At 72.1% G+C, this 226550-nt stretch carries 210 protein-coding genes, 2 tRNA genes, 6 pseudogenes and 1 riboswitch (2 of these 219 cut by a window edge); of the genes and pseudogenes, 133 read left to right on the top strand and 85 right to left on the bottom strand.

The window, feature by feature from the left end; translation table 11 throughout:
* Window positions 1-804 (top strand): annotated as a pseudogene (locus HD601_RS07450) (polyamine aminopropyltransferase) (its annotated part extends 798 nt beyond the left edge of the window); the annotation flags it as partial.
* 12 nt (window positions 805-816) lie between these two features.
* On the opposite strand, the gene HD601_RS07445 reads toward HD601_RS07450, so the two are convergent.
* The 3 genes from HD601_RS07445 to HD601_RS07435 all read right to left on the bottom strand — a co-directional run bounded on the left by HD601_RS07445 (window position 817) and on the right by HD601_RS07435 (window position 4144).
* Entirely contained in the window at window positions 817-2142 is a 1326-nt protein-coding gene (locus tag HD601_RS07445; protein WP_184820643.1) for a glycoside hydrolase domain-containing protein, read from the bottom strand.
* A 72-nt stretch (window positions 2143-2214) separates the two neighbouring features.
* Window positions 2215-3039, bottom strand: a complete 825-nt coding sequence (locus tag HD601_RS07440) for a DUF1906 domain-containing protein (protein WP_184820641.1) — start codon at window positions 3037-3039, stop codon at window positions 2215-2217.
* 61 nt (window positions 3040-3100) lie between these two features.
* On the bottom strand, window positions 3101-4144 hold the full coding sequence (locus HD601_RS07435) for an alcohol dehydrogenase catalytic domain-containing protein (RefSeq protein ID WP_184820639.1): 1044 nt from the start codon (window positions 4142-4144) through the stop codon (window positions 3101-3103).
* A gap of 98 nt (window positions 4145-4242) precedes the next feature.
* Between HD601_RS07435 and HD601_RS07430 the strand changes: the two genes are divergently transcribed.
* Window positions 4243-4857, top strand: a complete 615-nt coding sequence (locus HD601_RS07430; RefSeq protein WP_184820637.1) for a hypothetical protein — start codon at window positions 4243-4245, stop codon at window positions 4855-4857.
* 56 nt (window positions 4858-4913) lie between these two features.
* On the opposite strand, the gene HD601_RS33010 is transcribed toward HD601_RS07430, so the two are convergent.
* Window positions 4914-5210, bottom strand: coding sequence for a hypothetical protein (locus HD601_RS33010; RefSeq protein ID WP_221440666.1), 297 nt, complete (start codon window positions 5208-5210; stop codon window positions 4914-4916).
* A 466-nt stretch (window positions 5211-5676) separates the two neighbouring features.
* On the bottom strand, window positions 5677-8091 hold the full coding sequence (locus tag HD601_RS07420; RefSeq protein ID WP_184820635.1) for a Tex family protein: 2415 nt from the start codon (window positions 8089-8091) through the stop codon (window positions 5677-5679).
* 113 nt (window positions 8092-8204) lie between these two features.
* A riboswitch (SAM riboswitch) is annotated at window positions 8205-8317 on the top strand.
* Window positions 8318-8347: 30 nt separating this feature from the next.
* Here HD601_RS07420 and HD601_RS07415 point away from each other — a divergent pair.
* The 5 genes and pseudogenes from HD601_RS07415 to HD601_RS35495 all read left to right on the top strand — a co-directional run bounded on the left by HD601_RS07415 (window position 8348) and on the right by HD601_RS35495 (window position 12997).
* Window positions 8348-9640, top strand: coding sequence for an aminotransferase class V-fold PLP-dependent enzyme (locus HD601_RS07415; protein WP_425503377.1), 1293 nt, complete (start codon window positions 8348-8350; stop codon window positions 9638-9640).
* A 34-nt stretch (window positions 9641-9674) separates the two neighbouring features.
* On the top strand, window positions 9675-10664 hold the full coding sequence (locus tag HD601_RS07410) for a M28 family peptidase (RefSeq protein WP_184820633.1): 990 nt from the start codon (window positions 9675-9677) through the stop codon (window positions 10662-10664).
* 81 nt (window positions 10665-10745) lie between these two features.
* Window positions 10746-11492, top strand: coding sequence for a CAP domain-containing protein (locus HD601_RS07405; protein ID WP_184820631.1), 747 nt, complete (start codon window positions 10746-10748; stop codon window positions 11490-11492).
* A 119-nt stretch (window positions 11493-11611) separates the two neighbouring features.
* The gene (locus tag HD601_RS07400) at window positions 11612-12010 is read left to right on the top strand and encodes a MerR family transcriptional regulator (protein WP_221440664.1); all 399 of its coding nucleotides are present in this window, start codon (window positions 11612-11614) and stop codon (window positions 12008-12010) included.
* Window positions 12010-12997: pseudogene (locus tag HD601_RS35495) on the top strand (aldo/keto reductase). The gene HD601_RS07400 and the pseudogene HD601_RS35495 overlap by 1 nt, the downstream one beginning before the upstream one ends.
* Here HD601_RS35495 and HD601_RS07390 read toward each other — a convergent pair.
* Window positions 12952-13809, bottom strand: a complete 858-nt coding sequence (locus HD601_RS07390) for a YndJ family transporter (protein WP_184820627.1) — start codon at window positions 13807-13809, stop codon at window positions 12952-12954. The pseudogene HD601_RS35495 and the gene HD601_RS07390 sit on opposite strands and share 46 nt — an antisense overlap.
* A 36-nt stretch (window positions 13810-13845) precedes the next feature.
* Between HD601_RS07390 and HD601_RS07385 the strand changes: the two genes are divergently transcribed.
* Both HD601_RS07385 and topA read left to right on the top strand, forming a co-directional pair.
* Window positions 13846-14562 (top strand): YggS family pyridoxal phosphate-dependent enzyme, encoded by a 717-nt coding sequence (locus tag HD601_RS07385; RefSeq protein ID WP_184820625.1) that lies wholly within the window; start codon window positions 13846-13848, stop codon window positions 14560-14562.
* 162 nt (window positions 14563-14724) lie between these two features.
* A complete protein-coding gene (gene topA, locus HD601_RS07380; protein ID WP_184820623.1) occupies window positions 14725-17346 on the top strand; it encodes a type I DNA topoisomerase in 2622 nt (873 codons plus the stop codon).
* An 87-nt stretch (window positions 17347-17433) separates the two neighbouring features.
* Here topA and HD601_RS07375 read toward each other — a convergent pair whose 3' ends face one another.
* Window positions 17434-18072 carry a cupin domain-containing protein gene (locus HD601_RS07375; RefSeq protein WP_184820621.1) on the bottom strand — a complete coding sequence of 213 codons (639 nt, stop codon included), beginning with the start codon at window positions 18070-18072 and terminating at the stop codon, window positions 17434-17436.
* A gap of 181 nt (window positions 18073-18253) precedes the next feature.
* Here HD601_RS07375 and HD601_RS07370 point away from each other — a divergent pair, with 181 nt between their 5' ends.
* The 14 genes from HD601_RS07370 (at window position 18254) to HD601_RS07305 (ending at window position 34086) form a co-directional block, all read left to right on the top strand.
* Entirely contained in the window at window positions 18254-18973 is a 720-nt protein-coding gene (locus HD601_RS07370; RefSeq protein WP_184820619.1) for an isochorismatase family protein, read from the top strand.
* Between the two features lie 116 nt (window positions 18974-19089).
* The gene (locus tag HD601_RS07365) at window positions 19090-20706 is read left to right on the top strand and encodes a gamma-glutamyltransferase family protein (protein WP_184820617.1); all 1617 of its coding nucleotides are present in this window, start codon (window positions 19090-19092) and stop codon (window positions 20704-20706) included.
* Between the two features lie 18 nt (window positions 20707-20724).
* The gene (locus HD601_RS07360; RefSeq protein WP_184820615.1) at window positions 20725-21792 is read left to right on the top strand and encodes an ABC transporter substrate-binding protein; all 1068 of its coding nucleotides are present in this window, start codon (window positions 20725-20727) and stop codon (window positions 21790-21792) included.
* Window positions 21789-22910 carry an ATP-binding cassette domain-containing protein gene (locus tag HD601_RS07355; protein WP_221440663.1) on the top strand — a complete coding sequence of 374 codons (1122 nt, stop codon included), beginning with the start codon at window positions 21789-21791 and terminating at the stop codon, window positions 22908-22910. Before HD601_RS07360 ends, HD601_RS07355 begins: the two co-directional genes overlap by 4 nt.
* The gene (locus HD601_RS07350) at window positions 22910-24631 is read left to right on the top strand and encodes an ABC transporter permease subunit (RefSeq protein ID WP_184820613.1); all 1722 of its coding nucleotides are present in this window, start codon (window positions 22910-22912) and stop codon (window positions 24629-24631) included. Before HD601_RS07355 ends, HD601_RS07350 begins: the two co-directional genes overlap by 1 nt.
* A gap of 15 nt (window positions 24632-24646) precedes the next feature.
* Complete coding sequence (locus tag HD601_RS07345; RefSeq protein WP_184820611.1) at window positions 24647-25876, top strand: MFS transporter; 1230 nt, start codon at window positions 24647-24649, stop codon at window positions 25874-25876.
* Between the two features lie 32 nt (window positions 25877-25908).
* Window positions 25909-26850: an alpha/beta hydrolase gene (locus HD601_RS07340; RefSeq protein ID WP_184820610.1), complete on the top strand. Its 942-nt coding sequence runs from the start codon at window positions 25909-25911 to the stop codon at window positions 26848-26850.
* A gap of 1 nt (window position 26851) precedes the next feature.
* Window positions 26852-28240 (top strand): dihydroorotase, encoded by a 1389-nt coding sequence (locus tag HD601_RS07335; protein ID WP_184820609.1) that lies wholly within the window; start codon window positions 26852-26854, stop codon window positions 28238-28240.
* 12 nt (window positions 28241-28252) lie between these two features.
* Window positions 28253-29233, top strand: coding sequence for an LLM class flavin-dependent oxidoreductase (locus HD601_RS07330; RefSeq protein ID WP_184820608.1), 981 nt, complete (start codon window positions 28253-28255; stop codon window positions 29231-29233).
* Between the two features lie 22 nt (window positions 29234-29255).
* Window positions 29256-29717, top strand: a complete 462-nt coding sequence (locus HD601_RS07325; protein ID WP_184820607.1) for an SRPBCC family protein — start codon at window positions 29256-29258, stop codon at window positions 29715-29717.
* Entirely contained in the window at window positions 29714-30517 is an 804-nt protein-coding gene (locus HD601_RS07320) for an FAD binding domain-containing protein (protein WP_184820606.1), read from the top strand. Before HD601_RS07325 ends, HD601_RS07320 begins: the two co-directional genes overlap by 4 nt.
* Window positions 30514-31038, top strand: coding sequence for a (2Fe-2S)-binding protein (locus HD601_RS07315; RefSeq protein ID WP_246400326.1), 525 nt, complete (start codon window positions 30514-30516; stop codon window positions 31036-31038). Before HD601_RS07320 ends, HD601_RS07315 begins: the two co-directional genes overlap by 4 nt.
* Window positions 31031-33310 (top strand): xanthine dehydrogenase family protein molybdopterin-binding subunit, encoded by a 2280-nt coding sequence (locus HD601_RS07310; RefSeq protein ID WP_184820604.1) that lies wholly within the window; start codon window positions 31031-31033, stop codon window positions 33308-33310. Before HD601_RS07315 ends, HD601_RS07310 begins: the two co-directional genes overlap by 8 nt.
* 41 nt (window positions 33311-33351) lie before the next feature.
* Window positions 33352-34086, top strand: coding sequence for a GntR family transcriptional regulator (locus HD601_RS07305; protein ID WP_184820602.1), 735 nt, complete (start codon window positions 33352-33354; stop codon window positions 34084-34086).
* A gap of 18 nt (window positions 34087-34104) precedes the next feature.
* On the opposite strand, the gene HD601_RS07300 is transcribed toward HD601_RS07305, so the two are convergent.
* Both HD601_RS07300 and HD601_RS07295 read right to left on the bottom strand, forming a co-directional pair.
* A complete protein-coding gene (locus HD601_RS07300; RefSeq protein ID WP_184820600.1) occupies window positions 34105-34257 on the bottom strand; it encodes a hypothetical protein in 153 nt (50 codons plus the stop codon).
* A 2-nt stretch (window positions 34258-34259) separates the two neighbouring features.
* Entirely contained in the window at window positions 34260-34565 is a 306-nt protein-coding gene (locus HD601_RS07295) for a hypothetical protein (protein ID WP_184820598.1), read from the bottom strand.
* 102 nt (window positions 34566-34667) lie between these two features.
* Here HD601_RS07295 and HD601_RS07290 point away from each other — a divergent pair, with 102 nt between their 5' ends.
* From HD601_RS07290 to HD601_RS07250, 9 genes are all read left to right on the top strand, one after another.
* Window positions 34668-35885 (top strand): MFS transporter, encoded by a 1218-nt coding sequence (locus HD601_RS07290; protein WP_184820596.1) that lies wholly within the window; start codon window positions 34668-34670, stop codon window positions 35883-35885.
* A gap of 484 nt (window positions 35886-36369) precedes the next feature.
* Window positions 36370-37215: an alpha/beta fold hydrolase gene (locus HD601_RS07285; RefSeq protein WP_184820594.1), complete on the top strand. Its 846-nt coding sequence runs from the start codon at window positions 36370-36372 to the stop codon at window positions 37213-37215.
* A gap of 177 nt (window positions 37216-37392) precedes the next feature.
* Complete coding sequence (locus HD601_RS07280; RefSeq protein WP_184820592.1) at window positions 37393-37932, top strand: cupin domain-containing protein; 540 nt, start codon at window positions 37393-37395, stop codon at window positions 37930-37932.
* A gap of 43 nt (window positions 37933-37975) precedes the next feature.
* The gene (locus tag HD601_RS07275) at window positions 37976-39013 is read left to right on the top strand and encodes a tripartite tricarboxylate transporter substrate-binding protein (RefSeq protein WP_184820590.1); all 1038 of its coding nucleotides are present in this window, start codon (window positions 37976-37978) and stop codon (window positions 39011-39013) included.
* A gap of 112 nt (window positions 39014-39125) precedes the next feature.
* On the top strand, window positions 39126-40679 hold the full coding sequence (locus tag HD601_RS07270) for a tripartite tricarboxylate transporter permease (RefSeq protein WP_184820588.1): 1554 nt from the start codon (window positions 39126-39128) through the stop codon (window positions 40677-40679).
* Complete coding sequence (locus tag HD601_RS07265) at window positions 40676-41266, top strand: hypothetical protein (protein WP_184820586.1); 591 nt, start codon at window positions 40676-40678, stop codon at window positions 41264-41266. Before HD601_RS07270 ends, HD601_RS07265 begins: the two co-directional genes overlap by 4 nt.
* Window positions 41267-41304: 38 nt before the next feature.
* Window positions 41305-41775, top strand: a complete 471-nt coding sequence (locus tag HD601_RS07260; protein WP_184820584.1) for a peroxiredoxin — start codon at window positions 41305-41307, stop codon at window positions 41773-41775.
* A gap of 129 nt (window positions 41776-41904) precedes the next feature.
* Window positions 41905-43002 carry a cupin domain-containing protein gene (locus tag HD601_RS07255; protein WP_184820582.1) on the top strand — a complete coding sequence of 366 codons (1098 nt, stop codon included), beginning with the start codon at window positions 41905-41907 and terminating at the stop codon, window positions 43000-43002.
* 21 nt (window positions 43003-43023) lie between these two features.
* Complete coding sequence (locus HD601_RS07250) at window positions 43024-44373, top strand: M29 family metallopeptidase (RefSeq protein WP_184820580.1); 1350 nt, start codon at window positions 43024-43026, stop codon at window positions 44371-44373.
* 242 nt (window positions 44374-44615) lie between these two features.
* Here HD601_RS07250 and HD601_RS07245 read toward each other — a convergent pair whose 3' ends face one another.
* Genes HD601_RS07245 through HD601_RS07225 form a run of 5 tightly spaced genes read right to left on the bottom strand, consistent with a single transcriptional unit; the run spans window position 44616 to window position 51480 of the window.
* On the bottom strand, window positions 44616-45809 hold the full coding sequence (locus HD601_RS07245; protein WP_184820578.1) for an MFS transporter: 1194 nt from the start codon (window positions 45807-45809) through the stop codon (window positions 44616-44618).
* Window positions 45806-47446 carry an amidohydrolase gene (locus HD601_RS07240; RefSeq protein WP_184820576.1) on the bottom strand — a complete coding sequence of 547 codons (1641 nt, stop codon included), beginning with the start codon at window positions 47444-47446 and terminating at the stop codon, window positions 45806-45808. The genes HD601_RS07245 and HD601_RS07240 overlap by 4 nt, the downstream gene beginning before the upstream one ends.
* On the bottom strand, window positions 47446-49218 hold the full coding sequence (locus HD601_RS07235) for an ABC transporter permease (protein ID WP_184820574.1): 1773 nt from the start codon (window positions 49216-49218) through the stop codon (window positions 47446-47448). Before HD601_RS07235 ends, HD601_RS07240 begins: the two co-directional genes overlap by 1 nt.
* A complete protein-coding gene (locus HD601_RS07230) occupies window positions 49218-50363 on the bottom strand; it encodes an ABC transporter ATP-binding protein (RefSeq protein ID WP_184820572.1) in 1146 nt (381 codons plus the stop codon). Before HD601_RS07230 ends, HD601_RS07235 begins: the two co-directional genes overlap by 1 nt.
* 13 nt (window positions 50364-50376) lie before the next feature.
* A complete protein-coding gene (locus HD601_RS07225) occupies window positions 50377-51480 on the bottom strand; it encodes an ABC transporter substrate-binding protein (protein WP_184820570.1) in 1104 nt (367 codons plus the stop codon).
* Between the two features lie 163 nt (window positions 51481-51643).
* Between HD601_RS07225 and HD601_RS07220 the strand changes: the two genes are divergently transcribed.
* Window positions 51644-52555, top strand: a complete 912-nt coding sequence (locus tag HD601_RS07220) for a DMT family transporter (RefSeq protein ID WP_184820568.1) — start codon at window positions 51644-51646, stop codon at window positions 52553-52555.
* Between the two features lie 34 nt (window positions 52556-52589).
* Window positions 52590-53837, top strand: coding sequence for a serpin family protein (locus HD601_RS07215; RefSeq protein ID WP_184820566.1), 1248 nt, complete (start codon window positions 52590-52592; stop codon window positions 53835-53837).
* Between the two features lie 238 nt (window positions 53838-54075).
* Here the strand turns inward: HD601_RS07215 and HD601_RS07210 are convergent, their stop codons facing one another.
* Window positions 54076-54735: a DedA family protein gene (locus HD601_RS07210; RefSeq protein ID WP_184820564.1), complete on the bottom strand. Its 660-nt coding sequence runs from the start codon at window positions 54733-54735 to the stop codon at window positions 54076-54078.
* Between the two features lie 152 nt (window positions 54736-54887).
* On the opposite strand from HD601_RS07210, the gene tmk reads away from it, so the two are divergent.
* The 10 genes from tmk to HD601_RS33005 all read left to right on the top strand — a co-directional run bounded on the left by tmk (window position 54888) and on the right by HD601_RS33005 (window position 64948).
* Window positions 54888-55514 carry a dTMP kinase gene (tmk, locus tag HD601_RS07205; protein ID WP_184820562.1) on the top strand — a complete coding sequence of 209 codons (627 nt, stop codon included), beginning with the start codon at window positions 54888-54890 and terminating at the stop codon, window positions 55512-55514.
* Window positions 55511-56668, top strand: coding sequence for a DNA polymerase III subunit delta' (locus tag HD601_RS07200; protein WP_184820560.1), 1158 nt, complete (start codon window positions 55511-55513; stop codon window positions 56666-56668). The genes tmk and HD601_RS07200 overlap by 4 nt, the downstream gene beginning before the upstream one ends.
* Before the next feature lie 43 nt (window positions 56669-56711).
* Window positions 56712-57494 (top strand): hypothetical protein, encoded by a 783-nt coding sequence (locus HD601_RS07195; protein WP_184820558.1) that lies wholly within the window; start codon window positions 56712-56714, stop codon window positions 57492-57494.
* Between the two features lie 111 nt (window positions 57495-57605).
* Window positions 57606-59591, top strand: a complete 1986-nt coding sequence (locus HD601_RS07190) for a choice-of-anchor I family protein (protein WP_221440659.1) — start codon at window positions 57606-57608, stop codon at window positions 59589-59591.
* A gap of 132 nt (window positions 59592-59723) precedes the next feature.
* Window positions 59724-60620 (top strand): PSP1 domain-containing protein, encoded by an 897-nt coding sequence (locus HD601_RS07185; protein ID WP_184829556.1) that lies wholly within the window; start codon window positions 59724-59726, stop codon window positions 60618-60620.
* 2 nt (window positions 60621-60622) lie between these two features.
* Window positions 60623-62251, top strand: a complete 1629-nt coding sequence (locus HD601_RS07180) for an alpha/beta hydrolase (RefSeq protein WP_184829554.1) — start codon at window positions 60623-60625, stop codon at window positions 62249-62251.
* Window positions 62252-62311: 60 nt separating this feature from the next.
* The gene (locus HD601_RS07175; RefSeq protein WP_184820556.1) at window positions 62312-63523 is read left to right on the top strand and encodes an Ig-like domain-containing protein; all 1212 of its coding nucleotides are present in this window, start codon (window positions 62312-62314) and stop codon (window positions 63521-63523) included.
* Between the two features lie 85 nt (window positions 63524-63608).
* Window positions 63609-63684: transfer RNA gene (locus HD601_RS07170), tRNA-Thr, on the top strand.
* A 68-nt stretch (window positions 63685-63752) separates the two neighbouring features.
* Window positions 63753-64799, top strand: coding sequence for a methyltransferase, FxLD system (gene fxlM / locus HD601_RS07165; RefSeq protein ID WP_246400776.1), 1047 nt, complete (start codon window positions 63753-63755; stop codon window positions 64797-64799).
* Window positions 64796-64948: a hypothetical protein gene (locus HD601_RS33005; RefSeq protein WP_221440651.1), complete on the top strand. Its 153-nt coding sequence runs from the start codon at window positions 64796-64798 to the stop codon at window positions 64946-64948. The genes fxlM and HD601_RS33005 overlap by 4 nt, the downstream gene beginning before the upstream one ends.
* 32 nt (window positions 64949-64980) lie before the next feature.
* Here the strand turns inward: HD601_RS33005 and HD601_RS07160 are convergent, their stop codons facing one another.
* Complete coding sequence (locus HD601_RS07160) at window positions 64981-65184, bottom strand: hypothetical protein (RefSeq protein ID WP_184820554.1); 204 nt, start codon at window positions 65182-65184, stop codon at window positions 64981-64983.
* 62 nt (window positions 65185-65246) lie between these two features.
* Here HD601_RS07160 and HD601_RS07155 point away from each other — a divergent pair, with 62 nt between their 5' ends.
* Window positions 65247-65486: a helix-turn-helix domain-containing protein gene (locus tag HD601_RS07155; RefSeq protein ID WP_184820552.1), complete on the top strand. Its 240-nt coding sequence runs from the start codon at window positions 65247-65249 to the stop codon at window positions 65484-65486.
* A gap of 17 nt (window positions 65487-65503) precedes the next feature.
* Here the strand turns inward: HD601_RS07155 and HD601_RS07150 are convergent, their stop codons facing one another.
* Complete coding sequence (locus HD601_RS07150; protein ID WP_184820550.1) at window positions 65504-66466, bottom strand: DUF3500 domain-containing protein; 963 nt, start codon at window positions 66464-66466, stop codon at window positions 65504-65506.
* Window positions 66463-69012, bottom strand: a complete 2550-nt coding sequence (locus tag HD601_RS07145; RefSeq protein WP_184820548.1) for a sensor histidine kinase — start codon at window positions 69010-69012, stop codon at window positions 66463-66465. The genes HD601_RS07150 and HD601_RS07145 overlap by 4 nt, the downstream gene beginning before the upstream one ends.
* A gap of 113 nt (window positions 69013-69125) precedes the next feature.
* On the opposite strand from HD601_RS07145, the gene HD601_RS07140 reads away from it, so the two are divergent.
* The 5 genes from HD601_RS07140 (at window position 69126) to HD601_RS07120 (ending at window position 73831) form a co-directional block, all read left to right on the top strand.
* Window positions 69126-69821, top strand: a complete 696-nt coding sequence (locus tag HD601_RS07140; RefSeq protein ID WP_184820546.1) for a response regulator transcription factor — start codon at window positions 69126-69128, stop codon at window positions 69819-69821.
* A gap of 100 nt (window positions 69822-69921) precedes the next feature.
* Window positions 69922-70836, top strand: a complete 915-nt coding sequence (locus HD601_RS07135; protein ID WP_184820545.1) for an SDR family oxidoreductase — start codon at window positions 69922-69924, stop codon at window positions 70834-70836.
* 8 nt (window positions 70837-70844) lie between these two features.
* Entirely contained in the window at window positions 70845-71843 is a 999-nt protein-coding gene (locus tag HD601_RS07130; RefSeq protein ID WP_221440649.1) for a Gfo/Idh/MocA family protein, read from the top strand.
* Window positions 71844-71894: 51 nt separating this feature from the next.
* The gene (locus HD601_RS07125) at window positions 71895-72959 is read left to right on the top strand and encodes an alpha/beta fold hydrolase (protein WP_184820542.1); all 1065 of its coding nucleotides are present in this window, start codon (window positions 71895-71897) and stop codon (window positions 72957-72959) included.
* Window positions 72956-73831, top strand: a complete 876-nt coding sequence (locus HD601_RS07120) for an alpha/beta hydrolase (RefSeq protein ID WP_184820540.1) — start codon at window positions 72956-72958, stop codon at window positions 73829-73831. Before HD601_RS07125 ends, HD601_RS07120 begins: the two co-directional genes overlap by 4 nt.
* A gap of 4 nt (window positions 73832-73835) precedes the next feature.
* Here the strand turns inward: HD601_RS07120 and HD601_RS07115 are convergent, their stop codons facing one another.
* Window positions 73836-74588 carry a 3-hydroxybutyrate dehydrogenase gene (locus tag HD601_RS07115; protein ID WP_184820538.1) on the bottom strand — a complete coding sequence of 251 codons (753 nt, stop codon included), beginning with the start codon at window positions 74586-74588 and terminating at the stop codon, window positions 73836-73838.
* Between the two features lie 45 nt (window positions 74589-74633).
* Between HD601_RS07115 and HD601_RS07110 the strand changes: the two genes are divergently transcribed.
* Window positions 74634-75533 carry a bifunctional helix-turn-helix transcriptional regulator/GNAT family N-acetyltransferase gene (locus HD601_RS07110; protein WP_184820536.1) on the top strand — a complete coding sequence of 300 codons (900 nt, stop codon included), beginning with the start codon at window positions 74634-74636 and terminating at the stop codon, window positions 75531-75533.
* Between the two features lie 26 nt (window positions 75534-75559).
* The gene (locus HD601_RS07105) at window positions 75560-76126 is read left to right on the top strand and encodes a DnaJ family domain-containing protein (protein WP_221440647.1); all 567 of its coding nucleotides are present in this window, start codon (window positions 75560-75562) and stop codon (window positions 76124-76126) included.
* Here the strand turns inward: HD601_RS07105 and HD601_RS07100 are convergent.
* Window positions 76077-77072: a sigma-70 family RNA polymerase sigma factor gene (locus HD601_RS07100; protein WP_184820534.1), complete on the bottom strand. Its 996-nt coding sequence runs from the start codon at window positions 77070-77072 to the stop codon at window positions 76077-76079. The genes HD601_RS07105 and HD601_RS07100 overlap by 50 nt on opposite strands.
* A gap of 125 nt (window positions 77073-77197) precedes the next feature.
* On the opposite strand from HD601_RS07100, the gene HD601_RS07095 reads away from it, so the two are divergent.
* Window positions 77198-78616, top strand: a complete 1419-nt coding sequence (locus tag HD601_RS07095; RefSeq protein WP_184820532.1) for an MFS transporter — start codon at window positions 77198-77200, stop codon at window positions 78614-78616.
* Here the strand turns inward: HD601_RS07095 and HD601_RS07090 are convergent.
* From HD601_RS07090 to HD601_RS07080, 3 genes are read right to left on the bottom strand one after another with little or no spacing between them, the layout of a single operon-like run.
* Window positions 78606-79403, bottom strand: coding sequence for an alpha/beta fold hydrolase (locus HD601_RS07090; protein WP_184820530.1), 798 nt, complete (start codon window positions 79401-79403; stop codon window positions 78606-78608). The two genes, HD601_RS07095 and HD601_RS07090, sit on opposite strands and share 11 nt — an antisense overlap.
* Before the next feature lie 29 nt (window positions 79404-79432).
* The gene (locus tag HD601_RS07085) at window positions 79433-80185 is read right to left on the bottom strand and encodes an SRPBCC domain-containing protein (RefSeq protein ID WP_184820528.1); all 753 of its coding nucleotides are present in this window, start codon (window positions 80183-80185) and stop codon (window positions 79433-79435) included.
* A 1-nt stretch (window position 80186) separates the two neighbouring features.
* Window positions 80187-80798, bottom strand: coding sequence for an ArsR/SmtB family transcription factor (locus tag HD601_RS07080; RefSeq protein WP_184820526.1), 612 nt, complete (start codon window positions 80796-80798; stop codon window positions 80187-80189).
* 94 nt (window positions 80799-80892) lie between these two features.
* Here HD601_RS07080 and dinB point away from each other — a divergent pair, with 94 nt between their 5' ends.
* Complete coding sequence (gene dinB / locus HD601_RS07075) at window positions 80893-82083, top strand: DNA polymerase IV (protein WP_221440645.1); 1191 nt, start codon at window positions 80893-80895, stop codon at window positions 82081-82083.
* 313 nt (window positions 82084-82396) lie between these two features.
* Window positions 82397-83131, top strand: a pseudogene (locus HD601_RS36240) (DUF222 domain-containing protein); the annotation flags it as partial.
* Between the two features lie 804 nt (window positions 83132-83935).
* Here HD601_RS36240 and HD601_RS07060 read toward each other — a convergent pair.
* Entirely contained in the window at window positions 83936-84508 is a 573-nt protein-coding gene (locus HD601_RS07060; protein ID WP_184820520.1) for a dihydrofolate reductase family protein, read from the bottom strand.
* Between the two features lie 154 nt (window positions 84509-84662).
* On the opposite strand from HD601_RS07060, the gene HD601_RS07055 reads away from it, so the two are divergent.
* A complete protein-coding gene (locus tag HD601_RS07055) occupies window positions 84663-85259 on the top strand; it encodes a hypothetical protein (RefSeq protein ID WP_184820518.1) in 597 nt (198 codons plus the stop codon).
* A 27-nt stretch (window positions 85260-85286) separates the two neighbouring features.
* Here HD601_RS07055 and HD601_RS07050 read toward each other — a convergent pair whose 3' ends face one another.
* Together HD601_RS07050 and HD601_RS07045 are read right to left on the bottom strand one after the other, a co-directional pair.
* Window positions 85287-86039 (bottom strand): GNAT family N-acetyltransferase, encoded by a 753-nt coding sequence (locus tag HD601_RS07050; protein WP_184820516.1) that lies wholly within the window; start codon window positions 86037-86039, stop codon window positions 85287-85289.
* 21 nt (window positions 86040-86060) lie between these two features.
* Complete coding sequence (locus tag HD601_RS07045) at window positions 86061-86444, bottom strand: DUF1801 domain-containing protein (RefSeq protein WP_184820514.1); 384 nt, start codon at window positions 86442-86444, stop codon at window positions 86061-86063.
* Between the two features lie 131 nt (window positions 86445-86575).
* On the opposite strand from HD601_RS07045, the gene HD601_RS07040 reads away from it, so the two are divergent.
* Window positions 86576-87115: a dihydrofolate reductase family protein gene (locus tag HD601_RS07040; RefSeq protein ID WP_184820512.1), complete on the top strand. Its 540-nt coding sequence runs from the start codon at window positions 86576-86578 to the stop codon at window positions 87113-87115.
* Here the strand turns inward: HD601_RS07040 and HD601_RS07035 are convergent.
* Window positions 87100-90390 carry an AfsR/SARP family transcriptional regulator gene (locus tag HD601_RS07035; RefSeq protein ID WP_184820510.1) on the bottom strand — a complete coding sequence of 1097 codons (3291 nt, stop codon included), beginning with the start codon at window positions 90388-90390 and terminating at the stop codon, window positions 87100-87102. The two genes, HD601_RS07040 and HD601_RS07035, sit on opposite strands and share 16 nt — an antisense overlap.
* Window positions 90391-90412: 22 nt before the next feature.
* Here HD601_RS07035 and HD601_RS07030 point away from each other — a divergent pair, with 22 nt between their 5' ends.
* Genes HD601_RS07030 through HD601_RS07020 form a run of 3 tightly spaced genes read left to right on the top strand, consistent with a single transcriptional unit; the run spans window position 90413 to window position 92048 of the window.
* The gene (locus HD601_RS07030) at window positions 90413-90946 is read left to right on the top strand and encodes a GrpB family protein (RefSeq protein WP_184820508.1); all 534 of its coding nucleotides are present in this window, start codon (window positions 90413-90415) and stop codon (window positions 90944-90946) included.
* Between the two features lie 48 nt (window positions 90947-90994).
* A complete protein-coding gene (locus HD601_RS07025; protein ID WP_184820507.1) occupies window positions 90995-91735 on the top strand; it encodes a glycoside hydrolase family 16 protein in 741 nt (246 codons plus the stop codon).
* Window positions 91736-91760: 25 nt separating this feature from the next.
* Window positions 91761-92048: a DUF1905 domain-containing protein gene (locus HD601_RS07020; RefSeq protein ID WP_184820506.1), complete on the top strand. Its 288-nt coding sequence runs from the start codon at window positions 91761-91763 to the stop codon at window positions 92046-92048.
* A gap of 43 nt (window positions 92049-92091) precedes the next feature.
* On the opposite strand, the gene HD601_RS07015 is transcribed toward HD601_RS07020, so the two are convergent.
* The 3 genes from HD601_RS07015 to HD601_RS07005 all read right to left on the bottom strand — a co-directional run bounded on the left by HD601_RS07015 (window position 92092) and on the right by HD601_RS07005 (window position 95031).
* Window positions 92092-92165 (bottom strand) — tRNA-Gly (locus HD601_RS07015).
* Between the two features lie 150 nt (window positions 92166-92315).
* A complete protein-coding gene (locus HD601_RS07010; RefSeq protein ID WP_184820505.1) occupies window positions 92316-94337 on the bottom strand; it encodes a sensor histidine kinase in 2022 nt (673 codons plus the stop codon).
* A complete protein-coding gene (locus HD601_RS07005; protein WP_184820504.1) occupies window positions 94327-95031 on the bottom strand; it encodes a response regulator transcription factor in 705 nt (234 codons plus the stop codon). The genes HD601_RS07010 and HD601_RS07005 overlap by 11 nt, the downstream gene beginning before the upstream one ends.
* 100 nt (window positions 95032-95131) lie before the next feature.
* On the opposite strand from HD601_RS07005, the gene HD601_RS07000 reads away from it, so the two are divergent.
* The 4 genes from HD601_RS07000 to HD601_RS06985 are packed head-to-tail and all read left to right on the top strand — an operon-like array spanning window position 95132 to window position 99594.
* Window positions 95132-96319 (top strand): hypothetical protein, encoded by a 1188-nt coding sequence (locus tag HD601_RS07000; RefSeq protein ID WP_184820503.1) that lies wholly within the window; start codon window positions 95132-95134, stop codon window positions 96317-96319.
* Complete coding sequence (locus tag HD601_RS06995; protein ID WP_184820501.1) at window positions 96316-97662, top strand: peptidoglycan-binding protein; 1347 nt, start codon at window positions 96316-96318, stop codon at window positions 97660-97662. Before HD601_RS07000 ends, HD601_RS06995 begins: the two co-directional genes overlap by 4 nt.
* Window positions 97646-98335 carry an ABC transporter ATP-binding protein gene (locus HD601_RS06990; protein WP_184820499.1) on the top strand — a complete coding sequence of 230 codons (690 nt, stop codon included), beginning with the start codon at window positions 97646-97648 and terminating at the stop codon, window positions 98333-98335. Before HD601_RS06995 ends, HD601_RS06990 begins: the two co-directional genes overlap by 17 nt.
* A complete protein-coding gene (locus HD601_RS06985; protein WP_221440644.1) occupies window positions 98332-99594 on the top strand; it encodes an ABC transporter permease in 1263 nt (420 codons plus the stop codon). The genes HD601_RS06990 and HD601_RS06985 overlap by 4 nt, the downstream gene beginning before the upstream one ends.
* Here HD601_RS06985 and HD601_RS36235 read toward each other — a convergent pair.
* Window positions 99591-100316: a GbsR/MarR family transcriptional regulator gene (locus HD601_RS36235; protein ID WP_184820497.1), complete on the bottom strand. Its 726-nt coding sequence runs from the start codon at window positions 100314-100316 to the stop codon at window positions 99591-99593. The two genes, HD601_RS06985 and HD601_RS36235, sit on opposite strands and share 4 nt — an antisense overlap.
* Before the next feature lie 205 nt (window positions 100317-100521).
* Here HD601_RS36235 and HD601_RS06975 point away from each other — a divergent pair, with 205 nt between their 5' ends.
* The 7 genes from HD601_RS06975 (at window position 100522) to HD601_RS06945 (ending at window position 106428) form a co-directional block, all read left to right on the top strand.
* Window positions 100522-101184, top strand: coding sequence for a DUF4097 family beta strand repeat-containing protein (locus HD601_RS06975; protein WP_184820495.1), 663 nt, complete (start codon window positions 100522-100524; stop codon window positions 101182-101184).
* Window positions 101185-101260: 76 nt separating this feature from the next.
* Entirely contained in the window at window positions 101261-101899 is a 639-nt protein-coding gene (locus tag HD601_RS06970; protein ID WP_221440642.1) for a TRIC cation channel family protein, read from the top strand.
* Between the two features lie 22 nt (window positions 101900-101921).
* Window positions 101922-102506, top strand: a complete 585-nt coding sequence (gene dcd / locus HD601_RS06965) for a dCTP deaminase (protein WP_184820493.1) — start codon at window positions 101922-101924, stop codon at window positions 102504-102506.
* Between the two features lie 63 nt (window positions 102507-102569).
* Window positions 102570-104708: a (Fe-S)-binding protein gene (locus tag HD601_RS06960; RefSeq protein ID WP_184820491.1), complete on the top strand. Its 2139-nt coding sequence runs from the start codon at window positions 102570-102572 to the stop codon at window positions 104706-104708.
* A gap of 113 nt (window positions 104709-104821) precedes the next feature.
* Window positions 104822-105313 carry a hypothetical protein gene (locus HD601_RS06955; protein WP_184820489.1) on the top strand — a complete coding sequence of 164 codons (492 nt, stop codon included), beginning with the start codon at window positions 104822-104824 and terminating at the stop codon, window positions 105311-105313.
* A 32-nt stretch (window positions 105314-105345) separates the two neighbouring features.
* The gene (locus tag HD601_RS06950) at window positions 105346-106191 is read left to right on the top strand and encodes a DUF4097 family beta strand repeat-containing protein (RefSeq protein WP_184820487.1); all 846 of its coding nucleotides are present in this window, start codon (window positions 105346-105348) and stop codon (window positions 106189-106191) included.
* Window positions 106192-106236: 45 nt separating this feature from the next.
* A complete protein-coding gene (locus HD601_RS06945; RefSeq protein WP_184820485.1) occupies window positions 106237-106428 on the top strand; it encodes a hypothetical protein in 192 nt (63 codons plus the stop codon).
* Window positions 106429-106438: 10 nt separating this feature from the next.
* Here HD601_RS06945 and HD601_RS06940 read toward each other — a convergent pair whose 3' ends face one another.
* The 5 genes from HD601_RS06940 to HD601_RS06920 all read right to left on the bottom strand — a co-directional run bounded on the left by HD601_RS06940 (window position 106439) and on the right by HD601_RS06920 (window position 110769).
* Complete coding sequence (locus HD601_RS06940; protein ID WP_184820483.1) at window positions 106439-107536, bottom strand: YihY/virulence factor BrkB family protein; 1098 nt, start codon at window positions 107534-107536, stop codon at window positions 106439-106441.
* Window positions 107537-107549: 13 nt separating this feature from the next.
* Entirely contained in the window at window positions 107550-107855 is a 306-nt protein-coding gene (locus tag HD601_RS06935) for a DUF3618 domain-containing protein (protein ID WP_221440640.1), read from the bottom strand.
* Window positions 107855-108265: a phage holin family protein gene (locus tag HD601_RS06930; RefSeq protein WP_184820481.1), complete on the bottom strand. Its 411-nt coding sequence runs from the start codon at window positions 108263-108265 to the stop codon at window positions 107855-107857. Before HD601_RS06930 ends, HD601_RS06935 begins: the two co-directional genes overlap by 1 nt.
* Entirely contained in the window at window positions 108231-108542 is a 312-nt protein-coding gene (locus HD601_RS06925; RefSeq protein ID WP_184820479.1) for a YtxH domain-containing protein, read from the bottom strand. Before HD601_RS06925 ends, HD601_RS06930 begins: the two co-directional genes overlap by 35 nt.
* 124 nt (window positions 108543-108666) lie before the next feature.
* Complete coding sequence (locus tag HD601_RS06920) at window positions 108667-110769, bottom strand: S9 family peptidase (protein ID WP_184820477.1); 2103 nt, start codon at window positions 110767-110769, stop codon at window positions 108667-108669.
* A gap of 70 nt (window positions 110770-110839) precedes the next feature.
* Here HD601_RS06920 and HD601_RS06915 point away from each other — a divergent pair, with 70 nt between their 5' ends.
* From HD601_RS06915 to hutH, 3 genes are read left to right on the top strand one after another with little or no spacing between them, the layout of a single operon-like run.
* Window positions 110840-111193: a GntR family transcriptional regulator gene (locus HD601_RS06915; protein WP_184820476.1), complete on the top strand. Its 354-nt coding sequence runs from the start codon at window positions 110840-110842 to the stop codon at window positions 111191-111193.
* Window positions 111190-112197, top strand: a complete 1008-nt coding sequence (locus tag HD601_RS06910; protein ID WP_184820475.1) for a DUF1648 domain-containing protein — start codon at window positions 111190-111192, stop codon at window positions 112195-112197. Before HD601_RS06915 ends, HD601_RS06910 begins: the two co-directional genes overlap by 4 nt.
* A gap of 23 nt (window positions 112198-112220) precedes the next feature.
* Complete coding sequence (hutH, locus tag HD601_RS06905) at window positions 112221-113768, top strand: histidine ammonia-lyase (protein WP_184820474.1); 1548 nt, start codon at window positions 112221-112223, stop codon at window positions 113766-113768.
* A 7-nt stretch (window positions 113769-113775) separates the two neighbouring features.
* Here the strand turns inward: hutH and HD601_RS06900 are convergent, their stop codons facing one another.
* On the bottom strand, window positions 113776-114666 hold the full coding sequence (locus tag HD601_RS06900) for an LLM class F420-dependent oxidoreductase (protein WP_184820473.1): 891 nt from the start codon (window positions 114664-114666) through the stop codon (window positions 113776-113778).
* Between the two features lie 62 nt (window positions 114667-114728).
* On the opposite strand from HD601_RS06900, the gene hutU reads away from it, so the two are divergent.
* Genes hutU through HD601_RS06885 form a run of 3 tightly spaced genes read left to right on the top strand, consistent with a single transcriptional unit; the run spans window position 114729 to window position 117278 of the window.
* The gene (gene hutU / locus HD601_RS06895) at window positions 114729-116387 is read left to right on the top strand and encodes a urocanate hydratase (RefSeq protein WP_184820472.1); all 1659 of its coding nucleotides are present in this window, start codon (window positions 114729-114731) and stop codon (window positions 116385-116387) included.
* Window positions 116388-116439: 52 nt separating this feature from the next.
* The gene (locus HD601_RS06890; RefSeq protein ID WP_184820471.1) at window positions 116440-116760 is read left to right on the top strand and encodes a metalloregulator ArsR/SmtB family transcription factor; all 321 of its coding nucleotides are present in this window, start codon (window positions 116440-116442) and stop codon (window positions 116758-116760) included.
* A complete protein-coding gene (locus tag HD601_RS06885; protein WP_184820469.1) occupies window positions 116757-117278 on the top strand; it encodes an SRPBCC domain-containing protein in 522 nt (173 codons plus the stop codon). Before HD601_RS06890 ends, HD601_RS06885 begins: the two co-directional genes overlap by 4 nt.
* 17 nt (window positions 117279-117295) lie before the next feature.
* Here the strand turns inward: HD601_RS06885 and HD601_RS06880 are convergent, their stop codons facing one another.
* Window positions 117296-117892 carry a nitroreductase family protein gene (locus HD601_RS06880; RefSeq protein ID WP_184820467.1) on the bottom strand — a complete coding sequence of 199 codons (597 nt, stop codon included), beginning with the start codon at window positions 117890-117892 and terminating at the stop codon, window positions 117296-117298.
* Window positions 117893-118024: 132 nt separating this feature from the next.
* Here HD601_RS06880 and HD601_RS06875 point away from each other — a divergent pair, with 132 nt between their 5' ends.
* Together HD601_RS06875 and HD601_RS06870 are read left to right on the top strand one after the other, a co-directional pair.
* Window positions 118025-119062 (top strand): hypothetical protein, encoded by a 1038-nt coding sequence (locus HD601_RS06875; protein ID WP_184820465.1) that lies wholly within the window; start codon window positions 118025-118027, stop codon window positions 119060-119062.
* Window positions 119063-119216: 154 nt separating this feature from the next.
* Window positions 119217-120665: a multidrug effflux MFS transporter gene (locus HD601_RS06870; protein WP_221440637.1), complete on the top strand. Its 1449-nt coding sequence runs from the start codon at window positions 119217-119219 to the stop codon at window positions 120663-120665.
* Between the two features lie 15 nt (window positions 120666-120680).
* On the opposite strand, the gene HD601_RS06865 is transcribed toward HD601_RS06870, so the two are convergent.
* From HD601_RS06865 to HD601_RS06855, 3 genes are all read right to left on the bottom strand, one after another.
* A complete protein-coding gene (locus HD601_RS06865; RefSeq protein ID WP_184820463.1) occupies window positions 120681-121703 on the bottom strand; it encodes a lactonase family protein in 1023 nt (340 codons plus the stop codon).
* A 42-nt stretch (window positions 121704-121745) separates the two neighbouring features.
* Window positions 121746-123119: a GGDEF domain-containing protein gene (locus tag HD601_RS06860; protein ID WP_425503374.1), complete on the bottom strand. Its 1374-nt coding sequence runs from the start codon at window positions 123117-123119 to the stop codon at window positions 121746-121748.
* Between the two features lie 697 nt (window positions 123120-123816).
* On the bottom strand, window positions 123817-125079 hold the full coding sequence (locus tag HD601_RS06855) for an MFS transporter (RefSeq protein WP_184820461.1): 1263 nt from the start codon (window positions 125077-125079) through the stop codon (window positions 123817-123819).
* An 865-nt stretch (window positions 125080-125944) separates the two neighbouring features.
* On the opposite strand from HD601_RS06855, the gene HD601_RS06850 reads away from it, so the two are divergent.
* From HD601_RS06850 to hutI, 5 genes are all read left to right on the top strand, one after another.
* On the top strand, window positions 125945-126676 hold the full coding sequence (locus HD601_RS06850; RefSeq protein WP_184820459.1) for a hypothetical protein: 732 nt from the start codon (window positions 125945-125947) through the stop codon (window positions 126674-126676).
* A complete protein-coding gene (locus HD601_RS06845; protein ID WP_184820457.1) occupies window positions 126673-128805 on the top strand; it encodes an Rv1355c family protein in 2133 nt (710 codons plus the stop codon). The genes HD601_RS06850 and HD601_RS06845 overlap by 4 nt, the downstream gene beginning before the upstream one ends.
* Window positions 128802-131036: a putative bifunctional diguanylate cyclase/phosphodiesterase gene (locus HD601_RS06840; RefSeq protein WP_184820455.1), complete on the top strand. Its 2235-nt coding sequence runs from the start codon at window positions 128802-128804 to the stop codon at window positions 131034-131036. Before HD601_RS06845 ends, HD601_RS06840 begins: the two co-directional genes overlap by 4 nt.
* Window positions 131037-131248: 212 nt before the next feature.
* Window positions 131249-131746, top strand: coding sequence for a helix-turn-helix domain-containing protein (locus tag HD601_RS06835; RefSeq protein WP_184820453.1), 498 nt, complete (start codon window positions 131249-131251; stop codon window positions 131744-131746).
* Window positions 131747-131784: 38 nt separating this feature from the next.
* A complete protein-coding gene (gene hutI / locus HD601_RS06830; RefSeq protein WP_184820451.1) occupies window positions 131785-132996 on the top strand; it encodes an imidazolonepropionase in 1212 nt (403 codons plus the stop codon).
* On the opposite strand, the gene HD601_RS34635 is transcribed toward hutI, so the two are convergent.
* Entirely contained in the window at window positions 132955-133941 is a 987-nt protein-coding gene (locus tag HD601_RS34635; protein WP_184820449.1) for a LysR family transcriptional regulator, read from the bottom strand. The two genes, hutI and HD601_RS34635, sit on opposite strands and share 42 nt — an antisense overlap.
* Window positions 133942-134033: 92 nt before the next feature.
* On the opposite strand from HD601_RS34635, the gene HD601_RS06820 reads away from it, so the two are divergent.
* The gene (locus HD601_RS06820; protein ID WP_184820447.1) at window positions 134034-135251 is read left to right on the top strand and encodes an MFS transporter; all 1218 of its coding nucleotides are present in this window, start codon (window positions 134034-134036) and stop codon (window positions 135249-135251) included.
* Between the two features lie 47 nt (window positions 135252-135298).
* A complete protein-coding gene (locus tag HD601_RS06815; protein WP_184820445.1) occupies window positions 135299-135808 on the top strand; it encodes a ferritin in 510 nt (169 codons plus the stop codon).
* 78 nt (window positions 135809-135886) lie between these two features.
* On the opposite strand, the gene HD601_RS06810 is transcribed toward HD601_RS06815, so the two are convergent.
* Entirely contained in the window at window positions 135887-138511 is a 2625-nt protein-coding gene (locus HD601_RS06810; RefSeq protein WP_184820443.1) for a M14 family zinc carboxypeptidase, read from the bottom strand.
* A 184-nt stretch (window positions 138512-138695) separates the two neighbouring features.
* On the opposite strand from HD601_RS06810, the gene HD601_RS06805 reads away from it, so the two are divergent.
* Window positions 138696-140705 carry a beta-galactosidase gene (locus tag HD601_RS06805; RefSeq protein ID WP_221440633.1) on the top strand — a complete coding sequence of 670 codons (2010 nt, stop codon included), beginning with the start codon at window positions 138696-138698 and terminating at the stop codon, window positions 140703-140705.
* Between the two features lies 1 nt (window position 140706).
* Here HD601_RS06805 and HD601_RS06800 read toward each other — a convergent pair whose 3' ends face one another.
* Genes HD601_RS06800 through HD601_RS06785 form a run of 4 tightly spaced genes read right to left on the bottom strand, consistent with a single transcriptional unit; the run spans window position 140707 to window position 143274 of the window.
* Entirely contained in the window at window positions 140707-141444 is a 738-nt protein-coding gene (locus tag HD601_RS06800) for an ABC transporter permease (RefSeq protein ID WP_184820441.1), read from the bottom strand.
* Window positions 141441-142331 carry an ABC transporter ATP-binding protein gene (locus tag HD601_RS06795; protein WP_184820439.1) on the bottom strand — a complete coding sequence of 297 codons (891 nt, stop codon included), beginning with the start codon at window positions 142329-142331 and terminating at the stop codon, window positions 141441-141443. Before HD601_RS06795 ends, HD601_RS06800 begins: the two co-directional genes overlap by 4 nt.
* Window positions 142328-142648, bottom strand: coding sequence for a transcriptional regulator (locus tag HD601_RS06790; RefSeq protein ID WP_184820437.1), 321 nt, complete (start codon window positions 142646-142648; stop codon window positions 142328-142330). The genes HD601_RS06795 and HD601_RS06790 overlap by 4 nt, the downstream gene beginning before the upstream one ends.
* On the bottom strand, window positions 142645-143274 hold the full coding sequence (locus HD601_RS06785; RefSeq protein ID WP_184820435.1) for a transporter: 630 nt from the start codon (window positions 143272-143274) through the stop codon (window positions 142645-142647). The genes HD601_RS06790 and HD601_RS06785 overlap by 4 nt, the downstream gene beginning before the upstream one ends.
* A 286-nt stretch (window positions 143275-143560) precedes the next feature.
* Here HD601_RS06785 and HD601_RS06780 point away from each other — a divergent pair.
* Together HD601_RS06780 and HD601_RS35490 are read left to right on the top strand one after the other, a co-directional pair.
* A pseudogene (locus tag HD601_RS06780) lies at window positions 143561-144592 on the top strand (GDSL-type esterase/lipase family protein); the annotation flags it as partial.
* A gap of 107 nt (window positions 144593-144699) precedes the next feature.
* Window positions 144700-144882, top strand: a complete 183-nt coding sequence (locus tag HD601_RS35490; protein WP_343076488.1) for an SGNH/GDSL hydrolase family protein — start codon at window positions 144700-144702, stop codon at window positions 144880-144882.
* On the opposite strand, the gene HD601_RS35485 is transcribed toward HD601_RS35490, so the two are convergent.
* Together HD601_RS35485 and HD601_RS06770 are read right to left on the bottom strand one after the other, a co-directional pair.
* Window positions 144856-146049, bottom strand: coding sequence for a heparan-alpha-glucosaminide N-acetyltransferase domain-containing protein (locus tag HD601_RS35485; RefSeq protein WP_184820434.1), 1194 nt, complete (start codon window positions 146047-146049; stop codon window positions 144856-144858). The genes HD601_RS35490 and HD601_RS35485 overlap by 27 nt on opposite strands.
* 5 nt (window positions 146050-146054) lie before the next feature.
* Window positions 146055-146204 (bottom strand): hypothetical protein, encoded by a 150-nt coding sequence (locus HD601_RS06770; RefSeq protein WP_184820433.1) that lies wholly within the window; start codon window positions 146202-146204, stop codon window positions 146055-146057.
* A gap of 126 nt (window positions 146205-146330) precedes the next feature.
* Between HD601_RS06770 and dnaK the strand changes: the two genes are divergently transcribed.
* The 5 genes from dnaK to HD601_RS06745 all read left to right on the top strand — a co-directional run bounded on the left by dnaK (window position 146331) and on the right by HD601_RS06745 (window position 151100).
* Complete coding sequence (gene dnaK / locus HD601_RS06765) at window positions 146331-148220, top strand: molecular chaperone DnaK (protein WP_184820432.1); 1890 nt, start codon at window positions 146331-146333, stop codon at window positions 148218-148220.
* The gene (grpE, locus tag HD601_RS06760) at window positions 148217-148912 is read left to right on the top strand and encodes a nucleotide exchange factor GrpE (protein WP_184820431.1); all 696 of its coding nucleotides are present in this window, start codon (window positions 148217-148219) and stop codon (window positions 148910-148912) included. Before dnaK ends, grpE begins: the two co-directional genes overlap by 4 nt.
* A 31-nt stretch (window positions 148913-148943) precedes the next feature.
* Window positions 148944-150098, top strand: coding sequence for a molecular chaperone DnaJ (gene dnaJ / locus HD601_RS06755; RefSeq protein WP_184820430.1), 1155 nt, complete (start codon window positions 148944-148946; stop codon window positions 150096-150098).
* A gap of 2 nt (window positions 150099-150100) precedes the next feature.
* A complete protein-coding gene (locus tag HD601_RS06750) occupies window positions 150101-150517 on the top strand; it encodes a heat shock protein transcriptional repressor HspR (RefSeq protein WP_281386262.1) in 417 nt (138 codons plus the stop codon).
* A gap of 127 nt (window positions 150518-150644) precedes the next feature.
* Window positions 150645-151100 carry a TetR-like C-terminal domain-containing protein gene (locus tag HD601_RS06745; protein ID WP_246400764.1) on the top strand — a complete coding sequence of 152 codons (456 nt, stop codon included), beginning with the start codon at window positions 150645-150647 and terminating at the stop codon, window positions 151098-151100.
* Here HD601_RS06745 and HD601_RS06740 read toward each other — a convergent pair.
* A complete protein-coding gene (locus HD601_RS06740; RefSeq protein ID WP_184820425.1) occupies window positions 151083-151433 on the bottom strand; it encodes a DUF4333 domain-containing protein in 351 nt (116 codons plus the stop codon). The genes HD601_RS06745 and HD601_RS06740 overlap by 18 nt on opposite strands.
* A 230-nt stretch (window positions 151434-151663) precedes the next feature.
* On the opposite strand from HD601_RS06740, the gene clpB reads away from it, so the two are divergent.
* The gene (gene clpB, locus HD601_RS06735) at window positions 151664-154252 is read left to right on the top strand and encodes an ATP-dependent chaperone ClpB (protein WP_184820423.1); all 2589 of its coding nucleotides are present in this window, start codon (window positions 151664-151666) and stop codon (window positions 154250-154252) included.
* Between the two features lie 6 nt (window positions 154253-154258).
* Here clpB and HD601_RS06730 read toward each other — a convergent pair whose 3' ends face one another.
* The 3 genes from HD601_RS06730 to HD601_RS06720 form a co-directional block, all read right to left on the bottom strand.
* The gene (locus HD601_RS06730; protein ID WP_184820421.1) at window positions 154259-155032 is read right to left on the bottom strand and encodes a siderophore-interacting protein; all 774 of its coding nucleotides are present in this window, start codon (window positions 155030-155032) and stop codon (window positions 154259-154261) included.
* Between the two features lie 64 nt (window positions 155033-155096).
* Window positions 155097-155306, bottom strand: coding sequence for a DUF397 domain-containing protein (locus tag HD601_RS06725; RefSeq protein WP_046767853.1), 210 nt, complete (start codon window positions 155304-155306; stop codon window positions 155097-155099).
* The gene (locus HD601_RS06720) at window positions 155303-156109 is read right to left on the bottom strand and encodes a Scr1 family TA system antitoxin-like transcriptional regulator (RefSeq protein WP_184820419.1); all 807 of its coding nucleotides are present in this window, start codon (window positions 156107-156109) and stop codon (window positions 155303-155305) included. The genes HD601_RS06725 and HD601_RS06720 overlap by 4 nt, the downstream gene beginning before the upstream one ends.
* A 242-nt stretch (window positions 156110-156351) precedes the next feature.
* Here HD601_RS06720 and HD601_RS06715 point away from each other — a divergent pair, with 242 nt between their 5' ends.
* Complete coding sequence (locus HD601_RS06715) at window positions 156352-156585, top strand: hypothetical protein (RefSeq protein WP_184820417.1); 234 nt, start codon at window positions 156352-156354, stop codon at window positions 156583-156585.
* 78 nt (window positions 156586-156663) lie between these two features.
* Here the strand turns inward: HD601_RS06715 and HD601_RS06710 are convergent, their stop codons facing one another.
* Window positions 156664-158100: a serine hydrolase gene (locus tag HD601_RS06710; RefSeq protein WP_184820415.1), complete on the bottom strand. Its 1437-nt coding sequence runs from the start codon at window positions 158098-158100 to the stop codon at window positions 156664-156666.
* Between the two features lie 109 nt (window positions 158101-158209).
* On the opposite strand from HD601_RS06710, the gene HD601_RS06705 reads away from it, so the two are divergent.
* On the top strand, window positions 158210-158974 hold the full coding sequence (locus HD601_RS06705; protein WP_184820414.1) for an SDR family NAD(P)-dependent oxidoreductase: 765 nt from the start codon (window positions 158210-158212) through the stop codon (window positions 158972-158974).
* A gap of 26 nt (window positions 158975-159000) precedes the next feature.
* On the opposite strand, the gene HD601_RS35480 is transcribed toward HD601_RS06705, so the two are convergent.
* Entirely contained in the window at window positions 159001-159642 is a 642-nt protein-coding gene (locus tag HD601_RS35480; RefSeq protein WP_184820413.1) for a hypothetical protein, read from the bottom strand.
* Between the two features lie 30 nt (window positions 159643-159672).
* Between HD601_RS35480 and pyrE the strand changes: the two genes are divergently transcribed.
* Window positions 159673-160212 carry an orotate phosphoribosyltransferase gene (gene pyrE / locus HD601_RS34625; protein WP_184820412.1) on the top strand — a complete coding sequence of 180 codons (540 nt, stop codon included), beginning with the start codon at window positions 159673-159675 and terminating at the stop codon, window positions 160210-160212.
* Window positions 160213-160443: 231 nt separating this feature from the next.
* On the opposite strand, the gene HD601_RS06690 is transcribed toward pyrE, so the two are convergent.
* Both HD601_RS06690 and HD601_RS06685 read right to left on the bottom strand, forming a co-directional pair.
* Window positions 160444-161331 carry a hypothetical protein gene (locus tag HD601_RS06690; protein WP_184820411.1) on the bottom strand — a complete coding sequence of 296 codons (888 nt, stop codon included), beginning with the start codon at window positions 161329-161331 and terminating at the stop codon, window positions 160444-160446.
* The gene (locus HD601_RS06685) at window positions 161324-161806 is read right to left on the bottom strand and encodes a SigE family RNA polymerase sigma factor (RefSeq protein ID WP_184820410.1); all 483 of its coding nucleotides are present in this window, start codon (window positions 161804-161806) and stop codon (window positions 161324-161326) included. The genes HD601_RS06690 and HD601_RS06685 overlap by 8 nt, the downstream gene beginning before the upstream one ends.
* Window positions 161807-162019: 213 nt before the next feature.
* Between HD601_RS06685 and HD601_RS06680 the strand changes: the two genes are divergently transcribed.
* The 10 genes from HD601_RS06680 (at window position 162020) to HD601_RS06635 (ending at window position 170308) form a co-directional block, all read left to right on the top strand.
* Window positions 162020-162733: a DUF5642 family protein gene (locus tag HD601_RS06680; RefSeq protein ID WP_184820409.1), complete on the top strand. Its 714-nt coding sequence runs from the start codon at window positions 162020-162022 to the stop codon at window positions 162731-162733.
* 68 nt (window positions 162734-162801) lie between these two features.
* Complete coding sequence (locus HD601_RS06675) at window positions 162802-163467, top strand: TrmH family RNA methyltransferase (RefSeq protein WP_184829538.1); 666 nt, start codon at window positions 162802-162804, stop codon at window positions 163465-163467.
* Entirely contained in the window at window positions 163460-164839 is a 1380-nt protein-coding gene (locus HD601_RS06670) for an FAD-dependent oxidoreductase (protein WP_184820407.1), read from the top strand. Before HD601_RS06675 ends, HD601_RS06670 begins: the two co-directional genes overlap by 8 nt.
* Before the next feature lie 131 nt (window positions 164840-164970).
* Window positions 164971-165873 (top strand): ATP-binding cassette domain-containing protein, encoded by a 903-nt coding sequence (locus tag HD601_RS06665; protein WP_184820405.1) that lies wholly within the window; start codon window positions 164971-164973, stop codon window positions 165871-165873.
* Window positions 165870-166772 (top strand): ABC transporter permease, encoded by a 903-nt coding sequence (locus HD601_RS06660; RefSeq protein WP_184820403.1) that lies wholly within the window; start codon window positions 165870-165872, stop codon window positions 166770-166772. The genes HD601_RS06665 and HD601_RS06660 overlap by 4 nt, the downstream gene beginning before the upstream one ends.
* Complete coding sequence (locus HD601_RS06655; RefSeq protein WP_184820401.1) at window positions 166772-167683, top strand: ABC transporter ATP-binding protein; 912 nt, start codon at window positions 166772-166774, stop codon at window positions 167681-167683. The genes HD601_RS06660 and HD601_RS06655 overlap by 1 nt, the downstream gene beginning before the upstream one ends.
* 10 nt (window positions 167684-167693) lie before the next feature.
* Window positions 167694-168410, top strand: coding sequence for an ABC transporter permease (locus tag HD601_RS06650; RefSeq protein WP_184820399.1), 717 nt, complete (start codon window positions 167694-167696; stop codon window positions 168408-168410).
* Window positions 168411-168486: 76 nt separating this feature from the next.
* Window positions 168487-169017: a DUF4262 domain-containing protein gene (locus HD601_RS06645; protein ID WP_184820397.1), complete on the top strand. Its 531-nt coding sequence runs from the start codon at window positions 168487-168489 to the stop codon at window positions 169015-169017.
* A gap of 69 nt (window positions 169018-169086) precedes the next feature.
* On the top strand, window positions 169087-169734 hold the full coding sequence (locus HD601_RS06640) for an NADPH-dependent F420 reductase (protein WP_184820395.1): 648 nt from the start codon (window positions 169087-169089) through the stop codon (window positions 169732-169734).
* A gap of 82 nt (window positions 169735-169816) precedes the next feature.
* Complete coding sequence (locus tag HD601_RS06635) at window positions 169817-170308, top strand: DUF4262 domain-containing protein (RefSeq protein ID WP_184820393.1); 492 nt, start codon at window positions 169817-169819, stop codon at window positions 170306-170308.
* 250 nt (window positions 170309-170558) lie between these two features.
* Here the strand turns inward: HD601_RS06635 and HD601_RS06630 are convergent, their stop codons facing one another.
* The 6 genes from HD601_RS06630 to HD601_RS06605 all read right to left on the bottom strand — a co-directional run bounded on the left by HD601_RS06630 (window position 170559) and on the right by HD601_RS06605 (window position 174337).
* Window positions 170559-171002 (bottom strand): hypothetical protein, encoded by a 444-nt coding sequence (locus HD601_RS06630; RefSeq protein WP_184820391.1) that lies wholly within the window; start codon window positions 171000-171002, stop codon window positions 170559-170561.
* Window positions 171003-171091: 89 nt separating this feature from the next.
* The gene (locus tag HD601_RS06625; protein WP_184820389.1) at window positions 171092-171766 is read right to left on the bottom strand and encodes an HAD-IA family hydrolase; all 675 of its coding nucleotides are present in this window, start codon (window positions 171764-171766) and stop codon (window positions 171092-171094) included.
* On the bottom strand, window positions 171754-172215 hold the full coding sequence (locus HD601_RS06620) for a glucose PTS transporter subunit IIA (protein WP_184820387.1): 462 nt from the start codon (window positions 172213-172215) through the stop codon (window positions 171754-171756). The genes HD601_RS06625 and HD601_RS06620 overlap by 13 nt, the downstream gene beginning before the upstream one ends.
* Entirely contained in the window at window positions 172212-172442 is a 231-nt protein-coding gene (locus HD601_RS06615; RefSeq protein ID WP_184820385.1) for a PTS sugar transporter subunit IIB, read from the bottom strand. The genes HD601_RS06620 and HD601_RS06615 overlap by 4 nt, the downstream gene beginning before the upstream one ends.
* Window positions 172443-172485: 43 nt before the next feature.
* A complete protein-coding gene (locus tag HD601_RS06610) occupies window positions 172486-173526 on the bottom strand; it encodes an SIS domain-containing protein (protein WP_184829536.1) in 1041 nt (346 codons plus the stop codon).
* Between the two features lie 58 nt (window positions 173527-173584).
* Complete coding sequence (locus HD601_RS06605; RefSeq protein ID WP_184820384.1) at window positions 173585-174337, bottom strand: UTRA domain-containing protein; 753 nt, start codon at window positions 174335-174337, stop codon at window positions 173585-173587.
* 142 nt (window positions 174338-174479) lie between these two features.
* On the opposite strand from HD601_RS06605, the gene HD601_RS06600 reads away from it, so the two are divergent.
* The 4 genes from HD601_RS06600 to HD601_RS06585 are packed head-to-tail and all read left to right on the top strand — an operon-like array spanning window position 174480 to window position 179619.
* Window positions 174480-175250, top strand: a complete 771-nt coding sequence (locus HD601_RS06600; RefSeq protein WP_184820382.1) for a UTRA domain-containing protein — start codon at window positions 174480-174482, stop codon at window positions 175248-175250.
* Between the two features lie 49 nt (window positions 175251-175299).
* Window positions 175300-176733, top strand: coding sequence for a PTS transporter subunit EIIC (locus HD601_RS06595; protein ID WP_184820380.1), 1434 nt, complete (start codon window positions 175300-175302; stop codon window positions 176731-176733).
* Window positions 176734-176787: 54 nt separating this feature from the next.
* Window positions 176788-178482, top strand: a complete 1695-nt coding sequence (ptsP, locus tag HD601_RS06590) for a phosphoenolpyruvate--protein phosphotransferase (protein WP_184820378.1) — start codon at window positions 176788-176790, stop codon at window positions 178480-178482.
* Between the two features lie 51 nt (window positions 178483-178533).
* Window positions 178534-179619, top strand: a complete 1086-nt coding sequence (locus HD601_RS06585) for an IS630 family transposase (RefSeq protein ID WP_184820376.1) — start codon at window positions 178534-178536, stop codon at window positions 179617-179619.
* On the opposite strand, the gene HD601_RS06580 is transcribed toward HD601_RS06585, so the two are convergent.
* From HD601_RS06580 to HD601_RS06565, 4 genes are read right to left on the bottom strand one after another with little or no spacing between them, the layout of a single operon-like run.
* Complete coding sequence (locus HD601_RS06580) at window positions 179620-180798, bottom strand: ROK family transcriptional regulator (protein ID WP_184820374.1); 1179 nt, start codon at window positions 180796-180798, stop codon at window positions 179620-179622.
* The gene (locus HD601_RS06575) at window positions 180795-181685 is read right to left on the bottom strand and encodes a carbohydrate ABC transporter permease (protein WP_343076487.1); all 891 of its coding nucleotides are present in this window, start codon (window positions 181683-181685) and stop codon (window positions 180795-180797) included. Before HD601_RS06575 ends, HD601_RS06580 begins: the two co-directional genes overlap by 4 nt.
* 50 nt (window positions 181686-181735) lie before the next feature.
* Window positions 181736-182677, bottom strand: a complete 942-nt coding sequence (locus HD601_RS33540; protein ID WP_184820372.1) for an ABC transporter permease subunit — start codon at window positions 182675-182677, stop codon at window positions 181736-181738.
* A 4-nt stretch (window positions 182678-182681) separates the two neighbouring features.
* Window positions 182682-184085 (bottom strand): ABC transporter substrate-binding protein, encoded by a 1404-nt coding sequence (locus tag HD601_RS06565; protein WP_184820370.1) that lies wholly within the window; start codon window positions 184083-184085, stop codon window positions 182682-182684.
* A 120-nt stretch (window positions 184086-184205) separates the two neighbouring features.
* On the opposite strand from HD601_RS06565, the gene HD601_RS06560 reads away from it, so the two are divergent.
* Complete coding sequence (locus HD601_RS06560; RefSeq protein WP_184820368.1) at window positions 184206-185255, top strand: zinc-dependent alcohol dehydrogenase; 1050 nt, start codon at window positions 184206-184208, stop codon at window positions 185253-185255.
* 1 nt (window position 185256) lies between these two features.
* Here HD601_RS06560 and HD601_RS06555 read toward each other — a convergent pair whose 3' ends face one another.
* A complete protein-coding gene (locus tag HD601_RS06555) occupies window positions 185257-186141 on the bottom strand; it encodes an AraC family transcriptional regulator (RefSeq protein ID WP_184820366.1) in 885 nt (294 codons plus the stop codon).
* A 127-nt stretch (window positions 186142-186268) separates the two neighbouring features.
* Between HD601_RS06555 and HD601_RS06550 the strand changes: the two genes are divergently transcribed.
* On the top strand, window positions 186269-187036 hold the full coding sequence (locus HD601_RS06550; RefSeq protein WP_184820364.1) for an SDR family NAD(P)-dependent oxidoreductase: 768 nt from the start codon (window positions 186269-186271) through the stop codon (window positions 187034-187036).
* Here the strand turns inward: HD601_RS06550 and HD601_RS06545 are convergent.
* Entirely contained in the window at window positions 187024-188127 is a 1104-nt protein-coding gene (locus HD601_RS06545) for a hypothetical protein (protein WP_184820362.1), read from the bottom strand. The two genes, HD601_RS06550 and HD601_RS06545, sit on opposite strands and share 13 nt — an antisense overlap.
* Entirely contained in the window at window positions 188124-188267 is a 144-nt protein-coding gene (locus tag HD601_RS06540; protein ID WP_184820360.1) for a hypothetical protein, read from the bottom strand. Before HD601_RS06540 ends, HD601_RS06545 begins: the two co-directional genes overlap by 4 nt.
* 122 nt (window positions 188268-188389) lie before the next feature.
* On the opposite strand from HD601_RS06540, the gene HD601_RS06535 reads away from it, so the two are divergent.
* The 6 genes from HD601_RS06535 (at window position 188390) to HD601_RS06510 (ending at window position 195413) form a co-directional block, all read left to right on the top strand.
* Window positions 188390-189154, top strand: coding sequence for an SDR family NAD(P)-dependent oxidoreductase (locus HD601_RS06535; protein ID WP_184820358.1), 765 nt, complete (start codon window positions 188390-188392; stop codon window positions 189152-189154).
* A 108-nt stretch (window positions 189155-189262) separates the two neighbouring features.
* Window positions 189263-190537 (top strand): ABC transporter substrate-binding protein, encoded by a 1275-nt coding sequence (locus HD601_RS06530; RefSeq protein WP_184820356.1) that lies wholly within the window; start codon window positions 189263-189265, stop codon window positions 190535-190537.
* Window positions 190534-191475, top strand: coding sequence for an ABC transporter permease subunit (locus HD601_RS33535; protein WP_184820354.1), 942 nt, complete (start codon window positions 190534-190536; stop codon window positions 191473-191475). Before HD601_RS06530 ends, HD601_RS33535 begins: the two co-directional genes overlap by 4 nt.
* Window positions 191472-192305: a carbohydrate ABC transporter permease gene (locus tag HD601_RS06520; RefSeq protein WP_184820352.1), complete on the top strand. Its 834-nt coding sequence runs from the start codon at window positions 191472-191474 to the stop codon at window positions 192303-192305. Before HD601_RS33535 ends, HD601_RS06520 begins: the two co-directional genes overlap by 4 nt.
* Before the next feature lie 16 nt (window positions 192306-192321).
* A complete protein-coding gene (locus HD601_RS06515) occupies window positions 192322-193230 on the top strand; it encodes a dihydrodipicolinate synthase family protein (RefSeq protein WP_184820350.1) in 909 nt (302 codons plus the stop codon).
* Window positions 193231-193292: 62 nt separating this feature from the next.
* On the top strand, window positions 193293-195413 hold the full coding sequence (locus HD601_RS06510; protein ID WP_184820348.1) for an alpha-galactosidase: 2121 nt from the start codon (window positions 193293-193295) through the stop codon (window positions 195411-195413).
* Between the two features lie 62 nt (window positions 195414-195475).
* Here HD601_RS06510 and HD601_RS06505 read toward each other — a convergent pair whose 3' ends face one another.
* A complete protein-coding gene (locus HD601_RS06505; protein ID WP_184820346.1) occupies window positions 195476-196375 on the bottom strand; it encodes a hypothetical protein in 900 nt (299 codons plus the stop codon).
* Between the two features lie 123 nt (window positions 196376-196498).
* The gene (pdxR, locus tag HD601_RS06500; RefSeq protein ID WP_184820344.1) at window positions 196499-197932 is read right to left on the bottom strand and encodes a MocR-like pyridoxine biosynthesis transcription factor PdxR; all 1434 of its coding nucleotides are present in this window, start codon (window positions 197930-197932) and stop codon (window positions 196499-196501) included.
* 143 nt (window positions 197933-198075) lie between these two features.
* Between pdxR and HD601_RS06495 the strand changes: the two genes are divergently transcribed.
* Both HD601_RS06495 and HD601_RS06490 read left to right on the top strand, forming a co-directional pair.
* Window positions 198076-198561 carry a DUF4440 domain-containing protein gene (locus tag HD601_RS06495; protein ID WP_184820342.1) on the top strand — a complete coding sequence of 162 codons (486 nt, stop codon included), beginning with the start codon at window positions 198076-198078 and terminating at the stop codon, window positions 198559-198561.
* Window positions 198558-198860: an SRPBCC family protein gene (locus HD601_RS06490; RefSeq protein WP_184820340.1), complete on the top strand. Its 303-nt coding sequence runs from the start codon at window positions 198558-198560 to the stop codon at window positions 198858-198860. The genes HD601_RS06495 and HD601_RS06490 overlap by 4 nt, the downstream gene beginning before the upstream one ends.
* Here HD601_RS06490 and HD601_RS06485 read toward each other — a convergent pair.
* The 3 genes and pseudogenes from HD601_RS06485 to HD601_RS06475 form a co-directional block, all read right to left on the bottom strand.
* Window positions 198839-199482, bottom strand: a pseudogene (locus HD601_RS06485) (VOC family protein). The gene HD601_RS06490 and the pseudogene HD601_RS06485 sit on opposite strands and share 22 nt — an antisense overlap.
* 15 nt (window positions 199483-199497) lie before the next feature.
* On the bottom strand, window positions 199498-200055 hold the full coding sequence (locus HD601_RS06480; protein WP_184820336.1) for a CGNR zinc finger domain-containing protein: 558 nt from the start codon (window positions 200053-200055) through the stop codon (window positions 199498-199500).
* 28 nt (window positions 200056-200083) lie between these two features.
* On the bottom strand, window positions 200084-200830 hold the full coding sequence (locus HD601_RS06475; protein ID WP_221440621.1) for a TetR/AcrR family transcriptional regulator C-terminal domain-containing protein: 747 nt from the start codon (window positions 200828-200830) through the stop codon (window positions 200084-200086).
* A gap of 65 nt (window positions 200831-200895) precedes the next feature.
* Here HD601_RS06475 and HD601_RS06470 point away from each other — a divergent pair, with 65 nt between their 5' ends.
* Genes HD601_RS06470 through HD601_RS06460 form a run of 3 tightly spaced genes read left to right on the top strand, consistent with a single transcriptional unit; the run spans window position 200896 to window position 204883 of the window.
* Entirely contained in the window at window positions 200896-201843 is a 948-nt protein-coding gene (locus HD601_RS06470) for an ATP-binding cassette domain-containing protein (RefSeq protein WP_184820334.1), read from the top strand.
* Window positions 201840-202619: an ABC transporter permease gene (locus HD601_RS06465; RefSeq protein WP_184820333.1), complete on the top strand. Its 780-nt coding sequence runs from the start codon at window positions 201840-201842 to the stop codon at window positions 202617-202619. Before HD601_RS06470 ends, HD601_RS06465 begins: the two co-directional genes overlap by 4 nt.
* Window positions 202616-204883 carry an ATP-binding cassette domain-containing protein gene (locus HD601_RS06460; RefSeq protein ID WP_184820332.1) on the top strand — a complete coding sequence of 756 codons (2268 nt, stop codon included), beginning with the start codon at window positions 202616-202618 and terminating at the stop codon, window positions 204881-204883. The genes HD601_RS06465 and HD601_RS06460 overlap by 4 nt, the downstream gene beginning before the upstream one ends.
* Before the next feature lie 45 nt (window positions 204884-204928).
* Here the strand turns inward: HD601_RS06460 and HD601_RS06455 are convergent, their stop codons facing one another.
* Window positions 204929-205411, bottom strand: coding sequence for a hypothetical protein (locus HD601_RS06455; RefSeq protein WP_184820331.1), 483 nt, complete (start codon window positions 205409-205411; stop codon window positions 204929-204931).
* Window positions 205412-205670: 259 nt separating this feature from the next.
* Here HD601_RS06455 and HD601_RS06450 point away from each other — a divergent pair, with 259 nt between their 5' ends.
* Together HD601_RS06450 and HD601_RS06445 are read left to right on the top strand one after the other, a co-directional pair.
* Window positions 205671-206582: an aminoglycoside phosphotransferase family protein gene (locus HD601_RS06450; protein ID WP_221440619.1), complete on the top strand. Its 912-nt coding sequence runs from the start codon at window positions 205671-205673 to the stop codon at window positions 206580-206582.
* A gap of 57 nt (window positions 206583-206639) precedes the next feature.
* Window positions 206640-207329: a ribonuclease H family protein gene (locus HD601_RS06445; RefSeq protein ID WP_184820330.1), complete on the top strand. Its 690-nt coding sequence runs from the start codon at window positions 206640-206642 to the stop codon at window positions 207327-207329.
* 139 nt (window positions 207330-207468) lie between these two features.
* Here the strand turns inward: HD601_RS06445 and HD601_RS06440 are convergent, their stop codons facing one another.
* The 3 genes from HD601_RS06440 to HD601_RS06430 form a co-directional block, all read right to left on the bottom strand.
* Window positions 207469-208641, bottom strand: coding sequence for a phospholipase D-like domain-containing protein (locus HD601_RS06440; RefSeq protein WP_184820329.1), 1173 nt, complete (start codon window positions 208639-208641; stop codon window positions 207469-207471).
* 311 nt (window positions 208642-208952) lie between these two features.
* Window positions 208953-212474 carry an AAA domain-containing protein gene (locus HD601_RS35475; protein WP_184820328.1) on the bottom strand — a complete coding sequence of 1174 codons (3522 nt, stop codon included), beginning with the start codon at window positions 212472-212474 and terminating at the stop codon, window positions 208953-208955.
* Between the two features lie 249 nt (window positions 212475-212723).
* Entirely contained in the window at window positions 212724-215273 is a 2550-nt protein-coding gene (locus HD601_RS06430; RefSeq protein WP_184820326.1) for a polysaccharide lyase family 8 super-sandwich domain-containing protein, read from the bottom strand.
* 215 nt (window positions 215274-215488) lie between these two features.
* On the opposite strand from HD601_RS06430, the gene HD601_RS06425 reads away from it, so the two are divergent.
* Both HD601_RS06425 and HD601_RS06420 read left to right on the top strand, forming a co-directional pair.
* Entirely contained in the window at window positions 215489-216139 is a 651-nt protein-coding gene (locus tag HD601_RS06425) for a methyltransferase domain-containing protein (protein WP_184820324.1), read from the top strand.
* A 53-nt stretch (window positions 216140-216192) separates the two neighbouring features.
* Window positions 216193-217707, top strand: coding sequence for an HNH endonuclease signature motif containing protein (locus HD601_RS06420; protein WP_184820322.1), 1515 nt, complete (start codon window positions 216193-216195; stop codon window positions 217705-217707).
* Window positions 217708-217725: 18 nt separating this feature from the next.
* Here HD601_RS06420 and HD601_RS06415 read toward each other — a convergent pair whose 3' ends face one another.
* Window positions 217726-218325, bottom strand: a complete 600-nt coding sequence (locus tag HD601_RS06415) for a superantigen-like protein SSL4 (RefSeq protein WP_184820320.1) — start codon at window positions 218323-218325, stop codon at window positions 217726-217728.
* A gap of 140 nt (window positions 218326-218465) precedes the next feature.
* Here HD601_RS06415 and HD601_RS35470 point away from each other — a divergent pair.
* Window positions 218466-219658, top strand: a pseudogene (locus tag HD601_RS35470) (MFS transporter); the annotation flags it as partial.
* Between the two features lie 17 nt (window positions 219659-219675).
* On the opposite strand, the gene HD601_RS33515 reads toward HD601_RS35470, so the two are convergent.
* From HD601_RS33515 to HD601_RS06400, 3 genes are all read right to left on the bottom strand, one after another.
* Window positions 219676-221322, bottom strand: a complete 1647-nt coding sequence (locus HD601_RS33515) for a pectate lyase family protein (RefSeq protein ID WP_246400319.1) — start codon at window positions 221320-221322, stop codon at window positions 219676-219678.
* A 76-nt stretch (window positions 221323-221398) separates the two neighbouring features.
* Window positions 221399-222124, bottom strand: a complete 726-nt coding sequence (locus tag HD601_RS06405; protein ID WP_184820318.1) for an FCD domain-containing protein — start codon at window positions 222122-222124, stop codon at window positions 221399-221401.
* Between the two features lie 153 nt (window positions 222125-222277).
* Complete coding sequence (locus tag HD601_RS06400; RefSeq protein ID WP_184820317.1) at window positions 222278-222544, bottom strand: HPr family phosphocarrier protein; 267 nt, start codon at window positions 222542-222544, stop codon at window positions 222278-222280.
* A gap of 207 nt (window positions 222545-222751) precedes the next feature.
* Here HD601_RS06400 and fbaA point away from each other — a divergent pair, with 207 nt between their 5' ends.
* The 3 genes from fbaA to HD601_RS06385 are packed head-to-tail and all read left to right on the top strand — an operon-like array spanning window position 222752 to window position 225495.
* On the top strand, window positions 222752-223774 hold the full coding sequence (gene fbaA / locus HD601_RS06395; RefSeq protein WP_184820316.1) for a class II fructose-bisphosphate aldolase: 1023 nt from the start codon (window positions 222752-222754) through the stop codon (window positions 223772-223774).
* The gene (locus tag HD601_RS06390) at window positions 223774-224193 is read left to right on the top strand and encodes a DUF3151 domain-containing protein (RefSeq protein WP_184820315.1); all 420 of its coding nucleotides are present in this window, start codon (window positions 223774-223776) and stop codon (window positions 224191-224193) included. The genes fbaA and HD601_RS06390 overlap by 1 nt, the downstream gene beginning before the upstream one ends.
* Before the next feature lie 15 nt (window positions 224194-224208).
* The gene (locus HD601_RS06385; RefSeq protein ID WP_184820314.1) at window positions 224209-225495 is read left to right on the top strand and encodes an adenylosuccinate synthase; all 1287 of its coding nucleotides are present in this window, start codon (window positions 224209-224211) and stop codon (window positions 225493-225495) included.
* A gap of 10 nt (window positions 225496-225505) precedes the next feature.
* Here HD601_RS06385 and HD601_RS06380 read toward each other — a convergent pair whose 3' ends face one another.
* Together HD601_RS06380 and HD601_RS06375 are read right to left on the bottom strand one after the other, a co-directional pair.
* On the bottom strand, window positions 225506-226099 hold the full coding sequence (locus HD601_RS06380) for a GNAT family N-acetyltransferase (protein ID WP_184820313.1): 594 nt from the start codon (window positions 226097-226099) through the stop codon (window positions 225506-225508).
* Window positions 226096-226550: the 3' portion of a TetR/AcrR family transcriptional regulator gene (locus tag HD601_RS06375; RefSeq protein WP_184820312.1), read on the bottom strand. The gene runs 154 nt beyond the window's last position; only the last 455 of its 609 coding nucleotides appear in the window; its start codon lies beyond the right edge, outside the window; it ends in the stop codon at window positions 226096-226098. The genes HD601_RS06380 and HD601_RS06375 overlap by 4 nt, the downstream gene beginning before the upstream one ends.

Raw genomic sequence — 226550 nt, 5'->3', positions numbered from 1 at the left:
CGGCACCGGCTGTCCGGGACCGACGACGTCCGCCTGTTCCTGAACGGCGACCTCCAGTTCGCCTCGCCCGACGAGTACCGCTACCACGAGTCGCTGGTGCATCCGGCGCTCGCCGGACCGCACCGCCGCGTGCTGATCCTCGGCGGCGGCGACGGGCTGGCCCTGCGCGAGGTGCTGCGCTACCCGTCCGTCGAGGAGGTCACGCTGGTCGAGCTCGACCCGGCCGTCCTCGAGCTGGCCCGCACGCACGCGAGCCTGCGTGAACTGAACCGGGACGCGTTCGCCGACCCGCGAGTCGAGGCGATCGCAGCCGACGCGTTCGGCTGGGTCCGCGAGCGCGGCGACGCCGGCGCCGAGCCGTACGACGTCGTGATCGTGGACATGCCCGACCCGGACTCCACCGCCACCTCGAAGCTGTACTCGCTGGAGTTCTACGGCCTGGTCCGCGAGCTGGTGGCCGACGGCGGGCGCATGGTCGTGCAGGCGGGCTCGCCGTACTTCGCACCGCGCTCGTTCGCCTGCATCGAGGCGACGGTCCGGGCGGCCGGGTTCGGCGTCACGCCGTACCTCGCGTCGGTGCCCAGCTTCGGCGACTGGGGCTTCCTGCTGACGACGCCCGGCACGCAGGCGGGCCCGGCACTGCAGGTGCCCGCCGATGCGCCGCCGCTGCGCTACCTGTCCGAGGACGTGCTGCGCGCGGCGACGGTGTTCCCGCCGGACCGCCGGGTCACCGACGCCGAGGTCTCGACGCTGCTCGACCCCGTGGTGCTCGAGTACGTGCGCGAGGAGTGGCGCGCCTACTGACGCCCGGCCGTCTCACGGGCAGCGCGGGATCGGTGCGCTGTACGTCGTGTTCGACCGGTTGGACACGTAGTAGTCGGCCACCCAGCGGCCGTCGAGCATCCGGTTCCAGACGGTGCTGGTGCCGACCGCCGTCCCCGCCTTCTGGCACATCACCCAGGCCAGCGCGCCGGTCGGGAGGGCGGTGCCGGTGACCGGGTAGCCGGTGCCCGGGCCCGTGCGGGCGTTCAGCGGCGTCGCGCTGGTGACCTGGCCCGGGTACATGCACCGCTGCAGCGTCGGCGAGAACGTGGTGCTCGACGGCGTCGAGACGTAGTAGTCGGCCACCCAGGTGCCATTGGACAGCCGGTTCCACACCGAGCTCGTGCCCACGCGGGTACCGAGGCCCTGGCACATGACCGCCAGTGCGCTGCCCGGCGCGTGGCTGCGCACCACCGGGTACGCCGAGCCCGGGCCGGTGCGGGCGTTGAGGGCGGTCGAGCTGGTCACGCGGTAGGTCCGCGCGACCGTGGCCGCGGGTGCGTCGAGCGAGTCGCTGTCGATGTTCAGCGTCACGCCGCCCCAGGTCTCGTTGTGGTCGCCGCGGTACTGCTTCAGCCGCTGGTGCCCCGCCCACTGCGCGTTGGGGGCGGTCGGCCAGCCGGTGAGCGACGGGCTGCCGTCCCAGCGGGCCATCCAGACGGCGTCCGGGCGGGCCCAGGTGGCGTTGCCGTACGACGCCGACAGGTCGCGCAGCCCGGAGTCCTGGTGCACGTAGACCCCGGCGAGGTAGCCGGAGGCGTGCAGCGTGGTGGTCCAGGCCGAGACGTAGCGGCGCACGGCGGTGACGCACGAGGCGTCGGTGCGGTCGTAGTGCTCGACGTCGGCGTAGAGCGCGCTGCCGGGGAGCAGGCCGAGCGCCCGGGCCTTGGCCACGGCGTCCTGCGCCTCCGACGCGCCGTAGGTGGTGGCGTTGGCGGCGGTGTACCGGTACGGCTTGCTGCCCAGCATGCACGACGGCTGGCGCCCGAAGTAGGTCGGCAGCAGCCGCCAGCCGGTCGCCGTCGCGTCGCGGACCCAGGCGGCGGTGAGGTTGGGCTGGGCGCAGCCGCGGTTCACCCCGCCGAAGTAGATGTTGACGGTGCGGTATGGCGAGGCCCGCCAGGCCTGCAGCGCCGCGATGGACGGCGCGGTGCAGGTGTCGAAGCCCAGCCCCGGCGCGAGGGTCGACGACGCGCCGGACGGATAGGAGACCGGAGAGTCGGGCAGTGCCGCGGCCCCCGTGACCGATGCGGCCACCAGGACCGCCGATGCCGCGGCCGCAGCCGTGGCCCTGCCGAGTGAGCGTGTCCAGCCGAGCATGATCGACCCCCCGTCGCCATGATTCGAGTGTGCTCCCGAAAACCGGCTGTGAACAGGGATGTCGCGGGGTCTTTATGGATTCGCGACCGTGGCGACGGGCGCGTCCAGCGAGTCACTGTCGATGTTGATGGTGACGCCGCCGTGGGTCTCGTTGTGGTCGCCCAGGTACTGCTTGGCCCGCTGGTGGTTGGCCCACTGGCTGTCCGGCGCCGTCGGCCAGCCGGTGAGGGCCGGGTTGCCGTCCCAGCGGGCCATCCAGACGGCGTCGGGGCGGGCATACTCGGGGGAGTCGTAGACGGCGGAGAGGTCGCGCAGCCCGGAGTCCTGGTGCACGTACACCCCGGCCAGGTAGCCGGCCGCCTGCAGCGTGGTGGTCCACGCCGACACGTAGCGGCGCACGGCCGTGACGCACGAGGCGTCGCTGCGGTCGTAGTGCTCGACGTCGGCGTACAGCGCGCTGCCCGGCAGCAGCCCGAGGTGCTCGGCCTGCGCGAGGGCGTCCTGCGCGTTGGCCGCGCCGATGGTGGTGGCGTCGGCCGCGGTGTAGCGGTGCTCCTTGCTGCCCAGCATGCAGATGGGCTGGTGGCCCATGTACGTGGGCAGCAGGTGCCAGCCCATGCCGCTGACCGTCTGGACCCACGACGGCGTCAGGTTCGGCTGCCGGCAGCCGCGGTTGATGCCGCCGAAGTAGATGTTGACCGTGGTGTACGGCGACGTCCCCCACCACGCGTCGAGCGCGGCGACCGACGGCGCGGTGCAGGTGTCGAAGCCGAGGCCGGTGGCGATGGTGGGCGCCGGGATGCGGGCGTCTCCGGCGCTGACGGGGCCGGCGGCGGTGAAGGAGGCGGCGGCGAACAGGACGGTGGCGGCGATGACCGCGTGGCGTCTCCGGGTCATGCCGACAGTCATATCATCGCGGCGGCGACCGGCGATAGGTCCCTTCGGCCAGCTCCGCGGGCTACGGACGCAGCACCGTCACGCCGGTCGGCGAGCCGTCCGACATCGCCACCAGCGCGTCGACGCCCTCCTCGAGGGTGAGCTCGCGGCCGAGCAGCAGGTCCGGGCGCAGCGTGCCCGCCGCGATCTCGGCCAGCATGGCCGGGTAGTGGTGCGCCGCCATGCCGTGGCTGCCCAGCAGCTCCAGCTCGGCCGCGACCACGGGACCCATGGCCACGGCCTGGGTCGCGTGCTCGGCCAGCAGCAGACCGGCCTGGACGTGCCGGCCGCGGCGGCGCAGCCCGCGCACGGAGTTCAGGAACGTCGTCGTGCTGCCGAGGGCGTCCAGCGACAGGTGCGCGCCGCCGCCCGTCGCCTCGTGGACCGCGGCCACGACGTCGGTCCCGCTGCTCGCGTCGACGGCGACCGCGGCGCCCACGCGCCGGGCCAGCTCGAGGGCCGGTGCGGAGACGTCGACGGCGACCACCCGCGCGCCGTGCGCCGCGGCGATCATGACCGCCGACAGCCCCAGCCCGCCGCAGCCGTGCACGGCCACCCACTCGCCGGCCGCGACCCGGCCCTGCTGCACGACCGCCCGGTACGCCGTCGCGAAGCGGCAGCCCAACCCGGCCGCGGTGGCGAAGTCGACGGCGTCGGGCAGCCGGACCAGGTTGACCGCCGCGTGCTCGATCGCCACGTACTCGGCGAACGAGCCCCAGTGGGTGAAGCCCGGCTGCGTCTGCCGCTCGCAGACCTGGTGGTCGCCGGCCCGGCACTGCTCGCAGTCGCCGCACGCGCAGACGAACGGGACGGTGACCCGCTCGCCCGGCCGCCAGCCGTGGCCCCGGACGTCCGGCGCGACCTCGGCGAGCACGCCGGCGAGCTCGTGCCCCGGCACGTGCGGCACCGTGACGTCGTCGTCGTGGCCCATCCAGCCGTGCCAGTCGCTCCGGCAGAGGCCGGTGGCCTCCACCCGGATGACCGCGCCGCCCGGCGGGCAGACCGGCTCCGGGACGTCACGGACGACCGGCCGTTCGCGAAACCTCTCGTACACCATCGCGCGCACTGGACGACCTTAGGTCGTTGACGAAAAAGGCCGGTGCCGCGGGCGGGCTCGGAGCTATAGTCCGCGTGGACCACCTGCACGTTTCGGAAGGCTGGAAAGTGGCGATCAACGATCTGTTCGACGCCGCCATGGCCGTACCGGTCGTCCCGTTCACCTTCCTCACCATCGCGGTGGTCGTTTACTGGCTGCTGGTCATGGTCGGCGGCACCACGCCGCAGGCCGGTGACGCGGCGCCCGGGCTGCGCGCCGCGGCGGGGCTCGACGGCGTCCCGCTGAATGTCGCGGGGTCGCTGTTCATCGTGCTGACCTGGCTGGCCACGATGATCGGCACGCTGGCCCGCGGCGGCGACATCGCGGTGCGGCCGCCGGGCGTGCTGGCGTCTGCGGCCATCGTGGTGCTGGGGCTGGCGCTGGCCGCCGCCAGCACCGTGGCGCTGGCCCGGCCGATCCGGCGGATCCTGCGCGCCGGCGCGGTCGCCGACCCGGCCCGGCTGGTCGGCAGCGTGTGCGTGGTGCGCACCGGCGCGGTCGGCCCCGACGCCGGCCAGGCCGAGGTCACCGGCGCCGACGGTGCCGCCGTCGTCATCGAGGTCCGCCACGACGGCGTCGAGGCGCTGCGCCCCGGCAGCACCGCGATGATCCACGACTACGACGCCGACCACGGGGTCTTCTGGGTGACGGCGTTCGACCCGAAGCTCGGCTACCGGCCCTGAGGTCCCGAGAAGGGGCCGGACCTGCAGGCCCGGCCCCTGGCCGGTCGATCGGACTGTCACGACTGGACCGGCACGGTCACCACGTCGGAGACCACTCCGTCCTCGAGGAGCGTCAGCGTGGCCTCGGTGAAGGCGACGTCGACGATGTTCGGCGTCCATTGGTTGTTCGGGCAGGTGGGCGTCGGCGGCAGCGGCTCAGGGTCGTCGCTGGTGATGTCGAAGACGAACTGGCCGTTGCGCGGCGTCGGCAGCGGTGTCGTCGTGCCGGCCACCGTGACCTCGGTGTCCTGCCCGGGGGCGCGGTGGCCTGCCGGGTTGATGCAGACGACTTCGGCGATGCCGGTCGCCTCCACGGTGATCTCGAAGGTGGTGCCGCCGAGACCGGGCGACCTTGCCGTCGCAGGTCACCTGGGTGCCGATGTCGGAACACTCGGGGGCGTTGCCGCCGCCCTCGATGAAGTGGCCGCTCTGTGCGACGGCCGCTGTGCTGGCGAATCCGAGCAGTCCGAGTACGGCCACCAGGATGATGATGATGCGTTTCATGTCATCCCCCGTTGGATGTCATGGGAGTTCCACGTTCGTGCTGCGGAGTTTGCGCTGCGGATCGATCGCGGATCGCATCGGTGGTGCGCGTGCTCGTGCGTGGACTCTCATGCCCCCCGGCCGGGCGGGAGCACCGGCTGCTCGTGCCCCCTGCGCCGGTCCCTCCGCACGCGACGCTAGACCCGGCCGCACAGGCGAGGCAAGGGCGTGGTTCGGCCCAATCAGCCAGGTTGACCTGCGGTGATGAAGTGGGCAGAGCCAACCATCGGCGTGCCGTCAGCGGCCGTAGCCGGCCCTCCGGAAGGCGTCGGCGATGGCGCCGCCGGGCGTGGAGTCGCGGTCGCGCTGTGGCCGGCCGCCGCGCTGACCACCACCGGGCTGGCCCCCGCGAGGCTGACCGCCGCCACGCTGCCCGCCGCGGGGCTGTCCGCCGTCGCCGTCGCGCCGCCCGCCGGAGCGGCCGCCCGCGCCGGGTGCGGGCAGCTCGTCGTCGAGGCGGAGGGTCAGCGAGATGCGCTTGCGGTCGACGTCGATGTCCATGACCTTGACCTGGACGACGTCGCCGGGCTTGACGACCTCGCGCGGGTCCGACACGAACCGCTTCGACATGGCCGACACGTGCACCAGGCCGTCCTGGTGCACGCCGACGTCGACGAACGCGCCGAACGCCGCGACGTTGGTGACCACGCCCTCGAGGCGCATGCCCGGCTTCAGGTCGGTGATCTTCTCGACGCCGTCGCTGAAGGTGGCGGTGCGGAACGACGGGCGCGGGTCGCGGCCGGGCTTCTCGAGCTCGCGCAGCACGTCGGTGACCGTGGGCACGCCGAAGAGCTCGTCGGCGAAGTCGGCCGGGCGGAACTCGCGCAGGGCCCGGGTGTCGCCGAGCAGCCCCTGCAGCTCGCGCCCGGAGGTGTCGACGATGCGCCGGACCAGCGGGTACGCCTCGGGGTGCACGCCGGAGGCGTCGAGCGGGTCGTCGCCGCCGGGGATGCGCAGGAAGCCGGCGCACTGCTCGAACGCCTTGGGGCCGAGCCGTGCGACCTCCTTGAGCGCCGTGCGGGTGCGGAACGGGCCGTGGTTCTCGCGGTGGGCGACGATGTTGTCGGCCAGTCCCGGCGTGATGCCCGAGACCCGGCTGAGCAGCGGCGTCGAGGCGGTGTTGAGGTCGACTCCGACGGCGTTGACGCAGTCCTCGACGACGGCGTCGAGCGAGCGGGAGAGCGCGAAGTCGGGGAGGTCGTGCTGGTACTGACCCACGCCGATGGACTTCGGGTCGATCTTGACCAGCTCGGCCAGCGGGTCCTGCAGCCGTCGCGCGATGGACACCGCGCCGCGCAGCGAGACGTCCATGCCGGGCAGCTCCTGCGAGGCGAACGCCGACGCGGAGTACACCGACGCGCCCGCCTCGGAGACCACGATCTTGGTCAGCCCGGGCCGCAGCTTCACCAGGTCGGCGGCGAGCTTGTCGGTCTCGCGCGAGGCCGTGCCGTTGCCGATGGCGACCAGCTCGACGTCGTGCTCCCGTGCGAGTCGCTCCAGCGTGGTCAGCGCCTCGTTCCACCGGTTGGCCGGCTGGTGCGGGTAGATCGTGTCGGTGGCGACGACCTTGCCGGTGGCGTCGACGACGGCGACCTTGACGCCGGTGCGGAACCCGGGGTCGAGGCCCAGCGTGGCGCGGGTGCCGGCGGGCGCGGCCAGTAGCAGGTCGCGCAGGTTGGTGGCGAAGACCCGGATCGCCTCTTCCTCGGCCGCCTCGCGCAGCCGGGTGCGCAGGTCGAGGTCGAGACGGAGCATGATGCGGGTGCGCCAGGCCCAGCGGACGGTGTCGGACAGCCAGCCATCGGCCGGCCGGCCCTCGTCGCGGATGCCGAAGCGGTGGGCGATCTCGGACTCGTACGCCGCGGTGGAGCCGTCGTCGCCGGTGGGGTCGACGGTGAGGTCGAGGACCTCCTCCTTCTCGCCGCGAAGCATGGCCAGGACCCGGTGCGACGGCAGCTTCGTGAGCGGCTCGGCGAACGCGAAGTAGTCGGCGAACTTGGCGCCGTCCTGCTCCTTGCCCTCGCGCACCTTGGCCGTCATGCGCCCCGCGGTCCATACCTGCTCGCGCAGGGTGCCGATGAGGTCGGCGTCCTCGGTGAACCGCTCGACCAGGATGGCCCGGGCGCCGGCCAGCGCGGCGGCGGCGTCCTCGACCCCGGCCTCGGGGTTGAGGTAGCCGGCGGCGACGGCCTGCGGGTCCAGCATGGGGTCGGTGAGCAGGCCGTCGGCCAGCGGCTCGAGCCCGGCCTCGCGGGCGATCTGCGCCTTGGTGCGCCGCTTCGGCTTGTACGGCAGGTAGATGTCCTCGAGCCGGGCCTTGGTGTCGGCGAGGAGGATCTGCGCCTCGAGGGCGTCGTCGAGCTTGCCCTGCTCGCGGATGGACTCGAGCACCGCCGCCCGGCGCTCCTCGAGCTCGCGCAGGTAGCGCAGCCGCTCCTCGAGCGTGCGCAGCTGGGTGTCGTCGAGCCCGCCGGTGCGCTCCTTGCGGTACCGGGCGATGAACGGGACCGTGCTGCCCTCGTCGAGGAGGGTGACGGCGGCGCCGACCTGGTGCTCGTGGACGCCGATCTCCTCGGCGATGCGCTGCTGGACGGACGGCAGGGCGGGCTTGGTCACGTAATTCCACTCTCGTCGACGGGACGTCTCCGGCATTCTGCATCGCCGGGCGGGCCCACCGCGAGCCGGTCGGAGATCTCGATCGGTGAGACGATTTCGTTCGAGGGATGGACGTTGTCGACTCTCGCCGGTTAGGCTTCCGGTCGAAAGGTCATGAGCGCCAGCGCCAAGCCCCGGCTCGCTGGCCGGCAACCCTCCGCCGCGGTGGGGTGCCCCGGGTGACGACCTGGCCGGCTCGGTTCCGAGACGGCAAGCGCGGACCCGGCCCAGGGTCCCGAGTCCTGGAGGACCCGTGACCGTGACCGACCTGCCCCGCCTCGCCACCCCGCTGCCGGCCGCGCCCACCCGGCCGCTGCTGCCGGTCGTCGGCGGCGACCTGCGCGCGCCGCTGGCCGGCGGGGGCGACACCCGCTACGTCAACCTCGACTACGCGGCCAGCGCGCCGGCGCTGCAGGCCGTCGCCGACCACGTCGCCGCGATCCTGCCGACCTACGCCAGCGTGCACCGCGGCGCCGGGTACGCCTCGCAGCTGTCGACCCAGCGTTACGAGGACGCCCGCGGCACCGTCGCCCGGTTCGTCGGCGCCCGCCCGGACGACGTCGTCGTGTTCACCCGCAACACCACCGACGCGCTGAACCTGCTGGCCGGCTGCGTCCCGGACGGCGGCGAGGTGGTGGTCCTCGACATCGAGCACCACGCGAACCTGCTGCCCTGGCAGCGGCTCGCGCACCGCGTGGTGCCCGCGGCCGCGACGCTGGCGCAGACCCTGAGCCGGCTCCAGGTCGAGTTGGCCCGGCGCCCGGCCGCCCTGCTCGCCGTGACCGGCGCCTCGAACGTGACGGGGGAGCAGCTGCCGCTGGGCGCGCTGGCCGGGCTGGCGCACCGCCACGGCGCCCGCATCGCCGTCGACGCCGCCCAGCTCGCGCCGCACCGGCGCATCGACGTCGTCGCCGGTGAGATCGACTACGTCGCGTTCTCCGGGCACAAGCTCTACGCGCCGTTCGGCGCCGGCGTCCTGGTCGGCCGGCGCGACTGGCTCGACGCCGCACCTCCGTACCTGGCCGGCGGCGGCGCCGTCCGCGAGGTCACGGTGACGGCCACGGACTGGGCGCCCGCCCCGGCCCGGCACGAGGGCGGCTCGCCGAACGTCATCGGCGCGGCGGCGCTGGCCCGCGCCTGCGAGGCCGTGGCGGCACTGCCCGAGGGGTGCGCCGAGGTGCACGAGTCGGCGCTGCGCCGGCGGCTGCTGGCCGGACTGGACCGCATCGACGGCGTGCGGACGCTGCGGCTGTGGCCCGACAGCGGCTCCGCCATCGGCGTCGTCGCGTTCACCGTCGACGGCTACCCGGCGCGCCAGGTGGCCGAGTACCTGTCCGCGGAGCACGGCATCGGCGTGCGCGACGGGCGGTTCTGCGCGCACCCGTTGCTCTCCAAGCTCAGCGCCGACGGCGGTGCGCTGCGGGCGAGCTTCGGGCTCGGCTCCACCGCCGACGACGTCGACCGCCTGCTGGCCGCCGTCGAGCGGCTGGTCACCGAGGGCACCACGCGCACCTACGCCACCAGCGCGGAGCGCCCCTGCGACTAGGGGGTGTCCCGCGCACGGCGACGTACCATGCAGAGTGGCCAGGTATCGCCTCGCGACGGCCGCTGCTCTCGTGCTGACGGTGTCCGCATGCAGCGGCGACGGCGACGAGCCCGCCTCCGCGCCGACGCCGTCCCCGTCGCTCTCGGTGACCAGGACGCCGTCGCCCACTGAGACGCCGAGTCCGACGCCCACTCCGACGCCGACCCCCACGCCCACCCCGCCGGTGTTCGACCCGGCCGCCGCGTACGCCGTCGTCGAGCACCTGGCGGGGACCATCGGGCCGCGCGAGGCGACGTCACCGGCGTTCGGCCAGGCCGCGCAGTACGTCGCCGACACCCTGGCGCCGTTGGGCTATCAGCTGTCCAGTCAGCCGTTCGAGGTGCCGGCCGGCAACTCCTGGGGCGTCGACGTCGCCGCGGGCACGTCGGCCAACCTCATCGCCGACCCGCCCGGCTTCGATCCCGCGCGGCCGCACGTCGTCGTCGGCGCGCACCTCGACACCGTCCCGCAGGCGCCGGGCGCCGAGGACAACGCGTCCGGCATCGGGGTCATGATCGAGCTCGCTCGCATGGCCGCTGCCCAGCCGCCGGGACTGCCGGTGCGGTTCGTCGCGTTCGGGGCCGAGGAACCGCGCGGCGACGGCGACTCCCTGCACCACTTCGGGTCGCAGTTCTACGTCCGTGAGCTGACGGCGGAGCAGGCGGCCGCGACCACCGGCATGGTGTCGCTCGACCGCGTCGGCGTGGCCGCGGACCACGTGCCGGTGTGCACGGGCGGGCGCGGCACCACGGCGCTGCGGGACGCGCTGGTCGCCGCCGCCGCGACGGCCGCGGTTCCGGTGCAGACCTGCGAGAACCGCTCCAGCGACCACTGGTCGTTCGAGAAGGTGGACCTGCCGTCGGCGCGGCTGGGCAGCATCCCGTACGACGGCTACCACTCGGCCGCCGACGTGCCGGACGTCGTCGACCCCGCTCAGCTGGACCGCGTCGGCACCGTCGTGTGGGCCTGGCTGGGTACGTACTGAGGGGCGAGACGCCCGGAACGCGGAGGTTTCGGCCGCTTCCACCTGGGGAGAATGCCCTGGGTCGAGCGGACGGAGGCGAGCATGCGGTCAGGGCGGGTGTCCACCGCGGCCTGCGCAGCCCTCGTCGCCGGCGTCCTCGCACTCACCGGCTGTGGCACGCAGGACCCTCTCGCGGTCCCCAGCGAGGAGACCACCGAGCCATGGCCCTGGGAGAAGTACCCGCCCACCGAGACGCCCACGCCCAGCGCGGCCGCGGCCACCCCCACCGCCACGCCGACACCCACACCGACGCCAACGCCGACCGCCACCGAGGCTCCGGACGAGCCGGCCGACACCCCGGAGCCCGAGCCCACCCGCACCACCGAGCCGGAGCCCGAGGAGTCCCAGGAGCCCGAGCCCACCGAGGAGCCCGAGCCCAGCGACGAGCCGGACCAGCCCGTGGGCGGCTTCTCCGAGCGCGAGCAGGAGGTCCTCGACCTCACCAACGAGGCTCGCGCGGACGAGGGCTGCGAGCCGCTCCGCGCCGACGACCGGCTGCACGAGGCGGCGGTCCTGCACAGCGAGGACATGGCCGAGCGCGACTACTTCGACCACGTCACCCCTGAGGGCGTCGGCCCAGGTGAACGCGCCGAACGGGCCGGCTACGACGGCTGGGGCGGCGAGAACATCGCCTGGGGATACCGCAGCGCCGAGGACGTCGTCGAGGGCTGGATGGACAGTCCCGGTCACCGGAAGAACATCCTGAACTGCGACTTCGTGGCCATCGGCGTCGGCGAGGCCGACAGCGACCGCGGCCCCTACTGGACCCAGACGTTCGGCTACGAATGACCGGCCTCTTGAGCCTCAGCTGAGAAGTGTACTTCGGCTACCGGCCTCCTGAGCCTCAGCTGAGAAGCGTACTTCGGCTACTTGACTTCGAGTGCGCTCGAAGTCCTACGGTCGTAGCTGTGACGACGCTCGACGTACGTGACACACCGATCGCCCAACCGACAGAGACCATCTCCGAGGTGGCCGAGCGCACCGGCGTGACGGCGCACACCCTGCGCTACTACGAGCGCATCGGCCTGCTCGACGTCCCGCGCGACAGCGCCGGGCGCCGGCACTACACCCCTGACGACGTCGACCGGGTCGTGTTCATCACCCGGCTGCGCCAGCTCGACATGCCCATCCGCGACATCCAGCGCTACTTCGAGCTGGTCGCGGCCGGCCCAGGGACGGAGCCGGACCGGCTCGCGCTCCTCGTCGAGCACCGCGAGACCGTGCGCGTGCGCATGGAGGCCCTGCGCATCGCCCTCGACGTCGTCGACTTCAAGATCGCCAAGTACGGAGGTACAGCGACACCGTGATCCCTCAGCGCACCCTCGGCCGGTCCGGCCCGACGGTCTCGGCCCTCGGCCTGGGCTGCATGGGTATGAGCCAGTCCTACGGCCCCGGCGACGACACGGAGTCCGTCGCGACCATCCACCGGGCGCTCGACCTCGGCGTGACGCTCCTCGACACCGCGGACATGTACGGCCCGCACGTCAACGAGGAGCTGGTCGGCCGGGCCATCGCCGGTCGCCGCGACGAGGTCGTCCTGGCCACCAAGTTCGGCATCGTTCGCGACCCTGCCGACCCGCTGAAGCGCGGCTTCGACGGCCGTCCCGAGTACGTCCGGGCGTCCATCGACGGGTCGCTGCGCCGCCTCGGCGTCGACCACGTCGACCTCTACTACCTGCACCGGGTCGACCCGAAGACGCCCATCGAGGACACCGTCGGCGCCATGGCCGAGCTGGTCCAGGGCGGGCAAGGTCCGCCACCTCGGGCTGTCCGAGGCCGCGCCCGACTCCATCCGCCGGGCGCACGCCGTCCACCCGATCGCGGCGGTGCAGTCGGAGTGGTCGCTGTGGAGCCGCGACGTCGAGGACGGTGTCGTCGGCACCTGCCGCGAGCTGGGCATCGGCCTGGTGCCGTACCGCCCGCTCGGGCGCGGCTTCCTCACCGGCGCCCTGAAGTCGCCCGACGACTTCGGCACTGACGACTACCGGCGGCACAACCCGCGGTTCCAGGGCGAGGCCTTCCAGCAGAACCTCGTGCTGGTCGGCCACGTGCGCGAGCTGGCGGCCGCCAAGGGCGCGACGCCGGGCCAGGTGGCGCTGGCCTGGGTGCTCTCCCGCGGCGACGACGTCGTGCCGATCCCCGGCACGAATCGGCGGACGTACCTCGAGGAGAACCTGGGCGCGCTCGAGATCACGCTCGACGCGGCCGACCTCGACGCGCTGGACTCGCTGGTCCCGTCCGGCGACCGCTACCCGGACATGACGTTCGTGGCCGGGGTGTCGCCCGCCCGCTGAAGCCGGCGCCACGCGAGCAGGCCGCAGACCGCGAAGCCGAGCGCGTTGGCCAGGCCGTGCGTCGCGGCCATCCAGGTCAGCGACAGGTGCGGGACGGCGTCCCAGACCTGCCCCGCGGCCCAGCTGAGCGCCAGCAGCATGGTCGCGGCGAGCACGGCCGCGCTGACGGCGAACAGCGCCCGCGTCGGGCGGCTGCGCGCCGAGGGGGCGACGTCGCGCCAGACGGTCCAGCCGAGCAGCCACATGCCGGCCGTCAGGACGACGGCGCCGGCCAGCTCGACGCCGTCGCCGGTGAAGTAGCCGAGGAAGACCAGCGCGATGCCCGCGGGCACCGTCAGGGCGGCCACGGACGACGACGGCGACGGCGCCCGGCTCGCGGTGAGCCCGGCGACGAGGGCCGCCGCGAACCCGGCGTAGTGGAAGTGCGCCACGGTCAGCAGCTGGGTCGTCATGCCGAAGCCGAGCAGCTCCCAGCCGCCGCGCTCGGCGATCAGCGAGCTGGCCGCGATCGTCGGCGACACCATGGCGGTGAGCACGGCGACCTCGACCGGCGCCAGCGACCGGCGGCGCGGCAGCCGCGACAGGGCGAGCACCGCGAGCCAGGCCGCCACGGCCGCATAGCAGCAGGCCAGCACGACGGCGAAGGTGTCGCCGCGGTCGAGCAGCAGCGACAGCCCGCCGAGCAGCCCGGCGAACGGCCAGACCTGGCCGACCGCCCCGAGCCGCTGCCGGTCGTCGCCGAGGAGCCGCAGCCCGAGGGGCACCACGACGACCATCCCGAGCGCCAGGATCCAGCCGACCAGTACCGTCACGCACAGAACACTAGAGGTCGAGGCGGAAGGGGACCGATGCCGGCCGAGGCGGACATCCGGGGCAATCTGGCGGCGGTGCGGGAACGGGTCGACGCCGCCTGCGTGGCGGCCGGACGCGCCCCGGACGAGGTCGAGCTGCTGCTGGCCACGAAGACCCAGCCGGCCGCCCGCATCGCCGAGGCCGTCGCCGCCGGCGCCCGTCTCATCGGCGAGAACCGCGTGCAGGAGCTGGCCGAGAAGGACGAGGAGCTGACGGCGCTGGCGGCCGGCCACGCGTTCGAGCGGCACTTCATCGGCCACCTGCAGTCCAACAAGGTGAACCAGGTGCTCCGCTACGTCGGCTGCGTGCAGTCCGTCGACGGCGCCGAGCTGGCCGGCCGGCTGCAGCGCCGGCTCGAGACGCTGGACCGCACCCTCGACGTGCTGGTGCAGGTCAACACGTCGGGCGAGCCGAGCAAGTCCGGCGCGTCCCCGGCGGACGCCGTCGCCGTCGTCCAGCAGGTCGCCGCGCACGACCGGCTGCGGGTCCGCGGCCTGATGACGGTGGGTCTGCAGTCGCCGGATGAGGCGGCCGTGCGGGCGTCCTACCGGGCGCTGCGCGAGCTGCGCGACCGCGCCGCCGACGCCGTCGGAACCGGGCTCCCGGTGCTCTCCATGGGCATGAGCGGCGACCTCGAGGCGGCCGTCGCCGAGGGCGCCACACTGGTCCGCATCGGGTCCGCGGTCTTCGGCGAACGGGCCCGGACGGCCTGATTTCACCAGGAGACGGACGTGTTGATCATTCGCGGCGGGGATCTCCGTGCGGTTATCCTCTTCGCGTCTCGGGAACAACGTCGGATACCGTGCGTTGACGCGGGGGAGATGTACATGGACCGAAGGGGTCGGTTCAGCGCGCCCGGGGAGTGAGGAGCATCCATGGCTCGATCCACGAACGGCACGGCCCGCCGCCGTCTGGTCGTCGTGGAGTCGCCGGCGAAGGCGAAGACCATCGCCGGCTACCTTGGTGACGGATACATGGTCGAGTCGTCCTTCGGGCACATCCGCGATCTCCCGTCGAAGAAGACCGAGGTCCCCGCCGCCGAACGCGAGCGGTACGGCAACCCGGTCGGCGTCGACGTCGACGGCGGGTTCGAGCCGCTCTACATCGTCCCGGCCGGCCGTGCCAAGGACCAGGTCAAGAAGCTCAAGACCATGCTCAAGGAGGCCGACGAGCTCCTGCTCGCCACCGATGAGGACCGCGAGGGCGAGGCCATCGCGTGGCACCTGCGCGAGGAGCTGAAGCCGAAGGTCCCGGTGCGCCGCATGGTCTTCCACGAGATCACGCGCGACGCCATCCGGGCCGCCGTCGAGAACCCCCGCGACATCGACGAGGACCTCGTCGACGCCCAGGAGACGCGGCGCATCGTCGACCGCCTCTACGGCTACCAGGTCTCGCCGGTGCTGTGGCGCAAGGTCATGCAGGGCCTGTCGGCGGGACGGGTCCAGAGTGTCGCCACGCGGCTCGTGGTCGACCGCGAACGCGAGCGCATGGCGTTCCGGTCGGCGGAGTACTGGGACCTCACCGCCACGCTCGACACCGGCACGTCCGACGACCCTCACGCCTTCGAGGCGCGGCTGGCCACCGTCGACGGCGTCCGCGTGGCCACCGGCCGCGACTTCGACGCCCGCGGCGAGGTCAGGACCCGCGAGGTCGCCGTGCTCGACGAGCAGCGCGCCCGGGCCCTGGCCGCCGCGCTCGGCGACGCCGACTACACCGTCCGCTCCGTCGAGGCCAAGCCGTACACCCGCAAGCCGTACGCGCCGTTCCGCACCACCACCATGCAGCAGGAGGCCTCGCGCAAGCTGGGCTACGGCGCGGCCCGCACCATGCAGGTGGCGCAGCGGCTGTACGAGAACGGCTTCATCACCTATATGCGTACCGACTCCATCACGCTCTCGGACTCCGCGCTCAACGCGGCGCGGGCGCAGGTGGCGGAGCTGTACGGCACCGAGTACCTGCCCGACGCGCCGCGCAAGTACACCAGCAAGGTCAAGAACGCCCAAGAAGCGCACGAGGCCATCCGCCCGGCGGGCGACAGCTTCCGCACCCCGGCCGAGACCGGCCTGCGCGACGACGAGTACCGGCTCTACGAGCTGATCTGGATGCGCACCGTCGCCTCGCAGATGCGCGACGCCAAGGGCGAGACGCTGACCGTCCGGGTCGGCGCCACGGCCGCCACGGGCGAGGCCGTCGAGCTCACGGCGTCGGGCCGCACCATCACCTTCCACGGCTTCCTCAAGGCCTACGTCGAGGGCGCCGACGACCCCGACGCCGAGCTCGACGACCGCGAGCGCCGGCTGCCGCAGCTCACCGAGGGCCAGGGGCTCACGGCCGCCGGCATCGAGCCCGAGGGCCACAGCACCAAGCCGCCGGCCCGCTACACCGAGGCCACGCTGGTCAAGGAGCTCGAAGACCGCGAGATCGGCCGCCCGTCCACGTACGCGTCGATCATCCGCACCATCCTCGACCGCGGCTACGTGTTCAAGCGCGGCACCGCGCTGGTGCCGGCCTGGCTGGCGTTCGCCGTGGTGCGGCTGCTCGAAGAGCACTTCACCCGCCTGGTCGACTACGAGTTCACCGCCAAGATGGAGGACGTCCTCGACGAGATCGCCGGCGGCCGCGCCGACCGCGCCGACGAGCTGGCGCAGTTCTGGCACGGCGACGACAGCGTCGACGGGCTCAAGAAGCTCGCCGACAACCTCGGCGAGATCGACGCACGCGAGATCTCGTCCTTCCCCATCGGCGACGGCTTCACGGTGCGGGTCGGGCGCTACGGTCCCTATCTCGAGGACGCCGAGGGCAACCGCGGCAGCATCCCCGAGGACCTTCCGCCCGACGAGCTCGACTCCGAGAAGGCGCGCGAGCTGGTCAGCCGCGGCAACGGCGACCGCGAGCTGGGGGTCAACCCCGCCAGCGGGCGCACCGTGGTCGCGAAGTCCGGCCGCTACGGCCCCTACGTCACCGAGATCCTCCCCGACGACGCCCCGAAGAACGAGCGGCCGCCCACGGCGTCGCTGTTCAGCACCATGGCCGTCGAGACGGTGTCGCTGGACGAGGCGCTGCAGCTGCTCACCCTGCCGCGCGTGGTCGGCAAGGACCCCGAGGGTGTGGAGATCGTGGCCAGCAACGGCCGCTACGGCCCGTACGTGAAGAAGGGCACCGACACCCGGTCCCTCCCCGACGAGGCCTCGCTGTTCACCGTCACCGTCGAGGACGCCGAGAAGCTCTTCGCCCAGCCCAAGGGCCGCCGCGGCGCCCGGGCGGCCACCCCGCCGCTGCGCGAGCTGGGCACCGACCCGGTGTCGAACAAGCCGCTGGTGGTCAAGGACGGCCGGTTCGGCCCCTACATCACCGACGGCGAGGTCAACGTCACCGTGCCGCGCGACACCGACATCGAGCAGCTGACCCACGAGCGCGCGGTCGAGCTCATCGCCGAGAAGCGGGCCAAGGGCCCGGCGCCGAAGAAGCGGGCCGCGCGGGCGCGCAGCCGCAGCTGACCCCGTCGCCACCCGGACGAACGAGAACGGGCGCCGGCCACCCCCAGCAGGGTGACCGGCGCCCGTCGCCGGTGTGGAGCCGACGTCTCAGTCGCCGCGGACGATGAATCCGGGCGGGCCGAAGCGGACCCCGGTCTCGGGGTCGACGCTGTAGTGGGAGTACGGCGAGTAGCTCTTGGAGGCGATCTCCTTCTCGACCTCCTCCATGGGCACGTGCTTGCCGGCCTCGATCTTGCGGTCCAGGCCGAGCCAGTCGAGCATGCGCTTGTTGGTGATGCCCATGTAGAGGACGGGCCCGTCGCCGGAGTTCACGTGGGTGTGCCACTGCATGGTCGGGATGAACAGGAAGTCGCCCTGCTCCCAGGGGACCTTGACGCCCTGGACCTCGGAGTGGCCGACGCCCTTCATGATGTAGATCGCGGCCTCGTTGTGGTGCTTGTGCAGGCGGGTCTGCTGGCCGGGCGCGAGCTCGGAGATGTGCAGCTGGATCGTCCGCAGCGGCAGGTCGATGTCGCGGGCCGGGTGCTGGCGGTCACCGTCCGCGTACAGGTCGAGGTGCGGCTGGCGGTGGATGAGCGGCTGCGCCTCGAGCGGGCGGACCTCGTCCTCGTGGTAGTGCAGCTTGCCGGTGCGGCGCGGGTTGCTCGGGTCGTGGTCGTGCCCGTGTCCGTGGCCGTGACCATGCCCGTGGCCGCCGGGCTGCTCCGGCGCGTCGTGATCGGTCATTGCGGAGTGCTCCTCGCTCGATGGGGCGCGCTAGTCCGGGTTCTGCCCACGATGATGCACCCGGTTCGGCGTGTCAAGGATAAAAGATACGGTTGACGGAACTGTGTCCGGAGGTTTATATCTCGTATCCAATCCACTGCGGCCACTGTCGTCGCCGCGGTCCGGCGGGACGGAGCTGTGCATGGCCGAGCGGGTGTGGGACGCCTTCCTCAGTGAGCGCGACAAGGCCCATCTGGCCGCGTCGCCGTCCACCACACGGTACGGGTTCGGCCGCAAGGCCGTGGTGCTGAGCGTCGACAACTATCGCAAGGCGGTGGGCGACGAGCCCGAGCCGCTGCTCGAGGCGATCAGGACCTGGCCGGGCAGCACGGGCGAGGACGGCTGGGCGGCGCTGGAGCGGATCGAGCAGCTGCTGGCGACCGCGCGCGAGTGCGGCGTCGAGGTGGTCCACCTGACCGCGCTGTCGGCGGAGGAGTCCGGCATCCCCGCGTGGGGCGCGAAGATCGGCGGCCGGCACGCGCCGCCGGTGCGCACGCCCGAGGAGGCCGACCGGCACCGGCGCCGGCTCGACATCGTCGACCAGGCCGCGCCGCTCCCGGGCGAGGTGGTGCTGAAGAAGACGGGGCCGAGCGCTTTCTTCGGCACCCCTCTCGCCGCGCACCTCATCGGCCAGGGCGTCGACACGCTCATCGTCTGCGGCGAGAGCGTCAGCGGCTGCGTCCGCGCCACGGTGGTCGACGGGCGCAGCCACCGGTTCAACGTCATCGTCGTCGAGGACTGCGTCTACGACCGGCACGAGGCCTCGCGTGCGATCAACCTGTTCGACATGGACCAGAAGTACGCCGACGTCATCTCGCTCGACGAGGTGACGACCTGGTTGCGCTCGCAAGCCGCACATTGACGGCACGAGTCGAACGCCCTTAGCGTATTGCGGATACAACATCTAATAGCCAAGCCCGTGGCTCTCGCTCCACCGTTGCATCGTCCGACCCGCCCGCACCGATCTCCGGAGGCGCGATGAGCATCGTCGTCTGCCCGCAGCCACTCGCCGCGGAAGCCGCGCGTGACGTCCTCGAGGCGGGTGGCAACGCGGTCGACGCGTGCGTGACCGCCGCGGTCGTGCAGGGCGTCGTCGACCCGCTGATGTGCGGCTTCGGCGGCTACGGCGTCATGTCGGTGCGCACCGCGGACGGCGAGGTCACGACGCTGGACTTCTTCGGCCGGGCGCCGCTCGCGGCCGTCGAGGGCGAGCACAGCGACAAGCTGCGCAGCGAGTTCGCCTACGACTACGGCTTCGTGCTCGAAGGCGGCGAGAACGAGATCGGCTACGGCAGCATCGCCACGCCGGGCACGGTGGCGGGGCTCGCCACCGCGCTGGAACGTTTCGGCTCGCTGCCGTGGGCGGGCGTGCTGGAGCCGGCGCTGGGCGTCGCGACCGACGGCTACCTCGTCACGCACGCGAACCGCGAGCAGTGGACCAGCGCCGACGGGCCGGACAAGCCCGGCGCCCAGACCCGGCTGCTCTACAGCGAGCCGGGCCGGGCCATGTTCGCGCCCGACGGCGACCTGGTGGCGGTCGGGAGCCGCATCCGCAACGGCGACCTCGCCGAGACCTTGCGCCGGCTGATGAAGGCCGGCGCCGCCGACTTCTACACCGGCGAGGTCGGACGGGCGATCGCGGCGGACCTGCGCGCCGGCGGCAGCGCGCTCACCGAGGCCGACCTCACGGCGTTCGTGCCGGAGGTCTCCGCTCCGTTACGCGGCAGCTACCGCGGCTACGGCATCGCCGTGCCGCCCCTGCCCAGCGGCGGCTTCAGTGTGCTCCAGGCGCTCAACGTGCTCGAGGTGCTGTTCCCCGACGGCCTGCCGGACTGGCTGTCCGCCGACGGGGTCGCCGGCACCGCCGACGCGCTGGTCGCGGCCATCGGCGACAAGTTCACCCACCTCGCCGGCTCGCGCGACACCGCGCTCCCCATCGACGACCTGCTGTCGAAGGAGCACGCCCGCGAGCTCGCCGCCGCCCTGCGCGCCGGCGCGGCCGACGACGAGAACGACACCGAGCCGCCCTCTACGACCCACGTCGCCGTGGTCGACGCCGCCGGCAACGCCGCGGCCGTCACGCACACCCTCGCGTCCGGCAGCGGCGTGTTCACGCCGGGCTTGGGCTTCATGTACAACAACTTCCTCCACGGGTACGACCCACGGCCCGGACGGTGGAACTCCCTGCGACCCGGCGGCACCCGCCCCGCGTCGATGTCGCCGGGCTTCGTCACCGACGCCGGCGGCGACCTCGTCGGCGTCTTCGGCGCCACGGGATCCACCCGCATCGTCACCAGCATCGTCCAGGTGCTCTCCCACCTGATCGACCGTTCCTGGGACCCCCACAGAGCCGTGTCCGCCCCGAGGATCAACGCCCAGCGGGACGGCCGCATCCAACTCGAGGGCCGGTTCCCCTCCGACGTCGTCCGCTCGCTGACCGCGGCCGGGCGCCCCGTCCAGCAACACCTGCGCAACTACGACTCCTACTTCGGCAAGGCGCACGTGCTGTGGAACGCGCACGGCGCCGGCTGGGAGGGCGTCGCGGACCCGCGCGCGGACGGCGGCACGGCGTTGGTGGCCACCAGCCCGTCCTGACCCCTTGAAAGGCGGATCATGAACCGCACCCCCAGGGCCGCCCTGCGCGCGGCCGTCGTCCTGACCAGCTCCGTCCTCGTCGTCGCCGGTTGTGGCGGGTCGGACGACGGCGATGAGCAGACCACGACGCCGGAGTCGTCCGGCGTGGTCGAGGGCTCGCTCGACGACGTCTGCGCCGCCGGCGCCGAGGAAGGCACCCTCATCGCCTGGAACAGCGAGGACGAAGAGGCCTACCGCAACATCTTCGACGCGTTCTCGAAGGACTACCCCGGCATCGAGCTCGAGTCGGTGAACCTGCGCCCCGACGACATCACCCAGCGGCTGATCACCGAGGGCGCCGCGGGCCGCGGCGTCGAGACGGACTTCCTGTCGCTGACCCAGGACAAGGCCGGCCCCCTCGTCGAGCGCGGGCTCCTGGACACCGACGTCGACTGGACCGCCGTCGGCGTCGCCGAGGAGCACGTCACCGCCAGCAACATGGTCCGCTCCGAGCGCATCGCCGTCGGGCTCTCGTACAACACGGACGAGGTCGACGAGGCCGACCTGCCGTCCACCTGGGAAGAGCTGATCGACCCGAAGTGGAAGGGCGAGGTGGTCGTGGACCCGCGCGGCGACCAGCTGCAGCTGCTCTCGCTGGTGTGGGGGCAGGACGAGACGCTCGACTACGTCCGCCGGCTGCGGGAGACCGTCGAGCCGGTGGTCGTCGAGGGCGCCACGGCCGGTCTGCTCACCGTCGCCAGCGGCGAGAACCTGCTGACCACGAACGGCCGGTCCGCCGAGACCGACGAGCAGCAGGGCAACGGGGCCCCGGTCGAGATCCACTACCTCGACGTCGTCCCGGCCGTCGACTACTACGCGGCGGTGCCCGCGGGCGCGCCGCACCCGAACGCCGGCGCCTGCTGGATCGGCTGGCTGTACTCGGAGGCGGGCCGCGACGCCAAGCAGGAGTTCGCGTTCAAGGGCAACGTCGACACCCCCGAGGAGGCCCAGGGCGCCGAGGTCGCGACCATCGAAACCGAGGAGGACGCGGCGCTCGCGACCGAGACCGCCGCCCTCATCAGCGACGTCTGGGCGGGTCGTTCGTGATCCGTGTCGAGGGCCTGCACAAGCGCTTCCCCGACCGCGGGCAGCACGTCAACGCCGTCGACGGGCTGAGCTTCGAGGCCGAGGAGGGCGAGCTCTACGCCCTCCTCGGCCCCAGCGGCTGCGGGAAGACGACCACGCTGCGCTGCGTGGCCGGCCTGGAGCGACCCGACAGCGGACGCATCACGCTCGGCGACGACGTGGTGTTCGGCGACGGGAAGATCGTGCCGGGCCACCGCCGCGACATCGGCATGGTGTTCCAGAACTACGCCGTGTGGCCGCACATGACCGTCTTCGACAACACGGCGTTCCCGCTGGAGGTCGACGGCGAGCGCCGGTCGAAGGGGAGTGTCGAGCAGGCGGTCGGCGAGGCGCTGGACCTCGTCGGCCTCTCCGGCTACGAGGGCCGCATGGCCACACAGCTCTCCGGCGGCCAGCAGCAGCGGCTGTCGCTGGCGCGGGCCCTGGTCCGGAGGCCGCGGGTGCTGCTGCTCGACGAGCCGCTGTCCAACCTCGACGCGAAGCTGCGCGAGCACATGCGCCAGGAGATCCGCCTGCTGCAGCAGCGGCTGAGCATCACCACCCTGTTCGTGACGCACGACCAGGTCGAGGCGCTGGCCATGTCGGACCGGATCGCCGTGCTCCGCGACGGCAGGATCGAGCAGGAGGGCACGCCCCAGGAGGTGTACGCGCAGCCGGCGACGGAGTTCGTGGCCGGCTTCGTCGGGGCGACCAACCTGGTGCCTGGGACGGTGACGGCGGCGGACGACGACGGCGTCACGGTCCGCACCGGCTTCGGCTCGGTCCGCGCCGTCGGCAGCGCCGGCACGCCTGTGGGCGGCGACGTCGTCCTCGCGATCCGTCCCGAGGACGTCGAGGTGCGCCCGCGCAAGGACGACGACGGCGCCGACGCGGCCGAGGCGCTGCCCAACACCTGGCCGGTCGAGGTGCGGCTGGCCTCGTTCACCGGCGCCATCACCGACCTGCGCCTGGCCGCCGAGGGCGACCAGGAGCTCATGGCGCGCTCGTTCTCGCGCAACGCCGTCCAGGGTCCCGACGCCGTCATGCACCTGCCGGTGGCGGCCTGCCGGGTACTGCCGGCCGACGGGGCGGGCGCGTAGTGCGCGGCGCCACGGCGAGCAGCCTGCGCCTGGCGGCGCCGCGTCTGGTCGTCCTGCTGGTGCTGGCCTACGTGGTCATCGTCCCGATCGGGATCCTGGTCTTCGCCAGCTTCCGGGACGCGCGCGGCGGGCTGCCGTTCGACGCCGTCAGCACCTGGTCGCTGGACAACTTCCGCGCGGTCTTCCTGGAGTCGCGGACCTACGAGCTGCTGATGAACACGCTCGTCCTGAGTCTCGGCTCGCTGGTGCTGGCGTTCGCGATCAGCCTGGCGGCCGCGTGGTTCATCGAGCGCACCGACTTCCCGTTCCGCGGCTTCGCGTTCGTCATGATCATCGCCGGACTGGGCACGCCCGGGTTCATCTCGGCGATCGCCTGGACCCTGCTGCTGAACCCGAGCAACGGCGTCATCAACGAGATGCTGCGCCCGCTCCTGGGCTGGGAGGGCGACGGGCCCCTCAACGTGCTGAGCCTGTGGGGCATGGTCCTGGTCGAGGGCCTCGGCCTGGTGCCGGTGACGTTCCTGCTCCTGACGGCCGCGTTCCGGGCCATCGACGCCACGCTCGAGGACGCCGGCACCATGAGCGGCGCGCACCCGCGGAAGATCGCCCGGCGCATCACCCTGCCGCTGCTGCTGCCGGCGATCCTCAGCACCTTCGTGTACCAGCTGGCCACCACCATCGAGTCGTTCGACGTGCCGGTGACGCTCGGCCTGCGCAACGGCATCATCGTGCTGCCGACCGAGGTGTTCCTGCAGATCAGCCCGAGCACCGGTCTGCCCGACTACGGCCTGGCCAGCGCCTACGGGCTGCTGCTCATCGCCGTGGTCGTGCCGCCGCTGCTCTACTACCAGCGCGTCATCAGCCGCAGTGAGCGGTACGCGACGGTGTCGGGGAACTCCTACCGCCAGCGCCGCACCACGCTCTCGCTGCGGATGAAGGTGGTCGGCTGGGTGCTGCTCGGCGGGTTCGTGCTGCTGGAGTTCGTGCTGCCGACGCTGATCCTGCTGTACACCAGCCTGCAGCCGTTCTACTCGGTGCCGTCGTGGGAGTCGATCGGCAACAGCTCCGTGGCCGCCTACCGCGACCTCGTCGGCAACGACCTCGTCACCGGGGCCCTGAGCAACACGCTCCTGGCGGCCGCGGGGGCCGGGCTCGCCACCCTCACGCTGGCCGCGGTGGTGTCGTGGTTCATCATCCGCAGCCGGACGTCGTTCCGCTCGGTGCTGGACTTCCTGGCGTTCATCCCGCACGCGATCCCGGCGCTGGTCATGGGCCTGAGCGTGGCGCTCATCTACCTGTACGTGCCGATCCCCATCTACGGGACCATCTGGATCATCGTCGTCGGCCTGATGACGCGCTACATCAGCCTGGCCACGCGGCAGATGAACACCGGCATCGGCAGCATCAAGCGCGAGCTGGAGGAAGCGGGGACGGCGAGCGGCGCGTCGGGGGCGCAGACCTTCCGCCGCATCCTGCTGCCGCTGGCCTTCCCGGCCTACGTCAACGGGTTCCTTCTGGTCGCGCTGCTGAGCGTGAAGAACCTGTCGATCCCGCTGGTGCTGAGCGGGGCGGACAGCCGCATGCTGTCGACCGTCATCTGGAACCGGTGGGACAATGGCGACACCGCCGGCACGGCCGCGCTGTCGATCGTCATGGTCGTCATCACGCTGATCCTGGCGGCCCTCTCCCATCGGGTCACGGCCCGGGTTCCACGGGGATGACCGGCGATGCGGGGGGTGACGAGATTCCGGGCGGCGCGCGGACGCGTCTTCCGCTCGCTCGCGGAGCGCAACTACCGGCGCTTCTTCGTGGGGCACAGCTGTTCGGTGGTCGGCACCTGGATGCAGCGGATCGGGCAGGACTGGCTGGTCCTCGAGCTGACCGGGAGCGCGTTCGCGCTCGGTGTCTCGATGGTCTGCCAGTTCCTGCCCGTCCTGGTCGGCGGGGTGTGGGGCGGAGTGGTGGTCGACCGGGTGGACACCCGGCGGCTGCTCATGGTGACGCAGGCGGCTCAGGCGCTCCTCGCGGCCGCACTGGCGATCTTCTCGCTCACCGGCACGGCGACGCTGCCGATCGTGTACGCGCTGGCGGCCGGGCTGGGCATCGTGACGGTGTTCGACAACCCCGCGCGGCACACGTTCGTGGCGGAGCTGGTGGGCGAGGAGAACATCGTCAACGCCCAGGCGCTGAACAGCCTGGTGAACAACGCCGGCCGGCTGGTCGGCCCGGCGCTGGCCGGCGGGCTGATCGTCCTGGTCGGGGTGGGCGTGACGTTCGTGATCAACGCGGTGTCGTTCATCGCCGTCATGATCGCCCTGTGGCTCATGGACGTGGGGACGCTGCGACGGCGCACGCCGGTGCCGCGGGCACCCGGCCAGGCCCGCGAGGGGCTGCGCTACGTGTGGCACCACCCGGAGCTGCGGCTGGCGATCCTGCTGGTGACCGTGGTCTCGGTGTTCGGGCAGAACTTCCGGGTGGTGTTCCCGATCCTCGCGACGGACGTGTTCGGCGGCGACGCGCGCATCTACGGCTGGCTGACGGCGGCGCTCGGTCTGGGCGCCGTGGCGGGCGGGTTCGCCAGCGCGGCCGCCGTGACGGTGACGATGCGCGGGGCGATCGTGGCCTGCGCGGCGTTCGGGGTGGCGACGCTGGCCATCGCGGTGTCGCCCGTGCTGGGCGTGGCGCTGGGGGCGGTCGTGCTCCTGGGCGTCACGAACATGATCTTCAACACGCTGGCCCGGACCCTGGTGCAGCTGCGCACCACGCCGGAGATGCGCGGACGGGTCATGGCGATCCATGGGCTGGTCTTCCTCGGCGGGACGCCCATCGGCGGACCGCTGGTCGGCTGGCTCTGCGAGTGGTGGGGCGCCCGGGTCGGACTGCTCGTCTCCGGTCTCGCGTGCCTCGTGGGGGCGGCCGCAGTCGTCCCCTTCCAGCGTCTTGCCCGATCAGGCAACGCACTTTAGACTCTGTATCAATTATCCAAAATGGAGGTTCGATGCGGATCGAAGACGTCGTCTTCTACAGCGAGGGCAGCCGGATCTCGGCGTCCTGGCGCACGCCGGATCAGTCCGACGGGCCGCTGCGGGCCATCGTGCAGGGGCCCGGCTGGCTGGGTCTGAAGGACGCCAAGCTCTACGTCCGGTACCACGAGGCGCTCACCGCCGCGGGGTTCGCCGTCCTGGTCTTCGACTACCGGGGATTCGGTGACTCCGAGGGCGAGAAGAAGCTCTCCCCGGCCGTCCAGCTGCAGGACCTGCGCAACGCCGTCACCTACCTGACCACGCGCGACGACGTCGACTCCGACCGCATCGGCGTGTTCGGCTCCGGCGGCACCGGCGGCGGCAACGCCGTCCTGCTGGCCGCCGTCGACGACCGCGTCCGGGCCGCCGTCAGCCAGCTCCCCGTCGCCAACGGCCGCGACTGGCTGCACCGCATGCGCTCGGAGTACGAGTGGCTCGACTTCCTCAAGGGCCTCGACGAGGACCGCCGCGAGCGGGTCACCACCGGCAAGGGCCGGCTGGTCCACCCGCGCGAGGAGATCATGGTCCCGACACCCGAGCGGCGCGCCACCACGGTCAAGGCCGACGTCGACAGCCGCATCCCGACCGCCGTCTCGCTGGCCGCGGCCGACGAGATCCTCGAGTACGACCCGCTCTCCGCCGCCCGCACGCTGACCACGCCGCTCATGGTCATCGGCATCGAGGGCGACGCGACCACGCCGACCGACCACGCCGTCGCGATCTACGAGGCCGCCAAGGGCCCGCGCAGCCTGGTCATGCAGCGCCACACCACGCACTACGCCGCGTACGACAAGTACTGGGAGACCGTCACCCCGGCGATCGTGCAGTGGTTCGACACCCACCTGAACAACGGCGACGTCGTCATCACCACCCAGGACGGCCCGGCCGAGAGCGTGACCTACCTGGAGGGGCAGTGACATGGCAGTGACGACCCGGATCAACGGAGGCGACGTCGTCACTCCGGACGGCACGGTCCGTGCCGACATCCTCATCGCCGACGACGGCACCATCGCCGGCCTGGTCGCGCCGGGCACCGCGATCGGCGACGACGCGACCGTCGTCGACGCCACCGGCCGGCTGGTCCTGCCGGGCATGGTCGACGTCCACGTGCACACCCGCGAGCCCGGGTACACGCACAAGGAAGACATCATCACCACCACCGAGCAGGCCGCGGTGGGCGGTGTGACGACCATCTTCGGCATGCCGAACCTCGACCCGCCGACCACGGACCGCAAGACCCTCGACGAGGTCCTGGCGCTGTACGCGGAGAAGTCGATCGTCGACTACAACCACAACCCGGCGCCGACGAAGTTCGAGGACATCGCGTCGATGGCCGAGGCCGGCATCAACGCCTACAAGATCTACATGGTCGTCGACACCGGCCGCACGTACCCGCACCCGGCGGGCACCGGCATGCACGACCACGGCCACCTGCTGCAGATGATGGACCTCATCAAGCCCACCGGGAAGCGGTTCATCATCCACCCGCACGACCAGGCGCTGATGGACTACATCGAGGGCGAGGTGCTGGCCCGCGGCGACAACACCCCGCAGGGCTACGCCAGCGCCTACGCCGCCCGCGACGGCGTCATCTGGGACACCGCCATCGACGTGGTGCTGCGGCTGTCCGAGGCGTCGGGCTGCCCCATCCACATCGCCCACATGCAGACCGCGCGCTCCATCGACGCCGTCCGCCGGGCCAAGGCCCGCGGCGTCGACGTCACCGGCGAGGTCAACCACTGGGCGCTGTTCCTGTCGACCTGGCGCGACGTCGAGACCCAGGGTCCGTACGTCCTGTCGTACTGGGTGCCCGACAACCACCGCGAGGCGGTCTGGGAGGGCCTGCTCGACGGCACCATCGACATGATCTCCTCCGACCACGCGCCGCACACGCGCGAGGAGAAGGAGATCGGCTGGACCAAGATGTGGAGCGCCCACACCGGCACTCCCGGCATCCAGTACTACTACCCGCTGCTGCTCGACGCGGTGCGCCAGGGCAAGCTCCCGCTGGAGCGCGCCGTCGAGGCCGCCGCCCGCCGGCCCGCCGACGCGTTCGGCCTGTCCGGCGTGAAGGGCCGCATCGCCGTGGGCTACGACGCCGACCTGGTGATCGCCAACCTCGACAGCCCGTGGACCATCACGAACGACGACGTCCTGTCCCGCATCGGGTGGACGCCGTACGACGGCCGGAGCATCGGCGTCCGGTTCGAACGCACGCTCGTCCGCGGCGCGGACGTCTTCGCCGACGGCGCCGTCGTCGGTAAGCCCGGCTACGGCCGCCTCGCCACCGCCCACTCCACCGACTAAGGACGATGACGGATGAAATATGGACTCTTGCTGCCTCACTTCGGTGAGCAGGCCGACCGCGACAAGCTGCTCCGGGGCTCCCAGCGCGCCGAGGAGCTCGGGTTCGACTCCGTCTGGGTGCGCGACCACCTGGTCTTCGAGCCGCACGGCGAGATGGAGAAGCCGAACCGGACCTTCTACGACGCGCTGACGACGCTCACCGCGATCGGCGCCGTCACCGAGCGGATCGAGCTGGGCACCGGCTCGCTGATCCCGTTCCGCCACCCGCTGGTGACCGCGCTCATGGCCGGCACGATGTCGCACCTGCTCGGCGCGGACCGCCTGATCCTGGGCTTCGGCGCGGGCACGTTCGACCACGAGTTCGAGGCCATCGGCTGGGGCGACCGCGACCGCGTCGAGCTGGTCCGCTCCAACGCCGAGATCCTCAAGCGGGTCTTCACCGAGAACGAGGTCACCTACAAGGACGACAACTTCTCGTTCGAGGACGTCAGCATCGAGCCGAAGCCGCTGGGCGGGCGCATCCCGTTCTGGTACTGCGGCGCGACCCCGCGCTCGGCCCGTCTCGCCGTGGAGTTCTGCGACGGCTGGATGCCCGGCCGCATCGCCATGGCCACGCTGAAGAAGCGCGTCGAGACCATCGACGAGCTGTCGGCCGCCGCCGGCAAGCCGCGCCCGACCATCGCCGTCATCCCGCCGACCTCCATCGAGCGCTCCCGCGAGGAGGCCCTGAAGCACGTCAACATCCCGGGCCTGCTGGCCTGGGCGAACAAGTCCAAGTGGTCGGTCAAGCCCCCGTCGGGCCAGTTCGAGACCGTCGAGGACCTCGAGGGCCAACTGATCGCGGGTGACGTGGACGGCGCCGTCGAGGAATGCCGTAAGTTCGAAGCAGCCGGTGTCGAGCACCTGGTGTTCGACTTCCGCTTCAAGTTCGACAAGTGGTTCGACCAGATCGAGCTGCTCGGCAACGAGGTCCTGCCCAAGCTCAAGGGCTGACGGCTGAGAAGAAGGGGGCCGCATGCCTCGAAGTGAGTTCGGCCGCGAGCTGACGGTGTCCGCGCCGCCCGCGCGGGCGTGGGAGACGCTGATCGACGTGCCCGTGCTGGTGTCGTGGATCAGCGTGCTCGAGCAGGCCGAGGAGCAGACGCACCTGGAGAAGTACACGGCGGTGCTGCTGGACCGCCTCGGCCCGTTCAAGCTCCGCGCCGATCTCGCCATCACGCTGAGCGACGTCCGCACCGAGGAGCACGTCACGGTGCACGCCGAGGGTGAGGATCGCCAGGTCGGCTCCCGGCTCGTCGTCGACGCCACGCTCGACCTCGAGCCGGCGGCCGACGGCGGCACCACGGTGCGCGTCAACGGCGTGTACGAGGTGACCGGCAAGGTCGCGGCCATGGGCGGCGGCACCATCAACAAGAAGGCCGAGAAGATCATCGGCGAGTTCTTCGCCAACGCCGAGAAGGTGCTGGGCGCCGCATGACGCTTCCGCCGTTCGCGCTGGTGCGGCCCACCACGCTCGAGGAGGCGCTGCGCGAGCTGACCGAGGACTCGGTGCCGTACTGCGGCGGCACCGAGCTCCTGCTCGCCATGCGCGCCGGCCTGCACCGGCCCGACGCCCTCGTCGACCTCAAGCGGATCCCGGAGCTCACCGGGGTCCGCGTCGACGACGGCGTGCTGGTCATCGGCGCGGCCGAGCGGCACGCCGACCTCGCCGCGCACCCGCTGCTGCTCGAGCGGCTGCCGGTCTTCGCCCGCATGGAGAAGCACATCGGCAACGCCCGGGTGCGCAGCCAGGGGTCCATCGGCGGCAACCTCTGCTTCGCCGAGCCGAAGTCCGACGTCGCGACGCTGCTCATGGCGCTCGAGGCGTCGGTCACGCTGGTCAGCCCCGGTGGGCGGCGCACGGTGACGGTCGAGGAGTTCGTCGTCGGCCCGTACTACGCCGAGAAGGAGCCCGACGAGATCCTCGTCGACATCCGCATCCCGCTGCGCGCCGGGCTGCGCGGCGCCTACGTGAAGTTCCAGACCATGGAGCGCCCGACGGTCGGCGTCGCGGTGCTGGCCGACGACGCCGCCGGCTGGTACCGGCTGGGCGTCGGCGCCGTCGGCGAGGTGCCGCTGGCGTGGTCGTTCGGCTCGCTCGAGGAGATCGACCCCGACGACATCGCCTCCCGGGTCGATCCCACCCCGGACCTCGCCGGGTCCGAGGAGTACAAGCGGCACGTGACGGCGGTGTACGTCCGGCGCGCCCTGGCCAAGCTGGAGCAGGTGAGCTCATGACGGAGTCCGTGTCCGAGCCGGTGGCGACCTCCGGGCCGCCCCGCATGCCGGTGACCGTCGACGTCAACGGCGTCAGCGTCAGCCGGCAGGTCGAGCCGAGGTCCATGCTGGTCGACTTCCTGCGCGAGGACCTCGGCCTCACGGGGACGAAGGTCAGCTGCGAGCTGCAGGTGTGCGGCGTCTGCACCGTGCTGGTCGACGGCCGCCCGGTGAGCTCCTGCACGTTCCTGACCGCCGACGCCGACGGTGCGGCCGTCACCACCGTCGAGGGTCTCTCCGACGGCCAGACCCTGCACCCGCTGCAGGAGTCGTTCGTCGACAACTTCGCCCTGCAGTGCGGGTTCTGCACGCCGGGCTTCCTCATGATGTCGAAGGCCCTGCTCGACGGCGACGAGGTCCCCGACCGCGAGGCCATCGTCGAGCACCTCGAGGGCAACATCTGCCGGTGCACGGGCTACGAGCCGATCGTCGAGGCGGTCGAGCACGTGGCACAGGAGCTGCGGGGAGGTGCGCATGGGTGAGAACATCGTCGGGAAGTCGGTCAGGCGTCCCGACCTGGTCGAGAAGGTCACCGGCGCGGCGGAGTACTGCGTCGACGTGACGATGCCCGGCATGGCGCACGCGAAGGTCGTGCGCTCGGACCGGGCGCACGCGCGCATCACCGGCATCGACGTCGAGGCGGCCCTGGCGAGCCCCGGCGTCGTCGCCGTCGTGACCGCCGAGGACATCGCGTCGCTGCACGCGCGGTTCGGCCACATCATCACCGACCACTGGATCCTGGCGCCGGACAAGGTGCGCTACTACGGCGAGCCGGTGGCCGTCGTGGTGGCCGAGACCGTCGCGGCCGCGGCGGACGCCGTCGAGCTGGTCCTGGTGTCCTACGAGGACCTGCCGGCGGTCATGGACGTCGAGGCCGCGCTGGCCGACGGCGCCCCGCTGGTGCACGAGCAGAGCTACGAGGCCACGGGCGACGAGTCGTTCAAGAACCTCTCGCACGTCGAAGAGGGCGACGGGGCCGAGGAGGTCCTGTCGAACATCGCGCACGAGGTCACCGTGGGCTGGGGCGACGTCGACGCCGCGTTCGCCGAGAGCGCCGTCGTCGTCGAGAACACCGTGTACTTCCCCATGCTCTACGCCTACGCCATGGAGCCGTACAACGCCGTGGCGTCGTACGCCGAGGGCGCGCTGACCGTCGTCTCGACGGCACAGCACCCGTACATGGTCCGCGACGACCTCGCCCGCGTCTTCGACCTGCCGCTGTCGCGCGTGCGCGTGACGTCGCCGTACCTCGGCGGCGGCTACGGCTCGAAGTCGTACACGAAGGTCGAGCCGCTGGCGTCGGTGGCGTCCTGGGTCACCGGCCGCCCGGTGAAGCTGACGCTCACCGTCGAGGAGGCCATCTACACCACCCGCGTCGACTCCGCGAAGGTCTGGGTCAAGAGCGGGTTCGCCGCCGACGGCACCCTCCTCGCCCGCGAGTTCGACCTGGTCATGGACTCCGGCGCCTACGCCGACAACAGCCCGCTGGTCATGGCCAAGGCCGTGAACCGCTGCTTCGGCCCGTACCGGGTGCCGAACCTGCGCGCCAAGGGCCTGTCGGTCTACACGAACACGTCGCCGGCGTCGTCGTACCGCGGCTTCGGCGCGCCGCAGGGCAACCTGGCCGGCGAGACCAACCTCGACCGCGCGGCCGAGCAGCTGGGCATCTCCGGCGCCGACATCCGCCGTCGCAACCTGGTGCGCAAGGGCGAGGAGATCCTGCCCGGAAAGCGCGGCATCGACGCCGACATCCCCGCCGACCTGGAGATGGTCGTCGAGTCGCTCGAGCGCGACCGCAAGGACGTCCCGTACTACGGCATCGGCTTCGGCTGCTCCGCGTCCGACGCCGGCGCGTACCCGATCTCGACCGCGCAGGTGCGCATCCAGATCGACGGCTCGGTGCTGGTGCTCAGCGGCTCGACCGAGATGGGCCAGGGCAGCCGGTCGCTGCTCGCCCAGGTCGCCGCCGAGGAGCTGGGCGTCGACCTCGCCGTCGTCAAGGTCGTCCAGTCCGACACGTCGGTCACGCCGTACGAGCGCACCACGGGCGCCAGCCGCACCACCACGCTGGTCGGCCTGGCGCTGCAGCGGGCCTGCGCCGACGCCCGGTCCCGGCTGCGCGACATGGCCGCCGAGCTGTTCGAGTGCAGCGCCGACGCCGTGCGCGACCTCCCCGGAGCGGTCGCCGGCCCGGACGGGCGCGAGCTCGACTTCGGCTCCGTCGTCCGCCAGTGGTTCGGCGGCTCGGCCGGCGAGGTCACCGGTGTCGGGCTGCTGCGCCGCGACGGCGCCACGCAGAAGATGCCGCCGTTCTGGGAGGTCGGCATGGTCGGCGTCGCGGTGGAGATCGACCCCGAGACCGGAGTCGTCGCCGTCGACCAGCTGGTCACCGTCGCCGACGTCGGTTTCGCCATCAACCCGAGGGCCGTCGAGGGGCAGGATCTCGGTGCCGCCACGCAGGGCCTGGGCAGCGCGTTGCACGAGGAACTGGTCTACGACGGGCCGCAGCTGGCCAACGCCAACGTCGTCGACTATCGCGTGCCGCGGGTCAAGGACCTGCCCCGCAAGATCGACCTGATGATTGCCGAGCGCAGGGACGGTGTGGGACCGTATGGCGCTAAAGGTGCGGGCGAGGGCACGCTCAACCCCATCGGAGGGGCCGTGGCGTCGGCGGTGGCGCGTGCTGTCGGGCGCTGGCCCGACCGACTTCCGCTCACTCCCGAGCGCGTATGGCGCCTGATGAACAGCGATTGACTATTGTATTCCCGAGAAATACGGGAGGCAGGGGAAGAATCATGGCGAAGGCGAAGGCAGCCGCCGCGGACAATGGTCAGTCAGCGGCGGGCCAGGAGGTCCTCGACCGGCTCGCCCAGTCCGTCCGCGGCACGTTCCAGACCGTCGAGGACATGACGCAGTCGTTCATCCGCGAGGCGATCCTGCAGGGTCACTTCCCGCCGGGGCAGCGGCTGAACCTCGACAACATCGCGGCCACGCTCGGGGTGAGCCGCATGCCGGTCCGCGCCAGCCTGCGCCAGCTCGAGGGTGAGGGCCTGGTGCGCATCCACGCCCACCGCGGCGTCACCGTCTCGGTGCTGCTCCCCGACGAGATCGCCGAGATCTACGAGCTGCGCATCCTGCTCGAGACCTACCTGCTCGAGCGGGCCATGCCGCACCTCAACGAGGACATCCTGCGCGACCTGCGCAAGTCCGCCGAGGCCATGGAGTCCGCCGCCGACCTCGCCGACGGCCTCGAGATCCGCAAGGACTTCTACGAGAAGCTGTACGCGCTGGCCGAGCGGCCGCGCGCCCTGGGCGAGGCCAAGCACCTGCGCGGCTCGGTCGGGCGCTACCTGCTGCTCCTGCGCGTCACCGAGGAGCACGGCGGCCACCCCGGCCTGCTGTCGCACCTCGAGAAGGGCGACCTCGAGGGCGGCAAGAAGTGGCTCTCGACGCACCTCTCGCACGTGTCCGAGGAGCTGCAGAAGCTGGTCTCCGAGAACGGCCCCACTGCGGCGGCCACCACCCGCTGACCCGTCGTCCGCCCGGGGTCAGCTCTCCGGGCGGGCGTAGGCGTCCCAGGCGGTCCCGCACTCCTCGCACTGGTAGAGCACGGCCACGAAGCCGCGCGAGTCGACCTCGTCGGCGCGGCTCAGCTCGACCTTCTTCGCGGAGTCGCACTCCGGGCAGTACTCGTCGCTCACGTTCACGCATCCTCCAGTCGGTAGGCCACGCCGAACACCAGCAGGCCGCCGGCGGTGAGCGCCAGCGGGCCCACCAGGTCGCCGTCGGTGGCCGGGTCGAGGTCGCCGTCCTTGATGGTCAGCACGACGTGCGGCTCGTCGCCGAACTCCGCGCTCATCTTCTGCTTGGTCAGCTCCACGATGTCACCCTCGGCGTGCGCGAGCACGTGCCGGTGGATGGGGTGGCAGGCGGTGCCCGTCGGCGTCGCGTTGGGCGGGAGCTCGGCGTAGACCAGCGCGCGCAGGCCTGGACCGGCAGTGTCGGACATGGTGCCACTCCTCTCGTGGGTGTGCTAAGTATCTTAGATAGAAAATCAGATCCGCGCTGCCTGTCCGAAGTCCGAGCGTCTTCCATGGGAGTTGGTGCAAGGATGACGGACCTGCCCACGGGGGACGACGAGTCCCGCGGCCCGCTGCGGCGGCGCGACTTCGCGATCTACTGGTGGGCCGGCATCGTCTCGAGCCCCGGCAATTGGGCCAGCAACGTCTGCGCCTCCGTCCTCATGCTCTCGCTCACCGGCTCGCCGTTCATGGTCGGCGTGGTCAACTTCGCCATCTTCATCCCCAACCTGCTCTTCAGCCTGCCCGCCGGCGCCCTCGGCGACCGCGTCGAGCGCCGCCGCATGGTCGTCGTCACCCAGTCCGTCGCCCTCGTGGTGGCCGCGGTGATGGCCGTGCTGAGCGGGTCGGGCTCGCTGACGCCCTGGGTGCTGGTGGCCACGTGCTTCCTGCTGGGCACAGCCAACGCGTTCACGAAGCCGCCGATGCTCGCGCTGATCGCCCTACTGGTCCCGCGCGCGCAGGTCGCCCGCGCGACGGCGCTGAACGTGGTGCAGTTCCAGTTCGGGCAGATCGCCGGCCCGGGCATCGCGTCGGTCATCCTGCTGGCGGCCACCCCGACGTGGGCGTTCACGTTCAACGCCGTCAGCTGCCTGGGCCCGATCGTGGCGATGCTCCTCATCCGCCTCGACGCCACGGCCGACCGCGGCGCGGTGAAGAAGAAGAGCTCCGGCGGCGTCGTCGAGGGGCTGCGGTTCGTCGCCCGCACCCCGCTCATGCCGGCCATCCTGCTCGCCGTCGTGCTCACCAACGCCGCCGTCGAGGCCCTGCGCACCCTGGCGCCCACGCTCTCGCACGAGCTGGACCTGCCCGACGCCGCCGGCGTGATCATCATGGGCAACAGCATCGGCGCCATGCTGGGACTGGTGACGTTCGGGCTCATCGAGAAGGTGCTCCCGCGGCGCTGGATGCTCACGACGGCGTTCGCGCTGCAGGCGCTCGGCGCCGCGGTGGTCGCGGTGGGCGGCAGCCTGCCCGTCCTGGCGCTGGGGGCGCTGCCCATCGGCATCGGGTTCTCGCTGAGCATCCCGCTGCTGAGCGGCTCGCTGCAGATGCTCTCGCCCGACGACTTCCGCAGCCGGGTCATGGCGGTCTTCTCGATGGCGCACCTGGGGCTGCGGCCGCTGTTCGCCCTCGTGGCCGGTGCGTTGGCGACGGCGTTCGGCGGCGCCTGGGCCCTGGCCGTGTTCGGCGTCATCGCCCTCGTCGTCGCCGTCGTGATCCGCCGCCTGCGGGTCGACACCGCCTGAGCTGCCGGACGCCTAGACATGAGGCTCAGCGAGCCAAGCACTCGGTGCTGCCGGGCGCGGGTGGCGTAGCTGTTGCCGGGGCGACAGTAGTGCCACCCAGTCGGCGGAGCGATCCCACACCGTTGCCGAGCCCAGCGAACGGCACCCTTGGCGCCGCCCGGTCGCGGGTTCGGCACCCGTGACAAGCCGGGCCGTGCGCCCGGGCGCGGGCAGCCACGCGGCGCGACGGGGTAGCGCCGGGTCACCGTGCGGCGATCACTGCGGCATCGCTGCGGAATCGATGAGGCATCAGTGTCGTGTCCACGACCGTGATCTCACTTCGTCGGCGCAGCGATCCCACACTGTTCGCCCGCGCGACAGGCCACGAGCGACGCCGCGCCGCCTGAGCGGCCGTTCAACCCCGTCCTCACGAACCATTGACCTGGAACACACCCGCCACTAGCTTGGATATTTAATCAAATCCAGTCGTCGCGGCGGAGGTCGGATGAGCAGGGTTCGGGTGGGGGATCTGGACATCGCCTATCAGGTGACGGGCACGGGTCCGGCGTTGTTGCTGGTGGCGGGGACGGGCTACAACGGCTCCACGTGGTGGCCGGGGATGGTCAACGACCTTGCCCGCGACTACACCGTCATCACCTACGACCACCGCGGCACCGGGCGCACCACCGGCCCGGCCGGGGCGTTCTCGACCCGGATGCTGGCCGCCGACGCGCTGGGGCTGCTGTCGGCTCTGGGCATCTCGACGGCGCACGTGGTGGGGCACTCGATGGGCGGCCGCGTCGCGCAGTGGATGGCGCTGGACGGCGCCGCCCGCGTCGGCGGGCTGATCCTGGCCGCCAGCGGGCCCGGACCGCTGCCCGGCGCCGAGGACGGCCACACCCGCGGCATCCCCGCGAAGATGGCGGCCGGCATGGTCGAGCTCGGCTACGACGGCTACGTCCGCAAGTCGCAGCGCGACACCTTCTTCACCGAGTCCTACGCGCTGGCCCACCCGGAGCCGGTCGACTGGCTGTTCGACGCGTTCTGGGAGGGCCGGCCCACGCTGGTCGACTACTTCCAGCACGTCACCGCGCGGCAGCAGCACGACACCGTCGAGCTGCTGCGGCTCATCGCGCACCCCGCCTTCGTGCTCGTCGGCGACGCGGACGCGCACGCCGGCGGAACGGGGTCCCACGTGGACCAGTCGCTGTACCTGGCCCGCGCGCTGCCCTCGGCGACGCTGTCGGTGCTGCCCGGCGTCAAGCACGGCTATTTCTGGGAGGCGCCCGTCGAGTCCGTCGCGCGAATCAAGCGCTGGCTGGCCGACGTTGACGTTGCTGTAACGTCATAGAAGCAGGTCAGACATCGTTTGTCGACAGAGATAACGAGTCGGCCAGGACCGTTGACCCACCGTCTGTATCATGTATCCTCTAGCGAAGAGCCCCGGAAAAGTGACGCGCGTCATGCTCGGGCGTCGCGGAGGCTCCCATCCCGATCCAGGTCGGACGCACAGGAAGAAGGCCAACGCATGACCGTGGAACCGCAGAGCAAGTCCGTGCCGGACCTCAAGGACATCGAGCGTCGTGATCAACCGCTGAGCGGGGCCCACAACAGCGAGATGGGCCAGCGTGAGACGTGGAACAAGAAGAACCCGCCCACGGAGGCCGTCCTCATCAAGGACCTCCGCACCACGGACCTGACTCCGCGGGAGTACCGGAACACCAAGGCCCGGTTCTACCGTCTCGGCCACGACATCCGCCTGCAGCCGCACCTGAGCGAGCTCCCGCCCGGCGGCGCGTCGGTCAACCACCGGCACACCACCGAGGCCGTCATCTACATCGTCAAGGGCTTCGGCCACTCCATCATCAGCTGGGACGGCGTCAACGAGCAGCGCATCGACTGGGAAGAGGGCGACCTGTTCAGCTTCCCGGTGTGGATGTGGCACCAGCACTTCAACGACAGCGACTCGGAGACCTGCCGCTACCTCGCCGTCCAGGACACCTTCTCGATGAAGGCTCTCGGCGTTCACGCCATCGAGCGCTTCCCCGAGGGCGACAAGGGCGAGTAGGCCGTCCCGGCCTGCCACCGCGAGCGAAGTGGGGAACCTTCACATGCGAGGGACATACGCGAAAGGCCTGATGCTGACCGGCACCGCCGTCGCCACGGCGCTGGTGCTGGCAGCATGCGGCGGCGACGCGTCGCCGACCGCCGGCAGCGAGGACGAGGATCCCGGCGCCTTCTACGAGGGCAAGACGATCACCATGATCGTGCCCTACAACCCGGGCGGCGGCTTCGACTCCTACCTGCGACTCCTGGTGCCCTACCTCGAGGAGCAGCTGCCGGACACCACCATCCGGGTGGAGAACCAGCCGGGTGGCGGCGGGCTGATCGGCGCCAACGCCGTCTACCAGGCGGAGCCGGACGGTCTGACCATCGGTCTCATCAACTACCCCGGTGCGGTCTTCGCCGAGGTCACCGGGACCGACGGCGTCACGTTCAAGAGCACCGACTGGACGCAGTACGGCCGGCTGGGCGCACTGCCCCCGCTGGTGTACACCGCTCCGGACTCGCAGTACACGGAGTTCCAGGACATCCTCGACGCCGGCGACACCGTGAAGTTCGGTCTCGGCGGCGTGGGGTCCGACGCGTACTACGTCGCGGTGGCGATCTCCAACGTCTTCGACTTCCCGCACGAGATCATCGGCGGCTACCCGGGCAGCAACGAGGCCGACGCCGCGCTGCTGGCCGGTGAGGTCGACGTGTCGGTGAACTCCGGCGGCGCCGGCGTGCTCATGGTCGAGGGGTCCGGTGCGCACGGCGTGGTCGCCGTCAGCAACGAGCCGCTCGAGCAGCTGCCCGACGTGCCCGTCATCGGCGAGTTCGGCGACGAGTCGCAGCAGGAGCAGCTGGCTCCGCTGGCCTCGATCTACGACCTCGAGCGGATGGTCGTCGGTCCGCCCGGGGTGCCGGACGACCGCGCCGACTTCCTGGCCGACGCGATCTTCGCGGCGGCGTCGGAGAGCGGCTACGCCGACGAGATGGAAGCCGCGAGCTACCCGGTGAACGCGCTGAACCGCGCGGACACCATGGAGCTCTCGAGCACGGTCAACGAGTCGATCGAGTCGCTGGCCGAGTTGCTGGCCGACTGAGACCACGGCTGCGGGGCGCGCGGTCCACAACGCGCGCCCCGCACCCGTACGCCGGCAGCGCTCGACGCGATCGGCACGGAACCGCACACTCGCAGGTAACGGAGCTCCGCTTATGGGCCAGGCCCTCCTCGACGGTCTGACGATGCTGCTCGAGCCCATGTCGCTGGTGTACCTCACCATCGGCATGGCCATCGGACTCGTCTTCGGCTTCCTCCCCGGCCTCGCCGGGCTCGCCACGCTGGCACTGCTGATGCCGGTGATCATCGGAATGGAGCCGGTCCAGGGCCTGGCATTCATCCTCGGCGCGTACGGCGCACAGTCGTTCGGCGGCTCGATCACCTCGATCCTGTTCAACGTCCCGGGATCGGGGGAGCAGGTCGTCACGACGTTCGACGGCTATCCGATGGCCCGGAAGGGCCAGGCCGGCCGCGCGCTCGGCGTCTCGGCGGCGTCCAGCGCCTTCGGCGGCATGTTCGGCGTCGTCATCCTGCTGCTGGCGATCCCGATCGCGCTGCAGCTCATCACGTACCTCCGGCCACCGGAGATCTTCGCGCTCGGCATCGTCGGCATCATGGTCATGGGTGTCTCGAGCGCCCGCACCAAGATCAAGGGCATCATCTCAGGCGCGCTCGGCCTCATGCTGTCGTTCATCGGGCTCGACCCGATCACCGGCATCTCCCGCATGACGTTCGGCCACCTCGAGCTCAACAGCGGCCTGGGCATCACCGCGATGACCATGGGCCTGTTCGCCATCACCGAGATGCTCGTCCTGTACACGCGCGGCCAGGCCATCGCCGCGCAGGCGCCGGCGCAGATCAAGGGCGCGAAGGGCAGCCGGGTCATCGACGGCGTCTGGGACACCGTCAAGAACTGGAAGATGGTCATCCAGGGCGGCATCATCGGCTCGATCTGCGGCCTGGTCCCGGGCATGGGCGGCACGGTCGCCATGTTCGGCGCCTACGGCTACGCCAAGGCGCGCTCGAAGGACCCCGACTCGTTCGGCAAGGGCAACCCCATCGGCGTGCTGGCGCCGGAGTCGGCCAACAACGCCAAGGAGGGCGGCTCGTTCGTCCCGACCCTGGCCTTCGGCATCCCGGGCTCGTCCGGCATGGCGCTGGTCATCGTCATCCTGCTGATCCTCGGCTACGTGCCCGGTCCGCAGATGATCGACAACCACATGGACATCGTCTTCCTCATCGCGTGGATCTGCGCGCTGAGCAACGTCCTGGCCAGCTTCCTCGGCCTGGCCATGGCGCCGCTGTTCGCGAAGCTGGCCTTCATGCGCCCGCAGCTGCTGGCGCCGCCGCTGGTCGCGATCTCGCTCATCGGCGCCTTCGTCGACACCCGGTTCATGCTGAGCGTGCTCATCGCGGTCGTCGCCGGCTTCGTCGGCTACGTGCTGCGGGCGCTGGGTTACTCGCTGGCCGGCGTGATCCTCGGCTTCGTGCTGGGACCGATCGTCGACCAGAACCTCGGGCTGGCCCTGCAGCTCTACGGCTCCGGCTTCGTCCTGCGGCCCATCACGGCCGCGATCCTGGGCCTGACGCTCCTTGCCGTCGTCTGGGGCTCGGCCCGCAAGGCGCTGAAGGACCGGAGGAACACCCCGGGCGGACCGCCGGCCGACGCCGTCGCCGCCGGTGAGCAGGCAGGTGGGAGCAACCGATGAACGAGCGCCGCTTCGAGCTGATCGTCTCGTGGATCCTGCTGGGATTCACGGTCTGGTACCTCGCCACCATGGCGTCGTACTCCAACAACGCCGGCCGGGTGCCGGCCATCACGGCCGCCGTCGCGGGCGTGGCGCTGATCGTGCAGATCGTGACCCTGTACGTCCGGCGCGACAAGGCCGCCCACGAGGAGGCGCACCTGCCGCACCTCGCCGAGGCGGTGCTCGACCGCGCCGACGCGCGCACCGAGGGCCACGAGGGCGAGCACCAGCACCTGGCGGAGGAGCTGGAGGACGAGCTCGAGAAGGACTCCTACGACACGCTGATCGCCATCAAGGGGGTCCGGCGCACCCGGTTCCTCGCGATGGCCGCGTTCTGCGTGCTGTTCTACGTGGGGATCCTGATCGCCGGCTTCGTCGTCACCACCGGCGTGCTCATCGCGGCCATCATGCTGACCGCGAAGGAGAAGCCGTACACCGCGGTCATCGCGGGCCTGGCCGGCGCCGCGGCCGCCTACGGGCTGGTCGTGTCGCTCATGGGCCTGCAGCCGTGGACGGGCTACCTGTTCGTCGGCCTGGGCATCAGCTAGTCATCGCACACCCACCACTCGCACCAGGAGGAGCCCGCATGGCCACCCGCCTCGCGGCCGGCGACGTCGCGCCCGACTTCACCCTTCCCACCGCCGACGGCGGCAGCGTGAGCCTGGCCGACTACCGCGGCCGGCACGTGATCGTCTACTTCTACCCGAAGGCCATGACCTCGGGCTGCACGACGCAGGCCTGCGACTTCCGCGACTCCCTCGCCTCGCTGGCGGGCTCGGGGTACGACGTCGTGGGCATCTCGCCGGACCCCGTCGACGCGCTCGTGGAGTTCGCCGAGAAGGAGCAGCTGACGTTCCCGCTGGCCTCGGACGCCTCGAAGGGCACGCTGGAGGCATGGGGCGCGTACGGCGAGAAGGTCAAGGACGGCACGACGGTCATGGGCGTCATCCGGTCGACCGTGGTGGTCGGCCCGGACGGCCTCGTCGAGCTGGCGCAGTACGACGTCAAGGCCGACGGCCACGTCGCGGCGTTGCGCACGGAGCTCGGGCTGGCCTGAGCGGTTCCACCGGGACCCCGTTCGCCGCGCCGAACGTGCCGGCGCGGCGAACGGACCATTGACGTAGATAACAAATAAAGTATCGTCGCCCTCATCACCCGCGTTGTGCCTACCGCCCGGAGGTAAGACGTGAGCAGCAGGTTGGACGGCCGTTTCAGCGGCGCCGAGGACTACAGCGAAGGCGCCACCCACTACGACGTGCAGAACAAGCGCCGCGCGTCCGTGGTCGAGGAGGCCCGCAAGCGGCGCACGGCCGTGGTCCGCGAGGCCGACGTGGTCATCGAGGACAGCCCGCTGCGCCGGATGCGCCGCGGCGTCTACATGGGCGCCGACGGGGTCCGGCCCACCGACGTCATGGCGACCGACCTGCACGAGATCCCGGCCGGCGCCACGTCGACCATCCACCGGCACTCGTGGGACGCCGTCATGTGGGTCACCGCCGGCACCGGCTGGACCGAGATCAACGGCGTCCGCGTCGACTGGAAGCCCTGGGACACCGTCTACATCCCGGCGTGGAGCTGGCACCGTCACGGCAACGAGTCCGCCAAGGACGCGCGGTACATGTCCTGGAGCGTCGGGCCGATGTTCGAGTACTTCGGGCTGGCCCTGCTCGAGGACGCCGGCGACGAGCCGTTCGCCCAGTTGCCCCCGCCGCCGAAGTCGGCCGCGTCGAACCTGCTCGGCGACCGGCTGGACCCGGCCGACCCCTACGCCCGTCGACTCACCCGGCTGCTGAACTCGCGCGTCGACACCAGCGACTCGCGCCTGCACACCGCCTGGGACGACGTCACGCCGCGGGTCACCAAGCGCGGTGCGCGCAGCATGTTCCTCGTCGACGAGTCCATCGGCTACCGCACGTCCGGGCTGACCGCCGTCATGCACGAGCTGGCGCCCGGACGGTGGCAGGCCCGGCACCGCCACGGCGGCGACGCGTACCTCTACGTCGTCAAGGGGCACGGCCACAGCGACATCGACGAGGACTCCTACACGTGGGCGGAGGGCGACCTCATCGTCGTGGACCACTGGTGCTGGCACCAGCACTTCAACGACGACCCCGAGGCCACCACCCGACTCATCCGGGTGCACAACGCCGACTCGATCTTCGACCTCATGTCGACGCTGCTGGACCCGTTGCCCTTGCTGGAGGAGCCGCCGCAGCTGGACGGACCGGACCTCACCGGGTTCGTCTGGCCCGACCCGCTGGACGGGCGGCCTCCGACCGACTGAACGATCGGGAAGGAGCGCTACATGTGCGGTACCGATGTACCTGAGCACGGGAGCATCACCGGCACGGACGGCAGGTTGCGGGTCTGGAAGGACACCGTCGACCTGCACGAGGTGGCCCGCCACGTCGTGCGCGACCCCGAGGTGCGGCGGTCGGCGGCCGGCTTCATCGGCTACGGCTCCACCCAGCCGGGCGACCGTGTGCTCATCTCCGTTCCCCGCATCGTCGACGGCAACGTGGTCGAGGCCATCGTCGGCGCGCTGCACGACATGGGTGCGTCCGTCGACGTGCTGGTCACCGACGACGAGCCGAACCGCAAGTTCGAGCCGCTCGACGAGATCACCATGATGATGCGGCGCGAGTCGTCGCAGCTGAAGCTGCGCCGCGGCGACCGCGCCATGTGGGTCGAGGAGCTGGCCGAGAAGCGCGGCTACGACCTGCTCATCCAGGGCGCCGGCGGGCCGGTCCCGAAGTCGTCGGGCCGGTACGAGGCGTTCCCGTGGAGCACCGAGGAGCACCTGGCGAGTTCCGCCAACGTGTTCCCGCGCGAGCTGCACAAGCTCATCAACGAGCGCACGTACCAGCGCATCACGAACAACATCGGCGGGCGGATCCGGCTCACCGACCCCGAGGGCACCGACCTCACCACCACCATCCTCGAGAAGCCGTTCCACGACGGCCGGCACGACTACGGGCTGAAGCCGAAGTGGGGCCACCTCATGGCGCACCCGCCGACGCCCATCGAGCCCAACGACGACACCCGCGGCGTCATCGCCGGCACCATGAGCCACTACGGCCGGCCGTTCCCGCGCATCGAGGTCGAGCTCGAGAAGTCGCGGATGGTCCGCATCGACGGCGGCGGCGAGTACGGCAACGGCTGGCGCGAGCTCGAGGAGGAGTCGGCCGGGACCCAGTACCCCTGCTTCCCCGAGCCGGGCCTGTTCTGGCTGTGGGAGGTCGCGATCGGCACCAACCCGAAGATCCGCCGCCCGTCCAACGTCGAGTACCTGTCGTCCGACGGCTTCGAGTGGGAGCGCCGCCGCGGCGGCGTCATCCACTGCGGCATCGGCACCCGCTGGCGCTCCACCGAGGAGGACTGGGCCGCCGACCACGGCCTGCTCTACGGCCACCTCCACGTCCACCTGCTGTTCCCGACGCTGGTGGTCGAGGCGCTGGACGGCTCGGTGCACACGGTCATCGAGAACGGCCGGCTGTCCGCGTACGACGACCCCGAGGTCCGCGACCTGGCGGCCACCTTCGGCGACCCGGACGAGCTGCTGACCGACGACTGGGTGCCGGAGATCCCCGGCATCAGCGCCGACGGCACCTACGAGGAGTACGCCAAGGACCCGGAGCCCTACATCTACTCCTGATCCTCCGGACCCCGTTCCGCCCGCTGGAGCTCTGCTGTCCGATCCGACAGCAGAGCTCCAACGCGCGTTGGAGCTCTGCTGGCTCATGTGACCGCAAAGCCCGAACACGCGCGCGCGTTGGAGGTCTGCTGGCTCATGTGACCGCAAAGCTCGAACACGCGCGCGCGTTGGAGCTCTGCAGGCTCATGTGACAGCAGACCTCCAGCGGGGCCATGGCAATGCCCCGGCCAGCGGCACGCCCCTCAGTGCGAGGGCGTGTCGGCGGGGTCGTCGACGGGGTCCTCGCGGCGGGCGCTCCAGGTGGCGGCCAGGACGAAGACCAGCCCGATCGCGGCGGCCACGGGGAAACCGACCACCAGCCCGGCCGCGCCGATGAGCGGGCCGATCGCCACCGGCGCGACGGTGGCCGCCGCCTGGTTGACGCCGGAGCGCAGGCCCAGCGCGAGGCTGCGCTGCTCCGGCGGTGCGGCGTCGCTCATCAGCGTGATGAGCATCGGCAGGCTCAGCCCCTGACCGATGCCGACCAGCGCGGCCGCCAGGTAGAACAGCGGCATCGTGTCGAACACCGGCGACACCGCGACGCCCAGGCAGCCCAGGGCCAGCGCCACGGAGGTGACGGCGACCGGGGTGCCGAGCTTGGCGATCCGGCCGGTGTAGAACGACGTGATGGTCGCGACGATCGCCATGGCCGAGATGACGCTGCCGGCGACGGTGGGCGAGTTGCCCTCGTCGACCAGGTAGAGCGGGAAGAACGACGACCACGCCGCCGGGATCCAGAGCCGGTTGAAGGTCAGGAACATGACGGTCTGGATGCGGGGGAGCTTCATCAGCCCGAGTGCGGCGGCGAAGCCGGAGCCGGTGTCGGCCGACGCCGGCGCGCGGCCGATGTCCAGCAGCGCGAGGCTGACCAGGAAGAAGATCACGCCGAGCGCCACGACCATCGCGAAGCCCAGCTGCGGGTCCTGCCAGGCGACCAGCGCGCCGGCGATGATCGGGCTGACGATCTGGCCGAGGTTCGCGACGGAGCTGAAGCGGCCGGCGTCGTGGCTGCGGTTCTTCCCGCCGCGGATGCCGGCGGCGTAGGACTGGCCGCCGATCCAGCCGAGCGGCCGGATGATGCCCATGAACACCTGCAGGACGAACAGCATCCAGAGCGACGGCGCGAGCATCATGCCGACGCCGATGAGCGCGGTGCCCGCGGTCCCGATCTGGATCGACCGCTTGGCGCCGACGCGGTCCATGAACGCGCCCATGGGCACCGACAGCACGGTCTCGAACAGCGCCTTCGTGCCGACCAGCAGGCCGATGACGCCCACGTTCGCGCCGAGCTCGTCGGCCCGCAGGGGGATCAGCAGGTAGAGCACGGCGTTCATGCTCAGCCCGAAGCCGCCGATGGCGTAGGCCAGGAACCGGTACCGTGCCGCTACCTCGCTCACAGTGACGCACCCTCCGTCGTGGGATCGGTGAACCGGCTGGAGACCAGCCGGCCGTCGACGACAGTGGCGTCGACGGTGAACGTGTCGAGCTCGGCCACGGGGTCGCCGGAGACGACGGTGAGGTCGGCCAGCATCCCGGCCTCGACCGCGCCGCGCCGGTCCTCCTCGAACGCCGTCCAGGCGGGCGCCCGCGTGTACATGGCGACGGCCTCGGCGACGGTGACCGCCTCGGCCGCGCCCAGGTGGGTTCCCGCGCGCGTGGTGCGCCGGACGGCGGCCCGGATGCCGACCAGCGGGTCCAGCCGGGCGCACGGCACGTCGCTGTTGGCCTGCACGACGAGGCCGAGGTCGAGGGCGGTGCGCAGCGGCAGGAACCGCGGCCCCGCGTCGGCGCCGAAGATCTCCCGCCAGCCGTCGCCGCCCGCCTCGAGGAACGCCGGCTGGGTCGACAGCACCAGCCCGAGGTCGCGCATCGTCTCCAGCTGCCCGGGCCGCGGCGGCAGGTAGGCGTGCTCGATGCGGTGCCGCAGCCGGCGGACGCCGTGCGGGTCGCCGATGCCGGCGAACGCGTCGAGCGCCAGGTCGACGGCGCGCGGCCCGATGGCGTGGACGGCGGTCTGCAGGCCCAGGCCGTGCGCGCGGCGGACGACGGCGTCGAGCTCGGCGGCCTCGATGCGGATCAGGCCGCGGTGGCCCGGATGGCCGGGGTAGTCCTCGTGCAGCGCGGCGTTGCGGTGCTCGTCGGACCCGTCGACGCTCACCTTCACACCGCCGAACCGGAGCAGGTCGTCGCCGAGGCCGGAGCGCACGCCGACCGCCGCGAGGTCGTCGAGCGACGCCTGGCCCTCGACCACGCGCACGTACGCCCGCACCCGGACGCCCAGCCCGGACGACGCGCGGAGGCGCTGGTAGTCGGCGAACTCGTCGGCCGTGCGGGTGATCTCGTGGATCGCGGTGATGCCCAGCTCGTGCAGCCGGGCGATGCCCGCCGCCAGCGCCCGCATCCGGTCCGCCTCGGACAGCCCGGGCACGACGGTGTCCGTGCGGGTCGTGTCGAGGCGCAGCTTGGCCCGTTCGTGCAGGACGCCCGTCGGCTCGCCGGCCTCGTCGCGCTCGATCGCGCCGCCGGGTGGATCCGGCGTCGTGGCATCGATGCCGGCCAGCCGCAGCGCCAGCGAGTTCGCGGCGACGACGTGCTTGCCGGTGCCGCGCAGCAGGACCGGGCGGTCCGGCGCGACGGCGTCCAGTTCCCAGCGGGTCGGGAACCGGCGCTCGGCCAGCGCGGCGGGCGCGAGGTTGTCGCCCTGGATCCAGGCGCCCTCCGGGGTGACGGCGTAGCGGGCGGCCACCACGTCGAGCAGCGCCGCGACGGAGTCGGCGGGGTGCAGTTCGGCGAAGTCGAGGAAGTACTCCGCCAGCATCGCCGTCCGGTGGAAGTGCGTGTGGCTGTCGGTGAACCCCGGCAGCACCCACCGCCCGGCGAGGTCGGCCACGTCGGCCCCCGCCGACAGCAGGTCCTCGCCCCGGCCGACGGCGGCGATGCGGCGCCCGCGCACCAGCACGGCGTCGGCGTCCGGTGGGGCGCCCCAGACGCGGCCGCCGCGCAGGAGGAGGTCTCGTCCCGGTTCCGCGCCCATCAGAGCCCGCGGGTGCCGGTGGTCCGGCGCAGCAGGGTCGCGGCGATCACGGTGATGGTCGCCATGGTCACGCTCAGCACCGCCGCGCCGGTGACGTCGCCGTAGTCCCAGCGCCGCCAGATCAGCGTCGACAGCACGACGTTGTCGTTGGAGCCGAGCATCAGCGGCAGCGTGAGGTTCTGGATGCTGGCCAGGAAGATCATCAGGAACCCGTTGAGGAACACCGGGCGCAGCAGCGGGCCGAGCACGCGCTGCCAGATCTGCCGGCCCGAGGCGCCGGAAGTCTCGGCCGCCTCCTCGAGGCCGACCTGGATCTGCGTGATGCCGGCGGTCGTGAGCCGGGTGCCGAGGCTGATGTACTGCGTCGCCATGGCCACGACGATGATCCAGACGGTGCCGTAGATCGGGATCGGCAGGATCAGGTAGAGCACGAGCGTCGACAGGCCGATGACCACACCGGGCAGCGCGTGCGGCACGAACGCCAGGATGTCGACCAGCGCCCGGTACTTCGACCGCGACCGCACGATGACCCACGACAGCGCCATCGCCAGCACCATGCCGCCCAGCGCCGCCGCGATGCCCAGGATGAACGTGTTGCGCAGCGCGTCGAGGAACTGCGCGCCGCCCAGCGCCTCGCCGTAGCCGGCCGCCGTCAGCCGGTCCAGCGCGTCCAGGCCCCACACACCGAGGTAGGGCTGGAAGCTCGCCCACAGCAGCACCAGCAGCGGAATGATGAACGAGACCGCGATGTAGCCCCAGCAGAACAGCACGGCCGGGATCTTCCAGCGCTTCAGCGCGATGGTCTTCGGCCGGAACGTCTTGCCGGTGATGGTCGCGTAGTCCTGCGAGCGGCCGATGATCCGGTTGTAGAAGAGCAGCGGGATCAGCGAGATGACCAGCAGGAACATCCCGTACGTGCCGGAGACGCCGTAGTTCGGCAGCCCGCCGACGGGGTTCGAGGCGACGTAGATCTCGGTGCTCAGCACGGACACGCCGCCGGACAGCCCGAGCACCAGCGGCACGTCCAGCGCCGTCACCACCGTGACGAACTGGTAGATCAGCGCGCCGATGAGCGCCGGGCGCAGCACCGGCAGCGTGATGCGCCGGACGATGGTCGCGAAGCCCGAGCCGGACGCCCGCGCGGCCTCCTCCAGCGACGCGTTGACCCCGCGCAGCGAGGCCGTGATCAGCAGGAACGTCATCGGGACGAGGCTCATGCCCTGGACCAGGATCATCCACGGCAGGCTGTACACGTTCAGCGGGCCGGGCCCCTCGGCGCCGAACGGCAGCCGCAGCAGCGTGTTGATGAGCCCGTTGTTCGGGTTGAGCAGCAGGCTCCACGAGATGGCCAGGATCAGCGCCGGGATGCCCGACGGCGCCACCAGCAGCACGAACACCGCGTTGCGCGCCGGCAGGTCGGTCCGTTCCACCAGCCAGGAGCAGGTGATGCTGACGGCGAACGCGACCAGCAGGCTGCCGGCGGAGAAGATCAGCGTCGACAAGATCGCCGACCAGGTGCCGGAGTCGGCGAACACGTCGGTGTAGTTCTGCAGCGACCACGGGAACGGCGGGCGGATCACCAGCCCCAGCGACGTGTCCTGGAAGCTGGTCAGGACGAGCATCAGCAGCGGCCCGGCCACCAGGTAGATCACGACCAGGATGGCCAGTCCGCCGATCACCGTCCTGCCGCCGACCCTGCGGCGACGGCGCACGCGCGGCGTGCGGGTGGGGGCCGGGGGCGGCGACGGCGGCGCCTGCGTCCCGGCGGCCATCAGCGCGCCCCCTGGTCCTGGATGGAGGCCTGGACGCCGGCCGGCACCTCCGGGTCGTCCGGGATGACGACGCACTCGTCCGCGGGCACGTGCAGGACCACGGCGTCCTTGCGGTGGAACCGCGAGCGCTGCGGCCCGGTGACGCGGAAGTCCTGGTCGCCGACGCGGACCCGGTAGTCGACGGCGTCGCCGACGAACAGCCCGACCTCGACCTCGCCGTGGAGCAGGTTCTCCCCGCCGTCGCGCTCGTAGCCGATCTCGACCGCCTCGGGCCGGATCGCGACGGTGACGGCGGAGCCCACCTCGGGCGGGTCCTGGGTGATGCAGCGCAGCGGGCCGGCCGGCGTCGACAGGTACGCCGAGCGGGTGTCGTCGTCGTAGGCGTCGACGACACCGGTGACGAAGTTCGTGGCGCCGACGAACGACGCCACGAACCGGCTGTTGGGCTGCAGGTAGATCTCGCGGGGCGAGCCCTCCTGGACGATCTTGCCGTGGTTCATGACGGCGATCGTGTTCGACATGGACAGCGCCTCGACCTGGTCGTGCGTCACGAACACCGTCGTCACCTTGATGCGGCGCTGCAGCTGGCGCAGCTCGGCGCGCATCTGCTCGCGCAGCTTCGCGTCGAGGTTGGAGAGCGGCTCGTCGAGCAGCAGCACCTTCGGGTCGCGCACCAGCGCCCGGGCCAGCGACAGCCGCTGCTGCTGGCCGCCGGAGAGCTGGGTGGCGCGGCGCTGCACGTACTGCTCCATGCCCATGAGCGCGAGCGCGTCCATGACCTTGGCCTGGATCTCCCGGCCGGACAGGTCGCCCGCCACCTTCAGCGGGAACGCGACGTTCTCGGCCACCGTCATGTGCGGCCAGACGGCGTAGTCCTGGAAGACCATGCCGATGGGCCGCTTGTTCGTCGGCACGATGCCCCGCGCCGACACGACGGCGACCCCGTCCAGCTCGATCTCGCCCGACGACGGCTCCTCCAGCCCGGCGATGCAGCGCAGCGTCGTCGTCTTGCCGCAGCCGCTCGGGCCGAGCAGCGTGTAGAACGCGTTCTGCTCGACGTCGAAGCTCACGTCGTCGACGGCGCGGACCTCGCGGCCGCCGTCGTCGTACGCGTGGAACAGGTGCTCGACCCTGATGGCGCCCATGTCGCGGCCGCCCCTACGAGGCGGTGAGCCCGGCGAGGGTCTCGCCGACCTCCGCGACCGTGGTGGCGTCCTCCTCGGTCTCGAGGTTCACCAGCTCGGTGGTGTCCGGGACGTCCGACGGCGCGGTCTCGTTGCCCTTGAACTCGAACTCCAGCTGCTGGGCCTGGCCCTCCTCGGAGGCGTACCAGGACAGGAAGCACGCGGCCGCGTTCGGGTGCACGGCGTCGCTCATGATGAAGCTGTAGTAGTCCTGGGTCGGCGCGAGGTCGAGGTACTTGATCTCCAGCGGCGCGCCGGCGGCCTGCTGCTCCAGCACCTCGGAGTCGTGCGCGCTGGTGCTCATGAGCGCCTCGCCGACGGCGACCTTCTGCAGGCTGGCGGTGGCGCCTTGGACGACCAGCGGCTTCGCGGTCTCCATCAGGCGCGTGTACCAGTCCACGGTCTCGTCCTCGCCCCAGGCCGGCGCAAGCCGGGAGAGATAGGTGCCGCGCGGGTCGACGACGATCTTGCCCTCCCACTTGGCGTCGACCAGCTCCTCCCAGGTGTCCGGGAGCTCGTCCTCGCTGATCAAGTCGGCGTTGTAGACTAGGCCGCTGACCATGCGGTAGTTGCGGTACAGGCTGATCTCGTCGCCGACCTCGAGGACCTGGTCCTCGGGGATGCCCAGCAGCGCCCAGTCGACGTCACGGATGAGGTCGCGCTGCAGCAGCGGGCCGACGTACGGCACCGACATCGCGATGGAGTCGACGCCCAGGTCGCGGCCGGTCTGCACGAGCGTGAGCACCTGCTGGACGGCGTCGTTGGGCCGCAGCGCCGTGTACTCGACGGTGATGTCCGGGTGGGCGTCCTTGAACGGCTGGATCATCTCGTCGAAGACGGCGGCGTCGGTGGTGGCCCAATGCTGGACCACGCCACCCTCGTCGGCCGCTGCCGCGCAGGCGTCCTCGGTGCTGACGCTCAAGGTGTCGGTCGCGGCCGCGGCGTCGTCGCCGCCGCCGTCACCGCCGTCGCCACCGGAGGAGGCGGTCTCGCCGGACGAGCCGCCGCAGGCCGCGAGCAGGATCAACGCCCCGGCCGCCGGAACGAGTGCCGTGAGGTGACGGCGAGACAGAGCCATGACGTAACTCCTGCCGCTTCGAGGGAGGTGCACACAGGACGGAAATGGCGAACGGAAAGCCGACGATTTCGGATAAGATATTCAGAATCACAGAGCCGGTCAAGGGATCCGTTCTTGTCCTGTTGATTCACTATTCAGATGTGCGGTAGGAGCGGTCGGTCCGATGGGTGACACCCTGGCGCTGGTCGCCCTGCTGCTGTTCGCGGCCAACGCGTTCGTGGTGCGCGCGGCCAGCCGCCGGCTCGAGCAGGGGCTCGGGTTCCTCGTCTCGCTGGTGGTCAACGTCGTGGTCGGCGGCCTCCTGCTGGGCGGCCGGCTGCTGTTCGGGGCCGAGCCGCTGCGCGTCGACTGGCCGTCGTTCTGGATGTTCCTGCTGGCCGGGGTGTTCTCGGGCTACCTGGGCCGGCGCGGGTACTTCAAGTCGGTCGAGACGCTGGGGCCGTCGCGGGCCAGCGCGGTGCAGGCGGCCAACCCGATGTTCACGATGGTCTTCGCCTGGGTGCTCATCGACCAGGCGCTCGGCTGGGTGGACGTCGCGGCGATCCTCGTCATCGTGGTGGGCGTCTACCTCACCAACCGCCGGACCGACCGTCTGTCGCCTGCTCTTTCCGGCGCGTCCCGACGCGAGTCGGCGCGCGAACGGCTCGCCCTGCTCGCGCCCGCCGTCGTCGCGACCGCCTCGTACGGGCTGGGCAACGTGCTGCGCGGCGGCGCAGTCGAGGACTGGAACGAGCCGATCGCCGGCGGGGTGCTCGGCGCGATCTCCGCGACGCTGGCCTACCTGCTCTTCCACATCTCGCCGCGCGGCTTCCTCGACCGGGTCCGGCGCGCTGACCGGCGTGGCGTCGCGTGGTGGACGCTCACCGGCGGGCTGACCATCGGCGGCCAGATGACCGTCATCGGGTCGGCGGCGCACATCGACGTGGCGGTGGCGGTCGCGATCTCGTCGGCGCTGCCGATGATCGTGATCCCGGTGAGCGTGGTGGTGTTCCGGATCCGCGAGGGGGTCACCGCGGTGACGGCGCTCGGCGCGGCCCTCATCTCCGGTGGCGTCGCCTGGCTCGTCCTTCTCTGACCGCAGCGGACGCCGTCGGCCCTAGGCTCGTCGTATGACTCGCTATGCCGCAGAGGTCAACCAGCTCACCGCCGCCTGGCTGGGGCGCACCGACGGATCCGGTGTGCTGTCCGGCGCGGGACTCTGGCCGCTGCTGGCCGTGCTCGCGTGGTCGGCCGACGAGCCCGGCCGCGGCGAGCTTGCCGGCGCCGTCGGCCTCCCCGCCGACGAGTGCATGGACGCCGCGCGCGACCTGCTGAAGGAGGTCGACGACCTCGACGGCGTCGACGCCGCGCTGGGGCTGTGGGCGCAAGAGGCGGCGCACGTGCGCCCCGAGTGGCGCGACACCCTGCCCGCCGGCACCTTCGGCGAGCTCACCGGCGACGCGTCCACCGATCAGCCCAAGCTCGACGCGTGGGCGAACGAGCGCACGCACGGGCTCATCGAGCGGTTCCCCGTCCAGGCCGGTCCCGAGCTCATGCTCACGCTGGCGACGGCGCTGGCACTGCGCACCACCTGGGAGCGCAAGTTCAGCGACGAGCCGTGGCAGGTGGCCGACGGCGTCTGGTCCGGCCGGCGGCTGGCCGGGCTGAGCCGCACCACACCCGAGGCCGGCGATCTCCGCGTCACCGACAGCGCCGCCGGTCCGCTCACGCTGACCCGCGTGGCCGGCGACAACGGCTTGGACGTCCACCTCGTCCTCGGGTCGCCCGAGGCTGCCGCGGGCGACGTGCTGGCGGCGGCGGTGCCGCTGGTGGGGCCCGGGTCCGGGTCCGGGTCCGATGGGCTGGTCGACGGCGCGGCGCTGCTCGAGTCCGGCGAGGTCTCGCCCTGGCCCGGTGTCTCGACGGTGTCGGCCCCGCGTCCCGGTCTCGTGCTGAAGACGCCCCGCTTCCGCGTGAGCTCGCTGCACGACCTGCTGCGTCAGGCCGAGGTGTTCGGGCTGCGGACGGTCGCCAGCGGCGAGCGCGGGCACTTCCCGGCCATCGGCCCGGTGCCGCTGCGCGTCGACCAGGCCCGGCAGGCGGCGGTCGCCATCTTCAGCGCGACGGGGTTCGAGGCGGCCGCGGTCACCGCCATAGGGCTGCGGACGGTGTCGCTGCCGGTCCACTCCTCGCGCGCGGTCGCCGTCAGCTACGACCGTCCGTTCGGCTTCCTCGCGACCCACCGGTCGAGCGGACTCGTGCTGTTCGCCGGCTGGGTCGACTCGCCCGACGACTGGGCCCCGCCCGGCGAGGGTTCGCGCCCGGCAGCCCGCCCCGGTGTCATGCGCGAGCGGCTGCCCCGCCCCGACGGAACCTGACGGTCCGAAGCCGTTCCGGCTCGCCGGCGTGCGCTTCATGATCATCAACCTTTCGTGCTGTTGGGGCAGCCCGAAAGGTTGATGATCATGGACGTGTGGGTTCGCACGTCGCATTCGGGCGCGCGTCGCGCGGCCGCCGAGGTGCTTGGCACGCTGGAGGGCTCCACAAATCGGGCATATCCGGCGTGATTGGTCACTTTCAGCGTGCCAAGGGGTCGCCGCCGACGTGCCAAGGGTGTCAGGCGACCAGTTCGTGGCGTCGTGACGGCGACGGCTCGTCACACGACTCGGCGGCGCGGGCCCGCTCGCTCATGCGCCGCCGGGTGCGGATCATCGAGTGCGCGGCGCCGACCCAGACGCCCACCACGATGCCGACCCCGGCGCCGATGGCCACCTGCAGCCACAACGGGGCGTCGGTGACGGTGCCCGTGACGTAGCCGAGCCCCACCGACCAGCCGGCCCACAGCAGCCCGCCGGCGAACGCGATCGCCGCGAACCGGCGCCGCCCGATGCCCGCCACCCCCGCGGCGGCGGCCACCGTCGTGCGGCCCAGGGGGATGAAGCGGGCGGCGATGATGGCCGCCGCGCTGGTGGAGCCCATGCGTTCGTGCGCCCGGGAGATCCGCGACTTGAGCCGCCGCCCGACGCCGAAGCGTTCCAGGAAGCGGGGGAGCGCGCGCCGGCTCATCCCGTGGACCGCGAGGTCGCCCGCGAGTGCGCCGACGGCGGCCGCGGCGATGGACCAGGCGACGTTCAGGTGACCGGCGGCCGCCAGCGCTCCTGAGGAGATGACGAGCACCTCGCCCGGGAACGCCGGCACCACCGCGTCGATGGCCACGAACGCCGCGATGACGAGGTAGGCGAGCGCGGGTACGGCCACGAACGACAGCAGGTCCATGGACTCCACACTGTGTTCCTACCGGTGCCGAGACAATGGCGCGGAACCGAACTCAGGGAACTCTCAGGGTCGAAGTCAGGGACGGTAGTAGGGCAGACCCCAGTCTGTGGGCGTAGGCACGCGTTGTCGGTGTCGTTCACTAGGCTGACGACGTGACCGGACCGCGAGGGCTGTTCGTCGCCTTCGAGGGCGGCGACGGCGTCGGCAAGACCACCCAGCAGGCGCTGCTGGCCGACCATCTGCGCGCCCTGGGCCGCGACGTCGTCGTCACCCGCGAGCCGGGCGACTCCCGCATCGGGCCGCAGGTGCGCTCCATCGTGCTCGACGGCGGCGACCTCGACCCGCGGGCCGAGGCGCTGCTGTTCGCCGCCGACCGCGCCGACCACGTGGCCCACGTCGTCCGCCCGGCGCTCGAGCGCGGTGCCGTCGTGCTGGTCGACCGCTACATCGACTCCTCCATCACCTACCAGGGCGAGGGCCGTGGGCTGGGGCGCGAGCAGATCGCCGCCATCTCCCGCTTCGCCACCCAGGGACTGCTGCCCGACCTCACCGTCGTCCTCGACCTCGACGAGGCGGCGCGGGCCGAGCGGGTGCGCCGGCAGGGCTACGTCGACCGCATCGAGCGCGAGCCCGACCACGTCCACGAGAAGGTCCGCCGGGCGTTCCTCGAGCTGGCCGCCGCCGAACCGCACCGCTACGTCGTCGTCGACGCCGGCCGCCCGCCCGCCGAGGTTGCGTCCGACGTCGCCGTCGCTGTCGAGAAGGTGATGAGAGCATGACCGTTTGGGACGCCGTCGTCGGGCAGACCATGGTGCCCGCGCTGCAGCGCACCGTGGCCGACGCCGCCGGCTACCTGCAGGGTGGCCCGCGCGGCGCCATGACGCACGCCTGGCTGTTCACCGGGCCGCCCGGGTCCGGCCGGTCGGTCGTCGCCCGGGCGTTCGCCGCCGCGCTGCAGTGCCCCAACGGCGGCTGCGGCCAGTGCTCCGAGTGCGCCGACGTCCGCGCCCGCACCCACCCCGACGTCGCGTCGCTGGTCACCGAGGGCCTGAACATCCGCATCAGCCAGGTCCGCGACCTCGTGCCGCGCGCGGCGCTGCGCCCGGCCCGCGGCCGCTGGCAGGTGGTCGTGGTCGAAGACGCCGACCGCCTGGGCGAGGACGCCGCCGACGCCCTGCTGCTGTCGGTCGAAGAACCGCCCGAGCGGACGGTCTGGATGCTCTGCGCGCCCACGGCCGAGGACATCGTGCCGACCATCCGCTCGCGCTGCCGGGTCGTGCACCTGCGCACCCCGCCCTACGCCGACGTCGCGCGGCACCTGGTCGCCACCGCCGGCGTCGACCAGAAGACCGCCGAGTTCGCCGCCCGCGCCTCGCAGGGTCACGTCGGCCGGGCTCGCGCGCTGGCCACCGACGCCGAGGTGCGCGCGCGCCGGGCCGAGGTGCTCCGGCTGCCGTTCGACCTCGCCGACATCCGCCAGTGCCTCGACGCCGCCGCCAACCTCGTCGAGGCGGCCAAGGCCGACGCCGAGAAGCACTGCGACGCCCTCGACGAGCGCGAGGTCGACGCGCTGCGCAAGGCTCTCGGCGCCGGCACCACCGGCCGCAAGCCGCGCAACATCGAGGCCGCCGTCAAGGACCTCGAGCGCGAGCAGAAGCTGCGCCGCACCCGGGTCCAGCGCGACTCCATCGACCGCGCGCTGGTCGACGTCCTCGCGCTCTACCGCGACGTCGTCATGCTGCAGCTGGGCGTGAGCACCGAGCTGGTCAACGAGGAGATGCGCCCGTCCATCGACCGCCTGGCTCGCACCGGCTCCGCGGCGGCGACGCTGCGCCGCATGGAGGCCGTGGTCGCCGCGCGCGAGGCGCTGCAGGCCAACGCGCTGCCGCTGCTGCAGCTCGAGGCCATGGCGCTGGCGCTGCGCGAGGGCTGACTCCCGGGGCCCGACGGCGTCAGCGGCCGGTTAGGGTCGTGCGATGGACGCCGCCGCTGACCCGTGGAAGATCGTCGACGCCCTCGCCGAGTGGGCCGAGCGCACGCCGTGGTGCGACTGGGTCGAGCTGGCCGGGTCGCTCGGACGCGGAGCCGGTGACCTCGTCTCCGACGTCGACGCCGGGCTGGGCGTCGTGCTCGACGGCGCCACGTACGAGGAGCGCCGCGACGCCGCCCTGGCCGCCGCCCGCGAGTACGCCGTCGTCGCCGACGAGCTGATCCAGCACCTCGGCAGTGCCGAGAAGCCGGCCGACCACCTGGTCGTCCAGTACGCCGACGGCCGCCAGCTCAGCCTGGTCGTCATGCTCGCCGACAGCCGCCCGGGCCTCGCGCCGGGGTCGAAGCCGGTGTTCGACCGGTCCGGCCGGCTGGCCGAGCCGTTCACCCCGCCGGCGCTCACCACCACCGACGAGCAGCGGCGCGAGTGGGCGTTCCTCGGCTGGTGGGCGCTGGCCGACACCGCCAAGCACGCCGGCCGCGGCCGCGTCTGGCGCGCCGTCGAGTCGCTGCACGAGGCACGGACCTGCGCCTGGCAGCTGCACGCGGCCGAGCTGGGCGTCGACTACCCGGGCTTCGGTGCGGTGAGCGTCGAGAACGCCGACCTGCCCGCTCCGTCGGGACTGGCCGCCACCGTCCCGGTGGCCGCCGAGCCGGCAGCCGTCGTCGCCGCCGCGCGGGCGCTGGCCGACGTCCTCGACCCGCTCGCCGCACCGCACGCCGTCGCCGGGGTCCGGGCGGAAGCCCTGCGCCGGCTGAGCGCCGGCTGACCCCACCCCGGCCCGTTCACCGTCCGGACGCCTTCCGGACACCCGGATCCCCTAGCGTCTGCGCGGTTGTCTGTCGTGTTCACGCGCATCGTTCATACCAAGGGGGCCCTGGTGACCCGACCGCGTCCATCGCACGTCCGTGCCGCCACCGCCGCGACGGCGGGCCTGGCACTGACCGGGGCGTTCGCGCTGCCGGCGACCGCCGGCATCGTCGACGAGCCGATCTCGCACTCCGCACCCGACGCGGCGCTCGCGCTCGCGCCCATCGGCACCTATGAGACCGGCATCTTCGACGAGGGCGCGTCGGAGATCGTCCACTACGACGCCGGCTCGAAGCGGCTCATCATCATCAACGCCGCGCAGGCGCTGGTCGAGGTGCTCGACGCGGCCGACCCGACGGCTCCGGCCAAGCTGTTCGACGTGCCCACCACGGGCGTGGAGTCCGACGACGACTCGACGGTGCCCGAGGGCGCCGTCGCCAACTCCGTCGACGTCCGCGCCGACGGCCTGGGCGCCATCGCCGTCGAGGCGGAGAACAAGACCGACGCCGGCTGGGTCGTCTTCTTCGACGCCCGCAGCGAGGACGGCGCCCCGCTCGGCGCGGTCCGCGTGGGTGCGCTGCCGGACATGGTGACCTTCACGCCCGACGGCTCGCAGCTGCTGGTGGCGAACGAGGGCGAGCCGGCCGAGGACTACTCCGCCGACCCCGAGGGCTCGGTCGCGGTCGTCGACGTGCCGGACGCGCTCGACGCGCCGGCGCAGTCCGACGTCGCGATCGCGGACTTCCACGAGTTCGAGGAGGGCGGCTCGCTGGAGCTGCCCGAGGGCGTGCGCATCTACGGCGGCCGCGAGGACGCCGGCACCGGCACCCCGGAGTTCCCGGTCTCGGAGAACCTCGAGCCCGAGTACATCACCGTGGTCGGCGACGAGGCCTTCGTCACGCTGCAAGAGGCCAACGCGATCGCGGTCGTCGACCTCGGGGCCGCCGAGGTGACCGAGATCCAGACGCTGGGCGCCAAGGACTGGAGCCAGCCGGGCAACGAGCTCGACCCGTCCGACGAGGACGGCGGCATCAACCTGGCCAACTGGCCGGTCCAGGGCCTGTACCAGCCCGACGCCATCGGCAGCTACACCGCGGGCGGCGCGTCGTACCTCGTCACCGCGAACGAGGGCGACACCCGCGACTGGGAGGGCTACACCGAGGTCGCGCGGGTCAAGGACCTCGGCGAGGACGGGCTGCCGCCGGTCTGCGAGGACCTGGCCGGCGTCACCGCCGACGAGGCGCTCGGCCGGCTGAACATCACCACGGCCGACGGCCTGTCCGAGGACGGCACCTGCTACGAGACGCTGTACGCCAACGGCGGCCGCTCGTTCTCGATCTGGAACACCGACGGCGAGCAGGTCTTCGACTCCGGCGCGCAGTTCGAGGAGCTGACGGCCGCGGCGCTGCCGGAGTTCTTCAACTCCAACCACTCCGAGTCCAACCTCGAGGGCCGCAGCGACGACAAGGGCCCGGAGCCCGAGGGCCTGGCCATCGGCCGGGTCGGTGAGCGCACCTACGCGTTCGTCGGCTTCGAGCGGGTCGGCGGCGTCATCGTCTTCGACATCACCGCGCCCGACGCGGTCGAGTTCGTCACGTACGTCAACAACCGGAACTTCGCGGTCTCGGTCGAGGACGGCGGCGAGCTGGCCGACGCCGGCGACCTGGGCCCCGAGGGCCTGGAGTTCATCCCGGCCGACGCCTCGCCGATCCCCGGCACCGCGCTGCTCGCCGTCGGCAACGAGGTCTCCGGCTCGACCACGTTCTACCGGATCGACGAGGCCGACGGCGGCCCCGGCGGTGACGAGGACGGGGCCGAGGACGGCTCGGACGACGGTTCGGACGAGAGCGGCTCCGACGAGGCCGGCTCGGACGAGTCGGGTGCCGACGAGAGCGGGACCGACGACGGCACGGGCGACGACGGTGCGGACGAGTCCGGCGCTGACGGCGACGAGCTGCCGGACACCGGAGGCAGCGCCACGACGCTGATGCTCGCGGCCGGTGCGCTCCTGCTGGCCGGCGCCGCCGGGTACGCCGTCCGCCGCCGGACCGCCTGACGACGGGCATCGCCGAGCACGGCCTGACGGGCGCCGGTACCCCTGCCGGGGGTGCCGGCGCCCTCGCGTTCGCGGCACGGCGGTCGCGATGCCGAACCTGATCGTCCGAGCGCTTATGGTGGGTCCGTGGGCATGGTGATGGCAGTGGCCTTCACCCGGTACGGGAGGCTCTACTACCTCGACCCGGGTGAGCACACCCCGCGCGTCGGCGACAAGGTCCTCGTCCCCACGGACGACGGTCCCGAGGTCGCCGAGTGCGTGTGGGCGCCACAGTGGGTCAGCGAGGACATCGGCGGGCTGCCGGTGTGCGCCGGCCTGGCCACCGACCGGCACCTGCAGCGCGAAGAGCGCAACCGCCGTCGCCGCGCCGAGGTCCGGGTGGCCGCCCGACGGCTGATCAAGCACCACGACCTCCCCATGAAGATCGTCGGGGTCGACTACGTCGACACCCGCGAGGACGTCGACCAGCTCGTCACCATCTACTTCAGCGCGCCGCACCGCGTCGACTTCCGCGAGCTGGTGCGCGACCTCGCCCGCACGCTGCGGGCCCGCATCGACCTGCGCCAGCTCGGCGCGCGCGACGAAGCCCGGGTCCAGGGCGGCATCGGCCCGTGCGGCCGCGACACCTGCTGCTCCACGTTCCTCACCGACTTCGAGCCGGTCAGCGTGCGCATGGCCAAGGACCAGGACCTCCCGCTCAACCCGCTGAAGATCTCCGGGGCGTGCGGGCGGCTCATGTGCTGCCTCAAGTACGAGCACCCGCTGTACCAGGACTTCAAGCGCAGCGTGCCCACCGTCGGCTGCGACGTCACCACCGACGACGGCGTCGAGGGCACCGTCGTCGCCTACAACGTGCCGGCCGAGACGGTGTACGTCCGCGACCGCGAGACCGGCCGCCGGGTCGCCTGCCCCAAGGCGAGCGTCTGCGGCTCGCGGCAGGCCTACGAGGGCGCCGTGGCGCAGGGCGCGCGCCGTACGCCCGACATCGAGGACGACGACGCGTACGAGGACGACGGAGAGAACCTGTGACAATGCGTGCCCTGGCCGGTCTGGTGGCGCTGGTCGTGGTGGCCGCCGCCGGTTGCTCGGCCGAGCCCGAGCGCGAGGGGCAGCGCGCCGACGTCCCCGACCGGTCCACGCCGGCGCCCGATGCCACCGAGGGCGTCGAGCCCGAGCTCGCGTCCTTCTACACCCAGACGCTCGAGTGGCGCGACTGCGGCGAGGGCTTCCAGTGCAGCACGGCCAAGGTGCCGGTCGACTACGCCGACCCCGGCGGCGACACCCTCGAGCTGGCGCTGCTGCGGGCACCGGCCACCGGCGACAACCGCATCGGCTCGCTGCTGGTGAACCCGGGCGGCCCGGGCGCGTCCGGCGTCGAGTACGCGCAGCTGGCCGGGTCCGTCGTCACCGACCAGGTGCGCGAGCGCTACGACATCGTCGGCTTCGACCCGCGCGGCGTCGCCCAGTCGACTCCGGTCGACTGCGTCGACGACGCCCAGCTCGACGAGTACCTCGCCTCCGACGCCACGCCGGACGACGACGCCGAGATCACCGAGCTGGAGGAGTCGACCCTCGACCTCGCCGAGGGCTGCGCGGCTCGCTCCGGCGACCTCCTCCCGCACATCGGCACCGCCGACGTCGCCCGCGACCTCGACATCCTGCGGGCCGCCCTCGGCGACGAGAAGCTGAACTACCTCGGCAAGTCCTACGGCACGTTCATCGGCGCGCTGTACGCCGACCAGTTCCCCGACCGCGTCGGCCGGCTGGTGCTCGACGGCGCCATCGACCCCACGCTCTCGGGCGACGACCTGGGGCTCGGCCAGGCCCGCGGCTTCGAGCGGGCGCTGTCGTCGTTCCTGACCTGGTGCTTCGACCAGGACGACTGCGCGCTCGGGACGTCCGAGGAGGCGGCTCGGGCCACGCTGGCCGGGCTGCTGCGCCAGGCCGACGAGGAGCCGCTGGCCACCGACGACGAGAACCGGCCGCTGACCGAGTCGCTGGCGTTCTACGGCATCATCCTGCCGCTGTACCTCACCGCCGACGAAGGCTACGAGCCGCTGAACGAGGCGCTCGACCTCGCGCTCACCGAGGACGACGGCACACTGCTCATGACGTTCGCCGACCTCTACCTCGAGCGCAACAGCGACGGCACCTACAACGGCAACGCCAACGAGGTCATCGGCCTGGTGAACTGCCTCGACCACCCCGAGCAGGCCACCGCCGAGGAGGCGCAGGCCGGGCTGGCGGAGTTCACCGCGGTGTCGCAGGTGTTCGGGCCGTTCCTGGCCTGGGGCGGGTTCGGCTGCACGGTGCTCGACGAGGGTCTGGCCGAGGCCGGCGTCGGCGACTCCGACGACTCGAGCGACGACGGCGAGTCCGGCGATCCCACCGCGACGCCCGGCCCCACGGCGACGCCGCATCCGCCGGTCACCGCGCCGGGCGCCGACCCGATCCTCGTCGTCGGCACCACCGGCGACCCCGCCACGCCGTACGAGTGGGCGCAGTCGCTGGCCGAGCAGCTCTCGTCGGGCGTGCTGCTCACCTACGACTCCACCGTCCACACGGCCTATCTCGCGGGCAGCGACTGCATCGACGACGCCGTCGACGCGTACCTGCTGGCCGGTACCGTCCCCGACGAGGGCACCAGCTGCGCTTCGTGATTCCGGGTGTCGTATGCGGATAATGGAGTAATGCGCCTTCGCCTGACCCTCCGCCGGGCCGTGCTCGTTCTGAGCGCGGCGGTGCTGCTGACCTCCTGCAGCGGATCCGACGACGGCGGTGACGGCGGCTCCGGCGACGGTGCCACCGCGCAGGCCGAAGGCCCCAAGACGCAGCGCGCGCCGTTGCGACTCGCCGGCATCACCGACGAGGTCGCGTTCGGCGAACCGCTGGCGTTCACCGTCCCCAATGGCACCATCGACACCGTCCAGGTCACCCCCGACGGCGGCGAGCCCATCGAGGGCCAGGTCGGCTCCGACGGCGCCAGTTGGCAGAGCGCGGCCGCGCTGACGCCCGGCGCCACCTACGCCGTCAACGTCGTCGCCTCCGACACGCTCGGGGCCGAGCACACCCTCACCCAGTCCGTCGCCGTCGGCGGCGTGCCCGACGCCAGCCGGCTGACGCTGAGCATGCAGCCCGCCGACGGCTCGGTCGTCGGGGTGGGCGCGCCCATCACCGTCCGGTTCGACCAAGAGGTCACCGAACGCGAGAACGTCGAGCAGGCCATGCACGTCGCGTCCAACCCGCAGGTCGAGGGAACGTGGCACTGGGTCAACTCGCGCGAGGTGCACTTCCGGCCCAAGGAATACTGGCCGTCGGGCACCCAGGTGCGGCTGAACCTCGACCTCAACGGCGTCCAGGCCGGCGACGACCTCTGGGGCGGCCGCTCCTACGACCTCGACTTCAGGGTCGGCGAGGCGCACGTCACCACCGTCGACGCCGCCACCCACTCCATGACCTTCAGCGTCGACGGCACCGTCGCGGCCACCTGGGACACCAGCCTCGGCGCGCCCGAGTTCGCCACCCGCAACGGCACCTACATCGTGCTCGAGAAGTTCGAGACGCGCCAGATGACGTCGTGCAACGCGAACATCACCTGCGACCCCGCCGACCCGAACTACTACGACCTCGAGGTGCCCAACTCCGTCCGCCTCACCTGGAGCGGCACCTTCGTCCACTCCGCGTCGTGGTCCGAGGGCTCCCAGGGCAACGAGAACGTGTCGCACGGCTGCATCAACCTCAGCCAGGCCAACGGCGCCACCTTCTTCAGGGGCGCGCAGTACGGCGACATCGTCACCGTCGCCAACTCCACCCGCGGCCCCGAAGACCTCCTCCAGCGCGGCGACCCCGGCATGGCCGACTGGAACCTCACCTGGGACCAGCTCGTGGCCGATTCCGCCCTCGGCGCGCCCATCACCACAGACGCGCTCTGAGGTTGCTCGGCCCTCCGGGCCCGATTGGGTTCCGGGGCGGTGGACGCCCTATACTCATGCACCGTGCCCGGTTCGCCGGGCACGTGCCGCCTTAGCTCAGTCGGTAGAGCGATTCACTCGTAATGAATAGGTCGTCGGTTCGATTCCGACAGGCGGCTCCACCACCTCATCCCGGCCGGTCAGGCTCATCCTGACCGGCCGTTCGCATGTCAGGGAGGTCACGGTGCCGATGTCTCGCGAGGCCGCGGAACGGCGGGCGGCGCTGGTGGAGCGTCTGCGCGAGCAGGGCGCGATCCGCACCGAGCGAGTCGCCGCCGCTGTCGCGGCCGTGCCGCGGCACCTCTTCGCCCCGGAGGTGACGCTCGCCGAGGCGTACGCCGACGACATCGTGATCACGAAGCGCGGCCCGCGGGGCGAAGCGCTCAGCTCGGTGTCGGCGCCCTGGCTGCAGGCGCTGATGATCGAGCAGGCCGGCTTGGAGCCCGGCATGCGGTGCCTCGAGATCGGGTCGGGCGGGTACAACGCGGCGCTGATGGCCGAGGTCGTCGGCCCTGACGGGGACGTCACGAGCGTGGACATCGACGCCGACGTCGTCGCCCGGGCGCGCCGCTGCTTGACGGCCGCCGGCACCGAGCGCGTCCGGGTCGTCCACTGCGACGGCGAGGACGGGGCGCCGGAGCTCGCGCCCTACGATCGCATCATCGTCACGGCCGGCGCGTGGGACGTGCCGCCCGCATGGAGATCACAGCTGGCGCCGGCCGGCCGGCTGGTCGTGCCGTTGCGGCTGCGCGGCCTCACGAGGACGGTGGCGTTCGATCGCGTCGGTGACCTCCTGGTGAGCCGATCCCACGAGATGTGCGGATTCATCGCCATGAGGGGCATGGGCGCGTGGCACGACCGGACCGTGCCGCTGCAGGGCGAGGACGTCGTGGTCCACGTCGACCACGACATGCCGGTCGACCCGGCCGCCCTGCGCGCGTCGCTGGGCGAGTCGCGCACCGAGCGATGGTCCGGCGTGACCGTCGGGCCGCTGGAGGCCTTCGACGGCCTCCAGTTGTGGCTGGCCACACACGAGGCGGGCTACGGCCAGCTGCGTTCGACGCGCGCCGAGGCCGCTCGCGCGCTCGTGGACCCCGCCACCCCGTGGGCGCCGGCCTTCGTCGACGGCGCCAGCCTGGCCTACCACGCACTGCGCGCCGTCGCGCCGGACACCGGCACGTGCGAGTTCGGCGTCTACGCCATGGTCCGGCCGGCGTCCGGCTCGCCGATCGCATGATCGAGCTGATCCGGGCCTGGGATCGCCGCCATCGGCACGGGTCCCAGCCGGTGATCGCCGTTCATCCGGCCGGTACACCGGACGAACGGCTCGGGCCGGGCTGGGTCATCGAGAAGCGGCATACCCGGGTGACGGTCACCTGGCCGTGAGGCGTGGTCCGTAGTGGTCGAAATGTCGGGATTCAGGAGCGCTCGTCGGCCGGCCGGATCGTTGAGCCGGTGATGCGCAGGCCGTAGTGGTCGATCACGTGGGTGTCGTGGACGGTGCGTTTGGCGTGGTCGCGGGCGGCGTCTTCGGCTTGGGAGTAGCGGGTGTACTCGCGGCCGGTCCACGGGCAGGCGGGGCAGCGTGCGCGGTACCGAACCGGGGTCTTCGGCGGGGCCACGAGGGCACGATATATCGACAGCTAAACTTTGGCTATTCGATCAAGGGCGATCGGATGGGCGGGTGGTCGACAGCCGGGCTCCTGAGTATCAGCGGCTGTACGCCACGATCCGGCAGCTGCGGGAGGAGCGCGATCTCACGCAAGAGCAGCTCGGCGAGCGGCTCGGCCTGACCCAGCGCAAGGTGTCGCTGTTCGAGTCCGGCGACCGCCGCCTCGACGTCATCGAGCTGGTCCGCATCGCCAAGGCGCTCGGGGTCGGGCTCACCGAGCTCCTCGACCGCGCGGGCATCGAGTACACCTGACGCCACGCCTGACCGCGTCACCCGTGGTGGGCGGCGTGGTGCGCCGCCAGCAGGTCGTCACCCCAGTCGTGGCGCAGGTCGCGCCAGACGGAGTGGACGTGGTTGGCGTCCTGCTGGGTGTTGTCGTACTCCAGCAGGAACGTCGGGCCCAGCACGGCGTAGTAGTGGCCGTGGCCGGGCTCGACCGGGCCGGCCCAGCGGAACGTCACCCGCTCCAGTCCGGCATCGACGATCGACGCCCACGCCGGCTCCGCAATGGACGCCGACACCCGGCCCACGTACAGCCGGATCAGCCGCTCCAGCAGCTCGCGCCCCTCGGCGGGTAGGTCGCCGTACGCCAGCCCCGGCGCCACCAACCCGGCGTCGGCGACGGGGTCGTCGCGGGTGAGGATGTCGCGCGGCGCCTCCTCCGACGTGACGGCGACCGCCTGCAGCGATGGCGGTAGCGACGTCACCAGCGCCCGCCCGAGGTCCTGCTCGGCCGCCAGCGTCCGCCGTCCGGCCCCGGGATAGCCGGCCGGAACCGTCGACGGGTTGGCGCCGAAGAACTGGGGCGTCCCGGCGACCCTTCCATCGACGACGGTGACAGTGACGGCGAGGTGGTGGCCGCCCACCTTCCACGCCCACGGCGACGAGGATCCTGGCGTGCCGTGCACCCGGAACCAGTACCGATCCGGCTGCCGCTTCGACCAGGTGTCCATCCCGGCGGAGCGCTCGACGGCGCCGAGCACCGTCTCGAGCGCCATGATCGCCCGCGCGTCCGCCAGCCCGGGCTCGGACAGCCCTTCCGCCAGCAGCGCCAGCGCCAGCTCACGCTGCGCATCGGACATCTCGCCCAGCGTCAGCCCCGGTCGCGACCGCGGCAGGTAGGTGAACGTGCGCCGGTCGGCCGCGTCGAACGGCGCCGCGGCTTGGGCGAGCTGGTCGGGGTCGAGCGCGGCCAGGAACGCCGTCGCCGCCCGGGTCATCGAGTCGCTCATCGAGCACCACTCTGCCAGGTGCCCGCGTCGTCGAGCGGGAGCGTCACGCGCATCGTCAGGCCGCCGTCGGGCGTGGTCTCGGGGACGAGCGTGCCGCCCATCGCCTCGGTCAGCCCGCGCGAGAGCGCCAGCCCGAGCCCCATCCCGGTGCCGCTGTCGCCGAGGCGCTGGAACGGGACGAAGACACGGTCGCGCTGGTCCTCGGGGATGCCCGGCCCGTGGTCGACGACCAGCAGATCGACGGCGGAGTCCTCCTCGCGGGCGGTGACGGTGGGCGGGCGGTCCGCCGGGCTGAACCGCAGCGCGTTGCCGATGACGTTGACCAGCACCCGTTCCAGCAGGGCGGGGTCGGCCTGCACCGGCGGCAGGTCCGAAGGCAGGTCGACGACGACCGCGCGGCCCGGCTCGCCGAGCTCGTCGAGGGCCCGCGCGACGCTGTCGCCGGCCGCCGTCGGCAGCAGCGTCACCCCGAGCACGCCCGCCTGCAGCCGGCTCAGGTCGAGCAGGTTCGCGATCAGCGTCGCCAGCCGGTCCAGCGACTCGTCCGCGGTGGCCAGCAGCTCGACCTCGTCGTCGGGGTCGAACTGGACCTCGTCGCTGCGCAGACTGGTGACGGCGGCCTTGGCGGCGGCCAGCGGCGTGCGCAGGTCGTGGCTGACGGCGGCCAGCAGCGCCGTGCGCATCCGGTCGGCCTCGGCGATGGTCCCGGCCGAGGCCGCCTGCCGGGCCAGCCGCTCCTGCCGCAGGGCCAGCGCGGCCTGGGCGGCGTACGCCTCGATGACCCGGCGGTCCTCGGCCGGCAGCGCGCCGGGTCCGCGCAGGGCGAGCGAGAGCGAGTCGTCGATGGGGACCTCGACGTCGGCGTCGGCGGGGGTGAGGCAGGGCCGCTCGCCGACGCAGGCCACCACGGACCACGTCGCGGGGTCCTGGTGGCTGCCCGGCAGCCGCGGCGCGTCGGCCGGGCGCTCCAGCAGCGTCACCGACGTCAGCGAGTACGTCTCGAGCAGCCGCTCCAGCAGCCCGATGAGCGGCCGCGGGTTACCGACCATGCTGCCGGCGACGGTGGCGAGGCTCTGCGCGTCGGCGCTCGCGCGGGCCGCCTCGCGGGTGCGCCGGGCCGCCTGGTCGACGACGACGCTCACCGACGCGGCCACCAGCAGGAAGACCGCCAGCGCGATGATGTTCTCGAGCCGGTTCACCTCGAACGAGTGCAGCGGCTCGGTGTAGAACCAGTTGAGCAGCAGGAACCCGCCGCCCGCCGCGAGCAGCGCCGGCCACATGCCGCCGACCAGCGCCACCGCGATGACCATCGCCAGCAGCAACAGCTCGCCGGTCGCCAGCGAGACGTCGTCCTCGGGCAGCCGCACCCCGAGGATCAGCAGCGGGAGGCCGACCACGGCGAGCACGAACCCGGCGACCTGGCGGTGCCGAGACAGCGCGCTGCCCAGGGCGGCGTTGCGGCCGCGCCCGGCCTGCTGGTGCGGCACGAGATGGACGTCCATCGAGCCGGACAGCGACATCGTCGTCAGCGCGACGCCGCGGGAGAACAGCTGGGCCAGCCGGCCGCGGCGGCTCGCGCCGAGCACCAGCTGGGTGGCGTTGACGCCGCGGGCGAACTCGATCAGCGCCGACGGGATGTCCTCGCCGAGCACCTGGTGGAACGTGCCGCCGAGGCTCTCGACCAGTAGCCGCTGCCGGGCCAGCTGCGTCGGGTCGGCGCCGACCAGCCCGTCGCTGGGCGAGACGTGCACGGCCATGAGGTCCGCGCCCTTGCCGCGGTCGGCGATGCGGGCGGCGCGGCGGACCAGCGTCTCGCCCTCGGGTCCGCCGGTCAGCGCGACGACGACCCGCTCGCGCGCTTCCCAGGTGTCGTCGATGCGGTGGTCGGCGCGATAGCGGTCCAGCTGGTCGTCGACCTTGTCGGCCAGCCAGAGCAGGGCCAGCTCGCGCAGCGCCGTGAGGTTGCCGACGCGGAAGTAGTTGCCCAGCGCCGCGTCGATCTTCTCCTTCGCGTAGACGTTGCCGTGGACCATCCGGCGGCGCAGCGCCTCGGGCGTCATGTCGGTCAGCTCGACCTGGTCGGCGCGGCGGACCACCTCGTCGGGGACGGTCTCGCGCTGCGGCACTCCGGTGATCCGCTCGACGACGTCGTTGAGCGACTCGAGGTGCTGGATGTTCACCGTCGACAGCACCGTGATGCCGGCGTCGAGCAGCTCCTCGATGTCCTGCCAGCGCTTGGCGTTGCGCGACCCCGGCACGTTGGTGTGCGCGAGCTCGTCGACCAGCGCGACCTCCGGCTTGCGGCGCAGCACGGCGTCGAGGTCCATCTCCTCGAACGAGCCGCCGCGGTAATGGACGGTGCGGCGCGGCACCACCTCGAGGTCGCCGATCTGCTCCGCCGTCCGGGCCCGCCCGTGCACCTCGACGAACCCGACGACGACGTCGGCGCCGCGGCCCCGGCGCCGGTGCGCCTCCTCGAGCATGGCGAACGTCTTCCCGACGCCCGGCGCGGCGCCCAGGTAGATCCGCAGCTGCCCGCGTCCCATGCCCCCAGTCTGACCGCAGGCTGACGCCGTCGCCGTCAAGAAGCCGTCAAGAGTCGTGCTCGCGTTGCTGTTCCGTACGAGAATGCGAGCGGCGCGCGGCTACCATCGGCGGCATGGAGTCACCCGGCCGGGTGCTCGTCGTCGACGACGACGCCGGCATCCGCAAGACCCTCGCGCTGAACCTCAAGGCCCGTGGGTACACCGCCGATCTCGCCGGCACCGGTGAACAGGCCCTGCAGCTGGCCGCCCGCAACCACCCCGACGCCGTCATCCTCGACCTCGGGCTGCCCAGCATGGACGGCCTCGACGTCGTCCGCGGCATCCGCGGCTGGTCGTCGGTGCCCATCCTGGTGCTCTCGGGTCGCGGCACCGAGGCGGCGAAGGTCGAGGCGCTCGACCTCGGCGCCGACGACTACCTCACCAAGCCGTTCGGCATGGACGAGCTGTTCGCCCGGCTCCGCGCGGCCACTCGGCGCGCGGTCCTGCCCGACGGCAACGCCGTGGTCGCGACGGACGACTTCACCATCGACTTCGCGGCCAAACGGGTCGTCCGCGACGGCGTCGCGGTCCGCCTGACACCGCGGCAGTGGCACATCGTCGAGATGCTGATCCGCCACCACGGCCGGCTGGTCACCTACGAGCAGCTCCTGCACGAGGTGTGGGGGCCCGCCTACGGGACGGAGACCAACTACCTGCGGGTGTTCATGACCCAGATCCGCCAGCGGCTCGAGCCGGAGCCCTCGAAGCCGCGCTACTTCATCACCGAGCCCGGCCTCGGCTACCGCTTCCAGCTCCCCGGCGATCTGTAGCTGAACCGCTCTCCGTCCGTCAGCCTGGTCGCGCTGAAGCACCTCGCCGAATCGAGTGACTGACACTCCGTGTCAGTGATGCGCTCACACCATGGGTGCCATGGAGAAGAACCTGGAAGGCAAGGTCGCGCTCGTCGCGGGGGCGTCGCGCGGCGCGGGTCGGGGGATCGCCGTCGAGCTCGGGGCGGCTGGCGCGACGGTGTACTGCTCGGCACGCAGCACGCGGGCGCAGCGGTCGGAGCAGGACCTGCCCGAGACCATCGAGGAGACCGCCGAGCTGGTCACCGCGGCCGGCGGCACCGGCATCCCGGTGCAGACCGACCATCTGGTGCCCGAGCAGGTCAAGGCGCTGGTCGACCGCATCGACGCCGAGCAGGGCCGGCTGGACGTGCTGGTCAACGACATCTGGGGCGGCGAGCTGCTGTTCGCCTGGGACGACAAGCTCTGGGAGCACTCGCTGGAGAAGGGCCTGCGGATCCTCCGGCTCGCCATCGACACCCACATCGTCACCAGCCACTTCGCGCTGCCTTTGCTCATCAGGACCAAGGGCGGCCTGGTCGTCGAGATGACCGACGGCACGGCGGACTACAACGCCGCCAACTACCGGGTCTCGTTCTTCTACGACCTCGCGAAGTCGTCGGTGCTGCGCATGGCGTTCGCCCAGGCCCAGGAGCTGGCGCCGTACGGAGCGACCGCCGTCGCGATGACGCCGGGCTGGCTGCGCTCGGAGCTGATGCTGAAGCACTTCGGCGTCACCGAGCAGAACTGGCGCGACGCGCTGGGGGCGCAGCCGCACTTCGCGATCTCCGAGACGCCGCGCTACGTGGGCCGGGCGGTCGCCGCGCTGGCCGCCGACCCCGACGTCGCGCGCTGGAACGGGCAGTCGCTGTCGAGCGGTCAACTGGCGCCGGTTTATCGTTTCACTGACCTCGACGGCAGCCGCCCGAACGCGTGGCGGTACCTGGTGGAGGTGCAGGACGCCGGCAAGCCCGCCGACGTCACGGGGTACCGCTAGGAGGGCACATGGCGACGGACGGGAACGGCCGGATCCGCTGGGGCATCATGGGCACCGGCGGCATCGCGGCGTCGTTCGCGCGCGACCTGCAGCTCGTCGACGACGCCCAGGTGGTCGCCGTCGGTTCCCGCACCGACGAGAGCGCCAGCCGCTTCGCCGGCCGGTTCGACGTGCCGCGCGCGTACGGCTCGTACGAGAAGCTGGTCGCGGACCCCGACGTCGACGTCGTGTACGTAGCCACGCCGCAGACCGCGCACGCGGCGAACGTCCGGCTCGCGCTCGAGGCCGGGAAGCCGGTGCTGTGCGAGAAGCCGTTCACCATCACCGCCGCCGAGGCCCGCGAGCTGGTCGACCTGGCGCGCGAGCGTGGACTGCTGCTCATGGAGGCGATGTGGACGCGGTTCCTGCCGCACTTCCGCCGCATCGACCAGTTGCTGCGCTCGGGCGTTCTCGGTGACGTGACGACGGTGGTCGCCGACCACGGGCAGGCCATCCCGGCCGACGGCGGACACCGTCTGCACAACCCAGCGCTGGCCGGCGGCGCCCTGCTCGACCTCGGCGTCTACCCGATCTCGCTCGCGTCGTACGTGCTGGGCCGGCCGGCCACCGTCACGGCGGCCGGCACCCTGCTGCCCAACGGCCTCGACGCGCAGACGTCCGCCGTCCTCACCTATGAGACCGGCGCGCACGCCGTCGTGACCACCACCCTGGGCGCCCGGACGGCCAACCGCGCCGTCATCACCGGCACGCGGGCCCGGCTCGAGATCGACGACGTCTGGTACACGCCGACGTCGTTCTCGCTGCTGCGGCCCAACGCGCAGGCGCCGGAGCGGTTCGAGCAGCCGCGCATCGGCGGCGGGCTGCGTCACCAGGCCGTCGAGGTCGGCCGGCTGCTGCGTGAGGGCGCGACCGAGAGCGAGATCATGCCGCTCGACGAGACCGTCGCGATCATGGAGACCATGGACGAGATCCGCCGCCAGATCGGCCTGCGCTACCCCGGGGAATAGGGCTCGGTACTGAGCCCCGATGTAGGGCATGATCTGCCTGAGGAGGGGGCCATGACATCGACGCTCATGCCTGGTGTGGTGCAGACGCGGCACAGCACGCCGCGGCTCACCGTCAACACGCTCACCGTGGAGGGCCGCGACGACGGTGAGCCCGTGGTCTTCGTCCACGGCAACGTCTCGTCCGGCGTGTTCTGGCAGCGCGCCATGGTGCGGCTGCCGGACCGGTTCCGCCCGGTCGCGGTCGACCTGCGCGGGTTCGGCGGCACCGACACGCTGCCGGTCGACGCCACCCGCGGCGTCCGCGACTACGCCGACGACGTCGCCGGCCTGCTCGACACACTGGGCCTCGACGGCGCCCACCTGGTCGGCTGGAGCATGGGTGCCGCCGTCGTCCTGCAGCAGCTGCTCGACGCGCCGGCCCGGTACCGCTCGGTCACGCTGGTCAACCCGGTGTCGCCCTACGGCTTCGGCGCGACCCGCGGGGCCGACGGCGCGCTGGCCGACGCGTCGGCGGCCGGGTCCGGGGGCGGCGCGGCCAACCCCGACTTCGTGGCCCGCCTGCGCGACGGCGACCGCGGCGACGACGCTCCCACCTCGCCGCGGCAGGTCATGCTGGCGGCGTACTTCAAACCGCCGTTCGTGCCGCCCGCCGACGAGGTCGAGGCCTACCTCGACTCCATGCTGACCACCGCCGTCGGCGACGACCACTACCCGGGCGACTCGGTGGCGACCTCGGCCTGGCCGGGGCTGGGGCCGGGGACCCGCGGCGTGCTCAACACCATGGCCCCGACCCACCTGCACCTCGACGGCCTGGACGCGATCGACCCGAAGCCGCCGATCCGCTGGATCCGCGGCTCCGACGACGTCATCGTCTCCGACACGTCGCTGTTCGACCTGGCGTACCTGGGGTCGCTCGGCGTGGTGCCGGGCTGGCCGGGCGCCGACGTCGCTCCGCCGCAACCGATGCTCGCCCAGACCCGTGCCGTCCTCGAGAAGTACCGCGCGGCCGGCGGCGTCACCGGCGAGACCGTCATCGACGACGCCGGCCACAGCCCGCACGTCGAGAAGCCGGACGAGTTCGTGGCCGCGCTCGTGAGCAGGTTGGACGAACGATGACACTCGGGGTCGCGGTCGACGGGGGCACGCTCGCGGTCCACGAGCTGGGGCACGGAGGGGCCGGCAGCCCCGTCGTCATGGCGCTGCATGGCATCACGGCCAACGCGCTGGCGTTCGGCGCGGTCGCCCAGGCGCTGGACGGCGAGGTGCGGATGCTCGCGCCCGACCTGCGCGGCCGGGCCGACAGCCGGTCGATCCGCGGACCGTGGGGACTGGCCGCCCACGCGGCCGACGTCATCGCCGTCCTGGATGCGGTCCGAGTGGAGAAGGCGATCCTGCTCGGCCACTCGATGGGCGCGTACGTGGCGGCGCTGACGGCGTACCTGCATCCGTCCCGGGTGTCGTCGCTGGTGCTGGTCGACGGCGGGGTCGGCTTCCCGGCGCCGTCGGGCGACATCGACGAGGCGCTCGAGAAGGTCATCGGCCCGGCCATGACCCGGCTGTCCATGACCTTCGCAGACGATTCGGACTACCTGGACTTCTGGCGTGAGCACCCGGGCATCGGCCCCGGCCTGTCCGCGCCGTACGGAGACCTGCTGACGGCGTACCTGCGCCACGACCTCGTGGGCCGCGACGGCGAGCGCCGGTCGTCCTGCGTGCTGGACGCGGTCCGTGCCGACGGCGCCGACGTGCTCGCCGACCCGGCGGTGCTGGGCGCGCTGCACGACGGGACGGTGCCGGCGACCCTCCTGTACGCGGCGCGCGGCCTGCAGGACGAGCCCCAGGGCCTCCTCGACGCCGACCGCATCGCCGCCGCCGACCTCCCGCCGACCGTCCGCATCCTCCCCGCCGGCGGTGTCAACCACTACACCGTCCTCTTCGAGCCCCAGGCCGTCCGCCTCATCGCCTACGCCGTCGGCACCTCGGTCTAGGGCGTCAGCGGGCGGACCAGCCGCCGTCGATGACGAGGTTCGTGCCGGTGACGGACTGCGCGGCCGGGCTCGCCAAAAAGGCGACTGCTTCGGCGACCTCGTCGGGCTCGATGAGGCGCTTGATCGCCTCGTTGGCGAGCAGGATCTCGCTGACGACGCGTTCTTCGGGCAGGTCGTGCACCTTGGCCTGGTCGGCGATCTGTGCCTCGACGAGCGGGGTGCGGACGTAGCCGGGGTTGACGCAGTTCGACGTCACCCCGTGCGCGGCCCCCTCGAGCGCCGTCACCTTCGACAGCCCTTCCAGGCCGTGCTTCGCCGACACGTAGGCGGACTTGAACGGGCTGGCCCGCAGTCCGTGCGCGCTGGACACGTTGACCACGCGCCCCCACCCACGTGCGTACATGCCCGGCAGGGCCGCCCGGATGAGCAGGAACGGCGCCTCGAGCATGAGCCGCAGGATGAACGCGAACCGGTCCGGCGGGAACTCCTCGAGCCGGGCGACGTGCTGGACGCCGGCGTTGTTGACCAGGACGTCGACATCCACCTCGGCCGTCGCCAGAGAAACCGTGTCGGAGAGGTCCACCTGCCACGGCTCGCCACCACACTCGGCGGCGACGGCAGCCGCGCGGTCGCCGTCGACGTCCGCGACGATGACGTGGGCGCCGGCCGTGCCGAGGCGCCGGGCCACAGCGGCGCCGATGCCGCTGCCGCCGCCGGTGACGAGCGCTCGCCGACCGGCCAGATCGAGTTCGGCCATGCGCCGACTCTAGAGCTCCAGCAAGTACCTGACTAGAGTCAGGGAATGGACGAGGCGATGATCGCGCAGGTCCGGCGCTTCAACCGGGTCGTCACGCAGCAGGTCGGCGCCCTCAATGACCAGTTCCTGGCCCGCGACCGGCCGCTGGGGGAGTCGCGGTTGCTCTGGGAGATCGGCACCGGGAGCGACGGCCGCGACGTGCGGTCGCTGCGCACGGCGCTCGACCTCGACTCCGGGTACGTCAGCCGGCTGCTGCGCTCGCTCGAGGCGTCCGGCCTGGTCACGACGGAGCGCAGCCCGGCCGACCGCCGGGTCATGCTGGCCCGGCTCACCGAGGCGGGCGAGGCGGAGAAGGACGTGCTCGACGAGCGCAGCGACGAGCTCGCGACCCAGTTGCTTGGGGCTCTGACGGAGAACCAGCGCGGCCGGCTGGTCGCCGCCATGGCCGACGTCGAGCGGTTGCTGACGGCGGCGACGGTGCGCATCGCGCCGGCCGACCCCGAGGACCCGGCCGCCCGGCACTGCCTGCGCGCTTACGCCGCCGAGCTGAACGCGCGGTTCCCGACCGGCTTCGACCCCGGGCGCAGCATCCGCGCCGACGCCGCCGACCTGCGCCCGCCGAACGGCCTGCTCCTCCTCGCCAGCCTGCACGAGGCGCCGGTGGGCTGCGGGGCGCTCAAGTTCCACGGCGCCGAGCCGGCCGAGCTGAAGCGCATGTGGGTCGACGGCGGCGCGCGCGGCCTGGGGGTCGGCCGGCGCCTGCTGGCCGAGCTCGAACGCCGGGCCGCCGAGCACGGAGCGCCCGCCGTCCGGCTCGAGACGAACCGGGCGCTGACCGAGGCGATCGCGCTCTACCGGTCCGCCGGCTACGTCGAACGCGAGGCGTTCAACGACGAGCCGTACGCCCACCACTGGTTCGAGAAGGCCCTCCCGCCCCCGGCCTGATGACCCCCACCTGCGAGAATGGGGTGATGGCGGAACGCAAACCGCCCGGCATGGGCTACGAGACGTGGGTCGACAAGCAGATCCGCGAGGCCGAGGCACGCGGCGAGTTCGACGACCTGCCGCTGGCCGGGAAGCCGCTGCCGCCCCGTCGTCCCGGCGACGAGTACACCTGGATCCGCGAGAAGCTGGCCCGCGAGGGCGAGTCGACCGACGCCCTGCTGCCGACGCCGCTGCGGCTGCGCAAAGAGATCCACCGGCTGCCCGAGACCCTCCGCGACATCCGCACCGAGCAGGCCGTCCGCGACGTCGTCCGCGAGCTCAACGAGCAGGTCATGCAGTGGCTGCGGGCACCGTCGGGCCCGCAGATCCCGGTCGCGCCGGTCGACGCCGACACCGTCGTCGCCGAGTGGCGCACGGCGCGGGCCGAGCGCGCGGCCGCCGAACAGCAGGTCCAGGCAGAACGCGCCGCCGCGGCCGAACTGGCCGCCGCGGAAGCCGCCGCAGAAGCCACTGAGGCCCGCCGCGAGCGCCGCCGCAACCGCCTCAGGTGGTGGCGCCGGCCCGATGGACCGCGGGCAGACCGAACGCGCTGACCCACTCGGCGCCCAGGAACACCGTCAGCCGCTCGATCCGCTCGCCGGCTGTCGTCAGCACCACCACTCCGTGCGCCCGGTGCACACCGTCGGCGTCGCACTTGTACATCGCGTGCGCCGGCTGCCCGTTCGCCCGGACCCGCACCGTCCGCATCGAACCCGGTGATCCGAGCCGCGGCGCGAGGAACCGCCCGACCGCCTCGGCGCCGCGGAACCAGGTCGCGTGCGGCGGCATCTCGAGGACGGCGTCGTGCGCGAGCAGCCGGACCAGCCCGTCGACGTCGGCCCGCTCGAACGCCGTCGCGTACCGGTCCAGCAGGTCACGCTGCCGCCCGTCCAGGGGAGCCGGGGTGACGGCGTCCACACCGAGCCCGTCGAGCTGCGTCCGCGCCCGCCGCAGCGCACTGTTGACCGCCGTTGTCGTCGTGTCGAGCAGTGACGCGACCTCGGCCGCGCGCCAGCGCAGCACGTCGCGCAGGATCAACACGGCCCGCTGCCGCGCCGGCAGGTACTGCAGTGCCGCGACCAGCGCCAGCCGCGTGCTCTCGCGGCCGACGGCCACAGCTGCCGGATCGCCACCCGACGAGCCGTCGTCCGGGAACGGCTCCAGCCACGCCACGTCGGTGAGCGGCGGATCCAGCGCCGCCTCGGGGTCGGCGGCTGGCCCGGCCAGGCCCGACGGCAGCGCCCGCCGCCCGCGCGACTCGATGGCCCGGAGGCACGCCCGGGTCGCGATCGTGTACAGCCAGGTCCGCAGCGACGCCCGGCCCTCGAACCCGGCGTAGCCGCGCCAGGCCCGCAGGTAGGTCTCCTGGACGGTGTCCTCGGCGTCGTGCAGCGAGCCGAGCATGCGGTAGCAGTGCGCCAGCAGCTCCCGCCGGTACGGGTCGGCCTGCCGGGCGAACTCGTCGGCCCGCGCCTCGGACGGCGACATCGTCACGGTCATCGATCCTCCTCGTGCCTTCTCACACCTGTACAGATCCGCCGGCGCCGCGGAAGTCATCGGCGATTTCCCGAGAACCCGCGGATCTGCCTGGGTGACGGATTCGTGGACATGGATGGAGTCGCGTGATGACGCCCCGCTCGCACCGGGCCTGGGTACTGGCCCTCACCTCGATCGCCTCGCTGATGGTGGCGCTCGACACGCTGATCGTGACGGTCGCCCTGAGCACCATCAGGGACGATCTCGGTGCCACGCTGGAGGAGCTGGAGTGGACGGTCAACGCCTATAACCTCAGCCTGGCCGTGCTGCTGATGACCGGGTCGGCGCTGGGCGAGCGGTACGGCCGGCGCCGGCTGTTCGCCGTCGGCCTGGTCGGGTTCACCGTGGCGTCGGCCGCGTGCGCGCTGGCGCCGGGCGTCGGCTGGCTCATCGCGGCCCGGGTCGCCCAGGGCGCGGGCGCGGCGCTGCTGATGCCGCTCTCGCTGGCGATCCTCAGCGCCGCCTACCCGCCCGAGCGGCGCGGCCGGGCCATGGGGATCTTCATGGGGGTGACGGGGTTGTCGGTGGTCGGCGGCCCACTGCTCGGCGGCGCGATCACCGAGGGCGTGTCCTGGGAGTGGATCTTCTGGCTGAACGTGCCGCTCGGCCTGCTGGTGCTGCCGTTCGTGCTGACCCGCATCGAGGAGAGCCGCGGCTTCGGCACCGGGCTGGACCTTCCGGGCCTCGCATTGGGGACGGCGGCAGCGTTCGGCCTGGTCTGGGGGCTGGTGCGCGGCAACGTCGCCGGCTGGGACAGTCTGGAGGTCGTCGGCGCGCTCGTGCTCGGCGCACTGCTGCTGGTGGCGTTCGTCGCCTGGGAGCGGCGCGCGCGGGAGCCGATGCTGCCGCTGGAGTTCTTCCGGTCGCGAGCGTTCTCGGCGGGCAACGCGACCGGCTTCCTGCTGACGGCCTCGCTGTTCGGCACGCTGTTCGTGATCGCGCAGTTCCTGCAGATCGGCCTGGGCCACTCGCCGTTCGAGGCGGGGCTGCGGCTGGTGCCGTGGACCGGCTGCCTCATGGTCGTGGCGCCGCTGGCCGGCGCGCTGGTCGACCGGCTGGGCGAGCGGCCGTTCCTGGTCGGCGGGCTGCTGCTGCAGGCCGGCGGGTTCGGCTGGATTGCGCTGGTCGCCGAGCCGGGCATGGCCTACGGGCCGCTGGTGCCGCCGCTGGTCGTCAGCGGCGTCGGCATCGCCATGGCGATCCCCGCCACGCAGAACTCCGTCGTCGGCGCCGTGCCGCCGCACATGATCGGCAAGGGCGCCGGCACGAACACGATGCTCCGGCAGCTCGGCGGCGTCTTCGGTGTCGCCGTGCTGGTCGCGGTGTTCGCCGGCTGGGGCGGCTACGAGTCGCCGCAGGCGTTCGCCGACGGGTTCGTGGCCGCCCTGGCCGGTGCCTCGCTGCTGGCGCTGCTCGGCGCCGCCGCCGGGCTGCTGATTCCCCGGCGGCGGACGACGGCGGCGGCCGCGGCCCCGGGGGAGCGGGCGCCGGAGGTCGTCAGGAGCTGAAGTACTTCGCGAGCACCGGGACCTGCACGGCCGCCTTCACCATGTGCGTCTGGCCGGGCAGGGACCGGTGCTCGGCGTTCGGCAGCACCTCGGCGAGCCGGCGCTGGCTGTTGCGCATGTACTCGGGGCTCTTGCCGCCGTCCATGACCAGTGCCGGCTGGGTGACGGCGGACCAGCGGTCGGCCGGGAACGGCTTGCCGTAGCCGGTGTCGCCGAGCACGCGGTAGTCGTACGGGATGGTGTGCGCGACGGCCATGAGCTTCTTCCAGACCTTCGTGCGGCGCATGATCGCGATGACGAACGACGGCGTGCCGACGGTCTTCATGAACAGCTTGACGACGTCGCTGCGGCGGTCGGCCGCGACCAGCTCGTCGGTGCGCGAGAGCAGGTCGTCGGGCCACTGCTTGCCGGTGTCGTCGGTGATGGCCGGCAGCTCGTAGAGCGCGAGTTTGCGCACCCCGGAGCCTGGCCGCTTCGCCACCTCGAGCGCCAGCGCGGCGCCGGACGAGCACCCGTACATGAGGACGTCGCCGCCGGCCTCGGCGATGAGCGCCTCGAGGTCCTCGGCCTCGCGCTCGACGGCGTACGGCGCGGTGTCGGTGCTCTCGCCCCGGCCGCGGCGGTCATAGAAGTAGACGGTGAACATGGCGGCCAGGCCGTCGGCGAGGTCGGCCATGGGGCCGAAGTCGCGGTAGCACATGGCGCCGTCGACGAGGACCAGCGCCGGGCCGGAGCCGACCTTGGTGTAGGCGATGGTGGTGCCGTCGGCCGAGGTGACGGTGGACATGATCGGAACTCTCCTTGGAGGTGGGACGGTCAGCCGAGGACGCGGGCGAGCCAGGACTGCCAGGCGGCGTCGGTGTGGCGGGCGGCCTCATCGGGGTCGTCGGTGAAGACGTGGTGCGAGGCGATGAGCGGACCCCGGAACCCCTGGAGGAACCGGATCAGCGCGCCGTCGGTGCGGATGCCGAGGGTGTCGGGGTTGACGTAGTACACGACGCCGTCCTCGGCCGCGCCGCCGGCGAACCGAAGGCTGGCGCCGTCGCCGGCCGACACCGGGGCGCTGAGGCCGAGCTCGGAGTACAGGGTGGCCCAGGCGTGGTCGCGGTCGGCGACGGGCGGGCCGAACGCCGTGACGGGCGTGGCGGCGCGGCCGGCGAAGTGGCCGAGGTACTCGAACAGCGTGCGGAAGAACATCTGGTGCCCGCGCGCCATCGCCTCGAACTCGTCGGCCCAGTCGTCGCCCGGGAGGAAGCCACTGGCGACGACCCGCAGCGTGGTGCTGGCCCGGCCGCGGCCCTCGAGCAGGAACTCGTAGGCGACGAACCGGCCGTCCGGCGCGGTCTCGGTGCCGTAGGCGAGCCGGTGCCCGGGCTCCCACGCGGTGACGGGCTGCTTCGGGGAGTAGCCGCCGAAGTCGAGGCGGACGACGCCGTCGGCGCCGGGCTCGACGTCGGCGCGGCCCATGAACCAGGACTCGATGCCGGGGCCCGTCGCGATGGCCTCCCAGACCTGCTCCGGCGTGGCGTCGACGTCGGCCTGGTGCACGGACTCGAACTCGCGGCCCACGTCAGGACTCCTTCGTCTCTGCGGCGTCCGGCCGGGTGTCGACGCTGGGATGGGCGGCGACGACGACGCGGTAGACGCGGCCGCCGGGGGCGGACTCGTCGTGGTACTTGGCGACCAGCGCGGTGACGGCGCCGCCGAGCTCCTCGGCGAACGCCGCGCGCTCGGCGGGCGAGGCGAAGCGCACCTCGCCGTCGATGGCGAACGTCGCCACCCGCTGACGCGCCTTGGACGACGCGGTGAGCAGTAGACCGACGTCGCGGACCAGCTTCGACGCCAGCGCCAGCAGCCAGCGGGCCGAGAGCCGGTCGGGCGAGCGGGACGGGTCGGGCTGCACGGCCGCCAGGGCGACCGGCGAGATGACGTACGACGCCGCCGTGGCCTGCAGCACCCGCTCGGTGACGTTGCCCTTCCGGCGCTCCTCGACCAGCTCGACCAAGCCGTGCCGCTCGAGCGTGCGCAGGTGGTAGTTCACCTTCTGCCGGGCCAGGCCGACGCGTGCGGCCAGCATGGTGGCCGACCCCGGCTCGGCGAGCGCCGCCAGCAGCCGGGTCCGCATGGGGTCCAGGGACGCCTCCGCTGCCGCGGGGTCCTCGATCACCGTCACGTCCTGCATGCCGAGAAGCCTCTCACCGACAAAACTCTTTGTCAAGGTGAGGTGGGCTGTCGGAGGTCTTGGCATCTCGTGCCGATGATGCGAACATGTGTTCGTGGCCAGTCGGGCGAGCATCCTGCATGCCGACCTCGACGCCTTCTACGCGTCGGTCGAGCAGCGTGACGACCCCGACCTGCGCGGAAGGCCCGTCATCGTGGGCATGGGCGTGGTGCTCGCGGCCAGCTACGAGGCCAAGGCGCGCGGCGTCCGCACCGCCATGGGCGGCCGCCAGGCGCGCCGGCTCTGCCCCGAGGCCGTCGTCGTCTCGCCGCGCATGTCGGCGTACTCCGCGGCCAGCGAGGCGGTCTTCGAGGTGTTCCGGCAGACCACGCCCCTGGTCGAGGGCATCTCCATCGACGAGGCGTTCCTCGACGTCGGCGGGCTGGCGAAGATCTCGGGGTCGCCGCCGCAGATCGCCGCCCAGCTGCGCCGCGAGGTGCTGCGCAAGGTCGGGCTGCCCATCACCGTCGGCGTCGCGCGAACCAAGTTCCTCGCCAAGGTGGCCAGCGCCGTCGCCAAGCCCGACGGCCTGCTGGTGGTCGAGCCCGACCGCGAGCTGGCGTTCCTGCACCCGCTGCCCATCGAACGGCTGTGGGGCGTCGGCGAGAAGACGGCCGTGAAGTTGCGCCAGCGCGGCGTCTACACCGTCGGCGACGTCGCGCAACTGGCCGAGCGATCGCTGGTCGCGATCGTCGGCCCAGCGGCCGGCCGGCACCTGCACGCGCTCGCCGTCGGCCGCGACCCGCGCCGCGTCGTCATCGGCCAGCGGCGCCACTCCATCGGGTCGCAGCACGCGCTGGGCAGCCGGCGCCGGACGCCGGCCGAGCTGGACGCCGTCGTCGTCGGCATCATCGACCGCGTGACCCGGCGGCTGCGCGCCGCTCGGCGGGTGGCCCGCACGGTCGTGCTGCGGCTGCGCTTCGACGACTACACGCGCGCCACCCGCTCGCACACGCTGGCCGAGCCGACGTCGCACACCGGGCAGCTGCTCACCGTCGCGCGCAGCCTGGTCGCCACCGTCGCGCCCACCATCGAGCAGCGCGGGCTGACGCTCGTGGGTGTCGCCCTCAGCAACCTCGAGGACGACGACCCGCTGCAGCTGCCGCTGCCCATCGACCGGCACGGCGGCAGCGCGCTCGACGCCACCGTCGACGACGTCCGCGACCGGTTCGGCACCCGCGCCGTCACCCGTGCCGTCCTGCTGAACCGGGACGAGGCCCTGGTCATGCCGATGCTGCCGGACTAGGAAGTGTGTCAGCTGCCGAACTCGCGGGCCGTGTTCGTGGCCACGGTCACTGCTGGTGAGCGTTTGCGAGCCGAACACGCGTGCGATAGGGTAATGGTAGTTGTTTCAGCCGTTCCCGGGAGCGGTCAGTTGTGGGTTCCCGGGCGTCGAAGAGGGCATCGCGCCAGGTGTCCCGCCCCGTCCACGGTCGCGCCCCGTTCGGTGGGTGTGGTCGTCCATCCCAGCCCATGGTGGGCCCAATGTGGGTGGCTCGCGCTCGTACCCAGGAGCGCTTCCCCATCGTGGACGGGAAGGACGTGCGGTGTCTGATCTGATGGATCGGTTGGCGATGCTGCCGCCAGGGCCGGAACTGGCGGCGGCACTGGCCGCGGTCGATCTGGCGGGGTTGTCGGCGCATGAGCTGGTCATCGTCGCGCTGGCGCGGCAGCGTCAGCGTGCCTGTGACGACGCGGCCCTGCTGCGGGTGTTCGCTGAGCTGGCCGCCCGCCCGGAATACGGCACGTGTGGCGCAGGCGAGCTCGGCGCGGGGCATGCGCACCAACCGGTGCAGGCGGCCGGGGACGAGGTGTCGCTGGCGCTGGCCTGGACGCCGGGGCGCGCGACCGCGCAGGTGGCGCTCGCGGTCGAACTGATCGAGGACCTCCCGGACACCTTCGCCGCGCTGGAAGCCGGATGGATCGACCTGGACAAGGCCCGCCTGATCGCCGAGCGGACCCGCTGCCTGGGCGACCCGACGGTGCGCCGCGCGGTGGAGCAGGTCGTGTTGCCGATCGCGAGGGCGCGGACCCGGTGGGTGCTGGACCAGGCGCTGCGCCGTGAGGTGATCGCCGCCGACCCCGCCGGTGCCGAGGAACGCCGCAACGCGGCGGCCGCGCAGCGGAGGGTCGGGCGGCCCGAACCGGCCTCCCCGGGCGGGGAGGACGGTATGGCCACGCTGACCCTGTGCGGGCCGGCCGAGGACGTCACCGCCCTGTGGGTGGCCAGCGACGCCGCCGCCCGCCACGCCCGTGACGGTGGGGACGAACGCACCCTGGACCACCTGCGTTTCGACCTGCTCACCGGGCTGGCCTGGACCGCGCTGGACTCCGGTCACCTGGGCTGCTGTAACCCCGCCTGCGCAGGCGGCCCCGACGTCACCGTCGCCGGCCACCCACCGGGCAACGTCACTGCGCCCGCGCGCCCAGGTGAGCCGACGGGGCCGGGCGACCCGAGGGGGCCGGGCGACCCGAACGGGCCGGGCGACGTCGGCGGCCGGGCCGTGCGGCTGGGGCGGCGCCGTGGCCGGGCCGCCACCGTGCACGTCACTGTCCCGGTCACCACCCTGCGCGGTGACAACGAGACGCCCGGCGAGCTCGACGGCTACGGTCCCGTCACCGCGACCACCGCTCGTCGCGTCGCCGCCGACGCCACGCTGTGGCGGCTGCTCACCGATCCCGCCGACGGACGGCTGCTCGAGTACAGCCGAACCACCTACACCTCGCCGGCCGCCCTCGCCGCCCACGTCGTCACCCGCGATCGCACCTGCAGGTTCCCCACGTGCCATCGCCCCGCTGCCGAGGCCGAGATCGACCACCGGATCCCGTGGGCTGCCGGCGGTACCACCTGCCTCACCAACACCTGGGCGCTAACGGCGGCCACCACAAGGCGAAGACCTGGCACGGCTTCCGCATCGTCACCGATCCCGCCGGCGCCACCTGGTGGATCACCCCAGCCGGACACCGCTACGCCGTCGAACCTGAGACCATCGGCCCGATCCTCAGCGCAGCGCCAGGGATCAACCCAGGTCGTGCGCGACCGCACCGAGCCGCTGAGCTGGACGAACCACCGTTCTGACCCGCGGCACTCTGTCGCGTCAGCGGCGCACCCGGTACCGCAGGTGCGTGGCCTCGGGGGTGTCGATGACGCGGACGATGTCGAGCTCGATCTCCGCGGGCAGGACGTCGAACAGCCGCCGGCCCGCGCCGAGCAGCACCGGGACCTGGCTGATCTGGAGCTCGTCCAGGACGCCCGCCGCCAGCGCCTGCTGCGCGGTGTACCCGCCCTGGACGTGCACGTGCCTGTCTCCGGCGGCGGCCCTCGCCTGCTCGACGGCGCTGGCGATGCCGTCGGTCACGTAGGTCACCAGCGGGTAGCCGAACCGGGCGGCCGGGCCGGGCGGGCGGTGGCTGACGACGAAGATCGGGACGCCGTTGAGGTCGCCGCCCCAGTGGTCCATCAGCTCGGCCGTGCGCCGCCCGGTGACGACGGCGCCGGCCGCCCCCATCTCGTCCATGAGGGCCTTGGCCGGCCCGGTGACCTCGGCGAACTCGCCGCCGGGGGCGAACCACTCGTGCAGGCGGTGCCCCGCGGGGCCGCCGAGGAAGTCGTCGGGGGCGGCGATGTAGCCGTCGACCGACACGGACATGTAGAGCACAGATGCGGACATGCCATAAACCGTGTCCCGCAGACACTGTTCTCGCAAGGGGTCGCCCGGAGAATTGGCGAAGTCGTCCGATCCGCTGGGATCGGCGAGATCCGGCCTCGCCCGAGTTGTCCGGAAACCGCCCCCGCGAAGGCTGCGCACCGCGATGATGGGTGCCGTGGCGGCCGACGCATCCGATCTGCACGACGACGCGCTGTGGCTCGGCGGTGCCTACGAGCTGGCCATGGAGCTGGGCGAGCGCGACGACACCCGGCTCGACGCGGCGCTGGCGGCGCTCTGGGCAGCCGCCGGAGTGGCCGGCTGCCAGGGCGGGACCGACGGCGGCGAGTCGTGGGTCGACGCGCCGTGCACCGTCGCGGGGCTGCAGCGGTTCGGGCGGCTGGCCGGGCTGGTCACGCTGCCGCGCCGGCGGACGGTCGTCTGCGGTGCGCGGGCCGTGCGGCAGGCGTCCGGCACCGACTGGCTGGTCTTCTTCATCCCGGTCGGCGCGCTCGACCTCGCCGAGCCGCGCAGCGCGGCGTTCCCGTTCCGTGGCGGCGACTCGCTGCTGTGGCGGCGGCCGCTCGACCGCTGGCTGGCCGGCATCGGCGCCCAGGTGCACGCGCGGGTCCCACTGCGGCTGGCGCTCGTCGGGCCCGAGGTGGCCGGGCTGACGACGGCGCGCTCACTGGGCGGGCAGCCCCCGGCCGAGCGGTGGGCGGCCTACCTCATGCCGGCGGCCGGCGGGCTGGAGTACCACCAGGCCGACCGCTGACGCCGTCGTCCCCGGAAGACGGAGGCCTCAGTCGATGGCGTGGCGCATCCAGACGTTCGGCTCGACGTAGACCGCGTGGTCGTGCTCGACGCTGCAGTGCACCGGCACCAGCGCCTGCGGCACGACGACCTCGCCGGTCGTGTCGAACGGCAGGCCCGTCCACTCGCGCCAGTCGGCCAGGGTGCCGGAGATGACCATGGACCGCGGCGCCACCTTCTCGATGGTCGCGCCGGCCCGCGCGTGCACCCGCAGCCACGGGTCGGCGGGGAGGCCGTCGGGGCGGGTGCGGAACGCGTACTCGCTCATGGGCGTGTGCGGCTCGAGGTGCTTGGCGCTGGGCCGCACCGGCGCGACCAGCTCGGTGAACCCGAGGCGGCGGACGTTGTCGCGCATGGCCTGGAGCATGACGGCGGCGAGGCCCTGACCACGCCGGTCGGGCCGGATGACGATCTCGAGCGCCGACACCAGGGTGGGCTTCGTGCCGCGGTCGCGGTCGAGCGCCGCCCAGCGGATCACGCCGTCCCAGCCGTCGTCGGGGAGCTGCTCGCGGTGCTTGCTACCGAACTCGAACGGGACGGTGTAGGCGAGGGCGACGGGGGTGTCCGGCGGCTCGTAGGCCAGCAGCACGTGCTCCGGATGGTTGCGCTGGACGTCGGCGTAGTACAGGTCGGCCGTGGGGTCGTGCTCCATGAACGTCGGCCACAGCTGCGGCAGCTGCGCCACCAGCGCGGCCAGCTCCGGCCGCCGGTCGCGTGGCTCGATGATCAGGTCTCCGGGCATGCCCGGATTCTGTCAGTTCCGTCAGTCGGGAAGCATGTCGTTTTGCCGGTCGACCGCCTGCCGCACCATCGCCGCGACCGCGCCGGGCTCGTCGTGCGCCCGCGCGAAGGACATGCCGCGCAGGTACCGCCCGTCCCCCTCGAGCAGGCTCTTCGCGTCGTCGAGCAGGACGCCCTTGTGGAACAGCAGGCTGCAGGCGCGCTTCGTCACGGACACGGCGCAGACCCAGTGGTGCCAGTTGCCGCCGGCCGTGAACGTCAGCCGGTTCCACTTGATCGCCTCGTCGAGCTCGGGGCTCGCATCGACGGCGGCGCGAACCTGCCCTGCCAGCTCCTCGGCCTCGACGCGACGCTCGGGCGGCAGCTGATCGAGCCAGATGTCGATCTGGTGCGGTCGGGTGATCATGCGGATACCTCCTGCACCCTGGGATACCCACGGCAGCGCCGCTGAACCGCACCTGAAGAGAACCGTAAGGGGACACGGGCAGGGTGGACACATCGACGGGGACACGCCCCGCACCACAGGGAGGAACCATCATGCGCAAGCTCATCGAGTCCACGTTCATCACCCTCGACGGCTGCATCGGCGAGCCGCACGTGTGGGGCCAGCCGTACTGGGACGAGCAGCACAACGACTACAACGCGAAGCTGGTTGCCGACGTCGACGCCATGCTGCTCGGCCGGGCGACCTACGACGGCTTCAAGGACGCCTGGACCAGCCGGGCCGGCGACCCGATCGCCGACCGCTTCAACGCGCTGCCGAAGTACGTCGCTTCGCGGACGCTCACCGGCGAGCTGGAGTGGAACTCCCGGGTCCTCGAGGGCGACGTGGCGCAGGCCGTCGCCGACCTGAAGGCGCAGTCCGGCGAGACCATCGTCAAGTACGGCACCGGCGAGTTCGACAAGACGCTGCTGGAGCACCAGCTGGTCGACGAGTACCACTTCTGGGTGTACCCCGTGCTCGCCGGCGGCGACGGATACCGGCTGTGGGACGGCTTCGACACCACCCACCTGAAGCTGGTCGACCAGACGGTGTTCGACTCCGGGATCATCGTGGGGGTCTACGCGCCCAAGTGAGCGCTCCCACCCGAGCGCGGCCGCCCGGCGAACTCCCGGGCGGCCGCGGGGGTGAGCGTCGCTCCCTCGGCGCGGGCCGCCTCGAACGCGGCCGCGTCCTGCACCGACCGGACCAGCGCCGCGATCCGGTCGGCCTCGTCCTGGTCCGACGGCGCCAGCGGCAGCCCGGTGGCGCTCAGCCCGGTCTCGGCGGCCCCGAGCACGACGGCGGCAGCGTGCGGCTCGCCGCCCTGGGCCAGCGCCGCGGCCGCCGCGACCAGCGCGAAGGTCAGCTCGCGACCCGCCGCGCCGATGTCCTGCCCGGCGTCGTAGGCGCGCAGGTGCAGGTCGAGCGCCGCGGCCGGGTCGCCCCGTTCGGCGGCGAGGAAGCCGAGCTCGTTGAGCACGATCGAGAGGTAGAACGCCGTGCCGGCCTCCGCGGCCTGCTCCTCGGCGGTCCGCAGCAGCCGGGTGAGGTGTTCCTCGGCGACGTCCAGGTCCCCGGCCCGCCTGGCCGCGAACGACAACCCCAGCGCGGCGAAGACCTGCGCCGAGTGCTGGCCGAGCTCGGTGGCCAGCCGCAGCGCCTGCTCGCACTGCTCGCGGGCGGCGGCGTAGTCGCCGATCTGCACCCCGATCCAGCCCTGCCAGGACAGCGCAGCGACGACGTCGGGCCACAGCCCCAGCTCCTCGGCCAGCGGCAGCGACTCGCGGCAGAGCCGCAGCCCCTCGTCGTAGTCGCCGGTGAGGTCGGCCAGCCCGATCAGCCAGTCGGTCGCCTGCAGGATGCCCCAGCCGTCGCCGAGCTCGCGGAAGCTCCGCACCGCCTCGGTGGCGTACTGCTCCAGCGCCTGCGGGTCGCCGTGGACGTGCGCGGTGCGGGCCCGCAGGTAGAGCGCCGCGGCCTCGCCCCAGCGGTCGCCGGCCGCCGCGAACCCCCGGGACGCGCGGTCCAGCAGCCGGTCCGTGACCGCGGCGTCGCCGAGGTCGAACGTGGCGTAGCAGAGGAACCACTCCGCCCGGGCCCGCCCGGCAGGTGCGCCGCCGCCGTCGCCCTCGGGGAAGGCGTCCAGGGCGGCCTCGCAGCGCGCGATCCAGTCGTGCGTGTCGCCCTGCAGGGTCGTGATGCCGGTGCGCCAGGTCAGCGCCTCGGCGCGGACGGCGGCCGGCACGTCGCCGGGGATCGCCAGCGCCGTCTCGAGCGCCCGCCGGCCTTCGGAGAGCCGGCCGCGCAACATCCAGTACCAGGTCTGCGCGCTGGTGAGGCACAGCGCGACCTCGGCGTCGCCCAGCCGCTCGGCGCTGTCCAGCGCCGCGCGCAGGTTCGCCGACTCCGCGTCGAGCCGGCGCAGCCATTCACGCTGGCCGGCGCCGCGCAGCTCGGCGTCGGCCGCGCGGGCGAGGTCCGTGTAGTAGCGGGCGTGCCGGGCCCGGATCCGGGCGTGCTCGCCGGCCTCGTGCAGCCGGTTGACGCCGTAGGCAGCGACCGACTCGAGCAGCCGGTAGCGCGGTCCGCCGTCACGCTCGTCGACGACCACCAGCGAGCGGTCGACCAGCCGGGCGAGGACGTCCAGCACGTCGACGCCGTCGCCGGCCCCGTCGTCCTCGTCGGCGCAGATCGCCTCCGCCGCCACGAGCGTGCACCCGTCGGCCTGCACGGCGAGCCGGCGCAGCACCACCTGCTCCTCGGGCTCGAGGAGGTTCCAGCTCCAGTCGATGGCGGCGGTCAGGGTGCGCTGCCGGGCCGGCAGGTCGCGCGGGCCGGTGCCGAGCGCGCGGAAGCGGTCGTCGAGCCGTTCGAGCAAGGTGTGCACGCCGAGGGCGCGGACCCGGGTGGCGGCCAGCTCGATGGCGAGCGGGATGCCGTCGAGGCGGCGGCACAACTGGGCGACGGCGGGGGCGGTCGACTCGTCCAGCGTGAAGCCGCGCGCCGACGCCGCGGCCCGGGTGGCGAACAGCCGCACCGCTCCGGACTCGGCCAGGCGGTCGCCGCCGCTGTCGCCGTCCTCGTCGGGCAGGTCGAGCGGCGGGACCTCCCACAGCACCTCGCCGCTCAGGCCGAGCGGTTCGCGGCTGGTCGCCAGGATGGTCAGGCCGGGGGCGGTCCGCAGCAGCAGTTCGGCGAGGGTCGCGGCGTGCTCGACGAGGTGCTCGCAGTTGTCGAGGACCAGCAGCAGCCGGCGCTCGCGCAGCGCCTCGGCCAGCCGGTGCGCGGGCGTTGTGACCTCGCCCGGCTCGGTGGCGTCGCGGACGCCGAGCACGCCCATGGCGAGCTCGGCGATGTCGTCGACGGCGCGCCGGGGCTGCGGGCGTTCGAGCGCGGCCAGCTCGACCAGCCAGCCGCCGTCGTCGTACGACCCCACGAGCGGGTGCGCCGCCGCCGTCGCCAGCCGGGTCTTGCCGACGCCGCCGGGCCCGGTGAGCGTGACCAGCCGTTCCTTGCCGAGCAGCTCGCGGATCTCGGGGAGCGCGTCGTCGCGGCCGATGATCGGTGGCGGCGCGGTGAGGTTGGGGCTCGGGCGGGCGCCCCGGCGAATGGGCGGGGTGGCGAGGCTCGGGTCCTGTTCGAGGATCGCCTGGTGCAGCTCGGCCAGCTCGGGGCCGGGGTCCAGGCCCAGCTCGTCGGCGAGGCCGCGGCGGAACTCCTCGTAACTGTCCAGCGCCTCGCGCTGCCGGCCGGCGCGGTAGAGCGCGCGCAGGTGGACGGCGCGCAGCCGCTCGCGGTACGGGTACGCGGCGACCGGCTCGGCCAGCTCGGCGGCCAGGACGGTGTGCTCGCCCAGCTCGAGCCGGACCTGCGCCAGCAGCTCGAGCGCGGCGAGGCGCTGCTCCTCCCACCCGGCCGCGGCCGTGGCGGCGAACTCGTGGTCGGCGAAGTCGGCCAGGGCGGGCCCGCGCCAGAGGGCGAGCGCCTCGGTGAGGACGTCCCTGCGCTCCTGGCCGGTGGCGCTCTGGGCACGCGTCACGAGCGCGGCGAACCGGGCGGCGTCGACGGCGCTGTCGGTAACGGCCTCGAGCGCGTAGCCGGGGGCGCGGGAGACGACGAGGTCGCGGGCGCCCGGCTCGGCGTCGTCGAGGGCCTTGCGCAGCTGCGAGACGCGGACCTGCAGGGCGGCCGCGGGGTTGGCCGGCGCGTCGTCGCCCCACACGTCCTCGACCAGCCGGTCGACCGAGGCGACCCGGCCCTCGTGGACGAGCAGCACGGCCAGCAGCGCCCGTACCTTGACCCCCGGGACGGTGACCTGGTCGCCGTCGTCGGTCCAGACGGCCAGCGGGCCGAGGACGCCGAAACGCATGCGCCCACCCTAAGGTGACGCCATGGCCATCGAGGTGCGCGACTACGACCCGTCGTGGCCGGGGCAGGCGGCCGCGGCGGCCCGCGAGCTGCGCGATGCACTGCCGGGGGTGTTCCTCGACGTGGAGCACATCGGCAGCACCTCCGTCCCCGGGCTCGCGGCGAAGCCGATCATCGACCTCATGGCGTCGGTGCCCTCGCTGTCCGCCGTCGCCGATCGCGAGGACGTGCTCGCCTCGCTCGGGTACCACCCGGTCGAGACCGCCATGCGCGAGCGGCTGTTCTACCCGCGCGACGACGCCGGCGGGCGGCGCACGCACCATCTCCACGTCGTCACCGCCGACTCGTGGGACACCCGCAACGAGCGGCTGCTCCGCGACCACCTGCGCGCCCACCCCGAGGCGGCGGCCGCGTACGGGGCGCTCAAGCGCGACCTTGCGGGGACGATCACCGATTCCGACGAGTACACGCGCGCGAAGACCGACCTGGTCCAGGAGCTGGTCGACGCCGCGCGGACGACCCGCGGACTGCCGCTGGTGACCGTCTGGGAGGAGTGACCGTTCGGCCCCTGTCGTCAGGCCGGGGCGGGTCTACGATGCGGCGGCATGGCCGTGCATCTGGAGGAGCGGTTCACCGGCGACGACCTCGACACGAGCGTCTGGTTCCCCTACTACCTGTCGCACTGGAGCTCGCGCGCGGAGTCGGCCGCCACCTACGCCGTCGAGGACGGTGAGCTGCGGCTGTCGATCCCGCCGGCCCAGGGGCTCTGGTGCGCCGACCGGCACGACGAGCTGCTGCGGGTGTCGTGCCTGCAGACCGGCGCCTTCTCCGGACCGGCCGGCGGCACCGTCGGGCAGCAGCCGTTCGTGCCCGGCCTGACGGTGCGCGAGGAGCAGCCGCCGTTCTGGGGCTACACGCCGACCTATGGGCGGTTCGAAGCCCGATTGCGCGGTGTCGTGTCCGAGCGGTCGATGGTCGCGTTCTGGATGTCCGGCATCGAGGACCGGCCCGAGCGCTCCGGCGAGATCTGCGTCATGGAGGTCTTCGGCTCCGCCCCGCACGACGTCGGCATGGGCATCCACGCGTTCCGCGACCCGGTGCTGCGCGAGGAGTTCACCGCGCCCTGGCTCGACCTCGACCTCGCCGAGTTCCACACCTACGGCGTCGAGTGGCGCCCCGGCGTCGTCTCCTTCAGCGTCGACGGCGACCCGGTGCGGACGGTCTACCAGGCGCCGGACTACCCGATGCAGCTGATGCTCGGCGTGTTCGACTTCCCCGGACGCGGCGGCCCGGACGGTCACGTTCCGCAGCTCGTCGTGTCGCACGTGCGCGGCCGCCCGCTCTGACGCCGCCCCGCCTAGGCTGTCGCGGGTGGAGCTCGAGTTCAGCGGCGAGATCTGGCACTGGCGCGGCCCGTCGCCCTATCACTTCGTCACCGTCCCCGACGACGAGAGTGAGGAGCTGAAGGAGGCGGCCGCGATGGTGACCTACGGCTGGGGGATGATCCCCGTCCAGGCCCGCATCGGCGCCACCGACTGGAAGACGTCGCTGTTCCCGAAGGACGGCCGCTACATCGTCCCCCTCAAGGACGTCGTGCGGCTGGGAGAGGACCTGGCCGTCGGCGACGTGGTGACGGTGACCCTGTTCGTCGACGTGTGATAAACGAGAAAGGCCCAGGTCTGTGACCTGGGCCGATGCGCTATGGAGCGGATGACGGGAATCGAACCCGCGTTATCAGCTTGGGAAGCTGGAGTTCTACCATTGAACTACATCCGCAGATGCCGCCCGTAGAGGCGGCACGTCGCCGAGCATACCGGTTCCCGCGGGTGCTGCACACATCCGCCGCCCCGGCCGGGCCGCAGCGCCCGCCGTCGACAGTGGAGAAAGTCGGGTTCCCGGGGGCCGGGAAGCCGATCTTCTCCATGATCAACTCAGTGAGGCCGGCAGCGCCACCCGCATCGGGAGGCGGATGGTGAAGGTCGACCCGGCGCCGACCATGCTCGACACCGTCACCGTCCCCTCGTGGGCCTCGACGAGGTGCCTGGTGATCGCCAGCCCGAGACCGCTGCCGCCCGTCGCGCGGGTGCGGGAGGTGTCCGTGCGGTAGAAGCGGTCGAAGAGGTGCTCGAGGTGTTCCGGCGCGATGCCGGGACCGTCGTCGCGGACCGCCAGCACCACCTCGTCGGACGACGAGTCCCGCGACACCCGCACCAGCACGGTCGCGCCGTCGCCGGAGTACTGCACCGCGTTCGCCACCAGGTTGCCCAGCGCCTGCCGCAGCCGCACCGGATCGACCTCGGCCACGATCTCGGCGGAAGCGGAGACGGCGACCACCAGCTCCGTCCCCGACGACGACGCCGACGGCTGGTGGGCGGCGACGACCTGGCGGGCGAGTTCGGCCACGTCGGTCTCCTCGCGATGCACCCGCAGCATGCCCGCGTCGGCCAGGGCGAGGTCCTGCAGGTCGTCGATGAGCCGCTGCAGCAGCGCCGACTCCTCGAGCAGCGACGACACCAGCTGCGGGTCGAGCGGGACGACGCCGTCCTCGGCCGCCTCGAGGTAGCCGCGGACGTTGGCCAGGGGCGTCCGCAGCTCGTGGGCGATGTCGCTGACCATCGCCTTGCGCTGGCGTTCGTTCTCCTCGATCGACGAGGCCATGGCGTTGAAGGCGTCGCCCAGCCGGGCCACCTCGTCGTGGCCGGCGACGCGGACCCGGGCGCCCCGCCCGCCCGACGCCATGCGCTGGGCCGCCTCGGTGAGGGTGCGGATCGGGTGCGTGAGGCGCCGACCGGCGAGGACGGTGACCCCGGTCGCGGCCACCAGCACGCCCAGGCCGGCGAGCACCGTCCGCACCCACCCGTCGCCGGAGAAGGCGTCGAACCGGTCGGTCGAGCCGATGTACAGCAGAGCCGCGTCGGCCAGGTACGGCTCCATCGCCTGCTGGCTCGCCTGGGTGGAACACAGGCGCAGCGACTCGGTGGCGGCGGCGTCGTCGCGCTCGGTGGTGAGGGTGACGAGTCCGTTGGGCTGGAGCATCGGCTTGGTCGCGACGCCGGCCTCGGCCAGGCACAACTCGGCGAGGCGCACCTCGTTCTCGTTCAGGTCCTGGCTGGCCGCGCTCGGCGCCGAGAGCTCGGCGGGGATGCAGCCATGGCTGGCGGCGTCGAGGGCGACCATCGAGGTGGTGTTCGCGGGCGCCGAGGTGACGCCGGCGGCCGGCTCGGACGTCACCCGCAGGATGGCCCCGTCGAACGAGACGATGATCGCGCCGTCGCCGACGTCCTGCAGGCAGGTGTTCGCCGCGGCCGCCAGTTGCTGCCGGGCCGCCCCCTCCTCGTCGGTGAGCCGCCAGGACGACGCGGCGTCGGGGGGCATGGCGCCCGCGCCGACCAGCGTCCAGCTCATGGGGGCGTCGTGGACGGTGATGTCCTCGAACGGCGTCGCGGTGACGCCATCCGGCGGCACCGAAGGGCTCGCCGTCCCCGAACCCCCCGACCCCGAGCCCACCTTCACGTCCCCCGCGATCACGCCGCCGCCGTCGATCCGCGTCGCCGCCGCCAGCGGGGCCACCGCGCCACCGGCCATGACCGCGACCGGCGCCATCGGGTCGACCTCGGCGGTCGGCGTGGACGGGAGCGGCGGCGCCGCGCCGTCGGAGGCCGCGGAGTCGGCGATGACCTCGCCGTCGGGCTCGGTGAGGGCGACCCGGTTGCCGACGGCGGTTGCGAGCTCGTCGACGACCGCGCCGACGCCGTCCCACGAGTCGTGCTCCTGCCCGTAGGCGATCAGCCGCTGGTACACGAACGAGTCGCCCTCGAGGGTGCGCTCGAACGTGCCGCGCAGCCGCTCACTGGTGCTCTGCGTGGTGATCCAGGCGGTGGCCGCGATCGACATGACGGCGACGCCGAGCGACAGCCCGATCAGCCGGACGAAGAGGTTACGACGCATCGCGGACTCCTGGATGATCAGCCATCTTGTAGCCGACGCCGTAGACGGTCAGCAGGTAGGCGGGCGCGCCGGGATCGGCCTCGATCTTGCGGCGCAGGTTCATGACGTGCACGTCGACGGTACGGTCGAGGGCGTAGTGGTCGAACCCGAACGCCTCCTCGAGCAGCTTCTGCCGCGGGAACACCCGGCCGGGCTCGGCGCACAGGCAGGCGAGGATCTTGAACTCCGCGGGCGTGACGTCGATCTCGCGCCCGTCGACGTACACCTGGTGCCGGTCGGTGTCGACGGTGAGCGCGCCGATGCGGTGGCGCGAGTGCGGCGCCCGGTGCCGCTCGACGCGCCGCAGGATGGTGCGGACCCGGGCCACCAGCTCGCGCGGGCTGTACGGCTTGGTGAGGTAGTCGTCGGCACCGAGGTCGAGGCCGAGCAGCAGGTCGTCCTCGGTGGACCGCGCGGTCAGCATGATGATCGGCGTGTCGGACTCCGTGCGCAGGATGCGGCACACGTCGAGGCCGTCGACGCGCGGCATCATGACGTCGAGCACCAGCAGGTCGGGCTGTCGCCGTCGTGCCTCGTCCAGCGCGGTGCGCCCGTCGTGGGTGACGACGACGGAGTGACCCTCGCGCTCGAGGTAGCGGCGGACGAGCTCGGCCTGCTTGACGTCGTCCTCGGCCACGAGGATCCGGGCTCCCATGACATTCGAGTGTCGCAGGAACCTGTCAGGAACCTGTGAAGAGCGCCGATCTGACGGCTCCTTCACAGCTTCTTCACAGCCTCCTCCGCACCCTGCTGGCATGACGAATTGGCGAGCACGGACCCGGCTGCTGGCGTTCGCGTGCGTGGCCGGCCTGGCCTTCTCCGGGTGCGGTGCGGACGGCGGCAGCGGCGGTGAGAACGACGGCGGCGGCGCCGACCAGGCGGACGGCTCGGGCGGCGGCGACGGCGAAGGCGGCGACGAGGAGCTGAGCCCGCTCGAGGAGTACATGGGCGCGAACTCCGGCTTCGCCCGGGCCGGCGGCGCCCGCATGACGATGGCGCTGTCGGCGGGCGACCTCAGCGACGAGGAGCAGCAGAAGATGCGCCAGGTCGAGGAGCTCGTGGCGCAGTGCATGCAGGACGCCGGGTTCGAGTACGTCCCGGTCGACCCGTTCGCCGGGGCGCCCGAGGACGACCCGTTCGCCGAGGCCTACTCGCTGCCGCCGGACGAGTTCGCCCGCGAGTACGGCTACGGGATGTCGACGCTGATGCGCCGCGAGGCCCCCGAGGACGAGCAGAACCTGGACCCGAACCAGGAGATCCGCGAGGGCCTGTCGGAGGCGGCGCTCGAGGAGTACAACCGCACGCTCTGGGGCGACATGGCCGACGTGTCCCCTGACGGCGGCGCGGTCTCCATCAAGCCGGCCCAGCCGGGCGAGGCGCCGTCCATGGAGGAGCAGGGCTGCCACGGCCAGGCTCGCGCCGAGGTCTACGGCGACGGCGGCGGCATGATGGTCGGCCCGGACATGAGCGAGTTCGAGTCCCTGTTCGAGGACCTCGAGGCGCTGCGCGAGCGCATCGAGAGCGACCCGCGCGTCGTCGCGGCGACGGAGGAGTGGGCCGTCTGCATGGCCGAGGCCGGCTCCGGCGACTTCGAGGGACTGAACGAGCCCGAGGACGCCGTCATGGAGCGGATGGGCGAGCTCTACGGCTGGGAGACCGAGCAGGGCGGCCCGGAGGGCGGCCCCGGTGTCTCGGTGACCACCGAGGGCGGCGGCTGGGTCGAGAGCGACGTCTCGCCGGAGGACCTGGAGGAGCTGCAGCAGTGGGAGGTCGCCGTCGCGACCGCCGACTACGACTGCGAGCAGGAGCACTTCGAGGACGCGCAGAGCGAGGTCGCGCTGGGCTTCGAGGAGGAGTTCGTCGATCAGCACCGGGCCGAGTTGGAGCGCTACCGCGACACGATGGCCGAGGGCCCGGCCGGCCACGCCGGTGGACTCGGGTGAGCCGGTCGCGCAGCCGGACCCTTCTCGCCGTCGGCGGCTCTGCCGTCATCGCCCTGGGTGCCGGCATCTACGCCGGCACCCGCATCACGTCGCCCGCCGACGCCGTCGCGCGGACGGCCGCCCCCGAGGCGTCCGAGGTCACGGTCCCGGTTGAGCTGCGGACACTGAACAGCGAGGTCGTGACCCGCGGCGACGTGACATCCGCGGGTGCGGTCGACATCACGCCGGAGACCGGCGGGCTGGAGATGCCGCCGATCGTCACCGGCCAGGTGCCGGAGGTGGGCGCGGAGATCGCCGAGGGCGCGGCGCTGCTCGAGATCGTCGGCCGGCCGCTCATCGCGCTGGCCGGCGAGCTGCCGATGTACCGGTCGCTGCGGCCGGGCATGAGCGGGCCCGACGTCGAGCAGCTGGAGCAGACGCTGGAGCGGCTGGGGCTCGATCCCGGCCGGGTCGACGACGAGTACACCGGGTCCACCGGGAACGCCGTCGCGGAGCTGTTCGAGCGCATCGGCTACGAGCCGCCCGCGCCGGACCCGCAGGCCGAGCAGGAGCTGGACGCGGCGAACGACCAGGTCGACCAGGCCGAGGACGCGGTCGAGGACGCCGAGGACGCGCTCGACTCGGCCGGCTCCGCGCCCGAGGGTGCGCCCGTCGACGAGGACGCGCTGGAGGAAGCGCTCGACGACGCCCGCGAGCGGCTCGACGAGGCCGAGACCGCCCGTGACGAGGCCGCGGTCGCCGCCGGCACGCCGCTCCCCGCCGCCGAGGTCGTGTTCGTGCCGAGCCTGCCGCGCCGCGTCGACGAGGTGAACGTGCGCCGCGGCGGCGCGATCGACGGCGCCGTCATGTCGGTCAGCGGCGCCTCGCTCGTGGTGACCGCGAACGTCGACGACGCCGACCACGAGCGGCTCGCCGTCGACCAGCCCGTCACCGTCGAGGTGCCCACTGGCGAGGAGGTGCCGGGCACCATCACCGCGATCGCGGAGGCCGAGGGCGAGGGCGCTTCCGGCTGGAACGTCACCGTCACGCCCGGCGAGCTGACGCCGGAGCAGGCCGAGGCGCTGCGCGGCGCGAACGTGCGCATCACCGTGCCGATCGAGAGCACCGACGGCGACGTGCTCGCCGTCCCGTTGGCGGCGCTGACGGCAGGGCCGGGCGGCGAGTCGCGCGTCGAGGTGATGCGCGAGGGCGTCGCCGAGCTGGTCGAGGTCGAGGTCGGCCTCACCGCCGAGGGCTACGCCGAGGTCAGCGCCGTCGACGGCACGCTCGCGGAGGGCGACCTGGTGGTCGTCGGCGATGGGGGAGACGACGATGGAGGTGACGACGATGCCGCCGGTGGTTGAGATGACCGGAGTCGGCCGGATGTTCCCCGGCCCGCCGCGGGTCGAGGCCGTCAAGGACGTCGACCTCACCGTCGCCGAGGGCGAGTACCTGTCGATCATCGGGCCGTCGGGATCGGGCAAGTCGACGCTGCTGCACCTGCTCGGCCTGCTGGACCGGCCGTCGCACGGGACCTACCGGCTCGACGGCGTCGACGTCAGCACGCTGTCCGAACGACGGCGCACGCGGGTGCGCGGCGAGCGGATCGGCTTCGTGTTCCAGGCCTTCCACCTGCTGCCGCACCGCACCGTCCTCGAGAACGTGGAGCTGGCGATGATCTACCTGCGGGTGCCGCGGCGGGAGCGGACGGCGCGCGCCACGGCCACGCTCGAGCGGGTCGGGCTGGGGCACCGGCTGGACTTCGACCCGATCACGCTGTCCGGCGGCGAACGGCAGCGGGTCGCCATCGCCCGCGCGCTGGTGGCGCAGCCGAGCCTGCTGCTGGCCGACGAGCCGACCGGCAACCTCGACTCCGGCAACGCGGCGTCGGTGCTGGACCTCTTCGACGAGCTGCACGCCGAGGGGCTGACGCTCGCCGTCATCACCCACGACGACGGCGTGAGCGCCCGGGCGCAGCGGCGGGTCCGGATCGTCGACGGCGTCATGTCCGACGTGGCCGCCGGGGTGGTCGTGTGAGGCGGCCGCGACTGGCCCGGCTGACCCGGCGGCGCGGGCGGCAGCGGGTGACCCGTCGCGGCCGGCGGATGACCCTGCGCGACCTGACCTCCGAGGCGCTCGCCGGGGTGGCCGCGCGGCCGTCGCGGCTCGCGTTGACCACGCTGGGGACGGTGCTGGGCATCGCCGCGCTGGTGGCGACGATCGGGCTCGGGCAGACGGCGGCCGGGCAGATCTCCGACCGGTTCGACGCGGTCGCCGCGACCCGGGTCACCGTCGAGCCGGGGGAGACCGAGGGTCCGGACGGGCAGGTCGCCCTGACCCAGCTGCCGTGGGACGCGCCGGCCCGGCTCGAGCGGCTGGCCGGCGTCGAGTCGGCGGGCACGTTCGCGGCCGTCGACGTCGGCGGCGACCCGGTCCGCGGCGTGCCGTACGGGACCCAGGAGCAGACGGTGCCTGTGGCCGCCGCGTCGCCGGGGCTGTTCGAGTCGCTCGGGGCGCGGCTGTCCGGCGGCCGGACCTTCGACGAGGGGCACGACGCCCGCGGCGACGCCGTCGTCGTCCTCGGCCGCTACGCCGCCGACCGGCTGGGCATCAACCGGGTCGACGCACAACCGTCGATCTTCATCGGCGACCGCGCGTTCACCGTCATCGGGATCGTGGACTCCGTCGACTACCGGACGGAGCTGCAGGACTCCGTGATCATGCCGATGACCACCGCGCGCGAGCTGTTCGGGCTGGAGGCGCCCGAGGTGCTCGAGGTCCGGACGGAGCTCGGCGCGGCCCAGCTGATCGGCCGGCAGGCGCCGATCGCCGTCGACCCCAACAACCCCGACCTGCTCGACGTGTCGGCACCGCCGCGGCCGGGCTCGCTGCGCGACAACGTGTCGGCCGACGTCAACGGGCTGTTCCTCGCCCTCGGCGGGCTGTCGCTGCTGGTCGGCGGGCTGGGCATCGCGAACGTCACACTGCTGTCGGTGCTGGAGCGGATCTCCGAGATCGGGCTGCGCCGGGCGGTCGGCGCGGGCCGGGTGCACGTGGCCGGCCAGTTCCTGGTCGAGAGCGGGATCGTCGGCCTGTTGGGAGGGCTGATCGGCTCGACCATTGGGGTGCTGGCGACGGTCGGGGTGTCGGTCGTGCGCGACTGGACGCCGCTGCTGGACATCCGGCTGGCGCTCGTTGCGCCGCTGCTCGGCGGCCTGATCGGCCTGGTCGCGGGCGCCTATCCCGCCTGGCGGGCGTCCGCCGTCGAGCCGATCACGGCCTTGCGCAGCGGTTAGCCGGGCGGCGGGGCGGCCTTCGTGTGCAGGATGTCGCGGGCCTGCTCCGCCGCGCGGGTGATGGACTCGGCGACGAAGTCGACGAAGCGGGCCATGTTCTCGAGGCGGACCGCGGCCGGGGTGCCGGCGCCGAGGACGCCGACCCCCTGCCGGGCGGTCTCGGCGAGCTGGAGGTTGGACCGGGCGGCGGCGATCATCGACTGGTACCAGACGTCGTTGTCGGCGACGTAGCGCTCGCGGCGACCCTCGGCGCGCTCGCGGAGCACGAGGCCCTGGTGCTCGAGCAGCGTGATCGCCTTCGAGACCGACGCCGGGCTGACCTGCAGGCGCTGGACCAGCTCCGACGCGGTGAGGCTGCCGGCGTCGCTGGTGTAGAGGCAGGTCAGCACCCGCGACGCTATGCGGGGCAGGCCCGACTGCATGAGCAGCGTCGTGAACGACTCTTCGTACTCGCTCACCGCCTCGGGGTCGCGCCCATGGGCCGACGGCGACACCTGCGGCCCCCGGGGTGCGGCCGGCTTGCGCCGGTGGGCGCGGCGCTCGGTCGCGTGGTGGGCGAGGTCGGCGCGGTAGCCGGCCGGGCCGCCGTTGCGCATGACCTCGCGCGTGATGGTCGAGGTGGGGCGGTCGAGCCGCCGGGCGATCTCGGCGTAGGCGAGGTCGTCGGCGAGGCCCAGCGCGATCTGCTGGCGTTCCCCCTGAGTGAGCCTTCCTCCGGGCATCCCCCGAGCGTAGCGTTCATCGCTACCCATTGCAACGAGCTGAGGCTCGAATGTTGCGTTGACGCCTGAACCATTGCAACGATATCACAGCTCTGACCTGCCTAGAAGCTGCTGACGTGCAACGAGAGTGTTGCCGAGAATGCGAACGCAACGTAGCGTTTCCAATGTCAGAAACCAACGGAACGCACCGCAGGAGCTGAGCATCATGCAGACCTTCGACACCCCCGCCCCGATCTCCGCCGTCCTCGACATCCCCGCGGGCCACGTCCAGTTCATCGCCGCCGACCGGGCCGACACCACGGTCGACGTCCGGCCCTCCGACGCCTCGAAGGGCCGCGACGTCGAGCTGGCCGAGCAGACCACGATCGAGTACGCCGACGGAGTCCTGCGCGTCGCGGCCGAGGCGAAGCACCGGATCCTCGGCAGCTCCGGCTCCGTCGAGGTGACCGTCCAGCTACCCGCCGGCTCGCGGGTCGAGGCCAAGGCGGCCGCGGGCGACCTGCGCGGCGTCGGGCGGTTCGGCGACGTCACCCTCGAGGTCGCGGCCGGTGACCTCAAGGTCGACGAGGCCGAGAGCGCCCACCTCACCGTCCAGGCCGGTGACGTCACCGTGGGCCGCCTCAACGGCTCCGCCGAGGTCAGCACCGCCAAGGGCGACATCCGCATCGCCGAGGCCGTGCGCGGCACCCTCGTGCTGCGCACCCAGGCCGGCGACGTGTCGGTCGGCGCGGCCGCCGGCGTGTCCGCCTCGCTGGACGCCGGCACCACCCTCGGGCGGGTCCGCAACTCGCTGCGGAACGAGGGCGCGGCCGAGCTGGAGATCCGGGCGACCACCGCTCTCGGCGACATCGACGCGCACAGCCTCTGAGCCGCCACGCGACGCGCGACACGACGCATCGGCCCTGTGACCCCACCTCGTGGGTCGCAGGGTCGATGCTGTTCCGGTGGAGATCTTCCCGGAGCGCACCCAGCTCGTGCTGGACCTCGTCGGCGTCTTCTTCTTCGCGGTCACCGGCGCGCTGCTGGCGGCGCGCAAGGGGTTCGACATCGTGGCGAGCACCTTCCTGGCCGGGCTGACCGGCCTGGGCGGCGGCGTGGTCCGCGACGTGATCATCAACGTGCGGCCCGCGGCCTTCGAGCACCCGGTGTACCTGCTGCCCGTCGTGCTCGGCGCCGGCGTGGTCTACCTGTACTACCCGCACGTGCCGCGGTTCCGGCGCACGCTGCTGCTGTTCGACGCCGCCGGGCTCGGGCTGTTCTGCGTGACGGGGACGGTGAAGGCGCTGGCCGCGGATGTCCCGGCGGTGTCGGCCGTGCTGCTGGGCGTGACGACGGCGGTCGGCGGCGGCCTGCTCCGCGACGTCGTGGCGCGCGAGGTGCCGTCGCTGTTCCGCTACGACGACATCTACGCGCTGCCCGCGGTGGTCGGCGCGGCGGCGACGGCGGTGCTCTGGCGGTTCGATGCGCTGGCGGTGTGGACGGGGGTTGCGGCCAGCGTCCTGACGTTCGCGCTGCGGGCGCTCGCGGTCAAGTACGGATGGCGCGCACCGCTGGCCTACCGCCGTCAGGCTCCGGACGGCTGAGCACGTTCGGTAGTGTCCCCACATGCTGCTCTCCGACCGCGACATCCGGGCCGCCGTCGAGTCGAAGCGGGTCGCGCTCGACCCGTTCGACCCGGAGATGATCCAACCGTCGAGCATCGACGTCCGGCTCGACCGGTACTTCCGCGTGTTCGAGAACCACCGGTACCCGCACATCGACCCGGCCGAGGAGCAGCCCGACCTCACCCGCATGGTCGAGCCGCACGGCGGCGAGCCGTTCGTGCTGCACCCGGGCGAGTTCGTGCTGGCCTCGACGTACGAGACGGTGACGCTGGGCGACGACGTCGCGGCGCGGCTCGAGGGCAAGTCCAGCCTGGGCCGGCTGGGGCTGCTGACGCACTCCACCGCCGGGTTCATCGATCCCGGCTTCACCGGCCACGTCACGCTCGAGCTGTCCAACGTGGCCACGCTGCCGATCAAGCTCTGGCCGGGCATGAAGATCGGGCAGCTCTGCTTCTTCCAGCTGTCGTCGCCGGCCGAGGAGCCCTACGGCTCGCAGCGGCACGGCTCGCGTTACCAGGGGCAACGTGGCCCGACGCCCAGCCGTTCGTACCTGAGCTTCCACCGGACGCACATCGAGAGCGCCTAGTGGGTTACTCGCGGGTAATATGAGCCGCGAGACCTGTTCCATCGGCAAGGAGGCCGAGCCCGCATGCAGTACGTCGCCGTAGTCGCCGCTCTCGGGGTGACGGTGCTGGCGCTTGTCGTGTTCACCGACGCCGTCGTGCGGATGGTGCGGGTGATCCGCCTGGGCGGCCCCGCGCCCGGCCGCAAGCTGAACCCGTCGGGCCGCACCCGCACGCTGGTCCGCGAGTTCCTGGGCCACACGAAGATGGCGAAGCGGCCGGTGGTCGCGGCCGCGCACTGGTTCGTCATGGTCGGGTTCTTCGCGCTGTTCTTCACGCTGGTGACGGCGTACGGGCAGCTGTTCGACGCGCACTTCGCGCTGCCGCTCATCGGGCACTGGGTCGTGTTCGAGTGGGGCACTGAGCTCATCACGTGGGCGACGCTCATCGGCATCGTCGTGCTGACGGTCATCCGGCAGAAGTCGCACCCGCGGCGGCTGGGCCGGCGCTCGCGGTTCTTCGGGTCGAACTTCTGGCAGGCCTACTACGTCGAGTTCACCATCGCGACCATCGCGCTGAGCATCTTGGCGCTGCGGGGGCTGGAGTACCGCCTCTACGGTGACGGCGATGTGCTGCACTTCCCGCTGACGGCGTTCATCGGCTCGTGGTTCGACGGTGTCAGCACCGGTGACGTCGAGCTCGCCATCCACGTGGTCGCGGCGGTGAAGATCATCGTGTCGTGGGCGTTCTTCACGGTCATCGCGTGGAACCTCACCATGGGCGTGGCCTGGCACCGCGGGCTGGCGTTCTTCAACATCTGGTTCAAGCGCGAGTCCGACGGCGGCCCGGCGCTGGGCGCGGCGAAGCCGCTGACGGTCGACGGCGAGCCGGTCGACTTCGAGGCGCTCGACGACCTCGACGAGGACGCCGCGTTCGGGGTGGGCAAGGTCGAGGACTTCTCCTGGAAGGGCCTGCTCGACTTCTCCACCTGCACCGAGTGCGGGCGGTGCCAGTCGCAGTGCCCGGCCTGGAACACCGAGAAGCCGCTGTCGCCGAAGCTGTTCGTCACGGCCCTGCGCGACCACGCCTACGCCAAGGCGCCCTACCTGCTCGATGCCGACACCGCGCCCGCCGAGGCGCGGGCCGAGGCCGAGCGGCCGCTGGTCGGCCCGGTCGACGCCGGCGGGGTCATCGACCCCGACGTGCTGTGGTCGTGCACCACCTGCGGCGCCTGCGTGGAGCAGTGCCCGGTCGACATCGAGCACGTCGACCACATCCTCGACCTGCGCCGCTACCAGACGCTCATCGAGTCCGAGTTCCCGAGCGAGCTGAACGGGCTGTTCAAGAACCTCGAGAAGGCCGGCAACCCGTGGGGCGTCAACGCCTCCAAGCGGCTGGACTGGGCCGACGCGCTGCCGTTCCAGGTCCAGCGGGTCGGCGTCGAGGTCTCCTCGCTGGAGGAGGTGGACTGGCTGTTCTGGGTCGGCTGCGCCGGCGCGTTCGAGGACCGCGCGAAGAAGACCACCCAGGCCGTCGCGGAGCTGCTGCACACCGCCGGGGTGTCCTTCGCCGTCCTGGGCGACGGCGAGACCTGCACCGGCGACCCCGCCCGGCGCTCGGGCAACGAGTTCCTCTACCAGCAGCTCGCCGCGCAGAACATCGACGTGCTCCGCGAGTCCAAGGCCGTGCGCGTCGTCTCCAGCTGCGCCCACTGCTTCAACACCATCAAGAACGAGTACGCCCAGCTCGGCCTCGAGCTCGAGGTCGTGCACCACACCCAGCTGCTCAACCGGCTCGTCCGCGAGGGGAAGCTGACCCCCGTCGCGCCCACCGACCCCGAGACCGTCGCCGGCCGCCCGGTCACCTACCACGACCCCTGCTACCTCGGCCGGCACAACCAGGTCTACAGCCCGCCGCGCGAGCTGGTCGGCGCCCTGCCCGGGGTCGAGCTGCGCGAGATGCCGCGCAACCAGCAGAACTCCTTCTGCTGCGGCGCCGGCGGGGCGCGCATGTGGATGGAGGAGCGCATCGGCACCCGGGTCAACAGCGCCCGCACCGCCGAGGCCCTCGACACGGGCGCCGAGGCCATCGCCGTCGGCTGCCCGTTCTGCCGCGTCATGCTCTCCGACGGCCTCACCGAGGCCCAGGCGCAGGGCCGCGGCGACGGCGTCGAGGTCCTCGACGTCGCCCAGCTGCTGCTCGCCTCGGTCAAGCGCGGCTCCTGAACCTCGTCTGACGCCACGTGACGCCAGCTCTGGCGTCACGTGGCGCAGCCTGCTGTCAGGCGTGCGCCATCGTGACGCTTGACGTGACGCCACAATGACGCCATGATGGCGTCATGGAGCTCACCCAGTACGTCGAAGCCCTCCGCGGCTCGCTGGCCGCGGCCGGGCAGGCCGCCGCCGACGACGTCCGCGACGCCGCGAACCGGCTGTCGTACGCCGTCGAGCCCTCGCTGCGGCTGACGCTGCTGGAGGCTCTGGGCGACGCGGCGGCCGAGGTCACCACCCAGCTCGACGGCATCGTCGTCGAGGTCCGGCTGCGCGGGGGCGACCCCCAGATGGTCGCCACCGAGACCGTCCCCACCCCGCCCCGGCCGCCGCAACCGCCCACGCCGCCGGTCCCGCCCATGCCGCCCGAGGACGAAGGCACGTCGCGCGTCTCGCTGCGGCTGCCCGAGACGCTCAAGGTGCGGGTCGAGGAGGCTGCCGCCGCCGAGGGGATGTCCGTGAACGCCTGGCTGATCCGGGCCGTTCTGCAGACCTTCGAACCGGCCCGGCCGTCCAGCCGCGTCAGCGCCGGGCGCAACCTGTCCGGCTGGGTCCGCTGACCACCGACCACCGATCGCACAGGGAGACACCCGTGTCCGACATCGTCCAGCACACCTTCACCGCCGACGGGCCCATCGCCCTGACCGTCGAGCAGCGCTCCGGCGACGTCGTCGTCACCGCCGCCGACACCACCGAGATCCTCGTCGAGCTGCGGCCGGCCGGGCGCGACGGCGACGACCTCGCCCAGCGCACGCTGGTCGACTTCCGCTCCGGCGAGCTGCGCATCGAGGTGCCGCGCAGCACGTCGTTCCTCGGCCGCTCCCACTGCGTCGACATCACCGTCACCGTCCCGTCCGGCAGCACCGCCGACGTCCAGGCCGGGTCCGGCGACGTCCGGCTCGACGGCCGGTTCGGCGCGGTCGACGGGAAGTGCGGGTCCGGCGACCTCTCCGTCGACACCTGCGACGACGTGCGCCTCACCACCGGCAGCGGCGACGTCTACGTCAACGAGTGCGCCGCCGCCGGCATCCGCACCGGGTCCGGCGAGATCCGGCTCGGCGCGGCCGGCGGCAGCGTCGACCTCGAGTCCGGCTCCGGTGGCATCGAGGTCGAGCAGCCGCTGGGCGACGGCCGAGTCTCCGCCGCGTCCGGCGACGTGCGGGTGCACACCGTCGATGGCCGGGTCGAGCTGAAGACGGCCTCCGGCGACATCACCGTCCACCGCGCGGTCGAGGGCGACCTGCGCGCCCGCAGCGCCAGCGGCGAGGTCTCCGTCGGCATCGTCGCGGGCACGGCCGCCCACCTCGACGTGTCCTCGATCTCCGGGTCCATCCGCTCCGAGCTCGACAGCGCCGACGCCCCGGCCGAGTCCGACCGCACCCTGCTGCTGTCGGTCAGCACCGTCAGCGGCGGCGTCCGGCTGCGCCGCACCACCTGAGCCCGCATCCGTCCACGACCACGACTCGACTGAGAGGAGGCCGCCATGAGCTTCGAGCCCTACGCCGACACCCTGCACCGGGTCCGCGCCGACGAGCTGCAGCGCGAGGCCGCCGCCGGCGTCATCGCCCGCAACGCCCGCCGCAGCCGTCGGCTCGAGCTGGCCGCCCGGCTGCTCGACCGCCTGGCCCGCCGGCTCGAGACCCGCGCCGGCACCGCCCGGGCGAGGGTCCTCTGACGACGGGTCGTCAGCCGCGTTCCTCCGGCAGCTCGGTGCTGTCGCCCCGCGAGCGGCGCAGCCGCCGGCCGCGGCGCACCAGTTGCGCCTGCTTCTCGGCGTCCTTCTCGATCTTGCGGGTGTCGCGCGGCGGCAGCTGGATCGACTCCTCGGCCGGCATGCCCGCCTGCAGCTGCCGCGCCCGCTCGGTCTCGGCGTCGAACTCGGCGCCGAAGAGCAGCGCCAGGTTGGTCAGCCAGAGCCACAGCAGGAACACGATGATCCCGGCCAGCGACCCGTAGGTCTTGTTGTAGCTGCCGAAGTTGGACACGTAGAGCCCGAACGCGGCCGAGCCGAGCGCCCACACGACGATCGCGATGACCGCGCCCATGCTGATCCAGCGCAGCTTCGGCTGGCGGACGTTCGGCGTGCCCCAGTAGAGGATCGCCACGATCATGACGACGACCAGCACGAGCACCGGCCACTTGGCGATGTTCCACACCGTGACCGCGGTGCTGCCCAGGCCGATGGTGTCGCCGACGGCGCGCGCCACCGGACCGCTGACCACCAGCATGACGGCGGCCGCGATGACCAGCAGCATGGTCAGCAGCGTGATGCCGAGCATCTGCGGGCGCAGCTTCCAGAACGGCCGGCCCTCGTCGACGTCGTAGATGCGGTTCATCGCCCGGCCGAACGCGTCGACGTAGCCGGACGCCGACCACAGCGCGGCCAGCAGACCGATGACCAGCGCTAGGCCGGCGCCCGGAGCATTGGTGAGTTGGTTGATCGGGCCTTCGATGTCGGACGTGACCAGCGACGGCGCGATGTCCTGGACGAGCTGGACCAGCCGGTCGGTGGTCTGCTGGCTGTCCTGGCCGACGAGGGCCGGGATCGAGGCCAGCGCGACCAGCGCCGGGAACAGCGACAGCATGGCGTAGTAGGTCAGCGCCGCTGCCTGGTCCGGGCACTCGTCGTGCAGGAACTCGCGGACGGTCCGCCGGGCGACATAACCCCACGACGGCTTCGTCAGCTGGGTGGGTGCGTCCGGCTTGCGCTCGTCGTCCGGGTGCGGCCGATCCTCCGGCTGCGATCCGGCCGACGAGTGCCGGCCCCGTGTCTCCGTCGCCATGGCCCGTCGCCCCCTAGTGGCGGCGCTTCCAGGCGACGGTGCCCGCGACGCCCGCCGCCACCACCGTCGCGCCGGCCGCGATCATCGTCACCGGCTTCATCGCCAGCACCTTGATCGCCGTGGCCACGGCGCCGGCCTTGTCGCGGACGGCGGTCAGCTTCTCCTGCGCCTGGCTGCGCACGTCGAGCTTGTGCGAGAGCGCCTCGACGGTGTCGCCGAGGTCGGCCCGGGTGCGCTCGATGTGCTTCTCGATCTCTTCCGGCTTGGCGCCCTTCGCGGGCTCGGCCTTCTTCATGGTGTTCTTCGTCGTGGTGGCCATCAGTGCCTGCTCTCCTTCAGCTCCTCGACGTCGCGTTTCACGTTCTCGACGGTGCGCTCCGGCGTGGGCGACGCCTGCTTGGTCTCACCGCGGCCGATCATGGCCACGATGCCGGCCAGCACGAACAGCGCGGCGGCGACGATGAGCGCCGCGGCCCACACCTCGAGGTCGGTCAGCGACAGCGCCGCGATGGAGGCCGTCACCAGGGATCCGACCCCGAAGAACGCCAGCAGCCCGGCGCCGCCGTAGAGCCCGGCCCCGATGCCGGCGTGCTTGGCCTTCTGCGACATCTCTGCCTGGGCCAGCCGCATCTCGTCGCGGATCAGGTGCGACGTCTGCTCCGAGAACTGCTTGACGAGCTCGCCGACGGAGCGGTCATCCTGGCTGCGGGTAGTGTCCGTTGCGGCCATGGGTCCCCACCTCCGTGACGTCGTCGGTGTCGTGCCGCTGCACGGTCGACTTGACCTTGTCGGTGGCGCGGCCGGCGGCGTCGGTGAGCTTCTCCTGGATCTCCGGGGCCCGGGCCTTCACGGCCTCCTGGGCGTCGGAGACCTTCTGCTGGACCTTGGGGTCGTGCCACAACGCGTCAGCGCGCCCCTTGATCTCCTCGTAGCGCTGCCGTCCGGCGCGAGTGCCGAGCACGTACCCGACCGCGGCGCCGGCCAGAAGGATCAACTTGCCCTTCATGGTCCCTCCCTGGGATTCGCCGATGTGTGGCGGTTACCCGATCAGCAGAGGGCTATGCGGGGGCATCCTCGCAGGTCATGAACGCGAGGTACGCGACGAATGTCCGGTTGACCTGCGACGGCGGCTAGGTTCGCGGGGACGTGGTGTCGATGATGAACGCCAGCGTGAAGGCCTCGTCGCGCCAGGCGTCGTAGCGGCCCGACGGCCCGCCGTGGCCGGCCCCCATCTCGGTCTTGAGCAGCAGCGGACGGTCGCCGGTGGCGGTCGCGCGGAGCCGGGCGACCCACTTCGCCGGCTCGTGGTAGCCGACCCGGGGGTCGTTCAGGCCGGCCGTCGCCAGGATGGCGGGATACGCCCGCGCCGAGACGTTCTCGTACGGCGAGTAGGACTTCATGTAGGCGTAGACCTCGGCGGAGTCGACCGGGTTGCCCCACTCCTCCCACTCGACGACCGTGAGCGGCATGGTGGGGTCGAGGATCGTGTTGAGGGCGTCGACGAACGGCACTTCGCCGACCAGCGTGGCGAACGTGTCGACGGCCAGGTTGGCGACGGCGCCGATGAGCAGCCCGCCGGCGCTGCCGCCCCGTCCGGCCAGCCGGTCCTTCGACGTCCAGTCGGCCGCGACCAGGTGCTCGCCGCAGGCCACGAAGTCGGTGAAGGTGTTGCGCTTGTGCAGCAGCTTGCCGTCCTCGTACCAGCGCCGGCCCAGCTCGCCGCCGCCGCGGACGTGCGCGATGGCGAACACGTAGCCGCGGTCGAGCAGCGAGAGCCGGGCGATCGAGAACCACGGGTCCATGGACGCCTCGTAGGCGCCGTAGCCGTAGAGCACGCACGGGGCGCTGCCGTCGCGCGGGGTGTCGCGCCGCCTGACCAGCGAGATCGGGATGCGGGTGCCGTCGTCGGCGGTGGCCCACTCGCGCACCGACTCGTAGGCGCCGAGGTCGACCCCGCCGAGCACGGGCTGGCGCTTGCGCAGCGTCAGCTCGCCGCCGGCGACGTCGTAGTCGTAGACCGAGCTCGGCGTGGTGAGCGACGCGTAACCGAGCCGGAACGTCGTGGTGTCGAACTCGGGGTTGCTGCCCGGCCGGACCGTGCGGACCGGCTCGGCGAACTCGATGTCGCGCCCCGGACCCGCGACGGCACCGTCGGCCAGCGGCAGGACGTGCAGCTCGGTGCGGCCCTCGCGGCGCATCGAGACCACCAGGTGCCCCGCGAACGCGTCGACGCCGGTGACCCGGACGCCGAGCCGGTGCGGCAGCACCGGCCGCCAGTTCTCGCGTCCAGGCGAGTCGGCCGGGGCGACGACCAGCTCGAAGTCGACGGCGCCGGAGTTGTGCACGATGTAGAAGGCGTCGCCGGTGTGGTCGACGGAGTACTCGACGCCCTGCTCGCGCGGCTGGACGACGCGGAACTCGCCCTGCGGGTCGGCGGACGGCAGCACCCACGTCTCGCTGGTGATCTGGCTGCCCAGCTCGATGACGATGTACTGCTCGCTGCGGGTGAGCCCGACGCCGGCGAAGAACCGCTCGTCGGTCTCCTCGTGCACGATGACGTCGGCCGCGGCCTCGGTGCCGAGCAGGTGCCGCCAGACGCGGTACGGCCGCATGGCGGCGTCGACCGTCGTGTAGAAGAGCGCGCCGCCGTCGGCCGACCACGCCGAGCCGTAGTACGTGCCGGGCACCTCGTCGGACAGCGTCGCGCCGGTCTCGAGATCCTTGAAGCGCAGCGTGTACTTCTCGCCGCCGTCGTAGTCGGTGGAGTAGGCGAGCAGCCGGCCGTCGGGGCTGACGTCGAACGTGCCGAGCGCGAAGTACGGGGACTCGCCGGCCAGCTCGTTCTGGTCGAGCAGCACCTGCTCGTCGGCGGGCGGGACGACGTCCTCGGCCGGGTCCGCGGGCAGGGCCGGCTCGGTGCGCGAGCGGCAGTGGACCGGGTACTGGCTGCCCTCGAGCGTACGGGTGTAGTACCACCAGCCGTGGTGGCGCACGGGCACCGAGAGGTCGGTCTCGAGCGTGCGGCTCTTGATCTCGTCGAAGATCTCGCCCTGCAGCGCCTTCGTGTGCGCCGACGCCGCCTCGGTGTAGGCGTTCTCGGCCTCGAGGTAGGCGACGGTGTCGGGGTCGTCGCGGTCCTTCAGCCAGGCGTAGGGGTCGGCGACGGTGTCCGCGTGGACGGCGCGCTCGGCGGGGACCTTCTTCGCCACGGGAGGCGCGGGCAGCTCCGGCATGAGGCCGACCGTACCGCACGCGACTGCGCCTCAAGTTGTTCTATTAGAACTAGAACAATACAATCGAAGCATGCTCATCCGACTCGACCCCGCGTCGCCGGAGCCGCTCTTCGCCCAACTGGCCGGAGCGGTCCGGGGCGCCATCGCGCGCGGCGAGCTGGCCGCGGGGGAGCGGCTGCCCAGCGCGCGCGAGCTGGCCGAGTCGCTGGGCCTCAACGTCCACACCGTCCTGCACGGCTACCAGCGGCTGCGCGACGAGGGGCTGGTCGAGCTGCGCCGCGGCCGCGGGGCGGTGGTCACGCCGGCCGGCGCCGACGGGCTGGCCCGGCTGCGCCACGCGCTGGCCGACGTCACCGCCGAGGCACGCCGGCTGGGGCTGAGCGCCGACGAGCTCACGGACCTGATCCGGAAGGAGTACTCATGACCGAACACAGGGTGGGACCGACCCGGGGCGTCCTGGCCCGGGCCCTGGTGGCAGCCGCGGGGCTGCCGCTCGTGGCCGGCGCCGTGGGCGTCGTCGTGGTGCGGAGCTGGCAGGACGACCTGCCGGCCCGGGTGGCCACGCACTGGGGCCTCGACGGGACGGCCGACGGCTTCAGCCGCGTCTCCGTCGTGCCCTGGTTGATCGCCGGGTTCGCGGCCGCGTTCGCCGTCCTCGGGCTGGCGCTGGTGCTCGCGGTCCGGGCCGATGGCACCGTCAGCCGCGCCGTCGCCGCCACCACGGCCGGCACGACGGCGTTCGTGACGGCGCTGGTCGTCGGGCTCACCGAGCCGCAGCGCGGGCTCGCCGACGCCACCGACGCGCCGCTCGAGGGGACGGCCGTGCTGGCCGCGGCCGCCGTGGGCGTGGTGGTGGCCGTGCTGGCGGCCCTGCTGGTGCCGCGCTGGCACGCCAACGCCCCGAGCGGACACCTGTCGGCCGACGCGCCGCGGCTGGCCGTCGGCGCGGACGAGCGGGTGGTGTGGACCCGGTCGGTGGCGCACGGCAGCCTCCCGGCGCTCGTCCTGGTGGCCGGGGTCGGCGTCACCGCGGTCGTCGCCGTCGTCGGCCGGCAGTGGTGGGTGCTGGGCCTGAGCGGCGTCATGGCGGTGCTGGCCGCGGCGCTGTTCTCCGTCACCGTCACCGTCGACCAGCGCGGGCTGACCGTCCGCGGCCGGTTCGGCTGGCCGCGCATGCACACCTCGCTCGACCGCATCGAGCGGGCCGGCACCGTCACCGTCCGGCCGGTCCGCGACTTCGGCGGCTACGGCTACCGCCTCTCGGCCATGGGACCGCTGCGGGGCACCCGCGGCTACGTCCTGCGCGGCGGCGAGGCGCTGCTGGTCGAGCGCACCGACGGCGTGCGCACCGTCGTCACCGTCGATGACGCCGCCACCGCGGCCGGGCTCCTCAACGGCCTGCTGGAGCGCCGCTTCGGCGGTGTCTGAGCCGGGTGGCACACAATGACCGGATGAGCATGCAGCAGCAGGTCCTGGTGGGCACCGGCCCGGTGTCCTTCGACGAGGTCGTGGCGGTGGCGCGCGACGGCGCCGGCGTCGGGCTGGCCGACGACGCGCGGGCCGCGGTGGCGCGCAGCCGCGAGGTCATCGAGAAGCTGGCCGTCGCCGACCTGCCGTACTACGGCGTCTCCACCGGGTTCGGCGCGCTGGCCACCAAGCACATCCCCCCGGCGAAGCGGGCGCAGCTGCAGCGCAGCCTCATCCGCAGCCACGCGGCCGGGTCCGGCCCCGAGGTCGAGCGCGAGGTGGTCCGCGCGCTCATGTTGCTGCGGCTGTCGACGCTCGCGACCGGGCGCACCGGGGTCCGGCTGACGACGGCGACGGCGTACGCGCGGCTGCTCGACGCGGGCATCACGCCGGTCGTGCACGAGTACGGCAGCCTCGGCTGCTCCGGCGACCTCGCCCCGCTGGCGCACTGCGCGCTGGCGCTCATGGGCGAGGGGCCGGTGCGCGACGGGTCCGGCGCGCTGGTCGAGGCGGCGACGGCGCTCGCTGTGGCCGGCATCGAGCCGGTCCAGCTGGCCGAGAAGGAGGGGCTGGCGCTCATCAACGGCACCGACGGCATGCTCGGCATGCTGGTGCTGGCGCTGCACGACCTCGCCGGGCTGCTGCGAGTCGCCGACGTCGCCGCCGCCATGAGCGTCGAGGCGCTGCTCGGCACCGACCGGGTGTTCGCCGACGACCTGCAGGCGCTGCGGCCGCACCCGGGCCAGCGCGAGTCCGCGGCCAACCTGCGCGCGCTGCTGGCCGGGTCCGCCGTCGTCGAGAGCCACCGCGGTCCCGACTGCACCCGGGTGCAGGACGCCTACTCGCTGCGCTGCTCGCCGCAGGTGCACGGCGCCGTGCGCGACACCGCCGACCACGCGGCGCTGGTCGCCGGGCGCGAGTTGGCGGCCGCCGTCGACAACCCCGTCGTCACCCCGGACGGGCGGGTGGAGTCCAACGGCAACTTCCACGGGGCACCGGTGGCCTACGTGCTCGACTTCCTGGCCATCGCGGCCGCCGACCTCGCCTCGATCAGCGAGCGGCGCACCGACCGCTTCCTCGACGTCGCCCGCAACGCCGGGCTGCCGCCGTTCCTCGCCGACGACCCGGGCGTCGACTCCGGGCACATGATCGCGCAGTACACGCAGGCCGCCATCGTGTCGGAGCTGAAGCGGCTGGCCGTCCCGGCGTCCGTCGACTCCATCCCCTCCAGCGCCATGCAGGAGGACCACGTCTCCATGGGCTGGGCGGCGGCCCGCAAGCTGCGCCGCGCCGTCGACGGCGTCGGCCGCGTGCTGGCGGTCGAGCTGCTGACGGCGGCCCGGGCGCTGGACCTGCGCTCGCCGTTGGCCCCAGCCGTGGGCACCGGCGCCGTCCGCGACCTCATCCGCCGGCAGGTCTCGGGGCCCGGCCCGGACCGCCACCTCGCCCCGGAGATCGACGCGGTCCTCGGCCTGGTCCGCTCGGGCGCGGTCACCCGGGCCGCAGCGGACGCCGTCGGCGACCTCCGGTAGGGCCGGCTCAGCCGAGCAACGCGGGCGACGGGCGGCCCAGCGGCGCGGCGTGCCGGACCAGCTCGGCGACGTACTCGAAGACGCCGTCGGGAAGCGGGGACGGGGGCGTGAGCAGCGCCAGGTCCACGCCCCACTCCGCCAGCTGGTCGAGCCGGCGCCGGGCGGCGTCGAGGTCGAGGTCGCGCAGCCGCCCGGTCGTCGTCCGCACGACGTCGTCGTAGGGCCGGCCCACCTCGTCGCAGCGCCGCCGCAGCACGTCGAGCTTGCGCTTCAGCCCCTCGGGCTCCTGCCGCCACTCGAAGAGGTTGCAGGCGTCGGCGTATTTCGCCACCAGCCGCATCGTCTTCTGCTCACCGGAGCCGCCGACCATGACGGGCGGGCGGCGGACCGGTGAGGGCTCGTTGAGCGGGCGCTCCAGCGTGTAGTGCCTCCCTTCGAACGGTGAGCTGTCGCCGTCGAACATCCGCCGCGCGATCTGCAGCGTCTCGTCGAGCCGTTCGAACCGCTCGGCCAGCGGCGGGAACGGGATGCCGAGGCCGCGCGACTCCTCCTCGTTCCAGCCGGCGCCGATGCCCAGCCACGCGCGGCCGCCGGACAGCACGTCCAGCGTCGTCACCGACTTCACCAGCACGCCGGGGTGCCGGTAGTGCACGCCCGTGACCAGCGCGCCGAGTTGCAGGTTCGTGGTCCGGGCGGCGGCCCACGCGAGCGTCGCGTAGACCTCGGGCATCGGCTGCTCGGGCGGCCCGACGACGCCGATCTGGAAGAAGTGGTCCATGGGCCAGAAGCTGTGCAGGCCGGCCGCCTCGGCGTCGCGCAGGATGCGGTCGAGGGTCGGCGCGAGGGCCGACGGTCCGCCGGGCCAGGTGAAGTCCATCAGGTGCAGTCCGAGGCGCATGGGACGCCATCCTCCGGTACGACGGCGCGAACGTGAAAGGATTTCCGGCGGAGGTGCTGCCGATGACGTCCGGACCCCGACCCGTCCGCGCCCCGCGCGGAACGCAGCTCACCGCACAGGGCTGGCCGCAGGAGGCCGCGCTGCGGATGCTGCAGAACAACCTCGACCCCGAGGTGGCCGAGCACCCCGACGAGCTGGTCGTCTACGGCGGCACCGGCAAGGCCGCCCGCGACTGGCCGTCGTTCGACGCGCTGGTGCGCACGCTCACCACGCTGCGCGGCGACGAGACCATGCTGGTGCAGTCCGGGCGCCCGGTCGGCGTGCTGCGGACGCACGAGTGGGCGCCGCGGGTGCTGATCGCCAACTCCAACCTGGTCGGCGACTGGGCCACGTGGGACGAGTTCCGCCGGCTCGAGGCGCTCGGGCTGACCATGTACGGGCAGATGACCGCGGGCTCCTGGATCTACATCGGCACCCAGGGGATCCTGCAGGGCACCTACGAGACGTTCGCCGCCGTCGCGGCCAAGCGGTTCGGCGGGTCGCTGGCCGGCACCGTCACGCTCACCGCCGGGCTCGGCGGCATGGGCGGCGCGCAGCCGCTGGCCGTCACCATGAACGGCGGGGTCGCGCTGGTGGTCGAGTGCGACCCGTCGCGCATCACCCGGCGCATCGAGCACGGCTACCTCGACGTCCATGCGGCGTCGGTCGACGACGCGCTGCGGCTGGCCGGCGAGGCCCGCCGCGACCGGCGCGCGCTGTCGGTCGGCGTGCTGGGCAACGCCGCGCAGGTGGTGCCCGACCTGCTGCGCCGCGGGGCCGAGATCGACATCGTCACCGACCAGACGTCGGCCCACGATCCGCTGGCGTACCTGCCGGTCGGGGTGGCGTTCGAGGACTGGGCGAGTGAGCGGGCCAAGGACCCGGACGGCTTCACCACGCGGGCGCGCGAGTCCATGGCTCGGCATGTGGAGGCCATGGTCGGGTTCATGGACGCCGGCGCCGAGGTGTTCGACTACGGCAACTCCATCCGCGGCGAGGCGCAACTGGCGGGGTACGAGCGTGCGTTCGCGTTCCCCGGCTTCGTCCCCGCCTACATCCGGCCGCTGTTCTGCGAGGGCAAGGGCCCGTTCCGGTGGGCCGCGCTGTCCGGCGACCCCGCCGACATCGCCGCCACCGACCGCGCCGTCCTCGACCTGTTCCCCGGCAACGAGCCGCTGGAGCGGTGGATCCGCATGGCCGGCCAGAAGGTCCACTTCCAGGGGCTGCCGGCGCGGATCAGCTGGCTCGGCTACGGCGAGCGCGACGTGGCCGGGCTGCGGTTCAACGAGCTGGTGGCGTCGGGCGAGGTGTCCGCGCCGCTGGTCATCGGCCGCGACCACCTCGACGCCGGCTCCGTCGCGTCGCCCTACCGCGAGACCGAGGCCATGGCCGACGGCTCCGACGCCATCGCCGACTGGCCGCTGCTGAACGCGCTGGTCAACACCGCGTCGGGCGCGACCTGGGTGTCCATCCACCACGGCGGCGGCGTCGGCATGGGCCGGTCCATCCACGCCGGCCAGGTCACCGTCGCCGACGGCACCCCGCTGGCCGCGGAGAAGATCGCCCGCGTGCTGTCCAACGACCCCGCCATGGGCGTCCTCCGCCACGTCGACGCCGGCTACGACCACGCGGCCGAGGTCGCCGACGAGCGCGACGTGCGCATCCCCATGCGCGAGGGCTGAGGGCCGAGAGCGTAACTTGACGGTTACGTAACACGTGCGTTACGAATAGAGCGTGACCGCGGACGTGTTCGAGGCCCTCGCCGACCCCACGCGTCGCCGGCTGCTCGAGCTGGTGACGCTGCGCGAGTCCACCGCGGGCGAGCTGGCGGCCGAGTTCGACGTCAGCCGCCCGGCCGTCTCGCGGCACCTGAGGGTGCTGCGCGAGGCCGGCCTGGTCGACTGGCGCGGCGACGGGCAGCGCCGGCTCTACCGGCTGCGGCCCACGGGTCTCGCCGAGGTCGACCACTGGCTCGAGCGCACCCGCGACACCTGGGCCGCCCGGCTCGACGCCTTCGAGACGCACCTGGACCACCGATGGAAGGACACCCCATGACGACTCCCGACGGTCCGCCGCCCGCGGACGACCGCCGCGGCACCCTCGGGGTCGGCGCGGACGGCGCCTGGCAGGTGCGGTTCGAGCGCCGGCTCGCGCACGGCCCCGACCGAGTCTGGCAGTCGCTGGTCGATCCCGAGCAGCAGGACGTGTGGGTCCCGGGCGTGCGCATCGAGGCCGTCGTCGGCGGCGCGGTCCGCTACGACTTCGGCGACGAGGGCGTGGCCGACGGCGTCGTCCTGGCGGTCGAGCCCCTGGTCGCCCTCGAGCACACCTGGCGGTGGCCGGGCGAGCCGGAGTCGACGGTGCGTTGGGAGCTCAGCCCGCACGACGGCGGCACCCTGCTCGTGCTGCTGCACCGGCCGCTGCGCCCCGAGCCCGCCGTCCACTACTGCACCGGCTGGCACACCATGCTCGACGCGCTCACGGTGCACCTCGACGGCGGCGACGTCGCGGCCCTGGAGCCGGACTGGGACGGGCTGGCGGCCACCTACGGCGCCCTCGCAGGGCGCTGCTGACCCCGTCGTTCAGGCGCTCACCAGTGGCCGCGGTGCACGACGGCGTCGAGGTCGCGGCGGCCGCGGCGCAGTGACGGCGACTTCCGGTCCTCGGCGCGGTGGCCGATGCTGATGACGCCGATCGGCTTGTGGTCCTCGGGCACGCCGAACTCGGCTCGGAAGCCGCCCACCCGCTCGGGCGGGATGCCGAAGAAGCACGCCCCCAGCCCTTCGTCGACGACGGTGAGGAGCATGAGCAGGCTGGCCATGCCGGTGTCGATGTCCCAGTACGGCGCCGGCCAGCGCGACTCGTCGCGGTCGGTCCAGCCCTTGTCCGGCTCGGCGTACCGGTCGAGGTAGGCGGCCTTCGACGACAGCGGCACGATGAGCACCGGCGCCCGGCGCAGCCCGGCGGACCACGAGTCGGTGCCCTCGCCGGGCGGGGTCGAGGCGGCCCAGAAGCGCGCGACGTCGGCGGGCGTGTCGAGCCGCAGGAACGCCCAGCCCTGGCTGAAACCGGCGCTCGGCGCGTGCAGCGCGGCGGTGAGGATGCGGTCGACGGCGGCCGGGTCGACCGGCTCGTCGGAGTAGTTGCGGACCATGCGGCGGCGGGTGACGACGTCGGCGAACTCCATGGTCCGACATCATGGCCGACGCGACCTCACCTGGTTCGGAGGACCCCGGGCCGCCCGCGGGCTCTTATGATGCTCCTCTCGACCCGTGATCGCCGAGAGCGTTCACAGCCGCCGCCCGAGAGACGAGCTCAGATGGCGATCTTCCGCCGCAAGACCAGGGGGACCGACGACCCCCGGCCCGCGATCGCCCGGTTCTGGGCGTGGTGGTCCGAGCGCCGCGACGACGTCCTCGCGGCGTACGAGGAGAAGCGGTCCGACGACCTCATCGAGCTGCTGCGCCCACCGGTGGCGGCCATCGACCCGTCGCTCAACTGGGAGGTCTCGCCGAGCTCGGCGAAGCGGTTCACGCTGGTGGTGTCCAGCGGCGGCAAGGCGGAGCTGCGCGGCCTGACGGAGCGGTGGGCGCTGGCCGCCCCCGACGACCCCGACGTCGAGTTCGCGCCGGTGCGGCGGGCCGACCCGGCGCTGTTCGACTCCGTGGTCATGAAGGTCGACGACTACGACATCGAGCTGCGCGAGCTGGTCGCCGGCACCCGGGTCGACGGGCAGCACGGGGTGCTCGACGTCGTCATCCACCACCCGCTGTTCCCGCTGCTCGACAAGGAGCACCGGCTCTCCGTCGCGTTCCACGGCCTCGACGCCGCGCTCGGCGAGGACGAGGCCGAGCGCTGGATCGGCGAGGTCGAGGTCTCCGCCGACACCCCCATCGACGCCATCCCGGTGTCCATGCTGGGGACGGTGGTCGCCCAGCTGCGCCCGTCCGGCGAGACCTGGGCGACGCTGCGTGGCGCCGGCCGCAAGGGCCCCGTCGTCGCGCTGGTGCGCCGCCCGCTCGACCGCGTGGAGCGCCCGCTCGCCGACACTCACGTCGCCGTCGTCCTCGACTACCCGGCCGGCCCGGACGGCCAGCCGCAACAGACCGCCGTTCTCGACGACGCCGACGAGGTGGTGAAGCGCGTGCTGGCCGAGCTCGGCGGCGAGGGCCCGCGGGTCATCCACATCGGCCGGGTCACCGGCGGCGGCCAGATCGTCGCGCACTTCTACGTCGACGGCCTCGAGGTCGACCCCGCCGGCGTCGACGCGGTGCTGCCGCTCTGGACCCACGGCACCGCCGCCCTGCAGACACGCCCCGACCCCGGCTGGAAGGCCGTCGCCCCGCTGCTGCGCTGAGGGTGTCGCCGGCGGGACCGGTGCGGCTCGTCACATGGAAATGCCCTGTCGGAATGTCAGGGGCGTCTGGCACAGTTGTTGATGCTGTATCCGCGCCGCAGCCGTCGCGGGCGCCAGCCCACCCACTCTGCACCACCTCTGGAAGAGGTTGCCCTTGCCTGCGCGCACTCGCGCCGTGCCGGACGCCGACGGCGACACCGGCCTGTCCCGCAGCAGGATGATCCGCCGGGTCCTCGTGCTCGGCGCGCTCACCGCACTCGGCCCGCTGACCATCGACCTCTACCTGCCCGCGTTCCCGGACATCGCCGGCGACCTCGGCGCCACCGAGGCGCAGGTCCAGCTGACGCTCACCGGCACGCTGCTCGGCTTCGCCGTCGGCCAGCTCATCCTCGGCCCCTGGTCCGACGCCGTGGGCCGGCGGCGTCCGCTCATCGCCGCCACCCTGCTGCACGTCGTGGCGTCGCTGCTGTGCGCCGTCGCACCCACCATCGAGGTGCTCGGCGTCTTCCGCGTCCTGCAGGGCATGGCCGCGGCGGCCGGCGCCGTCGTCTCGATGGCCGTGGTCCGCGACCTCTACACCGGCCTCCCCGCGGTCCAGCTCCTCTCGAGGCTCATGCTGGTCACCGGCGTCGCGCCGGTGCTCGCGCCGACGCTGGGCGGCCAGGTGCTGCAATTCACCGACTGGCGCGGCGTCTTCTGGGTCCTCGCCGCCCTGGGCCTCGGGCTGGTCGGCGTCGTCGTGTTCGGGCTCAAGGAGACGCTGCCCGAGGACCGCCGCCGCTCCGGTGGCGTCGCCGACACCGTCCGCACCTACGGCTCGATCCTGCGCGAGCGCAGCTTCGTCGGCCTCATGCTCACCGGCGGACTGATGATGGCGGCGCTGTTCGGCTACATCGCCGGCTCGTCGTTCGTGTTCCAGGACGTCTTCGGGCTCTCCGAGCAGGGCTACGGCATCCTGTTCGGTCTCAACTCGCTCGGCCTGATCATCGCCACGCAGTTGAACGCGCGGCTGGTCCGGCGGGTCCGGCCGCAGTGGATCGTGGCCGGAGCGCTGGTCGTCGCGTCGTCGGCGGCCGCGCTCATGCTGGTGTTCGCGGCCACCGGGGCGCTGGGCATCTACGGCATCGCCGTCCCGCTGTTCGTCATCCTGACCTCGGTCGGCTTCACCATGCCGAACATCCCGGTGCTCGCACTGGCCGGGCACAGCCGGTCCGCCGGCACCGCGGCGGCGCTGCTCGGCGCCATGAACTTCGTGGTCGGCGCGGTCAGCGCACCTCTGGTCGGCGCGTTCGGCACCGGGTCGGCCGTGCCGATGGCGGGGGTCATGCTGGGCATGTCCGTGCTCGCCGTCGCCGCGATGTTCCTCATCGCCCGGCCCCGGCACATCACCGGCCTCGAGCCCGACCCGCCCATCACCGGCGAGACACCGCCCCTGGTGCCGGAGCCGCACGTGGCGCACGACGCCGAGATCGCCGCGGCCGGGCGCCGGCGGCGGCTGGGCCGGCTCTCGCCCGGCCGGGCGCACCGCCCGGCCACCGCGCACGACACCGTCCGCGACCGCCCGGCGCGGCAGCGGCCCCGGTGGCAGCGCTCGGGGCGCTGACGCTCAGCCGAATGCTCAGCCGAACAGGATGTGCGACGGGCTCGGCGTGCTGAGCACCTGGCCGGTCGGCTCCGGCAGGCCGGTCTGCTGGTCGATGCGGAACGAGACCAGCTGGTCGGAGAACTGGTTGGCCACGTAGAGGTAGCGGCCGTCAGGGTCGAGCTCGAGGTCGCGCGGGTGCGCGCCGCCGCAGGGGACGGTGGCCACCAGCGCGACGTCCGGCCCGTCGACGGACAGCACGGCGATGTCGTCGACGACCCGGTTGGCGACGTAGAGGAACCGGCCGTCGGGACTCTGCCGGATGGCCGACGGGTAGCTGGGGCCACGGTCCGGGTCGGTGTGGGTGGCGACGTCGGCGAGCACCGTCGCCGTCGCCAGGTCCAGGACGGTCACCGTCGACGCGAGCTCGGTGACGACATAGGCGTACGGCTCGCGCAGCACGAGATGCCGGGGCCCGGAACCCGGCGCGAGCCGGATCTCGTCGTCGAGCGACAGCCGGCCGGTGGCGTCGTCGAGCCGGTACCGGTAGACGGTGTCGGTGCCGAGGTCGGCGGCCAGGACGTGCCCGCGGACCGGGTCGGTGACGATCATGTGCGCGTGCGGCCCGGTCTGGCGGTCCGGGTCGGGGCCGCTGCCCTCGTGCTGGACGACGTGCGTCGCCTCGCCGAGGGCGCCGTCGGGCCCGATGGGGTGCACGCTGAGCGAGCCGGAGCCGTAGTCGGCGGTCAGCAGGTGGCGTCCGCTGGGGTGGACGGAGAGGTGGCAGGGGCCGTTTCCGCCGGTGAACCGTGGCACACCGAGCGGGCGGACGCCGTCGTCGCCGGGAAGCCAGGCGCTGACGGCGCCGGCCCCGGTCTCGTGGACGGCGTAGAGCACGCGGGAGTCGGGTGACAGCGCCAGGTACATGGGGTCGTCGACGCCGGCGAGGGCCGACGTGTCGAGGGGCGTGACCACGCCCTTGTCGATGTCGGCGACGGTGACGCCGGCCGCCGGGCTGCCCTGGCCGGCCGATGTGGCGGCCCCGATGAATGCGCGCATCAGCCCATCATTCCGGAGTCGCGCGGCTGGCCCGAGCGGGGGTCAGGCCGAGGCTTGCGGAGGCTCGGCCTGCTGCGGCAGCTGCGGCTGGTCGGGGACGGCCGGGCCGGCGGGCAGGTCGGCGCCGCTGAGCCGGACGGTGTTGCGCCCGGCGTTCTTGGCCGCGTAGAGCGCGGTGTCGGCGGCCAGCAGCAGCTCGTCGAGACTGGAGATGGCGGGCGACGGGAAGACGGCGCCGCCGACCGAGGCCGTGACGGTGGCGTCGCCGGCCTGGGCGAGGTGCGAGGGCGGCTCGACCACGATGGCCTGGATGCGCCGGCGGATGCGCTCGGCCACGTTGCGCAGGTTGTGCCGGTCGCCGACGTCGGGCAGCACGACCACGAACTCCTCGCCGCCCCACCGGCCGCAGGCGTCCTCGTTGCGGATCTCGGCGATGAGCTCTTCGGCCACCGCCTTGAGGACGCGGTCGCCGTGCGGGTGCCCGAAGGTGTCGTTGAGCCGCTTGAAGTGGTCGAGGTCGACGATGAGCAGGCCCAGCGTGGTGCCGTGGTCGCGGGCGCGGACGAGCGCCTGGTCGGCGAAGTCGTGCCACCAGCCGGCCGTGGACAGCCCCGTCTTGGCGTCAGTGCGCGAGGCCTGCTGGTACTGGTTGACCAGGATGCCGCGGTGCAGCGCCACCATGGCGATGACGATGCCCGGCATGACGAACGGGTTGGCCACCACGATGGCCGCCGCGACCAGCCCGAGCCCCATGGCACCGGCCTCGAGCATCTGCTCGCCGAAGTTCGAGAACAGCTCGCGGGCCTGGATGTTGGGCTTGCTGAGCGCGATGGCGGCCATGATCAGCCCGACGTTGATGGCCCACCGCAGCGTGGCCGCCAGCACGATGATGCCGAGGTCGGTGAGGCCGGCGAGGCCCGCCGTGGCCGGTGCGCCGGGGTAGTCGTGCATGCCGAGCGCCAGCACGGCGACCGCCGCCTGGGTGCCGACCAGCACCGTGGCACCGGAGAACATCCACCGGTAGACCAGGCCGCCGGGCCGCTCGTGCTGCACGCGGGTCCACGAGTGCAGGTAGGTCAGGACCACCATGAGCGTGGCGAAGACGGGCGGCAGGACGATGACCGCGGCGAAGCTCCAGACCGCCTTGGTGTCGATGTAGGCGACCGAGCTGGCGTGCCCGTAGACCCGGCGCCGCTCGATGTGGCGGGTGAGCTCGATGGCGATGACCGCGCAGACCGCGAGGACGGCGAAGCGGGTGAGGTCCGTACCGGTGACGGGGAACAGGAACGCGGTGCCGATGCTGGTTCCGATGCCCACGGCGCACGCGAGGAGCACGAGGATGCGCACGGGTGCCGGCGCCTGCCAGAGCGCCCAGCCCGCGACCTCGTTTCGCGCTCGCCGTATCAAGCCGTGCACTCGCTTTCACCTGCGCAGTTCACCGGGGTCATGCGGGGTGGGCACATAGTAGCTGAATTCCGGACGTTCTGTCGCTGCCGGGTCGGCGACAATGAGTGCACAAATACGGGCGTTTGCCGCACTCTCGACGCGAACGCGACGCCTTGGAAGGAGGGCCGGGCGATGTGCGACGGCGCGCTGCCGAAAGCTGCCCTCCCGCCCCGCGAGGAGGTGAGGTTCATGCGCGACAACACCTGGACGTGATCGTCGGTACCGCAGAGACAACGACCACGCGGAAGGAGACGTGCCATGCGCGACAACACCTGGACCTGAGCGGCCCGGCCGCAGCCACCACGACCACGGCTACCCGGAAGGAGACGTGCCATGCGCGACAACACCTGGACCTGAGCCGACCCGCACCAGGCGGACCCGGAACGAGGAGGAAGGAGACCGGCCATGCGCGACAACACCTGGACCTGAGTCGGAGCGGACGTGGACCCATCGCAGTGAGAGGAGCGGGACATGCGTGACAACACCTGGACGTGAGAGACGGCGATCCATGACGGCACGGGGGCGCACGGAGAGGAGCGAGCGATGCGCGACAACACCTGGACGTGACCGGCAGCGGCAGTGAGACGGCGACGAGGCGGAGGGAGCACGGCGATGCGCGACAACACCTGGACCTGAGGTCCGAGCAGCACATGGAGACGCCGGTCGTTCATGGCCGGCCAGTGATGTCATCGGCCTCGCCCTGGGGTGGTGGATGGGCGCGGGGCGGGGCCAGTCGTGACCACCGATGCCATGCGGCCGCGGCCGCGAGAACACCCAGCACCGCCGCGACGAGGATGATCGTCGACGGCGACAGCAGCTGGGCCAGGACGCCCGCGGCGACGATGGCCAGACCCTGTGCCGCTCGGAGGGCGGCGATGGCGAGCCCGACCGCCTGACCGCGGCGGTGCGCGGGGACGGACTCGACGTAGGTGGCCTGGACCACCATGTCGTGGGCGGAGCACGCCCCGCTGAGGGTCCACAGCACGACCGTGACCGCGAGGCCGGGCAGCCAGCCCGTGGGCACCAGCACCAGGCTGCTGGCCACCGCGAGCGGGCCGACGAGCGCCAGCCGGCGGTCCGGCCGGACCCGGCGCAGCAGCAGCATCCCGATGACGGTGCCGACGGGGTTCGCCACCAGCAGCCAGCCGACGGCGCCCGGGCCGGCGTCGAGCTCGGCGGCGTACGGCACCGCGAGACCTTCGGGCACGACGTAGAACCCCGAGCAGCAGGCGATGGCGAGCAGCGTGAGCAGCCGCGGGTCGCGGGCCACGACCCGCCACCCTGCCCTGACGGTCGCCCACTGCCCGGCACCGGTGGCGCGGGGGTCGGTGACCGGGGCGACGGGGTGGTGCGGCCCGACGCCGCGGGCGATGATCAGCGCCGACACCGCGAACGTGGCCGCGTTGATCAGCAGCGCCGTGGACACGCCCAGCTGGGCCACGAGGGCAGCGCCCGCGCCGAACCCCACGACCAGCGCCACCTGGTATGTCATCGAGAAGATGCCGAGGCCCAGGGTGAGGCGGTCGCCGCTCAGGATGTCCGGCAGCGCCGCCTGCCGTGCGGCCGAGAACGGCGCCGTCAGCAGCTGCACCACGACCAGCAGCGCCATCTGCCCGGCCAGTGGGACCCCGGGGATGGCCATGACCGCCACCAGCGCGGCCCGGGCGAGGTCGGTGACCACCATGACGTCGCGGCGGGAGAAGCGGTCGGCGAGCCCGGCCAGCGCGGCGCCGCCGACGAGATCGGGCAGGTAGGTCAGCGCGTAGGTGAGCGCGGCCAGCCCGGCGGACGCCGTCCGCTCGAACACCAGCAACGTGAGCGCGACGCGGGCGAGCTGGTCACCGACGACCGAGAGCAGGTGTGCGCTCCACAGCCACCGGAACTCTGTCGCCGCGAACGCGTCGCGGTAGGAGGCCGGGGAAACAGACATTTGTGGAGAGTCTGACCGGTCTGATGACGACGGGCAAGATCAGGTTCACAGTTCGTCGCCGGGCGGTCGGTCCGTCCGGCGCGGCCGCCTCGAGGGCCCGTGGCGCGGCCGCCGGGGCCCGCGTCGTCGCCGGTGAGCGGCCTCTCCGCTCGGCCTCGATGCATCGGGACGATTCTCGGCGGGGTATTTCCGTGCGCGCCGAAGGAGTCGCACGAATAGCGTTCGTCGCGCGCCGGAAAACACGCGTTTCGCTACTCGACAACGTTACGCGGCGTAATTGTCCGGGTCGTGCCGGCGGGAGTGCCCGGAACCGCGCGCACGTGGCCTGCACCGCCTCTGAGCAGGCGATCCGTGACGTAGCGTGAGTTTTTGATCACGGAGCGTCACGCTTCGCCCAAGATCGATCCCGCTACTCTCCGTCACTTTTTGTTACGCAAAGTAGTTGTTGCGAGATCTGTTTCCCATGTCTATTCTCTAATCATCCGCACTAGCAATTCGGTGCTCTGGTCCAATTCGTTGGATTGGCAGCGAGGAGTGGGTGCGACTCACGGCCTCGAGCCGTGACCCTTGGACCGGTACGGCCCTCCGCCCTGCACAGGCCGTACCGCGATAAGGGGACGTGGTGCGCGCGTCCGGGGACGTTCGCACCACGTCCCAAACGGGGCGGTGGCAGGTTTCCGCGGGCTGGTCCTGCTGCCGCAAGGTGGAGACGCGGCGGGTCTGTTGGGGGGCAGGCACCCGTCGCGTTCTCCATTCCGGCGTCGCCCTCGCGCCGAGTCGGGCATTATGGCCTCAATAGCATGAACGGCGCATACGGTACAGATTGAGCAGACCGGACGGAGCCGTGAAGCCAGGTGTGGATGCCATGACCAGCCCCCTCAGCACCCCCCTCAGCGCCGCGCAACACACCACCACCCGTGAGTTGTACGGGTTCCGGGACGAGGCGTCGGGCACGACGCTGCGCTTCTCCATGCCGAACCGGCGCTTCGATCAGTGGATGGCCTACGCCGACGGCGCCCGGGCCAGCTACCGGCGACATCACGTCGAGCACGCCCTGGCGTTGCCCGTGGCCACTCAGGAGTCCGGTGCACCGGTGTTCGCCATCGCGTCCGACGACGGCGGGAAGGTCCGGGCCGGCTGCTACGTCAACGGCCCGCTGCGCTCTGTGCGCGACGCCTATGCCCCCCGCGAGCTCGCCGGCGAGCCGCTGTCGGCCACCCTGGCCACTCACTGGATCGAGGCCGCGCTCCCGGACGGCGTCATCGAGCTCAAGGGCGTCTGGGTGGACGCCACGTCGGAGCACAAATCCGTGTTGGCCGACCTCATGTCGAGGGCGTTCGTGCACGCCATGCGGCTGCTCGGGGTGCGCTACGCCTACTGCTCGGCGGCGGAGCACGCGGCGTCGCGCTGGGCCAACTCCGGCGCCGAGGAACTGCCCGGCGTCATCCCGGCCCGCTACCCGGACGACCGCTACCGCACGACGATGCTGACCTGGGACGCCGCGACCGCGGTGGGGCGCGCCACCGAAGAACAGCGCCGCCTGTTCGAGAACGAGTTCCGCACCGCGACGGGCACGGAGGTTCCGGGCACACGATGACCGAGGCCATGAACGGGGCCGGCTGGCGCCCCGAACTGGTGGACGACCCCGACCTGCTGGCCGGCCTCAGGGCGGACCCGGCGGTGCAGGTCGTCGACACGATCGAGCAGCAGCGCCGTGACCTCGCACGGCTGCTCTCCGCGCCCTCGCCCGAGATCGTCGGCGAGCCGTCGCGGTGGTACTTCTACCCGTGGCGGCGCACCCTGGTGCACCTGCTCGGGCCCGAGGCGTTCCAGACGCTGCGCACCGACCGCAACCGCAACAAGATCACCGCCGACGAGCAGCAACGGCTGCGCCGGCTCTCCGTCGGCGTCGTCGGCCTCAGCGTCGGTCACGCCATCGCGCACACGCTGGCGCTGGAGGGCAGCTGCGGGCACATCCGGCTGGCCGACTTCGACGAGATCGAGCTGTCCAACCTCAATCGCATCCCGGCGACGGTCTTCGACCTCGGCGTGAACAAGGCGGTCGTGGCGGCCCGTCGCATCGCGGAGCTGGACCCGTACATCGAGGTGAGCATCGAGCCGGCCGGACTCACCCTGGAGTCGATCGACGACTTCCTGGACGGCCTCGACATCGTCGTCGAGGAGTGCGACTCGTTCGACCTGAAGCTGGCGCTGCGCGACGGCGCCCGGCGGCACCGGCTGCCGCTCGTCATGGAGACCAGCGACCGCGGGCTGCTCGACGTCGAGCGCTACGACCTCGAGCCGGACCGGCCGCTGTTCCACGGCCTGCTCGGCGACGCGCGCCCGGAGGACCTCATGGGCCTGTCGACGCACGACAAGGTCCCCTACGTCCTGCGGGTGCTGGAGCCGGCCGAGCTGTCGGCGCCGATGGCCGCCTCGATGGCGGAGGTCGACGAGAGCCTGAACACCTGGCCGCAGCTGGGCGGCGACATCACCCTGGGCGGAGCGTCGGTGGCGGCGGCGGTCCGCAAGCTCGGCCTGGGCGTGGCACTGCCGTCCGGGCGCGCTCGGGTCGACCTCGACGCCGTGCTGTCCAAACTGGCCGAGCCGCCGTCGGCCGCCGACGCCGACTTCGGTGTCGACCTCGTGCTCGACCCCGAGCCGGTGCCGGCCGAGCCGCGCGCCGCCGTCGTGCACGCCGCACGGCTGGCGCCGTCGGGCGGCAACACCCAGCCCTGGCTCTTCACGCTCCGCCCGGACGGGCTCGACCTCGACCTCGACCCGGCGCAGACGTCCACGCTCGACGTCGCGTTCCGCGGGAGCCACGTCGCCATCGGCGCGGCGCTGTTCAACGCGCGGGTCGCGGCCGCCCGGCACGGCCTGCTCGGCGACGTCGAGATCCGGGCCGACGGCGTCCACGTGGCCCGGCTGCGGTTCGGCGACGGGGCGGACCCGGAGCTGGCCGCCATGTACGAGGGCATGCTGCGCCGGGTCTCGAACCGGCACTTCCACGACCCCGCCCCGCTGCCCGCCGGGACCGCGGCCGTGCTGGGCGCCGCGGCCGCGGCCGAGGGGGCCGAGGTGCACCTCGTCACCGACCGCGACCGGCTGCACGAGCTGGCCGAGCTGCTGGGCGAGTCCGACCGGCTGCGCTACCTCACCGAGCACCTGCACCGCGAGATGATGCGCGAGCTGCGCTGGCCCGGCATCGACGCGCTCGACTGGGGCATCGACGTCCGCAGCCTCGAACTGGACCGGTCCGATCTCGCCAAGCTGAGCGTCGCCCGCCGGTCCGACGTCATGGCCCTGCTGGCCGAGCAGGACCTCGGCCGGGCGCTGGGCGAGTCCACCCGCGACCGCATCGACGCCGCGTCCGGGCTGGCCGTCGTCTCCATCGGCGCCGGTGCGCCGGCCGACTACGTGCGCGGTGGCCAGGCGGTCGAGCGCGTGTGGATCGAGGCCGAGCGGCTGGGCCTGGCCGTGCACCCGATGTCGCCGGTGTTCATCTATGCCGTCGACGACGCCGACCACGAGGAGCTGTCGCCCCGGTACGCCGACCGGCTTCGCCGCCTACGCCATGATTTCGGCGCTATCGCCGGTCTTGGGCAGAGGTACGTCGCACTGGTGATGCGGATCGGCTACGCTCCTAGCGTCAGCGTCCGGAGCCGCCGCCTGTCTGCCGACCGCACCGTCCGGGACGCCCTGGAGGCAGGGAGCAACCTATGAAGATGGACCCGGAGACGATCCAGCCACTTCTCGAAGCGCTGGCCCGGGCCACCGAATCCATCTCCGCCGACGTGATGGCGGTCGAGGGCGGCATGCCGCTGGTGTCGTGGGGCAGCGCCGCCGGGGCCGGGGTCCGGGGCAAGGACCTCACGGTCATGCGCGACGCCATCCGCGCCGTCACCGCGCAGGCCGCCGCCGATCCCACGGGCGCGCTGATCGAGCACACCACCGCCTCCGGCGCCGGCGTCATGGCCGCCCGGGTGGCCTACCGCGACTTCCGCGGCAGCGTCTGCCTGGTGCGCCTCGACGGCCGGTCGTACTCGCAGAAGGACCGCGACCTGCTGACGGTGTCCGCGCAGCTGTGCACGGCGGTCATGGAGGCGGGCGAGGTCACCGACCAGCACGGGCGTCTCGATGCCCTGGTCACCTACGTCGCCGCCGAGCTCATGAGCGTCACCGCCCGCGACCTCGCCGAGACGCTGTACCGCGTGCTCGGCGAACTGGGCCGCTACTTCGGCGCCGACACCTGCTTCCTCCGGCACAACGATCCCGAGCTGCAGGCCAGCGTTCTGGTCGACGAGTGGCCCCGGCGGCTCGACGTGCCCGATCCCGATCCGCTCGGCATCGTCCCGTGGGACACCGAGGACACGATCTTCGCGATGATCAAGGACCAGCGCGAGCCGTTCATCAACCGGCCGTCCGACCGGCAGTTCGAATACCAGGAGCGGGTCCGCGCCGGTTCCGGCGTACCCGAGGTCTCGCTGGCCATGGTGCCGCTGATCCACGACGACACCACGCTGGGCGTGCTGGGCCTCATCCACTTCGGCGACCGCATCTGGACCCGAGCCGAGGTGCGGGCGCTGCGGGCCATCGCCTCGCTGCTGGTGCAGCTCGACGCCCGGGTCGCAGCCGAGGAGAGCCTGCATCACCAGGCCTACCACGACGAGCTCACCGGCCTGTGGAACCGCCGGGCCTTCGTCGAGGACCTCAAGGCAGTGCTCGACGCCGACCCGCGCGCCCCGCTCGCCGTCCTCTTCGCCGACATGGACCGCCTCAAGACCGTCAACGACGTCCTGGGGCACACCGTCGGCGACAACTTCATCCAGGCGGTGGCGCACCGGCTGCGCGACTCCGTCCGCCCCCACGACGTCGTCGCGCGGCTCGCGGGCGACGAGTTCGTCATCGTGCTGCACGACATCGGGTCCACGTCCGCGGCCGAGCGGGCCGCCCGGCGCATCCTCGACCGCGTCGCCGAGCCGCTCGAGGTCGGCGGGCACGCCATCAGTCGCAGCGCCAGCATCGGCGTCGTGGTCAACGGGGACATTCCCAGCACGGTCGACGAGCTGCTCGGCAACGCCGACGTCGCCCTGCTCGAGGCCAAGGAGCGCGGTGGGGACTCGGTGGTGGTGTTCAACGACGACCTACGATCAAAACTGCTCGTCCGGGCCGATCTCGAACTGAGGTTGCGCACCGCCATCACCAACAACGAGATGCGGCTGTACTTCCAGCCCGAGTTCGACCTCCGCGACGGCCGCATGACCGGCGTCGAGGCGCTGGTGCGCTGGCAGCACCCCGAGCGCGGGCTGCTCGCGGCCGACGCCTTCATCTCGGTGGTCGAAGAGATCAACCTCTCCGCCGAGCTGGGCCGCTGGGTGCTCGAAGAGGCCTGCCGGCAGCTGGCGGCATGGAAGCGCACCTCGCCGGTGCCGCCGCCGCTGGTCCGGGTCAACATCTCCGCCGGCGAGCTCATCAGCGCCGACTTCGTGGGATTCGTCGCCACGCTGCTGAGCCGGTACGGGCTGGCCCCGGCCGAGCTGGGCATCGAGATCACCGAGAGCACGGTCATGCGCGAGATCGACGACGTGCAGGCCACGCTCAACGGGCTGCGCGGCCTGGGCGTCACGCTCGCCATCGACGACTTCGGCACCGGGTACAGCTCGCTGGCCCAGCTGAAGCAGCTCCCCGTCGACATCCTCAAGATCGACCGCAGCTTCGTCTCGGCACTCGCCGAGAGCAGCGGCGATCGCGCCATCGTCGCCGCGATCGTCCGCCTCGCCGAGGCGTTCAACCTGACCACGGTGGCCGAGGGGGTCGAAGATCCGGCAGCGGTGACCACGCTGCTCGACCTCGGCTGTTACCGCGCTCAGGGGTTCTTCATGTCCAAGCCGCTGCCGGCCCAGGTGGTCCTGGAGCAGGCGCGGAACCCAGGAGTCCCGCTACGCATGGTGTGACGTGGAACACGTGCCGTTGGCGCGACGACGCCGCACCTCCTAGCATGCGACCTGAACAAGGTCACGGACGGCCAGTGATCAATCGGCCGTGAATGCCCGGTATTCTCTGATCTGTCCCGGGCGTTGTCCGGGACCCTGCCAGGGGGGCGGCGCAGGCGTGCTGGTGCGGGCGGATCAGTACGGAGGACGAGGCACCTTTGGGGAGCTCGACGATGAACGACGGCAGTCCGGACTCGACCGAGGAGGACTTCGCGAAGGTCGTGGGTGCACGGTTGCGCGCGCTGCGCAAGCGTCGCCGGCTTTCGCTGCAGGCCGTCGAAGAGAAGTCCGGTGGCCGGCTGCGCGCTGTCGTGGTCGGTTCCTACGAACGCGGCGACCGCGTGGCGTCCATCCGGCGCATCGCTGAGCTCGCCGAGTTCTACGGCGTCCCGATCGACACCCTGGTGTCCGACGGCGCCCGGTCCCGTATCCCGGCTCAAGAGGGCAAGCTGGTCCTCGATCTCGACGCGCTGCGCAACGCACCGCCCGAGGCCGAGCGGCTGGCCACCTTCGTGGCCTCCATCCAGCGCCAGCGCAACGACTTCGGCAGCCCGGTGCTCACCATCCGGTCCGAGGACATCTCGCTGGCCGCGCTGCTCTACGAGATCCCGCCCGCCGAGCTGCGGGAGAAGCTGGTCACCTGGGGCGTGCTGTCGAGCACCAGTCCGTAGGACCGCGTTCCGACGACCCGATGTGACAGGCTGCGGTCGTGACGACGACGCTGCTCGACGGCATCGGGCTGCTGGTGACCAACGACCCCGCCCTCGGTGACGGTTCGCCGCTGGGCGAGATCTCCGGTGCCGCCCTGGTCGCCGACTCCGGCGGCCGGGTGCTCTGGGCCGGCCCGGCCCCCGCCGCGCCCAGCGCCGACACCCGTGTCGACCTCGGGGGACGCTGCGTCGTCCCCGGCTTCGTCGACAGCCACGCCCACCTCGTCTTCGCTGGCGACCGGTCGGCCGAGTTCGCCGCGCGCATGAGCGGGCAGCCGTACGCCGCGGGCGGCATCCGCACCACCGTCGCCGCCACGCGGGCCGCCCCCGACGAGTTGCTGGCGGCCAACCTGGCCCGCCTGGTGGCCGAGATGCGCCGCCAGGGCACCACCACCGTCGAGATCAAGAGCGGCTACGGCCTGACGGTGGCCGACGAGGCTCGCGCGCTGGCCCTGGCCGGCCAGCACACCGACGAGACCACGTACCTCGGGGCGCACGTCGTGCCGGCCGAGTACGCGGGCGACCCGGCGGGCTACGTCGACCTCGTCACCGGCGCCATGCTCGACGCCTGCGCCCCGCACGCCCGCTGGATCGACGTGTTCTGCGAGACCGGCGCCTTCGACGCCGACGCCGCGCGGGCGGTGCTGACGGCCGGCATCGACCGCGGCCTGGGCGCTCGCGTGCACGCCAACCAGCTCGGCCACGGTCCGGGCGTCCAGCTGGCCTGCGAGCTGGGCGCGGCCAGCGCCGACCACTGCACGTTCCTCGACGACGCCGACGTCGCCGCGCTGGCCGCCTCGGGCACCGTCGCGACCCTGCTGCCCGGCGTCGAGTTCTCGACCCGCTCGCCCTACCCCGACGCCCGCACGCTGCTGTCCGCGGGCGTCACCGTCGCGCTGGCCACCGACTGCAATCCCGGCTCCTGCTACACGTCGTCGATACCGTTCTGCATCGCCCTCGCCGTCCGCGAGATGCACCTGACGCCGGCCGAGGCGCTGTGGGCGGCCACGGCCGGCGGTGCCGCGGCCCTGCGGCGCACCGACGTGGGCCGGCTGTCGCCGGGGGCGCGTGCCGACCTCGTCGTGCTGGACGCGCCGTCGTACGTGCATCTCGCCTACCGCCCCGGCGTGCCCCTGGTGGCCGGCACCTGGACCGGCGGGCGGCCGTCGTCAGTGGGCGGCGTCCAGCAGCGCGCGGTCGGCGGCGGGTAGCCAGGCGCCCGGCGGCGCTTCGAGCCAGCCCTCGGCGGGGATCAGCCGGTCCAGCGCCCGGTGCAGCGCGCCGACGCCTGGGTGACGCAGCGCCGCCCGGTGCGCCATGGTCCACGGGTAGAGCGGGACCGGGTCGGTCAGCGGCCGCACGACGGTGCCCGGGATCGGCGCGGCGTCGGTCTTGGTGAGCACCGGCCAGCCGGTGGCGCGCAGGTGGTGGGTGGTCTCCTCGGGCGGTGCGGCGGCGACGGCGGCCATGCCCGGGTGGTGGTCCGGGGCGACGGTGCCGCCGTGCTCGGTGACGAGCTCGGCGCCGAGGCCGACCCACTCGGGCGCCTCGGGGTTGCCGCCGCTGGTGTCGACGGTGCGGCCGCGCAGGGCGGCCATGGGGATGGTGTCGTGGCGCGCGAGCGGGTCGTCGTCGAGCACCATGAGGCCCAGCGGCTCCAGCCGGACCGGGCGGCGGACGACCTCGCCGGGCAGCGCCGTCCGGATGCCGCTCAGCCGCCCGAACACCACGTCGACCCGCTGGGCCAGCAGGGCGCGCACGGCCGCGTCGCAGCCGCCGTGGAACCGCGCCTCCAGCTCGGCGTCCGGCGCCAGCGGGCGGGCCGCCTCGAGCACGCGCAGCGCCGTCGAGCGGTCGTGCATGACGTCGACGAGCAGCGGCCGGGCGGCGTCGCGCAGCTCCGCGAGCATGGCGTCGTGCAGGGCCAGCAGCTCGGTGGCCAGGGCGAGCAGGCGTTCGCCCGACGGCGTCAGCGTCACCCGGCGGGTGGTGCGGTCGAACAGCCGGACGCCGAGCTCGCGCTCGAGCCGGGCGACGTCGCGGCTGAGCGCCTGCTGGGCGATGAGCAGGCGGCTGGCGGCCCGGCCGAAGTGCAGCTCCTGGGCCACGGCCACGAAGTGCCGCAGCAACCGGGTGTCGACGTCGGGGACGGCCACGCGGCCCACTCTACCGATTGACAACACAGGGCGGTCAATAGCCTCTGAACAGGTGTTGGACGCTTCCGGGGGACGGCACCGATCGTGGGGGCATGACCTCCACGACTCTCGCTCCCGCTCGTACGAAGGTGGCGCGGCTCGCCGCCGCCACCGCCGTCGGCAGCATCGGCCTGGCCGCCGGCGGCATCGCCGGACCCCTGCTCGCGGTGCACCTGACCGGCGACCCGGCGACGGCGGGCCTGCCGGTCGGCGTGCACGTGGCCGGCTCCGCCGTCGGCGCCGTCCTGGTCTCGCGCGCCAGCGCCCGGGTCGGCCGGCCCGCGGGCCTCGCCCTCGGCTACCTCGTGGGCGCGATCGGGGCGGTGGTGGTCGTCGCGGCCGCCGCCGGGGCCGGCCTCGGCCTGCTGCTGGTGGGCAGCGCGCTCTTCGGGGTGGGCAACGCGCCGGTGTTCCTGGCCCGCTACGCCGCGGCCGAGGCCGGCGGAGCGGGCGCGCGCGGCCGGGCGCTGGGGATCGTGCTGTTCGCGGTCGCCGCCGGCGCTGTCGCGGGGCCGAACCTGCTGGCCGGGAGCGGACGGCTGGCGTCCGGCCTCGGCCTGCCGCCGCTCACCGGCCTGTACCTGATCGCAGTCGTCGCGTTCGTGTCCGCCGCCCTCCTGTTGATCGTGGAGAAGGTGGGCCATCGATCGGGCCTGTCACCCGGCCATGGCCGAACGACTCCACGATCGACGTCGACGGGGGGTGGGCAGGTGCCGTGGCGGGCTGTCGCGCTGCTGGCCGTCACCAACCTGGTGATGGTCGGGGTCATGGCGGTGGCGCCGGTGCACCTCGTCGCGCACGGCCACGGCCCGGCACTGGTCGGCGGCATCGTCAGCGTGCACGCGCTGTGCATGTTCGCGCCGTCGCTGGTCTCCGGTCCGCTGCTGGACCGCGCCGGCCCGGCCGCCGTGACGGTGCTGGCGGCCGTCCTGCTGGCCGCGGCGGGCGTCGTCGGCGCTCTGGGGCCGGACGACGCGATCGTGCTGCTGGTCGCGCTGGCGCTGCTCGGCCTGGGCTGGAACGCCGGCGTGCTGGCCGGCAGCGCCCTGCTGACGGCCTCGGTGCCGGACGGCGAGCGGCTGCGGGCCGAGGGGCGGGGCGAGGTGGCCATGGGCCTGGCCGCCGGCGGCGGTGCGCCGGTCGCCGGGCTGGTCGTGGCGTCCGGCGGCTTCACGGCACTCGTGATCGGCGCGGCGATCGTCGTGCTGGTCGTCTCCGTCCCGGTGGCGGTCGGCCTGCCGGAGAGGTTCGGCGAACCTTCGCAAGGTTAGGCACGACTTCGTGGAAATGTGCTCTGACCTGCGCTAACGTCAGCCACATGAAGCTCAACGACACGCTTGCCAAGGCCTTCTCCGAGCAGATCACGCTCGAGATCGAGTCGTCCGTCGCGTACCTGCAGCTGGCCATCGCGCTCGAGGACGCCAACCTGCCGGGCATGGCGTCGTGGATGCGCATCCAGTCCGACGAGGAGCGCGTGCACGCGGCCAAGTTCATCCAGCACGTCACCGACCGCGGCAACCGCCCGCAGATCGGCGACATCTCCGCGCCGGCCGACCCCGGTTCCAAGGTGCTGGCGGCCTTCGAGGCGTCGCTGGCGCACGAGCAGAGGGTCTCCGACTCCATTCGCGCCCTCTACCGGCTGGCCCAGGCCGAGGGCGACATCGACAGCCTCCCGCTGCTCAGCTGGTTCATCGAAGAACAGATCGAAGAGGAGTCGACGGTGTCGGAGATCCTCGGCCGGCTGCACCTCATCGGCGACGACGGCCCCGGCCTGCTGCGCCTCGACGAGGAGCTGGGCTCCCGCCGTCCGGGCGCCGACGAGGCCTGACCGGACGACCGGCCCCGAGCGCGAACCACCCCCGCGACCCGGTCGACGCGGCCGCGGGGGTGGAACGTCGCACGTGACCTACCGGGCGGCCACCCGGGCCGCCAGGTCGCCCGCGGCCACCGGCGTGCCGGGGCCGTTGTACAGCGCGTTGGACACGATGGTCCATGCCGAGCGCGGCCAGCTGCGGAACGTGATGTCCGCACCCGCCACGGTGGCCTGGCCCTCGCCCACCGGCACGGTCACCACGTTGGCGAGGCCCGCCAGCGCGGCCTGGCCGTGGGCGTACCCGCTGGCCAGCAGTTCGCCGGACGCCGGGTAGGTCGACGCGACGGTGGCGCCGGAGCCGCCGGCAACGGCGTACGCCGGGCTGTTGTTGTACCAGACCGGCCAGTTCGCCGGCATGCCCCAGGTGGCCGGTGCGGCCGGGTCGAACTGCGCGTTGAGCAGCGTGCCGGGGGCGCTGAACGCGTCGCGGTCACGCGGCGTCGCGTTGGTGATCGGCAGCGCCAGCAGCTCGCGCACCGTCTCCGCCGCCGCGCCCACGCCGACCAGGTTGCCGCCGTCCTGCACCCACGTCGCCAGCGCCTGCCAGCCGGCCTCGCCGACGCCGCGGGCCCAGTGGAACTCCTCCGGGTACTGCGCCGGGTTGAGGCCGGTGACGATGCGGGCCTTGGTGACGCCCGGGGCGACGAGGATGGTGTCGAACTGCGCGAGGTTCGCGTAGTCGTCGGCCTCGACCACCTCGTAGTTCAGCCCGTAGGTATCGGCCAGCCACAGCAGCCAGCCGCCGGGCATGTTGTTGGCGCCGCGGATCAGCCCGATCCTGGTGCCGGCCTTCAGCTCCAGCGCGCCGACGGCAGGCACCTGCGGCGCCGTCGTCACCGGCAGCGCCGTCAGCTCCGACGCCTCGGTCAGCGCCGTCCGGGCCGCCGCCGTCGCCGGCACGATCAGCGTGCCGGGCTCGTAGGCCGCGCCCGCGGACTGGAAGGCCGCCGCCGCCCGGAACACCGGGACGCCGTCCTCCTGCAAGCCCGCGATCACGTGCGTCAGCCCGTACGACGTCGGCCGCACCAGGTAGGCGCCGTTCGCCGGCGGGTTCGGCACCGCGGGGGCGGTGACGTCCTCGGCGGTGATCCGTTCCGTACGGGCGACCCGGGCGTCGTCCACCGGCTGCACCGTCAGGCCGAGCAGCATGCCGAGATTGTCGGTCGTCTCGCTGTACGGCATGATCAGCGGGCAGTCGGCGCACTTGCGCGCCTGGTCCGGGTACTGGTCCACCTCGAGCACCTGGTCGACCCAGCTGCCCATCGGCTGCTGCGTCTGGATCATCAGCGTGCCCGCCGGGTACGTCGTCCGGCCCACGCGCACCGTCGACAGCGCGCGGTCGACCTCGACACCGGCGATGTCGAAGATCTCGACCAGCTGCTTGACGGCGAACGGGTCACGCTGGCCGGCCGGCACCAGGTAGGTCTCGGGGCCGCCGTCGGGCTCCATGTTCTTGCGGTTGACCTGGTACAGGTTGTTGAACAGCCAGTCGTCGGCGTCCTTGGCCACGCTGTCGAGGGCGGTGTACATCGACAGCTTGGCGTACTCGACGATCTGCTCCAGTGTCCACGTCGACTCCGTGTACGGGTCGAACGTGCGCATCGTGCGGTCGCGGGCGCCGGGCGGGGAGCCGTCGGGGTTCGAGAACGGCAGCGCGAGGTCGCGGACCGAGGCGATCTCGTGCAGGAACAGCGAGGCGCCGCGGTGCGGGCCGGTGCCGAAGACGTCGGCGTTCCAGAAGATGCCGTAGGCGTCGTCGGTGCTGACGCCGGGCAGGCCGGCCTCGGCTGCGGCGTTGGCGATCTCGGCGCCCAGGGCGTTCGACGCGGAGATCGGGATGGAGTCGATGTTCGGGCCGAGCGGCTCGTCGAACGGCGGCACCCACATGCGCGGGCTGTTGGACCCGGCCTGGTGCATGAAGTGCAGGATCACCGGCCGGTACTGCTGCTCGAGCCGGGTGCGGATGCGCGACTCCTCCTGGGTGAAGAAGATCCAGTCGCGGTTGTTGTCGTGCCCGACGTACTTGTGGTACAGGTCCGGATAGGTGCGCGCGTAGTCGGTGCCCTCGGTCTCGTTGAAGTAGTCGACCAGCAGGTGCTGGCCGTCCGGGTTGGCCGACGGCACCACCAGGATCACGAGGTTGTCCAGGATGTTCTGCACGAACTCCGACCGCTCGGTCGACAGCCGGTGGATCACGTCGACCAGCGCCGGCAGGTTGCCGACCTCGGTGGAGTGCAGCGTCGCCTCGAGGTAGTAGACGGGGACGCTCTGCTCGGCGAGTGCGCGGGCCTCGCTCTCGGAGAGGTCCGACCGCGGGTCGGCGAGGCGCTCGTTCGCCTCGAGGATCTGGTCGAGGTTGGCCAGGTTCTCGGCCGAGCTCACCCGCATGATGGGGTATTCGTGGCCCAGGGTCGTGGTGCCGGCGACCTCGTACTCGACGCTGTCCGATTCCTCGGCGACCAGTTCGAAGTAGTCCTTGATCTCCTCGAAAGGAGCCAGCTTTCCACTGGTGCCCATCGCGAATCCGAAGAATTCCTCAGGAGTGGGAATGTCCTCAGGCGCGGCGCCCGCGATGCTCGATCGGTCGTCTCCGGGGACGACGACCAGCACCGACGCGGCGAGAGCGGCTGCGGCCACACCCGTCAGGGCGCGCTTCATTGACATGTCGGGACCTCCGTTCATGAAGTCCGGCGATGCGTGCAATGGTCCTGGCGCTCGCTGGACAATTCGGACGTGGGGGTCCACGTAACCTAGCGACAGTAGTTGGTAGGGTCAATGCTCATGTCAGTAGGACAAGATGCTATTGACGGCGCAATAACAAACCGGTAAATTGGGAGCGATTTTGAGCCCACGGGCGTGGAACTCGAAGATCACCGGCATCGCCTTCGGCGGCGACTACAACCCCGAGCAGTGGCCGGAAGAGGTCTGGGCCGACGACGTCCGCCTCATGAAGGACGCCGGCGTCAATCTGGTCAGCGTCGGCATCTTCTCGTGGGCCGTCGTCCAGCCCGAGCCGGACCGCTTCGAGTTCGATCGGTTCGACCGCGTCCTCGACACGCTGGCCGGCGGCGGAATCACGGCGGGCCTGGCCACCATGACCGCGTCGCCGCCGCCGTGGCTGGCCCGGCTGCACCCCGAGACGCTGCCCGTCACGGCCGACGGCACCACGCTCTGGCCGGGTGGGCGGCAGCACTACTGCCCGTCCAGCCCGGTCTACCGGCGCTACGCGGGCGAGCTGGTCGAGCGGGTGGCCGAACGCTACGGCGACCACCCCGCCGTCGCCGAGTGGCACATCGGCAACGAGTACGGCTGCCACGTGTCGCGCTGCTGGTGCGACGTCTCGGCGGCGGACTTCCGGGTCTGGCTGCAGCGGCGCTACGGCGACGTCGACGGGCTGAACGAGGCGTGGTCCACCACGTTCTGGTCGCAGCGGTACTCGTCGTTCGAGGAGGTGCAGCCGCCGCGGTCGGCGCCGACCTTCCCGAACCCGGCGCAGGAGATCGACTTCACCGAGTTCGGCTCCGACGCGCTGCTGGCCTGCTTCCTCATGGAGAAGGAGATCGTCAACCGGATCACGCCGGACGTCCCGGTGACGACCAACCTCATCCCCATGCCGCGCGGCACCGACCCATTCGCCTGGGCGCCGCACCAGGACGTCGTCAGCTACGACTCCTACCCCGACCCGTACGAGGCCGACGCCCACGTGCTGGCCGGCTTCGGCTACGACCTCATGCGCTCGCTGCGTCACGGCCAGCCGTGGATGCTCATGGAGCAGGCGCCCAGCGCGGTGAACTGGCGCCCGCGCAACAGCCCGAAGCCGCCTGGGCTCATGCGGCTGTGGTCCTGGCAGGCCGTGGCCCAGGGCGCCGACGCCGTCCTGTACTTCCAGTGGCGGCAGTCCCGCGGCGGCGCCGAGAAGTTCCACTCCGCCATGGTCCCGCACGGCGGCGAGCACACCCGGACCTTCCAGGAGGTCCGCGAGCTGGGGGCGGAGCTGCGCGCGGCGGCCGAGGTGGCCGGCGGGCGCAGCACGGCCGACGTCGCGGTGGTCATGGACTGGCGCAGCTGGTGGGGCCTGCAGCGCAGCTCGCACCCGGCCGTGCTGGAGCAGTTCGACGCCGTGACGGCGCACTACGCGCCGCTGCTCGGCCGCTCGGTCGCCGTCGACGTCGTGCCGCCGTCGCGCGACCTGTCGGCGTACAAGCTGGTCGTCGTCCCCAACCTCTACCTGGTGTCCGAGGCCGACGCGGCCCGGCTGACGGCGTACGTCCAGGGCGGCGGGCACCTGCTGATGTCGTTCTTCTCCGGCATCGTCGACGAGTACGACCGCGTCCACCTCGGCGGCTACCCGGCGCCGTTCCGCGACGTGCTGGGCCTGACGGTGGCGGAGTTCTGGCCGCTCGAGGACGGCGGCACCGTCGACGTCGAGCTCGCCGGCACCGTCACGCCGGCCACCGTCTGGTCCGAGGTCGTCGAGCCGGCCGGCGCCGAGGTGGTCGGCACGTTCACGTCGTCGGAGCTGGCCGGCGGCCCCGCGGTCACCCGCCACGCCTACGGCGCCGGCGTCGCCTGGTACGTCGGCACCCGGCTCGCCGACGGCGCCATGGACGCGCTGGTCGGGCGGGTCCTGGCCGGCGCCGGGGTGACCTCCGTGCTGCCCGGGCTGCCCGGCGGCGTGCAGGCGACGGTGCGGTCCAACGACTCCGGGCGGTACGCGTTCCTGCTCAACCACGGGGCGGCGACGGCGTCCGTTCCGGTCCCCGCGGCGACCGCGCTGGTCGGCCCGGCGCCGTCGGACGGCCGGGTGGCGCTGCCGCCTCGCGGGGTCGCGGTGCTGCGCCTCGAGGCCTGACTCAGCTGAACCGGCGGCCCTCGTCGCGGCGGTAGGCGACCACCGCCGCGGCGCCGGCCGCCACCGTCCACACGCCGAGCATGACCATCGAGAGCGGCTCGACGGGGATGTCGGAGACGGCGGCCCAGATCAGCTCGCCGGCGCCGCGCGTGGGCAGGAACGGCGCGATGGTCTCGATGAAGCCGGGCAGGTCCTCGGGGTCGCCCATGAGGCCGCCGCCGAAGGCCAGCGGCAGGAACGAGATGGTCGCGACGGCGGTGGCGGCCTTGGCCGGCAGCGAGTAGCCGATGGCCAGGCCGAGCAGCGTGAAGGGGACGACGACCACGACCAGCGCGCCCAGGGCGGCGGCGAACCGGACCGGGCTCAGCGTGGCCTCGGTGAACAGCACCGCGATGACCACCACGGGGATGACGGCCACCAGTACGAACGCCGTCCCGACCAGCACCCGGGCGGCGAAGCGCGGGCCGGGGCCGGAGGGCAGCGTGCGCACGAACGACTCCCACGGCAGCGCGCGGTCCTCGGCCACGCCGGCGCCGTACTGGAACAGGCAGGTGACCATCGACGCGAACACGACCATGGACGCGGTGGCGAGCGTGGCCGCGCGCGGATCGTCGCCGATGCTCGGGACGACGAAGAACAGCATCGACGCCGCCGGGAAGAACACCGTGGCGATGACGGCGACCGGGATGCGCACCGTCTCGAGGAACTGGTAGCGGGCGTAGGTCAGGACGAGGCTCATGCGAGGCTCCGGTGGTCATCGGCGGTCAGGGCCAGGAACGCGTCCTCGAGCGACGTGCTGCGCACCTCGAGGTCGCGGAACGCCACGCCCGCGGTGACGAGGCCGCGGACGAGCTCGTCGGCGTCGGTGGTCATGAGCTGGACCAGGCCGGCCTCGTCGCGCTCGGCGGACATCACACCGGGCAGCTCCGGCAGGTCGGCCGCCACGAAGCTGACCCGGCGCATGCCGGCGACGTCGCGGATCTCGGCGATGCTGCCGTCGCGGATGACGCGGCCGTGGTCGATGACGACGACCCGCTCGGCCAGCGCCTCGACCTCTTCGAGGTAGTGACTGGTCAGCACGACGGTGCCGCCCTCGGCGTGGAACGCGCGGATGCCCTGCCACAGGTGGTGCCGCGCGTCGACGTCGAGGCCGGTGGTCGGCTCGTCGAGGAAGACGATCTCGGGCCGGCCGGCGAACGCCAGCGCGACGGCGAGCCGGCGCTTCTGGCCGCCGCTGAGCGAGCCGCACTGCCGGCCCTCGAGCCCGGTCAGGCCGAACCGCTCGAACAGCTCGCCCGGCGGCACCGGGTTCGCGAAGTGCGCCGCCACCAGGTCGGCGGTCTCTCCCACCCGCAGGCTCAGCGGCAGCCCGGTCTCCTGCGGCGTGACGCCGAGGATGCGGCGGGTGGTCGGGGTCATCGGGTTGGCGCCGCGGATCTCGACCCGGCCGCCGCCGGGCCGGCGCAGCCCCACGAACAGGTTGATCAGCGTGGACTTGCCGGCGCCGTTCGGGCCGAGCAGGCCGACCAGCTGACCGGCCGGGATGTCGAGGTCGACGTGGTCGAGCGCGACGACGTCGCCGTAGCGGCGCGAGACGCCGATGGCGCGGGCGATGAGGTCGCTCATGGGTGCTCCGTTACCGCGGCGCCGTCGAGCAGGGCGCGGATCGCCGCCGTGTAGTCGTCGAACGCGGCCCGGCCGCGCGAGGTGAGGGCGACGTAGGTGACCGGGCGCCGTCCCTGATGGGTCTTGGTGATCTCGACGTAGCGGGCCTCCTCGAGCTTGCCGAGGTGCACCGAGAGGTTGCCGGCCGTCATGTCGAGCACCTTCTGCAGGTAGGGGAAGGTCATGTGGTCGCCGGGGGGCAGCGCGGACAGCGCCGCGACCACCCGGAGCCGGGCCTGGGCGTGGATGACGGGGTCGAGGTCGGCCGACGGCGTCATGACGGGGACCGCCGGGCCAGCGCGACGAGCCCGGCGGCGACGAGCCCGCCGCCGCCCGCGACGGCGATGATCAGCGAGTGCCAGCCCGGCCCGGCCAGCACTCCGGCGAGGTTCACCACCAGCAGCCAGCCGCCGAGCACGAACATGCCCCAGTCGAGCCAGATGGCCCCGCCGGCCAGGTAGAAGACGCCGCTCAACGCCACGCTGACGGAGCCGAAGAGCAGGCCGCGCTGGTCCTCGGGCAGGTGGTCGGCGAACCGGCCCAGGATCGGGAAGATCGTGCCGAACGCCAGCGCCCAGCTGAGGCCGTACATGGCGCCACGGCGGTTGCTCTCGCCGCCGACCTGGCGGGCCTCGCGCGTCGAGGTGACGACGGTGACGGCCGTGGCGACCGCCATGAGTGCGAACAGCACGACCAGCGGCAGCGCGTCGGGGAGGTCGACCCAGGGGCCGTCGCTGCCGGGTCCTTGATCGAGCGTGAGCAGGCCGAACCCGATGAGCCAGGCCAGTCCCCAGGGCACGTAGTAGAGCGCCATGTTGCTCCGGTGCCGCCCGGTGACGGCCGCCCGCTCCTGGGCGATCAGCCGCAGTGACTCCTCGGGGGTGAGGTCGTCGGGGTTCGTCATGCCAATCACTTTAAAACGCAAACTACTTTGTCCGCAAGCCATCTGAAGGGGAAACCGCTTGCCGCACGACGGCGGCCGTTCGGCGCATCGTGGCTGGCGGGACGGGCCAGGCCCGCCCTAGCGTCATGACTGCCGAGCCCGGACACCCCCGGCCGGGCTCGGCCGACACGACGCTGAGGGTCGAGCAGAGACCGATGGGCGATGGAGGGCCGGAGGTCCCCCTGAGTCCTCGGTACGTCGTGTGATCTCTGCGCGACCCGATTGAACGAGCTGCGAGGAGCCGCCGATGCCGCCGTCCCGTTCGCTGCCGAGATCGTTCCGCCGCTGGGCCGGGCTGCTCACCGCGGCCGCCGCCGGCGCCGCGCTGATGGCCGGCGCCACCCTGGCCGAACCGCCCGCCGACGCCGCCGTTCCGGGTACGCCCGCCGCCGTCGACGCCCCGGCCGCGCCCGCCGCGCCCGCCGCGTCGAGCGGCTGGGTGGGCACCTGGGCCACCGCCGTCGCGCGACCGGTGAGCGGCCAGGCGCTGGCCGGGTTCACCGACGCCACCATCCGGCAGCGGCTGCACGTCTCCGTGGGCGGTTCGCAGTCCCGGCTCCGGCTCAGCAACGTCTACGGGGCGCAGCCGCTGGTCGTCGGCGCCGTGACGCTGGCGCTGCCGGGCGCGAACCCCGGCGACGTCGACCCGGCGACGCTGCGGCCGGTGACGTTCTCGGGCGAGGCGGGCGTCACGGTCCCGGCCGGCGCGGAACTGGTGTCCGACCCCGTCATGCTGCGGATCCCCGACGACGGCGACGTCATCGTCAGCTTGCACGTGCCGGGCCCGACCGGCCCGGCGACCTACCACGCGGCGGCCCACTCGACCGGCTGGATCGCGACCGGCGACCGGACCGCGTCGCCGGCGGTGTCGGCCTTCGGCCAGACCACCACCTCGTTCTGGTTCCTCGACGGCCTCGACGTGCGCGGCGCGACGTCCGGCGCCGTGGTGTTCCTGGGTGACTCGATCACCGACGGCAGCGGCTCGACCCGCGACGCGAACCGGCGCTGGCCCGACTACCTGGCCGACCGCATGCTCGCGCTGCCGCGGCCGCAGCGCTTCGGGATCCTCAACGCCGGCATCGGCGGCAACCGGCTGCTGCTGCACGCCAACAGCGCCGGTCAGGGCGACAACGCGCTGGCGAGGTTCGACCGCGACGCGCTGACCCAGACCGCGGCGGGCACCGTCGTCGTCTTCGAGGGCGTCAACGACATCCAGCAGCCGAACTCGCAGTACGACCCGTCGAAGCTGATCGCCGCCTACGAGCAGATCATCGAGCGCGGCCACGACCAGGGGATGCGCGTGGTCGGCGCCACCATCGGGCCGTCGAGGGCTGGGGCACGTGGACGCCGGAGCGCGAGGCCGTCCGGGTCGCCGTCAACGAGTGGATCCGCACCTCGGGCGCGTTCGACGCCGTCATCGACTTCGACGCCGTCCTGCGCGACCCCGCCGACCCGCAGCGGATCCGTCCCGAGTACGACTCCGGGGACCACCTGCACCCGGGCGACGCCGGCTACCAGGCCATGGCCGACGCCGTCGAGCTCTCAGTCCTGTCGCCGCGACGACGGTGACAGCACGAGCTCGCGTCCGGCGCGGCCCATGGCGGCCGCCACCGCCTCGAGCGGGCCGCGGCCGATGAACGCCCGCCAGGGCATCGCGATGGCGAACACGATGACGACGTGCGTGAGGTAGGTGGAGACGTCGTGGCCCTGGATCGGGCCCGACAGCAGCACGACGTGCAGGGTGTACAGCGTGAACGTCATGCCGCCGATGGCCGCCAGTGGCCACACCAGCGGCCGGACGCGCGCGGCCAGGAGCAGCATGAGCCCGAGCACCGCCGCGCTGGTGCCGATGGTGTGCAGCAGGTCGAACGGCGTAGCGGTGTGCGGCGCTGCGACGACCAGCCACCACCACGACGTGGCCGGGGTCGTGCCGTAGAAGGACGTGTTGTTCACGGCCGCGGCGAAGTCGAACGGGTTGGCCGGGTGCCCGCCCAGTCCGGCCGCCACCAGGTGCTCCAGCGCTCCGTTGTCGAGCAGCACCGTCGACGTCACCCAGGCGGCCACCGCGAGCGCCGCGCCGCCGGCCAGGAGCGTCGTCGCGACCCGGGCCGACGACAGCGCCAGCCGGCCGATGCCCAGCCCGACCAGCAGGTACGCCATCCAGGGGAACACCGGGTAGTACCCGGTGACCAGCAGCTCGCGCAGCAGCCCGACCGGGTCCTCCAGCGAGTCGAAGGAGGGCGTGGCGTACGACGACAACGGCTCGCCGATGCGCCAGTAGTGGTTGAGCAGCGGCGCGCCGACGGCCCAGACCAGGCCGAGCGGCAGCAGGATCCGCGGGCCCAGCCCGAGGAACGGGATCGCCAGCACGAACAGCAGCGCGTAGTTGACCAGGATGACGGCGACGCCGGACTCGAATGCGCCCAGGCACAGCCCGACGAGCAGGATGACCAGCGCGCGCAGGGCCACACCGACGCCCGCCGCGGCCAGCGGGCGGCCCCGCAGCGGCGTGCGCGCGCCGGTGGCCAGCGCCAGCCCGACGCCGGCCAGCAGCGCGAACAGGGCCGATGATCGGCCGCCCGCGATCAGCCGGGCCGCCGAGAGCCCGCCGTCGTCGGTGACCGCCGGGATGATGTGCACCGACATCATGCCCAGCAGGGCGATGCCGCGAGCGGCGTCGACGCCGAGCAGCCGGCTGCGCACGGCCACCGGTCGCGCGTCCTCCTGAACGGTCATCGCGCTCAGAAGATCAGGACGGCGAGGAACGGCGCCACGCCGGCGATCAGGCACACGATGAGGACCGCGGCCACGACCTTCTTGCGCACGTCGGGGCGCCGGGGCGCGTCGTCGTCCTGGAACTCCGGGAACATGGCGGCCAGCGTACGCGGCATTGCTGAGGGAATCCTCAGAGCAGGTCGCTCGTTGTTCGGGGTACGGAAGTTGAGCCCCGTCGGCTCAAGGTTATAGTTGAGCCATACTGACTCAACACTGCTGAGTGAACACTGGAGGTAACTGCCATGGCACGTGCCGTCGGCATCGACCTGGGCACGACGAACTCCGTCGTGGCCGTTCTCGAGGGTGGCGAGGCCACCGTCATCGCCAACGCCGAGGGGTCCCGGACCACCCCGTCCGTCGTGGCCTTCGCCAAGAACGGCGAGGTCCTGGTCGGTGAGGTGGCCAAGCGCCAGGCCGTCACCAACGTCGATCGCACCATCCGCTCGGTCAAGCGCCACATGGGCACCGACTGGTCGCAGAAGATCGACGACAAGAACTTCACGCCGCAGCAGATCTCGGCGTTCGTCCTGCAGAAGCTCAAGCGCGACGCCGAGGCGTACCTGGGCGAGACCATCACCGACGCCGTCGTCACCGTCCCGGCGTACTTCAACGACTCCCAGCGCCAGGCCACCAAGGAGGCCGGCGAGATCGCGGGCCTCAACGTCCTGCGCATCGTCAACGAGCCCACCGCCGCGGCGCTGGCCTACGGCCTCGACAAGGGCGAGCACGACCAGACCATCCTCGTCTTCGACCTCGGCGGCGGCACCTTCGACGTGTCCCTCCTCGAGATCGGCGAGGGCGTCGTCGAGGTCAAGGCCACCAGCGGCGACAACCACCTCGGTGGCGACGACTGGGACCAGAAGGTCGTCGACTGGCTGATCGGCCAGGTCAAGTCCGCGCACGGCCTCGACCTCTCCAAGGACAAGATCGCCATGCAGCGCGTCCGCGAGGCCGCCGAGCGGGCGAAGATCGAGCTCTCGTCCAGCACGCAGACGTCCATCTCGCTGCCCTACATCGCGCAGGACGCCGAGAAGAACCCCGTCCACGTCGACGAGACCCTCTCGCGCGCGCAGTTCGAGCAGATGACGGCCGACCTGCTGGCCCGCACCAAGTCGCCGTTCCAGAACGTGGTCCGCGACGCCGGCATCTCCGTCGACCAGATCGACCACGTGGTCCTCGTCGGCGGCTCCACCCGCATGCCCGCCGTCGTCGAGCTGGTCAAGGAGCTCACCGGCGGCAAGGAGCCCAACAAGGGTGTCAACCCCGACGAGGTCGTCGCCGTCGGCGCCAGCCTGCAGGCCGGTGTCCTGAAGGGCGAGGTCAAGGACGTCCTGCTGCTCGACGTCACCCCGCTGTCCCTGGGCATCGAGACCAAGGGCGGCGTCATGACGAAGCTGATCGAGCGCAACACCACCATCCCGACCAAGCGGTCCGAGATCTTCACCACGGCCGACGACAACCAGCCGACGGTGGGCATCCAGGTCTACCAGGGCGAGCGCGAGATCGCGGCCTACAACAAGAAGCTCGGCACGTTCGACCTCACCGGTCTGCCGCCGGCGCCGCGCGGCGTCCCGCAGATCGAGGTCACGTTCGACATCGACGCCAACGGCATCGTGCACGTGTCCGCGAAGGACCTCGGCACCGGCCGCGAGCAGTCCATGACCATCACCGGTGGGTCGTCGCTGCCCAAGGACGACATCGAGCGCATGGTCCGCGAGGCCGAGCAGTACGCCGAAGAGGACGCCAAGCGTCGCGAGGCCGCCGAGAACCGCAACCAGGCCGAGTCGCTGGTCTACCAGACCGAGAAGTTCCTCGCCGACAACACCGAGAAGGTGGGCACGCTCTCCCAGGAGGTCCGCGACGACGTCGACACCTCCCTGGCCGAGGCCAAGAAGGCGCTCGAGGGCAACGACGAGGCGGCCATCAAGTCGGCCACCGAGCGCCTGCAGACCGCCTTCCAGGCGCTGGGCGCGGCCATCTACGCCAGTGCGCAGGCCCCGTCCGGCGACGGGGCCCAGGCCGGTCCCGACGCGGGTGCCACCGACGGCGCGACGTCCTCGGACGCCGGCGACAACGCCGAGGAGGACGTCGTCGAGGCCGAGATCGTCGACGACGAGAAGGACACCAAGTGACCGATGCGCAGCGACCCGAGACGGCGGGTGAGGGCTCCGAGGAGCTGAAGCCCGTCATCCGCGACCGGCGCCGCATCGACCCCGAGACCGGCGAGCGGCGCGATGCCGACGCCGGCCCGGGGGCTGCCGAGGCGGGCGCGGGGGCCACGGCCGCCTCGCCCGGTTCCGCCGGCGGGTCCGCCTCCGACGAGGAGCTGGCGGCGGCGAAGGCCGAGGCGGCCGAGCGGCTCGACGACCTCCGCCGGCTGCAGGCCGAGTACGTCAACTACCGACGCCGGGTCGAGCGCGACCGCGAGGCCAACCGCGAGGCGGCCAAGGCCGAGGTGCTCGCCGAGCTGCTCGGCGTGCTCGACGACATCGGCCGGGCCCGCGAGCACGGCGACCTCACCGGGGCGTTCCGGTCGGTCGGCGAGGCGCTGGAGTCGGTGACGGCCAAGGCCGGCCTGGTCCGTTTCGGCGAGCCGGGCGACGCCTTCGACCCGATGATCCACGAGGCGCTGATGCACGGCTACGCCGACGACGTCGAGGTGCCCACGTGCACGCAGATCCTGCAGCCGGGGTACCGCATCGGCGAGCGGGTCATCCGCCCCGCGCGGGTCGCGGTGGCCGAGCCGACCGAGGCGCTGCCGGAGCCGTCCGCCGACTCGTCCGCGGGTGACGACTCGGCGGAGAATAAGGACGAGCAGAGCTGACGTTCCGTAGACGGAGAGGAGGGGTGAGCCCGTGAGCACGAAGGACTGGATCGAGAAGGACTACTACAAGATCCTGGGCGTCGCCAAGGACGCCGACGCGGCCACGGTCAAGAAGGCCTACCGCACCCTCGCTCGCGAGCTGCACCCCGACCGCAACAAGGACGACAAGGCCGCCGAAGAGCGTTTCAAGGACGTCTCCGAGGCGTACTCCGTGCTGTCCGACCCCGCCAAGCGCAAGCAGTACGACGAGGCGCGGACGCTGTTCGGCAGCGGCATCCGCACCCCGGCCGGCGGTGGCGGGGCGGGCGGGTCGTTCAACTTCGACCTCGGCGACCTGTTCTCCGGCAGTGGCAGCGGCGGCCTGGGCGACGTGTTCGGCGGCATCTTCGGCCAGCGCAACCGGCCGCGGGGAACCGGCGCGCGCCGGGGCGCCGACGTCGAGCGCGAGGTCACCGTCACGTTCTCCGAGGCGGTCGAGGGCAAGACCATCCCGCTGAAGCTCACCAGCTCGTCGGCCTGTTCGGCCTGTGCCGGCACCGGCGCGCGGGCGGGCACCGTCCCGCGGGTGTGTCCCACGTGTTCGGGCACCGGCTTCACCAGCACGGACTCCGGCGGGTTCGGCATGGCCGAGCCGTGCAAGGACTGCCGGGGCCGCGGCCTCGTCGTCGACGACCCCTGCCCGGTGTGCAGCGGCTCCGGCCGCGGCACCACCAGCAAGGTCATGCACGTGCGCATCCCGGCCGGCGTGGTCGACGGGCAGCGCATCCGGCTGCGCGGCAAGGGCGTCCCGGGCGAGCGCGGCGGACCCGCGGGCGACCTCTACGTGATCATCCACGTCGGGACGCACCCGGTGTTCGGCCGCCGTGCCGAGCACCTCACGGTCACCGTGCCCGTCACGTTCCCCGAGGCCGCTCTCGGCGCGGACATCAAGGTGCCCACGCTGGGCGGCAGCCCGGTCACGCTCAAGCTGCCTCCGGGCACGCCCAACGGCCGCACCTTCCGGGTCCGCGGGCGCGGCGCCACCCGCAAGGACGGCACCCGCGGCGACCTGCTGGTCACCGTCGAGGTGTCGGTGCCGCCGAGCCTCAAGGGCGACGCCAGGCAGGCGCTCGAGGAGTTCCAGACGGCCACCTCGGGCGAGGACGTCCGTGCCGACCTGATGAACCTGGCGGCGAAGGAGGCATGACCATGGAGGCCGGAGGTCGCTTCATCGTCGCCATGTCCGGCGCCGCGCGCCTGGTCAGCGACGACGAGCCGCTGTACGTCATCTCCGTGGCGGCCGAGATGGCCGGCATGCATCCGCAGACCCTGCGTCAGTACGACCGCCTCGGGCTGGTGTCGCCTCGGCGCACCCCCGGCGGCGGCCGGCGCTACTCGCTGCGCGAGGTCGAGATGCTGCGCGAGGTGCAGCGGCTGTCCCAGGAGGACGGCGTCAACCTCGTCGGCATCAAGCGGATCCTGCAGCTCGAGGCCGAGGTGCACGCGCTGCGCCAGCAGCTCGAGCTGATCACCGGCGCGGCCCAGGAGCCCGTCGACTACCTGCCGGTGCCGGCCTTCCCGACCGCCCTGGCCGTCTACCGGTCCCGCTACATCGCCCGCGACTGACCACCCGTCCGCCGGGGTCCTCACTCGCCGAAGGGCCACTTGGCTCCTCGCCCGGTCGGCGGGTTCCATCACCGTCGGCTCCGTGCGGCCGGAGTCGTGAGAGTCCACCATCGGCGTGTTGACGCTGATGCCAACTGCTTGTTCTCAGGCGATCAACGCAACGATCATCGGTGATCTTGGTGTTGGTCGTCTGGGAGGGGCTGGGTGTGGGTGCGAGGGGGTGGCCGGTGGCGGGTGCGGTGCCGTGGCCGGTGCGGGAGGTGGCGTGGCGGGCGGCGAGGATCAGCGCGCCGATCCAGACCAGCCAGATGAGCCGGCTGGGTGTTGTGCGCCCCGGGCAACGCGTCATGTTCGGCGACGAGCTGCGCCCCGGCGACGTCGGCGGGCGGTCCGCGCGGGCCGGTTCCCGAAATCGCCCGCGCCGGAGTCGATCGCCACCGCGCTCTGGGCCAACGTGCACGGCCTGGTCTCGATCGAGCTGGGCGAGTTCATGCCGCCGCGGGCCGGCGACCCGGCCGCGGTGTTCGAGGCGGCGGTGCGGGCCAATGTGACGGGCTGGACGGCGTCAGCTGCCGGTCGGTGACGGGGTCGGCTCCGGCGTGGGCGATGCAGAGTCGTTGCGCACCTCGTACCGCACGTCGTTGCCGTCGACGTCGGTGGCGGTGACGGTGAGCCCGACGGTCTCGCCGTCGACCGTGGCCGTGCAGTGCACCGTGGCGTCGACCTCGCCGGGCAGGTCGCCGTCGCAGGTCACCGACTCGACCGCCTGGCCGGACTGCTCCTCCATGAGCTGCTTCACCGCGTCCTGGAGGTCGTCGCGGGGCACGGACCGGTCGCTGAGCGCGGAGCATCCGGACAGGGCGGCGACGGCGAGGGCGGCGGCGGCGAACGTGGCCGCGAGGCGGTGAGCAGACATCGGGGCCATCGTCCCACGCAGCAATTATGTCCAGATGTCGGGTCGCGCAATACGCACGCGCGCTCGACCGCCGACCCCGCCGATGGACCGAGGACTCAGGGGGACCTCCGGCCCCCATCGCCCATCGGTCTATGCGCGACCCTCCCGGGGTGGAATCGCAGAGTTGAGTGGAATAGGCTCAACTCTGTGGCGGTTGCCTCCATCAAGAGACCACGCACCCGAGGAGATCGATGAACGACCAGCTCACCACCAAGGCGCAGGAGGCGCTGTCCGTCGCCGTCCGAAGCGCCGCCACGGCAGGCAACCCGGCCGTCGAGCCGGTGCACGTGCTGCGCGCGCTCCTCATCCAGTCCGGTGGGCTGACCGGGCCGCTGCTCGAGGCTTCCGGGGCCGACCTCGCCGCCGTCCGGCGCGACGTCGACGCCGCGTTCGAGGGCCTGCCCAAGGCGGCCGGGTCCACCGTCGCGTCGCCCAACCTGGCCCGCACCACGTACTCCGTCCTGTCGCACGCCGGCGAGGTCGCCCGCGAGCTCGACGACCAGTACGTCTCCACCGAGCACCTCGTCGTGGGCCTGGCGCATGTGGCGTCGCCGGTGCGCGACCTGCTGGCCAGGCACGGCGTCACGGCCGAGAAGGTGCGCGCGGCGTTCACCGAGGTCCGCGGCTCCGCCCGCGTCACCAGCCCCGACCCCGAGGGCACCTACGACGCGCTGAACAAGTACGGCGTCGACCTCACCGAGCGGGCCCGCGAGGGCAAGATCGACCCCGTCATCGGGCGCGACTCCGAGATCCGCCGCGTCGTGCAGGTGCTGTCGCGGCGCACCAAGAACAACCCCGTCCTCATCGGCGAGCCCGGCGTCGGCAAGACCGCCGTCGTCGAGGGGCTGGCCCAGCGCATCGTGGCCGGCGACGTGCCCGAGTCGCTGCGCGGCAAGAAGCTGGTCGCGCTCGACATCGGCGCCATGCTGGCCGGCGCCAAGTACCGCGGCGAGTTCGAAGAGCGGCTCAAGGCCGTCCTCGACGAGATCAAGGCCAGCGACGGCGAGGTCGTCACGTTCATCGACGAGCTGCACACCGTCGTGGGCGCCGGCGCCACCGGCGACTCCGCCATGGACGCCGGCAACATGCTCAAGCCCATGCTGGCCCGCGGCGAGCTGCGCATGGTCGGCGCCACCACGCTCGACGAGTACCGCGAGCGCATCGAGAAGGACGCCGCCCTCGAGCGGCGCTTCCAGCAGGTCTACGTCGGCGAGCCCAGCGTCGAGGACACCGTCGCCATCCTGCGCGGCCTCCGCGAGCGCTACGAGGCGCACCACAAGGTGCAGATCGCCGACGCCGCGCTGGTCGCGGCCGCCGCCCTGTCGCACCGCTACATCAGCGGCCGCCAGCTGCCCGACAAGGCCATCGACCTCGTCGACGAGGCCGCCTCGCGGCTGCGCATGGAGATCGACTCCTCGCCGGTCGAGATCGACACGCTGCGCCGTCAGGTCGACCGCCTCAAGATGGAGGAGCTGGCGCTGGACAAGGAGTCCGACGCCGCCTCCCGCGAGCGGCTGGCCTCGCTGCGCGCCGAGCTGGCCGACCGCGAGGAGGAGCTGCGCGCCCTCGAGGCCCGCTGGGAGCAGGAGAAGGCCGGCCTCAACCGCGTCGGCGCCCTGAAGGAGCAGATCGACGAGCTGCGCGGCCAGGCCGAGCGGTCGCAGCGCGAGGGCGACCTCGCCGGCGCCAGCGAGCTGCTCTACGGCCGCATCCCCGAGCTCGAGAAGGAGCTCGCCGCGGCCAGCGAGGCCGCCGAGACACAGGCCGCGACCACCACCATGGTCAAGGAGGAGGTCGGGCCCGACGACGTCGCCGACGTCGTGGCCGCCTGGACCGGCATCCCCGCCGGCCGGCTGCTCGAGGGCGAGACCGAGAAGCTGCTGCGCATGGAGGACGAGCTGGGCGGCCGGGTCATCGGCCAGCGCGCCGCCGTGGCGGCCGTGTCCGACGCCGTCCGCCGCTCCCGCGCCGGCATCTCCGACCCCGACCGCCCCACTGGCTCGTTCGTCTTCCTCGGCCCGACGGGTGTCGGCAAGACCGAGCTGGCCAAGGCGCTCGCGGAGTTCCTCTTCGACGACGAGCGCGCCATGGTCCGCATCGACATGAGCGAGTACAGCGAGAAGCACAGCGTCGCGCGGCTGGTCGGCGCCCCGCCCGGTTACGTCGGCTACGAAGAGGGCGGCCAGCTCACCGAGGCGGTCCGCCGCCGGCCGTACTCCGTCGTGCTGCTCGACGAGGTCGAGAAGGCGCACCCCGAGGTCTTCGACATCCTGCTCCAGGTGCTCGACGACGGCCGCATGACCGACGGCCAGGGCCGCACGGTCGACTTCCGCAACGTCATCCTCATCCTGACGTCGAACCTCGGCTCGGTGTTCCTGGCCGACCCGTCGCTGGACGAGAAGACCAAGCGCGACGCCGTCATGGAGGTCGTGCGCACGTCGTTCAAGCCCGAGTTCCTCAACCGCATCGACGACATCGTCATGTTCGAGCCGCTCGGCACCGACGAGCTGGCCCGCATCGTCGACCTGCAGGTCGTGAAGCTCGCGCAGCGCCTGGCCGACCGCCGGCTGGTGCTGCGGGTGACCGACAGCGCGAAGGAGTGGCTGGCCCTGACGGGGTACGACCCGGTCTACGGCGCCCGGCCGCTGCGCCGCCTGGTGCAGACCGCCATCGGCGACCAGCTCGCGCGGGCGATCCTGGCCGGCGACATCCGCGACGGCGACACCGTCACCGTCGACCTCGACGAGGGTGCCGACAAGCTGAGCGTGCGCTCGGCCTGACGCCGGTCAGGCGGGAGAGCCGGCCCGGCCGAGGCGCCAGTAGCCGAACGCGTGGATCCGGTGCCGCTCGACGCCGCGCTCGGCGGTGGCGACCCGGCGGATCGCGCGCACTTCAGTCGCCTCGCCGGCCACCCAGACGTCGACGGCGCCGCCGGGCCAGGGGAGCGACCGGACCGCCCGCTCGAGGGCGCCGGTCGTCCCCGCCGGGGCGCCGTCGCGGTGCAGCCAGGTGACCCGAAGGTCGGCGGCGCTCGCGAGCGGCTGCTCCTCGGTGGCGTCGGGCACCTCGACGACGGCGTGAACGGCCAGTCCCGCGGGAGCCGCCTCGGCGAGCGCGGCCAGCGCCGGCAGGCCGGTCTCGTCGGTGGCCATGACCACGGCGTCGGTGTCGAACGACGGGACGGCGTGCGGCCGCGGCCCGGTGAAGTCGATGAGGTCGCCCGGCTCGGCGGCACGGACCCAGCGGACGAACAGCCCGTCGCCGTGCAGGGCGACGTCGATGTCGATCAGCCCGGAGTCCGGGTCGGCGCGCCGGATCGTGTAGGTGCGGCTGGCCGGCCGGGCCCCGCTGGTCGCGACGGCGGTCGCGGTGGCGTCGGTCGCGACCGGCTCGGGCGGCGAGAGCCGGAGCACCTGGTTCGGACAGGCCGGGTCCGGGGCGAGATGCGGTTCCTCGACGGCCACTGTCAGGCGCAGCATGGCCGGGGTCAGCGGCGTGAGGGCGGTGACCCGGAGCCGGCCCACCGACCCGCGGGCGGGTCCTTGGGCCGGGGTGGTCATGGCCGCATCGTAGAACCGCCCCCGCTGCCGATGGCTGCGGGGGCGGTCAGAGGTCCGTCCGGTCTCAGTCGAACTCGCCGGCCTTCGCGCCCATCACGAATGCCGACCACTCACCAGCGGTGAACTTGAGAATTCCACCGTTGGGATTCTTGCTGTCGCGCACGGCCATGCCACCGTTCGACAGCGGCGTGATCTCGACACACTGCCCGCCGTCGCCGTTGCTGTAGCTGGACTTGCGCCACACGGCGCCGGCCAGCTCCGACACCTCGCTCATAATTCCTCCATGATTTGGCGGATCGTTGCCGCCGATTCGTCTGGTGACAGCGCCTGGGCCCGGAGCACATCCATCCGGTCCACAGCGTCACCCACGACCCCGCTGTCCGTCATGAGATGACCCCCGGTGGGGCCTTCGTAATACAGCACCGGTTGCCCGTTCAGGCGGTCGAAGATCGTCATTTGACCGTTCAGTGCGGCATGTGCTCCCGCCCCGAAGGGCATCACCTGAATGGTGATATGCCGCATCTCGCCCATTTTGAGCAGGTGCTGGAGTTGATCACGCATGACGTCCGTTCCGCCGATCATCCGGCGGAGTGCGGCCTCGTCGATCACGGCTCGAAGCCTCGGTGGATCATCGCGACGCAAGATCTCTTGGCGTCGCATGCGGGCTTCGACCTGCGTGTCGACGTGGTTGTCATAGGCCATCCTGACGCCCGCCAGGAGCTCGCGTGCATACGCCTGTGTCTGCAGGAGTCCGGGCGGAAATGTCTGCTCGTACGTGTGGATCGACTTTGCCCGTTCTTCCTCCTCGATGAACCCTCGATACTTCGCGGGCACCGACTCACGGCTGACCATCTTCCAAGCTCGGACGAGGAGGCCGTCAGTACCCAGGATCTCGTCGCAGCGTTCCGCGAACTCTCGCTGCGGGGGTCGCTGCGCCGTTTCCACATTAGCCACGGCCCCGCGCGAGTAGTTCAGCTTTTCGGCCAACTGTTCTTGGGTGAGGCCGGCACGGTGACGCGCGCGTGCCAGCTCACCACCGAAAAAGGCGGCCGCGGAATCCGGATCATGGTCTGTCACGGCATCTCCAGGCGATGTCACAAAGTCGCGGACGGCGTCACAGGTGGGGGGCGTGACAGCCAAATTGTTCCCGCTGGTGGCTCAGATCATGCACGATACTTCGCCAAGGGCTACAGCGCAGCGTTTCGGCTGATGCGAGCCTTGGCGAAGCGCTGCCAGGCCCCGGTCCGCGACTCATGTGGACGGCCGCGGGCGAGACCGCACGCACGGACCTTCCAGAGGCCCGGCACGACGGAGGAGAGATGGCCCGCTTCACGGCGCGAGCGCACGGGTACGGACTCGTCGACTGGTCGCCCGCGGAGGTGGACGCCTACGCCTCACGGCTGCTGCGGGACCACGTCCCGAGCCGGCGCTGGATGCCCCATCGGTCGTCGTCGTGCCGCGAGTGCGGAGAGAGCTGGCCGTGCCCCGCCGCGACGTGGGCGGGCCAGTGGAGCGACGGCATGCCCCGTACCGAGCCGCACTCGCGGCTCTGACGTCGATCTGAGTGAGAGAGATGACTTCCACCCTCGTCGTCCTTGCCCTGCCCGTGTTGTGGGCCGTCTGCGAGATCATCACGCGGGAGCGTCGCCGCCACCATTCGTGAGCAGCGGCGTGCCGGGCGAGATGCGCTCGCGTGAGCGTACCGCCCGGGCCACCCGGTCGATCGGATGCGCCGTCATGGCGAACGCGTGCACCTGGGCGACGCCGTCGACGGTGAATTCGAAGCGGATCGTCTCGCCGACCGGCGCGTAGCCGGTGCCGCCGCTGATGCGCAGCGTCTGGTCGTCGACGACGGCGAGCGTGACCGGCTCCGACGTCGGGTCGCGCTCGGTGGGGTCCAGCAAGTAGAGCCGCCCGGCGAGGTCGACCACGTCGAAGACCCGCCACATGGTCGCGAACCGCCCGGTGAACCGGGACAGGTCGACCGGCGACGGCTCCAGCAGCGGGCTGGCGCTCTCGGCGAGGTTCACCAGCCGGATCAGCCCCTCGGCGAGCATGACCGCCGGCCCGTCGATGGCGTTGGTCAGCACCGAGACGGCCAGCCGCCCGGTGGGGTCGAACGACGTGCGGGTGAGGTGGCCCGGATAGCCGCCGCCGTGGCCGAAGACCAGCCGGTCGCCGATCATCGACCGGCCGAACCCGAGGCCGTACTCGGCGCCGCCGCGGCCCTCGACCTTCCACTCTGCCCGCTGCATGAGCCGCTTGGACGCGTCGGAGACCAGCCGGCTGTCGCCGTGGAAGTGCGCCGAGACGTAGTGGACGAGGTCCTCGGCGGTGCTGAAGAAGCCGGTGGCGGCGGCCATGGCGGCGGTGTCGACGTGGTCGATGGGGATGCGGCGGTCGGCGTAGGAGAGTGCGGTGTAGCCGGTGGCGTAGTCGCCGGCGCGGTCCGGGTCGTACTCGGGGCCGGTGTTCTCGAGCTTGAGCTTCTCGACGATGTGCTCGCAGACGAACGCGTCGTACGGCATGTCCGCCGCGGCCGCCACGATCATGCCGAGCATCGAGTAGCCGATGTTGGAGTATTTGAACCGCTCGTTCGCGGGCAGCACGCCGGCGCCGTCGTCGATGAGGATGGCCCGCAGCCGGTCCTCGTCGGGGAACGCGTGCGCGAGCTGCCAGTAGTCGCCGTTGCCGCTGTCGCGGACGACGCCGCCGCCGTGGCCGAGCAGCTCGCGCACCGTCACGCCGGCCAGAGCCGTGCCCCGCAGGAACGGCAGCCAGCGGCCGGCGCGGTCGTCGAGGCGCAGCTGGTCGCGCTCGACCAGCTGCAGGACGGCGGTGGCGGTGAACGTCTTCGAGTGCGACGCGATACGGAACAGGTGCTGCGGGGTGAGCACGGTGTCCTGCTCGACGTCGGCCCTGCCGTGTGCACTGGACAGCAGCAGCTTGTCCTCGTGCAGGACGGCCGCCTGGATGCCGGGGACGCGGTCGTACTGCTGGCGGAACGCCACCCACGTGTCGAAGTAGCGGGCGGCGTCGGCCACAGCCGTGGGGGAAAGATCGTTCACGAATCATGACCTTATCGACCGCAATGCCCGATGTGTGACCATGATCGTCGCGATGTAACCAAATCGACCACCCGATCTCACATGGTGATCGTCGGCGTAGGGTCCCCCTATGGCTACGGCTCTCGTCACCGGCCCCACCGCGGGCATCGGGCTGGCCTTCGTGCGCGCACTCGCGGCACGCGGCCACGACGTCGTGCTCGTCTCGCGCGATGCGGCCCGGCTCGAGTCCGTCGCGGCCGAGCTGCGCGGGGCCTACGGCGTCGGCGCCGAGGTGCTGGCGGCCGACCTCGCCACCGACACCGAGGTGGTCGAGAAGCGGTTGCGTGCCACGGAACGGCCGGTCGACCTGCTGGTCAACAACGCCGGCTTCGGGCTCGGCAGGTCATTCCTCGACAACGACATCGCCGCCGAGGAGTACCTGGTCGACGTGTTGATCCGGGCGGTGCTGCGGCTGACGCACGCGGCGCTGCCGGGCATGATCGAGCGCGGCCACGGCGCCGTCGTCAACGTGAGCTCCGTCGCCGGCTGGCTGCCGCGCAGCAGCTACAGCGCCGCGAAGGCGTGGGTGACGGCGTTCAGCGAGGGTCTGGCGCCGCAGCTCGAGGGCACCGGCGTCCGGGTCATGGCGCTGGCTCCCGGCTTCGTCCGCACCGAGTTCCACGACCGCGCGCAGATCAACATGTCCGGGCTGCCGTCGTGGATGTGGCTCGAGGCCGACGCGCTGGTCGACGCCGCGCTGCGCGACCTCGACCTCGGCCGCACCGTCTCGGTTCCCGGGACGGTGTACAAGGTGGCGGCCGCCGCTCTGCCCCGGCTGCCGCGCCGCCTGGTGCGGGCGATCGGCCGGCGGCACCCCGCGTCGCGCCGGCGCTGATCCGCGGGCGCTGGTCGCCGCCGCGTTCAGCCGGGCAGCGCGGCGATCAGCCCGGCCAGCGCGTCCGCCACGTCCTCGCCGTCGGCCACGGTGCGTGCGGGCCAGCCGCGGGCCGCCGCCGACCGCGCCCAGAAGTCCGCCGGGCCGATGCCGGGGACGTCGGCGCCGGTGCGCAGGTACCCGCACGGCGCGTCGGGCCAGTCCGGGGCGGGCGGCAGCCGCTCGGTCCAGAAGTCGTGGTCGCCCGGGTGGGCGGCGCCCGGCGGCCAGCTGACGCCGTCGTGCAAGGTGGTGTGGACGGCGTCCGCCGCGGGGCCGTCGGCCGCGCGCAGCAGGTCGAGGTGCGACGGCGACCCCGTCCGCGGCAGGGTGGCGTCGGCGAAGACGTAGCCGCCCACGCGACGGCCGGCGGCTCGTTGGGCGCGAGCGAGCGCGGGCAGCAGCGGGCCGGCCGTGCCGTGCGCGACGAGGAGCAGCGGCGCCGGCGGAGCGGCGGCGAGCAGTTCGCGGGCGGCGGTGGCGAGCCAGGCGACGGCGTACGGCTTGCGATCGGCGACCGGCTCGGCGACGACGACGGGGCAGGGGAGGCTTTCGTGCTCGACGAGGCGGCGCCCGGCGGCCCACGGACCGAGCGGGCCGGACACGACGACGACGGCACCTGGCTGCACGGTGCACAGCCTGCCGTACGCTCGTGTCTCGTGAGTGCCTGGGACGAGTTGCGCCGCCACATCACCGAGAAGGCCGTCGTGCACGGCAAGGTCGTGCTGTCGTCGGGCAAGGAGGCCGACTACTACGTCGACCTGCGCCGCATCACGCTCGACGGCGCGGCGGCCCCGCTGGTCGGGCGGGTGATGAACGACCTCACCGCCGACCTCGCCTTCGACGCCGTCGGCGGCCTCACCCTCGGCGCCGACCCCGTCGCCACGTCGATGCTGCACGCCGCGTCGGCCGGCGGGCGCACACTGGACGCGTTCGTGGTGCGCAAGGACGCCAAGCAGCACGGCCTGCGCCGGCAGATCGAGGGCCCCGACGTCACCGGGCGCCGCGTCCTCGCCGTCGAGGACACCTCCACCACCGGCGGCAGCGTGCTGACCGCCGTCGAGGCGCTGCGCGAGGCCGGCGCCGAGGTCGTCGCCGTCGCCGTCATCGTCGATCGCGCCACCGGGTCGAAGGAGCGCATCGAGGCGGCCGGACTCGAGTACCGGGCCGCCTACTCCCAGGCCGACCTCGGCCTCTAGGGGTGTCTGACGGATCTTCGGCGGCCCGACCGTCGCGGGGTGCGGCTTCCGGCCCTTTCGGGCGCTGACAGCATCGCAGCGATGTGAGATCACTGCGCTGAGTGGGTGAGGAAACTGTTGTCACAGCGACAGCAGCGCCACACAGATAGCACAGAGATCTCACATCGACCTGGCTGATGCGCAGTGGGGCGGTGGTCGACGACGGCCTGCCGACGATCCAATCGCCACGCCCTACGGCTCGACGGACGGCGGCCGCGCCGGATACCAGCGACCGTCCAGGATCTGCCGGTCCCCCAGAGGCTCGGTCAGCTCGACGGTGAGTGATGCCGGTTCGGTTCGCTGGCACGCGAACGACCCCGGCGGCAGCGGGTGCAGCCGAGGTGCGATCAGCACGGCGTCGTCGCGCTCGTCGACGACGACGTCGGCCAGCCGGCCCTCGACCGAGAGGTCGCCCGCACAGCCCACGGCGCTGCTCACCCGGATCTCGATGGCGGTGGAATCCGGTCCCGGCTCCTGGCCGGCGAGAGCCCACTCGGCCGGTTGCAGCCCGTCGTCGAACGCCAGCTCCGGCTCGCAGGTCGAGCTGGACTCGAGGTACCACCCGCCGTAGCCCTCGGTCAGGTACTCGTAGCGAGCCGCGATCGCGCCGTCGCCCATCCAGACGAGGACGTACGCCGTCGAGCCGTCCTCTGTCACCAGGGTCTGCCCCGTGATCGTCCCGTTCTCCGGCGGAGCTCCGATCATCGCGCGGCCCAGGCGGCTGTGCGGCGGGAGGGGCGGGCGCTCGGTGAGCAGCGCGGGATCGAACGCCGGCCAGCCGGCCGGCTCGCAGGTGATGGGCCCGTCGATGGCGATGGAGATCTCCGGCGCCTCCGGGGTTTCTGCGGGAGCGGGGGTGTCGGGCCCGCCGGCGAACGGGACGGATCCGGCGGCGGCGAGACCCGCCATCACACCGCCCACCAGAACCGCCCCGGCGCCCGCGATCCGCCGACGTCGCCGGCGGGCGACTCCCAGGCGCGTGACAGTGTCGGCGAGGTCGTCCCCGGACGGCGCTTGCGCGGCGCGATCGAGCAGGGCGGTCCGCAAAGCGGTCTCGAACTCGTCGTCGGGGTCAGACACGGGTCCACTCCTTCCGCAGTGTCGCCAGGGCCCGAGAGGCGTTCGACCGGACCGTCGATGGCGAGGTGCCCAGCAGTTCGGCGATGCGGGCGTCGTCGAGGTCCTCGTAGAACCGCAGCACGAGCACCGCCCGCTGGACCCGAGGCAACCCGGCCAGCGACCTCCACATGACCGACCGCTCGGCGTGGTCGTCGGTGTGGTCGCGCTGGGGCGTTGCGGGCAGGTCGGCGGGTGCCGTCGGGGCCTCGGACGAGCTGTGCCGGCGCTTGCGGTCGATGAAGGCGTTGACCACCATCCGGCGCACGTAGGCGTCGGGCTGATCGGCCCGGCTCACTCGCCGCCATTGGCGGAAGGCCTGCAGCAATGCCGTCTGGACGACGTCCTCGGCCAGGTGCGTGTCGCCCGTCAGGAGGTACGCGAGGCGCAGCAGCGGCTGCCGCCGGCTCGCCACGTACTCGTGAAAGTCCACGCCCATGCCTCTCTGACGGGCCGGAGTGCCCGAACCGCTGCATCGTCCGTCCGGGGCGAATCTGGCGCACCGCCCACGCGGGCGCCCGGCGGTCGGTAGATTTGCCGCCGTTCCCCTGCGTGACAGCGGATACGACTGCTCATGTCAGGGGATGTCCTATGCACACCCCTCAGTCAAGGATTCAGACACATCATGCGAAAGCTCGGAATTTCTGCGCTTGTGGCCGCCACCCTGTTCCTCGCCGCGTGCGGCGGTGACGACGACCCGGCCGCCGACGAGACCGCCGCGAGCGAGGAGACCGCCGCGGCCGACGAGACCCCCGCGGGCGACGACCCCGCCGCCGAGGAGGAGGGCGGCGAGGCCGCCACCGGCCTGCAGGGCGCGCTGCTGACGGCCGAGGACCTCCCCGAGGGCGCCACCGTGTCCGCGTTCGACGTCGCCCAGCTGAGCAGCGCCGCCGAGGGCATGGCGCAGATGCTCGAGGGCGTCACGTACGAGCCGGCCGACTGCCAGGCCTACGACAGCAACCCGCTGCAGAAGGACGGTGCGGAGTCGGCCGGCATGTCGGCGACCTCCGGTACCGACGTGCTGGTCAACGCCGTCTACACCGGCGCCAGCGCCGACGACGTCGCGAGCGTCCAGGACTACTACGACCGCTGCGGCGAGATCACCATCAGCGGCGAGGCCGCCGGCCAGACCCTCGACATGACCGTCCGCACCACGACGGTCGAGGCGCCCGAGGTCGACGCCGACGAGGTCATCGCGGTCGAGACCGTCACGGAGTCGGCGAACCTGCCGGCCGTCCCCACCCGCGTCATCTACATGATCGACGGCGACCGCGGCGTCTATGTCGCCGGCAACCCGGAGTCCACGACGTTCGACCTGAACGCGCTGGCCGCCACCGCTCTGGACAAGCTCAAGGCCCAGGGCTGACAGCAGCACGATCCCGGCTACCGTTGGGCACCGTGAGCGAGGAGGCGGTGCCCGACGGGCCGGAGCCGGTGCCCGACGGGCCGGAGCGGGACCCGGAGAGTGGTCCGGAGCGCGGCCCGGACCTGCCGGGTGTGGGCCCGTGGCCGGGCCCGCCGCCCGACGACCCGCGGTACGACCCGGAGCTGCTCGCCCAGGGCGACCGCCGCAACGTCGTCGACCAGTACCGCTACTGGAGCAACGAGGCCATCGTCGCCGACCTCGACCGGCGGCGGCACCCGTTCCACGTGGCGATCGAGAACTGGCAGCACGACTTCAACATCGGCTCGGTGGTGCGGACGGCGAACGCGTTCCTCGCCGCCGAGGTGCACATCGTCGGCCGCCGCCGCTGGAACCGCCGCGGCGCCATGGTCACCGACCGCTACCAGCACGTCCGCCACCACGCCGACCTCGCCGCCCTGGCCGCCTGGGCGCATGCCGAGGGCGTGCCCGTCATCGGCATCGACAACCTCCCCGGGTCGGTGCCGCTCGAGACCTACCCCCTCCCGCGCGCCTGCGTCCTGTTGTTCGGGCAGGAGGGCCCCGGTCTGTCCGAGGCCGCGCGCGAGCACGTCGACGCGGTCCTGTCGATCGCGCAGTTCGGGTCGACCCGGTCCATCAACGCCGGCGCCGCGGCGGCCATCGCCATGCACGCCTGGATCCGCCGGCACGTCGTTCCCGGAGGTGGCGATGGCTGAGCGTGTGGTCGTGATCGGTGCCGACGCCGGCGGCATGAGTGCCGCGTCGCAGGCGTTGCGCACGGCGAAGTCGACCGGCCGCGACCTCGACGTCGTCGCCGTCGACCGCGGGCACTGGACGTCCTACTCCGCGTGCGGCATCCCGTACTGGATCGCCGGCGACGTCGCCTCGGCCGACGCGCTGGTGGCCCGCACGCCCGAGCAGCACCGCGCCAACGGCATCGACGTCCGGCTGCTCACCGAAGCGACCGCCGTCGACACCGGCGCCGGCTGGGTCGAGGTGCACGACCACGCCGCGGGCCGCACCGAGCGGCTCGGCTACGACCAGCTGATCATCGCCACCGGCGCCACCCCCGTCCGCCCGGACGTCCCCGGGGCCGAGGCACCGGGCATCTTCGGCGTGCAGACGCTCGACGACGGCGGCGCCGTGCTGCGGGCGCTCGGCGGCGGCCGCGAGCTGCGCCGCGCGGTCGTCGTCGGCGCCGGGTACATCGGGCTCGAGATGGCCGAGGCGATGGTGCGCCGGGGCCTCGCGGTCACCGTCGTCGACCGTGGCCCGGAGCCCATGAACACCCTCGACCCCGACCTCGGCACGCAGGTGCACGCCGCCATGGAGAACATGGGGATGGACGTCGTCACCGGCGCGGGCGTGACCGCGTTCGAGACCGAAGGCGACGGCGACGGCGGCAGCGGTGCGGTGCGCGCCGTGGTCACCGACGCCGGCACGTTCGAGGCGGACATCGTCGTGCTCGGCACCGGCGTGCGGCCGGCCACCGACCTCGCCCGCGCCGCCGGGCTGCCGCTGGGCCCCACGGGCGGGTTGCGCACCGACGACACCCAGCGGGTGGCCGACGGCGTCTGGGCGGCCGGCGACTGCGTCGAGACGTGGGACCGGGTCCGCCGCGACTGGGTGCACGTGCCGCTGGGGACGCACGCGAACAAGCAGGGAAAGGTGCTGGGCACCAACCTCGGCGGCGGGTCGGCCCGGTTCCCCGGCATCGTCGGCACCGCGCTGACGAAGGTGTGCGACCTCGAACTCGCTCGCACCGGGCTGACCGAGGGCGACGCCGTCGACGCCGGCATCGACCACGTCGCCGTCACCATCGAGTCGACGACGCGGTCCGGCTACTTCCCCGGCACGAAGCCGATCACCGTCAAGATGGTCGCCGAGCGCCCGACTGGCCGGCTGCTGGGTGCGCAGATCGTCGGCCGCGACGGCTCGGCCAAGCGCATCGACGTCTGCGCCATGGCGCTGTGGACCGAGCTGACGGTGGGCGAGCTGGCCATGACCGACCTCGCCTACGCGCCGCCGTTCTCGTCGGTGTGGGACCCCGTCCAGGTCGCCGCCCGCAAGGCCGCCGACCGGATCTGACCCACCGACCCTGAGACGCGGCTCAGGGTCGCCCGCGCCACCGGCTCGGGGAGGGTCGTACTGCGGGATGACATCGCGTGTCGTACCACCGCCCGACGCGCATCGCGGGACGGCACCGGTAGCGTCGAGCCGTGCCAGTCATCCAGACCGAGGACCTGACGAAACGGTTCCCGGCGACCACCGCGCTCGACCGGCTCACCATCGACGTCGAGCCGGGCGTCGTCGGGCTCGTCGGCGCCAACGGCGCGGGGAAGTCGACACTGATCAAGATCCTGCTCGGCCTGTCCCCGGCGACCTCCGGCGGCGCCCGCGTCTTCGGGCTCGACGTCGCCAAGGACGGCCCCGAGATCCGCGAACGGGTCGGCTACATGCCCGAGCACGACTGCCTGCCCGGCGACGTGTCCGCCACCGAGTTCGTCGTGCACATGGCCCGCATGTCCGGGCTGCCGGCCAACGCCGCGCGCGAGCGGACCGCCGACACCCTGCGTCACGTCGGCCTCTACGAAGAGCGCTACCGCCCCATCGGCGGCTACTCCACCGGCATGAAGCAGCGGGTCAAGCTGGCCCAGGCGCTCGTGCACGACCCCGAGATCGTCATGCTCGACGAGCCGACCAACGGGCTGGACCCCGTCGGCCGCGACGAGATGCTGCTGCTCATCCGGCGCATCTGGGCCGAGTTCGGCATCACGGTGCTGGTGACGTCGCACCTGCTCGGCGAGCTCGAGCGCATCTCCGACCACGTGGTCGTCATCGACGGCGGCAAGCTGCTGCGGTCGTCGTCGACGTCGGAGTTCACCCGTACAAGCCAGTCGCTGGTGGTCGAGGTGTCGTCCGGCTCCGACGCCGTCGCCGACGCGCTGTCGGCCGCCGGGCTGACGGTGAAGCGCGACGGCCGGCTGCTGGTGCTGCCGCTCGACGACGACGTGGTCTACGACGTCGTCCGCGACACCGTCGCCGCCCAGGGGGTCGGGCTGATCCGGCTGGAGCAGGGCCGGCACCACATCTCGGAGGTCTTCGGAGAGGACCAGGCATGAGCAGCCCGATGACCAATCCGCCTTCGGGTGTCATCCACGACATCGGCTACCGCAAGTACGACGGGCCGCGCCTCGGCCGCCGTCAGGTCACCCGGGCGCTGTTCGCGCAGAGCCTGCGCGGCGCCTACGGCCTCGGCCGGTCGGCGCGGGCGAAGGTGCTGCCGATGCTGCTGCTGGGCGTCATGTGCCTGCCCGCGTTCATCATCACCGTCATCGCCAACGTCACGTCCAGCATCATGACCGAGCTGCCACTGCCGTACTCACGCTACGTCGTCGTCACCCAGGGCATCCTGACGATCTTCGTGGCGGCTCAGGCGCCGGTGTCGCTCTCACGCGACCTGCGGTTCAAGACCGTGCCGCTGTACTTCTCGCGGCCGCTGGAGCGCTCGGACTACGTGCTGGCGAAGTTCGGCGGGCTAGCCACGGCGCTGTTCCTGCTGCTGACGGCGCCGCTGCTGATCATGTACGTCGGCGCGCTGCTGGCCGAGTTCCCGGCCGGCCGCGAGACCGGCGACCTGCTGCTGGCGCTGGTCGGCGTGGCGGTGTTCTCGGTGGTGTTCGCCGGGGTCGGGCTCGTCATCGCCTCGCTGACGCCACGGCGCGGGCTCGGAGTCGCCGCCATCATCACCCTCTTCGCGCTGAGCTTCGCCGCCGTCAGCGCCCTGCAGGGGATCATCCGCTACGAGGTCGGCAACGCCGACCTCGCCGGCTGGCTGGGGCTGCTGTCGCCCATCACGCTGGTCGACGGCTTCCAGACCTGGGTGCTCGACGCCTCGTCCTCGGCCGTCGCGCCACCGCCGGGCGACCTCGGCGGTGTGGTGTACGTGCTGGTGACGTTCGCGGTCATCGGTGCCTGCTGGGCCCTGCTGAACCTGCGCTACCGGAAGGTCTCCATCTGATGAGCGTCCTGTCGGTCGACACCGTCTCGCGGTGGTACGGCAACGTCGTCGCCGTCAACGACGTCACCATGACCATCGGTCCCGGCATCACCGGCCTGCTCGGACCCAACGGCGCGGGCAAGTCGACGCTCATCAACATGCTGGGCGGGTTCCTGGCGCCGTCGGCGGGCACCGTCACCCTCGACGGCGCCACCGTCTGGAAGAACCCCGAGATCTACCGCACCGTCGGGCTGGTGCCCGAGCGCGAGGCGGCCTACGACTTCCTCACCGGCTGGCAGTTCGTGCTGGCCAACGCCGAGCTGCACGGCCTGCCCGATCCCGGCGCCGCCGCCAAGCGCGCGCTGGCCACCGTCGAGATGGAGTTCGCCCAGGCCCGCAAGGTCGGCGAGTACTCCAAGGGCATGAAGCAGCGGGTCAAGATGGCCTCCGCGCTCGTCCACGACCCCGCCGTCCTGCTGCTCGACGAGCCGTTCAACGGCATGGACCCACGGCAGCGGATGCACCTCATGGACCTGCTGCGCTCCATGGGCGCCGAGGGCCGGACCGTGTTGTTCAGCTCGCACATCCTCGAAGAGGTCGAGCAGCTCGCCCAGCAGATCGAGGTCATGGTCGCCGGCCGGCACGCCGCGTCCGGCGACTTCCGCGAGATCCGCCGGCTCATGACCGACCGGCCGCACCAGTACGTCATCCGCTCCTCCGACGACCGCGCGCTCGCGTCCGCGCTCATCGCCGACGGCTCCACCGCCGGCGTGCAGCTCGACGGCGCTGTGCTGAGTGTCGAAGCGGTGGCGTTCCTGCAGTTCACCGAGGTGCTGCCACGCGTCGCCCGCGCCGCGGGCATCCGGCTCTACGAGGTCTCGCCCACGGACGAGTCGCTCGAGAGCGTCTTCTCCTACCTGGTGAAGAGTTAGGGGTTCAGGCATGAACGGGACCGTTGTCCGGCTGACCTACCGGGCGTTGCTCGGGGGCCGGCGGGCCTGGCTGCTGCTGGCGATGTCGGTGCTGCTGCTCGCCATGGCCGTCCTGCTGCGCGTCACCGTCGGCGTCGACCACCAGGTCACCGCGGACTTCCTCGGCGCGGTGGCGGTGGCCGCCCTGGTGCCGCTGTTCGGGCTCATCGTCGGCACCGGCGTCATCGGCCCCGAGATCGACGACGGCTCCGTGGTCTACCTGCTGTCGAAGCCGATCTCCAGGCCGAAGATCATCCTGAGCAAGTTCGCCGTCGCGGCCACCGGCACCGTGCTGTTCGCGGCCGTGCCCACGTTCGTCGCCGGCCTGGTGATGTCCGGGACGACCGGGCGCATCGCGCTGGGCTTCGGCGTCGCGGCGCTGGTGGCGTCCATCGCCTACAGCGCGATCTTCCTGCTGCTCGCCGTCGTCACCAAGCACGCCGTGGTGTACGGGCTGGCGTACGCGCTCATCTGGGAGGGCCTGCTCGGCTCCTTCGTGCCCGGTGCGCGGACGCTGAGCGTGCAGCAGTGGTCGCTGTCGCTGACCGAGGCGATCGCGACGCGCGACCTCGTCTCGTCCGACGTCCGGCTCGCGGTCGCCGGGGTGCTGCTGGCGGTCGTCATCGTCGGCGCCACCTGGTACGCCGGGCAGCGCCTGCGGGTCCTCTCGCTCGCCGGCGAGGAGTGACGCACCGACGTTGTCGGTGCGACCGGCTAGCGTCGCCCTCCTGATCTTGATCTTGGTGACTTCGGGGAGGTTCGGCATGGCCATGGGCGAGACGCACACCCCGGTCCAGCTGCAGCAGTGGCTGGACCAGGAGGACGCGTGGATGCGAGAGACGGTCCGGCGGCACGGCTGGGCAGTGCAGTACGTCGACGGCGACGGGTGCTGGGGGCCGCCTCGGTGCGGGTGCGGCCGGCCGCGGGGCGGGTCGCCGCCGTTCGCCTACACCGTCGGCCTGTTCGGCTACGACCACGCCGAGCTGCTGGTGTACGGCCTCGGCCAGCACGCCGCCAGCTCGTTGCTCAACGAGCTGGGCGAGCAGGTCCGGCAGGGCGAGCAGCTCGGCTCGGACCGGCCGCTGCGGGTCGACGGCGGTCCGCACCTGGTGGTGCTCGTGCCGTTCCGCGACGACGGCGACACTCCGGTGCTCATCTCGGCGCAGCGGTTCTACCAGGCCACGCGCGACCGGCCGGTGCCGGCGCTGCGGGTCGTCTGGAGCGACGCCGGCGGGCGGTTTCCGTGGGAGCACGGCTACGACCTGCCCGCCGGGCTGCAGCCGTCGCCCGGCTGAGGACGACGGGGGAGCGATCTCACACCCGTGCACGGGACTGTTCGCCGGTGCTTCGATGTTCAACCTTTCATGACGACTCTGGGTTTCATCGGCGCCGGCAACATCGGTGGCCAGCTGGCGCGGCTCGCGGTGGCGAACGGGTACGACGTGGTGGTCAGCAACTCGCGGGGTCCTGAGACGCTCGTCGACCTGGTCGACGAGCTCGGCGACCGGGCGCGGGCGGGCACGGCCGAGGAGGCGGCGGCCGACGGCGACATCGTCGTCGTGTCGATCCCGCTGCGGGCCATCGGCGACGTACCGGTCGAGCCGCTGGCCGGCAAGACGGTCATCGACACCGGCAACTACTACTGGCAGCGCGACGGCCACATCCCCGAGCTCGACGACGAGTCGACCACGACGGCGGAGCTGCTGCAGGCGCACCTGCCGAAGTCGCACGTCGTCAAGGCGTTCAACCACATCTACGCGTCCGCGCTGACCGAGGACGGCTCCCCGGCCGGCACGCCCGGCCGGCGCGCGCTGGTCGTCGCCGGCGACGACGAGGGTGCCAAGGCGCAGGTGTCGACGTTCATCGACCGCATCGGGTTCGACCCCGTCGACATCGGCCCGCTCAGCGAGGGCTGGCGCATCCAGCGCGACACCCCGGGCTACGGCCCGCGCCGCGACGCCGGCGAGCTGCGCGCCGACCTCGCCGCAGCGAAGCGCTACCGCGACATGTGAGCCGCCGTTCGCCGCGACATTGTCAGTGCCTCCGGCTAGTGTTCGAACTCCCGTTCCCATCGAGCCATCCCCGGAGGCCGACATGACGTCGCGCACGTGCACGCCACTCCAGCTGCAGCAATGGCAGGACCAGGAGGACGCGTGGCTGCGCGACACCGTCCGCCGGCACGGGTGGGCCGTGCAGTACGCGGCCGGGTCGCCGCCGTTCGCCTACACCGTCGGCCTGTTCGGCTTCGAGCATCCCGAGCTGCTGGTCTACGGCCTCGACCTGCAGACCAGCGCCTGGCTTCTCAACGAGTTCGGCCAGCGGGTGCGCGACGGCGAGCGCTTCGGTCCCGGGCGGCCGCTGCGGCTGGCCGGCTGGGACCACCGGCTGCAGCTGTTCCCGTTCCACGACGGCGATCACCCGCCCGTGCTGGGGTCGGCCCAGCGCTACTACGACCTCGGCGCCGCGGGCCCGGTTCCGGCCCTGCAGCTGATCTGGGACGACGCTGCCGGGCGGTTTCCGTGGGAGGCCGGCTACGAGCTGCCGGCCGGCCTGCAGCCGGCGCCGCGGCCGCACTCGCCGGGCTGACGGGGCTCTCGTGGGGTGGTGGCGGGGCTCGCGTCGAGGTGGGCGGCTGGCGTCACGCGCTGAGGGTGTGAGGACACTGTCGTTGCAGCGACAGCGTCGCCACATCGATCGCGCAGAGATCTCACAACGACACCGTCTGCCCCGCCGGACCCGCTGGGGATGGCGCGGCTCGCGGAGGCCCGCGCCGCACAGGGATGAGGCCCCGGCCGCGGATCGCTCCGCGGCCGGGGCCCGGTCACCCGCCCTCGTGTCAGCTGTGAGTGGCCTCGGCCGGCGGCTTGTCGGTCCGGGTCTCGTCGTCGGCGGCGTGGCGCCGGCGCCACCGACCCAGCCGGTTGGTCCGGCCGTCGTCGGTCACGGTGTCGTCGGTGTCACGGGCGGCGGGCACGCCGTCCGTCGCCGGGTGGCCGTCGGCCGTCCGGTCCTCGGCCATCTCCTGCGTGGCCACCCGCTGGCGCAGGTAGCGGATCTCCGTCCGGCGGGCCCGGGCCGCACGCATCCCCGAGCCGAAGGCGGCCACGGCGGCCACCACCACGAACATCGTCACGGCGCCGGCCACGAAGACGGCCCAGATCGGGATCTCGGTGTTCATGCCGAGCTCGTCGATCATCATCTGGCCGGTTCCGTCCATCGCGATCACGTACACCGCGAGACCGGCCACCGCGAGAAGCAGCAGTGCGAGCACGATCAGCATGGTTCCCGACCTCCTACGGGGCTCGTCCACCCGTCGCTGGCTTGCTTTAGCGGCGATGTACCCGTCCTGAGATCGATCAAACCGTCTGGTCAGGACCTCAGCAGGTCAGCGGGCCCGGCCACCACCCGGTGCGCGCCGCCGGCCAGCAGCGTCGGCGCATCGGTGCCGGTGCTCAGGCCGATGACCAGACCCACCCCCGCGCCCAGCGCCGAGCGCAGGCCGGGCACGGTGTCCTCCAGGGCCACGGCGTCGGCGGGGGGCACGCCCAGGGCCTCGGCGCCCAGCAGGTAGGGCGCCGGGTCGGGCTTGCCGGCGTCGGTGCGCTCCCAGGTGATCAGTTCCGTGAAGAGGTCGCGCACGCCCAGCACCTCGCCCACCGCGTACTCCGCCCAGGCGAGCTTGGCCGACGTCACCAGCGCGATCGCCACGCCGGCCTCGTGCAGCCGGCGGATCAGCTCGGCGGCGCCGGTCATGGGCCGCAGCGGGTGGGCGTCGTGGTCGACGTGCGACAGCACGCCCTCGACCAGCATCGCTGCGTCCTCGCCCGTCCACGGCCCGGCCAGCTGGGCGAACACGTCGGCGCCCCGGCGGCCGGCGAACTCGCGGTAGACGTCGGGGCCCACCTCCCAGCCCCGCTCGGTGAAGTACGACCGGTACGCGGCCTGGTTCGCGGGCTCGCTGTCGACCAGCGTGCCGTCGAGGTCGACCAGTGCCGCCCGCCGGTCCGCGAGCTGCGGGTCGAGCCCGCCGCTCACCGGACCCACGTGAACAGCACGTCGGCGGCCTCGGCCGGTCCGGCGGGGCGCAGCCCGGTCAGGTCGTCCGCCGCCGCCTCGAGCGCGATCACCGGCACCACCGGGGAGCGCCCGCCGGACTCCACGGCGGCCGGGTCCCAGGTGACGACGGAGGCGCCGGCGGCCACCGCGTCGCCCTCGGCCACGAGCAGCTCGAACCCGTCGCCGGCCAGCTGGACGGTGTCGATGCCCAGGTGGGTCAGCACCCCCGCGCCGTCGGCGGTCTGGATGACGAACGCGTGCGGGTGCAGCTTGACCAGCGTGCCGGCCACCGGGGCCACCGCCGTCACGCGGCCGGTGCGGACGGGGTCGACGGCCAGGCCGGGGCCGACCAGCGCCTGGGCGAAGACCGGGTCCGGCACCTCGGCCAGCTCGATCACCCGCCCCGGCACCGGCGACAGCACGTCGAGCTGGGTCACATCAGATCCTCGATGTCGGTGGCGATGGTGTCCGCCTCGGGCCCGACCACGACCTGCACGACCTGGCCGGCCGAGATGACGCCGAACGCGCCGGCGGCCTTGAGCGCCTTCTCGTCGACCAGCGCGGCGTCGTGCACCTCGGTGCGCAGCCGCGTGGCGCACGGCTCGATCTCGACGATGTTGTCGGCGCCGCCCAGCGCCTTCAGGATCTGCTCGGCCTTGTCCATGTGTCCCCTCCGTTGGTGTGTGGTGAGAAGTGCGGGTGCCGGCTCAGCTGCCGGCCGGGTCGGTCTGGGTGACCTTGGAGAGCCCCCTGGGCGCGTCCGGGTCGAGCCCGAGCCTGCGCGCCAGCGCCTCGACCGTCAACTGTGCGGGAACGACGAGCGCCAGCGGCGCCACCGCCTCGGGCAGCTCCGGTCCGCGGACGCAGACGTCGACGGCACCGGCGAACGCGGTGTCGCCGCCGACGCCGATGGTCGCCGCGGCCCCGCGCCGACGCAGGTCGTGGGCGAGCTCCGTCAGTCCGGCGACCATGGGCCCGTCGGCCGCCGACACCAGCAGCGCGACGTGCTCGGCGTCGACGACGGCGATCGGCCCGTGCCGCAGATCGGCGTAGGACAGCCCGCGCACCGGGCGCAGGCAGGTCTCCTCGAGCTTGAGCGCGGCCTCGAGCGCCGTGCCGAACGTGATGCCACGGCCGCTGACCAGCGTCTCGGGCGTCGACGCCAGCCGCTCGGCGGCCTCGTCGACACCGTCGCGCCGCTCGATGAGCCGCCGCACCTCGGCGGGGACGCGGGCGAGGTCGGCGTCGAGGGTGCCCGGCTTCGCGGCGAAGGAGTCGGCCAGCACCGCCATGGCGGCCAGCTGCGTGGTGTACGACTTCGTGGCCGGCACCGCGCGTTCCGCGCCGGCACGCGTGACCAGCGCGAGGTCGGCCGCGGCGGCGAGCGCGCTGCCGCCGTCGTTGGTGACGGCGATGGTGCGGGCGCCGTGGGCCGCGGCCCACGCCTGGGTCTCGACGATCTCCTCGGTCTCGCCCGACTGCGACACCGACACGACGACGGCTTCGGAGAGGTCGAGGTCGGCGTGGTAGTGCGTCGCGACGCTCGGCGCGGCCAGCCCGCCGGGGACGCCCGCGTGCACCTCGAGCAGGTACCGGCCGTAGATCGCGGCGTTGTCCGACGACCCGCGGGCCACGAACAGCACCACGCGCCGGCCCTCGCTCAGCGCGCGCAGCTCGGGGCGCAGCGGCAGCAGCGCGTCGAGCGTCCGGGCGAGCGCCTCGGGCTGTTCGGCGATCTCGCGGGCCATGATCGTCTCGGTCACGCGGCTTCTCTCCTGTCGAGGGTCGGGACGGGTCGGGGCGGGGTCAGGGTGCGGTCGTGCGCCCCCGCGGCACCACCGACGGGCTGGGCCGGGCCACGGGGACCCAGAGCGTGTAGCGGTCCGAGCGGAAGGCGGAGCGGCTGTACTCGATGGCGGCGTCGCCGGTGAACGCGCGCCGCGAGATGCGCAGCACGGGCTTGCCGGGCTTGATCATGAGGAGCTTGGCCTCCTCGTGGTCGGCCTCGCCGGCGTCGATGGTGTCCTCGCCCCAGTCCGGGACCAGTCCCCGCGCGTCGAGCTCGACGTAGACGCTGGCCGGGATGCCGTCGTCGAGGAACCCGGGCAGCCGGTCGGCGGGCAGCCAGGTGTGCTCGACGGCCATGGGCTCGTCGTCGGCGAGGCGCAGCCGGTGCAGGTGGATGAGTTGCTCGCCGGTCGCCACCTTCAGCGCCTCGGCGATGTCCGGCTCGGCCGGCACGAACCCGGACGCGAGCACCTTGACACCCGCCGTCATGCCGCGGCGGGTCATCTCCTCGGTGAACGACGCCAGCCGGACCTGGAGGTCGACCTTGGGCGGCGCGACGAACGTGCCGCGGCCCTGGATGCGCTCCAGCACCCCCTCGACGACCAGCGCGTCGACGGCCTGGCGCACCGTCATGCGGGAGACGCCGAAGCGCTCGCAGAGCATGCGCTCGGAGGGCACGGGATCACCCGGCCGCAGCTCGCTCAGCACGAGGCTGCGCAGGTAGTCGCGTACCTGGAGGTACTTGAGCGGCGATCGGCGCAGGGACAGCACGGGACTCGCATCGGGTCGGGGCCGCGGGAAATCCCGTTGGCCGGTCGATTCGGACCATGCACCCCTTGACAAGCGTGAGGCGCAGCCACATTGTATGGGCCACTGGTCAAGTCATCTAGACCAGTTCCTACCAGTGTCCGAGATGTCCGGAAAGAGGGTCTCCGTGAACGTGGTCGACGGACCGGTGCCCAAACACCGGCAACTGAGAGAGATCCTGCTCGCCATGATCGAGGGCGAGCTGGTGCCCGACGCCCCGGTCCCCTCGGAGCGTGAACTGGTCGCCCGGTTCAAGGTCAGCCGGGCCACGGTCCGCGAGGCCGTCGGCCGGCTGGTCGCCGAGGGCCGGCTCTACCGCGTCCGCGGCAAGGGCACGTTCGTGGCCGCCGCGAGCATCGAGTCGCAGATGCACCTGTCCTCGTTCACCGAGGACATGCGCCGCCGCGGCCACAAGCCGTCCACCGTCGTGCTCGGCGCCGACGAGACCGCGGCCCCGCCGCCGGCCCGGGCCGCGCTGGGCCTCGACGTCACCGACCGCGCCTACCGCATCGAGCGGCTGCGCTCGGCCGACGGCGCCCCCATGGCGCACGAGGTGTCGTGGCTGCCGGCCGCGCCGCTGCCCGGGCTGCTGGAACGCGACCTCACCAGCTCGGTCTACTCGATCCTCGCGCACGACTACGGCCGCGTCCTCGACTCCGCCGCCCAGACGGTCTGGGCCGAGGGCGCCGACCCGCTGCGCGCCCGGCTGCTGCGGGTCCCGCCGGCCGCGCCGCTCCTGGTCTTCCGGAAGACCTCCTACGCCGCCGGGCGGCCGATGGAGCACGTCACCTCGTGGTACCGCGCCGACCGGTACCAGGTGCACATGACGCTGGAACGAACCCCCCACCAGGGCTCCGGCCCGGGACATCACCTGTAGAGGAGACGCACGTGAACCGTCAGTTCCTCGCCGCGAGAGGGGCGATGCGATGAGCACGGCGACCGCCACGATGACCGGGAAGCGCGGCTTCCCCGGACTGGCCGTCCTGCAGCGCATCGGCCGCAGCCTCATGCTGCCGATCGCCGTCCTGCCGGCCGCGGCGCTGCTGCTGCGGCTCGGCTCCAACGACATGCTGGGCGGCGAGCCGGGCACGGTAGCCCCGGGGATGCCGGCCGGCCTGGCCCAGTACGACGGCCTGCACTGGCTGCAGCCTGTGTCGGAGGTGGTCGGCGCAGCCGGCGCCGGCATCTTCAACAACCTGCCGCTGATCTTCGCGCTGGGCGTCGCCATCGGGTTCGCCCGCAAGGCCGACGGCTCGACGGCGCTGGCCGCCGTCGTCGGCTACCTGGTCTACAAGAGCGTGTCCGACGCGATGTCGCCGCACGTCCTCGACCGGGCGGCTGAGGGCGAGACGCAGGAGCTGATCAACTTCGGGGTGCTGGGCGGCATCATCATGGGTCTCACCGCCGCCCTGCTGTGGCAGCGGTTCTACCGGGTGAAGTTCCCGCCGTACCTCGCGTTCTTCGGCGGCCGCCGGTTCGTGCCGATCATCACCGCGTTCGTGGCGATCTTCATCGCCGTCGGCATGGCCTTCCTCTACAAGCCGTTCGACGACGGGCTGACCAACCTCGGCGAGTGGGTCACCGAGAACGACGTGCTGGGCGGCGGCCTCTACGGCTTCCTCAACCGGCTGCTCATCCCGCTGGGTCTGCACCACATCCTCAACTCGTTCCCCTGGTTCCAGCTGGGCGAGTACACGACCCCGGCCGGCGACGTCGTCCAAGGCGACATCTTCCGCTTCCTCAACGGCGACCCGACCGCCGGCGCGTTCATGACCGGGTTCTTCCCGATCATGATGTTCGCGCTGCCGGCCGCCGCGCTGGCCATCTGGCAGACCGCGAAGCCGGCGCAGAAGAAGATCGTCGGCGGCATCATGCTCGGCGCCGCGCTGACCTCGTTCCTCACCGGTGTCACCGAGCCGCTGGAGTTCTCGTTCCTGTTCGTCGCGTTCCCGCTGTACTTCATCCACGCGGTGCTGACGGGCACGGCGCTGGCACTGACGAACGCCCTGGACATCCGCGACGGGTTCGGGTTCTCGGCCGGCTTCATCGACTACGCGATCAACTTCCGCATCGCCGAGAAGCCGCTCCTGCTCATCGTCATCGGCCTGGGCTACGCGGTCGTCTACTACTTCCTGTTCCGCTGGGTGATCACCAAGTGGAACCTGCGGACTCCGGGCCGCGAGGACGACGACGAGGCGGTGCAGGCCTCGCTCGGCGAGGAGGCCGCGGAGATCGTCCAGGAGGAGGAGCGGGAGAAGGTCCCGGCGGGCGCGCCCGCGGAAGACCGGCCGGTGGCGAGTGCGCCGCCGCCCGCTCCGGAGCCGCCGGCGCCGCCGTCGCAGAACGGCGAGCCGAGGTAACGGAATCGCTGTGAGCATCGGCACTTCCCGCCCACACCCGGGCGGGAAGTGCCGATGATCGTGTGGAGGAGCAGTTCGAGGAGGAACGTCGTGGCAGTGTTCAGCGGAGTGGGTGTCAGTTCGGGGCGTGCGGTCGGGCCGGTGGTGCGTATGCCGGATCCGGTGGCCGAGCCGGCGGCGGACGCGCGACCGGCCGACGGCGCCGACTTCGCCGCCGAGAAGGCCCGCATCGCGACCGCCGCCGAGCAGGTCCGCGCCGACCTCGAGCACCGGGCGACGACGGCGCACGGCGAGGGCTCCGCGGTGCTCGAGGCGACGGCGCTCATGGCGGCCGACCCCACGCTGGTCACGGCGGCGCAGAAGAAGGTCGACGACGGGACGGCGCCGGCCCGCGCCGTGTGGGAGGCGGCGGCCGAGGTCCAGGCGATGCTCGAGTCGCTCGGGGGCTACATGGCCGAGCGGGCCCGCGACGTCGCCGACGTACGCGACCGCATCGTCGCCGTGCTCGACGGCCGCCCGGCGCCGGGCGTGCCCGAGCGCGACGAGCCGTTCGTCCTGGTGGCGCACGACCTCGCCCCCGCAGACACCGCCACGCTCGACCCCTCGACCTGCCTGGCGCTGGTGACCGAGGGCGGCGGGCCGACGTCGCACACGGCGATCCTGGCCCGGGCGCTCGGGCTGCCGGCGGTCGTCGCCGCGGCGGGCATCCTCGACGTCGCCGAGGGCACCGTCGTCCTGGTCGACGGCGGCGCCGGGACCATCGAGGCGGATCCGTCCGCCGACACCGTCGCGCAGGTCCGGGCCGCGGCCGCCCGCGAGTGGACCTTCGACGGCACCGGCCGCACGGCCGACGGGCATCGCGTCCAGCTGCTGGCCAACGTCGGCGATCCCAAGGGCGCGGCGGCCGCCGCCGAGGCCGGTGCCGAGGGCGTCGGGCTGTTCCGGACGGAGTTCTGCTTCCTCGACCGCGCCGAGGAGCCCACGGTCCAGGAGCAGGTCGAGCAGTACCGCGCGGTGCTGGAGCCGTTCGCCGGCAGGAAGGTCGTCGTCCGTACGCTCGACGCCGGCGCGGACAAGCCGCTGCCGTTCCTCACCGATGCGACGGAGGCCAACCCCGCCCTCGGCGTCCGCGGCTACCGGACCGCCGTCCGGCACCCCGAGGTGCTCGACCACCAGCTCGAGGCCATCGCCCGGGCGGCCACGACCTCCGGCACCGAGGTGTGGGTCATGGCGCCCATGGTCTCGACCGCCGGCGAGGCCGCCGACTTCGTCGAGCGCGCCCACGCCCACGGCCTGGCGATCGCCGGCGTCATGGTCGAGGTGCCGGCGCTCGCGCTGACCGCCGACGCGCTGATGTCGGAGGTCGCGTTCGCCAGCCTCGGCACCAACGACCTCACCCAGTACACGATGGCGGCGGACCGCCTGCTCGGCGACCTGGCCGCGCTCAACGACGCCTGGCAGCCGGCCGCGCTGCGGCTGGTGCACCTGACGGCGGAGGCGGGCGTCCAGGCGGACCGGCCGGTGGGCGTCTGCGGTGAGGCCGCGGCCGACCCCGCGCTCGCCGTCGTGCTGACCGGCCTCGGCGTGACCAGCCTGTCGATGACGGCGCGGGCCATCCCCGAGGTCGCGGCGACGCTGCTCTCCGTCACCCGCGACGAGTGCGTCCGGCTGGCCGAGCTGGCGCTGTCCGCCCCCGACGCCCGGGCCGCCCGCGCCGCCGTCCACGCCGAGCTCCCGCCCCTCATCTGAAGCGCTAGTGTCGTGAGTCAATAGTTCGTATTTAGTGGGTAGGCTTTGCGGGTGCCGAGTCCGGTTGCCCCTGTTGTGACGTTGACTGATGAGGAGCGGTCGCAGCTGTTGACGTGGTCGCGGCGGCCGACGAGCGCGAATGCGTTGGCGGTGCGGTCGCGGATCGTGCTGGCCGCTGGTGACGGGCTGGGGAACACCGCGATCGCGCAGAAGCTCGGGATCGCGGTGTCGAGTGCGCGTAAGTGGCGCTCGCGGTTCGTCGCCGACCGACTCGATGGCCTGCTTGATGAACCGCGCCCTGGCCGGCCCCGCACGGTTGGTGACGAGCAGGTCGAGGCGGTGATCACCCGGACGCTGGAGACGACGCCGAAGGATGCGACGCACTGGTCGACTCGGTCGCTGGCGGCCGAGCTGGGCCTGTCGCAGTCCGCGGTCTCGCGGATCTGGCGGGCCTTCGGCCTGCAGCCGCACCGGCAGGAGTCGTGGAAGCTGTCCAAGGACCCGCTGTTCGTCGACAAGGTCAAAGACGTCGTGGGTCTCTACCTCGACCCGCCCGAGCGGGCCGTGGTGCTGTGCGTGGACGAGAAGTCCCAGATCCAGGCCCTGGACCGCACGGCCCCGATCCTGCCCATGCTCCCGGGCACCCCGCAGCGCGCCACCCATGACTACAAGCGCTACGGCACGTCCAGCCTCTACGCCGCCCTCGACCTCGCCACCGGCCAGGTCATCGGCTCGCTGCACGCCCGCCACCGAGCGATCGAGTTCAAGAAGTTCCTGGCCAAGATCGACGCCGAGGTGCCCGCGGAACTCGACGTGCACGTCGTGCTCGACAACGCCTCGACCCACAAGACACCGGCCGTGAAGCGATGGCTGATCGAACACCCCCGCTTCACGCTCCACTTCACCCCGACCAGCTCCTCATGGCTCAACCTGGTCGAACGCTGGTTCGGCGAGCTGACCACGAAGAAACTCCAACGCGGCACCCACCGGTCAGTCCGCGAACTCAACACCGACATCCGCGCCTGGATCGACACCTGGAACGACAACCCCAGGCCCTACGTCTGGACCAAGACCGCCGACCAGATCCTCGAACCCATCGCCAGATACTGCACGCGAATTAACGACTCAGGACACTAGCTAGGCGGCACCAGCGCCGAGGCGGGCGTCGACGGCGTCGGCGGAGAACACGTGGTCGACGACCATGATGCGGGCGCCCTCGATGGCGGCGCGGTCCTGCAGCGCCGACGCGGTGATGGTGAGGTCGCGGGTCGCCAGCGGCACCGTCCGCTCGTACAGCGACTCGCGGACCCCGATGAGGAAGTGCTCGTGCGTCATCGCCATGGAGCCGCCGATGACCAGCACCCCGGGGTTGAGCAGCGCCACCGCCGTCGCCAGCACCTCGCCGAGCAGCTGTCCCGCCGTCCGCACCAGGGCGATCGCGTCGGCGTTGCCGGCCTGGACCAGCCGGGCCACGTCGGTCGCCGTCTCGGCCGCGATGCCGCGGTCGGCCAGCTGCCGGACCAGCGCGCCGCCGCTGGCGTGGGCGGCCAGGCAGCCGTTGGCGCCGCACGCGCACAGGGCTCCGGCGACGGGGTGGGCGATGCGGATGTGCCCGATGTCGCCGGCGCCGCCCGCGATGCCGCGTTCCGGCCGGCCGTCGATGATCAGCCCGGCGCCGATGCCGGTGCCGACCTTGACGTAGAGCAGGCTCGGCACGTCCGGGTGGAACCGCCGGGCCTCGCCCAGCCCCATGAGGTTCGCGTCGTTGTCGACCAGGGTGGGCACCCCGAAGCGCTCCTCGAACACCGTCGTCACCGGGTGGTCGTCCCAGCCGGGCATGATCGGCGGCTGCTGCAGCCGCCGGGTCGCGACGTTTACCGGCCCGGGGACGCCGATGCCGATGCCGCACAGCCGCTCCCGGGCGCCGTCGCCGGCCGAAGCCAGCAGCGCCGAGAACCCGTCCAGCACCGCCGACAGCACCGGGTCCGGCCCGTCCTGGATCCGGATCCGGTCGGTGCTCTCGGCCAGGATCGCGCCGGCGGCGTCCTGCAGCGCCAGCCGGGCGTGCGTCGCGCCGAGGTCGGCCGTCAGCACGTACTTGTCGGAGTCGACGAACGACAGCGCCTTCGCCGGTCGCCCCGCCACGCCGGAGTGCATGGCGGCCGCCTCGCTCAGGTAGCCGGCCGCCGTCAGCATGGCCAGCCGCTGGGTCAGCGTCGAGCGGGACAGCCCGGTCTGCTCCTGCAGCTCGCGCCGCGTGCTGACCTCGCCGGAGCGGACCAGCTCGAGGATCCGGCCTGCCGTCGTCCCGCTCATCCCTTCTCCGCGCCGCTGGTCAGCCCCTCGACGAGCATCCGCTCGGCCAGGAAGAACAGCGCGATGATCGGCACGGTGAGCACCACCGAACCGGCCATGAGCACCGTCGTGGGGACCTCGATGGACCCCGACAGCCGCGACAGGCCGAGGCTGACGGTCCAGTTGTCGCGCCGCTCGACCAGGAACAGCAGCGCGAACAGGAACTCGTTCCACGCGATCATGAACACGTACAGCCCGGTCGCGATGAGCGACGGCATCGACAGCGGCAGGCTGATGCGCCGGATGACGCCGAAGCGCGTGCACCCGTCGATCAGCGCCGCCTCCTCGAGCGACACCGGGATGGTCGCGAAGTAGTTGCGCAGCATGTAGATCGCCACGGGCACAGTCTGCGCCACGTACACCACCGCCAGCGCCAGCAGGTTGCCCCGGAGGCTGAGCTGCGAGAACAGCACGAACAGCGGGATGGCCAGCAGGATCGGCGGGAACAGGTAGACGATGAGGAACAGGTAGCCCGACGCGCCGCGGCCGCGGAAGGCCAGCCGGCTGACGGCGTAGGCGCCGAGGATCGAGGCCACCAGCGTGACGATGACGGTGACGCTCGCGACCAGCAGGCTGTTGCCCATGTAGCCGAGGAAGCCCTGGCCGCCGTCGTCGACGGAGGTGAGCACCTCGCGGTAGGTGTCGGTGGTGAACTCCGACGGCGACACCCAGAGCCGCCCGGGCTCGAGCAGCACCTCGGCGATCGGGCGGACCGACAGCACCAGCATGTAGAGGAACGGCACGATCGTCGACAGCGCGAGCACGACGATCGCGATGACCCGCAGCGATCCCCAGATGCGCTCCTCGCGGCTGCGCGGGAAGCGGCGGCGGCGCGACGACGGCGGCAGCGGCGGCCGGCCGGGTGGCGCGGCGGGGGTGGTGGCGACGGTGTCCACGCTCACGACGTCTCCCCTCGGCCCGCGGCCGTCCGCATGTAGATCGCGATGAACACGGTCAGCACCCCGGCCAGGACCAGCGACTGGGCGGCGGCCGCGCCGATGTCCGTACGGGCGGTCAGGAACTCGTACACCCGGATCGACACGACCTCGGTGCCGGCGCCGCCGCCGGTCAGCAGGTAGATGTCGTCGAACTTGTTGAAGGTGAGGATGAACCGCAGGATCGTCAGCAGCGCGATGACGGGCATGAGCTGTGGCAGCGTGATGTAGCGGAAGCGCTGCCAGATCGACGTCCCGTCCACCACGGCGGCCTCGTCCAGCTCGCCGGGCAGCGCCTGCAGCCGGGCGATGATGAACAGGAACGCGAACGGGAAGTACCGCCAGGCCTCGAACGCGATGACCGTCAGCAGCGCCAGCGGCACCGTCACGTCGACCCCGAACAGCCCCACCGCGTAGTCGCGCTGCGACAGGAACGGCACCGGCTCATCCCAGCCCAGGAACCGCGTGCCCCAGGCGTTGACGATGCCGAACTGCGGGTTCAGCGCGACCGTCCACACGAACGTCGCCGCGACGACGGGAGCGACGTACGGCAGCAGCATGGCCGCCCGCAGCACGCCGCGCCCGCGGAACGGCTTGCGCAGCGCCAGCGCGGCGATCAGCCCGATGACGATCGAGCCGAGCGTCGCGCCGACGGTGTAGATGACGGTGGTCCACAGCGACGACCAGAACCCGGACGAGCCGAACACCGTCGTGAAGTTGTCGACGTTGTACTCGCCGAAGAACCCGGCGTCGCGCAGGTTGATCAGCCGGACGTCCTGGAACGCCAGCGAGATGGTCCAGACGACCGGCAGCACTACGACGACGACCACGATGAGCAGCGTCGGCGAGATGAGCCGGTAGGCGAGCCGGGCCTCCTGGCGGGTCAGGGTGTCGGTGCGGGGCACCCGGTCACTCCAGGCTCTGCTGGATCTCGGACACCGCGGCCTGGGCCTGCTGGGCCGCCTCCTCGCCCGTACCGCTGCCGCTGACCAGCTCGTTCAGCGCGGCCGCGACGGGCAGTTCGCCGAGCGCGGCGCCCACCAGCTGGCCCTCGCCCTGCTCGAACCCCCAGCGCTGGATGGTCTCGGCGCTGGTCCGAACGGTCTCGAGCGTCTCGGCGTCGTAGAAGTCCGAGAGCGGCGCCTTGGTGTCGACGCCGGCGTCGAGGCCCTCCCACGCCGTGACGTACTCCTCGGGGGCGTCGGCGGTGCCCAGCCGGGTCGGGACCTTGCCCTCGGGGGCGACGGCGAGCCAGTCGACGTAGCCGTCGGAGAGCATGTACTGGACGAACTGCGACGACGGTTCGGTCGCGGAGTCGGCGGTCAGCACCCACGACGTGATCTCGCCGTACGACGCCGCCTCGTCGCCGCTGGGTCCCTCGACGGCCGTCACGACGCCGCTGTTCTGCGCGAGGAACGTGGGGTCGGCCCGGCACTCGGTGCAGGTGGGCAGGGCGTCGTTGCGCAGTCCGGCCAGCTCGTCGAGGATGAACGACGACCACACGACCATGGCGGCCTGCCCGGCGAAGTACGTGGCCCGGGTGGTGTCGACGTCCTGGTTGCCGGCCACGGAGTAGTCGCGCACCAGGTCGGCGTAGAAGTCGAAGGTCTCGGCGCACTCCGGCGAGTCCAGTGTGACGGTGCCCTCGTCGTCGACGAGCTGGCAGCCGTTGCCCAGGGCGAAGTACTCGAAGCTCTGCTGGGTGAACGCGTCGCCGGGGATGGTCGGCGCGACGATGCCGGCGACGGCGTCGCTGTCCAGCGCCTCGGCGGCGGCCGTGATGGCGTCGAACGTCGTCGGCGGCTCCAGCCCGGCCGCCTCGAACAGGTCCTTGCGGTAGACCATGAGCTGCGGCCAGCCGTCGCTGGGCACCGCCAGCTGGGCGTCGCCGTCGCGGGTCAGCTCGAGCGCGGCCTGGGCGAAGGTGTCCTCGCCGAGCTCGTCGACGATGCTCGCCGGCGTCTCGGTGTCGAGCAGCTCGTTGACGGCCATGGACTGCACACCGGCCAGCGAAGTCGCGCCGATGACGTCGGGCAGGTCGCCGGCGGCCGCCGACGAGGTGATGAGCTGGTCGAAGTCGTTCTCGGCTACCGACACCAGCTCGACCTCGACACCGGAGGACTGGCTGAAGGCGTCGGCGATGGCCTCGATGGCGGTGACGCGGTCGGCGATGTCCTCGACCACCCACACGGTGATGCTGTCGGCGTCCTGCGATCCGCCGCCGCTGTCGTCGTCGCCACCGCCGCACGCGGCGAGCGCGACGGACCCGGCCAGAAGGGCGGCGGCCCCGCGGCCGATGCTGGTTGCTCTCATGCGAACCTCTCAACGTCGAGAGAATGGCAAGCTCTCTTGGGTTACGGTCATGAAACACCTAATAATGTCCGATGACAAGACATAATCTGTCTGTTCTTTGACGAAATAGGGGTGTGTCCCATGCCGCAGGTCGTGCAGTTCACCGGGCCCCGTCAGGTCGGCGTGGCCGAGGAGCCGGCGTCGCCGCTGGGCGCGGGCCAGGTCCGCATCGCCACGTGGTACTCCGGCATCTCCGCCGGCACCGAGCTGACCGCCTACCGCGGCTCGAACCCGTACCTGACGAAGACCTGGGACGCGGCGTCGCGGCTGTTCACCGAGGGTGCGCCCGCGTTCTCGTACCCGGTGTCCGGCTGGGGCTACCAGGAGGTCGGGCAGGTCGTCGAGGTGGCGCCGGACGTGGCGACGCCGCGGGTCGGTGACGTCGTCTACGGCATCTGGGGGCACCGCGCCGAGACGGTGGTGCCGGCGGCCATCGCGGCCCGGCGGCTGCTCCCGGCCGGCCTCGACCCGGTGCACGGCGTCTTCGCCCGCGTCGGCGCCATCGCGCTCAACGCCGTCCTGGCCGCCGACGTGCATCTCGGCGAGCACGTGGTGGTCTTCGGGCAGGGCGTCATCGGGCTGCTCGCGACCCGGCTGGCGGAGCTCAACGGCGCCTCCGTGGTGGCGGTCGACGGCTTGCCCGACCGGGTCGCGCTGGCGTCGCGGTTCGGGGCGGCGCACGCGCTGCGCGCCGACGTGCCGGGCGGCGCGGCGGTGACGGTGCGCTCGGTCACCGGCGGAGCAGGCGCGGACACCGCCATCGAGCTGAGCGGCAACTACCGCGCACTGCACGAGGCCGTCCGGTCCGTGCGGCCGGCGGGGCGGGTGGTGGCGGCGGGCTTCTACCAGGGCGAGGCAGGTGGGCTGCTGCTGGGCGAGGAGTTCCACCACAACCGGGTCGAGATCGTGGCCAGCCAGATCGGCGGCACCCCGCGGGCGCTCGGCGACCGCTGGAACCACGACCGTCTGCTGCGGGTGTTCATGGACCTGGTGGCCGCGGGCCGGGTGGATGTCGCGCCGCTGGTGTCGCACGTCGTCCCGGTCACGGAGGTCGCGAGCGCGTTCGAGCTGATCGACCAGCGCCCGGCCGAGGCGCTGCAGGTGGTGCTGGGCTTCCCGGCCGCACCCTGAGTCAGCCGGGCGCGAGCAGGGCGGCGTCGCGGCTGGGCGGGACGCCGAACTGGCGGCGGTACTCGCGGCTGAACTGCGAGGGGCTGTCGTAGCCCACGCGATAGCCGACGCCGGTGACGTCGCCCGGGTGGGCGGCCAGCAGCAGCCGCGCCTCCTGGAGCCGGATCTGCTTCTGGAACTGGATCGGGCTCATGGCGGTGACGGCCAGGAAGTTGCGGTGGAAGGCCGAGACGCTCATGCCGGCCAGCCGCGCGACGTCCTCGACCCGGAACGACTCGCGGTAGTGGTCGCGGATCCAGCCGACCGCCCGGGCGACGTGGCTGAGGCTGCTGTCGGCGAGGCCGAGTTGGCGGACGACGGCGCCCTGCTCGCCGCTGACCAGGCGCCAGAGCAGCTCGCGCAGCACCAGCGGCGCGAGCACGGCACGGTCGCGCGGCTGGTCGAGCAGCCGCAGCAGCCGGACGACGGTGTCGAGCAGCTCGGCGGGGGCGTCGCTGACGGCGAGGGCCGACGGCGCCGCGGCGCCGTCGCGGGGGAGGGCGGCCGGGCCGGCCTGCAGCAGCACCTCGGCGACGGCGGCCGGCCGCAGGACCAGCCCGAACCCCAGCGCCGGCCGCTGGGGCGTCGCGCCGACGAAGTGCCCGGTGACCGGCAGGTCGACCGACGCCACGAGGTACTGGCCGGCGCGGTAGTCGTAGACGCGCTCGCCCAGCGCCAGCCGCTTCTCGCCCTGCGCGATGAGCGCCAGCACGGTGCCGGACATGGACGCCGACGGCGGGTCGGAGCGGTCGACCCTCGAGACCAGGACGTCCTCGATGGCCGTGGTGGTGTCGGGGCGGGCGTGCCGCTCGATCAGCCGGCGCAGCTCGTCGAGACGGTCGTGCATAGTCCGATCCTTGCAATGTCGAGAGGATCGGGCAAGTGCTGAAGAGGATCGATCTAGTAGATCACCTGCCTGACCTGGTCTGATGAAGGAGTCAGCACCGACACCGAATCGAACAGGCAGGTCAGTCATGCGAGTCGCCATCGTCACCGGCGCCAGCTCGGGCATCGGGCAGAGCGCGGCCGTCCAGCTCGCCGCGCGCGGCCACGGCGTCGTCCTCACCTACCACCGCAACGAGGACGGCGCGCTGGACACCGTCGCGCGCATCGAGAAGGACGGCGGCACGGCCGTCGCGCTGCCGCTCGACGTCGCCGACACCGCCGCCTTCCCGGCGTTCCGCGACGCCGTCGCCGCCGCCCTGCGCGACCGGCGGGACCCCTGGGGCCGCGACACCGTCGACGTCCTGGTCAACAACGCCGGGTTCGCCGAGGCCGTGCCGTTCGCGGACATGACCGAGGACCGGTTCGACCGGCTCTACCGCGGGCTGTTCAAGGGCCCGTACTTCCTCACCCAGGCGCTGCTGCCGCTGCTGGCCGACGGTGCCGCCGTCGTCAACGTCACCAGCAGCTCCGCGCTCGCCGCCGAGGCCGAGCCGGGGTACTCCGCCTATGCGGCGATGAAGGGCGGCCTCGCCGTCGCCACCCGCTACCTCGCCAAGGAGCTCAGCCCGCGCGGCATCCGGGTCAACGCCGTCGCGCCCGGCCCCACCCGCACGCGCCTGGGCGACGACGCCTTCGAGCGGTTCCCCGAGGTCATCGCGCCCCTCGCCGCTAGGACCGCGCTCGGCCGGGTCGGCGAGCCCGACGACGTCGGCCTGGCCATCGCGATGCTGGCCGGCGAGGAGGGGCGCTGGATCACCGCCCAGCACCTCGAGGTGGCCGGCGGCTACGGGCTCTGAGTCGCCTCGGCGGGTTCGTAGTCGATCGACAGCTGCTCCGGCACGCTGACCCGGGCGACGTCGTCGACGACGGTGAACGTCGCCGCCCGGCAGGTCGCGGTGGGCAGCGTCGACACGACGTACGGGTCGGCGTCGGTGCCCTTGCCGGAGGCCACGACGACGGCGATCCGCGCGGCGGCGGGGTCGGCCTGGCAGTCGTCGAGCCCCAGCTGGCTCCAGAGCGCGTCGCCGGCCGGGGTGTCCGAGCGCACCAGCTCGCCGATGGACGGTGCCGACGCGCCGCCGCCACCCCCGCCGTCGCCGGAGTCGTCGTCGGGCGAGGCCAGCAGCAGCTGGTAGCCTATGCCACCGGCGGCGGCGACGATGCCCGCGGCGAGCATGATCCGCCCGCCGCGGTTCAGGCGCGTGTCCGGCGCCCAGTACCCGGCGCGGTCCAGCAGGGTCTCGCGCACCGTGCTGTAGACGCCGAGCGCCTGCTGCACGGAGTCGCGGCGGACCGTGGCGCGGCTCAGCTCCAGCTCGGCGGCGGCGACGGCGGCCGCGTCCGGCCGAGCGGGCTTCTGCGCGGCGGCGAGCGCCTGCTGGCGCACGGCGACCTCGCGGGACCAGCGGGTCGCCGCGGCCCGCAGCGCGCGCAGCGTCGCGAGGTAGTCGGCGAGGGTTCCGGCGTCGGACGGCAGGTAGAACCGCGGGTTCGCGTTGATCTCCGCGATGTACGTCGCCGGCAGGTTGCCCAGCTCGAACGCCGTCGGGCGCAGCAGCTGCACCGCCTGGTAGATCAGCACGCCGACCCCGACCACGCCGGCCGCGCCCACGACCCAGGCGGCGCTGAGCTGCCAGGTGTCGTCGGTCCAGCTGAGCTTCGGCGTGGTGACGAAGCCCTTCGCGAACATCGCGGCGCCCACCGCGGCGAAGGCGGCCACCATCCACTTGACCGTCGCCCGCAGGTCGTCGGCGGCGTCGTCCCAGGCCGGCGCAGCGGGATCGGCGCCGGCCGGGCCGGACCCGCCGGCCGCCGCGGCGTCGGGTCCTTTGGGCTTCAGCTCCGCGGTGAGCTGCCAGGCGCCGTCCGGGTTCTCGCCCGCGGTCATGCCCCGGCGCCGGGGAAGTCGTCCTCGACCGGGCGCAGCAGCGGCCCGTCGGGCGTCTGGATGATCCAGGTCCCGGGCGGGTCCTGGTAGGTCCAGGTCAGGCCGTCCTCGATCTTGATGTCACCGTGCTTCGGACTCATGACTTCCCCCCAGAAGTGCGATCGCGTCGTCCGAGTATGGCCGGGAATCGCCCGGTGCGCACCGGCCGAACGGACGGACAATCCACTGGCGCCGGCGCGGGGCCGTGGTGTGTGCTCGGGGCATGTCGACCCCACCCCAGAACCCCGTGGCCATCGTGACCGGCGGCGCTCGCGGCATCGGTGCTGCCGTCGCCGCCCGCCTGTCCCGCGAGGGGCACACCGTCGCCGTCCTCGACCTCGACGAGGCGGCAGCGGCGGACACCGCTGGCGCCATCACCAGGGCCGGCGGCCGTGCGCTCGCCGTCCGCTGCGACGTCGCCGACGAGGCCTCCGTCACAGCCGCGACCGACCGCGTGGTCGCCGAGCTCGGCCCGCCCACCGTGCTGGTGAACAACGCCGGCGTCGGCCCGGTCGCGCCCATCACCGAGATGACGGCCGAGCAGTGGGACCACATGCTCGGCATCAACCTGCGCGGCCACTTCCTGGTCACGCGCGCCGTCGTCGGGCACCTCGTCGCCGCCGGCTGGGGTCGCATCGTCAACATCTCCAGCATCTCCGCGCTCGGCGACGACGGCCGGTCGCACTACTCCAGCGCGAAGGCCGGGCTGCTCGGGTTCACCAAGTCGCTGGCGCTCGAGCTCGCGCCGCACGGCGTCACCGTCAACGCCATCGGGCCCGGCTTCATCGTCAGCGACATGACGGCGGCCAGCGCGCGGCGGGTGGGCCGGACCTTCGAGGAGCACCAGCGAGCCGCCGCGGGGTCGATCCCGGTGGGCCGCGTCGGCCAGCCCGCGGACATCGCGCACACCGCGTCGTACCTGATCAGCCCCGATGCCGGGTTCGTCACGGGCCAGGTGATCTACGTCGCCGGCGGTCCCGTGGGCTGACCCCGTCGTACTCGCTCGCCTCCCCGTGCGGATGCGCCCATTGACGGGATATGGGATATCTGACTACTCTCTCGCCTGAGGCGCGAATCGTGGACACAGGGAGGTGTCATGGGTACGACAGGCGGGCGATCGGTGGCCGCGTGGACGGCACGCGCGGCGGGGGTCCTGGCCGCGGCGGCGCTGCTCACCGCGTGCGGAAGCGGCTCCGACGACGAGACCAGCGGCGACGGCGACGGCGGTGCCACCACGCTCTCGCTGTGGCACTACTACGGGACGCCCGACACCCCGACCGGGGCGGCCCTGCAGGGCCTGCTCGACCGGTACGAGGAGGAGCACGACGGCGTCACCATCGAGGCGCGGCACATCCCGTTCGGCGACTTCACCCGGACGCTGCTGCAGTCCGCGGCCGGCGGCGACCTGCCCGACATCGCCCTGATCAACGGCTTCACCACGCAGGCGCTGGCCGACGCCGGCGTCATCCAGGACCTCAGCGACCGCGTCGACGAGTGGGGCGAGGCCGACCGCTACTTCGAGACCGGCTGGCAGACCACGCAGGTCGACGGCGCGACCTACGCGATCCCGCACGTGGCCGACGCGTACGCCGTCTACTACAACGAGACCATGCTGGCCGAGGCCGGCCTCGAGCCGCCCACCACCTGGGCGGAGATGCAGGACCACGCCACGCAGCTGTCCGACGGCGAGCGCTACGGGCTCGCCTTCAGCGGCATCGAGGGCGACGAGGGTGCGACGGCGCTGGTCATCCGGCTGCTCGCGGCCGGCGGCGACCCCGCGCAACTGGACTCCGAGGCCGGTGTCACGGCACTGACCCAGTTCTCCGACATGATCGCCGGCGGAGCGGTGTCCAACGGCGTCCTCACCTGGAACGAGGAGGACGTCAAGAACCAGTTCGCCAACGGCCAGGCCGCCATGATGATCAACTCGGCGACCTATCTGAGCGTCCTGGCCGAGGAGAACCCGGAGCTGCAGTGGAACGTCGCGCTGCTGCCCACCGACGCCCAGGCGTCCACGTTCCTCAGCCAGGAGAACCTCGCCATCAGCACGTCGACGGAGAACGCCGACGCCGCGTGGGACGTCATCGCCTGGATGCAGCAGCCCGACGTGCTCGCCGAGTACCTGCCCGAGCGGAACAAGCTGGCCGCGCGCGACGACGTCGACACCGGCGACGACCCCGTCCGGGCGATCTTCGCCGAGCAGCTGCAGCAGGCCTGGGCGCCCGAGGGCGACCTCGCCGCGGCGTCGTCGGAGGTGCTGACCCGCATCCAGGGCGCGCTGCAGGCGGCGGCGGGCGGTGGCGCGAGCCCCGCGGACGCCGTGGCCGAGGCGCAGGGCCAGATCGACGAGGCGCTGGCGAACGTCGAGTGACCACCACGCTCAACGAGCCGGGAACGGCGAACAGGACCCCTCCGGTCCGGGCCCCGCGGCGGGCCCGGCACTGGGGCGACCACCTGTTCGTCGTTCCCGCGGTCGTCTTCGTGCTGGCGACCGTGCTGTACCCGCTGGTCTTCAACATCGACCTCAGCTTCCGCGACGTCGGCGTGGGCGAGATCGTCACCGGCGGGGCCGAGTGGGTCGGCTGGGAGAACTACGCCGACCAGCTCGGCCGCGACGAGTTCTGGCACGCGCTGGTGATCTCGCTGCTCTACACCGGCCTGGCGGTCGCCGTCGCGTTCGCGCTCGGCATGGCGCTGGCGGTCTACTTCAACCAGCGCTTCCCCGGCCGCAACATCATGCGCTCGCTGCTGCTGCTCGCCTGGATCCTCCCGACGGTGGTCAGTGCGAACGTCTGGCGGTGGATGCTCGACGGCAGCTACGGGCTGATCAACACGCTGCTCGAGGCCGTGGGGCTGCTCGACGGCGACCTGTTCTGGCTGGCCCGGCCGGTGCCGGCGCTGTTCGCCGTCGTGTTCGCGACGGCGTGGTCGTTCACGCCGTTCATCATGATCCTGCTGCTGGCCGGGCTGCAGGGCATCCCGGACACGCTCTACGAGGCCGCGAAGATCGACGGCGCCGGGGCCTGGCGGCGGTTCACCAGCGTGACGATGCCGCTGCTGAAGCCGGTCAACCTGACGGCGCTGCTGCTCTGCTTCATCTCCACGTTCAAGACCTTCGACACGGTGTTTCTGATGACCCGCGGCGGTCCGGGCGAGGCCACGATGATCCTGCCGATCTACGCCTACAACGAGGCGTTCGAGTTCTTCCGGTTCGACACCGGCGCCGTCGCGACCACGCTCATGCTGGTGGTGCCGCTCGGCCTGTCGGTCTTCTACTTCCGCTCGCTGCGTCGCGAGGAGGCCGCATGACCACGGCGGTCCGCAGACGGCGTTGGCTCATGGTCGGTGGCGTGCTCATCACGGCGGTCTACCTGCTGCCGGTGTACTGGATGCTGGCGACGTCGTTGAAGGAGTCCTCGGACATCTTCTCGACGCCGCCGGACCTGTTCCCGTCGCCGATCAGCCTGACGTCCTACACCGAGACGGTCGTGAACCACGCCGGCATCGGCCGCGGCCTGCTCAACAGCACCGTCATCGCCGTCGGGACCACAGTGGTGACGCTGGCGGTCGCGGTGCCGGCGGCGTACGCGCTGGCCCGGCTGCGGGTCCGGTTCGTGGCGCTGCTGATGCTGCTGTTCCTGGTCGTGCAGATGATCCCGGCCGTGAACCTCGCGCTGCCGATGTTCGTGATCTTCAGCCGGGCCGACCTCGTCAACTCCTACGTGGGGCTGACCCTGGCGAACTGCTCGCTGGCGATCCCGCTGGCCATCACGATCCTGCGGCCGTACTTCCTGTCCGTGCCCGGCGAGGTCATCGAGGCGGCCAAGATCGACGGCTGCACCACGTGGACGGCGTTCCTGCGGGTCGCGCTGCCCGTCTCGGTGCCGGGGCTGATCACCGTCGCCGTCATCAGCTTCCTCGGCGCGTGGGGCGAGTTCGTGTTCGGCCTGGCGCTGGCGTCGGACGAGGCCATGCAGCCGATCACCGTCGTGCTGGCCGGGCTGACGAACTCGTTCGGCACCCGGTGGAACGACCTCATGGCGGTCTCCGTCGTGGTCGCGCTGCCGATCATCGTCGTCTTCGTCTTCCTGCAGCGCTACATCGTCGGCGGCCTGACCGCCGGTGCCACCAAGAGTTGATGATGAGGAGCAGTGCATGAGCACAGACACCGCTGAGGCGTTCGAGCTCTGGGCGGCCACGCCGACCCCGTTCCGGTCCGACGAGAGCCTGGCGACGGACGTGGTCCCCGCCCAGGCCGCGCACCTGGCCGCGCTGGGCATCGACGGCGCGTTCGTCGGCGGCACCACAGGCGAGTCGATGGGGCTGACGGTCGACGAGCGGGCCGAGCTGATCAGCGCCTGGGCCGAGCACCGCGGCGACGGCCTGCTGCTCGGCGCGCACGTGGGCGACCTCAGCCTGGTGGACGCGCGGCGGCTGGCACGGCACGCCGCCGACGCCGGTGTCGACCTCATCGCGGCCGTCGCACCCTTCTACGGCGAGCCGCCGTCGGTGACGGCGATCGTCGACTACCTGGCCGAGATCGCGTCGGCGGCGCCGGACGTGCCGCTCTGCTACTACCACATCCCCTCGATGACGGGGCTGCGCGCGGCGCCGTCGGCGGTGGTCGAGCAGGCGGTGGCGCGGGTGCCGAGCCTGCGCGCCGTCAAGTTCACCGACGGCGACCTGCTCGAGTTCGTCCGCACCCGCGAGGCCGCCGACGGCGTCCGCGTCTACTTCGGCAAGGACGAGCTGCTGCCGGCCGGCGTGGCCTGCGGCGCGACCGGCGCCATCGGCAGCCTGTACAACGTGCTGGCCCCGGTGGCCCGCGACGTGGTCGCGCGGCTGCGGGCCGGCGAGGTCGAGGCGGCGCTGGACCTGCACCGGCCGTTCCGCCAGATCGCCACCGTCGCCGACCGGTGGGGCTCCATCCCGGTCGTGAAGGAGCTGATCAACCGGTTCGGCCCCGACGCGGGCTCGGCCAGGGCGCCGTGGGGCCGGCTGAGCGCTGACGCCGTCGCCGCGGTCGACGGGCTGGTCGAGGAGTTGAAGGCGGTCGCCTCCTGACGGTCGCGGGCGGTCTGACAGGCTGACCCGGACGTTCTTCGGCCGCGTGAGGGGATCGCTTGATGGACTCGTCGCTGGTGGTGCTGGCCCGGGCCGGGGTCGGGCTGGTGCTCGACCTCGACACGCCGGGGCTGCCGCGGGTGCTGCACTGGGGCGCCGACCTCGGCCCGGGTGTCGACGACGCCGCCTTCCGGTCGATCGCGGTGCCGGGGCGACGCGGCGGAGCACCGGCCGAGCCGGCGGCGCCGACCCTGCTGCCGGCTCAGGTCGACGGCTGGGTCGGCCGGCCGGCGGTGTCGGGCGACCGGTCGCGCGGGTATGCGCACCTGCGGCTCGTCCCGGTCGGGCTGCCCGAGGTCGCGGCTGACGGCGGCAGTGTCGAGATCGCGTCGCTCGACGGCGCCGCCGGCGTCTCCGTCGTCAGCTCGCTGCGGCTCGACGAGGCGGGCGTGCTGCGGGTGCGGCACACGCTGACCAACGACGGCTCTGATCCGTGGCGGATGGGTGGGCTGCGCGCCGTCCTGCCGGTGCCCGACCAGGCCGCCGAGCTGCTGCACTTCAGCGGCCGGTGGGGGCTGGAGAAGATCCCGCAGCGCGAGCGCTTCCTGCCCGGCATCCGGTCGCTCGAGACCCGGCGCGGGCGCACCGGGCACTCGCACACCGGGCTGCTGGTCGCCGGCACCACGGGGTTCGGGTTCGGCTCGGGCGAGGTGTGGGGCGTGCACGCCGGCTGGAGCGGCTGGACGGTGCACGACGCGGAGCGGCTGGCCGAGGGCTGGTCGACGCTGGGCGCCGGCGAGCTGCTGGCGTCGGGCGAGGTGGTGCTGGAACCGGGGGAGTCGTACGCGACGCCGGACGTGTACTTCGTGTACTCCGACGCGGGCCTGGACGGGCTGTCGGGGCGGCTGCACACGTCGCTGCGCGCGCGGGCGTCGCACCCGTCGACGCCGCGGCCGCTGGTGCTGAACACGTGGGAGGCGGTCTACTTCGACCACGACCTCGACCGGATGAAGGGGCTCGCCGACGTGGCGGCCTCGGTGGGCGTCGAGCGCTTCGTCGTCGACGACGGCTGGTTCCTCGGCCGGCGCAACGACCTCGGCGGCCTCGGCGACTGGTACGTCGACCCCGACCTGTGGCCGGACGGGCTGCACCCGCTGGTCCAGCATGTTCGGGCGCTGGGGATGCAGTTCGGGCTGTGGGTCGAGCCGGAGATGGCGAACCCGCGCTCGCGGCTGGTCGAGGAGCACCCCGACTGGCTGCTGCACGACCCGGACCGGGTGCCCCGCGAGTGGCGCAACCAGCACACCGTCGACGTCGCCAACCCGGCTGTGTACGCGTACCTGCTGGAACGACTGGACAAGCTGGTCGGCGAGTACGCGATCGACTACCTCAAGTGGGACCACAACCGCGACCTGCTCGAGGCGGTCCACGACGGCCACGCCGGCGTCCACGAGCAGACCGCCGCCGTCTACCGGCTGCTCGACGAGCTGCGGTCGCGGCACCCCGCGATGGAGATCGAGTCGTGCTCGTCCGGCGGGGCGCGGGTCGACCTCGGGATCATCCAGCGCACCGACCGCGTGTGGGCCTCGGACAGCAACGACCCCCTCGACCGGCAGGCCATCCAGCGCTGGACCTCACTGCTGCTGCCACCGGAACTGATCGGCGGGCACGTCGGTCCGGGGCGCACGCACGTCTCCGGCCGGGTGACCTCGCTGGAACTGCGCTGCGCGACGGCGCTGTTCGGCCACGCCGGCATCGAGTGGGACATCACCGAGTGCTCGTCGTCCGAGCTCGAGACGCTGCGCGAGTGGGCGGCGACCTACAAGCGGCTGCGCCCCCTGCTCCACTCCGGCCGCGTCGTCCGCGCCGACACCGATGCCGAGCACGTCCTCCACGGCGTGGTCGGGGACGGGCACGCCGTGTTCAGCTACGTGACGCTCGCGACGATGACCTCGGACATCCCGCCCCGGCTGCGCCTCCCCGGCCTCGACCCCTCGGTGACGTACCGGGTGACGCCTCTTGACGGCTTGAGCAGCGCGCTGCCGCGCTGGGCCCGGCCGGCCGCCTGGCTGGAGTCCGGCGGCGTCGAGCTGCCCGGCCGGGTCCTGTCTCGGGTGGGGTTGCAGGCCCCGACCCTCAACCCGGCCCAGGTCCTCACCCTCGAGCTCACGGCACTCCCATGATCATCAACCTTTCGTGCTGCCAGGACAGCACGAAAGGTTGATGATCATGAACGGAGGACGGTTCACGCCGCCTGCTGACGATCGAGCAGCCACCAGACGGACCGCTCTCTCGCGACGAGAGTCTGGACGGAGGCGAAGTCGGCCAAGGCCTGCACGCGATCGACGGCGATCCCACTGATCCAGAGGCTCCTGGCCCAGGTATCGACGATCGCGCGGAGTCTCGGTTCGCGGTCACGGCAGACGGCAGCCAAGGTTGCGAGGTGCGACTCGAGGCCCTCGTACCGGGCGATCTCCCAGGCGCGTTGGGGGATCTCGGCGACGAAGTGTGAGAGAAGGTCCCCGAGGGTTTCGAAGAGCAAGCGTTGGCCGGTGGGGTTGCCCCGACCCACGGCGCCTGCGGACTGATAGGTCCACACTCGGTGGCCGCCGAGCGCTTCAGGTGAGACATGCCCAGACTGTTCGATGATCGTCCGCGCGACCTGAGCCACTTCGAGCTCCTCGAGCCTGTGAAAGGCGGGCGCGGCATAGCGAACCAGAGCAACCCCGTCGAGTCGTCGCTCCAAGCGCCTGAGGACGTTGTGCTGAGCGGGATCGACCTTGAACCGGTAGTACGGGTCGTACCAGAGCCTCCACTGCTTGGCGGTCGCACCACGGAGATATTCGGGCCGTTTGAACTGCAGGATGAGACTCACTGGCAGACTCGGAAGTTGATCGGGCCTCGGAGTCCCGACCGTTGACGGCGACCAATGGGCAGGCAACAACGACAGCCCCGGAGGCCGGGGGATCCGAAGGACCCGCCAGATGAGATGGTCTGGGCCAGGGTCGGCCGCTGCGTCGAACCCCGTCAGCTTCTCCAGGACCTGACCCGGCGAGAAGACTCGCGGATTCCCTCCCAGCCCACTCGCCAGCTCGACGTTGTACGCGGTCTCGTAGCTCTTCTCCTCGAAGTCGGCGGTCACCACGCTCAGAGCATCCCGCCGAAATTGAGCGCCGGACCTCTCGCCGCGCCGTGACAACAGGCCTGTGAGCACACCCTGATGATCATCAACCTTTCGTGCTGCCAGGACAGCACGAAAGGTTGATGATCATGAACGGAGGGCGTCGCGGAGGCGGGCGAGGCCGGGGGCGATGCGGTCCTCAGCGATCGCGCCGTAGCCGAGGGCGAGGCCCTGGACGGGGTGCGCGACCGCGAGCGGCGAGAGCGGCAGGACCTCGACCCCGGCCGCGCGGGCACGGCCCGCCAGCGCGACGTCGTCGGCCGCGCGGTCCGTCAGGAGCGCCGTCACGTGCATGCCCACCAGCGACGGGACCGGGTCGAGCAGGCCGGCGAAGTCGCGACCGAGCAGCGAGGTGACCAGGTGGTGCCGCCGCGCGTACACGCGGCGCATCCCGCGGAGGTGGCGGGCGAACAGGCCCTCGTCGATCAGTTCGGCCAGCGCAGCCTGGGCGGGGACCGCCGTGTGCCAGTCGAGCAGCTGCTTGGCCTTGTGCATGGCGTCGCGCAGCGAGCGCGGGGCGACGACGAAGCCGAGGCGCAGGGTGGGCAGCAGCGTCTTCGAGAACGAGCCGACGTAGGCGACGTGCCCGCCGGCGCCCATGCCGGGGCTCAGCCCGGCGAGCGGCTCGAACGGGCGGCCGGCGAAGCGGAACTCGCTGTCGTAGTCGTCCTCGACGATCAGTGCGCCGGTCCGCCGGGCCCAGTCCAGCAGCGTCAGCCGCCGGCCCAGGGACATCGAGCTGCCCAGCGGGAACTGGTGCGACGGCGACACGTAGACCAGGCGGGCGGCGTCGGGCAGCGCCTCGACCACCAGGCCCTCGTCGTCGACCGGGACGGGGACGACGGTGTAGCCGGACGACGTGAGCAGCTTGCGGGGGAGCGGGTACCCCGGGTCCTCGACCGCGACCACGTCGCCGGGCGCGAGCAGCACCCGGGCCACGAGGTCGACGGCCTGCTGGCTGCCGCTGGTGACGATGATGTCGTCGCCGCTCGCCGGGACGCCGCGCGCGACGGCGACGTGCCGGGCGATCGCGGCCCGCAGCGGCGCGTACCCCGCGGCGGGGATGTGCGCGCCGGCGCCCACCGCCGTCGACCGCAGCTGCCGCAGCGTCAGCCGCCGCCAGGCCGCGTACGGGAACAGCGACGCGTCGGGGATGCCGGGCCGGAAGTCGAACTCGGGGTCGGGCGCCGAGAGGTCCGCAGCCTCGGGGAGCCCGGCCCAGACCGGGCGCGGGGCCAGCGCGACCTGGTCGCCGTCGCCGCTCGCGGGACCGTCCTGGGCGAGGCCGTCGGCCACGAAGGTGCCGACGCCGGAGCGGGCGGTGAGGAAGCCCTCGGCGACCAGCCGGTCGTAGGCCATGCTCACGGTGTTGCGGGCGATGCCGAGCTCGCCGGCCAGCTCGCGGGTCGGCGGCAGCGGGCGGCCCGCCGGGAGCAGCCCGGCCAGGATCGCCGTCCGGACCTGCCGGTAGATCTGGCCGGACAGATCGCCCCGCCCATCCAGCCGCACGTGCAGGTCCATGTCTGGCGAGCTTAGGACCCGGCGTGTCACCCGGCCGTGATCGGCCCAGTGCAGAAGCCCGTCCTGTGGACCAGTGGGCACCCGCCGACCCTGGCTAGCGTGGCGAACGGCTCAGTGAACACACAGGTCAGGAGGGTTTCGCCATGCGCAAGAACACGTTCCGGGCGATCGTCGGGGTGCTGGCCGCGGGCGCTGTCGCGCTGCCGGGCATCGCCGCGGCCACGGCCGGCACCGACAGCGGCCAGCACCGCGGCTGCGCGGCGCGGTTCGACGAGGCCCAGCGGATCGACATGGAGTCCTTCCGCGACTTCGACGCCGAGGCCTGGCGCGACGGCCACCACGAGGACGCCGTCAGCGTCTTCGCCAGCGGCCACCGCTTCTCCGGCATCGACGCGATCATGGCCGCACAGAAGAGCCACTTCGAGAACCGCGAGGCGATCTGGACGTGGACCGAGATCGACCGCCACGTCTACGGCTGCAAGACCGCGACCATCGAGTACGACGCCACCTACGAGCTGCCGAGCATCGGGTTCAAGTCGCGCGCGCTCACCGTCGTGACCTACACCTTCGAGCGCGGCCGCTGGCTCTCGATCTACGACCAGGGCACCGCGTTCCCGGCGGGGTCGTGACGATCGAGCGCGACATCGAGGTCGACGCCCCGCCCGACGTCGTCTTCGACGTGCTCAGCCGGTCCGAGCACCTATGGGAGTGGTGGTTCGGCGACGCCGGCGCCGGGCCGGTCGCGTTCACCGTCGTGGCGGCGGACCCGCCGAACCGGTTCGCGTTCCGGTGGCGCGCCGGCGGTCCCGGCCCCGCGCCCGGCCGGCCCGATCCGCTCGTCACGTTCGACCTGGTGCCCGCGCCCGCGGGCACCAGGCTCCACCTCACGGTGGCGACGGGGGAGGATCAGGACTCGGCGATGCGGTAGCCGGCCTCGGCGAGCGCGCGGGCCATGTGGGCGGAGTACCACTGCGGCCACTGCTCGTCGTACTGCCCGCCGAGGACCTCGGCCTCGTACTCGCCGTGCGCCGCGGCCGCCTTCTGGAGGAGGTCGAGGATGATCTCCTGGGTTCGGTCTATGGTCTGCTCCTCGTCGACGGTGCCGGTCAGCGGCCGGGCAGCCGGGTGGTGATCTCCTGCACGATCCAGCCGTTGCCCTCGGAGTCCGCGAACGAGAGGAACGAGCCGTAGCTGGCCCGCTCCGGGTGCGGCCCGGGGACGCGGTTGGCGGTGCCTGCGCGGTGGAACACCCCGGTCGCATCGTGCCAGACCTCGCTGACGTCGGCGCCGTGCGCGGCCAGCTCCTCGCGCGCGGCCTCGATGTCGTCGACGACGAGGTGCAGGCCCTGGACCGAGCCTGGCTCGGCCGAGGAGACGCCGTCGCCGAAGATGATCGAGGCGGGCGAGCCGGGCGGCGTCACCTGGACGACCCGGAAGCCGTCGTCGGTGGCGAAGTCGGCGTCGAGGCGGAAGCCCAGGCCGACGTAGAAGTCCTTGGCGCGGTCGACGTCGGCGACCGGGATGACGAGCAGTTCCAGCTTGAGGTCCATGTGTGAGCTAACCTGTCAGACCGGTGACGCATTCCGCGCGTGGTTGCGAGCACGGTAGGTGGCGGCCTTCATCCGGTTGCCGCAGGTCTGCATGGCGCACCACTCGCGCCGGCCGCCGCGGGAACGGTCGACGTAGACCTGGGTGCACTCGGGCCGGCCGCACTCCTTCAGCAGGGCGGCGTCGTTGCTCGAGAGGACGTCGACGGCGGCCCGTGCGACCTCGGAGAGTGCCTGCCGCGGCGTCGCCTCGACCCGCCGCCCGGCTGCGGTGAGCTGCGGGATGGCCGACGGGACGGCGGCCGCCCGGTTCACCAGGTCCAGCGCCTCGTCGTCGTACGGGTCGCCGAGCAGGCGCGCGCGGACCAGCGCGTAGACGGCCTCGCGCACCGCCACCGCCTCGACGAGGTCGGCCCCGGAGCTGCCGGCGTCGCCGTCGGTGACCCCGGCCTCGCGGAACCAGGCGTCGAGGTCGGCGGGCGTGCCGAGCATCTCCGTGGGCCGGTCGTCGCGCCGGGCGCGCAGCGTGCCGGCGAAGTCGAGGGCGAGGTGCCCGCAAGGAAACGCATGGTGCATATCACCAGTCTAATAGGTGACGTATCGGTCATCCCAACCGCAGGCTGACGCCGTCGAGCAGGAGCTCGAGCGAGACCCGCATGGCCGCCCGCGGGTCGCCGGCCTCGACCGCCTCGCCGGTGGCGGCGCCGACGCGCCCGGCCAGCGGGAAGCTGCGCCCGCCCATCGACCGCGCGAGCACCGGGCTCACCACCGCCCACCAGTCGAGGTCGCCGCTGCCGGCCGCCCGGACGCGGTCGAGGCCGACCTGCTGCCGCGCCGTCGCCTCGACCAGCGCCAGGATGCCGCCGAGCACCTGGTCCATCTCGAGGTCGCCGAGCCCGATGCCGTCGAGGGGCGCGAGCTCGGCCTCGTACTTGGCCGACACCCCCGGCCCGAGCACCGGCCGGCCCGGGACCACCTCGACGGTCCACGGGTGGCGCAGGTGGTGCGCCCAGTTGCGCTCGGCCACGAGCCGGACGCCGTCGCGCCACGTCGGCTGCTCGCCGGGGACGACGCTGTCGGCGTAGACCTCGCCGGCGACCGCGTCGAGCATCAGCTCGACGAGCTCGGGCTTGCCGGGGACGTGCGTGTAGAGCGTCATGGCGCCGACGCCCAGACGCTCGGCGACCCGCCGCATGGTCAGCGCGCCCAGGCCCTCTGCGTCGGCGATGGCGATGGCGTGCTCGACGACGGCCCGCTTGGTGATGCCCGTGCGCCCGGCGCGGTCGGACGGCTCCCAGAGCAGTGAGACCAGCCGGGTGGGGTCGGACGGGCGGGGCGTGTTCGACGGCACGGAAATATCCTCTCACCTTCCGTACGTTGTACCGTACACTGTACGACTCGACGCGAGGAGGGCGAGTGGAGACAGCCATCGAGGCGCGGTCGGTGCGCAAGCACTACCGCGGTACGGAGCGGCCGGCACTGGACGGGTTCGACCTGCGGGTCGCGGCCGGGTCGGTCTGCGCGTTGCTGGGCCGCAACGGCGCCGGCAAGACGACGGCGGTGCGGATCCTGACGACGCTGCTGACCATGGACGACGGGGCGGCGACGGTGGCCGGGCACGACGTGCGGGCCGACGGCGACGGCGTGCGCCGGGCCATCGGCCTGGTGGGGCAGAACGCCGCGGTCGACGAGATCCTGGGCGGCCGGGCGAACCTGGTGCTGTTCGGCCGGCTGCGTGGCCTGTCGAAGGCGGCGGCGCGGGCCCGGGCTGCCGAGCTGATCACGCGGTTCGGGCTCGACGAGGCGGCCGATCGCGCCGTCGGCACCTACTCAGGCGGCATGCGGCGTCGCCTCGACCTCGCCGCGAGCCTGGTCGTGCCGCCGTCGGTGCTGTTCGTCGACGAGCCGACGACGGGGCTCGACCCGGACGCCCGTCGCGACGTGTGGGGCACGGTCCGGCGACTGGTCGACGACGGCGTCACGGTGCTGCTGACCACGCAGTACCTCGAGGAGGCCGAGGAGCTCGCCGACCACGTCGCCATGCTCCGCGACGGCCGGGTGGTCCTCGAGGGGAGTCCGGCCGAGCTGACGTCGCTGGTCGGCGACACCCGGGTCGAGGCGGTTCTGCCGTCTACGGATGACGCGGCCGCCGCCGCCCGCACGGCCGAGGCTCACGCCGTCGGGCCGGTGGTCGTCGACGGCGTGAGCGTGGCGGTGCCGGTGGCCGACGCCGTCGCCGTCACCCGGCTCTGCGGCGCGTGGTCGGCGGCGGGCGTCGAGCCCCGCGACGTCGCCGTCCGCCGGCCCACGCTCGACGACGTGTTCGTGCACGTGAACCGCACTGCCGAGGAGGTGGCCCGATGAGCTCGCTCACCCACGACGCCATGGTGCTGGCCGGCCGTACGGTCGGCCACTGGCGCGCGCAGCCGGTGCCGTTCCTGGTCACGCTGTTGTTTCCGGTGCTGGTGGTGCTGATGATGGGCGGGCTGTTCGGCGGCGCGATCGCCGGCAGCGCGGCCGACTACGTGCCGTTCGTCGTCCCCGGGGTACTGGCCCTGACGATGCTGTTCGGACTCGAGACGACCATGGCGGCCATCACGACCGACGCATCGCGTGGCGTGACGGACCGGTTCCGGTCGCTGCCGATGCACAGCGGCGCGGTCCTGGCCGGGCGCTGCCTGGCCGACCTGGCCGCCTCGGTCGCCGGGCTGGCCGCGATGACGGTGGCCGGGTTCGCGCTCGGCTGGCGGTGGTCCGGCGGTGTGGGCGACATCGTCGCGGCGTTCGGGCTGCTGCTCCTGCTGAGGTTCGGGCTGCTCTGGGTCGGCATCTACCTGGGGCTGAAGGCACCCGGGCCTGAGGCCGTCGCCGCGGCGCAGATCCTGGTCTGGCCGGTCGGCTTCCTGTCGACGGTGTTCCTCGACCCGGCGACCATGCCGGCCTGGCTCGGCGCCGCGGCGGAGTGGAACCCGCTGTCGGCGACGGCGGACGCGGTGCGCGAGCTGTTCGGCAACCCGGGCGTCGCCGGCGGGAGTTGGCCGGCCGATCACGGACAGATGTTGTCAGTGATCTGGCCGATCCTGATGGTGGCGGTGTTCGCACCGCTGTCCGCTGTCGCCTACCGGAGGTTGAACCGATGACCGAGGCCGACTACGGCTTCATCGAGGTCCGAGGTGCCCGTGAGCACACGCTGAAGAACGTCGACGTCGACATCCCGAAACGCCGGCTGACGGTGGTCACCGGCGTCTCGGGGTCGGGCAAGTCGTCACTGGTCTTCGACACGCTCGCGGCGGAGTCGCAGCGTCAGCTCAACGCGACGTTCAGCGCGTTCGCGCAGAACCGGCTGCCCAGCTACGGCCAGCCCGACGTGGACCGGCTGTCGCACCTGTGCGCCGTCACCGTCGTCGACCAGAAGCGGCTCGGCGGCGGCGCACGGTCCACCGTCGGCACGGTCACCGACATCGGGGCACGGCTGCGGCTGATCTTCTCGCGCGCCGGCCGGCCGTTCGCCGGCTACTCCAACGCGTTCTCGTTCAACGACCCGTCCGGCATGTGCCCGGCCTGCCAGGGCCTGGGCGTCGTCAGCGTGGTCGACGAGTCGCAGCTGCTCGACCGCGACCGGTCGCTGCAGGACGGCGCCCTGACGTTCCCGGCGTTCGGGGTCGGGCAGTGGTTCTGGCGCAGCTACGCCAACAGCGGGTTCTTCGACCCGGCGCTGCCGCTGCGCGACTACACCGACGAGCAGTGGCACATTCTGCTGTATCCCGAGCTGAACGAGCTGAAGGCGCCGAACCCCGACGTCACCAGCTACGAGGGGGTCATCGCTCGGTTCAACCGGCTCTACCTGCACAAAGAGGTCGACGCCTACAAGGGCAAGACGCGCGAGGCGTTCGAGCGCATCGTCACGCGCGGGGTGTGCCCGGACTGCGGCGGCACCCGGCTGTCGTCGAACGCTCGCTCGTCGCTGATCGACGGTCGCTCCATCGCCGACCTCAACGCCATGCAGGCCGACGACCTCGTCGACGTGCTGCGGGCCATCGACGACCCCGTGGTGGCCCCGCTCGTGCAGGACGCCGCGGAGCAGGTCGGGCGGCTGGGCATCCTCGGGCTCGGCTACCTCAGCCTCGACCGCGCGACATCCACGCTGTCCGGCGGCGAGTCGCAGCGGGTCAAGATGGTCCGGCACCTCGGTAGCAGCCTGTCCGACATGCTGTACGTGTTCGACGAGCCCACGGTCGGCCTGCATCCGCGCGACGTGCACCGCCTCGGCGACCTGCTCATCGAGCTGCGCGACAAGGGCAACACCGTCGTCGTCGTCGAGCACGACCCGGAGATCATGGCCATCGCCGACCACTGCGTCGACATGGGGCCGGGGGCGGGGCGGGCGGGTGGTGCCATCACGTTCGAGGGGACGTACGACGCGCTGGTGAAGTCCGAGACGCGGACCGGTGAGGGCCTGAGGGCGGCGCGGCTCTCGCGCGACGCGGGCGCCGTGCGGACGCCGTCGGGCACCGTGCGCGTCGAGAACGCGTCGACGCACAACCTGCACGATGTCACCGTCGACCTCCCGCTGGGGGTGCTGACGGTGGTCACGGGGGTTGCGGGGTCGGGGAAGAGCAGCCTCGTCCGCGGCCACCTGCCCGCCGTCCGGCCCGACGCCGTCATGCTCGACCAGAGCGCCATCCGCGGGTCGCGGCGGTCCAGCCCGGCCACGTTCACCGGCGTGCTCGACCCGATCAGGGCGCTGTTCGCCCGCTCGACCGGGGCTCCGGCCGCGATGTTCAGCCCCAACTCCACCGGCGCCTGCCCGGAGTGCCAGGGTGCCGGGGTCATCTTCACCGACCTCGCGTTCATGGACGGCGTCACCACCGTCTGCGAGGTCTGCCGCGGCCGCCGGTTCAAGGACGAGGCGCAGCAGTACCTCGTGCGCGGCAAGTCCATCGCCGACGTGTTCGAGCTGAGCGTCGCCGAGGCGCTGGAGTACTTCACCGAGAAGGCGATCGTCCCGGTGCTGCGGCGCATGAGCGACGTCGGCCTCGACTACCTCACGCTCGGCCAGACCCTCACCACCCTGTCCGGCGGCGAGCGGCAGCGGCTGAAGCTGGCCAGCGAGCTGGTCGCCGGGGGACGCTTCTACGTGCTCGACGAGCCCACCACCGGCCTGCACCTCGCCGACGTCGCGCACCTCATCGCGCTGCTGCACCGGCTCGTCGACGAGGGCAACACACTGGTGGTCATCGAGCACAACCTCGACGTGGTCGCGGCGGCGGACTGGATCGTCGACCTCGGTCCCGGCGCCGGCCACGACGGCGGCCGGGTCGTGTTCGAGGGGACGCCGGCCGCCCTGGCTGCCGACGGGTCGACGTACACCGGCGAGTACCTGGCCCGCTACCTCGCCGGCTGAGGCCCGGTTTCGGCGGTGGGTCACCCGCCGCCGAAACCGCGGTCCTCAAAGCCCCCGCTTGGACACATCGGTGACAACAGCCGCCAGTTCGGTGTCCTCTGATGGCGTGCTGACCATTTCCTGCTCATCGACGGAGTAGCGATCGCCCGTGATCTCCAGGGTGTTGATGCGGGTGTCCTCGCCTCCCTGGATCTCGTAGGTGAGTTCGTAGGTCGCGTTGGGATCGACCTCACCGAGATACAGGGACGTCACCTCGATGCGGTAGCTGACGTTGCAGCCCGCGCTGCCAAAGCAAGTCTGCTCGAGCACCTTGATGGTCAGCAGGTAGTCCTCGGGTGTCGGCTCGTAGTAGGTCGGCTCGGGTTCGGGCTCTGGCTGCGGCCTCGGAGGCGGTGCCACAGCTGCTCCACTCGATTCCTCTGCCTTCTCGCTCGGCGCGGCGGTGGCCGTGTCCGAATCGCCGCCATCGACGGCGATGCCAACCACCGTGCCGACGATGAACGCGCCGACGATGGACGCCGCCACCACCAGGCGACGTCTGATCCGCTGTGGTCCGGCGGTATCGGAGCCGCTGGGCGGCGGTGGTTCAGGTAGGGCGGCACTGGTTCGTAGGGCGTGGTCATAGTGGGAATCCCCCCTCGGGACATGTGCCGCAGTCGGTTCACGGCGGCGCCGCGCGATCGTGCCAGGAAGATCGGACAGTTGATGGGCGTCGATCGGGATCAAGCACGCAGACCCATAGCTGGCTAAAGGTTGCCGACGGATCGGCGATCCTTACGATGCCGGGGTGATCATCGACGAGGCGCCGGCCGCGCTCGTCGCGTCGTACGGGCGCGACGACGCCGGGCGGGCCTGGCTGACCGGACTGCCGCGACTGGCCGACGAGATGCTGCGGCAGTGGGGACTGCGTCCGGACGGGGCCGCCGGGAACGGCATGGCGGCGCTGGTCGTGCCGGTCAACCGCGCCGACGGCACGCGCGCGGTCCTGCGGCTGCAGCCGGTGGGCGAGGAGAACACCGTCGCCGTCCTCGGGCTGCGCGCGTGGGACGGTGACGGCGCGGTCCGGCTGCTCGACCACGATGCCGCGACCGGCGCGATGCTGCTGGAGCGGCTCGACGGTTCGCGGCCGCTGGCGTCGGCGGGCGACGACGACGCCGTCATGACCGTCGTCGGCGAGTTGCTGGCCCGCCTGACCGTGCGGCCCGCGCCGGCCGGGCTGCCGCGGCTCGCCGACGTCGCGGCCGCCATGGTGGCGATGGCGCCCGCTGCGGCGTCGTTGCTGGGTGATGCGGGCGAACGCGAGTTGACGCGGACCTGTGCGGACGCCGTCGCCGACCTGCTGCCCGCCGCCGGGGACCGGTTGCTGCACTGGGACCTGCACGACCAGAACGTGCTGGCCGGGGAGCGGGAGCCGTGGCTGGCGATCGACCCCGTGCCGCTGGCCGGCGATCCGGGCTTCGACCTCTGGCCGGCGCTGAACAGCCGCTGGGACGCCGTCGTCGCCGGGGACGTCGAGCGGGTCGTGCTGCGCCGGTTCGACCTTCTCACCGAGATCGCCGGGGTCGACCGGGCCGCTGCCGTGGGCTGGACGCTCGGCCGGATCCTGCAGAACGCGCTGTGGGAGATCGAGGACGGGAAGGCCGCGCTCGACCCCGCCGATGTCGCCCTGGCCGAGGTTCTGCTGCGTCGTCGCGCGTGATCCACGGTCCTGTCGGCGCCCGCCGGTAAGGTTCCGGGAGTCGTCAGTCGTTCGGTGATGGGAGAGGTGCTCGTGCTCGCGAAGTTCGCCGGCCGGTGTGGAACGTGCGGTGGAGACATCCAGCCGGGTGCCGAGATCGAGAGCGCGGGCAGCGGCCGCAACCGTGCATGGGTGCACGCGGACTGCGCGGCCAGCCCCGCGCTGATCGACCTGCCCGACGGCGCGCAGCAGGGCGAGCTCGTCGCCGTCGCCCCCACCTCCGCCGCTTCGGCCGGCAAGGCGCGCGCCAAGCGGCCGCGTCCGGCGGCCATGGCGGCGCCCGAGGGTGCCATCGAGGTCTACACCGATGGCGCCTGCTCCGGCACACCCGGCCCGGGCGGCTGGGCGTGGGCCATCGACCGCGACCGGTTCGCCTCCGGCTCCGCTCCCAGCACCACCAACCAGCGCATGGAGATCACGGCCGCGCTCGAGGCCGTCCGCGCGCTCTCCGGCCCGCTGGTCGTCGTCAGCGACTCCGCCTACGTGGTCAACTGCTTCCGCGACGGCTGGTGGCGCAACTGGCTGGCCCGCGGCTGGGTCACCTCCAGCAAGTCGCCGGTCGCCAACCGCGACCTCTGGGAGCCGCTGGTCGACATGGTCGACGAGCGCGGCGACGTCGTCTTCCACTGGGTCAAGGGCCACTCCGGCCACCCCATGAACGACCTCGTCGACGAGCTCGCGGTCGCCGCCAAGGTCGCGCAGTCGTAGCTCGACTGCTAACCGGACTACACGTATCAGGTCCTTGCCCGGCACGCTTACGAACGCAGCCTCGGCCTATTGCGCCCTGCTAGATCACCAAGGAAACTACCGTGCGATCTGGCTGGCAGCGACCAGCCCGGAAAAAACATCAACGTAAACTACCTTGGCTACTGGAGATGCGAGTGAAATAGTCTTGATACAAGCGCTCGATCTCCGACGCAAGAGTTATTAGGGTGCCGCGCTCATCTCGAAATGGGCGGTCGGGATCGCCCTTAAAGGATAGCCAATTAAAGCTCGTTACGACGGCATATCGCTCATCTAGGATGAGCACCTTGGCATGTGTGTCACCTAAGCGTCTAAAGTTAAAGTTCGCATACTTGAGCGCCATCTCCTTGAGGGCGGCCTCTGCGTCCCTGTCCTTGCCGTGAGAGCCGCCGTCATCGCCAATGCCGTATCCTATCGAAATGGTAACACCCTTCTTCAGTAGCGTTTCGAGGGCGGCCATGAACGCAGGGGTGACAACGGCAGCGCGTATCCAGGGCGACACGATAAGGAGTTTTTCCCTTGCACCCTTGAGTGCATCGAAGAGAAGCGGTGCATGCTCATGTACTTCGAGGACTCTCACAGGAATCGCAGCGAGCGCCGCTTCGGCTTCATCCAGCTTAACGGCCAAAGTCGAGGCCTTATCAACCAGATCATCCTGCTGCTGGTCCGTCGCTGACAGCGTGCGTGCCTCGACGGCTACCAATTGATTCTTGTAATCCTCGGTTAGCCTACGCAATGCGATGATCTCGGTCTCATCGGTACGTTGAGCCACGAGCTGGTCCCCGATCACCGCGTCCACCGCAGATGCCGACTCGCGGAGTGATCCTACTATACCTAGCTTTCGTTGACCTTCTGCGCGTGCGAACGCGAGATCGTGCTGTTCGCTCGCACGTCCATCGATTATGAAGTGCACCGAAGTCTCATCAGCACGATCAGCCGACTCAAATACAAGCGCAACTGCGCGCAGAAAGAATTTCTCGCGCTTCTCGGCAAGCCCCAGGACGGTGAGGAGCTCCTTGTCCGCCTTCCGGGTCACATCATCTAATGCGGTCCTTACGGCCGAGGTCTCAGACGGGCCGACTGTTGGCGGATCGGCAGGGAAGGCCGGAATCTCCAGAATATCGTGGTCGCGAAGATCCCGCGGCCGCCATCGCAAAGAGTTATCGACGACCTTGTACTCAGTAGTCAGGCCATCATAGGCGAGACGTAGCACTTCCTCCTGCGCGACAATTGCCACTAGTTCACTCAAAATGAGTCTGCCGTGCTCAGTCAGCACAAAGTGTATTTCGGGCGCAGCGCCATTAGACCTAACTGGAGCAAGGTGCCGCGTGGCGACAAGACCTCCCATAATGCTCTCGACCATACGCTCCGAAAGTCCGAGGAAGCGTGACACATCGTCGCTGTGTCTAATCCCGGCCTCAACGGACCGAAGGACAAATTCTTCCAGGACTGACAACCGCTTCTTCGCCAGAAGGCGACACTTTAGAGCCACGTCCCAGAACGGAAGACCAACCTGCCGGTAGGTGACAAGGCGATATCCCGGTCGCCGAGAGAACCTGTGTACGACCTCTTCAACTGACGCAGTGGTCACGATTCCCTCGATTCTTCCACAAGGCAATCTGGGTTGCTCCGCATGTATTCCAACACGGTCAGCAACGGACTCCGACGGGTAGCGGCTTGCTGATCAATGAAACTGGCGTCGCCAATTACGAGAAGACCATCACGTGCACGGGAAAGCGCGACGTTGATCCGCTCCTCGCTCGCTAGAAATCCCAGCCCGTGTCGATTGTTGGAACGTGTGGCGCTAAACATGCACACGTCGGCCTCCTGCCCCTGATAGGCATCGACGGTCGCAACCTTCACCCTTAGATTTTCTCGCTGGTGTTCGCCCTGGGCAAGAGACTCTGTAATTTCCTGGCGTTGCGCGTCATACCCTGTCAGAACGGCGACTGTAAGCTCGTCCGACCGCTGTGCCGCGACCCATTGTAGACGGTCAAGGAGGGATGTAACGACACGCGCTTCTCCCTTATTCTTGTAGCTGCTTCCGCTAGAAACTTCACTTCGGTCTGGGCGGCGCGCTGTGTCTACCCAGACGGCTGCCGCACCAAATGCCATCTTGATAGTATCCGAGAGATCGCGGGGCTCAGACGTCAACGCACCGTCGTAAAAGCACTGACTGACAAGGTTCCCAATGGTGGGGTGCATCCTATGTTGGTGGGTGAGTGAAAAGCGGCATTCGGCGGGCAAGCGCTCCGCAAGGACGGAAAATAGCGTCTGACCGATCTCGTCCGGCGTTAAGTTGAAGCGCTCAAGAAGACGGACGTCTTTCAGAGCATGATCAACAAATGGCGGCAGCTGTCGATCATCGCCGACTAATACCCATCGCCTGCTGCTTGCTAGCGGTACGAGGGCCTCAGTTGCAGTGGCCTTCGAAGCCTCATCGATAATGCATAGGTCGAATGGAATCAATTCGACCCCGGGTGTCCCAGTTAGACCGACACATGTTGCTGCAACCACCTGGGCGCGGGCTACCAACGCACCCGAGAATTCCGCACCGACCCCGAAGCGCTCGTGCCAATCGCTAGCGACCGCGTCAAGGGCGCTCAATCGAGGGTCGGACTTGTAGCGGCGTTCCTTGGCGACGGAGAGCAGCTCGTCAGAAGGCTTCTCAGCGTCAGTGGAAAGCGCCGCGGCCAAGGAAGCGCGCGCTGAGGTCTCCTGTGAGCTCTGCTCTCGGAGATCCGAGCGCCACTCGGCGAGACTCTGCTCCATCGCCAAGAGTCGGGTTGCGAGTGGTCCTCCGGACTCGAGGCGGGATGCGGCGTCGATGCCTACCTCGATGAAACGTTGGACCGCAGCCTCCAACTCCTTACTCAGGCCCTTCGTGGTGACGCGCTCGATGCGGTCGGCAGCCTCTAAAAGGGGCACCGCAAGCGAATCAATCGACTCGATCTCCCGCACCAACGCGCGCCGCTCGGACTGCCTCAGTGAGATTCTGGAGCGCAAATCCTTAACTCGCTCTGTGCGGCGCTCGAGCTCTCGCGCAAGTCCCTCGACGTCTTGGCCGGAGATTTCTATACCATTCCGCTGAGCGAACTCCACGATAAACTTCCGACTCTGCTGGACCGCCTCCTCTCGCCATTGGCTCATTTGTGCGTTCGAGCCGAGCGGCTCGACATCCTCAGCGAGGCGTTCCGTGCGTCCGAGCCTCAGCATCGCTGCCTCCGGAACGATCTCGCGTATACGCATGAGCGCATTGTCGAGAGCGATGTGAGTTTGGGATGCGAGAACGATTCGCGCGGCCGGATTTAGCCGCAGCTCCTGAGTCACAAGCTCGGCTATGAATGTCGTCTTCCCAGTGCCGGGCGGTCCATGTACGAGAAGGAAGTCTCGTGCTCCTAGGGATGCCTGGACGGCCACTCGCTTGGCAGGATCTAGGCCTTGCTGTCTAAATTGGTCGATCTCGTAGGGTGCAGGTTTGGCGCTTGCGGCGGGTGAGGTAAGTAGGTCTCGAAGGTCCTCGCGAACTGAACGCCTACCGACGATGCGCTCGAGCGCGGCCTGTTCGCGCCGTAGTTTTGATCGCGACGATTCAGCATCAAATTCGAGGATGCCACGGCTGGGCAAGGTAGCCGCCGAACCACGCGTCATATAGAGGATTACTTCGTCATTCTCAACTCCTTCAATGTCGCCGTAGAATACTCGCCGGTTTCCGCTTCTGACAAGCCGGCTCTCGTTGACCTCGATGCTCTCCGCTTCCCCGCTTATCTTGAAGCGCACGCGACTGCCTTGCGTGCGGAAGCTCAGATACTTGATCGGCGAGCTGCGCCCTGCCTCTAGCGCGAATTTCGCTCGAAGCGAGCCTCGCCATGAGTTGAAGACGGACGCTTCTTGTTGCTCGACCTCTGCACTAGCTCGGATCGCATCCTGGCGGCTGACCTGCTCAAGATGCGCGTGGAGCTGCTGCGCGGCTTTGGCAGGGTCAGTGGGAACTGATGTGCGGAGCGTCACAGGAGAGCGATACCAGTTGGCTCTGGCGTACTCAAGCACTTGGGCTGGGGGCCGGCTAATTCGTTGGACTCGCACGACGCCGGCGCGGGTTCTATGGAGCTGCGCTCTCAAAATGATGGTTTGGCCGGCGATCTGAAGATCGGGCCGCTCCTGGCGATGATCGAACGCGAATGCGCCTACCGCCGAGAGGTCTTCGAGTATCTGGGAAAGCGGCGCAGTGCTAGATGCCATTCCGTACTGCTTGGCGTAGGTTTCGATGACGCGTTCTGGGACGTCTAGAAATACTTCAAGCTCCCCGCGACGTCGAAGTTCCCGGGCATCCTGGAGTTCCTTGATTCGCGCCAGAAGAACACTGGCGCTGTCGGGACGCTGGTCCGGATCTGTATGCAGGGCGGGCGCGAGTATGCCGCTAACGTCGGCCGGCAAATCTAGGCCCTGGAACAGTTGTGCGGCCCGGTTGTGGTCCTGCGGCACCTTGCCACTGAGGCAAACGACTAGGAGCACGGCAAACGAGTAGATATCGTACGCGGGCGTCGGATTTGATGTCCCGCGTTCGGGTGGCGCATATGGTGCGGTGCCGAGGGGCGCCATTGTGATACCGAGATTTACAGTCTCAGTCAATCGAGTAGTGCCGAAGTCGGCGATCTTATAGCGACCGTCCGCAGTGACCAGAATATTTTCTGGTTTTACGTCCCGGTGGACAAATCCTGCGGCATGGATCAAGGCGAGGCCAGCGAGGATATCCTGGGCGATCGGCCAGAAGTCGTCCCACCCTTCGAGCGCAAGGCTCGATAGTTCGGAGAATAGGTCTGACTCAAGCCACTCAAAGACCAGATAGGGTGCGCCATCTTCGGTGCGGCCCCAGTCGATGAGGCGCGCAAGGTTCTCATGGTTACCCAGCGCCTGGTAGGTGGTTAGCTCGTTGCTCCATGCCGCACTTAGAACTTTATCGTCGAATACCCGCGTCGGGTTGAATACCTTTACCGCTACTGATTGGTTGTTCTGTTCTAGGTCCACCGCTTTGAATAGGCGAGCGTGGCCGCCTTCTTGGATTGGGGTCGATGGAAGCGCGAAGCGCCGTTCGAGGATCTGCGACACGTTCCCCCCATGGGATGCGAACGAACTCGTCGCGTCGGGGCGACGGGCCCAACGTGATCTTTCTACCGTATAGTGAGCATTGGCGGAAGGCTTCGCTCGGCGGATTTGCTGCTGGTGTTGCGATTCCCCTCGCGGCTCTAACCTTCACATGTGCGTCGAGGCCAGGTACTGGCCATCGTGATGATGCCGGCCAGGACGGAACTTCGGCGCGAGCTACTGGGCGCGATGGGTGCGGCGTCGGCGCGCAGGTCAGCCGCGCAGGGTGATCCCGAAAGAGCGGCCGTAGGCCTGGTGGGTGCCGACCCGCAGCAGGGCGCCGCCGGCCGTGTGCTCGACGGTGACCGCTCGGTCGCCGGCCACGCGGGTCAGCGTCCGGCCGGGCAGCAGCACCTCGATCGCGTCGCGGTCCATCGTCGGGTCCGAGACCGCGACCGTGGTGAGCCGGCCGGCCCGCGTCTGCGCCAGCACCGACGCCGGTCCATCGACGGAGAGCCCGCCGGCCTCGTGCGGCCCCGCTGAGAAGGTGTTGACGCCGGTCAGGCGCAGTCCGGTGTGACGCACGGCCTGGACGTCGGCGGTGTTCGCCAGCACCTCGATCGGGCTCGCCGTGCCATACGCCGCCAAGGTCGCTTCGGTCGCGTGCGGGACCAGCGCCCAGACGTGCGACGACGGTGCCGCATCGGCCGCGTGGTCGACGGCCACGCCGAAGACGCGCTTGGTGACGGCGGTATCCGGGTTCGAGGTGCGGACCACGCGGCGGCTGCGCGTGACGGTGTCCAGCGCGACCCGGACCGGCTGCTGCGACAGGAACACGTAGCCGACCGCGCTGCCCTGCGCCGGGTTCGCGTAGCGCAGCCAGGCGAGGTCGGCGGTGCCCGGACCGGTCCACGAGGCGCCGGACCGGAGCGCGCCGGTCGCCGTCACCGGGTCGGCCGCGGGGGCGATGCGGGCGTCGACGGTGCTCGTCGCGCCCCGGCCGGCGTCACCCCCGACCCCGGCGGCGAGCACGACGATCTCGTCGTCGAACAGGAACCACGACTTCGTCGCCGTCGCGTTGCGGTAGACCACGAAGTCGTCCGGCAGGACCCCGTCCTGCTTCGCCGCCCACGCGACGTCGCTCGACTGCACCAGCGCGGCGCTCCCGTAGGCGCCCAGCGTCGCGCCGCCGGAGTGGCCGTTGGTGCCGCGCGGGAAGTAGACGTAGGTGTTCTGCGACTCCGACGACGACGTGAAGTTCAGCGGGTGACCGGGGTTCTCGTAGTACGGCGTGCCGTAGAGCTGCGGGATCGTCCGGCGCTCCTCGACCGGCGCGGTGACCCCGGCGAGGCCGTACGGCGACACCGTCGTGAAGTAGTCGACGCCGAAGGCCTGGCTCTGGTCGGCACCCGACAGGTACAGGTAGTGCGCGCCGTCGCCCTGGAACCAGGGCATGAGGTTCTCGTGGTTCATGTACTCGTACTTGCTGATCCGGTCCGAGCTGCGGGCCAGCGCGAACGCGTAGCCGGGGCGGCGGTGGACGGTCTTGTCCATGGCGTTGAACGCGACGCAGCGCTCCGGCGGATTGAGGTCGGCCGGCTCGACGGTGTCGTCGGCGACGAGGTCGGCGTACGCCGCGGCGCTGACCGGCGAGACGAACGTGGCCGGGTTCAGGCTCGCCCGCGAGGTCGACCGGATCGCCTTCACGTAGCCGCGCAGCCTGCCCCGGTCCTGGTCGCCGGCGTGCTCGGCGAGGTCGACGACGGCCTCGACCACCGTCGCGACGTCGGAGTACCCCGTCGCCGTCCGCGAGACCGCCCGGCCCTTGACGATCTCCATCATCCAGCCCTCGAAGATCAGCGGCGCGAACCCGTCGGTCACCCACCGCTGCACGACGGGCACCAGCACGGCGCCGTCGGCGAACCCCGTCCCGTCCAGGATCTTCAGCGTCTGCACGACCCGGGTCAGCAGGGCCCGGCCGTACGAGCCGGTGTAGGCGACCGAGTGGTGCTGGATGAACGAGCCGTCGGCGTAGTAGCCGTCGGTGTTGCCGTGGCGCAGCGCGTAGGGGTCGATGGTGGCGAAGACGGTGAGCTGGTCCTCGATCGCCTTGCGGATGCGGGCCTCGTCGCCGAGCAGCGCCCCCTGGATCATCCGGTTCGTCGTGATGTCGGCGAGGTTCGCGCCGGTGTGGAACCGCGAGTCCAGGTTCACGTCGCCGTCCGTGCCGTTGCGCAGGTAGGCGTCCATCGAGGCGACGTAGGTAGTGGTCAGGTCGGCGGGGGCCGCTTCCGCGAGCAGCGCGAGGGTCTTGCCGACGTGCGTCGAGATGCCGATCTCCCAGGTGAACCAGTTGCCGTAGTAGCCCGCCGACTGGTCGCCGTAGTAGTGCTCGTGCAGCCACACGAGGCCGTCTTTCACCTCTTGCTGTGCCGTCTCGTCTCCGTGCAGGGTGGTCCCTGGGGTGGCGGTGGCCAGCGCGATCTCGTAGAGATGCTGGAAGCTGGCGTTGAGGTTGGGATCGCTGGTGCCGAGCGGGAGACCGGCGAACAGCTCGCCGTCCCCGGCGTTGGTGAGGGCGGTGCGCCAGGTCGCGGCGGTGCTGTCGACGGCGGTCAGCTTGGCCGCGACGGCCGGGTGGGTGTTCACCTCCGGCGTGCCGGCGAAGATCGTCGTGGTGTTGGCGAGCAGCCGATCGGTTCCCGGTGTCGGGCCCGGTGTCGCTCCCGGGCCGGGGGACGCGCCCGCCTTCAGGGGCGGCACGGCCGCGGCCAGACCGGCCGCGGACAGGATCGACAGCACTCGGCGGCGGCTCATCTCCACGGGTCCTCCTCGGCAGAGGTCTAGACCTTACGGGCGGGAGTCAAGCACGCGAGGATGCCGCTGGCAAGCGCTTGCCGGTCACCGTGGGCGCTGTTCGCCTTCCTGGCCGACGCCGGGTGCGAGGGTCCGGAGCGGACGCCCGACGGTGGGTCCAGCGCAGGACCTCCCGTCGAACGCGCACACGGCTGTCGGTGGCGGCGGCTAGCGTCGGGCGGGTGACTGACGCCGCCTTCCTCGATGCCATCAGTACGTCCTACGACACCGTCGCCGACACCTACGTCGAGCGCTATCCGGCGACGCGGCTCGGCCCGCTCGGCCACGCCATGCTGCGGGCGTTCGCCGAGATCGTGCTGGCCGAGAGCAAGGGCCCGGTCGCCGATCTCGGGTGCGGCCCCGGCGGGCTGACGGCGGTGCTGGCCGGCCACGGGCTCGACGTGTCCGGCATCGATCTCTCGCCGCGCATGATCGAGCATGCCCGCGCGGCGCATCCGGACCTGGACTTCCGTGTCGGCTCCATCACGGCGCTCGACCTGCCCGACGGCGAGCTGGGCGGCGCCGTCGCGCACTTCTCCACCCACCACCTGCCGGCCGAGGAGCTACCCGGCGTGTTCGCCGAGTTCCACCGCGTCCTCGCGCCCGGCGGTCACCTGCTGCTCGGCACCCATCTCGGCGCCGACGAGCACCTCCGGCCGACCGAGGCCTACGGCGTCCACCCCGTCACCTACGAGTGGTTCCTGTTTCCGGGCGAGCTCATCGCGTCGCTGCTCACCGATGCGGGCCTGACCATCACCGCACGCCTCGATCAGCCCAACCCCAAGGGAGCGGGCCGGTCGTTCGCCTACTTCCTCGCCCGCAGGGAGAGTTGAGGATGCGCATGTAGAAGAGGCGATCCGAACACATATGCGATAGAATGCGACGTATGGTCATCATGCTGGACGCGGAGACGGCGGGAGCACCCGCCGACGTGTCGTGGTTCGACGAGTGCGAACCCGGCTCCGACGTCGCGTGCTGGCTGGTCGACGGCGACATCGTGCCGGTCACCGAGGTGGTGCCGGCCATCCAGGTGTCGACGGTGGCCCCGATCCGCGCGGAACTGGCCGCGCTGGCCGTCGTGGACGAACTCGGCGCGGCAGAGGTGGCGGCCGACGAGCTCAGCGAGTTGATCGCCTCGTGCCAACGAGTGATGTCCCAGGCCCGAGCCCTGCAGGCGACCTTGGTCGAGGAGTTGGCATCACGCCCGGAGCTGGCGCCGGCTCAGCCGGCGGCCGGCTACCGGTCGGTCAGCGCCGAGTCGTGTGCGGCTCTGGAGCTGACGGCGCCGCTGGCGCTGACCTCGGGGCAGGCGGAGTACCTGGTCAACGAGTCGGTGCAGCTGGTGCGCGACTTCCCTGCGACGCATGCCGCCCTGGCGCAGGGCGAGATCGACGAGCGGCGGGCGCGGCTGATCATGTCCGAGCTGGGTCGGCACGACAGCGAGATCGCGGCGGCGGTCGAGGCGGCCGTCCTGGGGCGCGCCGGCGAGCAGAACACCGATCAACTACGGCGTCGACTGAAGGGCCTGGTGCATCGGCTGGCACCTCAGGAGGCCGAGGAGAGCCGGGCGCGCGCGGCGGCGGATCGGTGCGTGCGGGTGTCGCCGGCCGAGAACGGGATGGCGTGGATCGAGGCGCTGATGCGTGCCGAGGACGCCGCCGCGGTCGAGGCGGTCCTCGACTCGGGCGAGAAGGCCCTGAAACGAGCCGACGCGGACGCGGGTGACGCCCGTGCCCGCACTCGCGACCAGCGTCGTGCGGACGTCCTCGCGCGGCTCGCGTGGGCCGCACTCGCCGCCGGCCGCATCGATCCGGCCGCAGCCGGCACGACGGCGAGCGGCGACGACGCGGCCCGAAGCCCGCTTCGCGAGGCGGCGGCCGGACTGTCACTGAGCGGCGCGCACGGGCGCCCGGTCGCGGTCCAGGTCACGGTCTCGCTCACGACGCTCGCAGGGCTCGACGAGGAACCGGGTGACCTGGACGGATACGGCCCCATCCCAGCCCGGGTCGCGCGCGAGCTGGCCGCAGCCGGGATCTGGCAGTGGGTCGGCTGCGATCCGGTCACCGGCGCCGTTCTCGACCACGGGCGCACTCGCTACACACCCACCCGCGACCTCGTCGATCACGTTCTGCTGCGCGATAGGACCTGCAAGGCGCCCGGGTGCGCCGTCCCCGCCGTCCGCTGCGACCTCGACCATGTCCACGCATACAGCGCCGGCGGCTCCACCTGCGCGGCGAACCTGGTCGCGCTGTGCCGCAAGCACCACCTGATCAAGCACCATGGTCCGTTCACGGTCGACCAGCCCGAGCCGGGCACCCTGCGCTGGATCAGCCCCACCGGCCGCACGATCGTCAGCGGTCCCGCCCGAGCCGCGCCCACACCCGACGATCCGCCGTTCTGACCGCTTGCGTCGCGCCGGTCAGTCGACGACGAACCAGTCGCCGTCCTGGTAGGCGAGGACGGTGTCGCCGAGGTCCTCGGTGCTGAACGAGGCGTCGGCCACGATGGCCTCGACCGGGATGATGACCTGGCCGGGAGTGCTGTCGTCGACCAGTTCGGGGTCGATGGTCGCGGTCTTCAGGGCCGCCGTCTGCTCAGCCGACGGCATCCCGGCCATCATCGCCATGGTCGCCTCGCACGGGCCGAAGCCGTCGGCCTCGGCCTGGGCGGCGGCCGGCCCCGCGATCTCGCACATCGTCGGCACGTCTGCGTTGCCCAGCGCGTGCAGGAAGGTCTCGAACCGCGTGATCGCCGCCGCGGTGGTCTCGGGCGAGCCACCCGCGTCCTCCGGCGGGGTGGTCGGGGACTCGACCGGCAGGGTCACCGTGTCCGACGGGGTCGAGGCCGGCTCGTCCGTGGGCTCGTCCGTCGGCGGCTCGACCGGGAGGGTGATGGTCGGCGACGGCGAGTCGGTGCCGTCCGCGGCGGGATCGTCGTCGGAGCCGCAGTCGGTCACGACCAGAGCGAGCATCACGGACGCCGACAGGACAGCGGTACGGCGGACGAGCGACAGCGACATGAAACGTCCCAAAGGCAGAGGGCGGAAAGACCGCGCCGCACGCTAGCACGCACCCGCCACGCGGCAGGGGACAATCGCTGACTCTGGGCCTGGTCTCGGCGCGACGCCCGTGCCAGCATCGAGGCCGGGGGGTGTGTGCCATGCGCCGGGTTCTCGTTCCGCTCGCGCTGGCCCAGTTCATCTGCAGCTTCGCCGGCTCGAACATGAACGTGATGATCAACGACATCGGCCGCGACCTCGACACCACCGTGCAGGGCGTCCAGGTGGCCATCACGATCTTCCTGCTGGTGATGGCGGCGTTGATGATCCCCGGCGGCAAGCTGACCGACAAGTACGGCCGCAAGCGCTGCTTCCTGGCCGGCCTGATCGGGCCCGGGCGTTCGGCGTCATCAGTGCGATGGGCGGCGTCGGCGGCGCGGCCGGCCCGCTGATCGGCGGCCTGATCACGTCGGCGATCAGCTGGCGGGCGGCGTTCGTCTTCCAGGCGCTCGTCATCGCGGCGATCGTCTGGATGAGCCGCGACCTGCGCGACCCCCTGCCGCCGGAGCCGGACCGCCCGTTCGACGTCCGTGGTGCGGTGCTGTCGGCGACGGGACTGATCCTGTTGGTGACGGGCATCCTCGCGGCCGACGACAACGGCTGGCTGATGCTCGGGCTGCTGGTGGTGGGCGCGCTGGTGCTGGCCGGCTTCGTGTGGTCCATCCGCGCGAAGGAGCGGGCCGGCGAGGAGGCCCTGCTGTCGACGGCGGTGTTCCGCAGCCGCACGGCCAACCTCGGCCTGGTGACACAGAACGCGCAGTGGCTGCTGCTCATGGGCACGTCGTTCGTCGTCGCGACGTTCCTGCAGGTGGTCCGCGGCTACGACGCGATCGAGACCGGCGTGATCTTCACCGCCGCCACCGCCGGCCTGCTGGCGTCGTCGCTGGCCGCCGAGCGGCTGGCGCAGCGGCGGTCGCAGCGCACGCTCATCGTGGCCGGCTTCGCGCTCACCATCGGCGGCATCGGGCTGCTGCTGCTCATGGTGGTCGGCTCGCCGTCGGTGTGGGCGTTCGCCCCGGGCCTGCTGCTGATCGGCCTGGGACTCGGTCTGATGCTGACGCCGTCGGTCAACGTCGTGCAGTCGAGCTTCGGCGAGGAGCTGCAGGGCGAGATCTCGGGACTGTCGCGCAGCATCTCGAACCTCGGCTCCACCCTGGGGACGGCGATCGCCGGCACCGTGCTGGTGGCCGGGCTGACGGCGACCCCGGAACGGGCGTACGGGCTGGCCATGGCCGTGCTCGCCGCCGCCGGGCTGATCGGGCTGGGTGCGGCGTGGCGGCTGCCGCGCACCCGCCCCGACGAGGTGAGCTCTCAGCCCTGCCCGCCCCCCACCGCGCCGTCGGTCTCGCCGGACTCGAAGACGTTCAGCGCCGCGACGACGGAGGCTTCGGCCGTCACCACGAGCCGCCCCGGCGCCGTGCCGGCCACGTGGTTCGCAGTGAACACGTTGCCCGGCCCCTCGAACCGCCCGGCGAAGGGCCCGGCCGGCGTGCGGAAGTGGTTCCCCGCGACCTGCGCCTGCTCGCCCTTGATCCGGAACGCCGCGCCGGCCGCGGACACGAACGTCGAGTCGGTGAGCTTGAGCCGCACACCCGCCGGCGGCGCGTTGAGGACGTACTGCGACGCGCACTCGGCCACGTGCAGGCCGGTGATGGTGGCGTCGGCGCCGGCCACCAGCACGGCCTCCAGCGCCACCGCGTTGCCGTGCCGGAACGCGACATCGGCCAGCCGCACCCGGGTCCCGCCGATCCGCACGGCCCGGCCGTCGGCACCGGTGCCTGTCGTCGACCCGAAGCGCAGGTCCGAGAACGTGCACGAGTCGGCCTGCTCGCCGATCTCGAGGAACCGCCGGGCCGTGTCGCCGCCGCGCACGCCGCGGACGTGGCTGTCCCAGACCTTGCGCGTGAAGATCACGAACGACCCGGCCCCGGCGGTGTCGCCGAGCGCCAGCCCGTCGAACCGCACGCGGTGCGCGTTGGAGACGACGACGTAGTTGTAGCCGGTGGAGTGGCAGGTGATGTCGCTGAACGCGATGTCGTGGACGTCGGCGCCCCCGAGGTCCGCGGTGCTGGTGGTGCCGCCCGGGTAGTAGGACAGATCGACGCCGGCGGTCTGGCCCTCGATGCTGATGACGGCGTGCGTGGACCGCGGCTCCGTGGCCGCCTCGTACACCGTCACGTCGCGGCAGCGGATGTTCGAGCAGTGGTACTGGAACGTCAGCGCCTTGCGCCCGATGCGGGAGAAGTAGAGGTTGTCGACCTGCACGTCGCGGCAGAACGAGCCGCCGAGGCCGTTGTCGTTGGACCCGTCGGCGGTGTCGAGGTGCAGCCCGCTGACCCGCACGCCCTGCACGTACCGCTGCGGCGGCCCGGACGGCGTCGACGGCGCCGACCCGTGGATGCCCAGCAGCTCGCCCGCCCCGCCCGGCTCCGACACCAGCGTGATCCGCGACCGCAGCCCGTCGCCGAACCAGTGCGTGCCGTCCGTGAGCAGGCTGATCGAGTCCGTCACCAGGTAGGCGCCGTCGACCCCCGGCACGTACACCGTCCCGCCGCGTCGGGCCGCGGCCTGCAGGGCCGCGGTGTCGTCGGAACCGGTGCCGGCCACGAGGTCGTAGTCACCACGAGCCCCCAGTGCCCGTACCGAGACGACGTCCTCGGCGAGCTCCCACCAGGCGCCGTCGCGGGTCCGCAGGTGCCAGCGGTCCGGCTCTGCGGGTGCGGAGTCGAGCCGCCGGTAGAGCGCGCCGCCGCCGTCACCGGCCTCGGCGTAGCCGCAGGTGCGCAGCGCCCGCACCCGCCCGTTGACGATCGTCTGTTCCGCCGCCCCCTTCGACGGGACGGTGTCAGCCTCGGCCCCGCTCGGGTCGGCCGCCGCCACTCCCGCGGCCGCCGCCCCCACCGCTCCCGCTCCGGCGACTCCCAGCAACGAACGACGGGTCAGCGGCGACACGGTCATGGCGACTCCTCGAAGGCAGGGTTCAGCGGGGCGCGGACCGTGCTGGTCCGCGCCCGGACGGCGATGCGGAAGTGACCTAGAGCGGCCCGGTGCGGTCCAGCCGGGTCAGGATGGGGGAGTAGTGGTCGGTCAGGGCGTCCTGGACGGCAGCGGCGTCGCCGCCGAGCGCCGCCCGGTAGATGGCGTCGTGCTGCCGGTAGGTGTCCGACGGCCGGTCGTCGGCGATCTCGGAGCGTTGCTCGACGGCGCGGCTCATGGTCAGCCAGAACGCGTCGAGCAGCTTGAGGGCGACGGCGTTGCCGGCGTCGGCGAACATCGTGCGGTGGAAGCGGCGATCCTCGTCGAGCACGTCCTCGCCGCGGTCGGACTTCTCCTTCATCTCGCTGAGGATCTGCTCGAGCTCGGAGCGGGTGCGGTCGGTCATGTTGCCCACCGCGCGCTCGATGAGGTCGTTCTCGACGGCGCGGCGCACCTCGAGCAGGTCGGCCAGCTCGCTGGAGTCGAACAGCAGGTTGAACGGGAGGTTGTCGATGAGCAGTGAGAGCGAGAAGTCCTTGACGAACACCCCGCTGCCGCGCCGGGTCTCGAGGATGCCGAGGGACACCAGGCCCTTGACCGCCTCGCGGACGGAGTTGCGGCTCACGCCGAGCTGCTGGGCCAGTGCGCCCTCGGCGGGCAGGCCGTCGCCGGCGCGCAGGCCGTTGGTGAGGATGTAGTCGCGCAGTGCCGTCTGAACGGACTCGTGCAGGCTTGGTGGTCGCGGCAGCGCCGTCAGTCTCGTGAGCTGGTCCCCCTGTGCCACGTCAAACTCCTCCCGCCATGGCGTCTGATTTGTAGGATAACCGAGCAATGTCGGGCGCCACAAGCGGTTGCCCCCCGTGTGCCCCCCGTGAAAAAGCAACGCCGCAGGTGGGTGAACCACCTGCAGCGTCCGTGCGTCGTGCTGAGGGTGGTGCTACTCGTCGAGGTCGCGTTCCAGCAGCGCGACCAGGGTGTCGAGGGCCTGGTCGGCCTTGTCGCCATCGGCGGACAGGATGACCTGGTCGCCCTGCTCGACGCCGAGCGTCATGATCGACAGGATGCTGGAGGCGTCGACCGGTTCGCCGTCGGGCTTGCGGATCGAGACCTTCGTGGGCTGTTCCGCGGCGGCCTTGACGAAGACAGCGGCGGGCCGGGCGTGCAGCCCGGCCTTGCTTGCGACGACTGCGGTGCGCTCGGGCACGGCGTCTCCTCTGCTGAGGTCGTGGGTGATGCGGGCTCCAGCCTAGCCGCCGAGGTCCCGAACGGCCCTGATCAGGCGGCCGGCGCGGACGGTTTCGCGTTACCGGCCCGTTCCGGTGAATACTGGGCCTGACATGCGTGCCCCCCGTTGACGTGGGGCGTGAGCCCGGGCGGCTGGGGACTGCCGTCCGACCGGAACGGAGCGTCTATGCCCATCGCCACTCCCGAGGTCTATGCCGAGATGATCGACCGGGCCAAGGCCGGCTCGTTCGCCTATCCCGCCATCAACGTGACGTCGTCGCAGACGATCAACGCGGCGATCCGCGGGTTCGCCGAAGCCGAGAGCGACGGCATCATCCAGATCTCCACCGGGGGTGCCGAGTACATCTCCGGCCCGACGATCAAGGATCGCGTCCGGGGTGCCGCGGCGTTCTCCGCCTTCGCTTACGAGGTCGCGCAGAGCTACGACGTGCAGATCGCGCTGCACACCGACCACGCGCCGCTCGACGCCGTCGAGCAGTGGGTGAAGCCGCTGCTCGCGCTGTCGACCGAGCGGGTCAAGAACGGCCAGGCCCCGCTGTTCAACTCGCACATGTGGGACGGCTCGGCCGTGCCGCTCGACCAGAACCTGAAGGTCGCCGAGGAGCTGCTGGCGCTGTCGGCCGACGCGCACACCATCCTCGAGATCGAGGTCGGCGTCGTCGGCGGCGAGGAGGACGGCGTCGCCCACGAGATCAACGACAAGCTCTACACCACGGTCGAGGACGGCCTGGCCACCGCCGAGGCGCTCGGCCTGGGCGAGCGCGGCCGCTACATCGTGGCGCTGACGTTCGGCAACGTGCACGGCGTCTACAAGCCGGGCAACGTCAAGCTGCGCCCCGAGATCCTGCGCGACATCCAGCAGTCCGTCGGCGAGCGCTACGGCAAGGACAAGCCCTTCGACCTCGTCTTCCACGGCGGCTCCGGCTCGACGGCGGAAGAGATCGGCTCGGCCGTCGACTACGGCGTCATCAAGATGAACATCGACACCGACACCCAGTACGCGTTCACCCGCCCCGTCGTGTCGCACATGTTCACCAACTACGACGGCGTGCTGAAGGTCGACGGCGAGGTCGGCAACAAGAAGGCCTACGACCCCCGCGCCTGGGGCAAGCTGGCCGAGGCGGGCCTGGCCGAGCGCGTCGTCGAGGCCACCCAGCAGCTGCGGTCGGCCGGCCAGAAGATTCGCTGATGCCGGGCGAGAACCTGCTCTCCGGCCCGCCCGAGACGTTGCTGCCCGACGACCCCGCGGCCCGCGAGGCGCTCGAGTCGGGCATCGACCCCGCCACCGTGGCGGCGGCCCACCCGGCGTACTCGCCGGCGTGGGCCGCGCTGGCCGACCGCGCCTTCGCCGCGGGCGACCCCGTCACGTCGTATGCGTTCGCCCGCACCGGCTACCACCGCGGGCTGGACCAGCTGCGGCGGGCCGGCTGGCGGGGCCAGGGGCCCATCCCGTGGGCGCACGAGCCGAACCGCGGCTTCCTGCGCTCGCTGAACGCGCTCGGCCGCGCCGCCGAGGCCATCGGCGAGACCGACGAGGCCACCCGTTGCGCCCAGTTCCTCCGCGACTCCAGCGAGGAAGCCGCCGCCGCGCTCAGCGCCACGGAGTAGGGGGAGACCCACCGCATGCCCGCCATCGTGCTCGTCGGCGCCCAATGGGGCGACGAAGGCAAAGGCAAGGCCACCGACCTCATCGGCGGCCAGGTCGACTATGTCGTGAAGTTCAACGGCGGCAACAACGCCGGCCACACCGTCGTCATCGACGGCGAGACCTACGCGCTGCACCTGCTGCCGTCGGGCATCCTGACGCCCAGCGTCACGCCGGTCATCGGCAACGGCGTCGTCATCGACCTCGGGGTGCTGTTCGAGGAGCTCGACGGCCTCGAGGCGCGCGGCGTCGACACGTCGAAGCTGGTCGTGAGCGCCAACGCGCACCTGATCCCGTCGTACAACCGCACGCTGGACAAGGTGACCGAGCGCTTCCTCGGTCAGCGCAAGATCGGCACCACCGGCCGCGGCATCGGCCCCACCTACGCCGACAAGATGTCGCGCGTCGGGCTGCGGGTGCAGGACCTCTTCGACGAGAAGATCCTGCGGCAGAAGGTCGAGGGCGCGCTGGAGCAGAAGAACCAGCTGCTCGTGAAGGTCTACAACCGGCGCGCGGCCGACGTCGACGAGGTGACCGACGAGCTGCTGGCCTACGCCGACCGGCTGCGGCCCATGGTCACCGACACCGCGCTGCTGCTCGACCAGGCCCTCACCGACGGCAAGGTCGTCATCATGGAGGCCGGGCAGGCCACGCTGCTCGACGTCGACCACGGCACCTACCCGTTCGTCACCTCGTCGAACGCGACGGCGGGCGGCGCCAGCACCGGCTCGGGCATCCCGCCGACGCGCATCGACGGCGTCATCGCGGTGCTCAAGGCCTACACCACCCGCGTCGGCGAGGGCCCGTTCCCCACTGAGCTCTTCGGGGCCGACGGCGACCGCCTGCGCAAGGCGGGCGGCGAGTTCGGCACGACGACGGGGCGGCCGCGGCGCTGCGGCTGGCTCGACACCGTCATCGGCCGCTACGCCACCCGCATCAACGGCACCACCGACCTCGTCGTCACCAAGCTCGACGTGCTGACGGGGTACGACCCGGTGCCGGTCTGCGTCGCCTATGACATCGACGGCGTCCGGCACGACGAGATGCCCATGACGCAGACCGAGTTCCACCACGCCGTCCCGATCTTCGAGTACTTCGAGGGCTGGGACGACGACATCACCGGGGCCCGCACCCTCGACGACCTCCCGCCGGCCGCGCGCCGCTACATCGAGGCCGTCGAGGACATGTGCAAGGCGCCGGTGTCGGCGGTCGGCGTCGGCCCGGGCCGCGAGCAGATCGTCGCCATCCGGGACCTCGTCCGCTGAGACCGCGGGCTCACGTCGTCGGGCGGCCCATGGTGCGACCGCCCGGCGACTCCCGCAGCGTCGTGAACCCGAGGTGCTCGTAGAACGCGATGGCCCGGGCGTTCGCCGCGCCCACGCCCAGGTGCACGCCGGGCGCCCCGGCGTCGTGCAGCGCCGCGAGCAGCCGTTCCATGAGCGCCCGCCCCATGCCCCGGCCCTGGGTGCGGGGGAGCAGATCGATGTGCAGGTGGGCGGGGTAGTCGGCCACGACGGCGGGGTTCGCGGGCTGCCGCTCGTGCAGGACGGTGACGTAGTGGGCGTCGCGCGTCCCGGCCGGGAACGTGCCGGGCGGGTACTTCTGCCGCAGCGGCGGCCACCACTCGCGCTCGCAGTCGCGCTCGAACGCCGGGGTGTCCCGCGCGCCCAGCACGTAACCCGCGGGCTCGCCGTCGTCGATGACGAACGCCAGCGACGGCTCGAACCGCAGGTACGGGCCGACGAAGATCTCGCCGAGCAGCCGCGGGTCGGCGAACTGCCCGGTCGCGTCGTCGCCGTTGTCGCCTGTGCGCAGGCAGATGTCGTAGAGCGCGTCCTCGTCGCCGGGCGCGTACGGTCGGATGATCACGACGTGATGCCCTCTCCGGTCAGGCCGCGCAACGTCACGTCGATGACGCGGTCGACGGCGGCCGTGTACAGCTCGGGTGCGATGTTCGCCAGCGGGCCGTCGAGCGCCAGCCGGGCGACGCCGTGCACGGAGGCCCAGGCGGCGATCTCGGCCATGGGCCGCCGCTCCACCGGCAGCCGGCCGGCCGCCACGAGCTCGTCCATCACCTGCGCGACCAGGGCGAGCGGGGCCGGCAGCTCGTCGAACGGCAACGCGCCCTTCTCGCAGAACGCGACCCGGAACAGGCCGGGCTCGGCCAGCGCGAACCCCACGTAGGCCCGGCCGAGCGCCTCGAGCCGGTCGCGGGGGTCCTGGACGGTGGCCACACGGTCGCGCATCGCCTCGTTCATGGCCTGGAACGCCCGGTCCTTGACGCCCGCCAGCAGGTCCTCGGCGTTCTCGAAGTGCCGGT

This window comes from Jiangella mangrovi (assembly GCF_014204975.1).
In the GTDB taxonomy this organism is placed as follows: domain Bacteria; phylum Actinomycetota; class Actinomycetes; order Jiangellales; family Jiangellaceae; genus Jiangella; species Jiangella mangrovi.
The sequence above is the reverse complement of the archived record's forward strand: the minus strand, read 5'-3'. Positions and strand labels throughout refer to the sequence as shown.

What these genes read in the sequence shown, in the direction of transcription:
- HD601_RS06385 (WP_184820314.1), top strand. Translation starts at nt 224,209, where the DNA reads ATGCCCGCCATCGTGCTCGTCGGCGCCCAATGGGGCGACGAAGGCAAA.
- HD601_RS06635 (WP_184820393.1), top strand. Translation starts at nt 169,817, where the DNA reads ATGACGTCGCGCACGTGCACGCCACTCCAGCTGCAGCAATGGCAGGAC.
- HD601_RS07080 (WP_184820526.1), bottom strand. Translation starts at nt 80,798, where the DNA reads ATGCAGGACGTGACGGTGATCGAGGACCCCGCGGCAGCGGAGGCGTCC.
- HD601_RS06820 (WP_184820447.1), top strand. Translation starts at nt 134,034, where the DNA reads ATGACCTCCACGACTCTCGCTCCCGCTCGTACGAAGGTGGCGCGGCTC.
- HD601_RS07275 (WP_184820590.1), top strand. Translation starts at nt 37,976, where the DNA reads ATGCGAGGGACATACGCGAAAGGCCTGATGCTGACCGGCACCGCCGTC.
- HD601_RS06810 (WP_184820443.1), bottom strand. Translation starts at nt 138,511, where the DNA reads ATGAAGCGCGCCCTGACGGGTGTGGCCGCAGCCGCTCTCGCCGCGTCG.
- HD601_RS07150 (WP_184820550.1), bottom strand. Translation starts at nt 66,466, where the DNA reads ATGAGCGACTCGATGACCCGGGCGGCGACGGCGTTCCTGGCCGCGCTC.
- HD601_RS06580 (WP_184820374.1), bottom strand. Translation starts at nt 180,798, where the DNA reads ATGAGCGGGACGACGGCAGGCCGGATCCTCGAGCTGGTCCGCTCCGGC.
- HD601_RS06855 (WP_184820461.1), bottom strand. Translation starts at nt 125,079, where the DNA reads ATGTCTGTTTCCCCGGCCTCCTACCGCGACGCGTTCGCGGCGACAGAG.
- HD601_RS06520 (WP_184820352.1), top strand. Translation starts at nt 191,472, where the DNA reads ATGACCACGGCGGTCCGCAGACGGCGTTGGCTCATGGTCGGTGGCGTG.
- dcd (WP_184820493.1), top strand. Translation starts at nt 101,922, where the DNA reads ATGCTGCTCTCCGACCGCGACATCCGGGCCGCCGTCGAGTCGAAGCGG.
- HD601_RS07235 (WP_184820574.1), bottom strand. Translation starts at nt 49,218, where the DNA reads ATGGCCGCCGGGACGCAGGCGCCGCCGTCGCCGCCCCCGGCCCCCACC.
- HD601_RS07035 (WP_184820510.1), bottom strand. Translation starts at nt 90,390, where the DNA reads ATGCGTTTCGGCGTCCTCGGCCCGCTGGCCGTCTGGACCGACGACGGC.
- HD601_RS06610 (WP_184829536.1), bottom strand. Translation starts at nt 173,526, where the DNA reads ATGGCCCGCGAGATCGCCGAACAGCCCGAGGCGCTCGCCCGGACGCTC.
- HD601_RS06565 (WP_184820370.1), bottom strand. Translation starts at nt 184,085, where the DNA reads ATGAGAGCAACCAGCATCGGCCGCGGGGCCGCCGCCCTTCTGGCCGGG.
- HD601_RS07310 (WP_184820604.1), top strand. Translation starts at nt 31,031, where the DNA reads ATGGGTGAGAACATCGTCGGGAAGTCGGTCAGGCGTCCCGACCTGGTC.
- HD601_RS07025 (WP_184820507.1), top strand. Translation starts at nt 90,995, where the DNA reads ATGGCCGTGCATCTGGAGGAGCGGTTCACCGGCGACGACCTCGACACG.
- HD601_RS07405 (WP_184820631.1), top strand. Translation starts at nt 10,746, where the DNA reads ATGCGGTCAGGGCGGGTGTCCACCGCGGCCTGCGCAGCCCTCGTCGCC.
- dnaK (WP_184820432.1), top strand. Translation starts at nt 146,331, where the DNA reads ATGGCACGTGCCGTCGGCATCGACCTGGGCACGACGAACTCCGTCGTG.
- HD601_RS06865 (WP_184820463.1), bottom strand. Translation starts at nt 121,703, where the DNA reads ATGCGCGCATTCATCGGGGCCGCCACATCGGCCGGCCAGGGCAGCCCG.
- HD601_RS06795 (WP_184820439.1), bottom strand. Translation starts at nt 142,331, where the DNA reads ATGAGCGACCTCATCGCCCGCGCCATCGGCGTCTCGCGCCGCTACGGC.
- HD601_RS07260 (WP_184820584.1), top strand. Translation starts at nt 41,305, where the DNA reads ATGGCCACCCGCCTCGCGGCCGGCGACGTCGCGCCCGACTTCACCCTT.
- HD601_RS36235 (WP_184820497.1), bottom strand. Translation starts at nt 100,316, where the DNA reads ATGCCCGGAGGAAGGCTCACTCAGGGGGAACGCCAGCAGATCGCGCTG.
- HD601_RS06670 (WP_184820407.1), top strand. Translation starts at nt 163,460, where the DNA reads ATGGCTGAGCGTGTGGTCGTGATCGGTGCCGACGCCGGCGGCATGAGT.
- HD601_RS06705 (WP_184820414.1), top strand. Translation starts at nt 158,210, where the DNA reads ATGGCTACGGCTCTCGTCACCGGCCCCACCGCGGGCATCGGGCTGGCC.
- HD601_RS07095 (WP_184820532.1), top strand. Translation starts at nt 77,198, where the DNA reads ATGACGCCCCGCTCGCACCGGGCCTGGGTACTGGCCCTCACCTCGATC.
- HD601_RS33005 (WP_221440651.1), top strand. Translation starts at nt 64,796, where the DNA reads ATGATCGAGCTGATCCGGGCCTGGGATCGCCGCCATCGGCACGGGTCC.
- HD601_RS06885 (WP_184820469.1), top strand. Translation starts at nt 116,757, where the DNA reads ATGACGACTCCCGACGGTCCGCCGCCCGCGGACGACCGCCGCGGCACC.
- HD601_RS06730 (WP_184820421.1), bottom strand. Translation starts at nt 155,032, where the DNA reads ATGACCACCCCGGCCCAAGGACCCGCCCGCGGGTCGGTGGGCCGGCTC.
- HD601_RS33515 (WP_246400319.1), bottom strand. Translation starts at nt 221,322, where the DNA reads ATGACCGTGTCGCCGCTGACCCGTCGTTCGTTGCTGGGAGTCGCCGGA.
- HD601_RS06645 (WP_184820397.1), top strand. Translation starts at nt 168,487, where the DNA reads ATGGCCATGGGCGAGACGCACACCCCGGTCCAGCTGCAGCAGTGGCTG.
- HD601_RS06655 (WP_184820401.1), top strand. Translation starts at nt 166,772, where the DNA reads ATGAGCGTCCTGTCGGTCGACACCGTCTCGCGGTGGTACGGCAACGTC.
- HD601_RS07005 (WP_184820504.1), bottom strand. Translation starts at nt 95,031, where the DNA reads ATGGGAGCCCGGATCCTCGTGGCCGAGGACGACGTCAAGCAGGCCGAG.
- HD601_RS07185 (WP_184829556.1), top strand. Translation starts at nt 59,724, where the DNA reads ATGGTGATGGCAGTGGCCTTCACCCGGTACGGGAGGCTCTACTACCTC.
- HD601_RS07120 (WP_184820540.1), top strand. Translation starts at nt 72,956, where the DNA reads ATGACACTCGGGGTCGCGGTCGACGGGGGCACGCTCGCGGTCCACGAG.
- HD601_RS07280 (WP_184820592.1), top strand. Translation starts at nt 37,393, where the DNA reads ATGACCGTGGAACCGCAGAGCAAGTCCGTGCCGGACCTCAAGGACATC.
- HD601_RS06540 (WP_184820360.1), bottom strand. Translation starts at nt 188,267, where the DNA reads ATGAGTCCGAAGCACGGTGACATCAAGATCGAGGACGGCCTGACCTGG.
- HD601_RS07285 (WP_184820594.1), top strand. Translation starts at nt 36,370, where the DNA reads ATGAGCAGGGTTCGGGTGGGGGATCTGGACATCGCCTATCAGGTGACG.
- HD601_RS07360 (WP_184820615.1), top strand. Translation starts at nt 20,725, where the DNA reads ATGAACCGCACCCCCAGGGCCGCCCTGCGCGCGGCCGTCGTCCTGACC.
- HD601_RS07130 (WP_221440649.1), top strand. Translation starts at nt 70,845, where the DNA reads ATGGCGACGGACGGGAACGGCCGGATCCGCTGGGGCATCATGGGCACC.
- HD601_RS07210 (WP_184820564.1), bottom strand. Translation starts at nt 54,735, where the DNA reads ATGGACCTGCTGTCGTTCGTGGCCGTACCCGCGCTCGCCTACCTCGTC.
- HD601_RS07315 (WP_246400326.1), top strand. Translation starts at nt 30,514, where the DNA reads ATGACGGAGTCCGTGTCCGAGCCGGTGGCGACCTCCGGGCCGCCCCGC.
- HD601_RS07115 (WP_184820538.1), bottom strand. Translation starts at nt 74,588, where the DNA reads ATGGCCGAACTCGATCTGGCCGGTCGGCGAGCGCTCGTCACCGGCGGC.
- HD601_RS06545 (WP_184820362.1), bottom strand. Translation starts at nt 188,127, where the DNA reads ATGACCGCGGGCGAGAACCCGGACGGCGCCTGGCAGCTCACCGCGGAG.
- HD601_RS06935 (WP_221440640.1), bottom strand. Translation starts at nt 107,855, where the DNA reads ATGGCCACCACGACGAAGAACACCATGAAGAAGGCCGAGCCCGCGAAG.
- pdxR (WP_184820344.1), bottom strand. Translation starts at nt 197,932, where the DNA reads ATGGACCTGCACGTGCGGCTGGATGGGCGGGGCGATCTGTCCGGCCAG.
- HD601_RS06615 (WP_184820385.1), bottom strand. Translation starts at nt 172,442, where the DNA reads ATGGACAAGGCCGAGCAGATCCTGAAGGCGCTGGGCGGCGCCGACAAC.
- HD601_RS35485 (WP_184820434.1), bottom strand. Translation starts at nt 146,049, where the DNA reads ATGACCGTTCAGGAGGACGCGCGACCGGTGGCCGTGCGCAGCCGGCTG.
- HD601_RS07335 (WP_184820609.1), top strand. Translation starts at nt 26,852, where the DNA reads ATGGCAGTGACGACCCGGATCAACGGAGGCGACGTCGTCACTCCGGAC.
- HD601_RS07105 (WP_221440647.1), top strand. Translation starts at nt 75,560, where the DNA reads ATGGCGGAACGCAAACCGCCCGGCATGGGCTACGAGACGTGGGTCGAC.
- HD601_RS06785 (WP_184820435.1), bottom strand. Translation starts at nt 143,274, where the DNA reads ATGACGAACCCCGACGACCTCACCCCCGAGGAGTCACTGCGGCTGATC.
- HD601_RS06800 (WP_184820441.1), bottom strand. Translation starts at nt 141,444, where the DNA reads ATGAGCCTCGTCCTGACCTACGCCCGCTACCAGTTCCTCGAGACGGTG.
- HD601_RS06530 (WP_184820356.1), top strand. Translation starts at nt 189,263, where the DNA reads ATGGGTACGACAGGCGGGCGATCGGTGGCCGCGTGGACGGCACGCGCG.
- HD601_RS07440 (WP_184820641.1), bottom strand. Translation starts at nt 3,039, where the DNA reads ATGACCCGGAGACGCCACGCGGTCATCGCCGCCACCGTCCTGTTCGCC.
- HD601_RS06460 (WP_184820332.1), top strand. Translation starts at nt 202,616, where the DNA reads ATGACCGAGGCCGACTACGGCTTCATCGAGGTCCGAGGTGCCCGTGAG.
- HD601_RS06495 (WP_184820342.1), top strand. Translation starts at nt 198,076, where the DNA reads ATGCGCAAGAACACGTTCCGGGCGATCGTCGGGGTGCTGGCCGCGGGC.
- HD601_RS07100 (WP_184820534.1), bottom strand. Translation starts at nt 77,072, where the DNA reads ATGACCGTGACGATGTCGCCGTCCGAGGCGCGGGCCGACGAGTTCGCC.
- HD601_RS07370 (WP_184820619.1), top strand. Translation starts at nt 18,254, where the DNA reads ATGGCCGAGCGGGTGTGGGACGCCTTCCTCAGTGAGCGCGACAAGGCC.
- HD601_RS07045 (WP_184820514.1), bottom strand. Translation starts at nt 86,444, where the DNA reads ATGATCACCCGACCGCACCAGATCGACATCTGGCTCGATCAGCTGCCG.
- HD601_RS06725 (WP_046767853.1), bottom strand. Translation starts at nt 155,306, where the DNA reads ATGAGCGAGGTGTCGGAGCTGGCCGGCGCCGTGTGGCGCAAGTCCAGC.
- HD601_RS06790 (WP_184820437.1), bottom strand. Translation starts at nt 142,648, where the DNA reads ATGACGCCGTCGGCCGACCTCGACCCCGTCATCCACGCCCAGGCCCGG.
- HD601_RS06515 (WP_184820350.1), top strand. Translation starts at nt 192,322, where the DNA reads ATGAGCACAGACACCGCTGAGGCGTTCGAGCTCTGGGCGGCCACGCCG.
- HD601_RS06835 (WP_184820453.1), top strand. Translation starts at nt 131,249, where the DNA reads ATGAACGACGGCAGTCCGGACTCGACCGAGGAGGACTTCGCGAAGGTC.
- HD601_RS06480 (WP_184820336.1), bottom strand. Translation starts at nt 200,055, where the DNA reads ATGCACCATGCGTTTCCTTGCGGGCACCTCGCCCTCGACTTCGCCGGC.
- HD601_RS06555 (WP_184820366.1), bottom strand. Translation starts at nt 186,141, where the DNA reads ATGCACGACCGTCTCGACGAGCTGCGCCGGCTGATCGAGCGGCACGCC.
- HD601_RS07180 (WP_184829554.1), top strand. Translation starts at nt 60,623, where the DNA reads ATGCGTGCCCTGGCCGGTCTGGTGGCGCTGGTCGTGGTGGCCGCCGCC.
- HD601_RS06840 (WP_184820455.1), top strand. Translation starts at nt 128,802, where the DNA reads ATGAAGATGGACCCGGAGACGATCCAGCCACTTCTCGAAGCGCTGGCC.
- HD601_RS06415 (WP_184820320.1), bottom strand. Translation starts at nt 218,325, where the DNA reads ATGTCGCTGTCGCTCGTCCGCCGTACCGCTGTCCTGTCGGCGTCCGTG.
- HD601_RS06685 (WP_184820410.1), bottom strand. Translation starts at nt 161,806, where the DNA reads ATGGGCGTGGACTTTCACGAGTACGTGGCGAGCCGGCGGCAGCCGCTG.
- HD601_RS06600 (WP_184820382.1), top strand. Translation starts at nt 174,480, where the DNA reads ATGTCCGGAAAGAGGGTCTCCGTGAACGTGGTCGACGGACCGGTGCCC.
- HD601_RS07270 (WP_184820588.1), top strand. Translation starts at nt 39,126, where the DNA reads ATGGGCCAGGCCCTCCTCGACGGTCTGACGATGCTGCTCGAGCCCATG.
- HD601_RS07365 (WP_184820617.1), top strand. Translation starts at nt 19,090, where the DNA reads ATGAGCATCGTCGTCTGCCCGCAGCCACTCGCCGCGGAAGCCGCGCGT.
- clpB (WP_184820423.1), top strand. Translation starts at nt 151,664, where the DNA reads ATGAACGACCAGCTCACCACCAAGGCGCAGGAGGCGCTGTCCGTCGCC.
- HD601_RS06740 (WP_184820425.1), bottom strand. Translation starts at nt 151,433, where the DNA reads ATGTCTGCTCACCGCCTCGCGGCCACGTTCGCCGCCGCCGCCCTCGCC.
- HD601_RS06560 (WP_184820368.1), top strand. Translation starts at nt 184,206, where the DNA reads ATGCCGCAGGTCGTGCAGTTCACCGGGCCCCGTCAGGTCGGCGTGGCC.
- HD601_RS07445 (WP_184820643.1), bottom strand. Translation starts at nt 2,142, where the DNA reads ATGCTCGGCTGGACACGCTCACTCGGCAGGGCCACGGCTGCGGCCGCG.
- HD601_RS06630 (WP_184820391.1), bottom strand. Translation starts at nt 171,002, where the DNA reads ATGCTGATCGTGCTCGCACTGCTGCTTCTCGCGGTGGCCGGTCTCGCG.
- HD601_RS07050 (WP_184820516.1), bottom strand. Translation starts at nt 86,039, where the DNA reads ATGCCCGGAGACCTGATCATCGAGCCACGCGACCGGCGGCCGGAGCTG.
- HD601_RS07330 (WP_184820608.1), top strand. Translation starts at nt 28,253, where the DNA reads ATGAAATATGGACTCTTGCTGCCTCACTTCGGTGAGCAGGCCGACCGC.
- HD601_RS07295 (WP_184820598.1), bottom strand. Translation starts at nt 34,565, where the DNA reads ATGTCCGACACTGCCGGTCCAGGCCTGCGCGCGCTGGTCTACGCCGAG.
- HD601_RS06815 (WP_184820445.1), top strand. Translation starts at nt 135,299, where the DNA reads ATGAAGCTCAACGACACGCTTGCCAAGGCCTTCTCCGAGCAGATCACG.
- HD601_RS06875 (WP_184820465.1), top strand. Translation starts at nt 118,025, where the DNA reads ATGGCGATCTTCCGCCGCAAGACCAGGGGGACCGACGACCCCCGGCCC.
- HD601_RS07125 (WP_184820542.1), top strand. Translation starts at nt 71,895, where the DNA reads ATGACATCGACGCTCATGCCTGGTGTGGTGCAGACGCGGCACAGCACG.
- HD601_RS07225 (WP_184820570.1), bottom strand. Translation starts at nt 51,480, where the DNA reads ATGGCTCTGTCTCGCCGTCACCTCACGGCACTCGTTCCGGCGGCCGGG.
- HD601_RS06955 (WP_184820489.1), top strand. Translation starts at nt 104,822, where the DNA reads ATGGAGCTCACCCAGTACGTCGAAGCCCTCCGCGGCTCGCTGGCCGCG.
- HD601_RS07230 (WP_184820572.1), bottom strand. Translation starts at nt 50,363, where the DNA reads ATGGGCGCCATCAGGGTCGAGCACCTGTTCCACGCGTACGACGACGGC.
- HD601_RS07220 (WP_184820568.1), top strand. Translation starts at nt 51,644, where the DNA reads ATGGGTGACACCCTGGCGCTGGTCGCCCTGCTGCTGTTCGCGGCCAAC.
- HD601_RS06650 (WP_184820399.1), top strand. Translation starts at nt 167,694, where the DNA reads ATGAACGGGACCGTTGTCCGGCTGACCTACCGGGCGTTGCTCGGGGGC.
- HD601_RS06465 (WP_184820333.1), top strand. Translation starts at nt 201,840, where the DNA reads ATGAGCTCGCTCACCCACGACGCCATGGTGCTGGCCGGCCGTACGGTC.
- HD601_RS06640 (WP_184820395.1), top strand. Translation starts at nt 169,087, where the DNA reads ATGACGACTCTGGGTTTCATCGGCGCCGGCAACATCGGTGGCCAGCTG.
- HD601_RS07375 (WP_184820621.1), bottom strand. Translation starts at nt 18,072, where the DNA reads ATGACCGATCACGACGCGCCGGAGCAGCCCGGCGGCCACGGGCATGGT.
- HD601_RS06900 (WP_184820473.1), bottom strand. Translation starts at nt 114,666, where the DNA reads ATGCGCCTCGGACTGCACCTGATGGACTTCACCTGGCCCGGCGGACCG.
- HD601_RS06715 (WP_184820417.1), top strand. Translation starts at nt 156,352, where the DNA reads ATGGCCCGCTTCACGGCGCGAGCGCACGGGTACGGACTCGTCGACTGG.
- HD601_RS06960 (WP_184820491.1), top strand. Translation starts at nt 102,570, where the DNA reads ATGCAGTACGTCGCCGTAGTCGCCGCTCTCGGGGTGACGGTGCTGGCG.
- HD601_RS07145 (WP_184820548.1), bottom strand. Translation starts at nt 69,012, where the DNA reads ATGGGACGCGGGCAGCTGCGGATCTACCTGGGCGCCGCGCCGGGCGTC.
- HD601_RS06915 (WP_184820476.1), top strand. Translation starts at nt 110,840, where the DNA reads ATGCTCATCCGACTCGACCCCGCGTCGCCGGAGCCGCTCTTCGCCCAA.
- HD601_RS06660 (WP_184820403.1), top strand. Translation starts at nt 165,870, where the DNA reads ATGAGCAGCCCGATGACCAATCCGCCTTCGGGTGTCATCCACGACATC.
- hutH (WP_184820474.1), top strand. Translation starts at nt 112,221, where the DNA reads ATGAGCATGCAGCAGCAGGTCCTGGTGGGCACCGGCCCGGTGTCCTTC.
- HD601_RS06550 (WP_184820364.1), top strand. Translation starts at nt 186,269, where the DNA reads ATGCGAGTCGCCATCGTCACCGGCGCCAGCTCGGGCATCGGGCAGAGC.
- HD601_RS07320 (WP_184820606.1), top strand. Translation starts at nt 29,714, where the DNA reads ATGACGCTTCCGCCGTTCGCGCTGGTGCGGCCCACCACGCTCGAGGAG.
- HD601_RS06910 (WP_184820475.1), top strand. Translation starts at nt 111,190, where the DNA reads ATGACCGAACACAGGGTGGGACCGACCCGGGGCGTCCTGGCCCGGGCC.
- HD601_RS06750 (WP_281386262.1), top strand. Translation starts at nt 150,101, where the DNA reads ATGGAGGCCGGAGGTCGCTTCATCGTCGCCATGTCCGGCGCCGCGCGC.
- HD601_RS06420 (WP_184820322.1), top strand. Translation starts at nt 216,193, where the DNA reads ATGGTCATCATGCTGGACGCGGAGACGGCGGGAGCACCCGCCGACGTG.
- HD601_RS06925 (WP_184820479.1), bottom strand. Translation starts at nt 108,542, where the DNA reads ATGAAGGGCAAGTTGATCCTTCTGGCCGGCGCCGCGGTCGGGTACGTG.
- HD601_RS07140 (WP_184820546.1), top strand. Translation starts at nt 69,126, where the DNA reads ATGGAGTCACCCGGCCGGGTGCTCGTCGTCGACGACGACGCCGGCATC.
- HD601_RS06445 (WP_184820330.1), top strand. Translation starts at nt 206,640, where the DNA reads ATGGGAGAGGTGCTCGTGCTCGCGAAGTTCGCCGGCCGGTGTGGAACG.
- HD601_RS07030 (WP_184820508.1), top strand. Translation starts at nt 90,413, where the DNA reads ATGGCCATCGAGGTGCGCGACTACGACCCGTCGTGGCCGGGGCAGGCG.
- HD601_RS06930 (WP_184820481.1), bottom strand. Translation starts at nt 108,265, where the DNA reads ATGGCCGCAACGGACACTACCCGCAGCCAGGATGACCGCTCCGTCGGC.
- HD601_RS07200 (WP_184820560.1), top strand. Translation starts at nt 55,511, where the DNA reads ATGACCGTTTGGGACGCCGTCGTCGGGCAGACCATGGTGCCCGCGCTG.
- HD601_RS07340 (WP_184820610.1), top strand. Translation starts at nt 25,909, where the DNA reads ATGCGGATCGAAGACGTCGTCTTCTACAGCGAGGGCAGCCGGATCTCG.
- HD601_RS07385 (WP_184820625.1), top strand. Translation starts at nt 13,846, where the DNA reads ATGCCGGCCGAGGCGGACATCCGGGGCAATCTGGCGGCGGTGCGGGAA.
- HD601_RS06940 (WP_184820483.1), bottom strand. Translation starts at nt 107,536, where the DNA reads ATGGCGACGGAGACACGGGGCCGGCACTCGTCGGCCGGATCGCAGCCG.
- HD601_RS07040 (WP_184820512.1), top strand. Translation starts at nt 86,576, where the DNA reads ATGCGCAAGCTCATCGAGTCCACGTTCATCACCCTCGACGGCTGCATC.
- HD601_RS06945 (WP_184820485.1), top strand. Translation starts at nt 106,237, where the DNA reads ATGAGCTTCGAGCCCTACGCCGACACCCTGCACCGGGTCCGCGCCGAC.
- HD601_RS07290 (WP_184820596.1), top strand. Translation starts at nt 34,668, where the DNA reads ATGACGGACCTGCCCACGGGGGACGACGAGTCCCGCGGCCCGCTGCGG.
- HD601_RS07110 (WP_184820536.1), top strand. Translation starts at nt 74,634, where the DNA reads ATGGACGAGGCGATGATCGCGCAGGTCCGGCGCTTCAACCGGGTCGTC.
- HD601_RS07060 (WP_184820520.1), bottom strand. Translation starts at nt 84,508, where the DNA reads ATGTCCGCATCTGTGCTCTACATGTCCGTGTCGGTCGACGGCTACATC.
- ptsP (WP_184820378.1), top strand. Translation starts at nt 176,788, where the DNA reads ATGATCGTGTGGAGGAGCAGTTCGAGGAGGAACGTCGTGGCAGTGTTC.
- HD601_RS07000 (WP_184820503.1), top strand. Translation starts at nt 95,132, where the DNA reads ATGACGAATTGGCGAGCACGGACCCGGCTGCTGGCGTTCGCGTGCGTG.
- HD601_RS06745 (WP_246400764.1), top strand. Translation starts at nt 150,645, where the DNA reads ATGCCAACTGCTTGTTCTCAGGCGATCAACGCAACGATCATCGGTGAT.
- topA (WP_184820623.1), top strand. Translation starts at nt 14,725, where the DNA reads ATGGCTCGATCCACGAACGGCACGGCCCGCCGCCGTCTGGTCGTCGTG.
- HD601_RS06975 (WP_184820495.1), top strand. Translation starts at nt 100,522, where the DNA reads ATGCAGACCTTCGACACCCCCGCCCCGATCTCCGCCGTCCTCGACATC.
- HD601_RS06880 (WP_184820467.1), bottom strand. Translation starts at nt 117,892, where the DNA reads ATGGAGTTCGCCGACGTCGTCACCCGCCGCCGCATGGTCCGCAACTAC.
- HD601_RS06990 (WP_184820499.1), top strand. Translation starts at nt 97,646, where the DNA reads ATGCCGCCGGTGGTTGAGATGACCGGAGTCGGCCGGATGTTCCCCGGC.
- HD601_RS06595 (WP_184820380.1), top strand. Translation starts at nt 175,300, where the DNA reads ATGAGCACGGCGACCGCCACGATGACCGGGAAGCGCGGCTTCCCCGGA.
- fbaA (WP_184820316.1), top strand. Translation starts at nt 222,752, where the DNA reads ATGCCCATCGCCACTCCCGAGGTCTATGCCGAGATGATCGACCGGGCC.
- HD601_RS07420 (WP_184820635.1), bottom strand. Translation starts at nt 8,091, where the DNA reads ATGCCGGAGACGTCCCGTCGACGAGAGTGGAATTACGTGACCAAGCCC.
- HD601_RS07090 (WP_184820530.1), bottom strand. Translation starts at nt 79,403, where the DNA reads ATGTCCACCGTCACCTCGGCCGACGGCACCACCATCGCCTACACCAAG.
- HD601_RS06850 (WP_184820459.1), top strand. Translation starts at nt 125,945, where the DNA reads ATGACCAGCCCCCTCAGCACCCCCCTCAGCGCCGCGCAACACACCACC.
- fxlM (WP_246400776.1), top strand. Translation starts at nt 63,753, where the DNA reads ATGTCTCGCGAGGCCGCGGAACGGCGGGCGGCGCTGGTGGAGCGTCTG.
- HD601_RS07215 (WP_184820566.1), top strand. Translation starts at nt 52,590, where the DNA reads ATGACTCGCTATGCCGCAGAGGTCAACCAGCTCACCGCCGCCTGGCTG.
- HD601_RS07250 (WP_184820580.1), top strand. Translation starts at nt 43,024, where the DNA reads ATGTGCGGTACCGATGTACCTGAGCACGGGAGCATCACCGGCACGGAC.
- HD601_RS06770 (WP_184820433.1), bottom strand. Translation starts at nt 146,204, where the DNA reads ATGCCGCGTACGCTGGCCGCCATGTTCCCGGAGTTCCAGGACGACGAC.
- HD601_RS06510 (WP_184820348.1), top strand. Translation starts at nt 193,293, where the DNA reads ATGGACTCGTCGCTGGTGGTGCTGGCCCGGGCCGGGGTCGGGCTGGTG.
- HD601_RS07265 (WP_184820586.1), top strand. Translation starts at nt 40,676, where the DNA reads ATGAACGAGCGCCGCTTCGAGCTGATCGTCTCGTGGATCCTGCTGGGA.
- hutU (WP_184820472.1), top strand. Translation starts at nt 114,729, where the DNA reads ATGACGTCCGGACCCCGACCCGTCCGCGCCCCGCGCGGAACGCAGCTC.
- HD601_RS07010 (WP_184820505.1), bottom strand. Translation starts at nt 94,337, where the DNA reads ATGCGTCGTAACCTCTTCGTCCGGCTGATCGGGCTGTCGCTCGGCGTC.
- HD601_RS06845 (WP_184820457.1), top strand. Translation starts at nt 126,673, where the DNA reads ATGACCGAGGCCATGAACGGGGCCGGCTGGCGCCCCGAACTGGTGGAC.
- HD601_RS06535 (WP_184820358.1), top strand. Translation starts at nt 188,390, where the DNA reads ATGTCGACCCCACCCCAGAACCCCGTGGCCATCGTGACCGGCGGCGCT.
- HD601_RS06390 (WP_184820315.1), top strand. Translation starts at nt 223,774, where the DNA reads ATGCCGGGCGAGAACCTGCTCTCCGGCCCGCCCGAGACGTTGCTGCCC.
- HD601_RS06920 (WP_184820477.1), bottom strand. Translation starts at nt 110,769, where the DNA reads ATGCCGGAGCTGCCCGCGCCTCCCGTGGCGAAGAAGGTCCCCGCCGAG.
- HD601_RS07195 (WP_184820558.1), top strand. Translation starts at nt 56,712, where the DNA reads ATGGACGCCGCCGCTGACCCGTGGAAGATCGTCGACGCCCTCGCCGAG.
- HD601_RS07325 (WP_184820607.1), top strand. Translation starts at nt 29,256, where the DNA reads ATGCCTCGAAGTGAGTTCGGCCGCGAGCTGACGGTGTCCGCGCCGCCC.
- HD601_RS07135 (WP_184820545.1), top strand. Translation starts at nt 69,922, where the DNA reads ATGGAGAAGAACCTGGAAGGCAAGGTCGCGCTCGTCGCGGGGGCGTCG.
- HD601_RS07240 (WP_184820576.1), bottom strand. Translation starts at nt 47,446, where the DNA reads ATGGGCGCGGAACCGGGACGAGACCTCCTCCTGCGCGGCGGCCGCGTC.
- HD601_RS07305 (WP_184820602.1), top strand. Translation starts at nt 33,352, where the DNA reads ATGGCGAAGGCGAAGGCAGCCGCCGCGGACAATGGTCAGTCAGCGGCG.